The following is a 230686-nucleotide window of genomic DNA, read 5'->3' on the forward strand; positions in this document are numbered from 1 at the left end:
CTCGCGCACGATGGTGGAATCGATTTTTGCCGGATCCAGCGCGCCCGAACTGACATCCCGGGCCCAGTCAAGCCAGGCGCGTGTCATCTTGACTTCAAGCCGGCCCAGATCGCCCTCGGTCCGGGCCGAGGCCAGTGCGGCGCGGATCCCGGCCAGATCATAGCGCGCGACCGGCAACCCGTGATCCCCGGCGGTCTCAAGCGCGGCGATCAGCGCCTGGCGGCGGGCCGCATCCTCAGGCCCGGTCCAGAGCGTGTCATATGCAGTATCGCGATACCAGGCTGCGACCTCTTCATCATCCGCCGCAGCGATCGCGAGAGATTGGGAAAATGCCGTGGATTTTGCCGCGACAGGCAGCCCTGCCGATACCAGCCCGACTGCCAGCACAAACCCAAGCGCTACCGAAGAAAGAAGGCCACGCACCCCCGTTTTCAGACCATGACCGGGGAGGGAAATCGGCATCTGCAACCTCGTAAACATGCGAAAAGCTTCGGCTTCAGCTAGATTCAGCGATTTGGACACCATGTCCATTCACAATCCTGTCCATCGGGCCCCATATTGCGCTCCCCCGACAGACCCGGGCCGGTTTTTCGATCATAGTTGCAGCAGGGCCACGCTGACCACCAGTCAGGAATTCAGCGATTTTTTGCTTATCGGCGGTTGAGTGGGGAACCAAAGGCAATCTTTGCTTGGGCTTCGAATCATGATGTGCCATACAGACCATGCATCCGGAAGGGCGCAGGCAAATGCGCCAGCCGAAGATGAACGTGCAGGAGAAGCTGCCGCTCAGGCAGTCGACAAGACTAAACTACGGGACAGGCTATGACTGAAAACACATCGAACCTTATCTCGCGTCGCGGGCTGTTGGGCGTGTTCGCGGCTACGGCTGTGGTTGCCGCGCCAACCTATTCCAATGCTTTTGGCGTGCTGAAAGGTGCGGGCGATATCCGCCGCATCCGGATGTATTCGGGCCGTACAGGCGAAAGCATCGATACGATCTACTGGATCGAAGGCAAATACATTCCGGAAGTGTTGAAGGAAATCAATCACTTCATGCGCGACTGGCGCACGGGCGATGTCAAGCAGATGGATCCGCGCAATGTCGATATCATGGCTGCGGCGCATCGGCTGATGGATGTCAGCGAATCTTACATGCTGCTTTCTGGCTTCCGCAGCGCCAAGACCAATGCGATGCTGCGCTCGCAATCGGGCGGGGTCGCCAAGAACTCGCTGCATCTCGTCGGCCAGGCTGCCGATCTGCGGCTGAAATCGCGCTCGGTGAATCAGATGGCACGTGCGGCTGCGGCCTGTGCAGCTGGCGGCGTCGGCCGCTATTCGCGCTCGGACTTTGTCCATATGGATTGCGGCGCGGTGCGCAGCTGGGGCGCCTGAGAAAGACCTCTGAAACCAGAGATCAAGTCCGGTTTTCAGACCACCCTGTTTCCACAGCGCTTTGAACAAGGCACCCCACGCGGGTGCCTTTTCGGTTCTGGCAGCCAGGTTGCGGACCAGCTTAGCATACAATGGCATACCGATTGATTTCCGCTGCCATGCTGCGGTACAGCAATCCCCGAGAACTTGCAGGAGGCACGCATGTCTGCGACCCGAACTGAGACCCGTACCGAGACCGACAGCTTTGGCCCGCTGGACGTCCCCGCGGATAAATACTGGGGCGCCCAGACGCAGCGCTCGATCATCAATTTCCCGATTGGCTGGGAAAAGCAGCCGGTCCCGATCATCCGCGCGCTCGGCGTGATCAAAAAGGCGGCGGCGACGGTCAACGCCGCCCAGGGCGATCTGTCCCAGGACCTGGTTGGCGCAATCGCGCAAGCCGCGCAGGAAGTGATCGACGGCAGGTTCGACGACAATTTCCCGCTGGTGGTCTGGCAGACCGGCTCGGGCACCCAGTCGAATATGAACGCGAATGAGGTGATCTCGAACCGTGCGATCGAGATTCTCGGCGGCGTGTTGGGCTCGAAAAAACCGGTTCACCCGAATGACCATGTGAATATGGGTCAGTCTTCGAACGACACCTTCCCGACCGCGATGCATGTCGCCATCGGGATGCATACGCGCGATGTGCTGCTGCCCGGGCTCGAGAAACTCGCGAAAGCGCTCTGGGCGAAATCGTCTGAATTCAAAGACATCATCAAGATCGGTCGGACCCATACTCAGGATGCGACACCGCTGACCCTGGGCCAGGAGTTCTCGGGCTATGCGACCCAGGTCGACCGCGGGATCGAGCGCGTGAAGCTCGCCCTGCCGCATATCTATGAACTCGCCCAGGGCGGCACTGCTGTCGGCACCGGGCTGAACACGCGCAAAGGGTATGATGTGGCCGTGGCGGCAGAGATCGCAAAGATCACCTCCCTGCCCTTCGTGACCGCCCCGAACAAGTTCGAGGCGCTGGCCGCGCATGACGCCATGGTCTTCTTCTCGGGCGCGCTGAAAACCGTGGCCGCGTCCTTGTACAAGATCGCGAGCGACCTGCGGCTCCTGGGCTCCGGCCCACGTTCGGGTCTCGGCGAGCTGATTCTGCCGGAAAATGAGCCTGGCTCCTCGATCATGCCTGGCAAGGTCAACCCGACCCAGGCCGAGGCGCTGACCATGGTCTGCGCCCATGTCATGGGCAATGACGCGGCGGTGACCTTTGCCGGCAGCCAGGGCCATTTCGAGCTGAACGTCTATAATCCGATGATGAGCTATAATGTGCTGCAATCGATCCAGCTTCTGGGCGATGCGGCAAGCTCCTTCACCGATAATATGGTGGTCGGGACCCAGGCGAATATTCCCCGGATCGAAAAGCTGATGAAGGAATCGCTGATGCTGGTGACGGCGCTGGCGCCCACCATCGGCTATGACAATGCAACGAAAGTGGCCAAGACCGCGCATAAACACGGCACAACCCTGCGTGAGGAGGCAACCGCACTCGGCTTTGTCGATGGCGAGACTTTCGACCGTATCGTGCGCCCGGAAGATATGATCGGTCCGAAAGACTGATGGCAGACCTCGTCAACCTGAACCGGTTCCGCAAGGATCGGGCGCGCCGCGAAAAGCGGGCACAGGCTGACGCCAATGCCGTAAAATTCGGTCGCAGCCTGTCAGAGCGCGCGGCTGAAGAGGCGCGGGTGGAGAAATCCACCCGCGAACTCGACCAGCACCGGCGGGATACAGGATCCGAGCCCGGTCCGTCAGCCGGACCAGATCCTGATCAGGATTAACCCCCGTTTAACCCGGATCAGTGCACCCTCCGACAGGAGGTACGCCATGATCGGGTTTTCAGATTGTCTGAGCCGTGAGGCCTGGACCCTGCATCTCTTTTCATCCCAGGCCGCCCGAAGCGGTGGCGTGATCCGCCGCAAGGTCCGCGATATCGAACGCTTTGCCGGACGGGCCTGGTTTCTGTCTGAGATGAAAAGGCGTGGCTTCCCCGTGGTGGAAAACGCGGGGCAATTCGTGATCTTTTGCAACTGCGAACCGCTCCGCCGCGTCGTCTGAAACGATTTCTGTTCAGAAATCGTGCCGGAGTTTTGCAAAACTCCGGCTGGCGCCCCTGCCCGGCGCTTGGTAGCCTCAGCCATGGCTGGTCCGGAAAAACACTCACTCACGCTGCGCGGCCACCGCACCAGTGTCACGCTGGAGCCGGAATTCTGGCAGGCTTTCCTTGAAATTGCGCATGCCAGGCCCTGCTCTGTTAATGCCCTGGCATCTGAAATTGACGAAACACGGCGCCCGGAGGAAGGTCTCGCCTCAGCGATCCGCGTCTATTGTCTGCAGCATTTCCGGAAGCCCGGGTCCTGACATACGCACGGCCCTTATCCGCGACTGCCGGGCTGCGCTGCCGATTGAAACCGTTCCCGATCCGGCCTGCGCCAGGGAGGGTGTTGTGCTGAAGCTGTTGGCCTGCGGCATCTCCTGCGCGGACCCGCATGGCTGGGTGGGCGAATACCCGAAGGTCAGTCCGCGCTTCGCAGAGCCGGTCAGGGCCGTGCCCCGACAGGAGGTGTCTTTCGGCTGCCGGTCTGTGGCCCGGTTCCCCGCCTTAAGAGGCCGCTGAAAAACCCCTGCCTTGTCGTCCCGAGGCCCCTCGTGAAAGACGGTTCATCGCCCCCTGCATGGACGAAGGGGGCCAAGCGTGGACCCTACGAAGCGACGGGATCTCTGTTCAGCGAGGTCGACCCCGAGCACCGCATCCCGCCGCGGCAACCACAGCGCAAGATCCGGGCTGCCGTCAACGATGCGCTGCGCTCACTATATGTCGAACTCGACCGGCTTGGTGCAGAAGAGGGTCGCCCCGCAATCGCGCCGGAACGACTGATCCGGGCCGGCCTGCTGCAGTTCCTTTTCCCGACCCGGTCCGGGCAGCAGCTCATAGAACAGACGGATTACAGCCAGCTGTTTTGCTGTTCTCTGGGCCTCGGGATCAGGGTCCCCACGATGTTCACGAAGAACCGAAACCAGATCAGAGAAACGCCAGGCAGGACGTGTTCGTTCACGTAGCGATGTTCTGCAACCCGAAGCGCAGGCATGCGAGGAACGGAAAACTCTCGCCCGCCGGGTTCGAACGGCAGCAGAAGATGAGACGCGAAGGGGTCCAGAAAACCCTGGTCTATTCAAGACTGGCACCAGGAGCCGGGCCCCCGTCAACGCCACCAGCAGCACCGCAGCCGAAAATATCATTGATTTGAGCGGCGGCGGCGCCCATGGCACTGTCGACGCGCTTGGGATCGAGGCCACTAACAATAGCTCATCGCTCTCCCTGCGCCCGCCGGGCTGCCATGTACAGATCGGCCTGGCCGCCCGCATATGCAGGTCGATGAGAACACAAATACAGGCGCTAGTTTGCGATCTCTGGCTCACGCGGAACCCCGTCCTTTGCTCAGCCCGGAGCTCTTGTCGCTGATCAGAACCGGCCGCCTCGACGCCCCTCTCACCCCAGCCGGGCAAGCGCTGCCGCCAGATCGCCATATCCGGTAAATCGACGCTCATAGGCCAGGCCCAGCCGTGCTGCACAGTCCTGCGCCTTTGCATCCAGCGCCGGGTCATCGGTCTGCGCCTGGTAGACCAGCTTTTCATAATTCCCGAAGATCATGTCGCGCAGCTCCGGGTGCCGGTCGAGCCCCATTGGCTTCCACACGAAAGCATCAAATTGCCGGACGAGAAAATCGGTGAGGTAAAAGGCGGTGAACTCTTCCTCTGATCGCGCCGCAAAACTCTCATTGCCCTCGAAAAACGAATAGCAATGCGGGCCGGCCACCATCTCGACCCCCAGTTCGGCACAGCGCGCAGCAAGCAGACCGCCCGTGCCGCAATCAGCATAGACCACGAAAATCCGGGAATAGCTGTCCTGCCAGGCAAGGACCGCCGCTTCGACCGCAGCGGTGATCTTATCGGGCCAGAGATGCAGATTGGCGGGCAGACATTGCAGATCGAGATGAGTCCAGCCATTGGCGCGTTTCAGATCAAGGATCTCACGCGCCAGCGCGCCGCAGGCGATCAACAGGATCCGCCCCTCGCCCTGGCCCTCTGCCCCGCCTGGCACGATAACCTCTTCTGCAGCCAGGTTCGGCCTTTCCATCACAGGCCTCCGATTTTCGGATTCACCGCAAACGATATCGTCGGCCTGAGCCTCAGGCCGCGACCGTCACCAGATTTCAGTGCCACCGCTTCATGCCAAGGGCCAAGCTCCCGAGCATCGCCACCACCGCAATGACGGATAATGGCACACCAAGGCTCAGCGCCAGCGAAAGCGTCAGACCAGCGGCAAGGATCACCAGGGCAATCAGCCCGAGAAACGACGTTAATGGCATTTTCGCAACCCTCCACCTGTTAAATCTGGGGTCACAACCGGGCCCGCACAAGCCCGAAAACAAATCAGGCTCCGGATTGCGCCGGAGCCTGTAAATTTCGGAGATATCTCAGGCGCTCAGCTGATTGTGCCGCCGCGCGACCAGCTGTTTCGCGGTCTCGACCGCCACAGCCGCGTCGCGGCAATAGGCATCCGCTCCGATCGCCCGGCCGAATTCCTCATTCAGCGGCGCCCCCCCCACAAGCACGATATAGTCCTCGCGCATGCCTTTTTCCTTCAGCGTATCAATCACCACTTTCATATAGGGCATGGTGGTGGTCAGAAGCGCCGACATCCCAAGGATATCAGGCGTTTCCGTGCCAAGCGCCTCAAGATATTTCTCCACTGAGTTGTTAATGCCCAGATCCACAACTTCGAAGCCGGCGCCTTCCATCATCATCGCGACAAGGTTCTTGCCGATGTCGTGAATGTCACCTTTGACGGTGCCGATCACCATCTTGCCCATGCGCGGCGCGCCGGTTTCCGCCAGCAACGGCTTGAGGATGGTCATCCCCGACTTCATCGCATTTGCCGAAAGCAGAACTTCGGGCACGAACAGGATCCCGTCACGGAAATCATCGCCGACGATCTTCATGCCGGCCACCAGCGCCTGGGTGAGCACGTCATAAGGCGTCCAGCCGCGGTCCAGCAGGAGGCGCGTCCCCTCTTCGATCTCGTCCTTCAGCCCGTCATAGAGATCGTCATGCATCTGCAGGACAAGCTCGTCATCGGGAAGTTCCGAGAGGATGATTTCGTCGTCATCGGCCATGGGGCGCTCCAGCGGAGAGAGTTCGTTCCCCCTTCAATGGGCTGAAAACGACACTTCCACTCAGATGTTTGCGACACTAGCGAAGAGAAAGCCGACTTCCGCACGTTTCCCCCTTTTCTTTGCCGGCGCATGTTCTATTTTTGTTCTTAACTTTTTTCAGGGAATCCCACCGTGCCAGCGCCCCGTCCTTCAAGCCCTGTGACGACACCGCTGCCCGGTCTTTTGCCGGGACAGCGCGTCAGGGCACGCGGTGCCGGTCTGAATGAGGCCGGCCGCTATGAGCCGCATCACCGCGAGGCCCTGTCCGACGGCTGGGATATGGTCGAAGATGACGCGCTGGTGCAGACTGAAATCAGCCGCGAAGTGCCAAAATCCGCGATCAGCCGCAATGCCTCGCCCGATCTGCCCTTTGACCGCTCGGTCAATCCCTGGCGAGGCTGTGAGCATGGCTGCATCTATTGTTTCGCGCGGCCGACCCATGCCTATCTCAACCTCTCGCCGGGGCTGGATTTCGAGACGAAGCTCATCGCGAAACCGGGGATCGGCGCGGTGCTGGACCGTGAACTTCGCGCCAGAAGCTACAAGGTCGCGCCCATCGCGCTTGGCACCAATACCGACCCCTGGCAGCCGGGCGAGGCGCAATACCGGGTGACGCGTGAGGTGGTCGAGGTGCTTTCAGCCTTTCGCCACCCGCTGGCGATCACCACCCGCGGTACGCTGATCGAACGCGATATCGACCTTCTCGCGCCGATGGCTGCGGAGGGTCTTGTGCGGGTGGGCATCTCGATTACTACGCTGGATCAGTCACTTGCGCGCAAGATGGAGCCCCGCGCGCCGGCGCCTGCCCGCAGGCTTCAGATCATAAGGCGGCTGAGCGAGGCCGGCATCCCGGTGCGGCTGATGCTGGCGCCGGTGATCCCTGGCCTGACCGATCACGAGATCGAGCCGCTGCTTGAAGCCGCGCAGGAGGCCGGCGCGACCAGCGCAAGCTGGATCTCGCTCCGGCTGACGCAGGAGGTGGCGGGGCTGTTTCGCGACTGGCTGGAACGGGCCGAGCCCGGGCGCGCGACCAAAGTGCTGAACCGGGTGCGCGAGATGCATGGCGGCAAGGATTATGACGCCACATTCGGCAAAAGGATGAAGGGCGAAGGTCTCTGGTCGCGGCTGATCGCCGACAGGTTTCGCCGCGCGGCCGCGAAACTGGGCCTGGACGCGCCGCAGCCGGCGCTGCGCTGTGATCTCTTCCGGGTGCCCTTTGCCAGAGGCGACCAGCTCGGCCTGTTCTGATCCGGCGGGCCAGAAGACCGGTTTCTGTGACAGAAACCGGACAAATTTCTTTTAAGAAATTTGCGTTGCGCCTCAGGGGGCCGGATCGCGCAAAGCGAGCAGCCGCAAAGCGGCATAGCGGGCGAAATCGCGGCTGACCACTTTGCGCCGGGCGGGCGCCAGCGGCGTCTCATCCGCGAGGCGGATGATCTCGCCTCCGAACGCATCTGCGAGGATCAGCCCGTCGTTTTCGGGCAGGATATCTTGCGGGAAATCAGGCCCGACCGCCCAGAAAAAACGGTCGCACCAGGCGGTATAGCCCTGCCATTTGCGATCCGCCCGAAAATCCGCGCGGCAGGACTTGCATTCGACGATCCAGACCTCGCCCTTTGGCCCGATCGCCATCACATCCGCGCGCAGCTTGCCTGCCAGCGGCATTTCCACAACCGGCGCAAATCCGTGGCTGCACAAAAGCCGCGCAACCCCGCGCGCGATGCGCTGGCCCGCCTGCATCGGCAAGAGATCACGGGTGTCTTCGGAAATTTCAGCCAGGGCCAGGCGATGCAGCGATTCATCCATTGCTCCAATGTGAACAAACAGTAAACATTTGTCCAGTCTTCCTGCCCGCTGCACGCAATACCCGACAGGGGTCAGTGGCGGTCTTGTACTGCAGCGCCGGCGGCCTTAGATATGAAGACGGCGGGTGCTGCTCTTCGCGTGAGGGGTCCATAACCCAGTGGCCGATAAGCATATGAATGGGGGCTGGCTCTGCCCGGATCCTGGTCCGGATACCTGGTTCCCACCTGAGACCTCTGGCTCTCGGGATATCGAGACCACCCACGGCCGCTGCGGGCCCGCCACCTCTTCTCTGTCCCAGCTCTTCCTTGTCGATGACCCGCTTCTGCCAAAGAAAAACCCGCCTGCGGTGACGCGGCGGGTTTCTTTAATGTGACGCCTCAAGGATCAGCGGCGGGGCTGGCGCTTTTGCTGCTCAGCCCGCGCTTCGACCCGAATTGGGATCATCTGCTGACGCAGGCCCCCGCGCGGCGTGTCATCCCCTTCGGCCAGCATCATGACGCGGATCGCGAATTGCACACCCGAAAAGAGAACGCCGAAAAATACGACCAGCATTGCGACAGCCACCCAACCGATCGCCCCGGCCCCGTCAACCAGCGCTCCGACGGCTGCAACATTGGTCCAGAGCAGGGCTGCGACGAAACCTGCGGACAATCCGAACCCGATAGCAACGGATTGAATATAAAGGCGGACGAGCTTTGGCATGAGTCGTTTCTCCTGCTGTTTAGAGAAAGCTAGGCATCTGCGACGCCAGTGTGAAGCCCCGGACACAGGATTTACGCAAAAGCATGACAGATTTCCGCCAGGACTTCCGCGACGTCATACGAACCGGTCAGACCTCGATCCGGCTAAAACCATCGCGCAGCGCGTTGGACCAGGCCTCGCTCATCGCGCGAAAGCCTTCATCCCCGGCCTCGATCCGGCGCCGCGACGTCACCCGCAGCGCGTCTTTTTCGATCACCGCCAGATCCAGTGGCATCCCCACCGAGAGGTTCGAGCGCAGGGTCGAATCCATCGATAAAAGCACCGCCTTTTGCGCATCCTGCAAGCCGGTTTCGGGCCGGACCACGCGGTCTAGAATCGGCTTGCCGTATTTATGCTCGCCGATCTGGAGGAAAGGCGTGTCATCGGTGGCTTCGATGAAATTCCCCTCGGGATAGATCAGGAACATGCGCATGCCGCCGCCCTTCCTTTGCCCCGCGACGATCATCGAGGCCGAGGCGCCCTGGCTCATCGACAGTTTCTCATCGATCTCGCGCCGCACCGAGGCCAGCGTATTCCCCACCAGCTGCGCCACTTTCAGCATGGTCGGCGCCAGCAGGATCGACGTTTCCGGCGTGGCATCAGGCTCATCCATCGCCTCATGCAGCCGCGCGATGGTGGTCTGCGTGACGGAAAGCGAGCCCGCCGTCATGATCACGATCACCCGCTCGCCCGGAGCCTCAAAGGTGAACATCTTGCGATAGGTGGAAATATTGTCGAGCCCCGCATTGGTGCGGGTATCGGACAGGCATACCATACCCTGGTTGAGCAGAAGGCCGACGCAATAGGTCATTTCTCACCGGAAAATTTATTCACCCGCAGGACATTACTGACCGGAGGAAAGGACCGCAACCGTGACATCCATCGCTTCTTCGCCCGCCTGGCCGCCGCGGGCGATGCCGCGGATCGGGGCAGCATCGCGGGCGTCAAAGCCAGAGGCAAGGCGGATATAGCGTTCATCCGGGCAACAGGCATTCGCCGGGTCAAACCCGATCCAGCCCAGACCCGGCACATGGATCTCGGCCCAGGCATGGGCCGCTTCATGCGCGGCACCCGAGGCATCGGCGAAAAGATAGCCCGACACATAGCGCGCCGGCAGATCCCGCAACCGCGCCAGCGCGATCATCGCATGGGCATGGTCCTGACAGACCCCCTCGCCCAGGGCGAGCGCTTCTGATGCCGAGCTATGGGCATCGGTCACGCCAGGATGGTAGGCGATGGCCCCGGTCACCGCCGCCGACAGGCCATGCGCCAGCGCGAGAGCCCCCCCGGCATCCGATACGCTTTCCGCCAGATCCGAAAGCGCCACCGATCCTGCGGTCAATGCGGTCCCGCGCTTATAGGCGCAGGGGTTGATCACCTCGCGACAGCCTTTCAGCATCCCGGCAGTGTCAGTGGTCTCGACCGTGCCACGCACTGTCACCGCCACTTCGGTCAGCGGCCCGGCGATGCTCCAGCCCTGGATGCGGTCGCCGGCGCCATCGGTAAATTCGGCGCCCCTGACCGCCGCCGCATCGCCGGCTTCGACAGAGATCTCCCATGAAATCACCTTCTGGCCCTGAAACACCGAAGGCGTCAGCCGGTGGCTTTGCACAAGCCCCCTGACCGGGCGGTCATAACTGTAGCGGGTGATATGATTGACGCTCAGGCGCATCAGCTGAGTTCTCCGCCCAGATAGACCTCATGGATGACAGACCCAAGCTCTGCCACAGACCCGATGAACCGCGAAAGATATTCGTGCAGGCCTTCCTCGAAAATACGTTCGACGGTTTCCTCTTCCAGCTCACCCAACATGGCGCGCGCCCGCAGCTGGGCCAGGCCCTCTCTGCCATAGGCCTTGGCCAGCCGTGTCAGATGGTTTTCGGCGCCCGCGATACAGGTGATCAGGGCGCGCGGGCTTTGGCGGTTCAGGATCAGGAAATCGGCGATCTTGCCGGCGGTGATCTCGCCGCCATAAGCCCAGTGAAAGGCACGCTGCGCGCCCATGGCCCGCAACAGCGTCGACCACTGGTAATTGTCGAGCCCCGATCCCACGAAATCCAGTCGCGGCAGCAGCACGTAATATTTCACGTCAAGAAGCCGGGCTGTATTGTCGGCGCGTTCGAGATAATAGCCCAGATTCAGGAAGTTATAGCCATCATCGCGCAGAAGATTGGCATCGATCGCACCGCGCACCAGCGCTGATTGCCGCGTGACCCAATCCGTGAGCGTGGATTGGTCGAGGGTCGAGCGTTCCTGCCGCTCAAGCTGGCGCAGATCCTGAAAGGCCATGTTCAGCGCATCCCAGACCTGGGCGGTCATGGCCGTGCGCACGATCCGGGCATTTTCCCGCGCGGCTGTCAGACAGCTGGCAACGGAGGACGGGTTGTCGCGGTCGAAAAACAGCCAGGATTCCAGATTGCGCTGCACCGGGTCGCCATATTTGGCGGTAAAGCCCTCAGCCATGCCACTGGCCTGCAACAGGCTGTCCCATTCGCTGCGATAGCCATGTTCCGAGGGGATCAGCGAGATGCGGCTTCCCACATCCAGCAGACGCGCGACGGTATCGGCGCGCTCCATGTAACGTGCGATCCAGTAAAGATTATTGGCGGTTCTTGAAAGCATGTCCGGTTACTCCGCCAATACCCAGGTGTCCTTGACGCCACCGCCCTGCGACGAATTCACGACGAGGCTGCCCTCGCGCAAAGCCACCCGGGTCAGCGCGCCCTTCACCAGCTCGATCCGCTCGCCCACAAGGCAATAGGGGCGCAGGTCGACATGGCGCGGCGCCACGCCCTCATCGACAAAGGTCGGCACGGTCGACAGCGCCAGCGTAGGCTGCGCGATGTAATTTGATGGGTTGGCCACCAGCTGCGCGCGGAACGCCTCAATCTCGGCCTTGCTCGCCGTGGGGCCGACCAGCATCCCATAGCCGCCCGAGCCATGCACCTCTTTCACGACCAGTTCGGAAAGGTTGTCGAGCACATATTTCAGATCTTCGCGCCCGGCGCATTTCCAGGTGGGGACATTGTTCAGGATCGGCTCTTCGCCGAGGTAAAAGCGGATCATCTCGGGCACATAGGTATAGATTGCCTTGTCATCGGCGACCCCTGCCCCCGGCGCCGAACAGATCGACACCCCACCCGAGCGATAGACATCCATCAACCCAGGGACACCCAGCATCGAATCCGGGCGGAAACACAGCGGATCAAGAAAGGCGTCATCGATCCGGCGGTAGATCACATCGACGCGTTTCGGGCCTTCGGTCGTGCGGGCATAGACGAATTCGCCATCGACAAAGAGATCCTGGCCCTCGACCAGTTCAACCCCCATCAGATCGGCAAGGAAGGAATGTTCGTAATAGGCCGAGTTGAAATGCCCCGGCGTCAGGATCACGACCTTCGGGTCACCCTGACATTTTGCGGGCGCCACCGAGGCCAGCGTGCGGCGCAGGATTTCGGCATAGGAATCAATCGGCTCGATGCGGTTCTCGCGGAAAAGACCCGGGAACATCCGCATCATAATCTCGCGGTTTTCCAGCATGTAAGACACGCCTGACGGCGTGCGGCAATTGTCCTCCAGCACAAAAAACTCTTCCGGCCCGGTACGCACCAGGTCGATGCCGACGATATGGGAATAGACGCCTTTCGGCGGCACAAAGCCCACGGCGGCCTTCTCATAGGCGGCGTTCTGATAGACGAGATTGGCCGGCACCCGGCCCGCCCGGATAATCTCGCCACGGCCGTAAACATCGACGAGGAACATGTTCAGCGCTTTGGCACGTTGCTTCACGCCGCGATCCAGCCTGGCCCATTCCGCGCCGGAAAACACGCGCGGGAACATGTCAAAGGGGATCAGCCGGTCCGGGTCGCCGCCCTCTCCATAGACCGCGAAAGTGATGCCGATGCGGCGAAACAGTGCCTCCGCCTCGGCCTGTTTCAGGCTCCGGAGTTCTTTTGGCATAGTCGCCAGCCATTCTTCGAGCCTCGCATAGGGGGCGCGGGTGCCCCCGCCGGATCCGTTCATCTCGTCGAAGAATACGCCCATATCTGGCTCCACTCGCTTAATGGCCCTTTCAGTCAAGCGCGCCGTTTCCGCGTCGTAAAGGCCTGAACGGGTCAAAACTGCACGAATGACTGACTGCAACAGATGCAACCGCCCAAAAAAGGGGCATCGCCAATGCAAACGCCCCATCCCGCCGGCGGTTCCCGTCACTCCTCGCCCTGATCGAGGCAGACATGTGACCGGGTGATATCAAAAGTCACCAGAAGCCAGGCAAGCATCCCGGCGACCAGGTCACAGACACAGACGAGCAGGATCGCGGTCACGCGGGCAAAGAGCCCGGCCACTTTCGCCGTTCTTCCCCCGGTTCAGCCCCCCGGGCAGGCGCCAGATCGACCCTTGCCCTTGCAGCCCGCCCCCCCTCGCGCCTAGATGGAAGGCAAGGCCCCGCCGGGGGCAAAACAGCACAGGTAGTTCCGATGATCCGCAGCCTTCCGACCCGCAGCCTCCCCCGCCCTGTATTCGATGCAAATTCCGGTGCCACGGCATCTGGCAAGGGTTTTGGTGACCTGCCGGAATGGGATCTGACCGATCTCTACCCTGCGCCGGATGCGCCGGAATTTGAGCGCGATATGGAATGGCTGAGCAAAGCCTGCACCGATTTTGCCGCGCGCTATGAGGGCAAGCTCGCTTCGCTTGAGGCGGCGGCGCTTTTGCAATGCGTGCAGGAATACGAGGCGATTGACGTGACTGCCGGGCGGCTGATGTCTTACGCGGGGCTGCGCTACTACCAGAACACCATGGACTCAGAACGCGCCAAGTTCATGTCAGACGCCCAGGATGCGGTGACGGTGGCGACCACTGCGCTCGTATTCTTCAGCCTTGAATTCAACCGGCTGGAAGATGCGCATCTTAGCGCCCTGCTTGCCGAAAATGCCGATCTCGCCCGCTACAACCCGGTTTTTGAGCGCATGCGCGCGATGCGGCCGCACCAGCTTTCCGATGAGATGGAGAAATTCCTCCATGACCAGTCGGTGGTCGGCGCCTCGGCCTGGAACAAGCTCTTTGACGAAACCACTGCCGGGCTGATGTTCACGGTCGAGGGCGAAGAGGAGGAGCTGAACCTTGAGGCGACGCTGAACCTTCTGACCGATACCGACCGCACCAAACGCGAGGCGGCATCACGGGCGCTGGCGGTGGTGTTTGATAAGAACGTCAAGCTTTTCGCCCGCATCACCAATACGCTCGCGAAGGAAAAGGAAATCGAGGATCGCTGGCGCAGGATGCCGACGCCGCAGACCGGCCGGCACCTCTCGAACCATGTCGAACCCGAGGTGGTCGAGGCGCTGCGGAATGCCGTTGTCGCCGCCTATCCGAAGCTTTCGCACCGCTATTATGCGCTGAAGGCGAAATGGATGGGGCTGGACCGGCTCCAGGTCTGGGACCGCAATGCGCCGCTGCCGGTCGAGGCGCCGAAGACCATCGACTGGGCGACGGCCGAGCGCCAGGTGACCGAGGCTTACAGCGCGTTTGATCCGCGCATGGCCGATCTGGCAAAGCCTTTCTTCACCAAAGGCTGGATCGATGCCGGGGTGAAGCCCGGCAAAGCGCCCGGGGCTTTTGCCCATCCGACCGTCACCACCGTCCATCCCTATGTCATGCTCAATTATCTGGGCAAACCGCGCGATGTGATGACGCTGGCGCATGAGCTGGGCCATGGCGTCCATCAGGTGCTGGCGGCAGGCCAGGGCGAGCTGTTGTCTTCGACGCCTCTGACGCTTGCGGAAACCGCATCGGTCTTCGGCGAGATGCTGACCTTCCGCAAGCTTCTGGACGAGGCAAAAACCCCGGCCGAGCGCAAGGTGCTTCTGGCGGGCAAGGTCGAGGACATGATCAACACGGTCGTGCGCCAGATCGCGTTTTACGATTTCGAATGCAAGCTTCACGCCGCCCGCCAGGAAGGCGAGCTGACGCCGGACGATATCAACGCGCTCTGGATGTCGGTCCAGGCCGAAAGCCTTGGCCCGGTCTTTGACTTCATGGATGGCTATCAGACCTTCTGGGCCTATATCCCGCATTTCATCCACTCGCCCTTCTATGTTTATGCCTATGCCTTTGGCGATGGCCTCGTGAACGCGCTTTACGCGGTCTATGCTGACGGGCTGCCTGGCTTCCAGGACAAGTATTTCGACATGCTGAAAGCGGGCGGCTCGAAACATCACAAAGAGCTGCTGGCGCCATTTGGCCTTGATGCCTCGGACCCGAAATTCTGGGACAAGGGCCTTTCGATGATCGCAGGCTTCATCGACGAGCTGGAAGCGATGGAATAAGAAAAAGCCCCCGGACCGAAAGGCTCCGGGGGTTTTCATATCGATGTCCCCGCTGCCTTCGCCGTGCTCCGGCGAGAGGCGGTCAGCGGGTTTCCCCTGCCCCCCGGGAACCCTGCCCGGCGCACGGCGTTATGCGCTGAGGGAGGAAAATCCAATGTCGATTGCAAAAAACACCATCTGTCTGTGGTTTGACAAAGACGCAGAGGCGGCGGCAAATTTCTACGCCTCGGTCTTCCCCGACAGCCGGGTCGAGGCTGTTCACCACGCGCCCGCGGATTACCCTTCGGGGAAAAAGGGCGACGTGCTGACCGTTCAGTTCACCGTGGCCGGGATCCCCTGTATCGGGCTGAATGGCGGACCGGTTTTCCGCCAGGACGAGGCATTCTCGTTCCAGATCGCCACCGAGGATCAGGAGGAAACCGACCGATACTGGTCGGCGATTGTCGGCAATGGCGGCCAGGAAAGCGAATGCGGCTGGTGCAAGGATCGCTGGGGCGTGTCCTGGCAGATCACGCCGCGCACATTGACCGAGGCGATGGCCGCAGGTGGCGCAGAAGCCGCGCGCGCCTTTGCGGCGATGATGACCATGCAGAAGATCGACGTCGCGACGATTGATGCCGCCCGCAGGGGGTGATCTCGCAGGACTGATATGGGACTGATCACAGCGAACTGCTGTCGGGGGCGGCGCAGGGTATGATCCCCTGCGCCTCAGCCCTCGCGGTGCCGCAGATGGCGCAGCGCGTGCCAGGCCAGTGACGTGGCATAGCCCACCGAGAACAGCAAAAGCGTCACCCATGGGTAGGTGATCACCAGGGCGACCGCCGCCACCGCAGCCACCAGCGCATAGGGCGCAGCCGAGGCCGGGATGCGCACCCGTTTCAGGCTTGGTGTCGGCAGGCGCGAGATCATCAGTGCGCCGACCGCCACCATCCAGAAGGTGATCACCGCCTCATGCAGCCGGTAGCCGGTCACATGCGCGACATAGATCGGTGTCAGGGCCAGCATGGCTCCTGCGGGCGACGGCACCCCGATGAAACCGGTCTTTTCTGTCGGCACCTCTTCGCGATTGCCGACATTGAAGCGCGCAAGGCGCAGCATGCAGCAGACCGCATAGATCAGCACCGCGATCCAGCCCATCGAGGCCTCGGCCCTCAGGCCCCATATCCACAGGACCATCGCCGGCACCACGCCGAAATTCACGAAATCGCACAGGCTGTCGAGTTCGGCGCCGATCGCGCTCTCGGATCGCAGCATCCGCGCCAGACGCCCGTCGAGCCCGTCCAGAAACGCCGCCAGCGCGACAAGCAGGACCGCGATATTGACATTGCCGGTGATCGCAAAGCGGATCGCGGTCAGACCGGCACAAAGCCCGAGGATCGAGACGAGGTTCGGCAACAGCCGCAGCACAAGAAGGCTGCGCTCGCCCCTGATATCCCGGCCACCTTCCTGACCACCTTCCGCAGCGGTGCCAGCTGCCGCATCGCTGCCGGCATCAGGCACAGCCGGGGACCGGGTCTCGTCGTCAGGCCCGCCCATTCATTCGATCCGGGCATGGCGCGCGGGCGCCTCGGTTCCGATCAGTGCGATCACCGTCTCGCCGGCCACCGCGGTCTGCCCAAGCGCCACCTGCGGCTCCACCCCTTCGGGCAGATAGACATCAAGGCGCGAGCCAAAACGGATCAGGCCGAACCGCTCGCCGGTGCGCAGGCTGTCACCCGGTTTCGTCCAGCAGACGATGCGCCGCGCCACAAGGCCCGCGATCTGCACCACCGCGATATGGCGGCCATCCTCAAGCTGGATCGCCAGCGCATTGCGCTCATTATCCACCGAGGCCTTGTCGAGCGAGGCATTGAAGAATTTGCCCGGCCGGTAAGCGACCGCCGTGACCTTGCCCGAGATCGGCGCGCGGTTCACATGGCAATTGAAGACCGACATGAAGACCGAAACCCGGGTCAGGGGTTCATTGCCGAGCCCCAGTTCAACCGGCGGCACTGCCGGGGTGATCATCGAAACCACCCCATCGGCGGGGCTGACGAGGAGACCCTTATTCTCGGGCACTGCACGTTTCGGATCGCGGAAGAAATAATAGCACCAGACCGTCAGCCCGACCCCGATCCAGCCCAGCGGTTCCCAGATAAGGAACAGGACCAAAGTGACCAGCGCGAAGATCGCGACGAAGGGTATCCCCTCACGGTGCATCGGCTTGACGAAAGTGTCGATCATGCGCATGGGGCTGTCCTCTTGCCGGGTATCTCCCCTGTCTCTAGCCGCTCCGGGTGCAGGCGGCAACACAGGCGCGATGCGCGGGCGCCATACAGGCGGCGATTACAGCCTGCTTCACGGCTCTGTGACCGGCGCCTCATCTCCGGGCCAGTCGATCGCGCGGCGGTAAAGATGCCAGCTCGCATGACCAAGGACCGGCAGCACGATGAGAAGCCCGAGAAACCCCGGCAACATCGCAAGAAACAGCAAAAGCGCGATGAACCCGCCCCAGCCCAGCATGAGGACCGGGTTTTCCCGCACCAGCGCAAAGCTGGTCAGCATCGCGGTGACATAGTCGATATCGCGGTCAAGCAGCATCGGCAGGCTCACCACCGTCAGCGCGAAAAGCAGCGCCGCAATCGCCGCCCCGGTCAGGGTGCCGAAAACCAGCAGCGCGATCCCCGGCGGGGTGACGAAAACCTCGAGTGATTGCGAGACATTGGTCATCGTCACATTGCCCATGAACAGGGCAAAGGTCATATGGGCAAAAAAGTTCCAGAACAGGAAATAGAAGACAATCATTGCCGCCATCGACGGGATCTGCCCGTCCTTTTGCGCGAAGATCACGCCAAGGATCGCCCTGCCCTCCAGGGCGCGGCCCGAACTGAGGCGCCGGCTGACCTCGTAAAGCCCGCAGGCAATGAAGGGGCCAAGGATCGGAAAGCCCGCAGCCGCCGGCAAAGTCCACCAGAATTGCCCCTGGGTGGTCAGCGCCCAGACCACCAGCCAGCCGCCCAGCACATAGATCAGGGCGAAGAACAGGCCCCAGCCCGGCGCGCGACGAAAATCCTGCCAGCCCATTTTCAGCGCATAGCGCAGATCGCCCGGATCAAGCCGCAGGATTTCCGGCCTCGCGCCCGGCAACCTGTCTCCACTCCCACCGTCTCCGGGCAGCCTTGTCCCCGCCTGGGCTTCGGTCTCGCTCATCGCTGTCATGCTGTCCTCCCTCCTGACCCGGCAAGGCTAAGGCGGGGGCCGGCTTTTCTCAAAGTTGTAACTTTTCCGATGGATTTCTGACGCCCTGATGCCGTCCCGGAGATCACGAGGCAGCTCGCGGTCCAATCCCGGCCGCAGGGTGTTCCGGCTGGTCGGCCACCAGGCCGTGAGCCAGGCCCGAAAATGCGTTCCGGGCGGCGCCCGGCTGGTTGCGCCAACCGGGATCCCGTCGCCCATTTCTGGCCGGAACAGGCGCTGCCTCCGGGCGCGCGCCCTTGCGCGTCGCCGCCAGGTCCGGCTTCGGCAATTGACCCCGTCGCGCCCAATGGATAGGGAAAAGCCCAGGTTAAGGCAGCCAGGCGTGAAGAGGGCTTTCAGCATGTCACAAGACAGCACCAATCCGGGAAGCACTGTTCCTAAGAGCTTCCAGGAGATCATCCTGCGGCTGCAGAATTACTGGGCCGACAAGGGCTGTGCCGTGTTGCAACCCTATGACATGGAAGTCGGTGCAGGCACTTTCCACCCGGCCACGACGCTGCGCAGCCTTGGCAGCAAGCCCTGGGCCGCGGCCTATGTGCAGCCCTCGCGCCGCCCGACCGATGGCCGCTATGGCGAGAATCCGAACCGGCTGCAGCATTACTACCAGTATCAGGTCATCATCAAACCCTCGCCGCCGAATCTGCAGGAGCTGTATCTCGGCTCGCTGAAGGCCATCGGCATCGACCTTGGCCTGCATGATATCCGCTTTGTCGAAGACGACTGGGAAAGCCCGACGCTGGGCGCCTGGGGGCTGGGCTGGGAAGTCTGGTGCGACGGGATGGAAGTCAGCCAGTTCACCTATTTCCAGCAGGTCGGCGGCCATGACTGCAAGCCGGTCTCGGGCGAGCTTACCTATGGCCTGGAACGCCTGGCCATGTATGTGATGAATGTCAGCCACGTCATGGATATGCCGTTCAACAACCCGGACGCGCCGATCCCGCTGACCTACGGCGATATCTTCCGCCAGACCGAGGAAGAATATTCGCGTCACAATTTCGACGGCGCCACGACCGAGATGCTGTTTCGCCATTTCGAGGATGCCGAGGCCGAATGCCAGCGCCTGCTGGATTTCCCGCCCTCTGACCCGAAAACCGGCAAGACCATCATCATGGCGCATCCGGCCTATGATCAGACCATCAAAGCCTCGCATCTGTTCAACCTGCTCGATGCGCGCGGCGTGATTTCGGTCACCGAACGCCAGGCCTATATCGGCCGCGTCCGGGCACTGGCAAAGAAATGCGCCGATGCCTTCCGTCAGACCGAAGCGGGTCGCGATGCGGCAGAGGCTGTCCCGGCCTGACCGGATCTCAGCGGCAGAGCTGCGCGCGGACACAGGAGATACAGAGTGAATGCTGGCAAAATCGCAGCCGGAGGGCTTCTGGTGACAGGTCTTGTTGCGGGTGTCCTGATGTATTGGCTTCAGGTCTATGCCTTTTATGAGCCGGTCACCTTCGGGCCAGGCGAGACGGAAATCCGTCTGACGCCGCTTGGCTCGGCGCAGCCAGAGGCCATCGTCGCAGACCATGTCGAGGGGATCGACGCGGACAGCTCGCCGCTGAGGTTCCGCGCCTGTTTCACCACACCGCTGTCGCAGTCGATGCTGACCGAGACCTATCAGATCTACCCGAACCCCGAACCGCTGAACGGCCCGGGATGGTTCTCCTGCTACAAGGCGGATGAGATCGGTCATGCGCTGGAAACCGGCGAGGCACTGGCCTTTCTCTCTGAGCCCGGCATTCATCCCGGCGTCGACCGCGTGATTGCGGTCTTCCCCGATGGCCGCGCCTATGCCTGGCATCAGCTGCAGCCGGAAACCGACGAAGGCCCCTGACCAAAGCCCCCCCCCGCTCGTCATGGACCCGCGCTGCATTCGGGCCTCGCGGGCGCCCCCCGGGCGGGACGCCAAACTGCAGCGTGACCACGCTGCCTCTGTTGTGATCCGCCGCAAGACTGGTTAGGGACTGCGGCACTGACAAAATACGGTGCCGCCATGCCAGACCTGCTGATCGAACTCTTTTCCGAGGAAATCCCGGCGCGGATGCAGGCCGGTGCCCGCGAGGCGCTGAGAAAGCTTGTCACTGACGGGCTGGTCGAGGCTGGCCTGACCTATGGCGGCGCCGGAGCATTCTCGACACCGCGCCGCCTGACGCTTGCCATCGAAGACCTCTCCCCCGCCAGCCGCCCTGTCAGCGAAGAGCGCAAGGGGCCGAGGACCGATGCCCCCCAGGCCGCACTTGACGGCTTCCTGCGCTCGACCGGGCTGAGCATCGACCAGCTGGAAAAGCGCGCCGATAAAAAGGCCGAAGTCTGGTTCGCCGTGGTGAAAAAGCCAGGGCGCCCGGCGTCGGAAATCGTCGCCGAAGTGCTGGAAAGCGCGATCCGCACCTTCCCCTGGCCGAAATCCATGCGGTGGGGCTCGGGCGCACTGAAATGGGTGCGCCCGCTGCATTCGATCCTCTGCCTCCTCGCGGATGAAAGCGGCGCCACCGTGGTGCCGTTGGATATCGACGGTATCACCTCGGGCGAGACCACGCGCGGCCACCGTTTCATGGCGCCCGACAGTTTCACCGTCACCTCTTTCGAGGATTACGCCGCTAAGCTGCGCCGCGCCAAAGTCATGCTCGACCAGGCAGAGCGCGAAGCGGCCATCGCGCATGGCGCGAAAAACCTCGCCTTCGCCGCCGGGCTGGAAGTGGTCGAGGATAAGGGCCTCCTGACCGAGATCGCGGGCCTTGTCGAATGGCCGGTGCCGCTGATGGGCCGCATCCCCGAGGCCTTCCTGGGCCTGCCGGCAGAAGTGCTGCAAACTTCGATGAAGGAGCACCAGAAGTTCTTCTCGGCCCGCAACCCAAAGACCGGTCGCATCGAGGGCTTCATCACCGTCGCCAATATCGAGACCCCGGATGACGGTGCGACCATCCTCGCCGGCAATCTGAAAGTGCTGACCGCGCGGCTGTCAGACGCGCGCTTCTTCTGGGAAAATGACCTGCGGGTGGCCAAGGCGGGCATGAGCGAATGGGCCGAGGGCCTCACCCATGTCACCTTCCAGTCGAAACTCGGCTCGCAGTCTGAGCGTATCAATCGCATTGCGGCACTGGCACGCGAGATCGCGCCCCTCGTCGGCGCGGATGCGGACCAGGCCGAACATGCGGCGCGTCTGGCGAAACTCGACCTGCGCTCTGCGATGGTCGGCGAATTTCCCGAACTGCAAGGCGTCATGGGCCGCTATTACGCGCTGGAGTCCGGAGAGCCGGACGCTGTGGCGAACGCCGCCCGCGACCACTATTCCCCGCTCGGCCCCTCCGACGCAGTACCGTCCGAACCCGTTTCGGTCGCCGTGGCTCTGGCCGACAAACTCGACACCCTGACCGGTTTCTGGGCCATCGACGAAAAACCCACCGGCTCGAAAGACCCCTTCGCGCTGCGCCGCGCCGCCCTTGGCGTGATCCGGCTGGTGCTGGGAAATGGGGTGCGGGTTCGACTTGACGGACTTGTGCATTTCGCAAACAATGCTCTAAGCGATCAGTGGAATGCGCGCGTTCTGCAAAAGCGAAAACACCTCAAAGAACTGGCTTCCACACAAGGTGTTGAGGTCAGAGAAGGCGGTGGCATCAATTTCAAATCTGCGGTTCTGACGGTTGATGAGGATTCTTACCTCATGGGCTTCGAGATGAAATGGGTTGTATCGGAGAATCGCGCCAACCTCCTCGCCTTCTTCCACGACCGCCTGAAAGTCTTCCTCAAAGACCAGGGCATCCGCCATGACGTGATCGACGCCTGCCTCGCGATGCCGGGGAATGACGACCTCACGCTGCTCGTGAAACGCGCAACGGCGCTTGCCGAGACGCTGAAATCTGACGACGGCAAAAACCTCCTCCAGGGCTACAAGCGCGCGAACAACATCCTCACCCAGGCCGAGGCCAAAGACGGTGTCGAATATTCCTTCGGCCCCGAGCCGAAACTGGCCGAAACGGATGAGGAACGCGCGCTCTTTTCTGCCCTCGACGCGGCCGAGGCCAAAATCACCCCCGCCATGGCGAAGGAAGATTTCTCAACCGCCATGCAGGCCATGGCCGAATTGCGCGCGCCGATTGATGCTTTCTTCACCGCCGTGCAGATCAATGCGGAAAATCCGATCATCCGCCGGAACCGCCTGAACCTCCTGCACCGGATCCGCGCCATCTGCTCCGGCACCGCCGATCTGACCAAAGTCGAAGGCTGATCCCACCCGCCCGGCGCCAATACGCACCGGGGTGCGGGGGCAGGAAGTCCCCGCCGCCGCACCCCGCCTCTCACACCGCTTGCGCGAAACAAAATCCGCCCTATTCTGCCAGCCGTGCGAGGAGTGCTGCAGTGCAGAAACAAGCGAAGATCACCGCCTTTTCGGAAATCACCCAATCGGCGCCCATCACAACCGAGGCCCATGGCTGGAAGGCGAAATGCCTGCAGCGCCTCGTTCGTCTTGACCTGCCGGTGCCGCAATCGGTCTCCCTGCCTGCGGCCACCATCCGCGCCCTCGCCCAGGGGCAGCCGGTCGATGCAACTGCAATCCTTGCGCATTTCGGCACCGACCAGACCGCGGGCCCCCTTGTCTCGGTCCGCGCCTCTCCCGCCAATCCCGACTGGGGCGGCCCGGCCACCATCCTCAATATCGGGCTGAACGCGGCCCGCCATGCGGCGCTGGCGGAAAGCCATGGCCGCGAGGCCGCTGATGCACTTTGGTGTCGGTTCATCCAGAGCTACGCGATCCATGTCGCGCGCCTTGATCCCGATATGTTCGAGGATGTAACCCCCGGCCCCGACGCGCTGCGCGAGCTGCGCCGGCTTTATGAATATGAGACCGACGAGCCCTTCCCCGAAGACCCGGCGCGCCAGCTTTCCGAAGTGCTGCGTTCGATGGCGCGGGCCTGGGAAGGCACCTCGGCCCGCCTTCTGCGTTCGGCCAAAGGCGCGCCGGAAGACGCCGCGCTTGGCCTTGTCGTGCAGCAAATGGCGCAGGGGATCGGTCAGGGCATTTCCGGCTCCGGCGTGATCCAGTTCGTCGATTCTGTCACCGGGCTGAGCCGCATCACCGGGCGCTATCTCGGGCAAAGCCAGGGCCGTGACGCGCTGGCCGCACGCGAGGCGCTTTATCTTACCCGTGACCCGCGCGGCCCCTCGCTGGAAGAGGAAGCCCCGGAAATCATGCAGGACCTGATCCGGATGGGCGCGGTCTGCCGGGTGAAACTGCGCGAGGAAATGCAGATCGAATTCACCGTCGAGGATGGCAGGCTCGCGGTGCTTGACGCGATCCGCGTGGCGCGTTCCGTCCGGGCCGGGCTGAAAATCGCGGTAACGCTGGCCGAGGACGGGGTGATCCCGCAATCCGAAGCGGTGTTGCGGGTCGAACCCCGTGCCCTGTCCGAGCTTTTGCACCACCAGGTCGATCCGCGCGGGCTGCGCGATGTGATTTCGAACGGCATCGCCGCCTCGCCGGGCGCTGCCACGGGCAAACTGGTTTTCACCTCCGAAGCCGCCCAGGCCTCGGCCGCGCGCGGCGAGGAGTGTATCCTTGTGCGGCGCGAGACAGCCCCCGAAGACATTCGCGGCATGCATTCGGCGGTCGCCGTACTGACGGAACGCGGTGGCATGACCAGCCACGCCGCCGTAATCGCGCGCGGCCTTGGCCTGCCAGCCGTGGTCGGTGCCTCTGATCTGCGCCTTGATGGCAAGGACAAGAAGCTGACCTCCCGCGATGGCCGCATCTTCCGCGAGGGCGATGTCATCACCATCGACGGATCGCGCGGCGAAGCCCTGGCGGGCGCTGCCGAAATGCTGCCACCTGCGCTGGATGACAGCTTTCACCGGCTGCTGACCTGGGCGGATGAATTCCGCGATATCGGCGTGCGTGCCAATGCCGACACGCCCTCTGACGCCGCGACCGCGCGCAAGTTCAGCGCCGAAGGCATCGGCTTGTGCCGCACCGAACATATGTTCTTCGAAGAAGACCGCTTCACCGTCATGCGTGAGATGATCTTCGCCGATACCTCTGCCGACCGGGCCTCGGCGCTGTCGCGGCTTTTGCCGATGCAGCGCGAGGATTTCCTTCAGCTTTTTGACCTCATGCAGGGCCTGCCGGTCTGTATCCGCCTCTTTGACCCGCCCTTGCACGAATTCCTGCCCGCCACGCGCGAGGGGCTGCGCGAGCTGGCCGAAGCGCTGGACCGTCCGCTTTCCGAGGTTACCCGCCGCGCCGAGGCCCTGCGCGAGGTGAACCCGATGCTGGGCATGCGCGGGGTCCGCCTTGGCGTCGTGCTGCCGGAAATCTACGACATGCAGGCGCAGGCGATTTTCGAGGCCACAATCGAGAGCGCGAAGCGCGGTGCGGTGGTGGTGCCCGAAGTGATGATCCCGCTGGTTTCGGCCGCGCGCGAGGTCGAGCTGATCCGCACCCGGATCGACGCGGTCGCCGCCGCCGTGCGCAGCCGTGCAAAAGCCGATTTCGATTACCGGCTCGGCGTCATGGTCGAAACCCCCCGCGCCTGTCTGCGCGCCGGCGAGATCGCACAGCATGTGAGCTTCCTTTCGTTCGGCACAAATGACCTCACACAGATGACCTATGGTCTCTCGCGCGATGATGCCGGGCGATTCATGAACACCTATGTGCAGCAGGGGGTCTTCCCGGAAGACCCGTTCCACATTCTTGATCAGGACGGGGTCGGCGAGCTTTTGCTGATTGGCGCCGCGCGCGGGCGGGAAACCCGCCAGGAGCTGAAACTCTCGATCTGCGGCGAACATGGCGGCGACCCGCTTTCCATCGCATTTTGCCGTCTGGCGGGATTCGATTACGTGTCTTGCAGCCCTTACCGGGTGCCCATGGCACGTCTTGCGGCTGCCCATCTGGCGCTTCGGGACCATGTGGATAAGTGAAATGGAACCACAATATCATGTGGTTGCCGTGCAAAGTTAATATATTTTAAACGCATTGTCGGCATTATTCCGCCGACGCTCACGAATATCTTGTGACCAATTCGCAACAATACTGGACCGACGGTCTGCGATTCGCTTAATCACCCCGCTCGTTGACGGCTTTGGTCACAGTTTTGGCCAAAGCTGCGTTTTTGGTGCCCACGGTGTCTGGAAAACCAGGCCCTGGGGTAACAGAGCAGGAACCCGACTATGAAACGCTCAGGGAATGTGCTGGCAGCGGTCACCGTGACCGCCACCGTCGCCCTCACCCAACTGGCCGCTCCGATGGCGGCCGAGGCAGATGTCACCCGCAGTGACATGAACAAACCACGCCTGACCATCGCTGAAGAGATGGGGCAGCTTCTCGGCAGCGAGAAGTCACGACTGAAAGAGTTTTCCGGCCAGTCGGCTGGCCAGCCCAGGACCACAACCAAAACCAGCGCGGCAGAAACCGGCAGCAAGGTTGTGACGAAAAGAACCACCGCGAAAGTGATCCGTCCCGGTGCGGATAATGACGCGGGCACAGAGGCAGACACCAGGACCGCCTCGGTCAGCCCCGACGCCGCCTCAGAGGACGATGCTCCACATACCGTGGTCAGAGCCACCGAGACGGGCAGTCTGCGGGTGGTCGAGGAAGTGGTCTCGGAAACCATGGTGGACACGCCCGAGGGCCGCAAGATCCGGCGCGTGATCAAAAGGACCACAATCCGGGGTGGCGCAGTGAAAACGGCCGCCATTGCCCCGGCTCTCGGACCTGTGAGGCCCGACATCCGCTACGACACCGCCTGGCTCAGGTCCCAGCCACTGGAGCAGGGCGGGCGCGAATGGCAATGCCTGACCGAAGCCATCTATTTCGAATCGCGCGGCGAAAGCCTCCAGGGTCAGTTCGCCGTGGCCGAAGTGATCCTGAACCGGCGCGACAGCGGTCTCTACCCCGCTTCGGTCTGCGGTGTGGTGCGCCAGGCGGGCGGCGGCAGCTGCCAGTTCTCTTATACCTGCAATGGCAGTTCGACCCAGATGCGCGATGGCTATTCGCGCGAAATCGCGGGCCGCATTGCCTCTGTCATGCTTTCGGGCGCGCCACGCAGCCTGACCGAGGGCGCGACCCATTTCCACACCCGAGGCGTGAGCCCCTCCTGGTCGAAGCGCTTCGCCCGGACCACGGCCATCGGCTCGCATCTCTTCTACCGGCAACCCGGCGTCCGGGGCTGAGGCAAAGACAGACAGCTGCCCCGACCCGGTCCGGCGATTTCCGGTCCGGTCGGGGCAAAAGCTTTTCCTGTCGGTAAAGGGCTTGGGATCGGCGGCACGGGCTGCTAGGGATTTGCAATACCGGCACATCCCGCCGCCGCCAGACCAGCCGAAAGAGGCCGCCCATCATGACCACCAGCGACAGCGCCCTCGCCTTCGGCCATCCCGAAGCCCGTGCCGAGGCCTCGGCCAGTGCCGATCCGCGTGACCGGATCAGCCTGCGCGACCATGTTGTCGAGGCCGATATCGGCGCTTTCCAGAAGGAACGCGGCCATAAACAGCGGCTTCGTTTCAATATCGTGATCGAGGTGCGCCCGACACCGCAGCCCTTGGAAGATGATGTCGACCGGATCCTGTCCTATGACCGGATCACCGAATCCATCGCGACAGAACTCGCGACCGAGCGCCTGAACCTTCTGGAAACCCTCGCCGAACACCTGGCCGAGCGGCTCCTTGCAGAACCCCAGGCGATGCGCGCCTTTATCCGGATCGAAAAGCTCGATGTCGGCCCCTATGCGCTTGGGGTCGAGATCGTGCGCTCGCGCGCCGAAGTGCCGGTGCGGGCGGGCGACGACACGCTGCATCCGCTGGTCGTTTACTTTGACAATGCGACGATCCATGCGCCTGACCTGACCTCCCGGATCGACGGGGTGCTGTCTTCGGGCCAACCCGCAGTCTTTTGTGTCGGCCTGCCCGATATGGCGCGCCCGCAGACCGGCCACCGCCCGACGCAGCGCCGCGTCGATCTGCTGGCCATCGAGCAAAACGCCTGGGTGCTGGCCGCGCGCGATCCGCGCTGCGTGGTCGTCTCCTCGCGCACCGAGATCGACTGGGCGATCAAACGCGGCAGATCCGTCGTCTGGGCGCCGTCGAAACTGGTGCTCGACGCGGTCGACGGGCCGCAGACCCGCGACCCGGTGGCGCTGGCTTTGTGGCTGGCCGAGGAAATGGCGGCCTCTGGCCTCGTTCTTCACGGCGATGTTTCAGTCCCGGCGGGAAGCCGCATCCCGGCGGTAAAGGGCTGAGCCCCCCGCTTGTCAAACACCGGCTCCGCAGGCAGAACCCCCGCACCCTTCTGCGGAGCCGTTGATGCCTGAGCGCCTGCCCCATCCTGACCAGATCCTGTCACCGCTGCCGCGCAGTGCCCTGACGGGACCCGCATCTGCGACCCGCCATGCGCTCGCGGGATCGCGGCATCTGTGGTGGGACAGCGCTGACCGTCTGAGCAGGCGCGCGCCCCGGGCGGCACCGTCGGCACAGCTTGCCCCGGCAGAGACAGCGGCGATCAGCCGGAGCCGGGCCGATCTGTGCGGCCTGACCCTGGATCGGCCACGGATCATGGGAATCCTGAACGTTACCCCGGACAGCTTTTCCGATGGCGGGCGCCATAACGGCCTTGACGCGGCGGTCGACCGCGCGCGCGAGATGATCCGCGATGCGGAGATCCTTGATATCGGCGGCGAAAGCACACGCCCCGGCGCCACCGAGGTGCCGGTGGCCGAAGAAATCGAGCGCACCGCCCCGGTGATCCGTGCCCTGCGCGAGGCAGGAATCACCACGCCGATTTCGATCGACACCCGCAAGGCGCGCGTGGCCGAAGCCGCGCTGGAGGCCGGGGCCGATATCGTCAATGACGTGTCCGCCCTGCGCTTCGACCCCGATATGGCGGCGCTGGTGGCGGCGCGCGGCGTGCCGGTGGTGCTGATGCATTCGGTCGCCTCGCCCGAGACGATGCAGAAACACGCGGTCTATGACGATGTGCTCTGGTCTGTGCGCGACCATCTCTACGAGCGGGTCACGGCAGCCCTGGGCGCCGGGATCAGACCGGAAAACCTGATCCTCGACCCCGGTATCGGCTTTGGCAAGACCACCGCGCATGACCTGCGGCTCTTGCGCGAGCTTGCGGGGTTCCATGATTTCGGGCTGCCGCTGCTGCTGGGGGCCTCACGCAAGAAATTCATCGGCGCGCTGACCGGGGCGGCAACGCCTGCCGAACGCGTTACCGGATCGGTTGCGGTGGCCTTGCAGGGCGCCGCGATGGGCGCGCATATTCTGCGTGTCCATGACACAAGAGAGACCCGGCAGGCCCTGTCAATCTGGCAGGCGATTCAGGGCAACATCAGTGAGGCATGAGGCGTCAGGTCTGACGCCCGTGCGCGGTAAATATTTGGTCAGGGCTGAGCCCGGCAAAGAGGATTGATCATGTCTAAAAAGCTCTTCGGCACTGATGGCGTGCGCGGCCGAGCCAATAGCTGGCCGATGACAGCCGAGATGGCTCTGAAGCTTGGCGCCGCTGCCGGGCGCTATTTCCGCCGCGACGGATCGGCGGCGCATCGGGTGGTGATCGGCAAGGATACAAGGCTTTCGGGCTATATGCTGGAAAATGCCCTGACCGCCGGTCTTACCTCGACGGGGATGAATGTGCTGCTTCTTGGCCCGGTTCCGACGCCCGGGGTCGGGTTCCTGACCCGCTCGATGCGCGCCGATCTCGGCGTGATGATCTCGGCCAGCCATAATCCGCATGAAGATAACGGCATCAAATTTTTCGGGCCCGACGGGTTCAAACTCTCGGATGAGGCCGAGGCAGAAATCGAGGCCATGGTCGAGGGCGAGATCGAGCTGGCCGAGGCCCGCATGATCGGCCGCGCCAAACGGATCGAAGACGGGCGCGGGCGCTATCAGGAATTCGTCAAGACCTCATTCCCGGCTGGGCTGCGGCTTGACGGGCTGAAAGTGGTGGTAGATTGCGCCAATGGTGCCGCCTACCGTGCCGCACCCGAAGTGCTGTGGGAGCTTGGTGCCGAAGTAATTCCGGTCGGCATCACCCCCAACGGCACCAATATCAACGACAATTGCGGCTCGACCCATCCGCAGACGGCGGCCGAGGCGGTGATCACCCATGGCGCCGATCTGGGGATTGCGCTTGATGGCGATGCGGATCGGGTGATGATCCTTGATGAGAATGGCCTCGTTGCGGATGGCGATCAGTTCATGGCGCTGCTGGCAAGTCGCTGGGCAGCGGATGGGCGGCTGAAGGGTGGCGCGCTGGTCGCGACGGTGATGTCGAACCTTGGGCTCGAGCGGTTTCTTGAGGCCAAAGGCCTGAGGCTGGAGCGCACCGCCGTGGGCGACCGTTATGTGGTGGAACGGATGCGCGCCGGCGGCTTCAACCTTGGCGGCGAACAGTCGGGCCATATCGTGATGACCGATTACGCCACCACCGGCGATGGGCTGGCGGCAGCGCTGCAGTTCCTCGCCGAGATGGCACGATCTGGGCAAAAGGCCTCCGAACTTACGCATCAGTTCGAAACCGTGCCGCAGCTTCTGAAAAATGTCCGCTACACCGCCGGCGCGCAGCCGCTTGAGGATGCGCGGGTCAAGGCGGTGATCCAGGCCAGCGAAAAGCGCATCAATGGCAAGGGCCGCATCCTGATCCGCAAATCCGGGACCGAGCCGCTGATCCGGGTGATGGCGGAATGTATCGACGCGGCCCTTCTGACCGAAGTGGTTGATGAGATCGCCGCGACCGTGGCCAGCGCCGGCTGATCCCCGCCGATCCCGCTGCGGAGCCATGACAGAGCCCAGGGTTTGCCTGACTGGTATCCCGCCCCTCTTTGCGCCAGGGTGGGGCAGGATACCCGACAGGAGGTCAGCATGACCCTATTCACCCCGCTGCGCACCGCCCTTCTCGGCAGTGCATTCGCCCTGCCCTTCGCGGCCTTCGCGCAGGACACCCCGCCTGACCGGCTGGACCTGCAGGGTCATGAGGTCACCCGCAGCGAGAATGCCGATTTCGAACAGGTGATCAGCGTCGATGGCGTCGAGGTGCTGAAAGACGGACAGGTCCTGCTGGACGGCGTCACCGAAGTTGCGGGCCAACAGGTAATCACCGGCATCGCGGGCGCCGGCGGCAATGCCTGCAACAGCACCCCTTTCGTGCTGTCGCTGAAAGACGGCAAGCCGGTGATCGACGGGCCGATTGACAGCTGTTCCTGGTTTGAAATGACCCCGCAGGATGGCGCGCTGATCTTTCAGTCCGAGGCCTTCCCCGGCAGCCCTGCCGAGATCTGGACATGGAGCCCGGTCTCGGGTCTGACCGAAGCCTCTCCCGAGGGCTTCACTCCGAAATCCGGCCAGGGCTGGGAGAATTTCGCCAGCCTCGACAGCGCGCATCCCATCGACGCACTTGGCTTCGCGCCGGTCTATGCCGAGGTCAAGGCGGGTATGTCCGCTGCAGACTGGGATGCCTATACCGAGATTCTCGCCCAGCTTGGCTCGGGGGATCTGGTCGAAGGCGGCTATCGCGGCAGTGCCTGCAACAAGCTGATCTGTGATACGGAATGGGCGATCCTGTGGATCGACCAGGCCAGCCAGCAGGCATTCACGATGTGGAAGCCCGGGGATGAAGAGATGCCGAACACCTGGCCCGCCGATCCGGAAAGCTGGCCGGAATGGGTGCAGCTGGATGCCGGTTCATCGGCCGGCGGCGCGAACTGAGACAAAGCAAAAGGGCCGGAGCATCGCTCCGGCCCTTCTTGGTTGGTCAGCCTGGGTTCAGACCTCTTTGCGGCCCGAGGCGATAATGCAGACCAGCGTGATCACCGCAGCCAGCAGCATGTAATAGCCGACATAGGCCATGCCGTAATTCGCCTGCAGCCAGGTTGCGGCATAGGGTGCGAGCGAGGCGCCGAAGATGCCGGCAAAGTTGAAGGTGATCGACGAGCCGGTATAGCGCACCCTGGTCGGGAACGGTGCCGCCAGCACTGCGCCGATTACCCCATAGGTCAGCCCCATCAGGAACATGCCGATGGTGACAAAAAGGTAGATCGAGCTTTCATCATCGGCCGTACCCTGCATCAGCGGGCCGAGGAAGAACGAGAAGATCCCGATCAGAACCGTCACCACGATCAGGAAGCTGTAGCGGCCAACCCGGTCCGCGACCTTGCCCGCAAAGGGGATCGCAAGACCGAAGATCACCGAGCCGTAGATCTGGATCAGCAGCGCATCCTTGAAGGGGATGCCCAGCGTCTTGATGTTATAGCCCAGCAGCCAGGCCGAGCAGATGTAGAACAGCACGAAAGTCACCAGCGCCACAAAAGTTCCAAGGAACAGATTGCGCTTGTGGTTCCTGAACACCTCGGCGACCGGCACGCTCACGCGTTCTTTCTTCTCGATGGCTTTCGCGAATTCCGGGGTTTCCGAGATCGACATCCGCACCCAGAGCCCCAGCACGATCAGGAAGATCGAGGCGAGGAATGGCAGGCGCCAGCCCCAGGCCATGAACTGTTCTTCCGAGATGAAATGCAGCAGGATCCAGAAGAAGCCCGATGACAGGAACAGGCCGACAGGCGCGCCGAGCTGCGGGAACATGCCATACCAGGACCGCTTGCCCTCGGGGGCGTTTTCAGTGGCCAGCAGCACCGCACCGCCCCATTCACCGCCAAGGCCAAAGCCCTGACCAAAACGGCAAACCGCCAGCAGCAGGGGCGCCGCGACACCGATCTGCGCATAGGTCGGCAGCATGCCGATGATGACGGTCGAGACCCCCATGGTCAGCAGCGCCGCCACAAGCGTCGCCTTGCGGCCGATCCGGTCTCCGAAATGGCCAAAGACAATGGCGCCGAAAGGCCGCGCAAAAAAGGCGATCGAGAAGGTCGCAAACGAGGCCAGCAGCGCGGTCATCGGGTCAGAACCCGGGAAGAACAGCGCCGGGAAGACCAGCACGGCAGCCGTGGCATAGGCATAGAAGTCGAAGAACTCGATGGTGGTGCCGATCAGACTTGCCAGCAGCACACGCCGCGGCGAATTCTTCGGCCCTTCGGCGGCGGTACCGCCGGCCAGAGTGGTGTCAGACATTTCTCAATCCGGGTAATTTTGTTGCACTGACGGGTCGCTTTTCGCAATCCGCGCTGACTGGTTGCGGTAAAGGTTTGTCAATCCGGGTGAAAGCGACAAAGCGCGGGTGACTGGCCGGATTGCGAAAAATGCATGGCTTGCGGGAGTCATCATCCGGCTCTGAACGCAATTCCCTCTGTTAAGCGGACGCTGCCGCAGGAGGCAAAAGCGGAAGATCGCCTCTCTGGCAGGGTCAATCCCGGCCCGGGGCTGGTGGGCGCGATGTTTCTCCGGTGTCGGGCGGCTGAGCGCCAGACCTTCCCCGCCCCCATCCGGCGGAGCGGTCCTGATCTTCAGGAGCAATAGTGGCTCCTGAAAGAAAAAGGGCGCCGGATCTCTCCGGCGCCCTGTCATTCTGCGATCAGTTGCGGGCCTTGTCGACCATTTTGCCCTTGGAGATCCAGGGCATCATTTCGCGCAGTTTCGCACCGACCTTCTCGATCTGATGCTCGTCATTGGCGCGACGCGAAGCTTTCAGCGTCGGCTGGCCAACGGCATTTTCCAGCATGAAGTCGCGGACGAACTTGCCCTGCTGGATATCGGCCAGCACTTCTTTCATGCGGGCTTTGGTCTCGTCATATTTCAGAATACGCGGGCCGGTGACATACTGGCCGTATTCTGCGGTGTTCGAGATCGAGTAATCCATATTGGCGATACCGCCTTCATAGATCAGGTCGACGATCAGCTTCACTTCGTGCAGGCATTCGAAGTAAGCCATCTCCGGCGCGTAACCGGCTTCAACCAGGGTCTCGAAGCCGCAACGGATCAGCTCGACCAGACCGCCGCAGAGAACGGCCTGCTCACCAAAGAGGTCGGTTTCGCATTCTTCGCGGAAATTGGTCTCGATGATGCCCGAACGACCGCCACCGATGGCCGAGCAATAGCTCAGACCGATGTCGAGCGCTTTGCCCGAAGCATTGGTGTGAACCGCCACGAGGCAGGGCACGCCGCCGCCTTTGGTATATTCGCCGCGCACGGTATGGCCCGGGCCTTTCGGTGCCATCATGATGACGTCGACGCCGGCTTTCGGCTCGATCAGGCCGAAATGCACGTTCAGACCATGGGCGAATGCGATTGCAGCGCCTTCACGGATATTGTCGTGGACGTATTTTTTGTAGGTTTCAGCCTGCAGCTCGTCGGGCATGGTGAACATGATCACGTCAGCCCAGGCAGCAGCCTCAGCAATGCCCATGACCTTCAGGCCTTCGCCTTCGGCTTTCTTCGCGGAAGGCGAGCCGTCGCGCAGCGCAACGACGAGGTTTTTCGCACCCGAATCGCGCAGGTTCAGCGCATGGGCATGGCCCTGGCTGCCATAGCCGAGGATCGCCACTTTCAGGTTCTTGATCAGGTTCACATCGCAGTCGCGATCGTAGTAGACGCGCATAACAGCACTCCTTTGCTGAAGATGGGGGCAGAATAGGAATATTTCTCGCGCGCTCCGTTCAAAAATCGCCCGTATGACTGCAATATGAATATTATCATTCATTATTTTTGTATTTTGTGAAACAATCATGCAATGAGCCTTACACTCGACGATACAGACCGCCGCATCCTGCGCCACTGGCTGGCAGAACCGGATCTCGCCCGCAGCGATCTGGCGCTGCGCGCCGCTGTCACCCAGGCCACGCTCTGGCGCCGGATCGAGCGGCTGCGCGAGGCCGGTGTCCTCAGGGGCGAGACCTTGCAGATCGACTGGCGCGCACTTGGTTATGAGGTCGAGGTGTCGCTGCGCTTCACCCTCGACAAAACCGACCCGCGTGCCTTTGACGATTTCATCGATGCCGCGCGCGAGGTGCCCGAGGTGCTCGCGATTGAAACCTTCCTTGGCCGCGTCGATGTGCGCCTGAACGTGATCGCCCGCGACATGCAGCACTGGACAGAGGTCTACCGCGAGAAAATCCTCGCCTTGCCGCATATCGCCGAGGTTGACGCGCTGATGCTGATATCAACGATCAAGGATGACAGCGCCCTGCCCTTGTGACCCATCGCCGTTCATCCAGACTTAGCCGATCACATAAAACTAGTGAAAAAGGCCAGATCCAAAGGAAAATGCACCTCGCCCGGCTATCTGCTTTACTACTCGGGTGGCAATGGGCACGGCTATACCCTCGATGTGATCGTGGTGGATGGGCGCCGGCAAGCATGACTACAGGCATCGGGCAAGACTGACGCAGGACGCCACTAAAGGAAAAGGGAATGGCATGACCACCGCCGGACTGGATGAGACCGACCGCGCCATTTTGCGCGACCTTGCGATGGACGCAAATCTTGGCGCGGGCGAAATCGGCCGGCGCCATGGTCTGTCGCAGCCCGCCACCTGGCGACGCATCCGGCGGCTGGAAGAGACCGGCGTGATCAAAGGCCGCCGGGTCGAGGTTGACCGTGCAAGCCTCGGCTTTGGCGTGACGGTGTTCCTGGGGATCAAACTGGCGACCAAAGGCCGCGTCAGCCTTGAGGATTTCGAACGCGCCGCCACCGCCATCCCCGAGGTCCAGGTCGTGCAGCACGTGCTGGGCCTGTTCGACTACCGCCTGCGCGTCGTCGCCCGCGATCTTGCGGATTTCGAGCGTGTGCTGCGGCGGCGGGTGATGACGCTGCCCGGGGTCGGAAATGTCGAGGCCAATGTCGTCCTGACCGAAGAGCGCCGTCCCGGACCTTTCGGCTGATCCTTCAGCGTTAAATTCCAGTGGCGTAGCCCTGCTCGCGGCGCTAGCGTCACGCTGCCACAGGAGGAATACTATGAAACTGCCGCATGACCATATCGACCCCGAGGGGCTGGAGGAATTTTCGGTCGTCTTCACCGACCGTTCGCTGAATCATATGTCAGCGCGGTTCCAGCAGGTGATGCGCGATGTCTCGGGCTGGCTGCGCGAGGTCTATAATGGCAGCGCCGTGGCACTCGTCCCCGGCGGCGGCACCTATGCGATGGAATCCGTCGCGCGCCAGTTCGGGAGTGGTCGCGTCCTGGTGGTGCGCAACGGATTTTTCTCGTTCCGCTGGAGCCAGATCTTCGACATGGGTGGTTTTGCAAGCGAGGTCGAGGTCGCTATGGCGCGCGCCGCCGGCAATGACCCGACCTCGCCTTTCGCGCCGCCTCCCGTCGGGGAAGTGGTCGCCAGGATCCGCGAAACCAGACCAGACGCCGTTTTCGCACCGCATGTCGAAACCGCCTCCGGCATCATCCTGCCCGATGATTACATCCGCCAGATCGGCGAGGCCGCGCGCGAGGTCGGCGCGCTGTTTGTGCTTGATTGCATCGCATCGGGCACGATCTGGGTCGATATGGCGGCACTCTCGGTCGATGTGCTGATTTCCGCGCCGCAAAAGGGCTGGTCGTCTTCGCCCGCCGCCGGGATCGTGGTGCTGGGCCCGCGCGCCGAGGAACGTCTCGCAAACACCACTTCGAACAGTTTCGCGCTGGATCTGAAGAAATGGCGCGCGATCATGAAGGCCTATGAAGATGGCGGCCACGCCTATCATGCCACCATGCCGACCGATGCGATCCTCGCCTTCCGCGACGCGATGCAGGAAACCCGCGAGATGGGGCTGGACGCCGCGAAAGAGGCGCAATGGGATCTGGGCCGCAAAGTCCGCGCCGCGCTGGCCGCGCGCGGCATCCGCTCGGTCGCGGCCGAAGGTTTTGCAGCCCCCGGCGTTGTGGTCAGCTATACTGACGACCCCGCCATCCAGAACGGCGCCAAATTCCGCACCGAGGGGGTCCAGATCGCCGCAGGTGTGCCATTGCAGATCAATGAGGGCGAGACCTTCCGCAGCTTCCGGCTCGGGCTGTTCGGTCTCGACAAGCTGAAGGATGTCGATGGCACTGTGGCGCGGCTGACCCGTGCGCTTGACAAGGTGATCTGAGGATACCGGGTGATCTGAGGATCGGGGGGCCGTCTGGCCCCCTTTTTTCTGGCGCTTTCAGCCAGGCCTTACGATTTCAGCCCGGTCTCGCGCAAAATCCCGCGACGCTTGGCCTCGTAATAATAGCCATTGGCATACCACTTCTCGGCCCGGTCCTGGCTGCCATCCGAGACCATCCAGGCGCCGCGGAGATATTTCCCGGCATAGCGCAGATTGGTCTCGGCATTCAGCAGCCCTTCCGGCGGCCCATTATAGCCCATGGTCCTTGCGGTCTGCGGATGGATCTGCAGCAGCCCGTAATAGGGCCCGTTGCGCGCCGCCGGATTATAGCCGCTCTCGCGCCTGATCATCCGGTGCAAAAGGCTCTCCGGGATCTGATGCTCTGCCGCATATTTGCGGATCAGGGCCCGCATCTCGGGCGTCTCCCCGGCATTAAGCCCCTGTGAGGACGACGGCCCGGCGGGTTGCCGGCGGGAACAGGCCACGAGGGCGAGGGGCGCAACAAGAGCAAGGGCAAGCAAAGAGCGGCGGTCCGGATGCATCCTGAGGGCTTTCGGGTAAGGGTTTCAGATCTGACGTGCGGGGCTTTGCTCTCTCCGGCCCAGGACAGTCCCGGTCTTTCGCGAGCCTTGTCGCGTGGGTTTATGCGCTCGCCCGTCTTCCGGCAAGGGCAAGGCCGGACCCCTGATTGCGCAACGGCAGACCCTTGCCGGTGGCTGCTGTCATGCCCCTGTTTCACTCGATCGCCAGGAAGAGGTAACGCCCCGGAGACCATCCGTCACCAGGGGGTTGCACAGGGGTCGCGCCCATATATAGTCGGCCCGTCCGGATCGGTGGAACAGTTTGGGCCAAAGCCCTTTCCGCCGCCCGGACCGACCGGGCCAAATACGGTGCGGCCATACCAGCTGTAGGCAGGAGCCGACGGATATGGAAGGCAGGAGCTCTGGATGTAAGGCGAGTGAGGCCGGTGTTGCGGCAGGCCTTGTGCCGCACTGCGGCTGTTTTCTGCCCCATGCCCGTCTTCACAGCCCCCGCCCCCGTTGCAGCTGCCCCTTTCCCCGCAGCCTTCGCGTCACCCGGCTTTGGTCCGGGCATCGCCGCGCAACCGGACCCTTCTTCCGGCAAAGTTGCAGCTGGCCGCATCCCGGTCAGCACATGATCCGTCCTGTCAGCCAGATGAACACGCAGACGAGCCTTCGGACGACATCATCGAGAAATCCATATCGGGCGCGTGCTGGTCACGCGCCTTTTTCTTTTTCCGCAGCCGGCCGCAGCCGGGTTTGCTCTGCCCCGGGAAACGCCCCGCGGCGGATGGCAGAGAGTAATATGTGATGGCGATACAGACCCTTGTCCTGAATTCAGACTTCCGCCCCCTGTCCTGCAATCCGCCCTCGTCCTGGCACTGGAAGGATGCGGTGACGGCCATCATCCTGAACCGGGTGAGCCTTGTGGCCGAATATGACCATGTGGTGCGTTCGCCCAGCATCACGATGCGCGTGCCAAGCGTGGTGGCGCTGAAACAATATCAGCGGCTGGATGGATGGCCGGCCTTTACCCGCTTCAACATCTATTGCCGCGACAAATGGCTGTGCCAGTATTGTGGCCGGCGGTTTTTGTCGGATCAGCTGACCTTCGACCATGTCCAGCCACGCTCGCGCGGCGGGCGGTCGTCCTGGGAAAATATCGTCGCCGCCTGCGCGCCCTGCAACCACCGCAAAGCCAACCGGACCCCGAAAGAGGCCGGGATGAAACTCCTGCGCGCGCCCTACACCCCGACCCGGCGCGAACTGGTCATGGCCGCGCCACGCTATCCGCAGTCGGACGTTCATCACAGCTGGCTCGATTTCCTCTATTGGGACAGCGAGCTGGAGAGCTGATCTGCGCGACGCCAGGGTTTTTGTAAATTACACCATGAAATTCACCAGAACGGGCATTCTGTTAGTCACGACTATGCATCGGATTCAGAATTTGCCGGTTTTCGGCAAAATCTCTCGGCATCCAAAGAAATGCCTGTGGTGACTCACCAGCTTTGGCGGTCAGTCCCAGCGTGTTAGGGACGACATAAATCTGTGCTCCTAGGGGGCAAACCCAGAGCCATGGGCCGCCCCATCACAGCTCAGTGGCGTTCCGAAGGTTGGCAAGGCGTATCGGCAAACCTTGTAACAACGATATGGCCTTATCTTTTGGTATCAGATGCTTGCGCAGCATCTGCTATCGACAGGATTCCGGTCGAAACTGCGGGAACATCACAACGGCTGCCTGAAGCGATCCTTGTATGAACCGAAGCGATTAACCGTAAAACCGCATATCTTTATCACCCGCCCGAGCCTGAGGGAGCAGACCTCTATGGGTGGTTGAAACATTACCACCCCGGGCATGTTTGGGTGCGAGCGCGTCGCGCGGACTGACCGGCCGCTTCGTCTCAAGATTTTTGTCCGAGCCTAGACCGCCTTCGAACTTGCGCCCGGCATGGACGGTCAGAAATCGTAACCTCATCCATAAGCCGCGAGTCCCAGGAAAATGTTCGACATCAACATTATACGAAGGCCTATCCTTGAGATGAGTTACCTGCCGAATATCGATCAGGCCTATACGATGCACTATGACGAAACGAACAACATTCGTCGTTTGCATCTGACCCCGGGAGGTCTGAATGTCCGATCACCACAGTGCTTTGTCCTTGGCGGTGTCGCCCACAGAGGCGCGGCCCCCGAGCTGAGCTTCGAGGACCTCCGGACGACTTTCTATCTGCAAAAGTCGTCACTGGAAATGAAGCTTGAGCACCTCGGAAAGGGTGATTTTCCGGCGATCCTAAAATCCCACAAGGTCGTGGCCTTACTGGAGTGGCTCTTTGCTCAGGACCTTTTTGTGCATTTTCAAGTCCTTGACCCACTTTATTGGTCAATCGTCGACATCATCGACTCTATCCTCGTCGAAAAGGGCGAACCCCGACTGTTCATGCTTGCTCCGCACCTGAAGAGCGACCTCTACAAAGTCCTGCGTTACGATGAACAATCCACATCGGCATTCCTGCATAGATACGACTATCCAGATGTGGGTGCCGTCCGGCGTGTGGCGTTCATAGAAGAGCTGCTGGATTTTCTGGAGCCGCATCGCGGGCTGCTCGGAAGTTTTCGCTACCAAAACCTCAAGGGCATCATCCAATACGGTCGGAAGCTCGAAAGCCTGCCCTTCCTCGAAGGTGAGGCATCCAAGATATTGATAGATGGGTTTCAGGGCCTCCTGTGCCGCGCGATGTTGATTTTCACTCGGAACTGCCCCGGGCAGGCGTATAACTTCCACCGAGATTTGACCCATGTGACCCTTCCCCCGAGCGCTGTGAGCGACGGGGGGCATTGGAGTGATCCACATGGGACTTTTGAACGTCATTCGTCGTCTTGCGCTGCGAGAGAAGCTGCCGATCCGTGAGATCGCGCGGCGGACATCTGCGTCCGGCGCGCCGACGGCGTCGTGGAACGCAATTGCGAGACGGCGACGGAGCCGGAAGCGATTTGCGCAGCGCTTGCCGATCTGCGCGGCGGTCTGGAGCGTGTCGTGCTTGAGACTGGACGAATGGCGAATTGGCTGCACGGCGAGTTGACGCGTTGCGGACTTCCAGCGATCTGCGTGGACGCCCGTCAGGCGCATGCTGTTCTCAGCCAAATGCACAACAAGACGGGTGCCAACGACGCGGCGATGCTGGCTGACTTGGCGCGGACAGGCTTCTACAGGCGGGTAGAGGTCAAGAGCCGGGATGGTCAGGAGCGCCGGGCGCTCTTGGCGGCCCGGGATGCAGCGCTCGATCCCGCAAATGTCACCTGATGCAGATATTTGGGCCTATCCAAGCCGACCCGGCCAGCGGAGTGACATGCCAGATCAACGAAGGATGAGGGCATCCGCTTACGCACGTTCAGCAACAGGGAACCCGATCCGCAGGCAAAGTCCATAACGCTTGCCAAACGGTCCTTCTTTCCCGTCGCAGGTTCCTGACTATCGACGTTTCAATGGCCGACAGAATATCCGAAATCTGCTGTGGGGTATAGAATTCACACGCCTTTTTGCCAGAACCAGCCGCGAACAGGCCAATTAGATATTCATAAGGGTCTCCGAGATTATCGACCTCGGAGGAAAACTCGGCCAAACCTCGTGAAACCTCGGCAATGATGGAACAAAGCTTCTTGTTTTTGTCGACCTGGGTCTTGCCCAGTTTTTCCGAGTAAAGGTTGACCTCGGAAAATAACCCACCGAACGTGCTCTGAAAGGAATCGTTCTCGATGTATTTCAAGCTCTCATACAGCGTCATCACCCGTTCATCACTCTGCCTACGGGCAAGGTCGGCGATGTTATCCCAGAGGTATGGGGGCTGGATCACATAATGCACTTTGCGGCGCATCTGCTTTTCGAAATCTGCGACGTCGTCTGTGCTTTCGCGATACCAAAGTTGCAAGGGTGTGGCGATATCTGATTGTTGTGGATTTGGAGGATCCACTTCCAAAGCATCGATACTCCGCGCTTTCTGACGAGCACTTGCAACGTTCGCAGTCCGTTCCGCCCTCAGTGCTGCAAGCCGCGCTTTTTCAGCCGCAACATCTGCGGCACTTGGATAATCGCTCCTCAACTCCCACTTAGCCGCCGACTCATAATTGTCCGAGAGGTAGCCAGGAACAGGAAAGACAGCATGTAATCACGAAAATCGTCCGCGTTCATCGACCCACGCAGCGTGTCGGCAGTATTCCATAGGGTCTTGCCCAGTTGCTTTTGGAGTTGGTCGTTCATTGTGCGCGTGTTTCCTGGGCAACGGACGTGTGAGTGGGCGCCGGGGCGGGGTGCGGCGCTTGGCAGGTGGAACTCAAACCGCGTGATGAACTCGCGCAATATGCGGCGAAACAGTTTCTTGTTGTCCTCTCCCATCTCCGTGGGTTCATGGATACCGTAGGCCCCGAGGCTCCAAAGGTTACCAGATCAAGAAGCCGAGCAACGTATATGAACATCTGATCCGCCGCTTCGGCGCCGAGGTGAACGAAGCGGCGGAAGATTTCGTGACGCCCCGCTATGTCGTCCATCATGCCATCAAGCTTTTTCTGGACACGTATTATAATATTTTACGTAGAATCAGTTTCTTATCCGCACGCTCCGCGACCCGACCTGCGGCACCGGCGGCTTCCTCTCTGACAGTAGGAGCATGTCGTCGGTCTTGCGATCTTCTACCGTCTCCCGCTTACGCCACTTCGCCACCGTCTTCGGATTGATCCCAGGCGCCCGGCTCAGTTCCGAGAGCCCTCAGAGCCGCCGCTGAGCCGATGGCGGGCGGGGCTTCGACTTTTGATCGATCTATGCTGCCCGGACGGCCTGCGTGGTCGTGGCGCCTCTATAACGAGCTTGTCCCATCAGGGATCCTTCCATTCCAAAGAAAGCACCACACCATCAAACCGTAGGATCACACAACGAGACAACTCGTCCCGCGATCATAGGGTCTAAAGAGGTTGGTTTGCACGGATGGCCTGTAAGCCGGATTCTGTCCAGGCAGTTGCCTGCCCTGGATGACCATTCCTCTGCCCCCGCCCTTACGGACGGGATCCAGCTGCCAACCCGGGCCTCTCGGGCTGAAGCATCCCTGCGGCGGTATCGGGCGGACCCGACCTGCCCCGCGCGAGGCCCCTATTCGGCATTGCTCCGGGCGGGGCTTGCCATGCCATTCCTGTTGCCAGGACCGCGGTGGGCTCTTACCCCACCGTTTCACCATCACCGCACCGGTCTCCGACCGAGGCCGGCGGCGCGGCTGTCTCTTCTCTGTTGCGCTTTCCCTCGGGTTACCCCGGCCGGGAGTTACCCGGCGCCCTTGCTTCATGGAGTCCGGACTTTCCTCGGCACGACGCTTGCGCGCCCCCCGCGGTCATCCGGCCATCCGTGCGAGGCGGGGCTTAGGCCCCTGCCAGGCTGTCGTCAAGCGCCATCGGCGGAAATCGCGGCCAGAACCCCTTGGGCAAGGCGGATATCCTGCGTCCCGACCGGCCCGCGGGCCCAGGGACGGAACCGCAGACGGAAGGCGCGCAGAAGCAGCTCCGGCTCCTGTGCCGGATTATAGCCGATTTCAGTCAGCAGATGGCTGAACTCAGTGCCGCCCCCTGCCCCTGCCGCTGTCCCTTCCTGAGGCCGCAGCGCGAGGCCCTGGCGCGCAAGACGCTGCCAGTCGAAATGGGGACCGGGATCGATTTTGCGATCCGGCGCGATGTCGGAATGCGCAAGCACACCCGCCGGGGAGATGTTCCAGCGCGCCATGATCCCGCTGAGGAGATCCTCCAGCGCCGAAATCTGCGGCTCGGGAAAAGGATGCGTGCCACGATTGGCGAGCTCGATACCGATGGAATGGCTGTTCACATCGTCAATGCCACGCCAGTAGCTGCGCCCGGCATGCCAGGCCCGCGCTGCTTCGGAGACCAAAGCCTCGCTCCGGCCATCCTCGGCAATCAGCCAATGGGCCGAGACCTCGTAATCCGGGTCACAAAGCCGCGCCCGGGCAGCCTGAGCGCTCTCCATCGCGGTGTAATGCAGGATGATCAGCGAAGGCCGCACCCCACCCCGCCGCGCTCCGAAATTCGGCGACGGGAAGGCGGTCACTGCAACGCGGTGCGGAACGGGCGCGGATCCCAGCCACAGGCGAAACCGTCGCCATCGGGATCAAGGCCCAGGCGATCCTTGTCCGGGCCGCCGCGCGCCAGGAAATCCTGCTGCGCCAGATCCGGAGACGGATATTTCGCACAGGCAATCATCGGATCTTTCGAGCTGCGACCGCGACTATACATCTGCACACCCGGCGCATGGGTGGTCGCAAGCGCGAATTCGACGATATTCGGCCCGCTCTCGCCAGGGCGCACCGGCAGCGCGCCTGGCTGGACCACGACATATTCAGCGCGGTTCCGGGCGATCCGCTCGGCATCCGACGCGATGGATTCGCGGGCGGCCACGGCGGTGAAATCATTCTCGTCCGAGATGGTCGGATTGGAATGGACCAGCTCTCCCGATTCCTCTTTGATCCCGGCCGGCGCATTGCCCCGCGGGCGCGCGCCACCGGTGCTGGCGGGAGGCACATAATTCGTATTCGGCGTGATTGCACTGATCGGGGCGGTTGGGGTGCTGCCATCGGCGCGGTCAATCGCCGCTGCCGCCGCGGTCGGATCAAAACCGGTTTTGGCCGGAGCCGCCGCCGCAGGCGCCGCAGCCTGGCCCGTGCCGCTGTTGGAGTTGCGGATATAAGAGTTGTAATCCTGAAAGCCGACGCCGCTGCCGGAATCGGGGACCGAAGGCGTGCAGGCCGCCAGCCCCAGAACGCCCAGAACGGCAGCGCCTTTACGTGAAAAACCCGAAATGATCTGCCGGCGGGTGGTCATCGCGTCCTCATGTAAAACGGCAAAACAGCGCGCCACAGACGTGTTATCCGACCGGAAAACCGGGCGACGCGGGTGCATATCCGGCGGCAATTACCACCATTTTTGCGGCTTGGCTACAAATCCTGCTGCACGTTCCAGCACATAGGCGTGATTGAGAAGCCCGGCCTCATCCCAGGGGCGGCCGATCAGTTGCAGCCCGAGCGGCAGACCTTTGGCATCCAGCCCGACCGGAACCGAGATCCCCGGCAGGCCGGCAAGGTTCACCGTCACGGTGAAGACATCGTTAAGATACATCTCGACCGGATCGGCCGAGGCCATCTCGCCCAGCCCGAAGGCCGAAGAGGGCGTCGCGGGCGTCAGGATCGCATCGACGCCGGCCTCGAAGACCTTCTCGAAATCCTGTTTGATCAGGGCGCGGACGCGGCGGGCGCGGTTGTAATAGGCGTCATAAAAGCCCGCAGACAGCACATAGGTGCCGATCATGATCCGGCGCTGCACCTCAGACCCGAAGCCCTCGGCGCGGGTCTTTTCATACATCTCGGTGATGCCATCGCCAGGGCCAAGCTTGGCGCGATGCCCGTAGCGCACCCCGTCATAGCGGGCGAGGTTCGAAGACGCCTCGGCGGGCGCGATCACGTAATAGGCCGGCAGTGCATATTTCGAATGCGGCAGGCTGATCTCGCGCACTTCGGCGCCGGCATCCTTGAGCATGGCGATGCCCTGCTCCCACAGCGCATCGATCTCGGCCGGGATGCCGTCGAGACGGTATTCCTTCGGGATACCGATGACTTTGCCGCGAATATCGCCGGTCAGGGCCGCCTCGAAATCGGGAACCGCCTGTTCCGAACTGGTCGAATCCTTCGGGTCATAGCCCGACATGGATTGCAGGAAGATCGCCGCATCGCGCACCGATTTCGTCATCGGTCCGGCCTGGTCCAGCGAAGAAGCAAAGGCAATCACCCCCCAGCGGGAGACGCGGCCATAGGTCGGTTTGATGCCAACAATGCCGGTGAAAGCCGCCGGCTGACGGATCGAGCCGCCGGTATCGGTGCCGGTCGCCGCGAGACAGAGATCTGCCGCCACTGCCGAGGCCGAACCGCCCGAAGAGCCGCCCGGCGTCAGTTTGCGGTCATCGATCTTCCACGGGTTCACAGCAGGGCCGTATACCGAGGTCTCATTCGACGAACCCATGGCGAATTCGTCCATGTTCAGCTTGCCGAGCATCACCGCGCCATCCGCGAACAGCTTCGTGGTGACGGTCGACTCATATTCCGGCTTGAACCCTTCGAGGATGCCGGATGCAGCCTGGGAATTCACGCCTTTGGTGCAGAAAAGATCTTTGATCCCCAGCGGGATGCCGCACAAAGACGGCGCGTCCCCGGCTTTGAGCCGCGCATCCGCCGCCCGCGCCTGTTCGAGTGCGATCTCGGGGGTTTTATGCACAAAGGCGCCAAGCGCATCGCCCGCGTCGATCGCGGTCAGGCAGGACATGGTCAGATCGACGGCGGAAATCTCGCCTTTCCTGAGCGCATCACGCGCCTTTTCGATCGTCCAGCTGTTCGACTCGGAGGTCATGCTCATTCCACCACCTTCGGCACGGCAAAGAAGCCTTCACGGGCTTCGGGGGCATTTTTCAGAACCTGGGCCTGGATATTGCCATCGGTGACAACATCCTCGCGCCGGCGCAGCCGCATCGGCGTGACCGAAACCATCGGCTCGATGCCGGTCACATCGACCTCGTTCAGCTGTTCCATGAAAGTGAGAATGCCGGAGAGATCGCGTGCAAGATCGGGAAGCGCTGCTTCCTCGACCCGGATGCGGGCAAGCTTCGCCACTTTCCGCGCGGTATCAATGTCGATGGACATGGATCAGACCCTTTTAAGCTCCGGCCCCGTTTAGCGAGCGCTTTGCGGCTGTGCAAGGCAAAGGCTGGACAGTCTGCCTCTGTCCGGCCCCAGGCTGCGGCGGGCATATTCTGGCCCGGATGAAAGTCGGCCGGAAAGAGAATTCGAACCGAGCGGTTCGAAAACACTGGAAACCTGTCATAATGGGCGGGTAAGTTACCGCCTGCAAAACAGAACAGGAGAAACTGCCGTGAAAATCACATGGCTCGGACATTCCGGTTTCCGCATCGAAATCGAACAGGCGGTTCTTCTGGTGGATCCCTGGCTGACCGGCAATCCGCTTTTCCCCGCCGACTCGCGCGCCGAGGCCGTGGCGGGCGCCACCCATATCCTGCTGACCCATGCCCATGGCGATCATGCCGCCGATGCTGCCGGCCTGTCTCAGGAATTGCAGATCCCGGTCGCCTGTATTCATGAAGTTTCGGTCTGGCTGAAGGGCCGGGGTGCCTCGACAATCGGCTTTGGCAAGGGCGGCACTATCGATTGCGGCGGCGCCAAAGTGACGATGGTGAACGCCACCCATTCGGCCTCGGTCGATTTCGGCGGCGGCGCGCTTTTGCCCGCCGGATCCGCCGCCGGTTTTATGATCAGGGGCGAAGGCCGCACCATCTATGTTTCGGGCGATACCGATATCATGGCCGATATGGCCTGGATGGGAGAGCTGCATCAGCCGGAGATCGGCATTCTCTCCTGCGGCGGGCATTACACGATGGATATGGAGCGCGCCGCCTGGGCTGCGCGGAAATATTTCAACTTCCGCTTCGTGATTCCCTGCCATTACAAGACCTTCCCGCTGCTGGCACAGAATGCCGATCCCCTGCGCGCCGGCCTGCCGCCCGGCGTCGAAGTGATCGAGCCTGTCGTGCTGGAGCCGATTTCGTTCTGACCCGACCTGCAGAGACGCCTTCAAGGGTTGCGATCTGGCCAAAACGAGCCCTGCGGCCACCTTCATTGAGGTGGCCGCAGTTTTCCCCAGCGTCATGAGACCGGCGCGGTGATGGGCATCGCGAAAGGCCGTGGCCCGGGCCACTGTCCGTGCTGCACGTCTTGCGTAGAGTCCCAGGCCTGGCAGTTGCGACGGGAACCATCACTGCTGCCAGTGCCATGCCCCCGCTCCCGCACGGGTTCCGGCCCTTACTCTGTCCTGACGTCAGCTCTGGTTTTCGCGCCGGGCAGCGAAGAAATCGCGCAGCAGCCGTCCGGCCTCAACCTCGCCGATTCCATCCAGCACCTCGGGCACGTGATGGCATTGCGGATGACTGAAAACCCGCGCGCCCACGGTCACGCCGCCGGATTTGGGATCCGCCGCGCCGTAGACCAGCCGCGTGATCCGGGCCGCCGAAATCGCAGCCGCACACATCGGACAGGGTTCCAGCGTCACATAGAGAAGACAGTCCTGCAGCCGCTCCTGCCCGAGGCGCCGGCACGCCTCACGGATCACCAGCATCTCGGCATGTGCGGTCGGGTCTTTCAGCTCGCGCGTCCGGTTCCCGGCCCGGGCCAGAATCTCGCCCGCGCCCGAGACCAGTACCGCCCCCACCGGCACCTCGCCGCGCAACGCCGCTGCCCGCGCCTCTTCCAGCGCGAGGTCCATATGGGATCGAAAGACCACGCCGCATTGTCCTTTCATCTGTCCTGAAATATCCTTGAGGCAACGAGTCAAAAAATCCGGGGCGCAGACTTCCCCTGGCTTCTGCTCTTCCTCAAAAGGTCGCCTCCCATGCCGGAAAACACAAGTCCTCCCGCCCGGGACCCGAATGGCACGCCCGATGGCGAACGCATTGCCAAGCTGCTGTCGCGCCGGGGCGTCGCCTCGCGGCGTGAGGCCGAGCGGCTGATCGAGGCGGGCGAAGTCACCGTCAATGGCAAGGTCATCACCAGCCCGGCGCTGAATGTGACCGGAACCGAGCGTATCACCATTTCCGGCAGGCTTCTGCCCGAAGAGGAAGAGGCGCGGCTCTGGCTTTATTACAAACCCGAGGGTCTTGTGACGAGCGCGTCGGATGAAAAGGGCCGCGACACGGTTTTCGATCACCTCCCCGAGGATATGCCGCGGGTGATGTCGGTCGGGCGGCTCGATCTCAACTCCGAGGGGCTTTTGCTGCTCACGAATGATGGCGGGCTGAAACGGCGGCTGGAACTGCCGTCGACCGGCTGGCTGCGGAAATACCGGGTTCGCGTCAATGGTCAGGCCGATGACCTGAAATTGCAGATCCTGCGCGATGGAATCACCATCGAGGGCGAGCGGTTCAAACCGATGCAGGTCACCATCGACCGGCAGCAGGGCGCCAATGCCTGGCTGACCGTAGGCCTGCGCGAAGGTAAAAACCGCGAGATCCGTCGCGCGATGAATGCCATCGACCTTTATGTGAACCGGCTGATCCGGGTCTCTTATGGCCCCTTCCGGCTGGGAAGCCTGGAACCGGGCCAGGTCGAAGAGGTCAAGGCCCGCGTGCTGCGCGACCAGCTGGGCGAGATCGCGGCTGACGAGGCGGCAGCAGAGGCCACCCGCAAGCGCCCTGCCCTGACACGGGTGCGGGCCGGAAAGCCTGCACCGGCAAGACCAGCAGCGGGCAAGCCTGAGCGCGCCGGGACCGAGCGCGCCTCCCCCGCGGCCCGTCCCGTCAGATCCGCCAGTGCGGTCAGGACCGCCAGCGCTGACAGACCGGCCAATGCGACCAGATCGGCCTTCCCGGCCACAGACAGGGGCGCGCGCACGGCCGCCTCGGCGTCGCGCGCAACAACGGGCGCCGCATCCACCGACGCGGCCGGAAAACCGGCCACCGCCAAAAAGAAGTCCGGCCTTACCGCACGTGAGTACTTTACCCACCGGGCGGAAGCTGCCGGGCGCAAAGACAGCGAGGGCTCTGGCGGCAGCTCCTATCAGCCAAAACCTCCCGCACGCAGCACGGGCGACGCTGCGCGTCCCGTCCGGGCTCCTGGCATGACAAATCGCCGCCCGGCATCTGCCGGTGCCGACCCGGTCTCTGACCGGTCAGCGCCGCGCAAACCGCGCGCCCCGAAACTCGTCAGCACCCGCAATGCGCCGGCAACCACCGGCGCGCGCCCCTCGCGCAGCCCCGCCAAACCCGGCGGCCCCACCCGGCCCGGCACACCTTCCGGTCGCGGCGGCCCGGGACGCAAGGGATAGGATGTAAACGGACGCGTGCATTTCGCGCCCCCCATTCCTCGTGGGGGGCTGCGCAGACCGGAGGCTTCGACCCTGCAGTTGGGCATCCGGGAGGCAAGATAAGGCCAATAACCACGCGACTTCAATGAGGTATATCGGCAGGGCGTGCTGACACCCGAAGCGATGACGCCAGAATGCCCTGCCCCTAATGCCGCATCGCGGCAGAGCGGATCCCGTTCACCGCGCACAGAAGGGCGCGGGCCAGACACAACCGGGAATTCGGGCGGAAGATTCCCGCCCATGCGCCCTGTCTCAGACTGGCAAGCTGCAAATCCATTCGCTAGGATTGCGGCAACCGACCGTTATTTCCGGAACCCAGAATGTCCGAATCCGGCCTGCGCACCCTCTCGCTGGCGATTCTGATCGCCCTTGTTTTCTATGTCGCCGGTTCGGGAGGAATGTGATGGCCGCTCAACGCTTTGGCGGGAAATACAGCCCCGATGGCACCCCGCCCGCCGGTGCGGGATCCGGCCCACAACCGCCAATCCCGCGCGCGACCCCTGGGACGGAAAAGCCGGTCGGTGGCTGGCGCGCCACATTCCTGTTTCTCTCGGCCTTTATCTTCCTTTTTCCCGCTTTTGGGGAAGAGCCCGGCGCTATGCTGCTGAGCCTGCTTGCCGGCGGCGGCCTGATCCTGAGCGCCTGGCTCACCCGTGAGGGCATGCGCGCCCGTGCGGCCTTTAACGCCCGCCGGGTCGCGCGTCGCCCCGCGATCCCAAGGATCCTGTTCGGCGCCATCGCCACCGGGGCCGCGCTGTTCATCGGCGGGCTGATCGGGCATGGGATCTCGCTTTACCCGATCCTCTTCGGTCTCGCCGGGGCCGGGCTGCATATCGGCACCTTCGGATTTGACCCCTGGACCGACAAGGGGATGGAGGGCGTCGACCGGTTTCAGACCGACCGTGTGGCCCGCGCCCTGGCCGGAGCCGAGAAGACGCTCGCGCAGATGAAAGACGCGATCCTGCGCGCCCGCGACCGCCAGCTTGAGGCCCGGGTTGATCGTTTCATCGCCCAGACAAGAGGGCTCATGCAAAGGGTCGAGGAAGATCCCGGTGATCTGACCGCTGCGCGCCGCTATCTGACGGTCTACCTGGAAGGCGCCCGCGATGCGACGGTGAAATTCGCCGATTTCTGGGCGATCCGCCCCGACCCGCAGGCCCGCGCAGATTATGAACAATTGCTGACCGATCTGGAAACCACCTTTGCCAGCCGCTCGGAACGCCTGCTTGGAAATGACCGCGACAATCTCGATATCGAGATTTCCGTGCTGCGTGACCGGCTGAAATTCGAGACGCCCTCCGGCTCCACCCCTTCCTAAGTGTGAGATTTTGCCATGACCGAGAACACCACCCGCGCCGCCGCCGAGGCCACCCTGGCCGAGGTTGAGAAGGTCACCGCCGTCATCCTGCCGGAACCGACGGGCGAAATCGTGCCGCTGGAAGCCGCCTCGCCTGACAAGGCTGCGGCGATTGAAAAGCGCATGGGCGAGCTGGATCTGACCAATACGCAGTCGATCATCTCGTTCGGCTCTTCGGCCCAGGCCGAATTGCAGGTGATCAGCCAGGAAATGCTCCAGGATGTGAAGAACAAGGATGTCGGCCCGGCCGGCGACAGCCTGCGCAAAATCGTCACCACCATTCGCGGGTTTTCGACCGCTGAGCTGGACCTGCGCCGCGAAAGCTCGTGGTGGGAGCGTCTGCTGGGCCGCGCCGCGCCCTTTGCGGATTTCGTCGCGAAATATGAGGATGTCCAAAGCCAGATCGACAAGGTCACGGGCGAATTGCTCGGCCATGAGACGAAGCTTCTGAAAGACATCAAATCGCTGGATCTGCTTTACGCGAAAACCCTGAATTTCTATGATGAGCTGGGGCTTTACATTGCGGCGGGAGAGGCAAAGCTGAAAGAGACCGACGCAGCCGCAATCCCGGCGAAAGAGGCCGAGGTCGCGGCGGCGCCCGAGAACGACAAGATGATCAGATCGCAGGAGCTGCGCGATCTGCGCGCGGCGCGGGACGATCTGGAACGCCGGGTGCATGATCTGAAACTGACCCGCCAGGTCACCATGCAGTCGCTGCCCTCGATCCGGCTTGTGCAGGAAAACGACAAGTCGCTGGTCACGAAAATCAACTCGACGCTGGTCAACACCGTACCGCTCTGGGAGACGCAGCTTGCCCAGGCCGTCACCATCCAGCGGTCGAAAGAGGCCGCAGAATCGATCCGCGACGCCAATGATCTGACCAACGAATTGCTGAAATCGAATGCCGAGAACCTTCAGCAGGCCAACCGTACCGTGCGCGAGGAAATGGAGCGTGGTGTCTTCGATATTGAAACGGTGAAACACGCGAATGAGACCCTGATCGCCACGATCAATGAAAGCCTGCAGATCGCGGATGAGGGCAAGGCGCGGCGCGCGGCTGCAGAGGTCGAGCTGCAGAAGATGGAAACCGATCTGCGCGAAACGCTGGCTTCGGCCCGGGCGCGGACGGCTGCGCCCGCCGCACAGCCGCAATCATGACGCCAGCCCGGCGCAAGCGACTGCCCCTCTGGCCTGCCACCTTGCTGGTGGCGGGCCTTTCCGCCTGTGTGCCATCGGGTGGCCAGGCGCCGCAAAGGATCGGCCCGCCACCGCCCCGCCCCGTTGCTCCGGTCGCGGTGACGCCCGAGACACCGAAAAGCGCGGCGGCCCGTGCCTATTACGCCCAGGTGCAGAACTCGCTGTTGTCCCAGGGGTTGCTGCGCACCGATGGCGGCGGCGTGGATACGCCTTTCGACGCCCGCATTCTCTCTGAAAATTTCATTCGTATTGCACTTTACGATGAATACAGTCGCACCGGCGGGGCGTTTTCGCGCGGTGAAACCGCCTCGATCCTGCGCCGTTGGGATGTGCCGATCCGGTTTCAGATCCAGTTCGGCGCCTCTGTCTCCCCGGAGCGCCGCGCCACCGACCGCGCGCGGATCGCCTCTTATATCAAACGCCTTGCCGGCCTGACCGGCCACCCGATCACCCTTGTCGATCAGGGCGGCAATTTCACGCTGCATGTCGTCTCGGAAGACGAGCGCGAACAGCTTGGCCCCACACTGCGCCGCGAGCTTCCCGGCCTCAGCCCCCAGGATGTGGCCGATGTGACCGGCATGGCCCAGACCACCTATTGCCTCGTCTATGCGCTCTCGGACGGAGACAGCGGCAATTATCGCCGCGCGGTCGCCGTGGTCCGGGCCGAACACCCCGATCTGCTGCGGCAATCCTGCTATCATGAGGAAATCGCACAAGGGCTGGGGCTCGCCAATGACAGCCCACGCGCGCGGCCCTCGATCTTTAATGATGACGAGGAATTCGCTCTGTTGACCAAACAGGACGAGCTGATGCTGAAGATCCTTTATGATCCGGAAATGTGGCCGGGCATGACCGAGGCAGAAGCGGCCCCTGTGGTGAAACGCATCGCGCAAAGACTGCTCGGGAGTGGCGCATGATCCGGTTTTCCTGCCTTCTGACCGCGACCGCGCTGTTGGCCGGCGCGGGCGAAGCGCAGGAGGCACCGCCTGACCCGCCCCTCGCCCTGCAACAACCGCCAGGCGCTGCAATGTCGGCGGCAGAGGTCGCGCAGACAGGCAGCCTTGGCTGGATGCAGGCGCAATCTGATTTCGCGCTAGAGTTTCGCGATGTGGGGCAGATCACCCTTGCCCCTGGCGGGGTGATTGCGGTCGATCCGCTGACCTGGTCTCAGGCCGCGGATCTGCCCTGGATCGAGGTGCCCGCCGGCACAGCACGGTTTTTGCTGGCGCTTGACCGGGATGAAGCGAGCGTCTCCAAAGCGCTGCTGGTTTTTTCCGATGCCGCCCCGACCTGCGGCGATGATGTTGCGACGATCCTTGTCGATACCGGCCTTGCCGGCTTTTTCGACAGATCCATGGCCGCAGCCGTCACCCGGTCGGCCGGGATCCTCGGCCCGGAAAAAGATCTCTATAATGGCTGGTTCGACACGATGATCGGCGAGGTCTGGGTGGTGGGTCATATCCTGCCTCTGCCCGACAACACCTTGATTCCCATTGCATCCTCTGGCTGGGGTGATGGCGGTTATCCGGTCGCGCGATTGCGATCGGCCACTGGTGAGACCGTCGCCCTCTATGCCGATTTCATGGGCAAAAACGCAGAGGGCGACTGGCTCCTGCCTCCGGATTGCGGCACGTCATGACCGGCGCGCGGGAAGGTGCGGACGGGACCAGCGATGAACATAGCGGCATCAGGCCCCGCCAGGCGAAATTTCCCCTTCAATCCGGGCGCGTGCGCGCTATTTTGACAAAGGCAGATGCGGCGCCGCCGGCCCGCGCGTGACAGAAAGGCTGAACCCATGGTCTTCGACTTCCTCAGGGGCGAGTTTATCGATGTCATCTCCTGGCTCGATGACACCCGCGACACCATGGTCTGGCGCTTTGAGCGTCGCGGCCAGGCCATCAAATACGGCGCGAAACTCACGGTCCGCGAGGGCCAGGCGGCGGTCTTCATCCATGAGGGTCAGCTGGCGGATGTCTTCGGCCCCGGTCTCTACCAGCTTGAGACCAACAATATGCCGGTTCTGACCACACTGCAGCATTGGGATCACGGCTTCCAGTCACCGTTCAAATCCGAGATCTATTTCGTCTCGACCACGCGGTTCAACGACCAGAAATGGGGCACGAAAAACCCTATCATGGCGCGCGATCCGGAATTCGGCCCGGTCCGGCTGCGGGCCTTCGGGACCTACTCGATGCGGGTCGCGGATCCCGGAAAATTCATGACCGAGATCGTCGGAACCGATGGCGAATTCACCGCCGACGAGATCTCGGTGCAAATCCGCAATATCATAGTCCAGGCGGCGAGCCAGGTGCTGGCGGCGTCACAGATCCCGGTGCTGGACATGGCCGCGAATACCGAAGATCTCGGCAAGCTGATCGCCGGAGCGATCACGCCCAAGGTCGCGGAATACGGGCTGAGCATTCCGGAATTCTACATTGAGAACATCAGCCTGCCGGAAGAAGTTGAAAAGGCGCTCGACAAGCGAACCTCGATGGGTGTGGTGGGCGATCTGAACAAATATATGCAGTTCAACGCAGCCGAGGCGATGGGCAATCCGGCCTCTGGGGCCGGCTCGGCGATGGCGACCGGGGCGGGCATGGCGATGGGAATGGGCATGGCCCAGAATATGGGCCCCTGGGGGGCGCAACCCGCCGCCGCGTCGCATGCTCCGCCGCCCCCGCCGCCGGTTGGCAAGGAATGGCATCTTGCCGAAAACGGCGCCACCAAGGGCCCGTTTACCGAAGCGCAGCTTTCCGGGCTTGCCGCCTCGGGCCAGCTTGCACGCGGCACTATGGTCTGGGCGCAGGGGATGGAGGGCTGGAAACCCGCCGCCGAGACCGAGCTCGCCCGCCTCTTCTCGCATCTGCCGCCGCCGCCCCCGCCCGCAGGCTGACCCATGCCCGCCTTCGGAGAACACCGCTGGCCCTGCAGCCAGTGCGGCGCACAGCTGCGTTATGCCCCGGGCCAGCGCGATCTGGTCTGTGAACATTGCGGCAATCACCAGCGCCTGCCCGATATCGCCCTCGCCGATCAGGACCGGGCGCTGGTCGAACATGACCTGGCCAGGGGGATCGCCGACGACCTGTCCTCTTCGGCGATGGAAGTGGTGCGGACCACGCGCTGCACCTCCTGCGGTGCGCTGATCGAGATGATCGGCGCCAGCCACGCCACCGAATGCCCCTTCTGTGCGACGCCTGTGGTGACCTCGACCGGCGAGACAAGGCAGATCAAGCCCCAGGCGCTGATCCCCTTCGTGCTTTCCGAACGCGAGGCGCGTGAAGCCCTGGTGAAATGGCTTGGCTCGCTCTGGTTCGCGCCGAACCGGTTGCTGGAATATACAAGGCGCGGGCGGGCGATGAATGGCGTCTATGTGCCCTGGTGGACCTTTGATGCCGAAACCCGCTCGCGTTATTCCGGCAGCCGGGGCGACGCCTATTACGTCTCGCGCACGGTTACGGTGAACGGCAAACGCGAGACCCGGCAGGAGCGCAGGATCCGCTGGACCTCGGTCTCCGGCCATGTCGCCCGCGATTTCGATGATGTCGGAGTGCTGGCCTCGCTGAGCGTGCCGCCGCGCTATGCGAATGAGCTCGACCCCTGGGATCTGACGAGGCTGGTCCCCTACGCGCCGGATTATCTCGCCGGGTTTTCGGCCGAGGGCTATACTGTGCCGCTGGAACCCGCGAGCCTGCAATCGAAACAGAAAATGGCCCGTGTGATCGAAACAGATGTGCGCCGTGACATTGGCGGCGATGAACAGCGGATCTCCGGCATTGATACCGAATACAGCGGCGAGACCTTCAAACATATAATGCTGCCGATCTGGATGGCGGCCTATAAATACAACGGCAAAAGCTATCAGTTCCTCGTCAATGGCCAGACCGGCAAAGTCCAGGGCCAGCGCCCGTGGTCGGTCTGGAAAATCGCGCTTGCCGCTGTCGCGGCGGCGCTGGTTGCGGCCGCCTTGCTCTATGTGATGAAGGATGGCGATATCAGCATTGGCGGGCATGGGCTCGACTGGCTGGACTGAGGCAAACCCTGCCGGCCTTCGCCTCCTGCGCGCGTAATCAAGCCAAGGGGAAGCCCGCTCTTTCCTCCGGACCCGAATACTCCGGGCGCGCCCCTGCGGCGCCCCCTTCCGGGCGTTGACATGGGCGCGCCCGGCGCTCATAGCAGCCGCGTCACCAGAGGAAGGCAGGCGCATATGTCGATTGATCTCTCCCGCGTGCTGAGCGAGGCGCGTATTCCTGAATTGCCCTCGCCCTATTTCGGCAAGGTACGCGACTGCTACGACCTGCCGGCGGATGCAGATTTCCCGAACGGGCGGCGTATCCTGATTTCCTCGGACCGGATTTCGGCCTTTGACCGCATTCTGGCCGCGATCCCGTGGAAGGGCCAGGTCCTGACCCAGACAGCACGCTGGTGGTTCGACCGCACGGCCGATATCTGCCCCAATCACGTCGTGGCCTATCCCGATCCGAATGTCGTGGTCGGGCGCCATGTCAGCATTCTGCCCGTCGAAGTGGTCGTGCGCGGCTATCTTGCCGGTACCACCTCCACCTCGGTGCTGACCCAGTACAAGGCCGGTGCGCGCGAGATGTATGGCCACCGCCTTCCCGATGGCCTGCGCGACAATGAGGCCCTGCCCGATGCCATCATCACCCCCACCTCGAAAGCCTTTGACGGCGGCCATGACGAGCCGCTGACGGCGGCAGAGATCGTCGCCCAGGGGCTCCTCACCCAGGCACAATGGGACGAGGTTTCGGACAAGGCGCTGGCCCTCTTTGCCTTTGGCCAGAAGGTCGCGGCAGAGCGCGGGCTGATCCTTGCGGATACGAAATATGAATTCGGCCTGGATGACCAGGGTCGCATCCTGCTTGCAGATGAGATCCACACCCCCGATTCCAGCCGCTACTGGATCGCCGATGGCTATCAGGAAGCGCTGACCACCGGCGCGCGTCCGCCGTCTTTCGACAAGGATGTGATCCGGTCCTGGGTCGCGACGCGCTGTGATCCCTATAAGGATCCGGTGCCGGAAATCCCCTCGGAGATGATCGCGAAGACCGCGGAGGTCTATATCACCGCCTATGAGCGGATCACCGGCGAGACCTTCCGCCCCGATATCTCGGGTGAAACGCCACTGGATCGGGTACGCTCCAATCTGGCACCGTATTTCACCGCCTGACAGCGCCGCCATGTTTGCGCTAACAATACACAGGAAAACCGGGAGGGCGTGATGATTCTCTGCTGTGGTGAGGCGTTGATTGACATGTTGCCGCGGGTCTCAACCGCGGGAGAGGCCTGTTTCGCGCCCTATGCCGGGGGTGCGGTGTTCAACACCGCCATCGCGCTTGGGCGGCTTGGCACGCCGGTGGGGTTCTTTTCCGGGGTCTCGACCGATATGCTGGGCGAGATCCTGGCGGATACGCTGACGGCATCAAAGGTCGATACAAGCCTGCTTGCGCGCTCGGACCGGCCGACCACCGTGGCTTTTGTCAGACTGACCGATGGCCAGGCGAGCTATGCTTTTTACGACGAGGCCACCGCCGGGCGGATGCTCGCGACGACGGATCTTCCGGCCCTGCCCGACCGGGTCCAGGCGCTGTTTTTCGGGGGCATCTCGCTGGTGAATGATCCGGCGGCCTCTAGCTACGAGGCGCTGCTGGCGCGCGAGGCCGGGCAGCGGCTGATCATGATCGATCCGAATATCCGTCCAGGCTTCATCGCGGGTCAGGAAGCCCCCTACCGCACCCGCATCTCCCGGATGATCGCGCAAAGCGATATCGTGAAACTCTCGGATGAAGACCTCCACTGGCTGGAAGGTGCGGGCGACACCGATGCGCTGGCTGCCCGCTTGCTGCGCCAGGGGCCGGCGCTGGTGCTGATCACCGAAGGCGCCAATGGCGCGCGGGCCTTTTCCGCAGATGGCAGCCGTCACCGCCCGGCAGGACAGGTCACGGTGGTCGACACGGTCGGCGCGGGCGATACGTTCAATGCGGGCTTCCTCGCCGGTCTCGCCCGCGAAGGCGCGCTGACCCGCGCGGGCCTTGCTGCGCTGACAGGGGCGCAGATCGACGCTTGTCTCGACCTTGGGATCCGGGCCGCCGGCATCACCGTCTCGCGCGCAGGCGCCAATCCGCCCTGGGCGCATGAAATCGGGTTGCGCACGTGAGGGCCGTTTTGCAGCGTATCACTCATGCCGAAGTGGCGGTGGCGGGCGAGGTTGTCGGGCGCTCCGGCCCCGGGCTGATGATCCTGATCTGCGCCATGCAGGGCGATGACGAGGCGGTGGCGGCAAAACTGGCGGCGAAGATCGCAAAGATGCGGATCTTCAAAGACGACCAGGACAAGATGAACCTCTCGGTCAGGGATATCGGCGGCTCGGCGCTGGTGATCAGCCAGTTCACCCTGGCGGCTGATCTGCGCGGCAACAGGCCCGGCTTTTCGACCGCCTCGCCGCCCGAAGAGGGCAAGCGGCTCTATGAGCATTTCGCGGCCAGTCTCACCCGCGAAGGGGTGCCGACTGAGACCGGAATTTTCGGCGCCGATATGGCGGTGAGCCTGACAAATGACGGGCCAGTCACCATCTGGATCGACAGTGCGGCAGGCTGAGCGCCGCCGGCCCTGCCTTGATTGCCCCGCGCTGCATAAAACGCATGATTTTCAGATTTTCGCAGCACCAGATGGCGCCGGAATACCGCAGTTCTGACCGTGGCGTGGTGATTTCTGCCCTGCGGGAAAACCGGCATCGCCGCACATATCAGCCTGCCGATGCCTTTGCGCCAGCCTGCTCTGACGCCCCCCTCAGCCTTATCCCCCGAGGCGGGCCTCCCTTATCCGGGGCCCCTGCCATGCCCTTTATCAATGGCGCAACCATGATCGGCGCGGGCGTGCAAGAGAGCCTTAAGACCGGAGACAGCAGCTTTGCCTTCCGCTTCGCCACCGTGCATTCAACCAGCAGAAACGCGATTTCCAGTGACCTGGGCAGCCCTCTGAGCGCCGTCGTCTGCGGTGAGGCTGCGACCCGGAACACTGTGACCCGCTTTGCACACGCAAATATTCCCGACCCGAACGGCCACTGACTCCTGATTGGTAGAACCAGCTCGCTTAACCTGCCAATCAGCGCAAAGCCGACTGTCTCATGGTAAAAACCGCCGATCGCCTCGTCACTGAGGCGGCAAGCGCCAATCCCGGTCAGTTCGCGCTGCGCATCATCTCGGGCGGCGGCATCCGCTCTGTAATCAATCGGGGCCTCGTCGACCATCAGAGATCTGGTCAAAACGCCCCGCGGCATCTTGAATCGCACCGTCTCCGGGGGCGCGGGCGATGATGTCATCTTCGGTCATCCGAACGGCGCTGACACCTTCAACGGGGGAAGTCGGTGTGCATTTTCCGGATCTCCGTTCTGGGCCAGTGTGAGGTTCACGCATCGCATTTCGGACCATACGATCTGGTATGATGCCGAGGGCAATGGCGCCGGTACTGCTGCGCTGATCGCCACCCTCGCGGTGCTGGTCACGGGCCTCGCGATTTTCGCCACCGGCTTTCTGATCTTCTGAACCTGCGCCCTCGGCTTCGCGCCGCTGATCGGGGTCGAAGCCACCGCCTGCCCCCGCCGCGAGGGTTTTCAACCCATACAAAATGGTCTAAGCTCCGCCCATAATCAACGCCAGATCCAGGGGGACAGATGCGTCCCTCAGACAGGATCTGCGATCGGGCAGGAGTAACGCCATGACCAAAATCAGCAAAGCCTTCGGGCTCGGCCTTGCGCTGAGCGCCCTTATCGCCGGCATCGTTCCCGGCACCTCCACCCCCGCGCAGGCCGGCGATGCCGGGCTTGGCATCGGCCTGAGCTGGGTGTTTGGCAGCGGTTACAACAGCGGCCTCGCTGCTGGTGCAAAGATCTTCACCGACCGTGACAAAGACCACTCGGCCGGCTCGCTCGGGCTGGATTACCATTTCGGCTCCGAGTCTCTGCGCCCCAATCTCGGCATCTCCTATGTCGGCGATGGCGGCTATGTTGATGCGAATTTCGGCTACAATATCGGTACCGGCAATATCGACTTCGGCCTCGGCGGCGGCTTCGTCAATTCCAGAGACTGATCTGACAGACCAAACCGGGTGCGGGGGCAGTTGCTCCCCCCCGGCAGATACGCGATAAGCGTCTCACGTTCCCCGGGGCCGATACCCGTCCGGACAGGAGACCGCAGCCCAGGCCTGGGCCCACGGGCGCCTCCCGGCAGCATCCCGCCGACCACCGTGACGGAACCGCCAGGGCCCGGAGGGTGAAGACATATGCTGCTCTTGATCGACAATTACGACAGTTTCACCTGGAATCTGGTGCATTATTTCGGCGAGCTTGGCGCCGATGTGGTGGTCAGGCGCAATGATGCGCTTGAGGTGCAGGAAGCTCTGGCGCTGCGCCCCGAGGCCATCGTGCTTTCGCCCGGCCCCTGCGATCCGGCCCAGGCCGGGATCTGCCTGCCCCTGACCCGCGCCGCTTATGAGGCCGATGTGCCGCTTTTGGGGGTTTGCCTTGGGCATCAGACCATTGGCGAGGCCTTTGGCGGCAAGGTCGTGCGCTGCCATGAGATCGTTCATGGCAAGATGGGGTCGATGCATCACGCAGGCCAGGGCATGTTCCGTAATCTCCCTTCGCCGTTCGAGGCCACCCGCTACCATTCCCTGATCGTCGAGCGCGAGAGCCTGCCGGAGTGCCTTGAGGTCACCGCATGGCTGGAAGACGGCACCATCATGGGGCTCCGTCATCGCGAAAAACTGATCGAGGGCGTGCAATTCCACCCGGAATCCATCGCCTCGGAACACGGCCACCGGCTGCTCGCGAATTTCCTTAAAGAAGCAGGCGTTAAGGTCACCGCATGAGCGATATTCTCAAACCGCTGATCGGCCTTGCCGCCAGCCGCCCGCTGACCCGTGCCGAGGCCGAAGCAGCCTTCAACGCGCTGTTCGAGGGCGCCGCAACACCGGCCCAGATGGGCGGCTTTCTGATGGCTTTGCGTACCCGAGGCGAAACGGTCGATGAATATGCCGCCGCCAGTGCCGTGATGCGGGCGAAAAGCCACCGCGTCCGCGCGCCCGAAGGCGCAATGGACATCGTCGGCACCGGTGGCGATGGCAAAGGCACGCTGAACATCTCGACCGCGACCGCTTTCGTTGTCGCAGGCGCGGGCGTCGCCATCGCCAAGCACGGCAACCGCAATCTCAGCTCGAAATCGGGCGCGGCAGATGCGCTGACAGAGCTTGGCCTCAATGTGATGCTCGCGCCGGAACAGGTCGAGACCTGCCTGAGGGAAACCGGCATCGGTTTCATGATGGCCCCGATGCATCACCCGGCGATGCGCCATGTCGGACCGGTGCGCACCGAGCTTGGCACCCGCACGATCTTCAACATCCTCGGGCCATTGACCAATCCGGCCGGTGTGACCCGCCAGCTGACCGGCGCCTTTTCCGAAGCGCTGATCCGCCCGATGGCCGAAACGCTCCGCGCCCTTGGCAGCGTCAAGGCCTGGCTGGTGCATGGCGGCGACGGTACCGATGAGATCTCGATCGCCGCGCCTACGAAAGTGGCGGCGCTGGAGGGTGGCGAGATCCGCGAATTCACCCTGCATCCGGAAGATGCGGGCCTGCCTTATCATCCGTTTGAGAAGATCATGGGCGGCAATCCTGCGGAAAACGCCGCAGCCTTGCGGGCCTTGCTCGACGGCGAGGCGGGGGCATATCGTGACGCGGTACTCCTGAACGCCGCGGCGGCCCTCGTGGTGGCCGATAAGGCCGCGAACCTGAAAGAGGGCGCAGAGCTTGCCCGTACCGCCATCGACAGCAGAGCGGCAAAGGCAAAGCTGGAGGCACTGGTGAAGGTGTCGAATGCCTGAGGGCGTTCCTTCATGCCACTGACCACAGACCGCAAGAAGGAGGCGGAGCGCCTTTTTCCCCCTCATGCATACCCACCCGGCGAAAGCGGTTGGCCGAATCAGAATTTCTTTCGGCAGCCCGGGGCAAATCATGACCGGGCCCGGCATGACAGCCATGCGGCCGGTTTTGCGAAAACCGGATCGGGAAGCGGCCTGCCCCCCGTTCTCAGACCGATTTTTCGCGGATTGGACCGCCCCCCGCCCGACGGGCTGCGCGGCGTTTTCCCCGGACGGAGCCCAAATCCCGGGGCAGGCCACTCCTCCGCCACGGCCTCTCCCGCCGGGACTGGTGAGGATCGCCCTGCCCTCCGGCGTGCCGGGGAGGATGCAAAAAATCACCTCCCCGCCATGGTCGCCCGAAACATATCACGCCTGAACGGAATTTCTGGACCGGGTGCATCCGGTTATCCGTCAGACAAACCGGTCAAGGCAGCTTTCCCGGCGCCCGCCGCTTCACCACATTCAACACACGTCCTGGAACAGCCTGCGCCGACCGCACGGCCGGGCGCCGCCCAGGCACCGAGGTAACCCGCCATGATGCCGCCCGAAATCGCCGTCTCCCCTGAAATCCCGGCTTCCTGGGCCTCGCTTCCTTTCTTCCGGACGGACTGGCCGCCGCTCTGGGCGCGGCTCAGCGCAAATCCCGGCTGGCAGCCTGAGGCGCAAAACATCTTCCGCGCGCTCGCGCTGACGCCGCGAGAGAAGGTGCGCGTCATCATCCTTGGCCAGGACCCCTATCACACGCCAGGCCGCGCCCAGGGTCTCGCCTTCTCCTTTCCTCCCGGCGCGCCCCCGCGCGACTCGCTGAAAAACATACTGACCGAACTCGCCTCCGACACCGGCCAGGCGAAATCCGACGGAGACCTCAGCACCTGGGCCGAACAGGGCGTTCTCCTCCTCAACACCACCCTCACCGTGCCGGTGGGCCAGGCGTTTGGCCATAAGAGCTGGGGCTGGAACAGTCTCATCGCCCAGATCCTCAGCGCCACCGCCCAGGACGGCCCCCGCGCCTTCCTCCTCTGGGGCGGCCCCGCGCAAAAACTCTGCGCCCGCCTCCCCCGGGAAAATCACCTCTTTCTCGAATCCGCGCATCCCTCGCCGCTCTCGGCCTATCGCGGCTTCTTCGGCTCGCGCCCCTTCAGCCAGACCAATGCCTGGCTGGCCTCCCGGGGCGACACCATCATCGACTGGTCCGCCTGAAGCCTTTCCTTCAGCCGGTCAGCCGGTTAGAACAGGAAACGAGCGCCTCTTCCTCTTGATGGAAATACTCCACGGGGGTCTGTGGGTGTGAAACCCCGGCGCTGCCGCCGGGGCAAACCGCACTGCCAAGACGGAGACTGCCCCATGTCCAAGACCGTTCTCGATCGCATCAGGGCCTATAAGCTCGAAGAGATCGCGACCCGCAAAGCGCTGCGCTCGCAGAGCGAGGTCGAGGACAGCGCCCGCCAGGCTCCGGCCCCGCGCGGCTTTGCGGCGGCGCTGCAAGCGGCGGCCAGTGGCGGCTACGGGCTGATTGCCGAAATCAAGAAGGCCAGCCCGTCCAAGGGCCTGATCCGCGCCGATTTCGACCCGCCCGCCCTTGCCCGCGCCTATGAAGAGGGCGGCGCCACCTGCCTTTCCGTGCTGACCGACACGCCGTCTTTCCAGGGCGATGACGACTTCCTCACCCAGGCGCATGATGCGGTGAAACTGCCCTGCCTGCGCAAGGATTTCATCTATGACCCCTGGCAGATCGCTGAATCCCGGGCACTCAAGGCCGATTGCATCCTTCTGATCATGGCGTCTTTGTCGAATGACCAGGCGATGGAACTGGAGGCCGCCGCGTTTGAGTGGAAGATGGATGTGCTGATCGAGGTGCATGACGAGGAAGAACTCGAACGCGCCCAACATCTGAAATCCCCGCTGATCGGTATCAACAACCGCAATCTCCACACATTCGAGGTCACGCTTGACACCACGCGCCGCCTCGCGCGCCGGGTGCCGGAGGATCGGCTGATCGTCGCAGAATCCGGGCTCCACACGCCCGATGATCTCGCCGATCTTGCCCGTTACGGCGCGCGCTGCTTCCTGATCGGCGAAAGCCTGATGCGCAAGGAAGATGTTGCCGCCGCCACCCGTGAGATCCTTTCCCGCCCGCTGACCGCCCAGGGCGGAATGCCGCTCTGAGAGGCGCCATGTCCATGCCAACGCCCGCCGGGAAGCCCTCGCCGCTCAGCCATTTCGACGAACAGGGCCATGCCCATATGGTCGATGTTTCTGACAAACCCGTGACCTCACGCCTCGCTCTGGCCGAAGGCTGGGTGATGATGGCGCCCGCGACACTGGCGCTTGTGACAGAGGGCCGTGCGGCCAAGGGGGATGTGCTGGGAACGGCGCGGCTTGCCGGGATCATGGGGACGAAACGCACCGCCGATCTCATCCCGCTCTGCCACCCGCTGCCAGTGACCAAAGTCGCGCTGGAACTGACCGCGGATCCGGCGCAAGGCGGCGTCCATATCACGGCGACCGTCCGCACCACTGGCCAGACCGGGGTCGAGATGGAAGCGCTGACCGCTGTTTCTGTCGCGGCACTGACGGTTTATGACATGCTCAAGGCGGCGGAAAAGGGCATGCGGATCGAAGGTATCCGGCTTTTGCGCAAAGAAGGCGGCAAATCCGGCAGTTTCGAGGCCGGGCAATGAGCAGCCCCACCAATCCTGGTCCCACCGATACGGGCCCCGGCCCGAAAAACCCGGGCCCCCTGATGCCGGTCGATGAGGCTATGGCGCGGCTCTTTGCCCTTGCCCCAGAGCTGGAGACCGAAGAGGTGCCGCTCCGCGACGCCGCCGGTCGCTGGCTCGCCGCCCCGGTGATCGCCAGCCGCGACCAGCCGCCTTTTGATGCTTCGGCGATGGATGGCTATGCGCTGTCCGGCACGCCCGCACCGGGCGAGAGCTTTCGCGTGATCGGTGAGGCAGGCGCAGGTCACGCCTTCACCGGCGTGATCGGCGAAGGCCAGGCTGTACGGATCTTCACCGGCGCTCCGGTCCCTGACGGCGCCTCGCGTGTGGTGATCCAGGAGAATGTAAGCCGCGACGGCGACCGCATCACCATCACCGACCGTGATTCCGGCCCCAATATCCGCCCGCGCGGCCAGGATTTCCGCATCGGATCCGAGATCGACCCGCGCCGGCTGCGCGCCGCCGATCTGGCGCTGATCGCGTCGATGAATGTCGCAAATGTCACGCTGCGCCGGCGCCCGGTCGTGGCTGTCATCTCGACCGGAGATGAGCTGGTCATGCCCGGCGACACCCCCCGCCCTGATCAGATCATCGCCTCGAACTCTTTTGCGATCAAAGCGATAGCGGAAGAGGAAGGCGCGATTGCCCGCTTCCTTCCCATTGCCCGCGACAGCGAGGCCGATCTGAGCGCGGTCTTCTCCCTCGCGCAAGATGCAGATGTGATCGTGACTTCGGGCGGTGCGTCGGTGGGCGATCACGACCTGGTGGCACCAGTGGCCAGAAGCCTCGGCATGGAGGCGGGGTTCTGGAAGATCGCGCTGCGCCCCGGCAAACCGCTGATGGCGGGGCGGCTGTTCGGTGCGGCGATGCTGGGGCTGCCCGGGAATCCGGTCTCGGCGCTGATCTGTGCCGAACTGTTCCTGCGCCCGCTATTGCGGCATATGCAGGGCGACCCCGCGCCGGGGCCACATTTCCTGACGGCGGAACTCGCTCAGGATCTTCCCGCCAATGGCCCGCGCGCCCATTACATGCGCGCCCGCGTCGAGGACGGCAGGATCACCGCCTTTGACCGTCAGGACAGCGCGCTGCTGACCGTGCTGAGCGCCTCGAACGCGCTTTTGCTGCGCCCGGTCGGCGATGGGGCACGTCATGTCGGCGACGCCGTCCGTTATATCCCGATCTGAGAGGCGGCACTAAAGCCGCCACACGCCATGGTTGCGCCTTCAGTGCGAACCCGCACGGGGCTTGACACAAACAGAGAACATCGTCAGAACATTACACCAACGCCTCGTGATATGTGTCGTGAAATACGCCACAATCAGGCAGGGCAACCCGGATCTCTGGCGGAGAAACATATGCTGACGCGCAAACAGCTCGAGCTTCTGAATTTCATCCGGGACCGGCTCGACCGCGATGGCGTGCCGCCCTCCTTTGACGAGATGAAGGAGGCGCTGGATCTGCGGTCGAAATCGGGGATCCACCGGCTGATCACGGCGCTTGAGGAGCGCGGCTTCATCCGCCGGCTCGCGCATCGCGCACGCGCGCTGGAAATCATCCGCCTCCCCGAAGCGCTTGAGAAACGATCTGCAGCACCCGCGCCTGCGGGGGATCTCGCCGCCACTGCGCCCGGCTTCTCGCCGCGCGTGATCGACGGCGACCGCGTCACGCAACCCGCCAATGCGCTGCCGGTCTCGGCGGTTCATGCGCTGGAACTGCCGGTCATGGGCCGCATCGCTGCCGGTGTGCCGATCGAGGCAATTGCCGAGGTCTCGCATCACATCGCCGTTCCGGGGTCGATGCTTTCGGGGCGCGGCAATCACTATGCCCTTGAGGTCAAAGGCGATTCCATGGTCGAGGCCGGGATCAACGATGGCGATATCGTGGTGATCCGCGAACAGGGAACCGCCGATAATGGCGATATCGTGGTGGCACTGGTCGAGGATCAGGAAGCAACCCTGAAACGCTATCGCCGCCGCGGCAATATGATCGCGCTGGAGGCTGCCAATCCGGCCTATGAAACGCGGGTTATCCCGGATCACCTGGTCCGGGTTCAGGGGCGGCTGGTCGGGTTGATCCGCAGTTACTGAGTTCCGCCCCCGCGACGCGCTTCCTGCTGCCGAATTGAATGTCTTGCGCATCGGAATGCGACTAAGGATTGCATATACAGCCGTGCAATGTGCCGGGGCACTCTGGGCAGCAGTGATCCCGGCTGGAAATCAGACAAACATGTAAGTTCCGGCCTGGCGTTTTTGTTGAGATCCGGCGGAGGAGCAGATCAAGACTGCGAAACGGCAGGTCTCACAGGGTGAGTTCGCGGATCTCTGTCGTGCAGAAAACCACCCGCACGGGGTCGGCCTCCTGCCCCACGGCATTTGGTGCGCCAGTCTATATGGCCGCTTTAGGAAGCCCTGAAGGTTATCCGCCTCGCCCGAAGATGGCGATACTGCAGGCATCCTGCGTTATATCTGTTTCTGCTGGTCTGCCTGGCGGCCTCCGCCATCGGGTTTTCCATAAGAGATGCTGCTTGCTCCGCGTCAGGTGCGGCATCCCCCCTTGAAGCCAGCCGCGAAAAACCCAGCCCGGCAGCGCCAGACAAGTGGTGTTCTCGCCACCGGTGGCTTTTGAGCCTTCAGCTGCCTGACACCCGAGCCCTCGTGCGGATAGGCAGCGTTCGGCGGAAACGCCTCAGACGGAGAAGCCCGACACTGCCCTGCGCACGTCCGTGTCTTTGGTGTCACCGGCGCCATCGCGGATACGCCCCGCTGCCAAAGGTCTCGCCACCGGCTAGGAAACCGCTGACATGCAGTGCCGGAGCACCTGTGAGCTGATCCGCCGCCACTTCGGGACCGGATGACCTCCAGGGATAAGGCTTGCCCACGCCTAATGCGCTGACCGTGCAGGGGACTGTTCCTGAGATACGCCGTGCGATCCCCCTGAGCGCTACGGCATTAAGCCCCCTCCCTCCGCCCGACAGGCTCCCCGCGCCGGGGAGGGGTGATGTCTCATCCCGCAACGGTACGCCAAAACGACGGGTGCACCGTCCGCAGCCTTGTTTTCCTGTGGATCGGATGACTTGAACAAGCCTCTCGGGGAATCCGATCATATCAATCGCCCGGACCGTCTAAGCGTCAGCGTCCGGATCAGCATCGCGGTGATGACCGCTTCCTTCCGCCCTTCACTGCAGGAACCGGGGGCGTCGGCTGAAACGAAAGCAGCAAGCGTGCGTCCCCGGAGCCAACCTGTTTTTTCAACAATATCCTGCAACATAAGCACCTGCTGCGGTCCGTTCTGTCGCCGCCTGCTTAACGGTGGCAGCTGACGGAAGGATTCACCGATCAGCCATTCTGGCGCTGCATGCGTGCGAAATGCCGAGCAACCATCACCTGGAGAGCGGCGCGATACGTATAACGCGCAGCATATGCTGCACGAGTATCCCTTAAATCACTGAAACCGGAAGCCGCGGGAAAGCCATGCTACGGATGTTCTGGAACCTATGCCATTGATAATAGTATATTTTTAATGCGTAAATTATGCGGACCTGATCGGCAGGATGCCCGCAATCTCCCCGGGCTGAAAACCGGACCATATACGATCCCCGGCCACCACCAGCGGCCCCTGCAGCGAACCGGCGATTCGCGCCAGCCGCTCGACCCCTTCCGGCCAGTCAGCCCCTGCCCGCTCCTCATAGACTGGCCCAGCCCGATCCAGCGCGCGTTTGGTCGCAACGCAGGGGCCACAGCCCGGCTGGGTGTAAAAAATGATCATGGAGATGGTCCGTCTTTGAGTGTGGATCAGGGGCCGGTGTAACCAGCAGGCGTCATGACCGACTCGGGCAATGCAACCTCAGGCGACACCATCCCTACGAACGATGGCGCACCCCGCCTCCCGCAATGCAGTCACTTCATGATGGCGAGGGCCTCGGCGCGTATGACCGTGCCGCCCGCCTCGAGCCATTGGGGCGGCATATCGTCCGCCGCCAGGTGGCGCGATTGTCCGCAAGAACATTTGAGGTGAAAGATCCGCTTCATGGCGAAAACATAAAGGGAACAATTGGCGGTTCGAGAAGCCCGGTACCGGCCCTATGCCATATGCCCATCCCTCGGCCAACCCCTTCCAGAACCGGCGCATGATCATCACCATGCGGTGCAATGGCTGCAGACGGAGCGTTCATTTCCCGGCATTGGATCTTGTGAAAGTCGCCGGCAATGATCACCAGCTGCATATGGCGCCATGGCCTTGCGCGCGGTGCAAAAGTGCGGAGTGGATCAATGTTACATGGTGGTTTCCTTCACCCGACTCCCTGAACGGATTGACCATCCGTCGTCCGGTCAGGCAGATTGTGAAATGGCTATAGCGCAACGAGAAAGCCTTACGATGTCAATCTTTACAGTCAGACCACTTCCCCCGAAGCGATGCGCCAGCTCTTCGCCGGGCTGACGAACGCCGCCGGCAATATCGAGCCCGGCGATATCTGGCCCGATCGCCTGGCGCCGATCATCACCGCCGGGGATGGCGGTCATGTTCTGCGCAGCGCCCGGTGGGGCCTGCCCTCCCCGCCTCAGTTCCACAGCAAGAGCGGCATCGACCGGGGCGTCACCAATGTTCGCAACACCAACTCTCCACACTGGCGGCGCTGGCTTGGCCCGCCGCACCGCTGCCTTGTGCCGGTCGAGCGGTTCGCAGAGCCACCGCCAGGGCAAATGTGCAGGCAATGCATGGTTCGCGCTGAAAGAGGATCGCCCGGCGTTCTTTGCCGGAATCTGGGTGCCGGACAGGACCAGCATCCGCAAACTGAAGGACGGCGAGACCACAGATGACCTCTTCGCCTTCCTGACCTGCGACCCGAACGCAGAAGTGGCAGAAATCCATACCACGGCCATGCCAGTGATCCTGACGGAGCCGGACGACTGGGAGGAATGGCTGGTGAAGCCATGGACGGACGCCAAATCCTTACAGGGGCCACTGCCGGCCGGATCCTTGGAGGTCATTGAGTGATCCGGATGACTTCCCTCGCGTTAATCATCGGTCTGACAAGCTGCGGCCCGCTGGAGTACTACAGCGGTCGCAACATGGACTTCTATCACGCAGGCTGAGGCACAGGCCGTCACTCGTCTTTCGGGATCCGGTTCACCGCGTGGTCCAGGTACTGCTCGATCTGCACGTTCTTGCCATCGTGCCCGTCCAAGCAGCCGCATTTATTCCGAGCCGCCGGGAATGAGGACGTTCTGTGTTTCGCCGCACTGGTCAGCCCATGGCGGAACCTGATGACGGTCACCCTGACGACCCGGGCCGGGAATGATACTGTCGAGCCGATCCACGACCGGATGCCGGTGTGTATCGGCCCAGAGGAATCTGCTCAGGTCAAGCCGCTAATCTGAATGCCTCGGTCGGCTTGCGCATTGTAAGTGCCTGATAAGGGCGGCGACTGTTGCAGAAGCTGATCCAGCCGGAGATGTCGCGTCTTGCGGGCTCTATGCTGTCGAAGCGTTGGCGATGGAGGTATTGCTCCTTCGGTGTCCGGATCACGCGCTCGACCATGCCATTTGGATGCGGATCGAGCCAGCGAAAGCGCCACCGGTTCGAGCACGCTGGCGAGGGCGGGGTGATAAACTCCTGCTTCAGGCTGTAGCTGCGGACCAGTGCCGTGAGCTTGCGACTGGTAAAAACGAGCCCGTTGTCCGACCTCAGCAGGAACTCTTTCGCGACCCGGCCCAAAGCGCTGAACCGGGTACCGTCCTTGTCCAACAGGACCAGAATAACTCGAAAGAGCAGCTGACCCATTCTCCGGTCCTGAGGTGCGCCCTGGTCAATGCGATTATAGATGCGTTGGACACCCATCAGGAGCTGAGTAAACAGGCACTTACCTCGAAGGAGGTCCAGACCGGCCTGATCGCCGCCCTGATGGGGCAAGGGAAGCTCCATGAGAAACTGAGGGGGCGGGTGCAGCTATAGTATCAGAATATTGCTAATATTCTTTGTAAATCTTATATTTTCAATATGTTACCGCCCCCTACGGCACCTCACGCTTCTTGCAGCAAATGGGCCGGGGTGCCGAATACGAGGTCAAACACCCAGGTAAAGATCATGGTATAGATCGGGAAGAAAACGATCAGCGCCATATCCATGAAAAAGGCCTCAACCAGCGAAACCTCGAACCACCAGGCGATCAGCGGAATAAGCAGCGTAACGAGGCAGACCTGGAAACCCATCGCATGAAAAACGCGCCGCAACACAGTGCGCTCGCGGCTGGCCTGGCGGACCTCCCAGGCCTCGAAGGCCAGATTGTAGAAGAAATTCACGGTGATGGCCGTGGTGGTGATCATCATCGAAAGCGCCAGGCTATGCGCGCCGCTCTTGCCGCTGACATAGCTCAGGAAGGTCGATGAAATCAGGATCGCAGTGACCTCGAACAGGCCGATATAGGTGACGCGGCGTTTCCAGCCTTGCATGATCTTGCCTCACAGCTTCAGTTTTGCGGCCTGATACTGTAATGCGATCTGACATGGCAAATATGGTAATTTAAGTTTAACTTAACGGTGTACGATGATATCCGGAGAGCAGCTCGGCCTTTTGCTGACCATTGTCGACGAGGGATCCTTCTCGGCGGCCGCGCGGCGTCTGCATCGCACGCCCGCCGCCATCAGCATGATGATCGCCAGTCTCGAGGCAGAACTGGGCTTTCCCCTGTTTGACCGCAGCGGCCGCGAGGCGCTGCCGAGCGAAAGGCTGCGCGCGGTGCTGGCGGATGCGCGGATGGTCGTGGCCGATATCGCCGCCATCAACCAGCGCCTGGAAGATATGGAGGGCGGGCTTGAGACCGAGCTGACCTTTGGGATTTCTTCGGATCTGCCGATGGAGAATATTATCCCGGCGCTGCGACGGCTGTCCGAGACTTATCCCCTGTTGCGGGTCAATCTGATCACCGCGCCGCAGTCCGATATTCTGCGTGCGCTGTCGCGTGATGAGGTCGACGGCGGCCTGACCTATGGCGACAGCACGATTGGCGTCGATGAAGAGGTTACTGGTCTGTGGATGGAAACCATCGTGGCGGTGGTCGCACCGGATCATCCGCTGACCCGGCAAAGCGGACTGACGCTTGAGGCGCTGCACAGTCACCGCCAGATCATCAGCGCAAGCCCTTTTGGCCCACCCGAAACCCGCAGCACGCTGGTCGCGTCGCAGCTGTGGAAGGTCGGCACGCTATACCAGATGTCAGCTTTGGCAGAGCAAGGGCTTGGCTGGGCCAATATTCCGGCCTCGGCCCTTAAAAATCATCTCCGGACGCGCAGCCTGGTGGCGTTGAAATTCACCAATGTCCGCAATGGTCTTAAAGTGCCGGTTCTCTTCCGCCGCAAAAGGGGCAAGGCTATGGGGCTGGGCCTCAGGTCATTTCTCGACTGGATTCCGAAGACGCGAAACACTCGGGCGCATAGCAACTGAAGGGCCCGGGACCTAAAAGGGTTGAAACCACTCTGCCGGAAAATGGGTAGTGCCACATCCCTCCGGCCCATCGAAAGGCCATCACACCCTTCGCGCGAGAGACATCGACCGCCGCCCATCAGAAAAACCAGCCAGGTGTCATACATAATACCATCAAGCATGACACCTGACTCGAAAACACGACAGAAATATATAACTCTTTTCAAATACTTATAAGTATCCACTCCCCCCCTGTCGCCGGAGTAAAAAAATCGCTGGTGGGTACAGCTACTTGGAAAAGACCTCCTTTCGGGCGGGTCTTTCACGTTTAACGCCGGGGGAACAGGTTCTGTGCCCATCAATTCCCCCATGACAGTGGCTCCTCTGCCCCTCCTCAGATGAATCATAAATCAAGCACAACCCTTCAGAGTTCGACCTAGCAAATCCACAATGGAGGCACCTGGGATTGCCGGAGCGCCGAGATATCCTGAAATCTCAGCGCCCCCCGTCCCCCATGGACAGCGATCCCCCCAGAACGGAGGAGCAAAGCCAGGTTACTTGCTTGGACCTGACCCCGAAATCGGAGAGTGTGGCTGGAACGCCGCTCGTGCCAACCTGTAAGAGCGGAGATCCCCGACCTGGGGTCAGTCGCGATCTGGGCATACCCCAAAGACCGGGCGAAGTGGGTTTTTCACGGTTTGGGGAATAACCGCCACCGGTGGTGGAAGTTGCGTGGAGCCCATTTCAATCATTGGACCTCGGCGTTCCGGACGCAATGGCAGAGTTGATTTTGATGAACCGCGCGAAATTGCGGATTGTCGCAGGTTTAGAGATTTTTGCGACAGCAGCTTGATTGACTGGGCAACTCCCATCCCCTATGTCTAACGCCCAAGGTTCCGGCACCTGCCGCCTGCGGCGCAAGCCACGGTGAAGCCCGGACAGACAAGACATCTCACCTTCGAAGCATTTCGCGCGGTGGGCAATGCAGGCCCCCATTTCACCTTGAAATGCCTCACAAGAGGAGTGAGCGATGTCTGCACGGCACGCTGATCAGCAGGTTAACCCTTTTCTGGACGCCCCAATCGGGCGGCTGTTGCTGTCAAACGCCCTTCCTATGGCCGTGGTCATGTCGATGGGCGGAGTTCTTAATGTTGTCGATGGGATTTTCGTAGGCCATTTCATCGGGTCCGACGCGCTGGCGGCGGTGAGCTTGGCCTTTCCGGTGGCTATGGTGCTTTCGGCGCTGACGACCCTGGCGGGCGGCGGCATGTCGAGCCTGATGGCCCGGTATCTGGGTGCCGGAGATCGCGCAGCCGCCGGGCGCGTCTTTGCCGGGGCGCATGGGCTGGTGCTCGCGATTTCGGTTGGTCTTGTCGCGCTATGGCTGGTGATCGGCCCCGCGCTTGTCGGTTCTATGGCTGCAGGCAATCCCAGGGTCGCCGGATTGGCGCAGGATTATCTGTGGATCATAATTCTCGGCGCGCCGGCACAGTTGTTGCTTGGCATCCATGCAGATGCCCTGCGCAACGAGGGGAGGGCCAGTCTGATTGCCGCCCTGTCCGTACTGGTCAACCTGTTCAATATCGGTGCGAACTGGTTGGGGATCGTGGTGCTTGGCCTTGGGATCTCGGGTTCGGCCCTTGGCACTGTCGCGGCACAGGCCCTTGGATTGGCGCTGGTTGTCGGCGTGAGGGGACGTAACAGGGAGCTGCTGCCGCTGTCCGTTCTGCGCTCGCAAAGCTGGCTAAGTGCGTGGTCACAGATCATTCGGCTGGGCATGCCACTGTGCCTCAGTTTCATCGGCATCGCCCTGGTCGCCAGTATCGTGATGCTGTCCCTGCGGTTTTCTGCCGGCACGGAATATGACACCTTGATCGCCGCTTATGGCGTCGTGACGCGGCTTCTTGGCTTTGCCTTCATGCCGCAGATGGCTATCGCGCTGGCCATGCAGAGCATTGCCGGCAATAATGCTGGTGCGGGTAGGAATGACCGGGCACGGGCCGCGTTACGGCTGGCGATGGCGGCCGCTTTCGTCTGGTGCTTGGCGGTGGTGCTGGTCGGTGTCTTTGCAGGGGCCACCCTCGGTCATTGGTTCAGCGATGACCCCGCCGTGATCGTCGCCGTTGCGGAGATATTGCGGCCTGTGATGCTGTTTTACGCAGCATCCGGCCCGGTCCTTGTCCTGGCGCTGTATTTCCAGACTCTTGGTCAACCGGGACGGACCGCGGCACTGACTTTGGTGAAGCCATGGCTTCTGACCCCCTTCTTCATACTGGTGCTTTCTGTTGGCTTCGGGGTGTCGGGTATCTGGCTGGCCTTTCCGATGGCGGACGCGATCATTCTCATGCTCGCCGTGCTGATGGGGCGCAACGTCCTGCACACCGCTGATATGCAGGACGTCAATGCGGAGAAACGCAGATGACCATTGATGATGCAAAGGCGCCGGCCAAAACCTTGCGCGCGGCGCTTCAGGCGCAAGGAACTGCAATCAGCCATCACAAGCGTTGAAGCTGATAGCCGGACAGCATGGCGCAGAGGACTGGAACACGCTCCACGCCCGGTCAGCTCTGCGCAACGCACCTCCCGAACAGGCGCTGAGCGATCGGGTGCGCGGCCGCTTTCCTGGTCAGCCGTTCACCAGGCGGATAATCGGCCATTCTGGCCCGGCCAACCACCAACAGATTACAATCCGCTTCGATACGCCGGTCGATGTGGTCAGGTTCGAGAGCTTCACGAACCCGCGCCCTTAGATCAAAGCGGCGAACAACGAACACGGCTGCTCACATCGCCAGACCTCAGAAGGTGACCCGCAGTCGATCATTGAGCAGAGGAAAGGAGACCTCCCCTGACTGCCGAAAAGCGGGACGGTCTGTCGCGGAAGTGCTAAAATCCGCGACGGATCGGCAAAGTCAAGAAAATCAGGGGCTTTCGTATCTCATGTCTTTGCCGCAAGCGCCACCTCACTTGCGATATGATTGGCAACAGGGATCAACCGGAGCGAACGGCAGCAATGTCCCGCATAGCTGCCGGTCGCCGAAACGAAAAGAGCCGCCCATGGCATCCCGGGGGCGGCTCTCAAATTGGCCAAAATGTCCGATCTCACCTCAACGCGGTGATCTTCCCCGGCTGATACCCTGACCGGTGCCGTTCGGTCTCGGTGACCACCACCGGGGCCTGCCGGTATCCTAGGCTCTGGACATAGCCCATGGCCTCAGCGTCCTCGGTCAGGTCGGTCACGCGATACCGGAGCCAGGCCTGATCCAGCGCGCGCCTGGTGGCGTCACACTGGACGCATAAGGATTTGCTGTGGAGGGTGATCACCTCACGCCCCGCCGTGCGAAGAACCCCCGGAGGCGCCAGCCGCTCCCAGGACTGCCGCAACCAGCGTCGGCAAGTGGATGGTCAGGGTCCGGGGCATCAGCCTCCCGGACCTCACCTCAGCCGGCCAGCCATGCAGCAGTCAGCTCGAGGAAGGTGGAGAGAACGTAATGCGCGAAGCGCATGTTGACGGAATTCATGATCAGGCTCCTATGAATTGGGCCGGGCAGGCCTCATGGATAGCGCGGACAAGTGCCGAGAAGTTGCGATCCGCTGCGGCACAGTCGCCCGCGTTGCTGCCGAAATACGGCTCGATGAGGATGGCCGGCGGCTTGCCGGTCCAGAGCGAGGCGCCTCCCCTTCCGTTCCGCGCGATGACCTTCACGCCGCGATCCCGCAGGCCAAGGGCGCGGACCATGCCGGCCTGGACGCCGCGCGCGAGGCGGGCGCTGTTGGTGGTGCCACTGGTCAGGGTTTCGGTCCCGGTGGCGCTGACGGCCTCCGCGCTGTTGAAATGCAGCTCGACCGAGGCCAGGACGCCCAGCCGGTCAACCTCCGCAGAGGCGCGGCCGATCTCACCGGTGCCATGCGTGCGCCGCACGATCACATAGCGCGCCGGGCCCAGATCCCGGATCGCCACCGCGAGGTCGCCGTTGATGTCATATCCGGTGCGCTTGTCCGTCACGCGGACAGCCCCCTGCGACCGGGCGTTATGCCCGATCACCAGAGCGATCTTGCTCATGATGTTCTCCGATTCTGGATGTAAAAAAGCCCCGCAGGCTGGCGGGGTGTGTTGGAAAGCGGCTTGCGCTTAAGGTGATGCGAAGGTCGCGGCCTTGTTCGCAGCGCGGCGGGCGGCCCTCATGATCTCGTTGCCGAGCGCCTTGGCGATCCGCTCAATGGTGGGATTTTTCTCAGCAATCCAGGCGGGCCGGGCAAAGGGCTGTGGCGCGGCGCCGGGGGCTGTGTGCCAGCGAATTTCCCGGCATTGATATGCGGGGCGGTGCCGAGCTCGACCAGATGGGCGTGAGGCGCTTTGACGGTCAAGCCGACTTACATGAACAGCGGCGGCGCAATTCCCCTGGCGGCGCGGCGCGCATCGCGCGTTGCCGAGACAGCACCGGCCTTGTCTGCCCCGCCGGTCTCGCACATCCCGGCCGCGCTGGCAGCGGCGCGGACCTCGTTCTTAACCCGGATGCTGGCTGCAATATTATCCGACAGCTGGCCGTCCTCCCTGACACTAGGCTGAGCATCCTGGCGGCGACGGGCTCGGCGCCCTTTTTAGGGGCCCGGCGTACAGTTGCGGCCCCACCTTGCCGATTTCATAGCGGCCTGCAGCTTCTCTCGACGGCTCAGGACGCTCGGCAGTCGCACGCCTTACGAACAGATCTGCGAAACCCGGGCATCAGCACCAGACAGATTCAACCTGAGCCTGATACAGCAGATGCCGGGACTGGACACCTGGGTTCACAGCGCCCGCTCCGTCTGCACAGCCGCCATCGCGGTCCCTCTCCAGCGCTTCTGATGGGCCGCGCGCCGGGATCAAAGCACAGAGCTCATCCGGATTTATTCTGCTCAGGCCCTGACCAATACGAGCTGGCCTGTCTGGATTGATTTACACCAAACTTTAGCTCATTGTTTTCAGTAATGAATCCCTTTGTCAGGGTTGACGGCGGTACTCTTGGGCATAAACATCCGCACATGTGCGGGGCCAGATTCTATTTCACTCTCGCAGCCGCAGCGAGGATGTCATGACGAAACCATCTGATCCCGCTCATCCAGGCCGCACAGACCGGCGCGGCTCTGGCATTGGAAGTGCAACGCCCTACCGCGGACCGGATCGCCGTAAGGGCGAGCGGCGCGGCGCTGACCGGCGCGGCACATCGCTGACGGTATTTCTGGTCGACAATGATGAGGCGTTCCGTGTCTCGCTGGCGAATGCGCTGCAATTGCGGGATTTCAGGGTTGAATCCTATGCTTCAGCGATGGATTTTCTGTTTGCCTATGATGGGGTAGAGCCGGGTTGCCTCGTCCTCGATTACAGGCTTCCCGGAATGAACGGGCTGGAGTTGCAGGCCCATCTTAACTCGGCAGGCAATACTCTCCCGATCATCTTCGTCACTGGCCATGGGGGCGTGCCGGAATCTGTGCAGGCCATCAAGGCCGGGGCCCTCGATTTTCTGGAAAAGCCCTTCAGCCAGTCGGTTCTGATTGAAAGGATCGAAACCGCTCTGGCGATGGCTGCCGAACGGATCGCCTCAAAAGCAGGCACCGCGCGCCTGAACGCAAAATTCAAACGGCTGACCGTCCGCGAAATGGAAGTCGTCAGCCACATGGCCGCGAACCCGTCACAAACCTCCAGCAAAGAGGTCGGGGCGCGGCTGGGGATCAGCCCCCGCACCGCCGATCACCACCGTGCCCGCATTCTGGAGAAGTTGCAGGTGCGTACCGTCGCCGAACTGGTGACGCTGGCGCAACGCTATCTGTCGAAGACGCCAAGATCCAAATGAGGCGGGCAATCGGTATGAAAGCCGCTCTGGGCGATGATGCCCCGGCACCGGAGATCTTCACCCCGGCGCTTTTCACCTCGGCCCGCATGGCCTGTGGCGGGAATGCGGGCGATCCCGAAACGCGGCGCGCTGCACTTTGGGCAGCGCCGCAGTGAGGAGTGATCGCCGCTTTGCCCTGTATGTGAGTGGGCGCTGCAAATGCGACACTGATGTAAGCTCAGTCTTTGCTGTCTGCCGATGTGTCTCACATGGGAGATTGACGATGTCGCAACGAAAGCAGCGCGCCCCCTGAATTCGGGGCGCAGGAAGCCCTTGGGGCGCTGCAAGGCGAGGAGCCCGCGTTGGAACAGACGAGCCTGTTCTTAAATACGCCGGAGGCCGACTTCTGCGTCGCAGCTCTGAACGAGGCCATCTCTCGGTTCGGACCGCCGGACATCACGAACAGCAATCAAGGGGCCAGTTGACGTCGCTTGCCTGCATACCTGGGACACCGGATCGCAGCCACGCGCTCATGTCCGCAACCGGACGAAATTTTACAGCCACCGCCCGCCCACAGCGATCTGCTCACTGCACTGCGAAGTTACGCAACCCGATCAACAGGAGCAACTCAGAGCCTGAAAAGCGCCAGATCCTGTCCAAAGAAGAGGGAGAACCCAACCAATATCCGAAAACGGCCTCGGGGTGCCTGCCCTGGTGCGCCGGAAGCAGGGCCCGAAAATCGTGCCGGACCTGCAGTCATTTCTCAACTGGCCCCCAAAGACCGGAAACACCCAGAGGCCCGGATCCTGACGCAGGCCGGAACTCAAGCATGTTGAAGTCGCTTTGCCATCGAACCGGCGAGAATACCTGGCCATACGGGTGGCGGCCTGCCATCTGCCACCGCCGCCCCAGGAAGCACGCGGCAGCAGCCTTTGCGCTGGCCTCGATGGCCAGCGCAAAGGCGGCTCCCTCCGAACGGCCCCTCGCCCAAGCGCCTCACGCCGCCCCGCCCTTTGCCATTGCGTGCCCCGCCGCGCGGGATTATCTCAGACCGGATCCGAGCAAAGAGGTCCGACATGCTTTACCCATCCGGCGCGGCTTATCTTCAGGCCCCGAACAAGCAGGTTCTCCTGTTCGGCATGTCGGGTCTGGGCAAGACACATCTGTCGAACATGCTGCGCGCGGCGCCGGCCGATCAGGGCGGCTGGTTCCATTACTCGGTCGATTACCGCGTCGGCACCCGCTATATGGGCGAATATATCGCCGACAATTTCAAACGCGAAGCCATGAAGGTCCCGCTCCTGCGGGAACTCCTGATGTCGGATTCCGTCTTCATCGCCTCGAACATCACCTTCAACAATCTGGCGCCGCTTTCGACCTATCTCGGCAAGCCGGGGGATGCAGCAAAAGGCGGCTTGCCCTTTGCTGAATATATGCTGCGCCAGGACCAGCATCGCGGCGCCGAAATTGCGGCAACGCTGGACACAAGACCCTTCATCGCCCGCGCAAATGACCTCTATGGTTACCGGAATTTCATCTGCGACACCTCCGGCTCGATCTGCGAAGTGGTGAACCCCTGGGATGAAACAGACCCGGTGATGACGCAGCTCAGCCAGACGCTCCTGATGGTCTGGATCAGGGGCTCTGATGCCCATACCGAGGAACTCGTCCGCCGCTTTGACCGCGCCCCGAAACCGATGTATTACCAGCCCGACTTCCTCACCCGCATGTGGGAGGAGTACCGCACCGAATACAAAGTCAGCGAAGACAGCTGCGACCCGGACCATTTCGTGCGCTGGACCTATGCGAAGGCCCTCGCCCATCGCCAGCCGCGCTATGCCGCCATGGCCGAATGGGGTGTCACCGTCACCGCCGAAGAGGTCGCTGAAGTCACCGGCCCGGATGAATTTGACGCGATGATCGCCCGCGCGATCGACCGCAAGGTAAGCGCAGCCTGACCACCACTGCCCAGCTGGCATCATACCAAGGAAAGACCATGCCGATCACCCTGCCCGAGACCCTGCCCGCCTATTCCGTCCTGCAAGACGAAGGCGTCATGGTCATGTCGCCTGAACGGGCGGCGCGGCAGGATATCCGGCCGCTGAAAATCGGCCTCCTCAATCTGATGCCGAAAAAGATCCAGACCGAGAACCAGTTCGCCCGGCTGATCGGTGCCACGCCTTTGCAGATTGATCTCTCGCTGATCCGGATGACCGAGCATCAGACGAAAAACACCGCCGCCGAACATATGGAAACCTTCTACCGCCCCTTCGAGGCGGTCAGAGACGAGAAATTCGACGGGCTGATCATCACCGGCGCCCCGATCGAACATCTCGATTTCGATCAGGTCACCTATTGGGACGAGCTGCGCGAGGTCTTCGACTGGTCCCGGACCCATGTCCATTCCACCTTCGGCGTCTGCTGGGGCGGCATGGCGATGATCAACCATTTCCACGGCGTGCCGAAACATATGCTGGAAAGAAAGGCCTTCGGCTGTTTCCTGCATGAAAACGTCGCCCCTGCCTCGCCCTATCTGCGCGGGTTTTCAGATGATTGTTTCGTGCCGGTCTCGCGCTGGACGGAAATGAAACGCGACGAGATCGAGGGCGTCGACGGGATGAAGATCCTGCTCGACAGCGATCAGACCGGCCCCTGTCTCGTGGAAGATTCCGGGCTGAACGCCCTCTATATCTTCAACCATTTCGAATATGAGAATGACACGCTGAAGCAGGAATATGATCGCGACATCGCCAATGGCACCGCGATCAATATCCCCTCGCATTACTATCCCGGCAATGATCCGACAAAGCAGCCACGCAACCGCTGGCGCAGCCATGCGCATCTGCTCTACGGTAACTGGATCAACGAGATCTATCAGCACACGCCCTTCGACATGCGCGATATCGGCAGCTGAGCGAGGAGATGCGCCATGGTAAAAGAAAACCACGATCTGCCCTTTGACGGCGCGATCAGCCGCTACTTCCGCAAAGAGGCCCCGAAGGCGATCCGCGAGGCCATCGAGAAAGCCGGCAAGGATGATATCCTGACCCCCGGCTTTCCCTATGCCGAAGAGATGGGTCGCAAAGACTATGATACCGCGATGGAAGGGTTGCAGCGCCAGCTCGTCCGCCTCCAGGCCGATGTGAAAGCCACCGGCAAACGCATCGTGGTGATCTTCGAGGGGCGCGACGCCGCCGGCAAGGGTGGCACCATTGCGCGTTTCCGCGAAAACCTGAACCCGCGCGTCGCGAATGTCGTGGCGCTGCCCGCGCCGTCTGATCGCGAAAAGGGCCAGTGGTACTTCCAGCGCTATATCGACTGGCTGCCGGCCAAAGGCGAAATGGTACTTTTCGACCGCAGCTGGTATAATCGCGGCGTGGTCGAAAAGGTCTTCGGCTTCTGCTCGGATGCGGAACGCGCCACCTTCTTCCGCCAGGTTCCCGGGTTTGAACATATGCTGGTCGATGAGGGCGTGATCCTGATCAAGCTCTGGCTTGAGGTCGGGCGCGCCGAACAGCTCCGGCGCTTCATCGAGCGCGAACAGGATCCTCTGAAACAGTGGAAGCTGTCCCAGGTTGATATCGAGGGTCTCGCGAAATGGGAGGACTATTCCGCTGCCATCGCCGAGACGCTGACACTGAGCCATTCCTCTCATGCGCCCTGGACAGTGATCCTGTCCGATGACAAGCGGCGCGCCAGGCTCGCGGCAATCCGCGAGGTGCTGAGCCGCGTCGATTACAAGGGCAAGGACGCGACGGTGATCGGCGCCATCGATCCGCTGATCAGCGGCGGCCCCGAACGGATGCCGCGCGGCTGATGCCGCTTTTACGGATCCGGGCATGAGCACGAAACGCGGCTATCACCATGGCAATCTGCGTCAGGCGCTGATCGATGCCGCGCTGGAGCTGATCGCGGCCAATGGCCCGCAGGGCTTTTCCCTTTCCGAGGCTGCCAAAGCTGCGGATGTGACCCCGGCAGCGGTCTATCGCCATTTCGCCGGCCGCGACGACCTGATCGCCGAAGTGGCGCATCAGGGTTTCGGGATTTTTGCGGCACTGCTGGAATATGCCTGGAATGAGGGCCGTCCTTCAGCGCTGGCGGGGTTTGCGTCGATCGGGCGCGCCTATCTGGCCTTTGCCCGCAAATATCCCGGCCATTACCAGGCTATGTTTGAAAGCGGGCTGCAACCGGCCAGCCATCCCGACCTCGCGCTGATCGCCACCCGCGCGCGCGGCATCATGGAAAACGCTGCCGAAGCGCTGCTCGCAGCGCTTCCCGCCGCCCGGCGCCCGCCAGCCACAATGGTTGCGGCCCATATCCGTGCGACCAGTCATGGCATCGTAGAGCTCTTCCTGCGCGGCAATGGCGGCAGCCTGCCCTATACGCCCGAGGACCTGCTCGAGGCCTCGGTCGGGATCTATCTGCGCGGTCTCGGCATCCTGCCGCCGGACAGATAGGGCTGGCCGCAGAAAGGGGCCCTGCCCCTCGAGGCTTTGCCTCTCACCCCGGGATATTTAAAGACAGATGAAATCGCAAAGCCCGGCTCTGTATTCATCTGTCTCTTAAATATCCCCGCCGGAGGCCTTCCCCCGCGCAAGCGGGGGAACGATCAGCGGAAGAGCACAAGTGCCGAGGGCGACCAGGCAAGCTCGACCTCTGTGCCGACATCCAGCACCGGACGGCCGGGCGTGTTGCGCATCGACAGGCGCACCTCGACATCCGTATCGCCGATAAACACATCGTAATAGGTCATGTCGCCGAAATAGATCACCTCGTCGATCTTGCCCCTGACCGACCGCTCATCCGCGCTCTGCCCCGGGTAAAGCATGGTCAGGGTCTCGGGGCGCAGCCCGACGACGGGGCTGCCTTCGCCCGTCGGGGCCGGTGCCTGATCGGCTTCGAGCGTCACGCGGCCCAGGCCTTTGGCCTCGACCTCAAACCTGCCGCCGGTTTCCGCAAGGATCTCGCAGGGGATGAAATTCATCGTGCCGATAAAATCCGCGACTTTACGGCTGTTCGGGCGGCGGTAAAGGGTCTCGGGATCGGCGAGCTGCGCGATCTGGCCCTCGAACATCACCGCGATGCGGTCGGACATCACCAGCGCCTCTTCCTGGTCATGGGTCACGAGGATGAAGGTGATCCCGACCTGGCGCTGCAGCTTGATCAGCTCCACCTGCATATGCTCGCGCATCTTCTTGTCGAGCGCGGAAAGCGGCTCATCGAGCAGCAGAACCTTCGGCTTCAGGATCAGCGCGCGCGCCAGTGCCACCCGCTGGCGCTGGCCGCCAGACAGTGCATGGGCCGCGCGCCCGCCGTACCCTTTAAGGCCGACCATCTCCAGCGCCTCTTCCACGGCCGCAGCCTTTTCGGTCTTGGAACGCGGATCGCGGCGCAGCCCGAAAGCCACGTTTTCCGCCACCGACATATGCGGGAAGATCGCGTAGCTCTGGAACACCATATTGGTCGGCCGCAGGTTCGCGGGAACCGAGCTCATATCCTTGCCATCGATCAGCACGGCGCCGGAATCGACGCCTTCAAAGCCGGCAATCGTGCGCAACAGCGTGGTCTTGCCACAGCCCGAGGGCCCGAGGAGCGAGAAGAACTCGCCCGCCCGGATCGTCCCGTTGATGCCCCGCAGCGCGTGGTAATCGCCGTAGTATTTCTGGATATCCCGAAACTCGATCATGGTCGGGCGTTTATCAGCGCTCATTACAGGAAGCCTCCGGAATCCTTGCCACCGGTCCTGGCGATACCGCGGCGACGGAAATATTCAGCGATTGCGAGAAGACAGATGGAGAGGCCGACCAGGATCGTGCCCAGTGCCAGCATCGAAGGCACTTTCGCGGGGAAACGGAACTGGCCGAAAATATAGACCGACAGGATCGGCTGGCCCGACCCGAGGAAGTTCGCGACGATGAATTCATCGATCGAGATGGTGAAGGTGATCAGGAACGATGACAGGATCCCCGGCATCACCAAAGGCAAGATGATCAGCCGGAAGGTCGAGGCGGCGGTCTCGCCCAGATCCAGCGCCGCCTCTTCCAGCGAGCGATCCAGCGACTGGAAGGCCGAGGTCAGCAGCGCGACCGAGAATGGCGTGCAGATCAGCAGATGACCAAGGATCACCGTGAAGATCGACAGCGGAATGCCGATCGCCATCAATACGATCAGTAGGGACATCGCGACGATCATCTCGGGCAAGACCAGCGGCAGCATGATAAAGCCCATCACCGGCGCCTTGAAGGGCCATTGATAGCGCACCGAAGACCGCGCCGCGAAGAGGCCCAGAATGGTCGACAGCGTGGCCACTGAGAGCGCAATGATCAGGCTGTTCTTCAGCGCCTTCCACAGGTTCGGATCGACCCACATCTCGGAAAACCACTTGGTGGTGAATCCGGAAAGCGGGAAAGACACCACCGCGGCATTGTTGAAGGCAAAGAGCGGCAGCACCAGGATCGGGCCATAGAGAAAGGCGAGATAGAGGATTGCATAGGTTTTGAGGCCGGGGGCTTTGGTCATTTCCGGCCTCCGATAAAGCGCTTGTTCAAAAGCAGAAAGCCCACGCTGATAATCGCCACCGCAATCATCGCGCTCGCCGCCAGCGCCGAACCCATCGCAAAGTTGCGCGATTTAAGCAGCTGTGTTTCCACGAAATTCGACACCATCGGCACTTTGCCCGCGCCGATCAGTTCGGGCGTCACATAATCGCCGGCGGTCGGGATAAAGACGATCAGCACCGCCGCGATCACACCCGGCATCGACAAAGGCAGGGTCACGCGCAGGAAGGTGCGCCATTTGCTTTCGCCCAGATCCTGCCCCGCTTCGAGCAGCGAGCGGTCGACTTTTTCAAGGCTGACGAAAATCGGCAGCACCGCGAAGGGCGCATAGGCATGGGCCAGCGTGATGATGATCGAGGTCACGCCATATTGCAGCACATTGAGCTGCGTATCCATGATCCCCAGCCCCATCAGCGAGCTGTCAACAATGCCGTCATAGCCCAGAATGGTGCGCCAGAGTGCTACGCGAATGATGTAGCTGGTCCAGAACGGAATGGTGATCAGAAACAGCCAGAGCGACTTTTTCGATGGCTGCACATGGAAGCTGACGAAATAGGCGATCGGATAGGCCAGCAGCACGGTGGCCAGTGTCACCAGCACCGAGACATTCAGCGAGCGCAGCATCACGATGTGATATTGTGGCCGTGTCAGTACCTGGAGATAGTTCTCGCCGGTGATCGGCAGGCTGACCGCGCCGCGCGAGCCGGTAAGCACCGAATAGACCAGAACCGTTGCCAGCGGTGCCGCAAGCAAGAGAAACGTCACCACTGCCGGGGGCGCAATCAGCAGCCAGCCCGTGCGTGCTTCAGAGGATTTTGATTGCACCTTTACCCCCGGGTTTGCCGGATTCTTGCCGACGTCAGTTTGATCAAAATACTGACGCCGCTCTGGCTTTCATGCAAGTCTGCAGATGCGAAGGCAAGGGAAGCTGCCAAAAAAAATTGCGCCGCCCGGGGGGGCGGCGGCGCTCTGATCAGCCTCTGATCATTTCTACGGCTATGGCGCGTTTATTCAGCTCGGCATAGAGCGCGCGCAGGATACGCGGCTGTTCCACCGCGACCTGAAGCGCATCGGAAAGCTGCTCTTCAAAGCCCTCGCCCGCCTCGACGCGCCAGATCATGTGACGGGCTGCCCCGTCATCGTAAACCACCTCAACCGCATCGCCGCGACGGCGCCAGCCAAGGAAATCGGAACACCCGCGCGGGGCGTGGAAAATGGCCTGCTGTCCCATTCGAGATCTCATTTTTGCTGCTCTTTTCCCTATGGGACAATGTCAGGCCCGCGCCGTCAACATGCAGAGAACCCTGTAACCCCCCGAAATCACGATCCGAGTCCGCAGAGCAACACTTACGCGCGCCAGGCGATGCCTTTCAGACCAGCCGTCTCAGACCGCGAGTGCCGCGGGCGGATTGGCCAGCAAAGCCGCCAGCCGGTCAAGGCCCAGCTCGAAATCGCAAAGTGGCAGGGCACCCGGAATGGCAAGGCGGATCGCATGCGGCGCGCGCCCGCCCACCAGCGCATATTCATCGGCCGAGCGCACCATGACCCCCTCGGATTCAGCCATCCGCGAAAAGGACGAGGCGCGCCAGCCCTGCGGCAGGTTCAGCCAGACAAAGGGCACGCCGGGCTGCCAGGAAAGATCATAGCCGCCCAGCCGGTTAACGGCGACCTGGATGCGATGGGCAAACTCGGCCTGGACCTTCGCCCGGATCTCTTCGGCAGCGCCCGAGCGAAACAGATGCAGCATCAGATCCGAAACAGGTCGCGCCAGTGCGAAGAACCCATATTGCGCCGAGAGCCGCCCCGCCTCGCCCATCCCTGCCGGGCAGATCACAAAGCCAAAGCGCATCGCCGCCGAAACGGTTTTCGAGATGCTGCCAACCAGCCAGACCCGTTCCGGCGCCAGAGCACGCAAGGTGGGCAGATCGCTTTCCGCAACGGAATAGCAATCATCCTCAAGCACCTGCAGATCATAATCGCGGGCGATCCGGGCAATCTGCATCCGCCGTTCCACCGGCATCCGGCCGGTCGTCGGGTTCTGCGCCTCGGAGGTCAGGCACAGGACCTGCGGCCCATGCCGGCGGCAGACCGCCTCCAGCGCCCCGGGGATGACGCCATATTCGTCGATCTCGACCGCCACAACATCGGCGCGGGCCGAGCGCGCGGCATAGCGGAAGCCCGGATAGGCGAGTTCTTCCAGCACCACCACCGGCCGGTCACCCCGCAGGCAGCAATCGAAGATCAGCCCGACCGCATTCTGCCCGCCATGGGTCAGCATGATGTCATCCGCCGTCGCCGGGCCAAGGATCCGGTCGCCCATCCAGCGCAGGACCTCGGTCCGGAGCGCATATTCCCCCGACTGGCTGGTGTAATCGGTCCAGCCGCGCGCAGTGCCGGCGGCCATGGCGGTCAGCGCCTCCTGGAAGGCCTCGGCCTGACCGACCTCAGGCACCTGCGGCGGCCGCATATCGATGGCACCGACCCGCATCGGTAACCGTTCGGTATAAAGCGGCTGCGTCGGCCCGAGCCGCGGCTGGCTGGAGGCGACAAAGGTGCCGCGACCGACCGTGGCCTCTAAAAGCCCCTCTTGCGTCGAGATCTGATAGGCCCGCGCCACAGTTCCCGGCGTCAGAGACAGGCGCCAGGCCAGATCGCGAACCGTGGGCAATTGTGTGCCCGGCGGCAGATCACCGCTCCGTATTGCATCGCGAAGCGCGCGGCTGAGCCCGAGATATTTCGGACCAGCCCAGGCGCTAAGATCAGGAGACCATCTTGTATCCGGCACAATGTAGCTCTGGTGATTGATATTTGGCTATTGTATTTCTTTTTGTAGCATATCAGCCAGATTGTACCAATACAAGGCATAACAGAAATGACCTGGCAATCCACTCCGTCCCGTCCTGCCTCTCTGTCGCGGCTTGACCGTTTGCCGCCGGTATCGCGTCTGCTGGTCGCGATTGGCCTGGGGCTGGCGCGGTGGCAGATCCGAAAGCGCACGCGCCTGTCGCTGGCCCGGCTGGATGATCACCTGTTGCGCGATATCGGCATGGCCCCGGTGACGCGCGACAGCGAAGTGGCAAAGCCGTTCTGGCGCGCGTGATCGCGGGCGCAAACGCGCTGCAAGATCGCTTTCCCCTTAATTGAACCCCTGAGACTGGGGCCGGATTTCCGGCCCCTCTTTTTCATTCCGGCTTCCGGATCTGGGGCCCATATCTGAAGCCGCCGCCCAGCCAATTCCGCCAGACAGCTGCCGCGTAAAAGAAAAAGGGCCCCGCAAGCGGAGCCCTTTTCCTCTCGTCCAGCGGATTGCTCCGCCGGAGTCGCTGCATAAACCGTGGTGCCGGGCCCTGAGGGCTCAGCGGGCGAGCAGTCTCGCCTCATGCTTTTTCAACGTGCGGCGGGCGGCATGGTAATTGCCGAGGCCTTCTTCGGTCTTCAGATCGGGGAAGAGTTCAAAGATCTCATTACGCTGCGCATTGCCCATGCCTTTCAGCGTGTAATCGCCGGGCTGGAAGCTTTCGGTCCAGGCACCGTTCGACAGCACGACCTCGTGGCGGTCACACATGAAGTGAATATAGCTGACACCGATCGATGCGACCTGATGGATGCCGTTCGCGCCCACAAGATGCTTGGCCGAGACCAGCACTTCATGTTCGTCGAAGTAAAGCTGTGTCCGGTCATTGGCGACCAGCAGACGGTGGTTCGGCGAGACCAGCATGTCACGCTCGGGCAGACCATTGCCAAGGCTGTGCGCCTTGACCAGAACCGGCTGCAGATGGCTGTCGACGCGCAGCTGCTGCCCGGTCAGCGCCTTTTCACCGATCCAGCGGATCTCCTGGATGCCGTTGTCGCGGGTGATCACCCGGTCACCGGCGCGCAGCTCCTCGACCGGCACCTCACCACGCGGCGTCGCGATCAGCGTGCCCGGGGTAAAGCAGGGGATGACATTCTCGATATTGCGGAAATCGAGATGGCCGACCTCATTGCCGTCACGGTCGAGGAAATGGACGCGGCCATTTTCCGGGTTTTCCTCGTCATAGACGATGCGCAGCGGACCGGCGCCCGAAAGGTCGAGCGTGTCGTAATCGTCTCCCTCTTCGCCGCCATCAATATAGCTGCCGATGCCGGCGCCCTGGTTTTCAACAATGAACGTGTCGCGATCTGCGCCGCCGAAAACCGTGTCTCCGCCGCCGCTGAGCGTGATCGTATCATTTCCGGCGCCACCGAAGATGACATTGTTCCCCTCGCCGCCGAACAGCTGATCCGCGCCTTCCCCGCCGAACAGGGTGTCGTTCCCTGCCCCGCCGTAAAGCGTGTCATCGCCGGTGCCGCCGAACAGGATGTCGTCACCCTCGCCACCATAGAGCACGTCGTCGCCGGAGCCGCCATAGAGGATGTCGTCGCCCTCATCGCCGTAGAGCACGTCATCGCCGGAGCCGCCGTAAATCTGATCATCGCCGGTGCCGCCGTAAACGGTGTCATTGCCTGCACCCGCGAGCACGGTGTCATTGCCGGCGCCGGCATAGATACGGTCATCATCCGGGCCATCGCCCGGGATGATCGCGTCACCGGCGTCAACTTCATCACCATCGGCATCGATATAGCCAGGTCCGATCAGATCATCGCCATCGGTCCCGGTGATGATGCCGTCGCGGCCGGTTCCGGGATTGACGGTGACGAAGATCGTCGCGGTGTCGGTGCCGCCATTGCCATCGGTGATTTCATAGCCGATCTCGGCAGTGCCGGTGAAGCCCGGGTTCGGCGTAAAGCGGATGCCACCATCGGGCAGCAGCTCGACCGTGCCATTGGGCGAGGTCGGTGTTCCAACCAGCGACAGAGTGTCGCCATCGACATCCGTGTCATTGGCCAACGGATAGATCACGACCGGGGTGCTGCCGGTGGTCGAGGCAAAGTCGTCATTCGCCACCGGATCGTCATTCACCGGATGCACCGTCACGGTCACCGTGGTTGAGGCGGTCATGCCGTCGGGATCGGTGATCGTATAGGTGATGGTGTCTTCGCCGTTGAAATCGGGGTTCGGACGATAGATCAGCACGCCATTTTCGCCGATCTCAACCGTCCCATTGCCGGCACTGGCGCTGGTCACGGTCAGGGCGCCGCCCTCGGGATCGCTGTCATTGGCGAGGACGTCGATCTCCACCACGCCATCCTCATCCACCTCGGCGATGTCGGGATTTGCAATCGGCGGCTCGCCGACCGGATGGTTGTCAACGCTGTCGGAAACCCAGAAATGGCCGACCGTGCCTTCGAAATGGCTGGTGACTTCGGGATTCAGCGGGTCGGAAGTGGTTTCCTGGCCGCCGCCGAGGATCCAGGGCTGGCCGTAATCGGCCATCACCAGGGTCACATCAGGCGAAGTCGGCTGCGAGCTGACGCCGCCGGTGGTGGTATTGGTGACATTAAGCTGGCCGCCGGCACCGCCCTGATCCCAGGAGAAGGTCAGGTCGATGGTATCGCCGGGGGTGAAGAATCCCGGGCCGGTGGTGTAAACGGTATCACCCGCACCGCTTTCGCTGGTCACGATCACTGCGCCATCCGGGGTAACTTCGATGCGGAAGCTGCCCTCGTGATCGCCGGCGGTGTCGCGCGACACAACGGTCTGATTTTCGCTCATCGGGCTGGCGGTCGGGGTAAAGCTGATACCGACGGTGCCGCTCGACAGCTGGAAATCCATGTGAGGATCGAATTTCACATAGCCGGTCTGGCCGTCCAGATTGAGGTTGCCGCCACTGACGGTCGCCCCGCCGGTCAGGCCACCATTCTGCTCGCCATGCGAAGGGGCTTCGTCACGGATGAGGTGCGTCGTCGGTTCTTCGAAATTGTAAAGTGCGATAACAGGCATCTCAGGTCCTCGTACATCCCGACAACGAAATCCGTCGCCGCAAATCCCATCCAGAAACGACCCGAAATGGTCGTCGTAAACTCCTGCAACGGGCACAATCGCACGATAATACCGAGCGAACCCGTCGAATGGAGGTGGATGGGATGAGGATACGCCGGCCTGTAAAAGACCTTACCCGCAAAAGCGGGCATCCGGATTACCGGTATCGGCAGCACTCTCGTCACCACTCTGGTGCCTTGCGGCACACCACCAACATACGACCGCCCCCACGGCCCATACGTCTTGCAGCTGACGATCAATATCTAGCTTTGCTTTGTCCCGGAAGGAAGCGGAAAAGGCGCAGATTGCGGCAAGAAGGTGTTCTCCTGCAGGACAGAACCAGTCCTGCGAGGCGAGCCGGAGGTCATTTTCGGCAGGCCAATTGTTTCCGCGCCAGAGACAGGTCCAGTCAGAGTTTCAGAAAATTTCAGCAAAATTCTCTAGGAACTTTCGAAATCTCTGCTCACAAGCCCCCGAAATCGGCCAGACTGCCTGGATTTGTTGCCTGAAACAGAACAGCGCACATCAACCAGGGCGCGAATTAACCCTGCCCCGAAAAGCCAATGAGTTTGTGCCCCTCTCGTGACGCCGCGTTGCCAAAGGCTGATCAGTAAGCTGGTTTAGAAGTATTAACGCTCACCTGAGCAACATTGACCCAAGGGAAATCTGCGAATCATCCGTGCCAATGCAGCGTTCCGCCCCGGGGATTCGCCGCAATTTCGCCACAATCTCTCCCCTCCATGGCGCCAGGGGGGGAAACCCGAGCCGAGGCAGGCGGGGCGCGTGGTCTGACGCATCTCTCCCGACAGATCTCCGCACGCGCGCGAAGGCCTGTCAGATAACGCTGCGGATGGCGAAGCTGGAATTGATCCGGGTGACGCCCGGCAGGCGCGACAGGATCTCCTTATGGATCCGCTCATAATCGCCGGGGTTTTCGGCCTCGAGATGGAGAAGGTAGTCCTCCTCTCCGGTCATCAGCCAGCATTGCCGGATCTCGGGGTGTTTGCGGACCTCGGCCTCAAAGGCGTTCAGGATCTCTTCGGTCTGGCGCGAGAGGCTGATCCGCACGATCACCACATGGCGGCTTTCCGAGGCGGGGCCCGCCACCAGCGCCGTATAGCCGCGGATGGTGCCGCTTTCTTCCAGCAGACGCACCCGGCGCAGGCAGGCCGAGGGCGAGAGCCCGACCTCTGCCGCCAGCGCGACATTGGACATACGGGCATCGCGGCGGAGCGCTCGAATCAAGGCGCGGTCGATCCGGTCGATCTCTGACATGGAATTGCGCCTGCCGCCTTATTATTTCAATTATCGCTAAATAATCGCAGAATATTGCGTCAATCAACAGGACATTCGATCAATGATCAACGAGCATCGGGAAAAATCGACATCATAGCCAGGCCCCCCAAGATCGCGCGCAGGATCGGGTCCGGCAGCAGGGGAAAATCGCAATGAAAGTCATCGTTCTCGGCGGCGGGGTCGTAGGGATCACCTCGGCCTGGTATCTGGCCAAGGCCGGTCATGAGGTGACGGTGATCGACCGCGAGGACGGTCCGGCGCTGGAGACATCTTTCGCCAATGCGGGCGAAGTGTCGTTTGGCTATTGCAGCCCCTGGGCCGCACCGGGGATCCCCCTGAAGGCGATCAAATGGGTGATGATGGAACATGCCCCCCTGATCCTGAAGCTGAAGATCGACACCACGATGATCGGCTGGCTGTTCAAACTGCTCAGGAACTGCACTGCCTCGCGCTATGCGATCAACAAAAGCCGGATGCTCCGGATTGCGGATTATTCGCGCGAGAGCTTTGCCCAGATCCGCCAGGAGACCGGGATCCAGTATGATCACGGCATGAACGGAACCCTGCAGCTTTTCCGGACCGAGGCGCAGCTGGAGGCCTCGGCCAAGGATGTGAAAGCACTGAAGGCGGATGGCATCCCCTGCGAGCTGCTTGATCCGGACGGCTGTGTCGCCGTGGAGCCCGGCCTCGCCCATGTGAAGGACCGGATCGTGGGCGGTCTGCGCACGCCGCTGGACGAGACCGGCGACTGTTTCAAATTCACCACCGCGCTGGCGGCTTTGTCGGCAGAAAAGGGCGTGACCTTCCGCTGGGGCGAGACGATTCAGCATATCGTCACCGAGGGCGGGCGGGCGACCGGGGTCAGGACCGATAAGGGTCTGGTAACGGCAGATGCGGTGGTGGTTTGCCTCGGGTCTTACTCGCCGCAGATCCTGAAGCCGATGGGGATCAGACTGCCGGTCTATCCGGTAAAGGGCTATTCGCTGACCATTCCGATCGCGGACCCGGCGCGGGCCCCGGAATCGACCATCATGGACGAGACCTACAAGATCGCGATCACCCGGCTGGGCGACCGGATCCGGGTCGGCGGCATGGCCGAAATCTCCGGCTATAATGACCGGCTGGATGCGAAACGGCGCCGGACGCTTGAGCATTCCGTAATGGATCTCTTCCCGGGTGGCGATCCGAAACAGGCCTCGTTCTGGACGGGCCTGCGCCCGATGACGCCGGATGGCACACCGGTGATCGGCGGAACAAAGGTTCAGGGGCTGTTCCTTAATACCGGCCATGGGACGCTGGGCTGGACGATGAGCTGCGGCTCGGGTCGGGTTCTGGCGGATCTGGTTTCGGGGCGCGCGCCGGAGATCGACGCGAAGGATCTTGCGATCAGCCGCTACGCCTGAGGCCGGTATCGCCGACGGAATGATCGCCAGGGCGTTCTTGCCTGACGCTGAGCGCGAGGTTGTTAGCCGCCATGAAGTCGGCGAGATCAGCTCGCAGCTGGTCGTTCCTGTCGTAATGGAAGCGTTTGATGGTGGCCTCCTTGATCCTGCGGTTCATGCGTTCGACCTGGCGCTTGGTCCAGGGGTGACTGGGCTTTGTCAGCCAGTGCCCAACCTTACAGATCATGTTGAAGCGCATCGACCGGGAGCAGATCAGCGAAGAGCAGCATCAGGATCATTGGCAAGAGATGCTGCCGCATCCACTTGCCTGCGTGTCTGCGCAAAAAGCGCCTCGCTTTCCGCCTGAACCGCCCTGGGCGCTGCCACGCGCGCCCACCATCAGCCGATCAACGCCATCACAGGCGCGAGAACCCGGCCCATAAGCAGCCACCGGCCACCCCGTCATCTTTGCCAGCCAAAACGGAGTGCCAGCGCATAGCCGGCCTCAGCCAGCGCGCCGAGTGTTGTTCCGATCATCAGTGCCAGATCCGGGTCCAGCGCCATCTCGCGCCCAAGCGCCGGATCGATCACACCGTAAGCCACCAGGGCGCCGGAAACATAGCGCGCGAGAATACGGGCCAGAACTGCCATCATATGAAGCTCCTGTTTTGACGTGAGAAAAGCCGCTCGATCATCGCGAGGATGCAGGCAATTACGCCGCTGCCGGCCCGGTTATTTTGCGCAACCACCGGGGCGGCGATCAGGGCGCGCAGCCGGTGGCCGGTCGCGATCGCTGTTCCGGGTGCGACCATGCCCGGCAGCCAGGTCACATCCCATTTGCCGCGCTGCGCGATGCCCAGCGTCGGCTGCACCTCGGCATGGGTCAGAACCGTACGCGGTGTGAGCGGGATGGCATAGCGCGTGCACAGCTCGCGGCACAGACCCGCCAGCGCCCACAATTGCGCCTCGGTGACCGGTGCGCTGCCGGGGCAGAACGGCTGCTCAACCGCGCCCGCCATCGCCGCCAGCGCGACGCCGATGCTGCCGCTGTTGCAATTGAGCGTATGGGCGGCGTAAGCGCCCCTGACCAGCGGCCCTTGATTGGCGGCAACCGGGAACTGTCCCGGATGAACCTTACCGTCGCCGTCGATCACATAGTGATAATGGTGCAGGTCAAGCCCGGTCGGCTGATGCGGGCCGCCGGTCCAGTGAATGATGATGCGCTGCAAGTGACCCCTCCGCAAAAGCTGCGGGGCCAGAGTGAGCGGTTAATCTCTTAATAAGGGTTCCGCCGGGGATCGCCCCCGGCGGCAGGCGCGCAACGGATCAGCGCCCGAATTTGCCCTTGAGCGCATCGGCAAAGGCATTGCCCCCGCCCGAGGATTGTGGCGATGAGGACATTGGCCGGTTGCCCTTTTGCGGGCTGCGGTCGCGGGTCTGCTCCCGGCCGGGGCCGCGTTCCTCGCGCGCCGATTTCGCCGAGGCGCCGCCGTCTTTCTTCATCGTCAGAGCGATCCGCTTGCGTGCGACATCAACCTCGACCACGGTCACCTTCACCACATCGCCGGCCTTTACCACCTCATGCGGATCGGAAACGAATTTATCGGCCAGCTGGCTGACATGGACCAGCCCGTCCTGATGCACGCCGATATCAACGAAGGCGCCAAAAGCCGCGACATTGGTGACGGTGCCTTCCAGCACCATGCCGGGTTTGAGATCTTTGATCTCTTCGATCCCATCCGCGAAGGTTGCGGTTTTAAATTCAGGACGCGGGTCGCGGCCCGGTTTTTCAAGTTCCGACAGGATGTCGCGCACCGTGGGCAGGCCGAATTTCTCATCGACAAACTGACCGGGGTTGAGCTGTTTCAGCACCCCGCCATCACCCATCAGGCTGCGGATGTCGCGCCCGCAGGAGGCGACGATTTTACGGGCGACATCATAGGCTTCCGGATGGACGGAGGAGGCATCGAGCGGCTCTTTCCCATCCGGGATGCGCAGGAAGCCCGCCGCCTGTTCAAAGGCCTTTGGCCCGAGCCGCGCAACTTTCAACAGCTCGCGCCGGCTTGCGAACGGCCCATTGGCATCGCGATGCGCCACAATGCTTTCGGCCAGCCCCTGCCCCACGCCCGACACCCGGGCAAGCAGCGGCGCCGAAGCCGTGTTGAGATCAACGCCGACCGCGTTCACCGCATCCTCGACCACCGCGTCGAGGCTTTTCGCCAGCCGGTGCTGATCGACATCATGCTGATACTGGCCAACGCCGATCGATTTTGGCTCGATCTTCACCAGTTCCGCCAGAGGATCCTGCAGCCGCCGCGCGATGGAAACCGCACCGCGCAGGGACACATCCAGCCCCGGGAATTCCCGTGCGGCCAGTTCCGAGGCCGAATAGACCGAGGCGCCGGCCTCGGAGACCACCACCTTCACCGGCTTATGAGCGCCAGCCGGCAGCAGCGCCAGCAGATCGGCGACCATCTTTTCCGTCTCGCGGCTCGCTGTGCCATTGCCGATGGCGATCAGCTTGACGCCGTGATTGCCGATCAGTTTCGCAATCGCCACCTGGGCGCCGCGCAGATCGTTCTTCGGCTGGAAAGGATAGACCGTTTCGGTTGCCAGAAGCTTACCCGTGGCATCGACCACGGCAACTTTGACGCCTGTGCGGATGCCGGGATCAAGCCCCATCGTGGCCTTGCCGCCCGCCGGAGCCGCCAGCAGCAGATCCTTGAGATTGCGGGCAAAAACCCGGATCGCTTCGGCCTCCGCCGCCTCGCGCAGTTCCGCCATCAGGTCCAGCGTCAGCGAGGTCTTCAGCTTGATCCGCCAGGCCCAGGCCGCCGCCTCGCGCAGATATTTGTCGCCCGCGCCCGGGCCCGAGGCCAGCAGCACCGCCGCACAGGCGCGCTCGGACGGAGATTCGCCGCGCGGCGCCTCGGGGTCGATCTCGAGATCAATCGACAGAACATCTTCATTGCGGCCGCGCAGCATGGCGAGAACGCGGTGCGACGGCGCATCACGGAAGGATTCGTTATGGTCGAAATAATCCGAGAATTTCGCGCCGGCCGCCTCTTTCCCGGCCTGGACCTTTGCGCTCAGCCGGCCTTCCTTGCGCATATGCTCGCGCAGCCGGCCCAGAAGCCCCGCATCCTCCGACAGCCCCTCGGCGATGATGTCGCGCGCGCCGTCAAGCGCAGCCTTTGCATCCACGAATCCCTCGGTGAGGAACCCGGCCGCCAGCACCGCCGGATCGGCCCGGCGATCCGCGAGAATCGCGTCAACGAGGCCCTGAAGCCCGGCCTCGCGCGCGATCATCGCCTTGGTGCGGCGCTTCGGTTTATAGGGCAGGTAGATATCTTCAAGCTCGGCCTTGGTCACCGCCCCGGCAATCGCGCGGGCAAGATCGTCGGTCAGCTTGCCCTGATTCGTGATTTCACCGAGGATCGAGCCGCGCCGCGCCTCAAGCTCACGCAGATAGGTCAGCCGTTCTTCAAGCTTCCTCAGTTGGGTGTCGTCCAGCCCGCCGGTCACTTCCTTACGGTAGCGCGCAACGAACGGCACCGTGGCGCCACCATCCAGCAGTTCGACCGCCGCCACAACCTGCCGGGTCTGGGCCCCGATCTCGGCGGCGATGATTTCCGGAATACGGGCGACAGACATACGAATCCTCCGAGACGAAACCGATAAGACAGGAGGGGCGAAAATAGCTGAGGTCCGGCGCAGGGCAAGCCCGGAAGAGGCACGGCCCTGCCCGCAGGGCCTGTTTTGGCCCGGGTGAAAATTCCTGCCGCTCTGCCCTTGCAATATCCGCAGCCGGGCGCTAATCAACCGCCAAGTGCCGACATAGCTCAGTTGGTTAGAGCACCAGATTGTGGATCTGGGGGTCCCCCGTTCGAGCCGGGGTGTCGGTACCATTCCTCCCTTTTATGCGCCAAGGCGCGATATTTCTTGCAGGTAACGCCCTGCGGGGCGGAAACTCACGGGCAGAAAAGTCTCATCCGGGAGCCTGAGCCGCCATGGGCATCAACAAACAAAGCGACATCGCCGCCAATATCCAGATCGGGCCGACCGATGCCGGTATGGTGCGGATCTATATCGAGGCCGAAGGCGGGATCGAACTGCCGCTGGATTTCGACCCCGAAGAGGCGGAAGAGATCGCAGAAGAGCTGCGCGCTGCCGCGGAGGCCGCCCGGCTGATGACGGAAGAAGGCAGCAAGGGCGGCAAACCCAAACGCCGCTGACCTTGTCGCAAGCCCGGCGCCAGACGCGCCACAAATTCCTTTCAGAAAGGAATTTGGCCGTTTTCTGGAAAGAAAACGGCCGCCAGTTTCCTGGCGGCGCGTCGATATCCTGATCAGGTGTAACAGGCGCGGGCGTTACGGGCAGCTGTCAGCCGCGCCGGCCGCGACGTTCCCGTTTGGCCGGGCCTTCACCGTCAGTGCCATCTGACACGGAAGAGAACCCGCCCAGCTTTGCAGCCACCTCTTCCAGGCTCGGGGCCGGACCGCGCGGCGTTTCTTCCAGCGCGCGCCGCATCGCTTTCAGATGCTCGGGCATGGTGCCGCAGCAACCGCCGATGATCTTCACCCCGGCATCGCGGGCCATCACAGCATAGACCCCCATCAGTTCCGGCGTGCCGTCATAATGGATATGGCCGTCGTGATATTTCGGGATCCCGGCATTCCCCTTTGCCACAACCGGTCGCGTGGTCCCGGTGGCAATGAAGCCCATCACCGTGCGCATCAGATCCGAGGCTCCGACGCCGCAATTCGCGCCAAAGGCCAGCGGCGCCTCGGGGAGTTTCTCGACCAGCTCTGCCATCGCGGCAGAAGTCACGCCCATCATGGTGCGGCCTGCCGTATCAAAGCTCATGGTCCCGACCCAGGGCATGCCGGCAAGTTTCGCAGCCTCGGCCGCCGCGCGATATTCTTCCGGCGCCGAGATGGTCTCAACCCAGAGAACATCGGCGCCACCGGCCTTCAGCCCTTCGGCCTGTTCATGGAACATCTCAACCGCGAGCGCATGGGTCAGGGTGCCCATCGGTTCGAAAATATCGCCGGTCGGCCCGACCGAGCCCGCAACCACCACCTTGCGCCCCGAGGCGTCGGCGATCTCACGCCCCAAAGCCGCACCGACCCTGTTCAGCTCATGCACGCGGCCTTGCGCATTATGCAGTTTCAGCCGCGAGGCATTGCCGCCAAAGGTGTTCGTCAGGAAGATATCCGATCCTGCCTCGACCGCATTGCGGTAGAGCGTGCGGATATTATCAGGGCGGTCGACATTCCACAGCTCAGGCGGTTCGCCCGATTCCAACCCCATATTGAAGAGATTGGTGCCGGTCGCCCCATCGGCCATCAGCCAGTCCCGCTCGGCCAGCAGCTGGCTCAGCAGGTCATTCTTCTTTGGGGCATCATTGGTCATCGGGCACCCTTTCTTAACAGATTGCGTCGCCTCACGGGCGGCGGTGCTGATCCTGTTCCTGACATGGTGCCGCTGGCCGCACAATCGCTTTCCCGACACCAGATCCACGCAAAACGCCGCGTCGGGGCACTGATTTCCGGCGCGGCGTTCTTTTTGCCGGCTCTGCGCTGACGCAGAGCCTCCTGAGAAAACCAGTCCTCAGACTTCGTTCAGCAGCTGCGCCTTGGCCACCGGCAGGAGCTCGGTCAGCTTGGCGCGGATCTGGTCGGGGCTCACCCGGTCCCCCAGATCGGCGGCGAGCTTGCGCACCACATCCTCAATGCCCGGCTCGTCGAAATCAGCCGCCACGACGTCCAGCGCATAGGCATTGGCGTCGTCGCCGGATTTGCCGAGAAGCTCTGCCGCCCAGAGGCCGGCAAGCTTGTTGCGCCGCGCCTCGGCCCGGAACTGCATCTCGCTGTCATGCGCGAATTTGGCCTCGAATGCGTTTTCGCGGTCGTCAAAAGTGCTCATGTAATCTCTCAGCTCCCTGTCCGGGTCATGGTTTTCATGGTCTCATCTTCCATATGATCATCCCCCCAGGCACCTGCAAGAAGAAAGCCTGCGGCAAATTTTGCCCGGCGCAGCACCGCCTGCCCCCTCGCGGCGCCCCTGCCCGCTTGCCCCGGCCTGGGGGGTCAGCTATAGGCCGGGAAACCTCCGGGGTGGCTGAGCCGCCCCTTTCGTCATTGTCTGTACAAAGGTCACCATGGCACGTCGCAAGAAGGTCTATGAGGGCAAGGCCAAGATCCTGTTCGAAGGACCGGAACCGGGTACGCTGATCCAGTATTTCAAGGATGACGAGAACGGCCCCGAAGCCGGCAGCGGCGCCAATGTCGCGCCGATCTCTGCGGCCTCGGAAGGCAAGGGTGTACTGAACAACCGGCTGTCGGAATTCTTCATGGCCGGGCTGAACAATATCGGGGTGCCCACCCATTTCATCCGTCGCCTGAACATGCGCGAGCAGCTGGTGCGGATGGCCGAGATCATTCCGCTGGAGATCCTCGTGCGGAATTTCGCGACCGGCGGCATTTCAGACCGGCTGGGGATTCCCGAAGGCATGGGCCTGCCGCGCCCGATCGTGGAATATTACTTCAAGGATGAAAAACTCGGGACGCCTCTGGTGACCGAAGAACACATCATCGCCTTTGGCTGGGGCAATCAGCAGGATCTCGACGATATGGTCGAGCTGGCGCTCAGGGTGAATGACTTCCTGTCGGGCGTCATGCTGGGCGTAGGCGTGCGGCTGATGGATTTCCGGATCGAGATCGGCCGGGTCTGGGATGGCGATTATATGCGGCTGATCCTCGCCGATGAGATCAGCCCGGATTCCATGACGCTGTGGGATCTGCGCCAGCCCGAACGCGCCGACGGATCGGTGCCCGAACCGGGGCCACTTTCCGACGTCTATGCGGAGCTGGCGCGGCGGATCGGGGTTCTGCCCTCGAATGTCACCCATGTCTCGAAACCCTCGCTGATCAACTGAAGCGATTGCCCCCTTCGCGCGCCCTGGCTATCAGGGGCGCGAGATTCCCCTGAGCCACCGGAGGCCCCGATGAAAGCCCGCGTCACCGTCATGCTGAAAAACGGCGTTCTCGATCCCCAGGGCGAGGCGATCCGCCATGCGCTTGGCGCGCTTGGCTTTGCCGGTGTGGAAGGCGTGCGCCAGGGCAAGGTCATCGAGCTGGACCTCGCGGCGAATGACAGGGCGACCGCCGAGGCCGATGTGAAGGCTATGTGCGAGAAGCTGCTCGCGAATACGGTGATCGAAGGCTACAAGGTCGAGATCCTCTGAGATCTGGCTGGCCGGGCACAGGGGCTCTGCCCCCGTCTGCCTTTGGCAGACTCCCCCGGGATACTTAGAGACAGATGAAATTGCTGTCGGAGAAATTGGGAGGCGCTCTTTCGGGGCGCCTTTTTTTTGCGCGCCGGTTTTTTTATGCGCCCGGTTTTTCTAGCCGCGGGGCGTGACGCGGAGGCGGATGCCGTTTTCGGCGCGCACCGTCAGATGGGCCACCGGAACCGGGTCGGCGCCTTCGATGCGGTCAAAGCGGAAGCGCCGGACCAGCATGGCGAGGAGGAGGACGCCTTCGACCATGGCGAAACCGGCGCCGGTACAGACGCGGGGGCCGGCGGAAAAGGGCATATATGCCTCGCGCGCGGAGTGGCGGCCCTCGCTGGTTTGCCAGCGGGCGGGGCAGAAGGCGTCGGGTTCCGCCCAGAGCCGTTCATGGCGCTGGAGATGCCAGGGCGAGAGCACGACCTGGGCGCCGGGCCTGACCTTGCGGTCGCGGAAGGTCTCGGGGCGCGTGTTCTGTCGCACCATCATCGGCACCGGCGGGTAGAGGCGCAGTGCCTCGCGAAAGACATCGCGGGTGAAGTGCAGCCGGTTCACGGCGCTGAAATCGGGGGCCGCGCCAAGCGAGGCCGCTTCGGCCGCGACGCGCTCCTGTACATCGGGGCTGAGCGCGAGCAGATAGAGCGACCAGCCAAGCGCCGAGGCGCTGGTCTCATGCCCGGCAAGAAAGAAGATCGCGACCTGATCGACCATTTCCGCGGGCGTGAAGCGCTTTCCGGTCACGGGATCGGCGGTGGTCATGATTTTGGTTGCGAGATCATCGGGAGCGGTGCCTGCGTTGATTTCGGCCGCCCGCGCATCTGTCAGCCGGGTGATCAGATCGCGGATCATCTTTGCCGAGGCCCGGGTGCGCTTGCGATGCAGGCGCGGGAACCAGCGGGGCAGCGGCAGGAAGGCCGCAAGGTTCAGGATCGGCTGCGTGCGCTGATAGGCGCGGAATTCAAAAAAGACCCGGGCCGCGATCTCATGTTCGATCGGAATCGAAAACAGCGTGCGGAAGATCACATCCGCCGCCGCATGGGACATTTCCTCTTCGACCTCGACCTCGGTTCCCGTGGTGCCATGGGTCAGATCCTGCATCCGGGCGACCGCCGCCTGCCCCGCCGCCACCATGGCGGGGAACGTGTCGCGCAGGCGTCCGCCCTCGAAGGCCGGGTCGATGATGCGGCGCTGGCGCTTCCAGGTCTCGCCATTGGTGACGAAGACGGAATTGCCCAGAAGGGGTTCCAGCCCCGCCCGGATCCGGTTCGATTTCGGGAAATCTTCGGGCCGGTCCTTCAGCACCAGATCGACAAGCTTCGGGTCATTGCAGAGATAGGAGCGGAAGAAAGGCGTGCGGAACTCGGCCATCCAGGCGCGGTAAAGCCGCGCAGGCTGGGCCGAGAGGATGTCGCGCCGAAAGAGCCTGAGATAGGTCAGAAGCGAGACCCTTTCGGCGCGGGCCGCGGGTTTCGGGGGCACAGGGGGCCCGGACGCGCCCGCAAAGGGGCAGGATTTGGGATCGTTGCTCACGCCACGTTTCTATAGCGGTTGACGGTGGCTTCAATGCGGCTTTTCGACGGGTGGCGGGTTTTGAAACGCGCGCCCAGTGTCTGCGGCCCGGCGGTCACGCGGAAATAGTCATAGTCGCCGGGATTGCCCGCGAGATTGTCGAAGGCGCAAAGATACTGGAAATGCAGCCGGAACCAGCGCCGCCGCAAAGCGCGCCAGCGGGCCGGGCTCAGCGTCTGGGTGAAGGCGGCGGAAATCACCAGCGGCCAGCGTTTGCCCTCGGGCGGCGTGACCGAAACCGAAACCGGGTCGCACAGCGCAAAAGCACAGCCGTCGCCGGGGGCCGTCACGTCGATCCAGGCGATCTCGTCGCGGGTGGAAAGCCAGGCCAGATCGGCGCGCAGGCGGGTGGCCTCTGGCAGGAACGACACCATCGGCACCACATGGCCGAGCGACAGGAACGACAGAACCGGGCGCGGTGCGGGAAGGCCCGCGTGCAAAAGATCGGCAAGGATCGAGACGCCGAGATGCGCGCCCGAAGAATGGCCGATCACCAGCACCTCGTCGTATTCTCCGGACAGTGCGGCCCGGATCTGCCTGCCGAAATCCCGCATCCGTGCCTCAAGCTCGGGCGGGTTGGCGCCCTTATACTGCGCCGAATAGGCATAATCATGCATAAGATACCAGGCAAAGACCTTATTGTCCTTCTTTCGGAACCAATAAAGCACCCCCCAGAGGATGCCGCCCGCGACCGGAAGGCCCGGCGCCCAATGCAACAGATGCGCCACCAGCGCAAATCCGGCCCAGGCCAGCCCCAAAGCGACGCCCAACTGCAAAAGCAGAAAGACAATCGGGTACAGCGCCGCGATCATCGGGCCTTTGCGCAGCCGCATCAGCCGGAAGAGCGCCCCCGATCCGATATAGGCCCAGGCGGTGCGGAAAAGCTGCAGATAGGTCGCCGGGATCGTCTCGGACATCGAGCCTTTGACGATATCGGACCAGACCAGCACCTCCATATCGGTCTCGGCGGCGCGCCCCTCGATCGTGGCCTCGACACGCCAGCCATAGGGGCCGCCGGCCTTTTTCGGCTTGAGGCTCAGATCATAGCCGGAAAGCAGCGCCTGTTCAGTGCCTTCCTTGCGGTAAAGCTCGCGGTAGCGGCGCGGGTGAAACGGGTCATAGCCGGGAAGGTAGAATACCTTCCGGCGGAAAATCTCGCCCTGTCTCTGATCAGTCATTCCCACCTCCGGCAAGGCCCGGTCTGCCGGAGAAATCGGGCAGGATTAAGGGATCATCCGGGCACCGGCAGGCCGAGTGTCTCGAAAATGTTCAGGAGCCACCAGCTGAAATCGGTAAAGGCTCCGGTCACCATCATCGTGCCGACGATCAGCAACAGGGCGCCCATCGCGCGCTCGATCCATTTCATATGGCGTTTGAGACGGGTCATCACCCCCATTGCGCGCTCGATGAACAGGGCAGAGATCAGGAACGGCAGCCCCAGCCCCACCGCGTAAACGCCCAGAAGGAACGTCCCGCGCGAGACCGAGCCCTCCTGTGCCGCAAGCGACAGGATGGTGCCTAGCTGCGGCCCGATACAGGGCGTCCAGCCCGCCGCGAATGCCAGCCCGAGAAGGAAGGCGCCAAAGGCAGATCCGCCCTGATCGCCCGCATCCAGCCGCGCCTCGCGATCAAGGATCGGGATGCGGATGATGCCGGTGAAATGCAGGCCGAAAATGAAGATCACCACCCCCGCAACCCGGGCGAACATCACCTGGTTTTGCAGGAAGAACGCACCAAAGGCCGACATGGTGAATCCCAGAAGCAGGAAGATCACCGAAAGGCCCAGCACGAAGAACAAGGCCGGGATGAGGATACGGCGCCTTGCCCTTCCCTCCTTCATCTCGCCAACGGAAATCCCGCCCATATAGGCCAGATATGGCGGCACGACCGGAAGCACGCAGGGCGAGAGGAATGACAAAACCCCCGCGATCAGCGCGATGAAAGTGGCCGGGCCCAGCCCTGCATCGAAGAGATCAATTCCAAACATGGTCAAACTCATAGCCATAGCCGGAGGGCGCGTCATCCGCTATGCGCTCACATTGACGGCATTCCCCTGTCACATTCCGTCGCAGCCCGCTATCAGGGTCGCATGACCGCGCAGTATGACCAGGACCTCGATTGCGAGGGGCTGCTATGCCCCCTCCCCGTGCTGAAAGCGCGCAAACGTCTGCTGGCGATGGAACCGGGCGAGGTTTTACGGGTAAGCACCACGGACCGGATGGCAGTGATCGATCTGCCGCATTTCTGCGCCGGTGCCGGGCATGACTATCTTGAGGCACAGGCTGACGCCGCTGTGACCCGCCATCTGATCCGGCGCGGCGCGAACAGTCTTGCGGCGCAGGACTGAGCTGCTCAGTCTGTAATGCCGGTGCCGAATGACGGGGCCGGTAGTGCCTGGGATAAAGATCCCCGCCAAAATGATTCCAAAGGTGGCGCCGACACGCGAGTGCCGGAGCCGGGGCCTGACCAGACAGAAATCTGCTACCCAGCTTTTGACAGTCGCTCATGCGTGCCGACATCCGCTTTCATGGTTGCTATCTTAGACTTGGCGGCCGAGATCATCCAGGCATGCCAAGAGGGTGTCGGGGAATCCTGATAAGCAGAACGCCCCCGGTAATCCGGCGGCCTCTCGTTTGAGCGTCGTCCCTGCCCGCGCCCTCTGTCGGACCTGATCATGCATCCCCCATCTCACCAGAGAACCGGCGGATTGACACCTATGCCAGCAGGCCATGAAACCAGTGGCGGCGGTCCTTCGTTATGTTCCGGACACCAGGGAAGGAATACCAATGAAGCCGCCGACACCGCCAAAAAGACACCGCGAGAAGGCTGCGGTGATTTTCGCCATAGTGGTGGCCGTCATCGTCGTCCTGTTCTTCGTCCTGCGGGTCTTCTGGCATTCGGACGTCCAGGAGAGAGATCCTGATAGCCTGAACGCTCCGGACATGCCGAATGACGCTCCGGTCTCAGCCCCTCTCGAGATCGAATAAGGCCTGCGCTATGCCGCTGTTTCCCGCTCCCCACAGTCCCGCCCATTCGCGCCGCCAGGCGGGCCCCGGCGAGTTGACGCAGTGATCCGCGCCTCGGGGTGATTACGGCTGCGGGGTATGGCCGGGCGAAGTGGGTCTATGAAAGGCGGGGCGATGCGCTGTGGTTACACTGTCGCAAACGGGTAAGCCGGCAGGCCTTCGCCGGGATCCGCAGCCATATACCCGCCATGGTTGCGCGAATCGTCTGATTCCTCTTCGATCACCGCACAACAGAAGGAGGAGGTCGCGATGGGTCAGAAATGGACGACAGCGCATAAGCTCGCCTGCCGTGATGAGAATGGCGATTTAACTCGCGTTTTCCATCAGGTGTTGAAGGACGGGGCGAACGAAGTTGTTGAGGAAAGGTTCGTTCTCGGGAACTGCGAGCCGGTGTCACGGGTGCAGGGTCTGTATCATCGGAAGAATGGCAACATCATTTCCCCACCGCCGGTTTCACTTCCTTAAAAGCCAGGCGCCCTCGGCAAGCCGGGGGTGTTTCTCGCAGGCTCATAGCTTCGCCTTCGCGCGCGCAGTGGCGATCCCAGCCAAACCACCAGAATCAAAAATGAAATCCCTGTTCGCCGACACGCTTCTGGCCACCTTTGCAGCATGCGGCACAGCTGAAAAGACTGCCGATACTGCGAATACCGGTTCAAAGACCGCGAGTAAGGGTGCAGTGAGTGATGCCGTCGCAACCGGCGCGGTGAGAGTTGCGGCAGCGGCAGCCGGTGGTTGATATGTTCTGCCCCGCGCGGATCGTGCCGGGCAGAGTTACCCGCCTTCCCCAATTTCCCAATCAGTGAAAACGTGATCAGCGAAAGCGGAACCCCTGGCGGAGCGAGACAGTTGATCTTTCAGCAATAGGAGGAAGCTATGACCAAACCCGATTTCGACAAAGAAGCTGAGAACACGAAGTTCAACGTCGAGGAAGAGGCGCAGAAGCAAAAGATGGGTAACGCTGCCCAGCCGTTTAACCCGAACAAAGCGCCCAGAACCAATGAGCCCAATGCGGGCGGGGCAAATCGTGAGAACGGCCATCGCGGCTGAAACGCAAAGCGCCCGGCGGGATCTCTCCTCCGGGCGCGATTATTCTACGGGCAAAAGTATCAAGTGGGCCAGAGTTTCGAAAGCTCTGTCTTGCGTTCCTGGGCTACAGAGGGGGGCATATCCAGGATGAGATCGATCCCCGCGAGGATAGCGAGGCCATCCGGCTACGCCCTGATCCAGAGCAGTGCGCAATAACATGCGAGATACCGGCGATGCGCCGCGGCGATCTGTGATCTGGACGGGGTCATGACCACAGGACAATTCAGAACCGGCTCCTCATGCACCCTGCCCTTGCGGCCGATGCACTTCTGTATGGGCACAGCCCTGTGCGCCGAGATGATGCGCCTCTTCCGTCACTGCCAGCTCCCCATGTGGAGTGCCCCCCCCCCCCCCCGCAAGGCTGGATCGTCGGCCGCGCATCCTGCATCCAGACAGGCGTGATCCCGACGCGGGCATGCTGGGCGACGAACACCGCCATCTGCCACCCGCCATGGCTGACCGGCAGGCTTGCCCCCCTCGAGGCGATGATCTGATCATCCCTGGCCGGATCCGACCGCCCTGCGCAGTCACTTTCTCAGCCGATAGCGCCGTGCTGCATCATCAGCCAGATGCCATCGATACGCATGCGCTGACTGCCGGAGGTTTCACCCGTCTCGTCAAACTCAAGGCCGGCGTGTTCTCTGCCAAATGCCCATTCCAGCACGCGCTGGATCGACATGCCGCAGATGTCAGCCTGGGGCAGATCGGCTGATGGGGCGTTTGCGGACAGCCTTGGCTGGAGGATGATTTCCGAGCTGATAACTGGCGGTGCGGCCTTCGCCTGGCGCGAGCGCGGGCGCACAACCCCGCCAGCCGACATCGCTTCGTCCCGGAGCCCGATTTCCTCTGGTGCCATTCTGCTCATACCGCCCCCTGATCACAACGGGTTGATGCGGGAACCAAACAGCCCACTACACGTTGTCTTATCAGACCGTCACACTGTCCCGTGACCTGTCCGTTGATCTGCCTGTATGACTGCCGGGTCGCCTATGTGCGTCCCGGCTTTTTTCCGATACCAGCACCGGGAACCATTTGCGTCGCAATCGGTTGGCAATTGTGGCGACCGCAATCTCCCTCGGCCAGTCGCCTTCCCTGACCGATCGGGGCGCTCAGGGAATGGGGCGCCCCGTTTCTTGCACCAGGGCAGAATTGCCTACGCAATGATGCCATCTTCGCCTTTCCCACCGGGCGGAGTAGAAATGCCTCATTACCTCTGGTTACGAGTGATTGAGTTCCAGTAGTATTGATTGAAGAGAGAGCCGCCCTTGCGCATGTCGCGATGGCGGCTTTTTTCATTTCATCCCATCACTCCCCCTTTCCCTGACGGGTGTGAAATGGCTTGGCGCAACAAGAGGGCCTGACGATGTGCAACCTTTACAGTCAGACCACCCCACCCGAGGCGATGCGCCAGCTTTTCGCAGGGCTGACGTACGCGGTCGGCAACATCGAGCCCGGCGATATCTGGCCCAATGCTGGCCCCTCAAGGATGAGGACGAGGTGCTGATTGAGGTTACGCAGAAAAAACGGAGCACCTGACTGCGCCCCACTTACTGCCTCGCAACGGCACGCCTAGCCCTCATCAGGCCTTTTGGGTGGCTTTGGCTGAGGAAGAGGGCGAGGAGATCTTGCCCGAACCGAAGCCGAAAAAGCGCAGCGCCCCGGTGATCCGCACGACAGCCCCGCAAAACGACGACCCGGCGGTTATCGTGCGCCGCCAGTCGGATGCCCTGATCGCCCGCGCGACCGGCACCGCAGCGCCTGCCGAAGCGCAAGAATACCGGCACATGTCGCTCCTCGATCTGGCTCGCGACTCCCTAACCCGTTCGGGCGCCAGCGTTCGGACCCTGAGCGCGGATGAGGTGTTGCAACGGGCCGCACATGGCACCGGCGACTTCGCCCTTGTCGTCAGCAACGCGGCGAACAAGATAACGCTCGACGCATACCAGGCCGCACAAAGCCCGCTCTATCCCCTGTTCCGCAAGCGGACCCTGAAAGACCTCGACGGCGTGACTGTGATCGGCGCGGCACCGAAATATATCGTCGTCGGACCCTCGATGGAAACCGAGGCCGAAAAGCTGCTGGCCTCGATCTACGCCACGACCACGGCAGACGTGAACGCCTGGCAGGGCAAACTGCAACTGATCGTCGAGAGTTCCAGCCCGAGGCTTTCGTTCACCGTGCGCAGGATGTTCGCCAGGTGAACAAAGTCGGTCGATGCCGTGTCACCGCTCAGACCCTCCTTGTCGATCCGGCTATTCCACCAGTCGCGGAAAGCCCTGGCATCGGCCCGGGTGATGTTCCGCAGCTCCTTTTCACCTGCCGCCTTTATGAAGTTCTCAACCGCCTTGCGACGCGGATTCTTCCAGCGCCGCAACCTGATCGACCGGCAGGAAGCTGAAGCCGCGCCGATCTGCGATAGCCTTCGCAGCTTCCCATCGGGCATTTCCGTTTATGCTGTCACCACGCAAGGCCGATTCCCAGCCCTCGATCAGGTGATTCCAGATCTGGTCGGCCTTCTGCCTTGCGACCGTCTTACTGTCGGTATGAAGAGAGAATGCTACAATCTCGCGCGGTTCCACATCCCGGAACCGGCGCCGAACGCGCTTTCTCAGGTGGAAGGTGTTCGCTCGCATGTAAATCGTCATGCGCCAAGAATAGCTGGCGAAACGGCACCGACAAGGCGCCCTTGTGAACAGAATGTGTCACACACTCAGGCTAAAACTGCCATTTTCCCATTTAAAATCAATAACTTAATTAGGAAGAATTGGCGCGCCCCACCGGGTGAAGATGACAACTACGTTTACTCCATAGCCCTATAAATCAAGGTCCGAGACCGGACCATGTGTTTCTGCGGACCCGGCGCTAAGCGCCGGGGTATTGTCACTGACGGCCCTCCGGCTCTTTACAGCGTAGTGTGGAAGCGCGCTCGCTTTCGGGGCAGCACTTTGCCGCAGGCGAAGATGACAATTACATCTACTTGATAGCCCGCCTCTGAACGGAGTTCGAATCCCGCCCGATCCGTCAGGTAGGCGCAGCCGCACGTAGAAATCGCCAACGCGCTTCGATGACTATGCTTGTGGAAGGCAGCGCCCGACGAAGATGAGAACTATCAGATCATCATAACCATCTGATAATTATTCAGGCACCCATGATTATGCGGCAATCGGCGGTTTTCAGCGGAATTTATGTGGCTAACGGCGGCAATTCGGATGTTGGGGCGCTAGGTCACTCGGCGGCGTCTAACTCGCCATCCAACGTCACGACTTCAATCGAATGGCCTTGCAACACAGGCAGGTCAGATTTCGGAGGAGCCACCCATGACGGCGTTTTTCCTTCTGCCTCGTCGGCTTCGATTTGCTTGGCAACTTCGGCAAACGGATGGCGGAAGAAATGCTGGTTGAGAGCGTCGGCAAGGGCCTTCTCTTTGCCCGCCTTGGCCAGCGCTAGAACGGCATCGCCGTCCTTCCAGTCGATCTTCGCCTTTACGCGGCGGTCCTGTTCCTCTTTCAGCTTCCTCACCGCATCAGCTGCGATGCTGCCACTCGTCCAGATTTCGAAGCGCTGCTCTGCCTCGCGTAAATATCCGTGCTGAGCGTAATGAGCGCGGAATGTGGGAATTTTCGCGAGCCATTCCACAACCTCTGCCAGACTCAACACGCCGCCCGGCTCCTTACCTTTGCATTCAATGGCCGTGACGACTGCATTCTGGTTGCTGATCGTCTGAACGTCGATATCCGCTATCTTCCCGGTGCTTGGGTCTTTGGCGGTGACGCCCATATCCATTGTCATGGCTGTGCGCCTTGCAAGATAGCCTGCCACCATTTCGAACAGGATGCCTCGAAGGTTCTTGTTGCGCCCTTCGATATCGAACAGGTTGTTCAACAGCATGGTGAGGCGTTCGGGGCTCGATGACGCATATTTCGCAGCATTCTTGAGCACTTCGCAGAGCGAGGTGATTGCCTCCCCGACACGCTTCCCGAACAGGTCTTTGGGGGTTGCCAGCATAACGCCCGCCGCATGTCCTGCAGTCAGTGCTTCGCCTGTGAAGCCTTCCGCAACGATGATAGACAGAATGCCGATATCCTTGAAGCTGGCTTTGAGAACACGCGCTTTGCGGATGAAAAACTGAATCTCATGGACGGTCAAAATGCCTTCGGCGAAAACGTCCGCCACGATGAAGCCCGGTTTGCTTGCCGATCCCTGCAACGGGAGGAGATAGCTCGGCCCGGCAAGATCGAAAGCGAAAGGCCCAATCGGCTTCAGATCTTCATCGCCCCGGATGCGGATAGCGTTGTAGCTCGCGAGGCCAATTTTTCGGCACCATTCGCGCAGGCCATCCAGTAAGACACGTTCCGTAATGTCCCGCGCGCGCATGGCAGCGGGTGTGCCTATGGCCAAACTCGGAGCCGTGTGGAAACAGCGGCCATATTCCGGGTCTTGAAATTCCTTGAGGAAGTCGGACTTTATGAGGCGGCTGGCGACCGTATCAGCCGGGACTTGCCCGGTCTTGGGCCTGACCGTCGCACCGCTTACTACCGCAAATTGCTCGGCAGGAATTATGCCGCCCCGAGCGATCACCCCGTCGATAGCCGCCGCCGTAATCGAATTAGTTTCGCGGAGATCGCGCAGGAAGTTATGCCAGAACCGTTCGCCGTTACGGTCTTTCTCCAGATAAAGAAACGCCTCGCGCTTAGGCAGGAGCGGAACAGGAAAGCTGCGGATCGGCGGCTTGGCTCGTGATACGCGCTGACGCGCTGCCTCTGCCGATAAACCAGATGCGACAAGTGCCTCGACGATCCGTGAGGAACGTGAGGGACCATGCTCGGAAAGGTAGTGCGCAACGCTGATCATAGCGTATGTCACACTACTTAATTTATTAATTCAATTACCTTAAGGCCTGACGTTTTTGAACGTGAGTTGTGGTTCATTATAAATCAATGACTTAAACGGCAGTTTTCGACGTCGATTTTTCGGCCTATGTCACAATGGTTTTTGGAGCCATATGTCTGGCCTGCTTTCGCACCCGAAAAATAAGTGCTGATCATTGCCTCCGCCCCCATTTGCGATGTCGACACTCGTCCACGCATTCGCTGCTTAGTGCGGGCCGAAAGCTGCTGGCCCGGACATGCAAGTATCGGACTGTAGCGTGGAAACCGCGGTTCGCTATATCGCATAGTGGTGTGCGGTGATCGGCGACGATATCAGGTCATAGAGAGAAATCGGCGGGGTTGTTGGGCCGAAGCCGACGAAACGGAGAACTACGTCTACGCTATAGCCCTCTAAATCGAGACATGAGCGAACGGCTTGACTGGGGTGGTCAACGGACCGGCGGTTTTTGGGCTGATATGCTAGGAAAACGACCTTATACTTGGTCAGCAAACTTCGATGGTAACGCGCGCTCATTTCGGTCGATTTAGAGACGCTCAATCCTCTCGGTCGAAATTGTAAGGGCATGTGATGCTAATACGGAAAATCGTCGTTGAAAATGTTAGGAGTTTTCTGGAGCGTCAGGAGCTGAGCTTCGACGGAAAAATCTCAATTATCATCGGTCCAAACGGTGGTGGGAAAACCAACCTCCTCGATACGGTCACCACCATGCTCCGTCGCTACCTATTGGCGACGAAATATCTAGAAGCACACGATCAAGGTGATGGCATTTCGCGCTGGTATTTGCAGGACAATCAGGGCCTGAACAGTCTCGGCTTCGATCGACACACCCACGGGGCGGGACAGCCTCAGCTCGTCGAGATTACTGTCGAGGTATCAGCCAGCGATCTCGAAAATATGCGCACTCTTCAGGCCGATATCGAAGACATTAAACGAGAAGACACACGGATATACCTACATGATAATCCGTGGGACCGCATTCCTGAATGGGCCATAGAAAAAATTGCTGGTGGCGATAGGGTAACCTATCGATGGACACATGATGGGTTTGAAGAGCCCCAAGATAAGAAAGCGGTTGATTTCCTTCAGTACCTGCGCATTTTTGAGTACGCGAACGCCACCCGCGCTGAGATGAGGCGCGATATCCTCCGCCTGCCGATGATCTACCTTCCGGTACACCGGGCGGGTGCCGGTTTCCAATCACGCGTACAGCTCGCCCAGTACAACGACATTGAGCAGAAGCGGCAACTGGACGCCGTATCCTCGCGCTCTGGCGCAACGAATGTTGTGAGCCTAGCCATCGGGCGTCTGGGCCGGAAGTATCGGCGCCTGCTAGAAGAGGATAACCGTAGTGCCAAGACAGCATTCTATGGCGATGAGAATCTGAAAAGTCTCAGCACAGATCTCAAGGCGCTTGGCTACGACTGGGAACTTGAAACGATCAATCCGGATACGAATGAATATGACGTGCGCCTCAGCAAGCAGGGCACGAGCTTTAGCGTCACGGCAGCGTCTTCCGGTGAGCGGGAACTGCTTACCTATCTCTTTGCTATCTATGCGCTGAATGTCAGGGATGCCGTCATCGTCGTCGATGAGCCGGAACTGCACCTCCATCCGCGCTGGCAACGCTCTCTCTTCCGCTTGTTCGAGAAGCTGTCGGTAGAGACAGGCAACCAGTTTGTGCTCGCCACCCACTCCCCCACATTTATATCCCCTGCGTCCATACAGTTTGTGACGCGTGTCTATAGCGAAGCCCAGCGAAGCAGGATTCTCCGGCTCAATCAGCCTGATTTACCGAACGCCAAGCACCTATTCAATTTGGTCAACAGCCAGAACAACGAGCGCATATTTTTCAGCGATAAGGTGCTTCTCGTCGAGGGGCTTTCAGACCGGATTTTCTTTGAAAAGGTACTCGACACGCGGGGCCGGGAAGCAAGCTCCGAAATTCTCGAAGTGATCAGCGTGGGCGGCAAGGGGCTGTTCGCCCCGTACCAAAAGCTGCTGGCGGCTTGCCAAGTCGGCAATGCTTTAGTGGCGGACCTCGACTATATCGAGCAGGTCGGCTCGCAGGCCCTCAAAGGTCTGTTCAAGCTAAACGCCGGGGAGATCAAGCAGGATGTGATCGACAACATAAAGAGCCTCGATGGCCAAGCCTTGGTTGCCCGGATCGATGAGGCATTGAGCACCGGAAGCTGGGACGATGCGCGCGAGACATGGGAATATATCAAATCTCGCCGCATTGCGCTGAAACCGGAATTGTCCGACGACGACAAGGCACTTCTGAAATCTGAACTCAACGCCTTGCATTCGCGCGGCACAAATATCCTGTCGGAAGGCGCGCTGGAGGCATATCTTCCGATCGGCCTCAAATCCAAGGACCTCGAAAAGCTCATCGTATTTCTCGATGATCCAGCGTTCTGGGACAAGCTGCCTCGTCCGCAGCGGGATGAAATTGAAACCATAGTCGCCTCGCTTCTCCCGGCACTCATCGCCGTTGAAGGCGACGGCGAGAAGTTATTGCCTGATGCAAAAATGCCGACTGCGACTCAGCTTAGCTAGCCCGTGCCCGTAGCCGCCCGATTGCTTTCCGAAGGGGGCTGACCATTATCCAAGCTCGGTCGCTATTACCGGTGGGTCTGCTAACCGCCCTAAGATATATCGGGCTGTGGCGTGGAAACGGCTGTTTTCTATCCCATCCGGTGTAATGCGGTGATCGGCGGCAATATCGCATTATAGAGGGAAATCGGCGGTGTTTGGCGGGCCGAAGCCGACGACACGGAGAACTATGTCTACTCTATAGCCTTCCATGCGCCTCTTAAATAGGATGGAGAGCAATTGGCTATGTCGAGTGAGCAGCAGGGGCAACGTCAACCGTTGCCCGTCATTTCTGTCGTTGCCCGGCTGCAATGCTAGATCGGAAGTCTAACGCTCGATCATCTCACTTATCGCAAGGCTAGAATGGCGGAGCATGTGACTAAGCCGCCGTTCACGAGGACGAACGCTAACGTCGGGTTTCGGCAACTCCCGACGTTAGCGCGGCTGCATCATCGGCCCATGAACGAGAATGGACTAGCGGTCAACTGCCCGGCAGTTCCAATAAACATCCGGAAGAACCGGGCCGGCCCCCTAGCTTGCGGCAACCTATGAGGCGTAGACAACACCTAATACAAGGCGAGCATTGATCATCACAGGTAGGTCTGGTGCCCCTTCTACCCGTTCTGTTGCGAGCACAACGGAGGCTCCGAGCCCGCCGATCGTTTCGAACTGCCGGAGATACGGCAGACTCCTCGAAAGCGGTGCGCCGATTCGTTTCAGGATGCTGTCACCGTCTTCCAAAGTCACCGCGACCATTTTGCCTTCCATGGCATCCAACTGATCTGGGGTAAGAACCGCTCCACCGAGGATGATCTGCCCCGGCATCACGCGGGGGACGGCGCTTTCCTCGCGGACGCGATATGCGACTTCGACTCGGCCAAGGGCAGGATGTCCTTCTAGGAGAACTGCCTCTTCCCGCCCCGCTGGTGGAGGGACCTGAACGAAAAGAGCTCCGACGACGCGATGCAAGTCGAGTTCATGATTCTCAAAAGCCAGCGTCGGCCGCCCGCCACGAGGGTCGGTCGCTTCAGCGGCCAAGGAGTATCCCTCGCCGTTGCGCGGACGCAGCAGCCTACGAGCGAAGGCTTGCGTCCCGCGGCGGCCAACAACCAGCTCATGATCGGCCGGCGAAGAAGGCGTGGCCTCAACGATCGCGATGGATCCGGCCGGGATTGTGAAGCCCATGGTGTCTCTGCGGACGTAAAACAGCGACTTGTCATCAAACCACTGGCTGGAGAGCATCTCCCGGTTGCCATCCTGGCTGCCACCGCTCGGAACGTGCCGGCTGAACGCAGCAATGTCCTGAACGATCGGGACGTTGAAAGCCGGTGCGGTAACGACAGTCAGAGGGACGACATTGTCCGGGACGGCCTCCTGAAGCGGCTCTCGCCAGCGATAGCGCCGGAATTCCTCGTGGACGCGTTCGACCGCCGAACGCAATCGCTTCAGGTCCGCATCAACATTCTGCACGTCGATGTAGCTCAAAGCGTTGGCGTCGCGATGATGCGCTTGGTTAAGCACTCGTCGCGGCTCAGCGCCATCGGCCAATGCAGGATCATCGCAGAAACGCGAGAGTATCGGACTCCTGAAGAGTTCGTTGCTGCGAGCGGTGACCAGTGAACGGAGCCGCCCCACCAGCGGCATCAACGTCGGCGCGTCAGTGGGTGCCGAAAACGCGGGATAAGCTGGGTCGTCGAACAAATCCCCCAGGCGCGCCTCCAAGAAGATGCGAGCCTGATTCGCATAATCCTGTGCGTGAGCTGCCGAGTCCGGGTTCGAGACGAACTCGTTCCGCTTCCGATCCAAGTCCTCGATAGCCAAGGAAGTTTCGAGGGTGCTTCGAGATGCGTGCACCGGATGGACGGCACGGTGCTCAACACGATTGGTGCCCCGTGCCTCAGCGACGAGGATACGACCGAAGCTACGGTCATAGGTGGTAGCCAGAATTTGGGCTCCACCAGCCGCCAGTTGGTCGAGGGCACGCGCTAGACGAGCACGATTGTCGTAGTCGAGGAGATCTTGGGGATCATCCAGGATCATGAGCGACAGGCCACCATCCGTCCGGAGGACATGTTCCCGAAACGCGAGGTAGAAGCCCATGAGTGACGCTCTCAGGGCCGAAGCGTTTGATACATGTTGGGCTGGAGCATGAACGCCATCGCGCCCCGCTTGGATTGCAATTGCTCCTTGGGGCGTCATCCCAGTTCGATGCGGTTTGGGCGATAGGGTTGTCGCGTTTTGGTAGATCGCGTTCCGCCAAAATACCGCTCGATCATGCAAGCGGGCCTGCAAGCCTTCGACCTGCGCGGTGGCAAGATCGCCCACTGGAATGATTTCATCCAATGCAGCTGCAGCCGTTCCGCAATCTTCGATCACTTTCAGTTTACGCTTATGAGCAGTCTTAGCAGAGTTCATTCGCTTCGATAGGTCGATAGCCGCATTAATAGGCGCAACGCCTTTCACGATGGCATCGAGGCGTAACAGTTGCGCTCGGAGGCCAGTCGCCTGGCCGTCGCCGCCATCGGCTTTGCCGCGGACTTCTTCAAGCGCCGCAGCAAGTTCTGCGCGATGGGCCGTCATCCAATCGACGAATGCCAAAGCTCGGATAAGGCGATTTAACGTCTTGCTCAGCTTAGCCGCCTGGGCGCCAACTCGGCTCGGCAAATTTCGTTGTGCTGGCTCTGTAAACGAAGGCAGGTCGGCCATCGCCTTGTCAGTTAGCGCTCCCACGTTGGAACGCAGCGATTGAAGGACGCCTGTAAAGCTTTCTGTGCTGAAGAGGTCGTCCAGCAAAGCGGTTCGCAAGATTGCACCGGGAGATTCGGGGAGGTCGTTCTGCAAATCGCGCCGAAGCGCATCGGGCAGATCGCGGGCCAGTTTGCCGGTCCAAGCCTCCGCCCATTGCACGACCGTCTTGGAGAGGATTTCGCTATCTTCAGCAACTTGGCGTAGATGATCGGCAACAAGCCCGCCCGTCTCAGCGTCGACGACGCCGGAGAGTGAATGATGGCAGACTGCACAATGATCATCATGGGGCTTTCCATGCTCGCGCATCCAGTCGGTCACGCGTGCGTAGAGCTGGGTCCTGCGCTCCAGCACCGGGTTCGCCGAGAGTTCTTCGAGGATCGTTGCCTCCTCGAACATACGATCAATGAGGGCATCCACCCCTTGGCGAACGTCGGCCTCCAGCTTGAGAGCAACCAGCCTTTCCATCGAAGGGAGCTGCGACAACCGTCGCACCTGCTCTAGCGCAGGTGCGATGCATTGCTCCAAGCTCTGCCGCTGCGACTCCTCCGAGGCGTCAAACGAATTGCCAAGTACATCCCGGGCATGGGCGAGGCCGCTGGCTTTCAGATCCTCGAAATGCTGTCCGAGCGCGATGAACGCAGCTGGCTCATCCGTGATCGCCGGGAGGGCGGTGACAGGCGTCATTTCCGAGAATTCGGAAATCCGCTGTTCGAGATCGTTGCGATGCTGCCGATAGTCCGTCTCGATCCCATCGAGCTCAGTTCTGCGCTCCTTGGTGATGTCCCCCGCAATCTTCGTTCTCGCACGCCCAGCGTGCTTTGCCAGGGCCACAAGTTCGGAAAGGCCTGTCAGCTTTGCCACCGCCAGCCCCAACTCCGAAGGGTTCCCCACCTGGAGATAGGGCAGCAACCCTGGCATGGTGGTTCCAAGATTGAACGCGATCGGATCGAGGCCAAGATCCGCCGCATTGGGCCCGACCTCCTCCAGCTTGCCATTTGTCTTTCGTGACTGCGTTCGACGTATCGGAGGAAGGCGGGTCCCGTCCTCCAGCTCGAAGGTCAGCTCAACCCAAGTATCCGCTGGGACGGTTTTAGCTGATGCCACAGGCGTCCAGTGCTGCGCGCTCGGCAGGGGAGTCACCGCGCTGATCTTATGCTGCGACGCCTCTTCAGCAGCCCCGCGATCGATCTCGCAGTCGAATTCAGCTTCGCCGCTTTCGGGCAAACGTTGAGGCCGGAGCAGCTTGCCGGTGAGGCACCAGATCACCGAATTCATCAAGCTTGTCTTGCCCGACCCGTTCCAGCCTTCGAATATTGTGATAGAGTTGTTCGGTTCGAACACAAAATCCGTGCTCGGCTCGTCTGCAGATCCGTAGGCATGGAGCCCCGCGAACCTATGTGCGACGATTTTCGCCAGCCTAAGAACGCGGCGCTCCCGATCTGCGGAAGTGGAAGGAGGCGGAACTTGGGCTGGGGTAGCGTTGATGCTGGTTATGATCGCTTCGCAGTCCGGTGTCATTACATTGCCGGCCCACTTGGAGCGCGCGCCGCGATACCAAGACAGCACGCCTCGAGCGGCGTCGCTGCTGAGTATGAGTCTGTGGCCCTCATCTGTGGCGATCGGACGTCCAGAAACAAGCTCAGCAAGAAGCAGATCAGTAGTGAGCAAGTGAAGTGCACGTACAGGCCCCACGCCCGGCAAATCGGCATCCGAATCAGTCAATTGCTTGGCCCCCAATTCCTAGAATAGCGTAGCCTCCGATTGATTCCGCGTCATCTGCGAACTCAATCGGACGTCGCCATAAGCCGTCGCTGCCAGCGGTTGTCATCCCATTCACGGCTTCAGGGCACCGCAGTGTCGCAGCAGGATACGACCGCTAACGGGATTGATGATGCGACCGACTATGCAACCGAGATAGCCAATATCATCAACGATCTCACCAACCATGTGCACCGACTACGCGCGTGGGACTCTGGCGCGGCGAGGCAGAGCACCGCGTAGATCAATATCTCTCCGGCGCGGAGCCGTTCTCCGATTTCGCAACCTGTTGGGTGTTTGGTGGAGACGGCGGCGGCTCTGTCGTTGGGGGCCGCTTCGGTGAATGGGCGATTGACCGGCTCGTCGCGAAAAGTAACCCGGAAGATATCGTTGCACTCTTCACGGACGAAGTGGCGCCGAATGCCGCAGTCTACGAGGACGTTTCACCGGTGCTTGGCATCGAGATTAACGAGCCCTGTGCATTGGGCGATGGTGTTCGACTTGTGCCGCCAGCGGCCGACATCTTTAGCGCGTTCGACTATTCTGTCGTCCGCAGGGGTGCCGCCAGCGCATAGACGCAAATGCGGCACGCTACGCGCCGCCGATCCCTCGCCATGGTTCGCCATAGTCCGCTGCCGACCCCGGTAGCCCAATCCCGACTGGAGGTGATCCATGGCCAACCCGCTTGCGGGCCTGCCGCCGCGCCTGTTGCGCACCAAGGAAGCCGCGCGCTTCCTCGGCATATCCATCCGCACCCTTGAGAAGCATCGCACCTATGGCACCGGGCCGACCTATCGCAAAGTCGGTGGTCGCGTCCTCTACACCGTTCGCGATCTGGAAGACTGGAGCGCGGCGGGCGAGCGTAAATCCACCCGCGACAAGACCGCCGGCACCGTCTTTCCCGCGCGTCCGCTTACGCCCGAAGAACGGGGCGACTGCTAGATGCTACGCGAGGATGATCACGGCCACGCGCGACCGGCCGAGGACAGCGAGCGCAGCCGCCTGGCCCCCTTCGTGGTCGCAACGGGCGACGCGCCGCCGCGCGACCAGCGCGACCTAATGGAACGGCCGTTCTTCTCGCTGGCGAAGACCCCGCGCACCAAGCCGATTCTCTACAAGGCCGCCGACATAGACGTGCAGGTGTTCGGGATGCCCGAGCGTGGCATGGCGACCATATGGGACGCCGATGTGCTGATATGGGCAGCCTCGCAGATTGTCGCGGCCGAGAATGACGGCCTCACCACTTCGCGCTTCGTCCGGTTTACGCCCTACCATCTGTTGCGCGCCATCGGGCGGCCGACCGGCAATCACCAATACCGGCTTCTGAAAGCCGCGCTGGCACGGCTGCAATCGACCGTCATCGCCACCACCATCCGCAACGGCCCGCATTGGCGTCGCCGGCAATTCTCATGGATCAACGAGTGGGAGGAAATGACGACGCGCGCCGGCCGCGTCGAGGGCATGGAGTTCGTCCTGCCCGAATGGTTCTACAACAGCGTCATCGACCGTTCGCTGGTCCTGACCATCGACCCGGCCTACTTCCGGCTGACTGGCGGCATCGAGCGATGGCTTTACCGCGTCGCCAGAAAGCACGCCGGGCACCAGCACCACGGCTGGATTTTCGAGGCCGCGCACCTTCACCAGAAATCCGGCAGCCTCGCCCGACCGTCCGACTTCGCGCTCGACCTGCGCCGGATCGCGGCCCGCCAGCCGCTTCCCGGCTACCTGCTCCAGATCGAGCGGGAAGGCGGCCGCGAGCTGCTGCGAATTCGTCCCGGTAACTTACCAACAGGCACTGTTGATAATCCTGTTAATGCCATCGGCACATCAGGCGCACGAGGTATCGGCACATCAGGCGCACCACTATCGGCACATCAGGCGCACGAACCGCAGCTAACGCTTTGGCCTGAAAAGCGGAATCCGACCGCTAACTTATCTAACAGAGAATCTAACTCTGTTTCTTTGACGCGCGCAGGCGAAGCGTGGTGCCGGTTCGGCCGGGAGCGGCGAGCCATGACGTACGCCGTTGACGCAGCGCACGCGCTCACTCCCCACCAGCACATCGCCGGAGATGAACAATGACCCGTCGCGCCCATGGCAGCGCGCACTGCCGTCCGCTGCCGGATGGGCCTGCGCCCTTCACCACATTGGTCGAGCTGACTTTCGAGGAACGTCGCATCGAGCATTGGATCAGGTTCGGTCGCAAGAGCTATGACCAGATCATCGACCGCCGCCGGAGTGTCGTCGGCTTCGCGCCTGGCGGCGTCTTCGCCTTCGTGCGATGGGCGAGCGGCGACCATGGCACGGTCGTTTCGCGCATCGACATTGTGCGAGCGATCGGCCGAGGCGAGCCGTTCCAGACATTGCCTTTCGTGCGCCCCGGCGGCGAAATCCTGTTGCGCCTTGATAGCTGGCCCAAGGTGCAGCGCGCGCTTGCCGCTATCGACGCCGTGGAATCGCTCGGCCTCGATCCGGCCGACGCTTCGCCGGAGCATTGGCGGCACGTCCACAACCGTTTGACCGCCAATCTGGAGCCGCACGCCTACACGCCCGAGCGACATGCCGCGTGGCTTCATCGGCGAAGGATCGCGCCATGACGCGCCGTCGCATCCTTACCTGCGCGTCTCGACTGCCCGGCAGGCCGAACACGATATTTCCATCCCCGACCAGAAGCGGCAGGGCGAAGCTTATTGCGAGCAACGGGGCTTCCAGCTCGTTGAGACTTACGTGGAACCGGGCGCAACCGCCACCAACGACAAGCGCCCTGAATTCCAGCGCATGATTGAGGCAGGCACGTCCAAGCCCGCCCCCTTCGATATTGTCGTGGTGCATAGCTTCTCGCGTTTCTTCCGCGATCACTTCGAGATGGAGTTCTACGTTCGCAAGCTCGCGAAGAATGGCGTCAAGCTGGTGTCCATCACGCAGGAGATGGGTGACGACCCCATGCATCAGATGATGCGGCAGATCATGGCGCTGTTCGACGAATACCAGTCCAAGGAGAACGCCAAGCACGTCCTGCGTGCTATGAACGAGAACGCCCGGCAAGGCTTCTGGAACGGCGCACGGCCGCCTATCGGCTATCGCATCGTCGCGGCCGAGCAGCGCGGATCGAAGATCAAGAAGAAGCTGGAGATCGATCCGTTGCACGCCGACACCGTACGACTGATCTATCGGCTCTATCTCGAAGGTGACGGCACGTCCGGCGCAATGGGCGTCAAGGCTATTGCTACTTATCTCAACGAGCGCGGCTTCTTCACTCGTGACGGTGGCAAATGGGGTCTAGCGCAAGTCCACGCCATCCTGACCCGGACCACCTATATCGGCGAGCATAGGTTCAACACACGCTCGCATAAAAACCGGGAGAAGAAGCCGGAGAGCGAGGTCGCCATCATGGCAGTACCGTCCCTGATCGAACGCGAGTTATTCGACGCGGTACAGACCCGTTTGAAATCGCGCGATCCTTTGGTGACGCCGGCCCGCGTATCCAGCGGCCCCACTCTGCTAACCGGCATTTGTTTCTGCGCCAAGTGCGGAGCTGCCATGACGCTACGCACTGGAAAGGGAAGCGCTGGGCAGACATACCGATACTACACCTGTTCGACCAAAGCGCGGCAAGGCAAGACCGGCTGCAAGGGTCGAGCGATTCCGATGGCCAAGCTGGATCATCTCGTCGCCGATCATATTGGAGATCGCTTGCTCCAGCCCAAGCGGCTGGAATCCATCCTTTCCAGCGTCATTGACAGGAGGCAGGAGCGCGTCGAGCGTCGCCGAGCGCATCTCGCCGAGCTTAACAGACGAATCACAGAGACCGACCAACGGATCGGCCGTCTGTTTGACGCCATCGAAGCCGGCATGGTGGACAAGGACGACGCCATGGCGAAAGAGCGCATGGTGAGCCTAAAGGCGTTGCGGGATCAGGCCGCCGCGGACGCCGAGCGCACGCAACTCGCGCTCGACAGTTCAGGCAATCAGGGTGTCACCCCCGACATGCTCAAGGGGTTCGCCCGCAAGGCTCGTGAACGGATACGACTCGACAGCGGCGGCTATCACCGCGACCACCTGCGCGCGCTAGCGCAGCGCGTCGAGGTCGCCGACGACGAGGTTCACATCATAGGATCGAAGTCGGAATTGCTGCGAACGCTGGTCGCCGCTTCAAGCGTAGAAACGGCGGCGTTCGGCGTTCATAGTTCTGTTCTGAAATGGCGCACCCGACAGGATTCGAACCTGTGACCTCTGCCTTCGGAGGGCAGCACTCTATCCAGCTGAGCTACGGGTGCAGCGCCCGGGTTACTTAACCGCTCCTGCGCGCTGCTGCAAGGCTTGTGGTGCCGCTTCACGCAAAGAGTTCGTGACAGAATTCCAGCGCTTCGACCAGGGCATCCACCTCGGCCAGGGTGTTGTAAAGACCGAAGGATGCGCGGCAGGTTGCGCTCACCCCGAAATGGTCCAGCAGCGGCATGGCGCAATGGGTCCCTGCCCTGACGGCGATGCCTTTTTTGTCGAGAATCGTCGAGAAATCATGCGGATGTGCGGCGCCCTGCAGGGTGAAGCTGAAAATCGCCCCCTTATCCGGCGCCTGCCCCTGGACGTTCAGCCAGTTCAGCCCGTTCAGCTTTTCGCGGGCGTAATCGCGCAAAGCGCGCTCATGGGCAGCGATATTTTCCATGCCGAGGCCGGTCAGGTAATCGAGCGCCACGCCCAGACCGATCTGATTGACGATGCCGGGTGTGCCGGCCTCGAACCGCATCGGGGGGTCTGCCCAGGTAACAGAGTCGCGATGCACCTCGCGGATCATGTCGCCGCCTCCCATGAAGGGACGCATTTCTGCCATCCGGGCCTGGGAAATCCAGATCGCGCCGGATCCGGAGGGACCATAAAGCTTATGGCCGGTGATCGCGTAGAAATCGGCGCCGATTGCCGTCAGATCGACCGGCATATGCACCGAGGCCTGGCTGCCATCGACCATCACCGGCACACCGCGCGCACGGGCCGCGGCGCAGATCGTGCTCACATCAACCACGGTGCCGGTCACATTCGACATATGCGAGATGGCGACCAGCTTTGTCTTCGGCCCGATTGCGTCGATCACCGCCTGGGGATCGAGCACGCCATTGGCATCGACCTCGACCCATTTCAGCGCCACCCCCTGACGTTCGCGCAGGAAATGCCAGGGCACGATATTGGCGTGATGCTCCATCACGGAAAGCACGATTTCATCGCCGGCCTGCAAACGAGGTGCAGCCCAGGCATAAGAGACGAGGTTGATCCCCTCGGTCGCCCCCGATGTGAAGACGATCTCGTCTTCCGAGGGCGCGTTCAGAAAGCGCGCAATCTTGCCGCGCACCGCCTCATAGGCCTCGGTCGCGTGGTTCGACAGGTAATGCAGGCCCCGGTGAACATTGGCATATTCCATCGAATAGGCCTGGGTGATCGCATCGATCACCACCTGCGGCTTTTGCGCCGAGGCGCCATTGTCAAGATAGACCAGCGGACGGTCATTCACCTTGCGCGCGAGGATCGGGAAATCGGCGCGGATTTTTGCGACATCATAGCTCACGCGGCAGGTACTCCGACGGGATGAAGGGGGCGAGGATCATCGTCAGGATGAAGACGCTGACGAGGAAGGTCAGGACCGTCCCGAAGAACACCTTCACCGGCGAGGCGAAGCCGTGGATTTCGGCTATGAAATTGCTCAGGAGCACCACGAAGATCCCGACGGCGGCGATGCCGATCAGGCTGGAAAGCACGGGCAGGATGACGAGCGCCAGCAGCTGCACCAGCTGGATCGCCAGCATCACCGCCTGAAGCCAGGCGATCGCCAGCACGGCATCGGCAAAGGATCCGCGACCGCCGAACCAGCCGCCCACCAGCCAGGCAAGGAAGGCGCAAAGGAGGAGCGTCAGGAATTGCAGCCCCGCCGTCAGGAAAGGCGTTGAGAACAGCGCCGTGAAAGGGCTGCCTTCGGGCATTGGCAGGATCTGCAGGCTCAGCTGCATCAACAAGGCCGAGGCCACCGCCATCAGAAGGAGCGCCACCATTTCGGTGCCCCCGGGCCGGTTCAGCGCCTGGATCTGCCGCAGGCCCTGACGCGGGTCATGCAGCGACAAAAGCAGGGAGGAAAAGAAAAAGCCGATCACTGCATCGCCTCGCGCAGAAGTTTCACCCAGAGCCAGAGGAATGAGAGCCCGACCAGAAGCCCGACCACCGTCACCGAAGACCCCGGTCCGCTGAACCCGGCCAGAAGGCCCTGGAACAGCATCAGGGGAGCTGCACAAAGCAGTGCCCAGAACAGCGAGACCCGCGCTTCATAAGCGCCGATCCGGCCCCCGAAGGCGCGGATCACCAGCGCCGAGACCGCCGCGATGCCGTAAAAGAACAGCGGCACCACGAAAAGAAAGACGAAGAAATTGATCCCCATCAATGCCTGGATGCCCGGCACCTGATCCAGCGGCGTACCGGCGGCGGTTGCCGCCTCACGCGCAAGGAAAGCCTCGCGCGAGAGGCGCGGCCATTGCGCCACGAACAGCAAAAGACAGGCCGCGAACAACAGGATCAGTGCCCTGTCCTCGCGCGGGCCATCCGCCAGTTTCTCGCGGATGACCGCACCAGGCCGGGCCCAGGTCCGGAAGATATCGGTGGTGATCGACATGGTCTTTGCCCGTTTCCTGCTGGCCGTTAACGCATTGGCGGTTCTAGCCCTGAGGGTTCTCAGCCGTCCAGCCCGTGCAGCCAGTCTTCCAGCCTTGCATGGACTTCGGCCGCGATGGCCTCATCCTCGATCTCTTCCAGCGTGCCGGCCAGGAAAGCCAGAACCAGAAGCGCCTGGGCGGTGCGTTTCGGCACCCCACGCGATTGCAGGTAAAAGAGCGCCGTCTCGTCAATCGCGCCCGAGGTGGAGCCATGCGAGCATTTCACGTCATCGGCGTAGATTTCCAGCTCGGGCTTGGCGAGGAATTGCGCATCCTCATCCAGCAGAAGCGACTGGCTCATCTGATAACCATCGGTCTTCTGCGCGCCCTGTTTGACGAGGATCTTGCCCTGAAACACACCGGTCGCGCCGTTCTTCAGCACTTTGCGGAAGACCTGGCGGCTTTCGCAACGCTCTGACGCATGGGTGATGAAGATCGTGTCGTCCTGGAGGAAATCCTTGCCATCCCCCAGCACGGTTCCGGCAACATGGGCCACGGAATCGTCGCCGGTGATCTCGAGGATCGCCTCATTGCGGGTCAGACGGCCGCCTGCGGTCAGGGTAAAGCTTTTGAACAGCGCATGATCGGCGATATGGGCGAAGATATGGGTGACGCCGCGCCGATCGGCATCCGGTCCCTGCGTGCGGATATGATGGAAGCGTGCATTCGACGCCACATCGACCTCAAGCACGGTGTTAAAGCGCGCACCGGGCGTGCCACTTTCCAGAAGGGTGATTTCCGCCCCCTCTTCCAGCTTAACAACGTGATGAAGGATCACATCGGAAGCCGCTGATTTCTGGGCGTAAATCAGGGAAACCGGTTTTGCGGCCTGCCCGGTCACCCGGATCAGCACACCCTCATTCGCATAGGCGGTGTTCAGCGCCGCAAGCGGACGTTCAACCGGGGAAGAGCCCCGGGTCTCAAGCTGGCCATAAAGCCCCTGCGCCCAGTGGATATCTGCCTGACCCGCAAGCGACAGCAGCTCAACCCCGGCAAGCGCCGGATCATCCGAGGCGGAAGCATCGAACACGCCATCGGTAAACACCAGCTTCACCGCATCCAGCGCCGCGAAAGACGGCGCGAGATCGGCGGGCGCACCGCTGATTTCCGGCTTTGTCAGCTGGGCCGGATCACTGTAGCGCCAGTATTCATCGCGCCGGGTCGGCAGGCCCTGAGCCGCCAGCCGATCAGAGGCCGAAGCGCGCGCCGCAGCCGTCCAGCCCTTTGCGGGGGCGCTGAGCCCCTGCAGCCGCGCCGTCAGCGCGTCCTGTTTGACCTGTGCCAGTGCCATTACTGCACCCCGTCCAGCAGATCGGCATAGCCGTTATTCTCGACCTCAAGCGCCAGCTCCGGCCCGCCGGTTTTGATGATGCGGCCATTGGACATGATATGGACCACATCCGGTTTGATATGGTCGAGAAGGCGCTGGTAATGGGTGATCACAAGGAAAGAACGACCCGCGCTGCGCAGCGCGTTGACGCCTTCTGCGACAAGTTTCATCGCATCGACGTCAAGACCGGAATCGGTCTCGTCAAGGATGCACATCTTCGGCTCCAGCATGGCCATCTGAAGGATTTCATTGCGCTTTTTCTCACCACCCGAGAAGCCGACATTGACCGGACGCTTGAGCATATCGGCGTCGATCTTCAGCGTTTTCGCCTTTTCGCGCACGACTTTCAGGAAGTCGCCGGCCGAAAGCTCCTCTTCGCCGCGCGCCTTGCGCTGCGCGTTCACCGCCGTCCTGAGAAAGGTCATATTGCCGACACCGGGGATCTCGACCGGGTATTGGAACGCCAGGAACAGACCCGCCGCTGCGCGCTCTTCCGGCTCCATCTCAAGGAGTTCTTCATCATCCAGCGTGGCCGAGCCGTCGGTGACCTCATAGCCATCTCGGCCCGCCAGCACATAGGAAAGCGTCGATTTGCCCGAGCCGTTTGGCCCCATGATCGCATGAACTTCGCCAGGCCCGATTTTCAGGTCGACGCCTTTGAGGATAACCTTATCCTCTTCCTCAAGTTTCACATGCAGGTTCTTGATCTCAAGCATTTTTCTCTCCTCAGACCGGTTGTAACAGCGCCCGCGTATAAGCGCGCAGCCGGTCCGGCGTCAGTGTCACAGGTTCAAGATCGAAACGCGCCATGCGTCCGATCATCTCGGTTGGCCGCGCGATCTGTTCGGCCTTGTGATAGGCTTCGCGCGGGGCATAGTCGTCAAAAAACAGCGTCACCGGACGGGTGATCCGATAGGCCACCGTCAGGAAACAGGCGAGCCGGAAACGGCCATCGACCAGCACCAGATCCGGGTGAGAAAACCCGGGCAAGTCCCAGATTTTCAATGCATAATCCGGCCAACGGCGAAACGCGGACTCATCCGCAGGATGGCCCCATTCCTTTATCGGGCCAATATCGGCATGATGGATATGGACACCGGCCTGCGCCGGATGTGCCGCGAACCAGTCGCCCATCATCCTGGCCCAGGAGGCATCGGATTCCACCGACCAGACCTCTGCCCCGGCCTCAGCCGCGACAAGCGTCGATCCGCCGGAGCCATATTCCAGCACCACCCGCGCAGCGGCGCAGGCATCCGTCCATGCCCGGGCAGCCGCCTCGGGCATGGTCAGATCAGGACGCTGAAGCACCGCACCGGACAAGGTTCAGCCCACCGAACCTTCCAGCGAAATCGCCACCAGGCTTTGCGCTTCCATGGCGAATTCCATCGGCAGGGCCTGGAGGACTTCCTTGCAGAAACCGTTCACCACCAGAGCGACGGCCTCTTCCTCATCCATACCCCTTGAGCGGCAATAGAAGAGCTGATCCTCGTCGACCTTCGACGTGGTCGCCTCATGTTCGCAGCGCGAGGAATTGTTCTTCACCTCGATATACGGAACCGTATGGGCACCGCACTGATCGCCGATCAGCAGGCTGTCACATTGGGTATAGTTCCTCGACCCGGTCGCTTTGGGGTGAACCGAAACCTGGCCGCGATAGGTGTTCTGCGCGCGACCCGCCGAGATCCCTTTCGACACGATCCGCGACTTCGAATTCTTGCCCAGATGGATCATCTTGGTGCCGGTATCGGCCTGCTGGTAATTGTTCGCGATGGCGATCGAGTAGAATTCGCCCTGGCTGTCATCGCCGCGCAGGATGCAGGATGGGTATTTCCAGGTGATCGCCGAGCCGGTTTCCACCTGCGTCCACATCACCTTGGCCCGGTCGCCCCGACAATCGGCGCGTTTGGTGACGAAGTTGTAGATGCCACCCTTGCCATCCTCATCGCCCGGGAACCAGTTCTGCACGGTCGAATATTTAACCTCGGCATCGTCGAGGATGACGATTTCCACCACCGCGGCATGCAGCTGGATCGTATCGCGCTTCGGTGCAGTGCAACCCTCAAGGTAGCTCACATAAGAGCCCTTGTCGGCCACGATCAGCGTGCGCTCGAACTGCCCGGTATTTTCGGCATTGATGCGGAAATAGGTGCTCAGCTCCATCGGGCAACGCACGCCTTCCGGGATATAGACGAACGAGCCATCCGAGAAGACCGCCGAATTCAGCGTCGCAAAGAAGTTGTCCGATTGCGGTACGACCGAACCGAGATATTTCTGCACCAGCTCGGGATATTCGCGGATCGCTTCCGAGATCGAACAGAAGATCACGCCGGCTTTCTTCAGCTCTTCCTTGAAGGTGGTACCGACGGAAACGCTGTCAAACACCGCATCCACCGCAACCTTGCGCTCGCCTTCCGGCGCCTCGACGCCGGCAAGCAAAGCCTGCTCTTTCAGAGGAATCCCCAGCTTCGCATAGGTCGCCAGCAGCTTCGGATCGACTTCATCCAGCGATTTCGGCTTTTCGGCCATGCTTTTCGGGCGCGCATAGTAATACTGGTCCTGATAATCGATCTCAGGATAGCTGAGCATCGCCCAACGCGGCTCCTTCATCTCGAGCCAGCGGTGGTAAGCCTTCAGACGCCAGTCCAGCATCCATTCCGGCTCGCCATTCTTCTCGCTGATCAGCCGGACGATATCCTCGTTCAGACCTTTGGGCGCATATTCGGTCGGGATCTCGGTCTCCCAGCCGTATTTATATTTGCCGGCCATCGCCTGGACGGTTTCAATCGTCTCACGGTCGACGCCTTCCCGGATCGCCTCATCGGGGATGCGGATATTCTCCTCGGACACATGGGTATTCATTTCGGTCACTCCATCCTCACGCGGCCCGTCTTCACGCAGCACGGGCGCGGGCTTTTCCGTAAGCTCTGGTCCACGCCTCCGCGAACCTGAGCACATTCTCTTCATTCACGCCCGGACCGATCGAGATCCGGATCATCTGTCCGGCCTGATCGCCATATCCCATGGCGCCGAGCACTTTCGATCCCCTGACCTTGCCCGAAGAACAGGCCGATCCGGCCGAGACCGCGAAACCCGCAAGGTCCATCGACATCACCTGTGTCTCGCCCTTCCAGCCCGGCGCGATGAGGCAAAGCGTGTTCGGCAACCGTGTCCGGTCTTTCGAGACCGAGATAATGCCCTCAGCGCCGGCAAACAATGCTGATTCCAGAATATCCCTTATGCGGGCGACCTCTTCCCAGGTCCCGTTCGCGAGATCACGCGCCGCAGCCGTCGCCGCAGCCGCCATGCCGGCAATCCCGATCAGATTCTCGGTGCCGGACCGCCGCCCCATCTCCTGGCCGCCGCCTTTCAGCTTTGCCTCAACATCAAGCCCGCGCTTCAGCAAAAGCGCCCCAATGCCACGCGGCCCGCCGAATTTATGCGCCGAAACCAGTCCCATATCGCAGCCGAGCCAGTTGAAGGCGACCGGCAGCTTGCCCATTGCCTGCGTCAGATCCGACACAGCAAGCCCTTCGGGCAGATCCTGCACGATCCCGGTCTCTGGATTGGCCAGCTGCAGAGTGCCCTGCCCCGGATCCGGAACCGAAACCATACCATCGCGCCCGACAGGCAATAACTCGTCACACCAGGCCGAAACCGCCGAATGCTCGACACCGGCGCAAACCAGCCCCCGCCCCGCCAAAGCCAGCGCCGAAGCCTCGGTCGTCCCCGAGGTGAAGACCAGGTCCGCACCCTCCGCGCCGAAGGCCGCCGAGATTTCTTCGCGCGACCGCTCCATCAGCGCCTTCGCCGCGCGCCCCTCGCTATGGACCGAAGACGGGTTCCCCACCACATCCATCGCTGAAATCATCGCCGCCCGCGCCTCGGCCCGCAAAGGCGCCGTTGCATTCCAGTCCAGATAAAGCCGGGTGCTCATGGCGCGCCCCTTTCATCTGTCGAAAAATATCCTCGGGGGGAGCCGGACGCGCAGCGACCGGCGCGGGGGGCAGACAGCCCCCCGGCGATCTCAGCCATGGCGCGCAACATTTTCATTCCTCATCCACCACCCGGAACAGGTTCGGCACCGCCGGACAGGGCGTCATCTCATTGCCGATCACATCCGAAAGCCGCGCCTGGTGCAAAAACACATAGACATTGGCCGAAAGGCTCTGCCAGAGCCGGTTGGTCAGCGACTGCGCCCGCGTGCCAGACGAGCCCCCCGTTGCGCCTGCGCCGGTATGCATCGCATCGACCGTCTCATCGACCGCCTGCAGGACCTCACTCACCCGGATCGAATCCGGTGAACGCGCCAGCCGGTAGCCGCCGCCGGGCCCCCGCACAGCGTCCACCAGCCCGGCCCGGCGCAGCTTGACGAAAAGCTGCTCCAGATAGGGCAGCGAAATATCCTGACGTTTCGAAATCTCGGCCAAAGCCACCAGTTCCTCGACTTCCGCCGCCTCCCCGCCCGCCTTTGCCAGCGCCAGTTTCGCCTTCGCCTCACTCATGGCGAGATCGGCAAGCGCAACCATCGCATACCGGCCCTTCGTCGACAGCTTCATCCCAAACTCTCCTTAACGAGCGCGCCGCAAGGCTTCGCCGACTGCCCCGAACCGGCCGCAAGACTGGCCCCGGATCGCCTCCGACGCCCCTTGCGCAAACCCGTCTTCCCCCGGCAATCCGGCCACATCCCCCCGGGGAACGGGCCATTTCCAGGCAGATCCATTGACGAGCCAGCCCCGGGCCATTACCTCAGGTGCAATCCGGGGGACAAGACTTGCCCCCTTTAGAACAGTTCTAAATTACCCGGGCGTTTCAGTCAAGTTTCGATCCCGGAGAAATCAGGCGAGAGCGTATGCCCGAAGTTATCTTTGCCGGCCCCGATGGACGTCTCGAGGGACGCTACCATGCACAGAAGGAACGCGACGCTCCGATCGCCATCGTTCTGCACCCGCATCCCGCCTATGGCGGCACGATGAACAACAAGGTTACCTATAACCTGCATTACGCCTTCTATAATCTGGGCTTCAATGTGCTGCGGTTCAATTTCCGTGGCGTGGGGCGCAGCCAGGGCGAATATGACCAGGGCATCGGCGAGCTGTCGGATGCGGCATCGGCGCTCGACTACCTCCAGTCGATGAACCAGAATGCGAAACATTGCTGGGTCGCGGGCTTCTCATTCGGCGCCTGGATCGGCATGCAGCTCCTGATGCGCCGCCCCGAGATCACCGGCTTCATCTCGGTGGCACCTCCTGCGAATCTTTACGATTTCAGCTTCCTCGCTCCCTGCCCTTCGTCAGGTCTCGTGATCAATGGCAGCGCCGATAAGGTGGCCCCGCCGAAAGACACCCGTACCCTCGTCGGCAAGCTGCACGAGCAAAAGGGCATCACGATCACCCATACCGAGGTCGAGGGCGCCGATCACTTCTTCAAGGATGAAGAAGCGCATATGAAACCGATGATCGAAACGGTTTCGGATTACGTCAGGCGGCGCATGACCGAAAGTACCCGCTGATGTCCTTCATCCAGGAGCTTGCCGACCAGCTTGCGAAAGACGTGCTCGCCTCGCAGAACGAATTGCAGGATGACCGTTTTTACGAACAGGTCGGCCGGGTCCTGGGGGCGGCGTCGCCGACGCTGCAAGAGGCCTATATGACCTCGATCCGCATCCGCCTCGCCGAGGCGCGCGGCCGCGACTTCCTCACCCGCGCCCTCAGGGCCAAACGCGAGGGCGCCGCCGCCCCGGATGCGCCGCGCGATCTCAGCCCTGGCAGCGGCCACTGACCCCGAAGCGGAACGGTCCGGCCATGACGATCACCCATCAGGACGAACTCGACAGCCTGCGCCATATCGGCCGCATCGTCGCCAATACCATGCTTGCCATGGCCAAAGCGATGGAGCCGGGCATGACCACGCTTGAACTCGACGAGATCGGCGCCCGGCTCCTTGATCGCGAAGGCGCGGTCTCGGCGCCACGCAGCGCTTACGATTTCCCCGGCGCCACCTGTATCAGCGTCAATGAGGAAATCGCCCATGGCATCCCCGGCCCCCGCGTGATCGCCGCCGGAGACCTCGTCAATATCGATGTCTCGGCCTCGAAAGACGGGTTCTTTGCCGATACCGGGGCAAGCTGGCAGCTGCAGCCCGAACGCGAGGCACTGAACAGGCTCTGTCGCGACGGGCGCCTTGCGATGGAGACCGGCATCAATGAGGTCCGCGCCGGCAAACCCCTCGCAGGCATCGGTAATGCCATTGGTAAATTCGCACAGAAACGCGGCTATACGCTGATCCGCAATCTCGCGAGCCACGGCATCGGCCGCAGCCTGCATGAAGAGCCAACCGAAATTGCCACCTGGCCGACCCGCGGCGACCGCCGCCGTATCGAAAAGGGCCTCGTCCTGACGGTAGAGCCGTTCCTCTCGACCGGCGGTCTCTGGGCCGATGCCGGCGAGGATGGCTGGACGCTTTACAGCGAGCCGATGGCGCCGGTGGTGCAATATGAACATACCGTGGTCGCAACCGGGTCGCGGGCCATCATCCTCACTCTGCCCGGCTGAGCCGCCCCGCCTGAACCCTCGCGCCTGATTTTCCGGCCTGATCAGGCCCCGCCTTCCCCCTTGCCAGAATCCGGCCTTTCGCGCGATGACTGCGGCATGGATATTCCGCTCACCACCCCCGTCCCGCCTGTACAGCCCGCCACCGATCCCCGTCTCGACGCCCAGTTCGCCTTTCTGAACGAGGCCGACCGCCTGAAATCGGTGCTGCGCGCCACCACGCTCTGCGACGGGTCGAGGCGCGAGAATTCGGGGGAACATTCCTGGCATCTGGCGCTTTACGCCATGGTTCTGGCCGATCAGGCCCCCGTAGGTGTAGAGATCGACCGCGTCATCCGCATGTTGCTCCTGCATGATCTGGTCGAGATTGACACCGGCGATGTGCCGATCCATTCCGCGAACGGCGCCGCCCATGCCAGCACCGACACCGTCCTTGCCGAACAGCGCGCGGCCGACCGCATCTTCGGCCTTCTGCCGCCTGACCAGGCATTGGCCTTCCGCGCGCTCTGGGATGAATTCGAGGCGGCCGAGACCCCGGATGCCGTCTTTGCCAAATCTCTCGACCGGGTGCAGCCGGTCCTCGCCAATCTGCAATCCGGAGGCGGCACCTGGACCACCTATAATGTCACCTGGGATCAGCTTGTCGCCCGGGTCGGCCAGAAAATCGCGCGCGGAGCACCCGCGATCTGGGCCTGGGTCAGCCAGAAAGCCAAAGCCTGGTTCACGCCCTGACGCGCCTCGGACATTCTTGCCCCCTCCTTCTGACGCAAATGCCCCCGCCGGAGGCATCCCCGGCCAGCCGGAAAGCCGCCGGTTCTACAGGCAGTGGTTGATGAACTTTTTGTATACCATCGCATACCATCTTCCGTGACGCCCGGATTTCCGCTAAATCAGGCCCCAGGCGTAACCCAGTCCAGAAAGGGCGAATGATGACCAGGATCAAGGTGGCCAACCCGGTGGTGGAACTTGACGGCGATGAGATGACCCGGATCATCTGGGATTTCATCAAGCAAAAGCTGATCCTTCCCTATCTCGATATCGACCTGAAATATTACGATCTTGGCATCGAAGAACGCGACCGCACCGCCGACCAGATCACCGTCGATGCGGCGCATGCCATCCGGAAATACGGCGTTGGCGTCAAATGCGCGACCATCACCCCCGATGAGGCACGGGTCGAGGAATTCGACCTGAAGCAGATGTGGAAATCGCCGAACGGCACCATCCGAAACATCCTGGGCGGCGTGATCTTCCGCGAGCCGATCATCTGCAAAAACGTGCCGCGCCTTGTGCCGGGCTGGACGAAGCCCATCGTGGTCGGCCGCCACGCCTTTGGTGATCAATACAAAGCAACCGATTTCCGCTTCCCCGGGCCGGGCAAGATCACGATGAAATTCGTGGGTGAAGACGGCACCACCCAGGAATATGACGTCTTTGACGCGCCCGCCGCAGGCGTCGCGATGGGGATGTACAACCTCGACCAGTCGATCATCGACTTCGCGCGGTCTTCCTTCAATTACGGGCTGATCAAGGGCTGGCCGGTTTATCTCTCCACCAAGAACACTATCCTCAAGGCCTATGACGGACGGTTCAAGGATCTCTTTGCCAAGGTCTATGCCGAAGAGTTCGAGGACCAGTTCAGGGCCAGAGGCATCCATTACGAGCACCGCCTGATCGACGATATGGTGGCTTCGGCGCTGAAATGGTCGGGCGGCTATATCTGGGCCTGCAAGAATTATGACGGCGATGTGCAATCCGACACGGTGGCGCAGGGCTTCGGCTCGCTCGGTCTGATGACCTCGATCCTGCTGACACCTGATGGCAGGACCGTCGAGGCCGAGGCCGCACATGGCACCGTCACCCGCCATTTCCGCCAGCATCAGGCGGGCAAACAGACCTCGACCAATTCCATCGCCTCGATCTTCGCCTGGACCGGCGGGCTGAAACACCGCGCCAAGCTCGATGACAATCCGCAGCTGACGCGGTTTGCCGAAACGCTGGAACAGGTCTGTATCCGCACCGTCGAGGACGGGTTCATGACCAAGGATCTGGCGCTGCTGGTCGGGCCGAATCAGAAATGGCTGACCACGACGGGTTATCTGGAAAAGGTAGATGAATATCTGAACAAGGCGCTTGCCGGCTGAGTGGCAGAAACTCATCTGTGCGTTGGGGCGGTATCAGCGGATGCCGCCCTTTTCCATATCCGCACAGGGATCTGGCCTGTCTTACGGCCCTGCTGTCTTTCGGGCGATTGCTGAGATGCGCCTCATTTGAGGCATTATTCGGGTCAGGAGCCAGCCTTCGGCACAGGATGCTAACCGCGGCTTAAGACTGATCTGACAGATTGGGTGTCGCTGCAGCTGACCGGGACGGAGGGTCGGATGAGAACGATCACGGTTCAGGTCTGGACCCTCGACCCCAGCTTCAGCGTGCAGTCACCCGGCATGGTGATCCGGCCCGATGACTGGAGCGCATCGCCGCAGGACGATTTCGTGGATATGCAGGGACAAGGGGTCGACCTCTCCCCCTATCTGCTCAGCGCAGAGCTGACCGATGGCGATGAAAGTCAGATCATCACCTCTGATGAAAGCGACTCTTTTACTGTGGGAGGAACCACTTATCAGATCTACGCCGTATATAACGGTGACAGCGCGGTGATTGCCGGTGCCACACAAAAGCTGGTGACATTCTACGGCCAGAGCAGCGCAGGCGAGTCGCGGGCGATCGCCCTGCCGGTCGATGAGGATGGCAAGGTCTCTGCGGCCTATCCCGGCACGATGACAGCAACCAGCTGGCTGTGGGAGCCAAATGAATTCGCGCTGCCATTCTCCTCGATTCCCTGCTTTGTTTCCGGCACCCTGCTCCGCACGCCCGAAGGGGACTGCCGGATCGATGACCTGCGGGCCGGAAGCCTGGTTATGACCCGTGATCACGGCCCCCAGAAAGTCCGCTGGATCGGCGCCGTCACCCTGACCGAGGCGGATCTGCGCCGCGCCCCCGCGCTGCGCCCGGTCATCATCGCCGCCGGGGCACTCGGTCCGGGCGTGCCCTCAACTGAGCTGCGGCTGTCCGCGCAGCATCGCGTGCTCCTGCGCTCAAAAATCGCCGCGCGGATGTTTGGCGCAGAGGAAATGCTGATCGCCGCAACCCGCCTGATCGGCCAGGACGGGATTTCGGTGGCCGCCGGGACCGGTCCGGTCACCTATCTGCACCTGATGTTCGATCAGCATGAGCTGCTGTTCTCGAACGGCGCAGAGGCCGAAAGCCTCTATCTCGGGACGGAAGCGGCAAAGGCCTTGCCCGCCACCGCCCTGCATGAAATCCTGGACCTGTTTCCCGGCATTCGCCCCGGCACATCCAGGCCGGCCCGCCCCTTCCTGGCCGGCAATAAGGCGCGGATGCTGGTGCAGCGCCACCGTCTGAATCGCAAACCCCTGGTCGAAGCTGCGCGCAGGCCGATGCAGATACCGCCCGGAACGCGCCACGGTCTGACGCCCGCAGAGCAGCTTCAGCACCGCCCGGATTGCCATTCAACTATGCCCGCCAGATAGTGATCTGCCCCTCAACGCCAGCTCTGCACGAAACCGCATTTCCAAATCCGGATTTCTCCTGTATTTGCGGCACCGCAGCAAACAGGTAGAGCTTAATGGACCTTCGCAACATCGCGATCATCGCCCACGTTGACCACGGCAAGACCACCCTGGTCGACGAACTTCTCAAACAGTCGGGCACCTACCGCGAAGGCCAGGCCACGACCGAGCGCGTGATGGACAGCAATGACATCGAACGCGAGCGCGGCATCACCATTCTCGCCAAGGCCACTTCGGTCGAGTGGAACGGGTTGCGCATCAATATCGTCGACACCCCCGGCCACGCCGATTTCGGCGGCGAGGTGGAACGCATTCTGAACATGGTCGATGGTGTGGTCCTGCTGGTTGACGCCGCAGAAGGCCCGATGCCACAGACGAAATTCGTGACCTCGAAAGCCCTCGCTCTGGGCCTGCGCCCGATCGTTGTGCTCAACAAGGTCGACAAGCCCGATGCCGAACCCGAGCGCGCGCTTAATGAGGTGTTTGATCTGTTCGCCAACCTTGGCGCCTCGGACGAACAGCTTGATTTCCCGCATCTTTATGCTTCGGGACGCTCTGGCTGGGCCGATGATTCGCTCGATGGCCCGCGCAAGGATCTGACCGCGCTTTTCGAGCTGGTGGTGAAACACGTCCCCGCACCGAAGCAGATCGCTAAGGTCAATGAACCCTTCTCGATGCTCGCGACCACGCTTTCGGCTGACCCTTTCCTTGGCCGTCTGCTGACCGGCCGCGTGGAATCGGGCACCATCCAGGCCGGCGCTTCGCTCAAGGCGCTGACCCGCGACGGTGAGCGGATCGAACAGTTCCGCGTCACCAAGATCCTCGCCTTCCGTGGCATCGCCCAGACCGCGATTGACGAGGCCGTCGCCGGCGATATCGTCACGCTGGCCGGCATGACCAAACCGACCGTTGCCGACACGCTTTGCGCGCTTGAAATTGACACCGCGCTGCCCGCCCAGCCGATTGACCCTCCGACCATCACGGTGACTTTCGGCATCAATGATTCGCCCCTTGCAGGCAAAGACGGCACCAAGGTGCAAAGCCGCGTGATCCGCGACCGTCTGATGAAAGAAGCCGAACAGAATGTCGCGATCAAGATCGCCGACACCGCCGGCGGCGACGCTTTCGAGGTCTCGGGTCGCGGCGAATTGCAAATGGGCGTTCTGATCGAAAACATGCGCCGCGAGGGCTTCGAGCTCTCGATCTCGCGTCCGCGCGTGATCTTCAAAGAAGAGAACGGCGTCCGGATGGAGCCGATCGAGGAAGTCATCGTCGATGTAGATGATGAATATTCCGGCGTCGTGATTGAAAAGCTGACCGGCGAGCGCAAGGGCGATCTGGTCGAGATGAAGCCGGCAGGCGTCGGCAAGACCCGGATCATCGCGCATGTGCCGTCGCGCGGGCTGATCGGCTATCAGGGCCAGTTCCTGACCGACACGCGCGGTTCGGGCGTTCTGAACCGTATCTTCCACGGCTGGGTGCCGCATAAGGGCCCGATCCAGGGCCGTCGCCAAGGCGTGCTGATCTCGATGGAGAACGGCGTCTCGGTGTCTTACGCGCTGTGGAAACTGGAAGATCGCGGCCATTTCTTCATCGGCGCGCAGGAAGCGGTTTACCAGGGCATGATCCTGGGCGAGCACAACCGCGACAATGATCTGGAAATCAACCCGATCCGCGGCAAGCAGCTCACCAACGTCCGCGCTTCCGGCACCGATGAGGCCGTGCGCCTGACAACCCCGGTGCGGATGAGCCTAGAAGAAAGCATCGCCTATATCCAGGACGATGAGCTGGTCGAAGTGACGCCGAAGATCATCCGGATCCGCAAGCGTTATCTCGACCCGCATGAGCGCAAGCGCATGAGCCGCGAAAACTGATCTCAGGGCTGACGCCCGACGTGACCCGGCCGGCAGAGGACCCCTCCTCCGCCGGCCGTATCCATTCTGCCGCCGGTCCATCGCAGCGGATAAACCGGTGCTTCGCCTGTCGGGCGTCCTCTTAACTCTCTGACCTTTGGAGTGCCGGAGGAGGTATCGCGGCCCGGCTTCCACGCGCAGGCATCAGACGCCCCCGCGCAGCCCGCCGCAAGATCCACAGCGCTGGAAGCCTTCTTGTGCTTACAGAACATACTGCCCCCATCGCCCGGCGACAGGTTCACGGGTGGCACGGTCGAGGCCAGATATCTCAACGTCGAGGCAGAGGTGCGTTATTGGGAAGACGGCACGATCAACGGCCAGCCCGACAATGACGATGCGCCGAAGCGCGCCGCCTCTACTGGCCCGCCTTTGAAGTCCGCGCCACCCGTCAAAATGAAGTCGATCATGCGTGACCACACCCAACCTTCTCGCATCCAGCTGTCGCGCAGCAAAGGCTCGCGCCTGCCGGCCAATACCGTGCGTTGCGACCGCCGTACCATCCTCGGCAATCCATGGGTGCCGGGCGAGAACGGCGGCCTGCGCATCCCGAACGGACCGCTACGGGGCAAAATGGACTGGTATTCGCCTATCCCCACGACCGAGATCCTCACGGTAGAGCGCGCCGTTGCACTTCTCGCCGAATGGCTCCTCACTGAGAACCCGATTCTGCCCGCTGGTCTGAGCGACACCGATGTGACCCGCTGCATTGACGCCCTCGAAGAGCTGCGCATCGCTGTGCTGGACCGCCTGCCCGCCCTGCGCGGTCACAGCTTCGCCTGCTGGTGCAAGCCGGGCTCGCCCTGCCATGCCGAAACGCTGATGGAGATCGCAAATGGGTGATCGCATCTTTATTCACAACGGCTATGCACTTTCGTGCCTAAAAAATGCCCAAATAGAGTGCGTATCTTCGGCTCTCATTACAAGTACGGATGTATATTATGTCAGTGAAACGGATCCTGGATCTCGCCAGCTCTCTCGAATTCTCGGTCGCCAATGCCAGGATGAACAACACGACAATCGCATTGACCCCGGAAGCTGCCCAGCGGATCGCTTCGGAGCTCTTTATTGCCGCCGAGATCCTGCAGCGGTCCGCAGCATCAGAGGACGTCAAAAAAGCCGCCTGACCGGCTCAGACAGCCGGTACAGCACACCGCGCACCTACAGGCGGTTTCCGGCACGAGATCAGCGCCAATGTGACGCACGGGCGCTTCCCGGAGCAAATGCGGGAGGTCACCAATGGCTGACCTCTCCCATGCCGTCCTGACGCGGATGATCTGGATCGATGCCCGCCTGATCGTCGCTGGCACCATTGGCAGGCAGGATCTGGTCACGGCCTTCGGCATCAGCCAGTCTCAGGCGGCTATCGATTTCCGCTCATACCGGACTATGAATCACGACCGCCTTATCCATGACCGCCAGGCGCACATCTATCGCGCTGCGCCAGGATTGCTTCCCGCATATCCGACCGCCCTGCGCATGAGCGTGATCCATGCCGTGCGGATGGTGATGGACCTGATCACCAACAGCAGTCAGCCCGCGAAACCGGCGCCGAATTGCGCGCGCTGCGAGGACATGCGGTTTCTGGATAGCCACGTGATCCTTGAGCAGTGCCTGGACTGCAATCCGGAGATCCCGAAATGACCCGGGCGAACTGCGCCCATCTGATGGTGAGGGAGGAAGCGGCGTAAGTGCTCCGATGCAGTTCGTGATGATAGAGGCCGACCGACTTGACCGGATGGAGCGCAAACTGGATGTCCTGACCGAGGCACTGAGGTCGTCAACCGTCATCCCAGGCCCAGAGTGATGCCGAATTACCGAGGCCGCGAAGCGCAAGGGCGTAAGCACCGCCACAATCAGACGCAAGGTCGCCTTGGGTCTGATTGTGGCTCGTGGGAATGGCAAACGGCTTTTTTGCGCTATTCGGATCGAGTCCGCACATCTGCCTTTCCCGGCTATCTTCAGCGTATGCGAACGGTCTCGGGTGTGCCGAGTGAGGTGAAGCGGTTCATGTGGAGCAGGTGAACGCCACTGGTTCGAGAGAACCTGCGAGCCACGCCGCTTCAGAGGCCGGCTGTAGCTGGACCAGTTTGTCGTGCGGAAGAGTGGGGCGGGCTTGCTCATCGCAACAATCTAACCCGCTGACTCAAAACATGAATCCGCAGATTACAGGGAGAGCGCAACAAAGCCGTTTTGTTCAGGAAAACGCCGATCATGTGATCATCGGCATTTAAATGTGGTGCGGACGACGGGTCTCGAACCCGTAATTCCTTTCGGAAGGCAGATTTTCATCCCACTTCGGCTTTCGCCGCCGCCGGTTTCCCTGCGTTCGTGGGCTGGACTGTCCCTTTGCCATGGCCGCCGGGTCGCCCGCAAAAGGCTTTCCGAAGGCTACAGGCACCACCCGTCCAGTCTCTACACCTTCCCCGGCATAGTCGCGCCGGGGCTTGGCTCGGGATTGGCGTAGGACCCTGCCTCACGGCCTGCCCCCTTAGCTTTCCCCGAATTTGAGCGGTTCTGCACCGCAGGTTTCCCCACGGGCACTCCAATTGTCAAAGTCTGCTGCGTATACCAGTTTCGCCACGTCCGCCCGGGCCCAAACGGGGCCGGTTGCGCCTCAATACACGGGTGGGCGCGATTCGACAGCCCCGCAGTTATCCCCACTGTCACTGCATCGCCGATCGCGCCGCAGATTGACAGCGCGCGCCTCCGTCCCTTTATTTGCCAGAGATCCGGAGGCGAGACCCCGCCGCGTGCCCCTGAAGGAGGCAGACTGTCATGGCCGATTTTACCATAGAGAAAGAGATCACCGACCGGGGAGGCCGTTTTGTCATCTATAAGGAGGGCGAAATGGCAGAGCTGACCTTCACCCGCCGCGCGCCGGACCTGGTCTCTGCTGATCATACCGGTGTGCCGGATGCCTTTCGCGGCACTGGTGCCGGCAAGGCCCTGGTCGAGGCGCTGATCGCCGATGCGAAAGCGAACAATTACCGCATCATGCCGCTTTGCAGCTTTGTTGACGCACAGCGTCGCCGTCACCCGGAATGGGCCGATCTCTTCGTCTGAACCTCAGCGCCCGTCCTTCATCCCCCCGTCGCCGACAAAACGCGGAAAACGCAAGGATCGGTGACCAGTTCCGGCGGGGTCTGGCAGAGGCCCTGCGCCACCTGCCAGGCCGCGAGCACCTTGGGCACGTAGTCGCGGGTTTCGGCATAGGGGGGCACGCCACCATTCTTGCGCACCGCACCCTCGCCCGCATTATAGGCCGCCAGCGCCATCAGCGGATCATTGTTGAATTCATCGAGCAGCCAGTCGAGATAGGCGACACCGCCTTTGATATTCTGCACCGGATCGGTGGAATCGGTGACGCCAAAGCGGGTGGCGGTCGCGGGGATCAGTTGCATCAGCCCCACCGCTCCCGCGGAAGAGACGGCATCCTTGCGCCCGGCACTTTCGATCCCCATCACCGCCAGAACCAGCGCGGGTGAGACATCGGTCCCGACCGTCGCGATCAGGATATCGCGGCCATAGGTTTCGGCAATGGTCTGCATCGACTGCATCCGGGGCGCCTTCACCGAGGCCCCGCCGGGTCCTTTGGTCAGCGCCGCCATCGCGTCCGGAAAACGCCCGGCAGAACTGTTAAGATCCGACGGAATCACATCCCAATACCAAGCGTAATTCGATTTCGGGCCGGGTCCCGGCGTGACATCGCCGTCTTTGCCCTGCTCGATCGGTGCCAGCGGGCGCTCTTCATGTTGCAAAGCCGGGTCTTTCCAGGCGGTCGCGGCCAGGCGGCGCGCCTGTTCCACCGGATCGATCTGAACCGTGATCCGCTTGCCGGGCAGCGAGTCGCCGACCTTAACCCTCCGGAAGGTGAAATCCTCCTGCTCGGCGCGCCCGGCCCCGGGAATCGCCAGAAAAACCAGAGCCACCGCCAGGGTGCCTGAGACTCGACGCGTCATTTCGGATGCCTGCTCTTCTTATTTTTCTGAGAGAATCGCAGAGATCTCTGCTCTGGCAAAGCAGAAAAGCAGGTCAAAAAAGGCAAAACTGCCCCAATTGATCGAAATGCAACGCAGTTTGCCGGCGGAAATTAATCAAATAAATCAGAATCAGAATTACAAAAATCATAAAAAAACATCACGTTAACGCAATATCAGCCAGGCCACTGCGCCTGCTGCGAAAATGCCCTCTCCTCATCCAAAAGCTGCCACGATCAGGGGGCTATATGCACTCATCCCGAACGGAAGAGACGGACCGGAACAGAGGCCGACCGACAGACACCGTGGCGGAGATGAACAGAAAACATGAGCACCTTTGAAAGGGACAGACCAATGAACGCTATGAATTTCATCAAAGACGAAGACGGCGCAGTCACCGTTGACTGGGTTGTGCTGACCGCTGCTATCGTCGGTCTCGGCCTGCTCGTGATGAGCGCCATCCGTCCGGCAATCTCGGGCCTCGGCGCACAGATCGCCACCGAAGTTGAATCGACCGGCACCTGGCTGTCGAACCAGGGCACTGCGCTGCGTGAGTAATCTGCCTCTGGGCATGATCGTCTGATCACGGAAATACGGCCGCGCTCCCATCCGGGGCGCGGTCGAATTACGTTAGCCCCCGGTTCGGCGAGGATCAGTCTGCCCCGGGCGGGACATGGCACAACCTCTGGCTTCCGCAGATCAGCCGGCATGATAAAAGCCGAATTCCTCCTGGCCACAAGGCCGGAGGCAAGGATCTGCCTCAGGATCAGACACAGCCGACGGATGCCCGCCGCGTCTGGATCTGGCCGCAGCGTCCCGTGGCACGGCCTGCACCATCCGATGCCCCGCCGCTCGGCGACCTTTCCCGCAGCACGACTCTCATGGCCCCCTTCACGCCTCGGCCCGGCCACGCATTCCCTTAGTGTTTCCCCGATTTTGCCGCATTCGGGCACCATAAATCTCAGTCAAAGCGGCCAGAGAACCTGGCCGTCAGCCAACCGAGGAGACGTATCTTGCGCAGAGCAGTTTCGGGCTTCGTCAAAGATGAAAGCGGCGCAATAACCGTAGACTGGGTTGTTCTGACGGCTGCGATCGTCGGATTGAACATGGTCATTCTTTTTGCACCGGCGCGCGAGGGCCTCGTCAATCTGATGGTCACCATCGGTGAGACGATGGGTATCGTCGGCGACGTCATGCAGGATTCCAATAATCTCGGTAACGGGTGAGAACCGGCCGCCCGGCACCGTAGCGATATGGATCCCGGGCAACCGTCCCCCGCCACGTAAAGTATGAGAGGTAATTATGAGAGCTGTCTTTGGTCTCGTCCTTATTGTCGGGGTCGCCCTTGCGGGCTTCGCCGTCTACATGGCGCAGGGCTATATCCAGAGCAACGAGATCAGGATGAATGCGGCCCTGGAGCGCGAGCGCCAGACCGGCAAGCTGGTTCAGGTATTTGCGTTGAAAAAACCAGTGAAATATGGCGATGGCATTCTGAAAAACAATGTCCAGCTGGTCTGGGTCCAGGAAAAGCTCATGCCACCGGCGGCCTATACCGATGGCGATGTCCTGTTCCCCCCTGACGCCACCAAGCCGCGTTTCGCAATGCGCTCGATGGAAACCAACGAAATCCTGCTGAGCACGCGCCTGACCGAACCGGGCCAGGTTGCCGGGCTTGCCGGCAAACTTGAGCCGGGAATGAGCGCCTTCCAGGTGCGCGTAAGCGCCGCCTCCGGTGTGGCGGGCTTTGTGATGCCCGAAGATCTGATCGACATCTACTGGACCGGTGCCAGCGGTTCGGGCGAAATCACCCAGCTGATCGAAAGCGCCATGCGCGTGATCGCGGTCGATTCCGCCATCGATCAGTCAGAAGCCCGCTCGGGCACGGCCAGAACCATTACGGTCGCGGTCTCTCGTGAACAGGTCGCCCGTCTGGCACAGGCACAGGCCTCCGGACGTCTGACCATGTCGGTGGTCAGCGGACCCGCTGCCTCAGATACCGCAAAGGTTGAAATCAACCGCGATCAGCTTCTGGGCATCGAAGCCCGGCAGGTCGTCGAAGTTGCACAACCTTGCTACCGCACGACCCGCAAAGGAACGGAAGTTGTCAGGGAAGAGATCGCCTGCGCGACCAACTGATCTGAAAACTCGACCAGGGCCGCGCGAATGCGCGGCCTCAGCCATACCGCATCTGGGGGATACTTTACTGCTGTGTACCTGGAACTGCCCGTCTGTTGCAGGTTATCCACATAAGAAAAACGCTCCAAGAGTTTGATTATTGCAAAAAAATCCATCTTCCGGCACTTTAGGACGATGTAAGGGCGCAAAGACCCACATAACGAGGCGTGGTCGAAAGGGCAGATCACATGAGCATGAAGACCAAAGTTGCGGCCGGTATTTTCGGCCTTGCAGTCGCGGTGTCGGTTGTTCCGGTTTCCGCTGAAGTGTTGCGTGTGATGTCCGGTCAGGCATCAGGCGCGTTGAATGTACCGATGAACCGCGCGGTCGTTGTCGAAAGTGATGTTCCCTTCGCGGAGCTCTCGATTGCCAATCCGGGAATTGCCGATATCTCGACGATCTCTGACCGTACAATTTATGTACTTGGCAAAGCACCCGGGCGCACCACGCTCACCCTGCTGTCGGCGGAGGGCAAGCTCATCTCGAATGTGGATGTGCATGTCACCCCCGATATCGCCGAATTCAAAGAGCGCCTGGCGCAGATCCTGCCAAATGAGAAAATCGAGGTGCGGACCGCCAATGACGGGATCGTGCTCTCGGGCACCATCAGCTCGGCCGCCCGGCTTGACCGCGCGCTGGATCTCGCCAGGCGCTATGCGCCGGACCGGGTCTCGAACCTCATGGTCGTGGGCGGCACACAGCAGGTCATGTTGAAAGTGCGTTTCGCCGAGATGCAGCGCTCGGTCTCGAAAGGGATTTCGGCATCGATGGCTACCGCTGGCAATAGCGGGAACTGGACCGGTGGGACCATCTCGGGCAGCAACGGTAATGTTAATAACATTATTGGCGGCGGTCTTGTGACCACGGCAGCCCAGGGTGCGCTCGGCCTTGGTTTCTCCTCGGGCTCCTTCCAGCTTGGCGTCCTGCTCGAGGCGCTGGAATCGAAGGGCATGGTCCGGACGCTGGCGGAACCGAACCTGACAGCGCTTTCGGGCCAGGAGGCCCGCTTCCTTGCAGGTGGCGAATATCCGATCCCTGTCATGCAAAGCGGAAGCGGCACGGGCGCCAATTCGATCACCGTCGAATACAAACCCTTTGGTGTCGAACTGAACTTCACCCCCTATGTGGTGGATGGCGATATCATCAACCTGCAGATCAACGCGGCTGTCAGCTCGATCGACACCACGGTTTCGGTTCCGACCGGCGCAGGCGGCCAGATCAACGGCTTCAAACGCCGCGAGACCACGACCACTGTGGAAATGCGCGACGGTGACAGCTTTGCCATCGCGGGTCTTTTGCAGGATGATTTCCGCAACTCGGCCAGCCAGGTTCCGTGGATCGGCGATGTTCCGATCCTTGGCGCCCTGTTCCGCTCGACGGATTTCCAGCGCAACCAGTCGGAACTGGTGATCATCGTCACGCCGCATCTGGTGAGCCCGGTGAAAGGCGAGGCCCTTGCCCTGCCAACCGACCGCGTCCGCATCCCGACCGAGAGCGAAATGTTCCTCTATGGGGAAATGGCCAAGCCCGCCAGGGGCGCCGCCGGTGAAGTGGCCCGGCAGGACTTTTCGTCCTCCTACGGCTATGTGATGGAGTGAGCCGATGCGCATGACCCCCTCCACGCTCCTCGCCTCTGTCTGCGTATTGTCGCTGGCCGCCTGCGGCGCCAGTGCCAACCGCGAGCTTGGCGCCCAGGTCGATACCGGCAGTTTCGGCAATTCGACCATGCATAATGCACTGATCCAGACTGGTCAGATGGATTATACCATTGCCCTGGCACAGCGCTTTGCCGCCGAAGTCCCCGATACCGTGACCTTCGCCTTCAACTCGGCGCAGCTGACGCGGGAAGCGACGGCCATCCTCGACAGGCAGGCGAATTTCATCCGTCAGTTCCCCGAAGTGCGCTTCAAGGTCTTTGGTCATACCGACCTCGTCGGCAGCCAGGGCTACAATAAAAAGCTCGGCCAGCAGCGCGCCAATGCAGTCGTGGCCTATCTCGTCTCGCGCGGCGTGTCGAAATCACGCCTCCAGGCCGTGGTCAGCTTTGGCAAGACGCGCCCGCTGATCCAGACCAATGCGCCGGAAGAACGCAATCGCCGCACCGTCACCGAGGTGTCGGGCTTTGTGAAATCGAACCCGATGGTGCTGAACGGCAAATATGCCGAGATCGTCTGGCGCACCTATTCGCGGGAATCGGCAAAGCGCGATCATGGCGGCACGACCGGCACCGTTTCCGAGGTTGCAGGTTCCGGCAACTGAGGCGGTTCCACTCAGGATTGCAAAGGCCGGGCTTTAGCCCGGCCTTTTGTTTTTTCAGACCGCGAATGACCAAAGATTGACGCTATTTCGGCCCCAATCTCGCCCAACTCACCAGGCAAATTGCTGCAATGAGAACGGTGTGCGGCCAATTCCGCGCGCAGCGTCTTTGGGGCTTTCTGCGTCAGGCCAAAATCAGGCCCGCGATTTCCCGATGACGCAGGGCAGAACAACGTGAGGCGAGATGACGAGCGTGGCAACAATCCAGCCAGATCCTGCACCGATTGCGGCGTGCACTGTTTCGCGCGATGTGCAGAACTTCGAGATGCTCATCGATGAGATGGAGCGGGAAATGGGCGAAGCCTGGGGCGACCTGAGCTTCGATGACGCACTGGTCTTTCTGGACCAGCCTGAAGCGTCCGAACTGGAATTCATTGCGATCGCGCTGGATGCTGATGACGAAGGGGATCTCTCGCTGATCTCCGGCGTGATCCGGGCGGCGCGGGCCACCGGGACCCATGTCATCCTCGTCGCGAACCAGCTCAGCCCGACGGGATTGCATCAGCTGATGCGTCTCGGCGCTGATGATTTTGTTCCCTACCCGCTTCCCGATGGCGCGCTTCATGATGCGATCAGCCGCGTTCGCGCGGCCGCCACCGCCAAAGCTGCCGCCACAGCAAATGCCGCCGCTGAACGGGCAGCGACTGCACAGGCCGCCCCCCCTGCCGCAACCGCCAATGCGCTTGTTCTGGTGGAGGATGCGAGCAACGCTCCTTCCTTCCGCGCCAGCGGCAATCGCCATGGCCTCGTGCTTCCGATCCATGGCATGGCCGGTGGTTCCGGGTCGTCCACCTTCGCGGCGAACCTCGCCTGGGAGCTGGCCAATGCCGATAAGCTGAACCCGCCGCGCGTCTGCCTGATGGATCTCGATTTTCAGTATGGGTCTATCGCGACCTATCTCGACCTGCCCAGGAAGGATGCGATCTTCGAGATCCTCACCGATCCTGGCCAGGTCGACAGCGATCTGCTGATCAAGTCGATGCAGACCTTCAACGAGCGGCTTTGCGTCTTTACGGCACCTGCCGAGATGCTGCCGCTTGATATCATCTCGGGCGAAGATCTCGGCCGGCTGATCGATATGGCCGTGGCGAATTTCGATTTCGTGCTGATCGACATGCCGAAAACGGTTGTGACCTGGACTGAAGCCGTGCTGTCGCGCGCCCATATCTATTTCGCGCTGCTCGATCTCGATCTGCGCTCGGCGCAGAATGTCCTGCGCTTTGTGCGCGCCCTGAAAGCCGAGGCGCTGCCGCATGAGAAGCTGCGCTATGTGCTGAACAAGGCGCCGAAATTTACCGATCTTTCCGCTAAGGCGCGGGTCAAGCGGATGTCGGAAAGCCTTGATATCCAGATCGAGGTTCAGCTTCCCGATGGCGGAGCTGCGGTGACGCAGGCCAATGACCACGGCCTGCCGCTGTCCGAAAGCTCTGCCAAAAACCCGCTGCGCAAGGAACTGCAAAAGCTCGCGAAATCGCTGTTCGAGCTCAACAAGGCCCAGGCCAGCGCCCGGTCGTAATTCTTTCCCAAAGGCACGCTTTCATGTTCAGCCGTTTCAAAAAAGATGCTGCCCAGGGTAAGCCCGCTGCGCCTGCCGCTCCGGTGGACAGGGCGCCCGCTGCGGCCACCGCTGCGGGCACCGTCAAGGTAACACGCCCGACCTCGATGATGGGCGGCAAAGCCTCGCCGGCCGAGGTCGCACAGGTCGATAAGGAAGCCAAACGCCGCCACCGGATGATGGAGCTCAAGCTAGAGATCCATAAACGGCTTCTGGAAAACCTGAACCTCTCGGCGCTGGAACATGCCTCCGAGCAAAGCCTGAAATCAGAGATCTCGACCCAGACCTCGGAGGCGCTGGATGAGCTTTCCGTAGCCCTGAACGCCAGTGACCGCGCCATCCTGGTGCAGGAGCTGTATGACGAGGTCATGGGGCTTGGTCCGCTGGAGCCTTTGCTGAAAGACGAGACCGTCAACGATATTCTCGTGAACGGCCCCTTCCGCGTTTTCGTCGAGCGCGGCGGCAAGCTGGAACTGTCTGACATCACCTTCCGCGATGAACGCCACCTGATGCGGATCATCGACAAGATCGTGTCCGCCGTGGGCCGGCGCGTCGATGAATCGAACCCCTATTGCGATGCCCGTCTGCTGGATGGGTCGCGTTTCAACTGTATGGTGCCGCCGGTTGCGGTGGACGGATCTCTGGTTTCCATCCGGAAATTCAAGAAAGAAAAGCTGAAGATCGAAGACCTTGTGCGCTTTGGTGCCTTTACCGAGGAAATGGCCGCCTATTTGCAGGCCGCCGTGTCGACGCGGCTGAACATCATTGTGTCGGGCGGTACGGGGTCAGGGAAAACCACCACGCTTAACGCGCTGTCCTCATTCATCGACAATACTGAACGCGTGCTGACCATCGAGGATACGGCGGAACTTCAGCTGCAACAGGTCCATGTCGGCCGGATGGAAAGCCGCCCCGCCAACGTCGAAGGCAAAGGCGCCGTGACGCAGCGTGACTGTCTGCGCAACGCGCTCAGGATGCGGCCTGACCGGATCATCGTGGGCGAAACCCGCGGCGAAGAGGTCATCGATATGCTGCAGGCCATGAATACGGGCCATGACGGATCCATGACCACGATCCACGCCAATAACCCGCGTGACGGCATCTCGCGTCTCGAAAACATGGTCGCAATGGCCGGGATCGAGATGCCGCTGAAGGCCGTGCGCAGCCAGATCGCCTCGGCGGTGAACGTGATCGTCCAGGCCTCGCGCCTGCAGGACGGCTCGCGTCGTATGACCTCGATCACCGAGATCACCGGCATGGAGGGCGAAGTGCTCTCGATGCAGGAAATCTTCCGCTTCGAACGCCTTGGCGTCGAGCCTTCCGGCAAGATCATCGGCCGTTTCAACGCGACCGGCATCCGTTCGGCCCATTCCGAGCGCTTCCGCTCCTGGGGCTTTGATCTGCCCGCCTCCATCTACGAACCCATCGCGTAAGGCCAGGCCATGACCATTTCGATTGCGCCCCTCATCTATGTCATGATCTTCGTTGCCGTCATTGTACTGGTCGAGGGGATTTACCTCACGGTCTTCGGCAAATCGATCAAGCTGAACAGCCGCATCTCGCGCCGGCTGACGCTGCTTGAGAAGAACGGCAACCGCGAAGAGGTGCTCGCCCAGCTCCGCAAGGAGATGAACCAGCACCTGAACTCGAAGAATATCCCGCTTTATTCGATCCTGGCCAAAAAGGCGCAGCGCGCGAATATCGCCTTTTCGCCGGTGCAGCTGATCGGGTTGATGGGGGCACTTGGGGTTGTGGCCTTCCTGCTGCTGACCATCGGCACCTCCGCCGAATTCGGGGTCCGGATCCTTGCCGCCATCGGGATGGGCGTGGGTGGCATCTATGTCTGGGTCAATGGCAAGGCCAAAAAACGGATGAACCTGATGGAAGAGCAGCTTCCGGATGCCATCGACCTGATGGTGCGGTCTCTGCGCGTCGGTCACCCGTTCTCGGCGGCGATCAACATCGTCTCGAAAGAGGTCCCCGACCCGCTCGGCACCGAATTCGGCGTGATCGCTGACGAAGCCGCTTATGGCGCGGATATATCCGAGAGCCTGAAGAACTTTGCCGAACGGATGGACAGCCAGGATCTGCGCTTCCTTGCGGTCGCGGTGACCATCCAGCAGCAATCGGGCGGCAACCTTGCCGAGATCCTCGACGGATTGTCGAAAGTGGTGCGGGCGCGGTTCAAGCTGTTCCGCAAGGTGCGCGCCATCACCGCCGAGGCGAAATGGTCGGGCATGTTCCTCTCGGCCTTCCCGATCCTCGCGCTGATCATGATCAACGTGATCCAGCCGAACTATTATGACGGCGTAAGGGAAACCCCGGTCTTCGTTCCCGCCGCCCTCGTGGTCTGCGCCTTCCTCATCATCAACGTGATCTTCATGAAGATCATGGTCAACATCAAGGTCTGAGGCACGATCATGCTCCAATCCATCAACTCTGTGCTTACGGGACTGCTCGGGCCACTGGGGCCGCTGATCGCAATCGCCGGGCTCGGGATCGTGCTGGTGCTGATCGCCCTGCCGACGATGTTGAAAAAACAGCGCGACCGTTTCGCCGAACTCGGCGTCCAGGCGGGCATCCGGGGCGCGGCTGCCGACGCTGGCAAATCAAACCGCCTGCGCCGCATGAGCTCGGGCGACCGGCTTGAGAAATACGCCCATCTGCTGGAGCCGCAAAAGGCCGAAGAACTCTCTGCACTGCGTCTGAAACTGATGCGGGCGGGCTATCCCGACAAGGGCGCGGTGCGCCTGTTCCACGCCGCCAAAATGGTGCTTGGTCTTGGCGGCCTTGTGCTGGGCGTGGCTTTCGCGCTGATCAATTCGACCGATGAGACCTCGACCACCAGTTTGCTGATCTATGGCGCGCTGCCCGGGGTTATTGGCTATTACCTGCCGGTATACTGGATCGAAAAGCGGGTCGCCATGCGCCAGACCGAGATCATCCAGGGCTTTCCCGATGCGCTGGACATGATGCTGGTCTGCGTCGAGGCCGGCCAGTCGCTTGACCAGTCGATCATCCGCGTCGGCCGCGAAAGCCGCGCCGGCTACCCTGCCCTTGCCGATGAATTCGACCTGGTCGCCCAGGAGGTCAAGGCCGGCAAGGAACGCACACAGGTGTTGCGCGATATGTCGGACAGGGTCGGCATCCCCGATGTCGCCTCCTTCGTGACCACGCTGGTGCAATCCGCGACCTTCGGTACCCCGGTCGCCGAGGCGCTGCGTGTCTATTCCGCCGATATGCGGGACAAGCGTGTGATGCGGGCCGAAGAAAAAGCAAATATGCTGCCCACGAAGCTCACTCTGGGAACTATGATGTTCACAGTTCCGCCGCTGCTGATTATCCTGATCGGGCCTTCGGTCTGGGGTATCGTGACCATGCTGGGGCAAATGGGCGGCAAGTGAGGTCGGGATTGAGCGTGTTGGTTTGAGATTTGCGGTCAGTGTTGTGCTGATCGCGACCCTGCTGGCCGCCTGTGGAAATACGGGCGGTCCTGGTGCGTCGCGAAATACGCCTTTCGGGGTGAACCCAAAAGGCGCGGCGGTTGACGGGTTGATTGTCGGACATCGTCTGATGGCGGCGGGCGAGCCGGAGCTTGCGCTGAAAGCCTATTACCGTGCCGCCGCCGAAGACGGGATCAGCGTCGATACGCTTTCCGCAATCGGATCGGCCAATCTGGCGCTTGGCCGGCTGGGCCAGGCCGAACAGGTGCTGCGAAACGCGCTGAAACAGGATGAGACCTTTGTCCCTGCCCTGAACAACCTTGGCGTCGTGCTGATGGAGCGCGGCAAGCTTGGCGAAGCGCGGCTTGTCTTCCAGCAGGCCTATGCGCTGGACAGTGGCCAATCGGACTCGATACGCGACAATCTGAAACTCGCTATCGCCCGGACCGAAAACAGGGTGTATGATGACGCCAGTGAGGAAAAGGGCGAATTCCAGCTCGTGCGCCGCGAGAAGGGGCAATATGTCCTTCTGACAGAGCTCTGAGGCGTCGGGCGAAGGCTGGAACCAGGCCTGAATTGGGCAGTAAAAGATAAAAGGACGCAAAATGCGCCACCTGGTTTTTGTGACACTGTGCCTCGGGGGCGCAGTTTTTCTTGCCGGATGCCAGAAGAATTCCGACGCGCAGGTTCAGCGCGCGCTCAAAGACGTCAATGTCATTGATGAAGCGAACCTCAACGACATCATGCTCACGGTCAGCGATCCCAAAGAGGCTGTGGCCTATTTCCAGGGCGCCCTGCAAAAGGATCCGGGCCGGATCGATCTGATGCGCGGGCTCAGCAAATCGCTGGTGCGCGCCGGCAAGCCGATGGAAGCTGCCCAGGTGCTGGAACGGATCGTCACCATGGAAGGCAGTAATCCCGAAGACAAGGTGATGCTGGCAGACGCGCAGATCCGCTCCAATGAATGGGCCAGGGCCAAAGCGACGCTCGCGACCATTCCGCCGACCCATGAGACCTTTGACCGCTACCGGCTGGAGGCGATGGTCGCCGACAGCGACAAGAACTGGAAAAAGGCCGACAGCTTCTATGAAATCGCGGCCGGTCTGACCACGAAACCCTCGGGCATCTACAATAACTGGGGTTTCTCGAAACTGACCCGCAAGGAATTCGCCGGCGCCGAGCGGCTATTCTCGCAGGCGCTGACCTATGATCCGACGATGTTCACCGCCAAAAATAACCTCGTCATGTCGCGCGCCGCACAGCGCAAATACGACCTGCCGGTGATCGATATGACCCAGACTGAACGGGCCGAGCTGCTCTACACCATGGCGCTGGCCGCGATCAAACAAGGCGATGTCTCGGTCGGCAAGGGTCTCTTGCAGCAGGCTGTCGACACCCATCCGCAACATTTCGAAGCCGCCGCCCGCAGCCTGGCCGCCCTCGACAACAATGTGACCAACTGAGCCATGACAATACCAACCATCACTCAGGCCCTGTGGTTCCTGCCCTTCTGCCTGCCGATTGCGCTCTGGGTCTCTTATACCGACCTGAAATATATGAAGATCCGCAACAATGCCTGTCTGGCGATGATTGCGGCCTATGCCGTTGTCGGCTGGCCGGCGCTTGGGCTGCACACCTGGCTCTGGGGCTGGGCGATCATGGCAATCGTGCTGGTCTTCGGCTTTTTCGGCAACGCGGTCGGCCTTTTTGGTGCCGGGGATGCCAAATTCGGCGCCGCGATGGCCGGCGTGTTTTCCGGCGGCGACCCCTGGCTGATTGCGATGCTCTATGCGGGCTGCTCGATCGCCGCCCTTCTGGGCCAGCGCATCGCGCGGATGATCCCCGCAGTCCGGCGGGCCTCGCCCGACTGGGTCAGCTGGTCCTCGAAGAAATTCCCGATGGGGCTGGCGCTGGCGCTGATGCTGATTTTGTACCTTCTCGCCGCCTTCCTGCCCAAAGGCTGACATTATTCCCTGCAAACTGCAGCGATAACGGGCCGCTCTCTCCGGGGCGGCCCTTTGCTTTTCCGGCAGTGCCAAAGGCGCAGACCGGCTGTGGGACAGAGACAGACAGGGACGCGGAAGATGAATGTGCAGCTGACCAATCCAGATGGCGTCACCTCCGGCGTCCAGGCACCGCCTTCGCCGCGCTCGCTGGCCGATACCGGCATAGGCATCGTCATGCTGCGCGATATCCTGCTGAAGACCATGTTCCGCACCAATCTTGATCTTTGTTCGAAGATCAGTCAGGCAATCTCGCTGCCGGTACCGCTGACCCAGGAGCTGATCGACCTCGCCCGCAGTCAGCGCCTTTTGGAGGCGACCGGCACCATGCATGCCAATGCCGGCAATGAAATGGGCTATCAGCTGACCGATGCCGGCAAGGCACGCGCGCTGGATGCGCTCGCCCAGTCGGAATATTATGGCGCGGTGCCGGTGCCGCTGGATCAATATGGCGAACAGATCAAACGCCAGTCGATCCGCAATATCTCGCTCAACCGTGACCAGCTGATGGCTGGTATGGGCGGGCTGATCCTGCCCCCGGACCTGATCGGCAATCTGGGCCCGGCCGTGACTTCGGGCCGTTCGATCCTGATGTATGGCCCCCCCGGCAATGGCAAGTCATCGATCTCGCACGGGATCCGCAAAGCGATTGGCGACAAAGTCTATGTGCCGCGTGCGATTGAATATTCCGGCCAGGTGATCTCGGTCTATGACCCGATCGTCCATGCCGCAGCCGAGGCCGCGGTCGACGACCCGAACAGCCTGCGCCGCACCTCGAACCGTTTCGACAACCGCTATGTCTATTGCGAGCGGCCTTCGGTGATCACCGGAGGTGAGCTGTCGCTCGATATGCTCGACCTCGCGTATAACCCGGTGTCGCGCACCTATCAGGCGCCGTTGCAGCTCAAGGCGACCGGCGGCATTTTCATCATCGATGACCTTGGCCGCCAGGCCGAGCCGCCGCAAAAGATCGTCAACCGCTGGATCGTGCCGCTGGAGGAAAACCGCGATATCCTCGCATTGCAATCGGGCGAGAAATTCACCGTGCCCTTCGACACGCTGGTGATCTTCTCGACCAACTTCCACCCCAACCAGATCTTCGACGGCGCAGCCCTGCGCCGGATCTTCTTCAAGATCATCATCAATGGTCCAAGCCAGGAGATGTTCCTGAAGATCTTCGCGATGGTTGCACGCAAAAAGAAAATGCCGCTGGATGAAAAAGCGCTGATGTATCTCCTGAAGGTCAAATATCCGACCATCGACATGAATTTCGCGAATTATCAGCCGACCTTCCTGATTGATCAGATGATCTCGATGTGTCAGTTCGAAGGCATCCCGAACCAGATGAGCCCCGAGCTGATCGACCGCGCCTGGGGCAATATGTTCGTAGAACAGGCCGATTTCGCGCATTGAAACGTAAGGACGACATGCGCTCTCTGGCGCAAGGGCACGCATCCAGACCAGTTCGGGGCGCTGCCAGTTATCAATAGCGAAACCATCGGGCCGGGGCGCATCCAGCAGCGCCGGCCTGGCAGCAGTGGCCACTGCCTGCACCACCGTGGAGCCATCCTCCACGGCCCAGAGGTGCAGCATTACGCGAACCTCGGCCACGACATAACCGCCCGAGGCATGACCCAGAAACGCCACGCGGGCCGGGGCCAGGGCGATTGCAGGCAGGTTGTCGGGGCGGATGGAACCGGCCCGGATATGGAGGTGGCTTCAAATGGGGGTGCTTGCATCACTCATGCAAGGGTAATCCTCCCCTTTTTAACGGGGTCTGGCCGTAGAACTCACGCAGCCATTTTCAGTTTCTGTGCGGGTGTTATTCCGCCGGTGCCGATGTTGGGTCGCTCGTTGTTATAAGTCCACAGCCAGTTGGTTGCGATGTTCTGTGCCTCCGCGATGGTTTCAAAGATTTAGAGGCCGAGCCATTCATGGCGGACGGTGCGGTTGCAGCGCTCGACGTAAGCGCTTTACTGTGGTTTGCCGGGCTGGATATGGGTCAGGGCAATGCCCTGCTTCGCAGCCCAGATCGCTAAGGTTGTGCTGATGTATTCGGGACCGTTGTCGACCCTGATGCCCATGGGCTTGCCGCGCCACTCGATGATCTGGTTCAGCGCCCGAACCACGCGCTCGGCAGGCAACGAGAAGTCGACCTCGATGCCCAAGCCCTCGCGGTTGAAGTCGTCCAGCACGTTCAGCAGCCGGAATTGGCGACCATCGGCGAGCCTGTCAGCCATAAAATCCATGGACCAGACAAGGTTCGGCGCGTCCGGGACGGTAAGGGGTGACACTCCTACCGAGATGAAATAGCGCGCATTCTCCTGCACTAAGGTCACGTCGATGGCCATCGGCACCCACGTTCTCCGAACACAGGATGCCGAAAATGACGCATACTTCCTCACCCGGCGCTTATGCCGAGCGCTCGCGGTGCATGCGCCTTTCCGATGGCGTGAGATAATGGACCGGCTCCAGGATAAGGTCATCAAGAAACATTCCGTTGGCTTTGAACGCCGAAAGGAAGTCGATGTCAGCGCCGGGTATTGCGGCTAGAACCCGACGAAACTCGGAGTAAACACCGCCATACCCCTTGTAGAAAAACGACCCGCCTGCCGGAGCGCTTTCTCCGACAAAAAGCACACGAACTTTTTCCGGACGATAGCTGTGGCGAAGCTTTTCAATATGGCCCATCGGTACCTCACTGCAAAATACGGCACCCGCTCGGAGATTGCAGTGATACCTTCGCTCAATGCACGATGACTATGCCGTCAGCGAAGACAAGTCTTTCATAAAGTGCAGAGCGTGTAGGCGGTGCACGCGCTTTCCGGGCCGATACTGCCGGGGGTAGTACCCTGCCGCTGCTATTGTCCCTGAACTGCCACATATTTCCGGCAAACCGCTCAGCCCTATTTTGTGTGCCATCCCGTCAACCTGCTAATATTGCGCCATAAATCAAGGCAAAGCAGGAGCCGGGAAGATGACGAAGAACAAGATCGAAGGCGCAACCTGGGCCACTGTGACCTTGGCGATGCCGCAGCTTGTCGAGTGGCAGATCGAAGGCGATGCCGCATCGAAGTCGGGCAGCAGCCTGCGCGACTTTGTGACCGCGCTGGCGGCAGCCAGTGAGGGCCGCGAGACGGTGGTCCGGGTGAATCTGGTGCTCAGCCTGTGAGGAGTATTGGGCTCGATTCGAGCATAATGTCGAGGAGAGGTTGGTGACCGCGACAGAGGAGCCGCCCCAAAATCTGGTGACCGCGCGGTGACCGCGTGACATCTTCAGGATATTTTCGAAGATGTCAGCGGGCAAAGAAAAAGGCGCTAGGAGGTTGTTAAACCTACCTTAGCGCCTTCAGAAACATGGTGGGCGATAACGGATTTGAACCGCTGACATCTTCGATGTGAACGAAGCGCTCTACCGCTGAGCTAATCGCCCGGTGAGGGGCTTTTAGCTATCCTCTCCGTCCTCCGCAAGAGGCTCTTTCCCGCTTGCCTCTTTCTTTTCTCCGGCGTTCTTCACTTTTACAGTCAGAACTGTCGCGCCCGATTTATCCGATGATTTCACCACCTTGAGCCTGCCGAGACCGGGCAGGTTCAGCTCTTCTCCGGCCGCAAGCGCGGCTCCAAGCACCGCCAGAACAGCCTCGGACACTTCACGCTGCGTCTTTTTCGGAGCGTCGCTCTGCTCCGCCACACGGACCAGCAGCTCCCTGAGCTTCAGCCCCGCGGATTTCACCCGGGCCTCTTCACCACCCTTGTCCGCCGGCGCAGCCGGGGCTTCTGCCGCTTTGGCGGGCGGCGCCTTTCTGGCCGGGGTCGCCTTCGGTTTCACCGCAGTCTTAAGCGCTGGCATGGCCAAGTTCCCGCATATGTTTCACCTGCACCGAGCTTATCCATCCGCCCCTTGGCCTGCCAATGAAATTGCAGCAGCGCAAAACAAAACGGCGCGGCAGGTGGGGCCTGCCGCGCCGTCTTTGCTGTCAGCCTGTGATCAATGAGCGACCTGAGCCCGGTCGCGGCTTTCCGCTGCGCGGGCGGCAGCGGCAGCCTCTTCGGCAGCCTCATCCCAGTCAACCGGCTCGGGCTGACGGGTCAGGGCGCGGGCGAGAACCTCACGCACATGGGTCACCGGCACGATCTCCAGGCCCTCTTTCACATTGGCAGGGATCTCGGCGAGATCCTTTTCGTTCTCTTCAGGGATGAACACCGTGCGGATGCCGCCCCGAAGTGCCGCGAGCAGTTTCTCTTTCAGGCCCCCGATCGGCATCGCATTGCCGCGCAAGGAAACCTCACCGGTCATTGCAATGTCCTTGCGGACCGGAATACCGGTCAGCGCCGAGACAATCGCCGTCACCATCGCGAGACCTGCAGAAGGCCCATCTTTCGGCGTCGCCCCATCCGGCACGTGAACGTGAATGTCCACCGTGTCAAACTTCGGCGGCTTGATTCCGAGCTGCGGGCTGATCGAGCGCACATAGGAGGAGGCCGCGTCGATGGATTCCTTCATCACATCGCCGAGTTTGCCGGTCGTCTTCATACGGCCCTTACCGGGCAGTTTCAGCGCCTCGATATGCAGCAGATCACCGCCGACAGAGGTCCAGGCAAGCCCCGTGACCACACCGACCTGATCTTCCTTCTCGGCCAGACCGTAGCGGTAACGCTGCACGCCGAGATATTCCTCGGCCTTGGCGGGCGTCACATCAACGGATTTCGACTGACCTTTCAGGATCTCGGTCACCGATTTCCGCGCCAGTTTCGCGATTTCCCGCTCAAGATTCCGCACCCCTGCCTCACGCGTATAATAGCGGATGACATGGTTCAGCGTCTCGTCCGGGACAGCGAATTCGCCCTTCTTCAGGCCATTCGCCTTGACCTGCTTCGGCAGCAGATATTGCTTCGCGATCTCGCGTTTCTCGTCTTCGGTATAGCCCGAAAGCGGGATGATCTCCATCCGGTCAAGCAGCGGCCCCGGCATGTTGTAGGAGTTCGCCGTGGTGATGAACATCACGTTCGAGAGGTCATACTCGACCTCCAGATAGTGGTCCACAAAGGTGCCGTTCTGTTCCGGGTCAAGAACCTCCAGCAGTGCCGATGCCGGATCGCCCCGGAAATCCTGGCCCATCTTGTCGATTTCATCAAGCAGGATCAGCGGGTTGGTGGTCTTGGCCTTTTTCAGCGCCTGGATGATCTTGCCGGGCATCGAGCCGATATAGGTCCGTCGATGTCCGCGGATCTCGGATTCGTCGCGCACGCCGCCAAGCGAGATGCGGATGAATTCACGACCCGTGGCTTTCGCGACCGAACGGCCAAGCGAGGTTTTCCCCACGCCGGGCGGGCCGACGAGGCAGAGGATCGGGCCCTTGAGCTTCGTCGCCCGCGCCTGAACGGCGAGATATTCGACGATCCGCTCTTTGACCTTTTCCAGCCCGTAATGATCGCTGTCGAGCACCTTCTGCGCGGCCGGCAGGTCTTTCTTGGTGCGCGACTTCACGCCCCAGGGAACGCCCAGCAGCCAGTCGAGATAGTTGCGCACAACGGTGGCCTCGGCCGACATCGGCGACATCGATTTCAGCTTCTTGACCTCGGCATCGGCCTTTTCGCGTGCTTCTTTGGACAGCTGGGTCTTTGCGATCCGCGCTTCCAGTTCGGCAATCTCGTTCTGGCCGTCCTCGCCATCGCCGAGTTCCTTCTGAATGGCCTTCATCTGCTCATTCAGATAATACTCGCGCTGCGTCTTCTCCATCTGGGTCTTGACGCGGGTCTTGATCTTCTTCTCGACCTGGAGGACGGAAAGCTCGCCCTGCATCTGGCCGTAAACCTTCTCAAGCCGCTCGGAGATCACCAGGGTTTCAAGAAGATCCTGTTTCTGCGCCACATCAATCCCAAGATGACCGGCCACCAGATCCGCCAGCCGCGCCGGTTCGCGCGTGTCGGAGACAGCAGCCATCGCCTCTTCGGGGATGTTCTTCTTGATCTTGGCGTAGCGTTCAAACTCTTCGCCAACGGCGCGCAGCAGGGCATTGACCGCTTCCTGATCGCCGGTCTCTTCCGACAGCGGCTCGACGCTCGCCTCGAAGTAAGACGGGTTATCGATAAAGTCGGTGATTTTCACCCGCGACTTGCCCTCAACCAGCACCTTCACGGTGCCATCGGGCAGTTTCAAAAGTTGCAGCACATTGGCAAGCACGCCAGTGCGGTAGATCCCTTCGGGCGAGGGGTCATCAACGGTCGGGTCAAGCTGACTGGACAGGAGGATCTGGCGATCATCCTGCATCACCTCTTCCAGCGCCCGCACCGATTTTTCCCGGCCCACAAACAGCGGCACGATCATATGGGGAAAGACCACGATGTCGCGGAGCGGCAGGACGGGGTAAGTGGAGGTTCTGATATCGCTCATCATTCATCCTTCATTTCGGCAGACAGTGCGGCCCCGGGTATCGGCAGCCATCGCCATCTCCATCGGATCGCCTGTTAATCTGTGTTGACCACAGTATGAATTCAAGTCTCCCCCCCTCTCGCGGGGTCAGCAAGGCAGAATAGCGTGCGGGCATGGCTCTGCAAGAGGGGTTGGCATCCGAAATAGCCAAGTGACCCGGAACTCCATCCCCACCAAAGCCCGGGCCGGGACATTTTTTCCCTGTTCGCGCCACATCATCGCCCGGAAGCAGGATAACAAAAAGGTGACACCAACCAGGACCCGGGTCATGCTCAGGCGGATCATTCACCAGTATAAGCGCATGCTCTTCGGTGGCACCTTGCTGACCCTGACGCTTTGCTATGCCCTTTATGCGATGGACCAGTTCGACGCGGGCATGGTCGAGAGATTGCAAACGCCAGAGGGGCTCATCGCCATCGCCGTCCTCAGTTTTGGCTTTATCGCCCTGTGCACTGCGCTTCTTGCGGCTTTCACGCCGCGCTTTCTCGACGTGATCGAGGTCCTGCTCATCTCCCTCGCCCTGACAGCGCTGATCGTCTCGGTCCTGGAACGGATCATGCCACCGCTGATGGCGCTGATCGGCCCAAATCTGCCGAAGCCGCGCGACCTGACCCATTGGGGCGAGGTTGCAGGCTGGGCGGAATGGAGCATCCTTTTTGCCTGTTTCTGCCTTGTTTGTCGTTTTTCAATCGGCCCCTGCCCGGACTGGATGCGCAGCAATGCAGGCCCATATCGGGGTCGCTTCACCTCACCAGAACCTCCCGATGAGGCGTGGAAGCTGCTTTACCCGCTGCCTGGACAGCTGGACCGCTATTTTTACCCTGAAAGCACCGTCAGTGCCGCCCCCGAGGGGAGCAGCGCCGATTTCATGCTTCAAAGAAAAGGCGAGTCCCCGCATCTGGTCACCGTCCATGACTATATGCCCGGACGGCAGATCAGCATGGAAATGAACTTCTGGGATCCCGATGGGAAAGCAGCCTTCCCGGCGCTCGGCGGCACATTGTCTTTCACGCTCAGTCCCGACCCAGGTGGCGGCAGCAAGATCTCCTGGCAGGAAACTGTCCGCGGCGCATATCCGATGCTGCGCCTCGGTATGGCGCTGAGCTGCATCGCCCGCGAGGTGAATGACGGCTACGCCGCACGGGCAAACGGGCGCCCGGACCGTTCCCTGCTCGCCACGGGCACCCCACAAATGCCGCCGCGCTGAATTCTGTGGCTGGCACCCGGTCAGAGCGGCTCGATATCGCCCTCTGCCCGTTTTGCATGGAAATCTGCGACAAAAGCTGACAGTCGCCCTGCTCCGACGGCGTCACGCAGGCCGGCCATCAGTTCCTGATAGTAGTGCAGGTTGTGCCAGGTCAGCAGCATCGAGGCAATGATCTCCTGCGACCGCAGCACATGGTGCAGATAGGCGCGGGAATAGTTGCGGCAGGCCGGGCAGGTGCAAGCCTCGTCCAGCGGGCGCGGATCGTCCTGATGGCGGGCGTTCTTGATATTCACCTGACCGCGCCGGGTCCAGGCCTGGCCCGTCCGCCCTGACCGCGACGGCAGCACGCAGTCCATCATATCGATGCCGCGCTCGACCGCGCCGACGATGTCATCGGGCTTGCCGACGCCCATCAGATAGCGCGGCTTGTCCTCTGGCAGGAAGCCTGGCGCATAGTCGAGAACGCCAAACATCGCCTCCTGCCCCTCGCCCACGGCGAGGCCGCCGACCGCATAGCCGTCAAAGCCGATCTCTGTCAGGGCTTTGGCGGATTCCTCTCGCAGATCGCGGGTAACGCCGCCCTGCATGATCCCGAACAGCGCATGGCCAGGCCTGTCGCCAAAGGCATCGCGCGAGCGCTGTGCCCAGCGCATCGAAAGCCGCATCGATTTCGCGACCTCTTCCTCGGTCGCCGGCAGCGCCGGGCATTCGTCGAAACACATCACGATATCCGATCCCAGCAGCTTCTGGATCTCCATCGAGCGCTCGGGCGAGAGCATGTGTTTTGAGCCGTCGACATGGGAAGAGAACTTCACCCCCTCCTCGGTCAGCTTCCTCAGCCCCGCGAGGCTCATGACCTGGAAGCCGCCGGAATCGGTGAGGATCGGCTTTTGCCAGTTCATGAATTTATGCAACCCGCCAAGGCGGTCGATCCGCTCCGCCCCGGGGCGCAGCATCAGGTGATAGGTATTCCCGAGCAGGATATCCGCCCCGGTCGCGGCAACCGACTCCGGCATCATCGCCTTGACCGTCGCCGCCGTGCCGACCGGCATGAAAGCAGGCGTGCGGATATCGCCGCGGGGCGTATGGATCACCCCCAGCCGCGCCGCGCCATCTGTCGCCTTCACCTCGAACGAGAACCGCTCCTGCATCACCATCTCCTGCCGCATCCTGGGTCGCTCCTGCGGATTTTCGCCCGCCTCCGGCCCATATGGGCGGCTTCTGCCACAGTCCGGCAGGATTTGCACTTGCAGAGTCGCTTGCGGTCCGCATTATGAGAATGAACGTTCATTCACGCCCTGCCCCTTCCTGTGCCGCAAGAAAGCTCCTGATGGAATCCCCTGCCGTAACCGCACCGGGTCAGAGCCCGAACCAGCCCCGTACCGCCGGGATCCTCACCGCGATCCGCAGCACCTTTGCCGCGAAGGGGTTTGACGGCACCTCGATGAATGACCTCGCCCGCGCTGCCGGAATGAGCGTCGGTAACTTCTACCGCTACTTCCCGTCGAAAACCGCGATCGTCGAAGCGCTGGTCGCCCAGGATGTCGATGAGGTGCGCGTGCAGTTCCAGGCCGTATTGGCGGCGCCCGACAAGATGGCGGCGCTGCGCGCCGGCATCGCGCAGCATCTCGAAGAGACCGGCCCCGATGACTGCCGGCTGGCGGCTGAGATATCGGCAAGTGCGCTCCGGCAATCCGAGATCTCGACGACCTGCCAGCGGATGGAAGAAACCGTCTGCGACATGCTGCTTGAGGTTTTCGCTGCCGTCTCCGGGCTTTCTCCCGAGACCTGCCGCGCGCGTTTCAGCTCGCAGGCCCGCTTTGTGGTCCTGGTGCTGCGCGGCTATGGCCAGCGCTCTGACCTGAGCCCCGACCCGATGCTGTCCCAGCTGATCCGGCGCAGCATTGACCAGATCCTTGACGATATCCCTCTCGCTCCTGCTCACGGTTGACCGATGCGCCAGCTTCTTGCGATTGCCGCCCTTGCCGCCCTGCCCGCTTTCCCGCTTCTGGCCGAAGACCAGCCAGCGCCCGGGATTGCCCTGCCGGCGATCCATGTCACCCCGGTCACGATGCAGGATCTGACCCAGCGCCTGATCGTCACCGGGCTGATCGCTGCGGTCGAAGAGGTCCAGGTGCAGCCATTGATCGAGGGGCAGCCCATCGAGGAACTGCGCGCCGATATCGGCGACTATGTCGAAACCGGCGCGGTTCTGGCGGTGCTGTCTTCATCGTCTCTCGACCTCCAGCGCGCACAAAGCCTAGCGGGTCTGGCCCAAGCAAAGGCGGCGATTGCCCAGTCCGAGGCGCAGCAGATCGAGGCCCGCGCCGCGCGGGACGAGGCAAAACGCGTGTCCGAACGCACTGCCAGGCTCGAGGCACAGGGCACCGCGACTTCAGCGGCCTCCGACAGCGCTTCGGCGGCGCTCCAGGCGGCCGAAGCGCGGGTTGATCTGGCGCATGAGACCCTGGCGGCCGCAAAGGCGCAGGCCGATCTTGCGGCAGCGCAGCTTGCCAATGTCGATCTCATGCTGACCCGGACCGAGGTAAAGGCCCCCTATGGCGGGCGCATCACCGCAAGGAATGCCACCATCGGCGCGGTCGCCTCGGCGCAAGGGATGCCGATGTTCGTTCTGGAAAAAGACGGCGCTCTGGAATTGCGCGCCGATGTGCCAGAGGCCGCGCTGCCCGCCTTGCGCGCCGGCCAGGCTGTGCACCTCCGCGCCGCCGGCCTCGCCGACATGCCCGGCGGCACGATGCGCCTGATCGAACCCGCCATCGACACCACCACCCGTCAGGGCCGCGCGCGGATCAGCCTGCCGCCCGAGCCCTCTCTGAGGACCGGCATGTTTGCCGAAGCGACGATAACGCTGGCGCAGGATCACCTGCCCGCCGTGCCGCTTTCGGCGATCAGCAGCAAAGAGGGCGGCGAGATGCTCCTGCGGATACGGGGCGGGATCGTCGAAGAGATCCCGGTGGTTGTGATGATCCGCGATCAGGGGTTTGCGGGGCTTGCGGCGGGCGATCTGCAGCCCGGTGATCTGGTCGTCACCCGCGCCGGCGCCTTCATCCGCCCTGGCGAGAAGGTCAATCCGGTCACGGGAGCATCACCCGCCGCAGCGCCGGCGCCCAAAAATCCGGCTCCCCGGGACCCGGCCAGCCCGAACCCGGTGCAGTGAGGACTATCTGATGAATTTCTCTGCCTGGGCAATCCGCAACCCCGTCGCGCCGATCCTTGCCTTTGTCCTCCTGATGGCGCTTGGCTGGCAAAGCTTCAACAAGCTGCCGATCACGCGCTTTCCCAATATCGACCTGCCGCTGGTCTCGGTCACCGTCGCCCAGGCCGGCGCCGCACCCGCAGAGCTGGAAACCCAGGTCAGCAAAGAGATCGAGGATGCCGTCGCCGGGCTGAACGGGGTGAAGAATGTCACCTCGAATATCTCGGACGGGCTTTCGACCACGCTGATCGAATTTCGTATGGAGATCCCGACCGAAACGGCGGTCCAGGACGTCAAGGATGCGATTGACCGCATCACCGGCGATCTGCCGGCCGATGTCGAGACCCCCATCGTCACCAAAGTCGATGTCGAGGGCCAGGCGATCCAGACCTTCGCGGTTTCCTCCCCGGCCATGACCATCGAGGAATTGTCATGGTTCACCGATGACACGCTGACCCGCGCCTTGCAGGGCCGGCCCGGCGTGGGCCAGGTCAGCCGCTATGGCGGGGTCGACCGCGAGATCCGCGTCGATCTCGACCCTCTGCGTCTCGGCAGCTACGGCATCACTGCGCTTGCGGTCAGCCAGCAGCTTGCGCAGACCAATGCCGATCTCGGATCGGGCAAGACCGAATTTGGCGGTGGCGAACAGGCGATCCGCACCCTGGGGAACCAGCAGACGGTACAGGGGCTGGCGGATGCGACCATCGCGCTGCCGAATGGCCGTTTCGTCCGCCTTTCCGATCTGGGCGAGGTCCGCGACGGTTACAGCGATCCGCAGAGCTTTGTGCGCCAGGACGGCAATCCGGTGGTGGCGCTGGCGGTCTACCGCTCGAAAGGCGCATCCGAGGTCTCGGTTGCGGCCACTGTGGCCGAGGCACTGACCAGGGTGCGTGCTGATCACCCGGAGGTGCAGATTTCCCTGATCGACGATCAGGTCTATTATACCCAGGGCAATTACCAGGCCGCGCTTGATACGCTGATCGAGGGGTCGATCCTTGCGGTTCTGGTCGTGCTGGTTTTTCTCAGGAACTGGCGCGCGACCTTTATCGCCGCCGTCGCGCTGCCCCTGTCGGCGGTGCCGACCTTCCTTGTGATGGATATGATCGGCTTTTCGCTGAATCTTCTGTCATTCCTCGCGCTGACGCTGGCGACCGGGATCCTCGTCGATGATGCGATTGTCGAAATCGAGAATATCGCGCGGCATATGCGGATGGGAAAATCGCCCTGGCGCGCCTCGATTGATGCGGCGGATGAGATCGGTCTGGCGGTGATTTCTACCTCTGCGACGATCATCGCGGTTTTCGTGCCGGTCTCGTTTATGCCCGGCATTCCCGGACAGTATTTCATGCAATTCGGGCTGACGGTCGCGGTTGCGGTGTTCTTCTCGCTGCTGGTTGCCAGGCTGATCACACCGATGATGTCGGCCTATATCATGCGCCCGAAAGATGCCGACGGCCATACAGATGACCATCGGGATGGTCCGGTGATGCGTTTCTATATGCGGCTTGTAAGGCTGAGCACCGGCCCTGCCCGCATGGGCCGCTGGCGCTTTCTCGCCCGCTACCTGACCCTGATCTTTGCCATCGTGCTGGTGACCGGATCGGTGATCGCCATGTCACGGATTCCCGGCAACCTCTTCCCGCCCGATGACGAAAGCCGCTTCACCATTTCGGTCGAACTGCCGCCCGGCTCGGGTCTCGCAGAAACCGACCGCGTGACCGACGAGATGCGCGCCGCCATCGCCCGGACCGAAGGCATCGAACATATCCTCGTCACCGGCGGCGCATCGCCTCTGGGCGACCGCGAACTGCGCCGCGCCACCATCACCGTGCTGCTGGAACGCCGCGATGTCAGCCTCCTGCGAAGGCTCTCAGATGTGATGGGCCAGCTGCCGCTGATCGGGTCCTGGGCCACATTGCCGCCTTCTGACACCCGCACCCGCCCCCAGGACGTGATCGAGGCCGAAGTCTTTGCCCGTCTTGCCACTCTTCCCGATATCCGCGCCTTCAAGCTCGGGGGCCCCGGAGGACCGGGCGGCCGCCCCCTCGCCTATGACATCCTCTCGCCGGACGCCGATGCGCTGAACAAGGCCATCGAACAGCTGGAAAGCGCGCTGACCGGCGAGCCGCTCCTGATGAATGTCTCAACCGAGGCCACTCTGCCCCGGCCAGAGATCCGCGTCACCCCCCGCCTTGACGAGGCCGCGCGGCTTGGCGTTACCACCGGCGCCATTGCGGCCACCCTGCGCACCGCGACCATCGGCGATTTCGATGCGGCGCTTGCGAAACTCTCGATCGACAATCGCCTGATCCCGATCCGGGTGCGGCTGAATGACGAGGCGCGCGGCGATCCGGACCGGCTGGCCGCGCTGAAGGTTCAGACTGCCACCGGCATTCTGGTGCCGCTGGCCTCGGTCGCCGATATCTCCATCTCGCAGGGTCCGGCGCAGATCAAACGGCTGAACCGGCTCCGGGTCGCGCAGATCGGCGCCGACCTCGCCTCCGGCGTAGCCCTTGGCGACGCCACCGCGCAGTTCGACGCGGTCACTGCGGCGCTTGATCTGCCCGAAGGCGTCATCCTGCGCCCCTCGGGCGATGCCGAGATCCAGGCCGAACTTCTCGACAGTTTCGCCAATGCTATGATCATGGGGCTGATGCTGGTCCTGTCAGTGCTGATCCTTCTGTTCCGCTCGGTCATTCAGCCGATCACCATTCTCGCCTCGCTGCTCCTCTCGGTCGGAGGCGTCGCCATCGCCCTGATCATCACCAATAACCCGGTCTCGATGCCGGTGCTGATCGGCATTCTGATGCTGATGGGGATTGTCACGAAAAACGCCATCCTGCTGATCGATTTCGCCATCGAGATGCGCGCGCGCGGCATGGAGCGGATCGCCGCCGTGGTCGAGGCCGGCCATAAGCGTGCCCGCCCCATCGTCATGACCTCGATCGCGATGTCGGCAGGGATGTTGCCTTCGGCGCTTGGCGTGGGCGAAGGCGGAACCTTCCGCGCACCGATGGCCATCGCAGTCACCGGCGGCATCATCGTCTCAACGGTCCTCAGCCTCGTGATCGTGCCGGCCTTCTACCTGATCATGGACGATATCTCGCGCCTCTTCGCCTGGATCTTCGGCCGCCTGATCGGCAGCCCGGAGCGCGAACCGGAGGCCCCACCAGCCGAAGAACTTGCCGCCCGCATCGAAACCCTCAGCAAAAGGCTCGACAGCCTCACCCCGGCACGACACCGCAGCCACGCCGCCGAATAACTGTTCTTCCTGACCCAGGTATTTCGACGGGAGGCCGATGGCCGTGGGGGTCAGCGCCCCCAGCCTCGCTGGCCCCTCACACTTTGCGGCAGTAAAGCTCCAGCCGGTGATGGACGATCTCGTAGCCCATCTCGGCCGCAATCCGGCGCTGCAGGTCCTCGATCTTTTCGCTGTGGAATTCGATGATTTCGCCACTGTCGAGATCAAGGATATGATCGTGATGCCCCTGCGCCGCCACTTCGAACCGGGCCGAGCCGTTCTCAAATGAATGGCGATGGATCACGCCCTCGCGCTCCAGCACCGTCAGCGTCCGGTACACGGTCGCCAAAGACACCGTGTCATCGATCACCTGCGCGCGGCGGTGCAGCTCGGTTGCATCCGGGTGATCGGCGGATTCGGTCAGGACCCGGACCAGCGCCTCGCGCTGCCGGGTCACCCGCACCCCGCCATCGCGGAGCGCCTGGGTCATTCTTGCTGCCTGATCGGAGTGTTTTGCTTTCATGCCAGGACCTTACCATGTCCGTTCTCAGATGGAAACCGCAGTTGAGAATCCATCCACAGCTTCCTCGCCTCCTGGGCACATAGCCGCCGCTATTGATACCTGAGCGCCTCGATCGAATCCATCCGCACCCTGCGCAAAGTCGGGAACCAGCTGAAGACCATACCGACATTGGCCGAAAGGCGAATGCCATCAGGATCACCAGCGGATCAGCCTCTGCAAGCGTTACATCCGCCGTCTGGAGCCCTACCGCGGCAGAGGACTGGATTGCGTCATGTCAGGCTGCGGCATTCTGCCTTGCAGCACCTGGCCCGGATCGCGCCGGTCGCCGACCGGCGGCCGTGGCGCCTTATCATGGCGGGCGCGGGTAAAGAGCCGTATCGGAGTGTCAGCCCCCGAGGCGAAGTCGCCGTTCCCCCGGGCAAAGGTCGGATCTGCCCTGACCTTCCCAGACCAGCTCAGCTCAGACGGTTGCGAGCCGGGCCTGATGCGCTTCCAGCACCCAGGCGAAAACCTGATCGGCATCGCGGGGCAATTCCTCGGCATGGCCGGCGGCGTAGTTCAGGAAGCCTTCGAGGAAGTGATCCGCCATGCCGCAGAGCACGGGCTTGCCATCCCCAAGCGCCTCGGCCACGGAATCGGCGAGACCATGGCCGTCGGCCTCCTGCTTGCCGAATTTATTGACCATCAGCACATCCGCCGCGCCAAGCCGCTGCGCCACGATCACTGCCGCCTCTTCCAGCGCCGACGTGTCGAGCCGGCAGCCGGTCGCCGCGTCACCGCGGTCAAGGCTGATGCGGATCTGCGGCCCTTCGGGCAAAACCCAGAGATCCATGTCGCTTTTCGTGCGCCCCGGGCGCAGCGTATTGATCTGCACCGTGCCCGCCGGGGTCAGACCATGCGCGCTCAGGCGGCGCGCAACGTCCTGGAGCAGGAGGTCGGTCTCGCCCTCGGGGCCAGCAGAAATATAGCCGAGCTTCATGGCAGCCTCTCAGGTCGATGCGTTATGTTTCAACAATTATATCGAACCTTTCTGGCAGGTAAAGCCTCAGCGCCGCACCAGCGCGTCCCGCAGCACCGAAAGCACCATATCCGGCGGCACATCATCGGCCACTAAAGCCTCGCCAATGCCGCGCGCAAGAATGAAGCGCAGCTTGCCGTCGACCACTTTCTTGTCCTGGCCCATCAGGCGCAAAAGCCCCTCGGCATCGGGAAGATCGCCTTCGATATCAGCCAGATCGGTCTTCATCCCCATCGCTTTGAGATGGGCGCGAACCCGGCTCGGCGCCTCCTGGGCGCAAAGCCCAAGCCGCTGCGACAGCTCGAATGCCAGCGCGCAGCCGATGGCCACGCCCTCGCCATGCAAAAGACGGCCGGAATAACCGGTCGCGTTTTCCAGCGCGTGACAGAACGTATGGCCGAGGTTCAGAAGCGCGCGCTCGCCTTCTTCGGTCTCGTCGCGTTCGACGATCCCGGCCTTCATCTCGACCGAACGCGTCACCGCCTTCAGCCGCGCCTCGCGGTCACCGCGCGCCAGCGCCGGTCCCTCAGTTTCCAGCCAGTCAAAGAACAGCGGATCCCCTAGAAGGCCGTATTTCACCACTTCGCCATAGCCGGCCAGAAAGTCGCGCGGTGTCAGCGTTTCCAGCACACCGATATCAGCGAGCACCAGCGAGGGCTGGTGAAAGGCGCCGACCAGGTTCTTGCCCTGGGGCGTGTTGATCCCGGTCTTGCCGCCGACCGAACTGTCGACCTGGGCGAGCAGCGAGGTCGGGATCTGCACGAATCGAACGCCGCGACGCAGCACGGCCGCAGCGAAACCGACGAGATCCCCGATCACACCGCCGCCAAAAGCGACCACGACATCTTTGCGCTCGACCTTTTGCTCCAGCAGCCATTCGACGGTCTGCGACAGAGAGCTCCAGGACTTGGTCGCCTCGCCCGCCGGCAGTGCCATATGGGACATTTCAATGCCGATAATGGCAAGACCGGCCCTTAGCCGTTCCAGATGCAGCGCGCCGACCGTCTCATCGGTGACCACGGCCAGCTTCTTTCTGCGCAGCATCGGCAGGATTGCCGAACCTGCATTATCGATCAGACCAGAGCCGATCCGAACCTCATAGGAGCGCTCGCCCAGATTGACCGGCACAATATTCAACATGTTCTTCTCCGGATTCCCGTCAGAGTTCTTCCAGCACATCGGGGCGCGTCACCAGCGCCCCGACGACCCGCGCCGCCATCTGTTCGACCGAAAGGCCGGCCGCCGAATCCACTTCCAGATCGGCAAGCCGGTAAGACGGCTCGCGCGCGGCACAAAGCTCCATAAGCGTCTGGCGCGGATTGGCGGTGCGCAGCAGGGGCCGCGTCGTCTTGTGCCGCACGCGCTGCCACAGGACTTCGGGCTCGGCCTTCAGCCAGACCGAGATCCCGTGTTCCGCAATCTGGTCGCGGTTGCGGACAGCCAGAAAGGCGCCGCCCCCGGTCGAGAGCACCGCCGGGCGGCCGCGCAACAGCCTGCCGATCACCTCGAATTCGCGGTCGCGAAAGAACGGCTCGCCATCGCGGTCAAAGATCTCGGCAATGCTGCGATCCGCTGCTTTGACGATTTCCTCATCCGAATCGACAAAGGGCACTTTCAGCAGTTTCGCCAGCGCCGTTCCGACGGCGGTTTTCCCCGCCCCCATCATACCGACCATGGCGACGGTCTTTTTCAGTCGATACATTGCCTTCACCATCGCGTGAACGCGGCGGGGATCACGGTAAGCCGCCGCGCTTTTCGTTCTCCAATGGCGTGATCTTGGCCGGAAAGCCATATATATTCACCAGGCGGGCAGACGATCAGGCAGGAAAAGGACCGGATCGGCAGGAATTTCCTGTCCGCGAGGCAGCGCTGAGACAGGCGAATACAAAGGGACTGGTTTATGGGGCGGATTATCAAGGCATTGCTGGTTCTGGCGATTCTCGGCTTTGCGGCGCTGGCCGCCTATGCCTATCTCGTCGATATGACACCGACACCGGCCGAAGTGACAAAACCTGTGGTGCTGGATGCGAGTTGATCGCTTTTGCGCGCTGCTGCCGCGGGCGATTTCCCGATCTGCGCCGCATCCCGGCGCCGGGAGGGCTCTGCGCCGGCTGATGGCGTCGGGGGTCGTTGGCCTCGCCTGCAGCATGGGCAGCGCTCCGGCTTTTGCGGCCGGTGATGATCCGCTGTCGGCGATCGACTGGCTGTCACAATCAGTCAGCACGCCGGGCGCGGGCAAAGCAGGCAAACCTGCCGGTCCGGTCAAGACCATCGAGCCACCGGTGACCAGCGAAGGCGCGCTGCCGGTGACGGTGTCGTCAACCTCGCTCGATATCCCCTCGCCCGATTCCGTCGGGCTGATTTCCCCGGCGGTCTCGGGCCTGCCGCGCAATCTCTGGGGCGCGGGCCTCTCGGATGAGATTGCCCGCGCCGTGATCCGCGACCGGATGGAAAGCCTGCCGGCGCTCCGCCAGCTTTTCCTGACCATGTTGCTGGCCGAAGCCGATCCGCCGATTGACGCCGGCAATGACGGGCGCCTGCTTCTGGCCCGGATCGACAAGCTTTTGCAGATCGGCGCGCTGGAACAGGCAGCGGCGCTGATCGACATTGCAGGGGATGGGACGCCCGATCTGTTCCGCCGCGCCTTCGACATCGCGATCCTGACCGGGCGCGAGGACAAGGCCTGCGAGAGGATGCAAAAAGCCCCGGGTCTGGCGCCGACACTCCCCGCCCATGTCTTTTGCCTCGCCCGTGGCGGGGAATGGGATGCGGCCGCGCTGACCCTGACCAGTGCCGATAAGCTTGGCGATGTCGACAAGGCGCAGACCGCGCTGTTGTCGCGCTTTCTTGACCCCGATCTTTTCGAGGCCGATGCCGTGCCACCGCCGCCCAGCCCGGTGACACCGCTGGACTGGAAGCTTTACGAAGCGATTGGCGAGACCATGCCCACGGGGCGGATGCCCATTGCCTTCGCCTATGCCGAGATCGGACCACAATCGGGCTGGAAGGCCCAGATCGAGGCGGCCGAGCGGCTGACCCGCGCCGGCACCATCGCCCCCAATGTCCTGCTCGGGCTTTATACCGAACGCGACGCGGCGGCGTCGGGCGGGGTCTGGGACCGGGTCGATGCGTTCCAGGCCTTCGATGCGGCGATGCAGTCGAAAGACAAGACCCGGATTGCAGCGACATTGCCGCCGGTCTGGGCGAGGATGCAGGAAGCCGAACTCGAAGTGCCCTTCGCCTCGCTTTACGGCCCCCCCCTGGCGGCGCTGGATCTGCCGCCGGATGTCGCGCGGATCGCCTTTCGCATCGGATTGCTGTCGCCGCAATACGAGGCCATCGCCAGCACGCATAAGGCGCTGGACGAGACCGAGATCTTCCTGACAGGGCTGGCGCTTGGCGATATTACCGGGCTGCGTGCGCCGGATATGATGGGCCGCGCCATCGCCCCGGCCTTCCTGACGCCGGAAATCTCCGACGAGGCGCGTATGCTTCTGGAAGGGATGCGGCTTGGCGAGGCGATTTTGCTGGCGATTGAAGACATCCAGCGTGGCGTTGACGGCAATGTTTCGGGGGTGACACGCGGTCTGTCACTGCTGCGCAAGGTGAAGCTGGAAAATGTCGCCCGCCGCACCGCGCTGGAGCTGATGATCCTCGAGCGGCGGGGCTGAGCCGATGACAGGCCCGACAGCTGGCACAAAAGGGGGGAAACCGCCGGTCAATCCGGCCTGGCGCTGGATCTCGACCTTTCTCGATGCCATCGCAGCCGAAGCTGGCGCGGCGCGCAATACCAGCCTTGCCTATGGCCGCGACCTCAGGGATTTCGCCGAATGGGTCGCGGCTGAGGGTCATGATATCGCGACGCTCGACCGTATGACCATCGAGGCCTATCTGGTCCATTGCGACGCCCAGGGGCTTTCGGCCGCAACACGCGCGCGGCGGCTCTCGTCGATTCGCCAGCTCTACCGTTTCGCTTTTGAGGAAGGCTGGCGCGAGGACAATCCCGGGCTGCGGATTTCCGGCCCCGGCAAATCGAAAAGCCTGCCGAAGACGCTTTCGGTCGAAGAGATCACCCGGCTGCTGGATGCCGCAGCCGGACATGGCCGCAGCCCGGCAGACCGGCTGCGCAACACAGCCCTGATGGAGCTGCTTTACGCCACCGGCATGCGGGTCAGCGAGCTGGTGACCCTGTCCCAGGCGGCAGTGCGCGGCAATCCGGCGATGATCCTTGTCCGCGGCAAGGGCGATAAAGAACGGATGGTGCCGCTCTCGCCCCCGGCGCGCGCGGCGGTTGCGGACTGGCTGACCGCGCTGGATGCGCGCGAGGCCGCACAGAAAGCCGCAGGCCAGCCCGTATCGAAATACCTCTTTCCGGGCAGTGGCGCAGACGGGCATATGACCCGGCAAAGCTTTTTCGTGCTGATCAAGGCCATGGCGGTTGCCGCCGGGATCTCGCCGGCAAAGGTCACCCCGCATGTGCTGCGCCACGCTTTCGCGACGCATCTTCTCGCTGGTGGCGCCGATCTGCGGGTGATCCAGACGCTTTTGGGTCATGCCGATCTGGGCACCACCGAGATCTATACCCATGTGCTGGAAGATGAGCTGAAAGACCTCGTCTATAATCACCATCCGCTGGCGAAACTGCCGGGAAAACCTGGCTGATCCGAGCGGGTCATCCCCCTGCGCGCCCCGGCTGAGACACGAAAATCCGGCACTTCAGTGTGTTCGTGCCACAGGCCGGGCCCTGCCTCCTGGCGAATTTGATCCTGATCAATTCATCGTTGCGGCCCTTCGCCGCGCCCGCTAAACACGGATCAGCAAGGGAATGAGGCCCCAGCCACTGGCGTAAGCCCGGGCGTGGGGCCGAAGTGCAATAGCGGGAGACGCCTATGGCGGATGCAGCCATCCACGGGCATGACCATGACAAGCGCGGATTTTTCGTCCGCTGGTTTATGTCCACCAACCACAAAGATATCGGGATTCTCTATCTGTTCACGGCGGCAATCGTCGGGCTGATCTCGGTCATCTTCACCGTCTATATGCGGATGGAGCTGATGGAGCCGGGCGTACAGTATATGTGCGCCGAAGGAATGCGTCTGACCGCAGCGGCGCCCGGAGAATGTACTCCGAACGGCCATCTGTGGAACGTGACCGTCACCGCGCATGGCATCCTGATGATGTTCTTCGTGGTGATTCCGGCGCTGTTCGGCGGTTTCGGCAACTATTTCATGCCGCTGCAGATCGGCGCGCCGGATATGGCTTTCCCGCGCATGAACAACCTCTCCTACTGGCTCTATGTTGCAGGGACCGCGCTGGCCGTGGCCTCGCTCTTTGCGCCGGGCGGTGACGGGCAGCCGGGATCGGGCGTGGGCTGGGTGCTTTACCCGCCGCTTTCGGAAAAAGAAGCCGGTTTCTCGATGGATCTGGCGATCTTCGCTGTTCACCTGTCGGGGGCTTCCTCGATCGTCGGCTCGATCAACATCATCACCACCTTCCTCAACATGCGCGCGCCTGGCATGACCATGCATAAGGTGCCGCTGTTCGCCTGGTCGGTCTTTGTGACCGCCTGGCTGATCCTGCTGGCGCTGCCGGTTCTGGCTGGTGCAATCACCATGCTGCTGACCGACCGTAACTTCGGCACATCGTTCTTCGTGCCCGAAGGTGGCGGCGACCCGATCCTTTACCAGCATATCCTGTGGTTCTTCGGCCACCCGGAAGTGTACATCATCGTGCTCCCGGCCTTCGGCATCATCAGCCAGGTTGTGGCGACCTTCGCGAAAAAGCCGGTCTTCGGCTATCTGCCGATGGTCTATGCGATGGTCGGGATCGGTGTTCTGGGCTTCGTCGTCTGGGCGCACCACATGTATACCGTCGGCATGTCGCTCTCGCAGCAAAGCTACTTCATGATGGCGACCATGATCATCGCGGTGCCGACCGGCATCAAGGTGTTCAGCTGGATCGCAACCATGTGGGGCGGCTCGGTGGAATTCAAAACCCCGATGCTCTTCGCCTTCGGCTTCCTCTTCCTGTTCACCGTTGGCGGTGTGACCGGGGTTGTGCTGTCGCAGGCACCGCTGGACCGTGGCTACCACGACACCTATTACGTCGTCGCCCACTTCCACTATGTGATGTCGCTGGGCGCCGTCTTCGGGATCTTTGCCGGGGTCTATTTCTGGATCGGCAAAATGTCGGGCCGCCAATATCCGGAATTCGCAGGCAAGCTGCATTTCTGGGCGATGTTCATCGGCGCGAACCTGACCTTCTTCCCGCAGCACTTCCTCGGCCGTCAGGGCATGCCGCGTCGTTACATCGACTACCCGGTGCAGTTCGAATACTGGAACTACATCTCCTCGATCGGCGCGTTCATCTCGTTTGCTTCGTTCCTCTTCTTCATCGGCATCGTGTTCTACACCCTGTTTGCAGGCCGCCGCGTGACCGAGAACAACTACTGGAACGAATATGCCGACACGCTGGAATGGACCCTGCCCTGCCCGCCGCCGGAGCATACGTTCGAAACGCTTCCCAAGCGTGAGGACTGGGACCGTTCGCACAGCCACTGAGCGGGTGTGACAATCCTGAAACTTAAAAGGCCCCGGAGATTTCTCCGGGGCCTTTGCCTTTGGCGGCGACGCGGTTTATGCGACAGATCAGACGATCAGGCATAAGTTCAGTTCGGATCCGCCATGCCCTATCACTGGTCAAGGCCCGCAGACGGGCCGGAACATCTGCACCTGGTGCCCTATTCCGCACTGAGCCGGCCGGGCTTTGCCTGGTTCATCGGCGCCACTGCCGCGCTGATCGCGCTGCCGCTGCTCTCCGTGATTGCGACGCCGGTTTTCTGGGGGCTGCTGCCATTTCTTCTGATCACACTGACGATGATCTGGCTGGCGCTGAAACGGTCCTGGAGCGATCGTAGCATCACCGAAGATCTGCAGCTGAGCCGGGATCATATCAGCCTCACCCGGCGCGGCCCGCGTGGCCGGGTCCAGAACTGGGAGGCCAATCCCTATTGGGTCAGCGTGCATCTCTGTCCGAATGACGGGGAAAACAGCGGGCCGGTGCCGGATTACCTGACCCTGCGCGGCAGTGAACGCGAGGTAGAGATCGGCGCCTTCCTCACCCCCGAAGAGCGTCGCAGACTGGCGCAGGAGCTGCGCGAGGCGCTGGCCCGGGTGAGGGCTGCCGACCGGGCCTGATCTCTGGGAACTGAGCCCTGACCCGGAGCTGGCTCCGACCCGGAACCTGGCCTCAGGCCAGCCTGGCGCGGATCGTGGCACCAACCTGCGCGAAATCCATCTGGCCGGTGTATTTCTCTTTCAGCTCCGCCATCACACGGCCCATATCGCGGATCGAACTCGCGCCAAGCGCTGCGATGGTCTGGTCAATCACCGCCGCCGCTTCTTCGGGATCCATCTGGCGCGGCAGGAATTCCGAGATCACCTTCACCTCGGCCAGTTCCTTTTCAGCCAGCTCCAGCCGGCCGCCTTCCTCATAGATACGGGCGGATTCCTGGCGCTGTTTCACCAGCTTGCCCAGCAGAGCCAGCAATTCGCTGTCCGCGACGCCCTCATCGCCACGCCCCTCGCCCCGCGCTGCAATGTCACGATCCTTGATCGCGGCATTGATCAGCCTGAGTGTCGAGGTCCGCGCAGAATCGCGGGCCTTCATCGCCTCTTTCATCGCCTCATTCAGGCTGTTGCGCAGGCTCATCGCGGGGCTCCTTCTCGGTCCGGCGTCTAATCTGCCATGCGGCACCGATTCCGGCAAGTCACCACCTTTGAACCAAGGCACTGATTTTTCACAACAATATCAAAGACCCCAAAGCCTTGACCCTGCCCTGGCAGAGGCATAGGTTGCGCCCGTTTAGCCAGCACACCAGAATCCTCTCACGCTCCGGAGCCAATCATGCCGCATGCAGCACCCCGTCCTACTGCCTGTCTTGTGCTGGCGGATGGCACGCTCTTTTATGGCTACGGCTTTGGCGCGACCGGCGAGACGGTGGCAGAGCTCGTTTTCAACACCGCAATGACCGGCTACCAGGAGATCATCACCGATCCCTCTTATGCGGGCCAGGTCGTGACCTTCACCTTCCCCCATATCGGCAATACCGGCATCACGCCCGAGGATGACGAAACCGTGGCCCCGGCGGCGGCGGGGATGGTGGTGAAATGGGATCCGACCGAGCCCTCGAACTGGCGTGCAACCGGCGACCTGCGGTCCTGGCTGGCAAAGATCGGCCGGATCGGCATTGGCGGTATCGACACCCGCCGCCTGACCCGCGCCATTCGCCAGCAGGGCGCCCCGCATGTGGCCCTCGCCCATGACCCGGAAGGCAGGTTCGACGTCGAGGCGCTGGTGGCAAAGGCCCGCGCCTGGAAAGGTCTTGTCGGCCTCGATCTGGCAAAAGACGTGACCTGCCCGCAAAGCTACACCTGGGATGAGAAACGCTGGGCCTGGCCCGAGGGCTATACCAAACGCACGGCCCCGGGCCCGAAAGTCGTCGCCGTCGATTTCGGCGCGAAAAAGAACATCCTGCGCTGCCTCGCCTCGACCGGCTGCGAAGTCGTGGTGCTGCCGGCCTCGGCCACGGCCGACGATGTTCTGGCACATAAACCGGATGGCGTGTTCCTGTCGAATGGCCCTGGCGACCCTGCAGCGACCGGCGAATATGCCGTGCCGATGATCAGGGGCGTCCTTGAGAAAGACCTGCCGGTCTTCGGCATCTGCCTCGGTCATCAGATGCTGGCGCTGGCGCTTGGCGCCCAGACCCGCAAGATGAACCATGGCCATCACGGCGCCAACCATCCGGTGAAAGACCTGACAACCGGAAAGGTCGAGATTACCTCGATGAATCATGGCTTTACCGTCGATGCCGATACCCTGCCCGAAGGCGTGATCGAGACCCATGTCTCGCTGTTCGACGGCACCAATTGCGGCATCGCCATCAAAGACCGCCCGGTGTTTTCGGTGCAGTATCACCCCGAAGCAAGCCCCGGCCCGCAAGACAGCTACTATCTCTTCGAGCGTTTCGCGGCCGAAATGAATGCGCGCCGTTCCGTCTGAGAGTACAGGCCCGGAGTATTCCGGGCCCGACCAATCAGGCTTAACCGCCCGTTAACTGATCCCTGCGCAATCTCGGGCCCGGAAGTGATCCGGGATGCGCAGGGCGATGACGGTTCGGCATTTGATCAGTATCGGTGGCGCCTCGCCCCTGGACTTGCGGCATGAGACTGCCACGCTGCGGAAAGCGCGGTGGGACGGATCCCTTCGTCAGCCCTGCGGCCTTCACGCGGACGTCACGCAGGACCGGCCCACGCGCTCTGACGCGCGGCCGGATCCCTTCGCGATTGCACTCCTGCGCCATGGGCTGATCCGGCCCGAACAACCCGGCTCTGCGGCTTCGGCACGGCACAGTTCGGCAGCCGGTGATTGCGTGCCGCCGCATGGCACCCTGGCCGAAGATGATCTCCTCGCCGCAGCCCGCGACCATTTTGGTGCACCGTTTGTCGATCCGCTGTCCCCAGCACCCGAAGCGGCCGCGATTGACCTGCTCGGGCCTGGTTTCTGTCAGCGGCATGGCATTCTGCCCTTACGGCGCGCCGGGGCAGTGACGGTGGTCGCGACTTCGCGACCCGAGGCTTTCGCCCGGCTGCGCCCGGTGATCGAGGCACAGATCGGCCCGGTGCTGATGGCGTTGGCGCCTGCCGCTTCCATCGCCCGGGCGCTGATGCTGGTGCGCGGCTCACAGATCGCCCATACCGCCGAGACAAGGGTGGCGGCGGCTCTCTCCTGCCGCGACTGGGGCGGGATCGGGGTCAGGCTGATCGCCGCCGCAATGGCGGCCGCCCTTCTGGCAAGCGTTGCGAATTTCCCGATCAGCACCGGGCTTTCACTGTTGTTTCTGGCGCTTGGCTCGATGGTGCTGTCGACGCTGATGAAACTGGTCTGCGCGATCGCCACCCTGCGTCACCGCCCCCTGCCCCCGCCTTGCCCGGCGGCCGGGCCGCTGCCCGGGGTCTCGCTCCTTGTTGCACTCTATCATGAAAGCGATATCGCGCCGCGCCTCATACGACGGCTGTCCCGGCTCGATTATCCCCGCGACCTGCTGGAAGTGGTGCTCGCGGTCGAGGCGGAAGACCATTCGACCCGCACCGCGCTGGAAAACGCCGGCCTGCCGGCCTGGATGCGGATCGTTGTGGTTCCGCCGGGCCGGGTTAAGACAAAGCCACGCGCGCTGAATGTGGCACTTGACCACTGCCAGGGCGCGATTATCGGCGTCTATGATGCCGAAGATGCGCCCGAAGCAGATCAGATCCGCCGCGTCGTCGCCCATTTTCGCCAGAGCGATTCGGGTCTCGCCTGCATTCAGGGGGTGCTGGATTATTACAACCCGGCGACCAACTGGATCGCGCGCATGTTCACCATCGAATATGCGGCCTGGTTCCGGCTGATTCTGCCTGGCGTGGCACGGCTCGGGCTGATGGTGCCGCTCGGGGGGACGACGCTGTTCTTTCGCCGTGATGTGCTGGAAGAGCTTGGCGCCTGGGATTCGCATAATGTCACCGAAGATGCCGATCTCGGCATCCGGCTGGCGCGCGCCGGCTACCGCACCGGGCTTTTGTCAACGGTCACCCGCGAAGAAGCCAATTGCCGCCCCTTCCCCTGGGTCAGGCAGCGCTCGCGCTGGATCAAGGGCCATATGATGACCTGGCTCGTCCATATGCGCAGCCCGCTCAGGCTCTGGCGCGAGGTCGGAACCCGCGCTTTCCTCGGGTTTCAGGTGATGTTCCTCTGCGCCGCGCTGCAAACACTGCTGGCGCCGCTGCTCTGGAGCTTCTGGATCATCGCTCTGGGGTTTTCGCATCCTTTGGCCGAAGCCCTGCCCGCAGGCCTCACCTGGGCGATGCTGGGCGCCTTCCTGTTCTCTGCGGCGGTCGATTTCACCCTCGGCTGGCTGGCGCTGAAACAGGCCGGGCACAGGATCTCGAAATCCTGGGTCTTCACCCTGCATTTATACCAGCCTCTCGCGACCTTCGCCGGCCTCAAGGCACTGTGGGAGCTGATCACCCGCCCGTTCTATTGGGACAAGACCAGCCATGGGATCTTCGATACTGTAGAGGCCGGCTGCGGTGCTTGCCGCAAGAAACCCTCAGGATGAGGTTCAGCGCAGTTTCAGCTCGCCCGCCTCAACCCTCAGACGCGTCTCAAAGGCCCGGCTGATATGGGTTTTCAGCGCCGTCCAGGCACTGTTTTCGTCACGCGCCGCAATCGCTGTCACAATCGCCTCATGTTCCGTGAGGGCGACCCCGTCCCGCCCCTCGGCGGCGAAAGAGGTCTGTGCCATCAAAGCCATCGAACGGTGCAGAAGATCCAGTTGCTGCACCAGAAACCGGTTATGGCTGGCAAGATGGATCTGGCGGTGAAAGCGCTTATTCGCGCGGCTGAGCGCTGCCGGGTCCCCGCCAAGCAGCGCACGATCATCGGCGACCATGCTTTGCAACACGCGGATTTCCTCTTCCGTCGCGTGACGCGCCGCCAGCCGCGCGGCAAGGCCTTCGAGTTCCGTCCTGACCGCGTAAAGCTCTGCCAGCTGATTATGATCCAGCGTCGCGACGATCAGGCTGCGCCCGTCGCGTTTCAGCATCGATTGCGTCTCAAGCCGCTGCAACGCCTCGCGCACCGGGGTCCGCGAGACCCCGAATCGTTCGGCCAGCTCGCTTTCAACCAGCCGCTCGCCGGGCCGGAATTCACGCGCTTCGATCGCTTCAAGGATCAGCGTATAGGCGTCTTTCTGCACTGGACCCGCTCCTGTTCGCGCATCATCGCGGCACCATGATCTCGCCCCGGGGCCAACACAGCCGCCCAGAAAGCGCACGCCCCGCAACCCTGGCCGGGAACCCTAGTGGCGGGAACGACGGCAGGCAAGCCCGCCCTGTCCCGAAGCCTCGCGACTGCGCGCAAGTTCCGGCTGCATCCCGCCCGCGTCCATGCTAAGAAAGCCCATGCCAAACGAAGCTTTCAGCAATATCAGCACCTGGGTCTTTGACCTCGACAACACGCTTTACCCCGCCGGGGCCTGCCTCTTTCCCCAGATCGAGCGCAAGATGACCGATTGGGTGATGCGCAATCTTGGCCTCGACGAGGCCAGCGCCGATGCGCTGCGCCATGGGTACTGGCAGGAACACGGCACCACGCTTGCCGGGCTGATGTCCGGCCATGATATTGATCCGTCAGATTTTCTGGCCTTCGTGCATGATATCGATTTCTCGGGTCTCTCCCGCGACAATGCCCTTGCCCGCCGCATCGCCGCGCTTCCGGGTCGGCGCATCGTTTTCACCAATGCCGACACGCTTTATGCCACCCGCGTGCTGGAACGGCGCGGCCTTTCCGGCCTGTTTGACGCGATCTATGGCATTGAAGAAGCGGGCTATTTGCCGAAACCGCGCCGCGATGCCTTTGACTGTATCGTCCGGCTTGACGGGTTCGACCCGGGGCGTGGTGCGATGTTCGAGGATGATCCGCGCAACCTGCTGGAACCGCACCGGATGGGGATGCGAACCGTTCTCGTCGCGCCCGAGCCGCTGGTTGAGGACCATATCCATCACAATACCGGCGATCTGCGCGACTTCCTTGACCGGCTTGCGGCCGGCTGAACCCGCCCCCGGCGGGGCCGACGGGACGCGAGGCAGATTGACGCAGTGCGACACCACGCCCCGCCCCAGCGGCCTGTCCCGCGGATGAAAGCCCGGTGGAAATGCGGTATATCCCAATCAGTCATTGAAGATACGGCTTTCGCCCCCCTCTCCGGGGTGGCCAGTGCCGTCAGAGGGATCCAGCCATGTCCGACAGCCTCACCCTTACAGCCCGCCCGGCGCGCCGCAGCCTTATCAGCCGTATCCCGCTGATTGGCCGGATCGCGCGCGAGATTGACCAGGATGTGAATAATTTCTTCTGGCTCCTGCCGGTGGTCATCCTTGGCCTCGTGCTTGGGATCAAGCTTTGGGGCATGGCGGCGCTTACCATGCTGGCGCTGGCCCTGGTGCCGGTGGTGTTCGCCTTTTTCATCGCAATCTCCTGGCCCTGATCCATCACCTGCAAACACTCGCCCTGACGACATCCTGTCCACTGGCCCCGCGCGGGCCGAAGGCGTAGACTGGCGGCCGAAGCAGCCAGAGGGCCCCAGGGAGTGAAACCGGCATGAAACGCGCGGAAACCGGAATCCTGATCTCGGGCGGCGGTATTGCCGGGCTGACGGCGGCTGCAGCTTTTGGGTCGGCCGGGTTCGAGGTGATCTGCGTCGATCCGGCCCCGCCGCCGCAATCCGAAGCGGCAAATGACGCCGATCTGCGCAGCACGGCCTTTTTGCAGCCCTCGGTTTCGGTGCTGGAAGAGGCAGGGATCTGGCATCGGCTTGCCCCCCATGCGGCGGCATTGCAGGTGATGCGGATCGTCGATGCCGGAAAGGCAGATGCGGGCGGCGCGGATGCGACGGCCCGCACCATCCGCGATTTCGACGCGGCTGAAATTTCCGACCAGCCCTTCGCCTGGAATCTGCCGAACTGGCTTTTGCGCCGCGAGATCGCGGCAAGGCTGGCCGAGCTCCCGAATGTGACCTTCCGCCCGGGCATCGGCACGAAAGGCCTGATGACCCGTGACAGTGAGGCGCTGGTCACGCTGAGCGACGGATCCCAGGTCGCGGCGCGGCTTCTGATCGCGGCGGACGGGCGGCATTCTCCGATGCGTGAGGCGCTGAATATCCCGGTGAAAACCATCCGTTACGGGCAAAAGGCCCTGGTGTTTTCGGTCACCCATGATCTGCCGCATGACAATATCTCGACCGAAGTGCATCGCTCAGGCGGGCCGTTCACGATGGTGCCACTGCCCGATCGCGACGGGCGCCACGCGTCCTCGGTCGTCTGGATGGAACATGGGCCCGAGGCCACGCGGCTTGCCGCCCTGCCCGAGGCCGAGTTCGAGGCCGAGATGAATGCACGCTCCTGTGGCATTCTGGGCGGGATGCGGCTGGTGACAAGGCGCCTTGTCTGGCCGATCATCAGCCAGGTGGCGCAGCGGCTTTCGGGACAGCGCGCGGTTCTGATGGCCGAAGCCGCACATGTGGTGCCGCCCATTGGCGCGCAGGGGCTGAATATGTCGCTGAAAGATCTGCGGGTGCTGCTGGACCTTGTCAGAGGACCTGGCGGCGACCCGGGGGCGCAGGGCATTCCAGACGCCTATCACCGGGCGCGGCACGGCGATATCACGCTTCGGGTCGGCGGCATCGACATGCTCAACCGCGCCTCGATGGCCGGCGCGCCGACGCTGCGCGCCCTGCGCAGCGGTATGCTCGAGATGCTCTATGCGCTGCCGCCGGTGCGGCAGGGGCTGATGCGCGCCGGGCTGGGTGTGTCGTGACGGTTGACCCTGGACTGAGCGAGGCGTAAGCAAGTGCCGTGGCGATTTGTTGACCGGATTGCGGGCCACGTTAAATAAGCCGCTAAAGAGGTGACGGGACGTCTTCGCCCTGCCGCGCTTTCCGGTCATTGGATCTGCTTATGGCCCGGGAGCCTTGTGCTGCGATGACGAACTGGAAGACACGCACCAAACTTGTCCATGAAGGCAGCCGCCGCAGCCAGTACGGCGAGATGGCCGAGGCGATTTTCCTCACGCAGGGCTTCGCCTATCCTGATGCCGAAACCGCCGAGGCGCGGTTCATCAAATCGGGTGCGGATGAATTCATCTATGCCCGCTACGGCAATCCCACCACGCGGATGTTCGAAGAGCGGATCGCGGGACTTGAGGGCACCGAGGATGCTTTCGCCACGGCCTCGGGCATGGCGGCGGTCAATGGCGCACTGACCGCGCTGCTCAGGGCCGGGGATCATGTGGTCTCGGCCAAGCAACTCTTCGGATCCTGTCTTTATATCCTCGAAGAGGTGCTGACGCGCTACGGCGTGCAGGTCACTTTCGTCGACGGGACCGATCTGGCAGCCTGGGAGGCCGCCGTGACGCCGGAGACGAAGGCGGTGTTCTTTGAAAGCATGGCGAATCCGAGCCTCGATATCGTTGATATCAAAGGGGTTGCCGAGATCGCGCATCGCCATGGCGCGCTGGTGATCTGCGACAATGTCTTTGCAACGCCGATCTTTTCGCGCGCGGTCGATCTCGGGGCCGATGTGGTGGTCTATTCGACCACCAAACATATCGACGGCCAGGGCCGCGCGCTTGGTGGCGTGATCTGCGGATCGGGCGACTATATCCAGAAGATCGTCCAGCCCTATATGAAACACACGGGCGGCGCGATGAGCCCGTTCACCTCCTGGATCATGCTTAACGGTATGGCGACGCTGGATCTGCGCTGCCGCGCGATGGCGGCTTCGGCGCTGGAGATTGCGACCTTCCTGGAAGGCCATGACAAGATTGAAAAAGTGCTGTTTCCGGGCCTGAAATCGCATCCGCAATATGATCTCGCCATGGCGCAGATGGGAACCGGCGGCACGATTGTGAGTTTCGTGGTCAAAGGCGGCAAAGAGGGTGCCTTCCGGCTGCAGAATGCGCTGGAAATCCCAAAGATCTCGAACAATCTCGGCGATGCGAAATCGATCACCACGCATCCCGCGACCACCACGCATCAGCGTCTTTCCGATGAGCAGAAAGTGAGCCTCGGGATCGCGCCGGGGCTGATCCGGTATTCGGTCGGGCTGGAGGATGCGGGAGATCTGATCGCCGATCTTGATCAGGCGCTGGCACTGGTGTGAGGCACCGGCGGCGGGGGCCAGCCCCCGCCCCTCCGAAGTAATTCGATCAGGAAGAAAGCAGCAGCGTTTCGAGCTTGCTTTCGCGGCGCCAGTGCCTATCTCATAGGCGTCCCGGCGATTTATCATTCCGCTGGTTCATCCGGAAATTGACGGCCCGATGCCCCCGGGAAGGAGGCGCGGCCGGAACCGAAAGGATCTTCCCATGACACGCCATGACAGGATTACCGACCGCGCGCCCTCGCGCGAGGAGGCCGCGGCCGCGCTTTTGACTTTGCGTCGCTGGGCAGAGGAAGCGGGCGAAGAAGAGATCGCGGGGCTTGACCCTTCGATTGGCAATCTGCTGCCCGATCTGTCCTATCCCGCATTGCGCCGCGCCTACCCCGAGGATTTCGCGGTTGACCAGGCCTATCGCGCCACGCTTCCCGATCTGCAAAACGGGCCATCGAGCCTGATCGTTGGCGCAAAGACGCAGATCCAGCATGTGGGCATCTCGAATTTCCGCCTGCCGATCCGGTTTCGGACGCGCGAGGCCGGCGAGGTGATGCTGGAGACCAGCGTGACCGGCACGGTGAGCCTGGAGGCAGAGAAGAAGGGCATCAATATGAGCCGCATCATGCGCTCATTCTATGCCCATGCAGAGGAGCAGTTCAGCTTTGAGGTGATCGAAGCCGCGCTGGAGGATTACCGCCGCGATCTCGACAGTTTCGATGCCCGGATCCAGATGCGGTTTTCCTTTCCGGTGAAGGTGGAGAGCCTGAGATCTGGCTTAAGCGGCTGGCAATATTACGATTTCGCGCTGGAGCTGGTCGATCTGAACGGCGAACGGGTCAAGATCATGCATCTTGATTACGTCTATTCCTCGACCTGCCCCTGTTCGCTGGAATTGTCAGAACATGCGCGGCGCACGCGCGGTCAGCTGGCGACGCCGCATTCGCAGCGTTCGGTCGCGCGGCTTTCTGTCGTGGTGAAGACCGGCGAGATGCTCTGGTTCGAGAATCTGATCGATCTGGCGCGAAAGGCGGTTGTGACCGAGACGCAAGTGATGGTGAAACGCGAGGATGAGCAGGCCTTTGCCGAGCTGAACGGTGCCAATCCGATCTTTGTCGAGGATGCGGCGCGGTCGTTCTGCGAGGTGTTGCGCAGCGATCCAAGGATCGGTGACTTTCGCGTGATGGCGAGCCATCAGGAGAGCCTGCATTCCCATGATGCGGTATCTTTGCTGACCGAGGGGCCGACTTTTTCGGCCACCAGCCTTGATCCGCGCCTGTTTCAGTCGCTGTTCCATGTGGGGTAGAAGATGATCCGCCGTTCCGTCCTGGGCCTGCTGGCTATGCCTTTCTTCATACCGGCGGTGCTCAGGGCGGACGGCGCGACAGCCGGCCAGAAGATCGCGCAGGCGGCCGAAGCACAGGAAGGCATTGTCCGGATTTATGACCCGGCCTATGTCGCACTGGATTTTCCCGGCGGTGACGTGGCACCGGATCGTGGGGTCTGCACCGATGTTCTGGTCCGGGCGCTGCGGGTGGCCGAGAGCATTGATCTGCAAGTTGCGATCAACCGCGATATGAAAGCGGATTTCGCGGCCTATCCGAAAAACTGGGGGCTGACGCGGGCCGACCGCAATATCGACCATCGCCGGGTGCCCAATCTCAGGCGTCTTTTCGAGCGGGTGGGCGCAGAGCTGCCGCTCAGCGAGACCGCTTCTGATCATCTGCCGGGCGATGTGATCACCTGCCTGATCCCCGGCGACCTGGCGCATCTGATGGTGGTGGGGACCGGCCTCGCCGGTCCGCGCCCGCTGATCGTCCATAATATCGGCGCCGGCACCAGGGTCGAGGACCGGCTTTTTGAGTTTCGCATGACCGGGCGTTACCGGTTTACGCCTTCTGTGCTGGAAAAGCTGCGCCGGCTGAGCGCCTGAGCCCTCTCTCTGCCGCAGGGTTTGACGACAGCCCCGCGCGGGCCTAAGCCTTGCCCCATGATCGACCTCAGACCCGTGGCCTATGTGATCGGACGGATTCTGATCGTCCTCGCCATTCTGATGGTCGCGCCTGCGATTCTCGACTGGCGGGCGGGCGATCCGAATGCGCGTGCCTTTTTGCGCTCAGCCCTGATCACCGGCTTTGCAGGCGTGAGCCTTGCACTGTCGACGGCGAACAGCCAGACAGCGGCTCTTGGGGTGCGGCAGGCCTGGCTTCTGACCTCGGCGATCTGGTTCATCCTGCCCTTCTTCGCCGGCCTGCCCTATGTGCTGGGAGAGCCCGGTCTGAGCTATCTGCATGCTTGGTTCGAAGCGGTCTCGGGCCTCACCACCACCGGCGCCACAGTGATCACCGGACTTGATCATCTGCCGATGGGGATGAACCTCTGGCGCGGTATGACGACCTGGATCGGCGGGCTTGGGATCGCCTTTATCGCGATGATCTTCCTGCCACTGATGCGGGTCGGCGGCATGCAGTTCTTCCGCACCGAGGGGTTCGATACATTCGGCAAGGCCCTGCCCCGCGCCACCGATATCGCGCGCCAGCTGATGCTGATCTATGCCGCGCTGACCCTGACCTGCATGGCCTCATATCTGATGATCGGGATGCCGGCGCTTGGCGCGGTGGTGCATGGCATGACCACGGTCGCGACCGGAGGCTTTTCGCCTTATGATCAGTCCTTCAACAACTTCCAGGGCGCCGGAGAATATATCGCGGTGTTCTTCATGCTGGCGGGAAGCCTGCCCTTCATCCGCTATGTGCAGATGGTGAATGGCCAGCCCTTCGCGCTCTGGCATGACCCGCAGGTCCGGGCCTATCTGCGCTGGCTGCTGAGCGCCGTGATGATTGTCGCGGTCTGGCGGATCCTTACCGCCGATATGGAGATTGAGCCGGCTTTCCGCGAAAGCCTGTTCAATCTGACCTCGATCATGTCCTCGACCGGGTTCTTTTCCGGAAGCTTCCCGAGCTGGGACGGGCTGATGCTGGTGGTCGCGCTGATCATCGGCATAGTCGGGGCCTGTGCAGGATCGACCGCTTCCGGGCTCTCGGTGTTCCGGGTGCAGATCGCCTTTTCGGTGCTTCGCGCCCAGGTGCGGCGGATCGCCTGGCCGAACTCGGTCGAAGCGGTCAAATATGACGGGCGCACGGTCGAGGATGATCTGATCCAGGCGCTGATCATGTTCATCTCCAGCTATATCCTGATCCTCGGCCTGTTCAGTGTCGTGCTGACCCTGGTGGGGGTGGATCTGGAATCGGCGATGTTCGCAATCTGGACGACGCTTGGGAATGTCGGCTACGGCTTTGGCCCGCTGGTCGAGCGTACCGGCACTTTCGTCGAATTCCCCGATGCGGCGATTGCGGTGATGGGGCTTGCAATGATCCTCGGCCGGCTCGGGCTGCTTGCGGTGCTCGTGCTGCTTTTGCCGGCGTTCTGGCGGTCCTGAGGCGGGCCAAAGATCGGCCCGAAGAAACCGGGGGCATGCCCCCGGTCACGAGGTCAGATCACGGCTGATCCCAGCACGAGACCAGCACCGTCATCCCGCGTGCCTCGCGGGTCAGCGTCTCGGGCGGCAACGCGACCGTGCTCGCGCGCTCCAGCGGCGTGATGCTGGCCTGGCCCAGCACAGCGGCAATCTGCCCCGCATCGGCGGCAAAGGCGACATCGGCGGGCAGATCGCGTGTGCTGTCGCGCAATTCGGGCAGCAACATGCCAAGCACCGCCCCCGATCCGTCGATCACCGCCCCACCCGCATCGCCCGGCCTGGTCGCGACCGTCAGACGCAGCATGCCTGCCGCGCCGTCCAGCCCTCCGGCCTCTTCAAAGGCGCCATGGGTCAGAACCGGCGCCGGCAGCCGCCCCTCATAGGGATAGCCCGCGATCACGACCCCCGCACCCGGCCTGGTCCCGCTGCTGAACTCCGCCACCGCAGGCGGTGCAAGCGCCGTCACCGGCTGCAGGACCGCAAGCCCGGACGCGGCATCCTCCACCACCGGTTTCGCCTCGACCGCATGGTCAAGCGTGATGCGGGCGCAGGTTTTCACCGCATCAACCGTGGTCAGCACCGCCCCCGCTTTCGAGACATAAAAGCCCGAGCGATTGCGGATCGGCTGGCGGACCTCAAGCCCGGCCACAAGGCCGCGTCGCGCCGCCTCATCCAATGGCACGAGGCCCGGATCAAGCGCGGTGTCACCAACCGCGCGGAAGCTTGCATCGATCACCTCGAACACCCGCGCATCACGGCCCGCGTTCTGCGGTTTGCCGAACGCCATCCATCCCTTGATCAGCCCGCCCGAAAGCCTGGCCCAGGCGCGGCCATCCTGATCACCAGTCTGCCCCGTCAACCGGATCTCGGTATCGCTGCGCTCGCGCGCGCCGCCTGCAGGCATCGCGGTCAGCGAACTGATCACCTCGTAAAGCCCGCCTAGACTGCTGGCATCCCCCGGCTGCGAAATCAGCACGATCGACAGGCCCGAGCCGTTTTTCTCGCGGAAATGCACGAAAGGCGGCTCGTAACGGTCGAATTCCACCAAAGCGAGCGGCAGGGTCGCGTCGATGCCGCTTTCCTGTTCCTCGACAAGGGCAAAGCCGAAAGCCGCAACTTCGCCCTGATGCGCCCCGACCAGCGCCGCGCGCTGTGCCGTGGTCAGAATGCCGCTTGCCTCATGGCCGCTGGCCGCCTGCCAGGCCGCCATGGAATTGCGGGTGCCCGGCCCGAAAGCGCCGTCAATGCCGCCATTGTAGAACCCGAACCATTGCAGCGCGACCTGCAATTCCTTGCGCTGATCCAGATCAAGCGCCGCCTCGGAGGCCCGGGCCTCTGCCGGTGTCTCTTCGATGACTGCAGGCTCCGCCACCTGCCCGGCGATCACCGCCGGTTCGGGGGCCGGCTCAGCAGCCGGATCGGGCAGAGCCTCAACGGCGACCTCGCGCTGCAGGACCGTCTCCGGCACAGACCCCTCCGGTGGCCAGAATTGCGCCCTGAACTCTGCGCCATCGGTGATATAGCTGTCAGCCGGGATCCTTGCGCCCGATTTCAGCGCCGAAAGCACCGAGCCCACCTCGGCTCCGTCATAGGGGCCAAGCACCACACCATACCAGCCCGATGGCAGGCCAAAGCCCCAGACATTTCCGAATTCCGACGCGAAGGCCGCCGCGCGCTCATTGGCCCGCGCAAGACCCGGCAGCGCCTCGACCTGGATCCAGCGCCGTTCCTGCGCCGCAGAGGGCGCGGCAAATGGCACTGACAGCATCATTGCGGCTGTCACGGCAGTGATCGCCCTGAAGGGCGCAACCAGAGATTTAAAACGGGAAATGATCATACGGTCTCGCTGCTTCCGGCTGGCCGGGGGCGAGGCCGCCCGGTCGTCACATCGTGCTTCACATCTGCGTAACCAATACCTGGCACGCGCCCGAGAACAAGGGCCAGAGGCATGGGAGGGTCCCTCCTCCCCAGCTTGTGACCGGTCTTTCAGCGCAGCGCGGCCATGGTGCAAAGGGCCATGAGGACCGCGCGCGGACAAATCAGCCTGACCTCCCGGGCTCCGGGACTGCTGAGGCGCATGCACCCGCCCACGTCTTTTCCGGTACCTGTCGCCCCTATCCCGGGCGATACGGTCCTGAGAAACGGTCAGCCCCCTGCCTGCCAGACCCGGAAATCGACGGAGAGGGAAAGGGCGCGCGCATCACTCACCACTGCATCCGGCGCCTCTGTCGATCCCCGCCGCATGGGCGTGCTGACAGCAAGCGCTCCTGCACCCCCGTCCTTCTGCACTTACCACCGGGATCTGTCCGCGCTTAAGTGCCATTTTTTCGAAAGAAGATCAGTTCAGGTTAGCGAAACCTTACCGGGTGGGCCGTCACTGAGGTTTGGGCTGGCATCCGGGCGCGGCTCGTCCCATATTTGGCACCATGAGCCTGCCCCCTGGTTTCCTTGATGAATTGCGCAACCGCGTCTCGCTTTCCGCCGTGGTCGGCCGGAAGGTCACCTGGGATATGCGCAAATCCAATATGGCCAAGGGAGACTGGTGGTCGCCCTGCCCCTTCCATCAGGAAAAATCCGCAAGCTTTCATGTCGATGATCGTAAAGGGTTTTATTACTGCTTTGGCTGCCATGCGAAGGGTGACGCGCTGACCTTTATCAAGGAAAGCGAAAATCTCGGTTTCATGGAAGCGGTCGCGGTGCTGGCCTCGGAAGCCGGGATGCAGATGCCCGAGCGCGACCCGCGTGCGGCCGAAAAGGCCGATCGCCGCACCCAGCTGATCGAGGTCATGGAAGAGGCGGTGAAATGGTTCCGCCTGCAGCTGAAGACCCAGGCCGCCACAGACGCGCGCGCCTATCTCGCGAAACGCGGACTGTCTGAAGCCGCGCAGGACCGCTGGGAAATCGGCTTCGCCCCCGATGGCTGGTCGGGGCTGTTCCAGGCGATGACCGGCAAGGGCATCGCGAAAGAGCTGCTGGTCGCTGCCGGGCTCTGTGCGACCTCGGCCAAAGGGAAAGAACCCTATGACCGGTTCCGCAATCGCATCATCTTTCCGATCCGCGACGGGCGTGGCCGCGCGATCAGCCTTGGCGGGCGGGCGATGGACCCGAATGACCAGGCGAAATATCTGAACGGCCCCGAGACCGAGCTTTTCGACAAGGGGCGCAACCTCTTTAACCATGGGCCTGCGCGCGAGGCGGCGGGCAAAGGCCAGCGTCTGATCGTGGCCGAAGGCTATATGGATGTGATCGCGCTGTCCGAGGCCGGGTTCCAGGCGGCGGTGGCGCCTCTGGGCACGGCTGTCACGGAAGATCAGCTGCGGCTGTTGTGGCGGATCTCGGATGAGCCGGTGATCGCGCTGGACGGTGACAAGGCGGGGATCCGGGCGGCTTTGCGGGTGATCGACCTTGCTCTGCCGCTGCTTGAGGCCGGCAAAGGGCTCAGGTTTGCGGTGATGCCGGACGGCCTCGACCCGGATGATCTGATCCGGGCGCGTGGTGCGCCTGCGCTGCAGGAGGTGCTGGACGCCGCCCAGCCGATGGTGCGGCTGTTGTGGAACCGCGAAACCGAGGGTCAGGTTTTCGACAGCCCCGAGCGCAAGGCGGCGCTGGACAAAAACCTGCGCACGGCACTGAAACGCATCCAGGACCCCTCGATCCGCAGCCATTACGGCGAGGATATCAAGGAGCTTCGCTGGGAACTGTTCCGCCAGGGCCGCCGTCCGGCGGCGCGCAGCCCGGGCCGGCCCTGGCAACCGGGCCCGCGCGGCCAGATGCGCGGTGGCAAATTCGTGCCGCCCGCGCTGCCTGCAACCGATGCGGCAAAAAACTCGGCCCTCGCGGGGACCGAGGCCGATCTGCTTTATCCCAGCCGGGTCTCGGACGGGATCCGAGAAGCGGTCGCCTTGGCGATTCTGATGCGTTTTCCCGGCCTTGTCGCGCGATTTGAAAGTGATCTGGAGCGGCTGGAGCTGAGCAACGAGGCCCATTTCCGGCTGCGCAACCTGATCCTGACGCATTTCCGTGCCCCGGATTGCCGGGCGCTGATCGAGACCGACAGCCCCGGCCTTCTTGACGAGCTGACCCGCAGTAACCATGTGCGTTCCAACCCCGGTCTGCAGCCGAAGGCCGATGAGGAGTTTGCCGCCGCCTGTGTCGAAGAAGCGCTGGCGCGGCTCCAGGCCGATCGTGGTCACCGGGTTGAGCTTGCCGAGGCGGTCGAGGACCTCTCGGGCCTCGTGGACGAGGGTCTGACATGGCGGCTGTCAAAGGCGGCCGAGGCCAAAGTCAGCGCCAGCCGGGGGCCGCAGGACCAGAAAACCGAATCGGTCATTGCGCCAAATGGCGTCGAACTGGACCGCGAGGAACTCGACAGACGCCAGAAATTGTTCGATTCGATTGATTTCAGTGCCGGTGGCAAGGCCAGACCGGGCTGACATGTATGATTCGCCCTTTCCCCCGCTGTGATTCGCGTTATTGATTCGAATAAAAGAAGCGCGATTCGCACCATCCCCACAGGAGCATCCATGGCCCTCAAGGAAAATGACGACGTTAAGCAGGATGGCGACGAGACTGATATCTCGCTCGACATGTCGCAGGCTGCCGTCAAGAAAATGATCGCCGACGCCCGTGAGCGCGGCTATATCACGATGGAACAGCTTAACGCCGTCATGCCGCCCGATCAGGTCTCCGGGGACCAGATCGAAGACGTGATGTCGATGCTCTCGGAAATGGGCATCAATGTCGTCGAAGATGACGAGGCCGAGGAAGCCGAGGATGGCGGTACCGGCTCTGAGCTGATCGATCCGGGCGCAGCCCCAGGCTCGCGCGAAGTGGCCCTTGCCGGCCCTGCAGCCGAGACGCTGGACCGCACCGATGACCCCGTGCGGATGTATCTGCGCGAGATGGGCTCGGTCGAGCTTTTGTCGCGCGAAGGCGAGATTGCCATCGCGAAACGGATCGAGGCCGGTCGCAACACGATGATCGCCGGGCTGTGTGAAAGCCCGCTGACCTTCCAGGCGATCACCATCTGGCGCGACGAACTTCTGTCGGAAGAGATCCTCCTGCGCGATGTGATCGATCTTGAGGCGACCTTCGGGCGCAATCTCGACGGCGACGAGGAACTCGAAGGCCCGCCGCTCGACGAGATGGGTGTGGTCGAGGCAGGTGCTGCCCCCCGCCGCGCGTCGAACGAGCCGGAACTGGACGCCGATGGCAATCCGATCTCGCGCGAAGACGCCGATGACGAGGATGACGACGGCTCGAACATGTCGCTGGCGGCAATGGAGGCGACGCTCCGCCCCAAAGTGCTTGAGATCCTCGAGCAGATCGCGGCCAATTACGCACAGCTTTCCGAGATGCAGGAACAGCGGATGGCGGCGACAATGTCGTCTTCGACCCGCTTTACCACCACCGAGGAAGGCGCCTATCAGAAGCTGCGCGGCGAGATGGTGTTGCTCGTGAACGAGCTGCATCTGAACAACAGCCGGATCGAGGCGCTGATCGACCAGCTTTACGGCATCAACAAGCGCATCATGTCGATCAATTCCGGCATGGTGAAGCTGGCGGATGCCGCACGGATCAACCGCCAGGAATTCATCGCCGAATACCAGGGCTTTGAGCTCGACCCGTCCTGGGTCAGACGCATGGCCGAGAAAGCCGGTCGTGGCTGGCAGACCCTGATCGAGAAGAGCCTCGAAAAGGTCGAGGAGCTGCGCGCTGACATGGCCCAGGTCGGCCAGTATATCGGCGTCGATATCGGCGAATTCCGCCGCATCGTGAACCAGGTCCAGAAGGGCGAGAAAGAAGCCCGCCAGGCCAAGAAGGAAATGGTCGAGGCCAACCTGCGCCTCGTGATCTCGATTGCCAAGAAATACACAAACCGGGGCCTGCAATTCCTGGACCTCATCCAGGAAGGCAATATCGGTCTGATGAAGGCGGTCGATAAGTTCGAATATCGCCGCGGCTATAAGTTCTCGACCTATGCGACCTGGTGGATCCGTCAGGCGATCACCCGGTCTATCGCAGACCAGGCCCGCACGATCCGTATCCCGGTCCATATGATCGAGACGATCAACAAGCTGGTCCGCACCGGGCGCCAGATGCTCCATGAAATCGGCCGCGAGCCGACGCCGGAAGAGCTGGCCGAAAAGCTGCAGATGCCGCTTGAGAAGGTCCGCAAGGTGATGAAGATCGCCAAGGAGCCGATCTCGCTTGAGACGCCGATCGGCGATGAGGAAGACAGCCAGCTCGGCGATTTCATCGAGGATAAGAACGCGGTCCTGCCACTGGATTCCGCTATTCAGGAGAACCTGAAGGAAACCACGACCCGGGTTCTGGCCTCGCTGACCCCGCGCGAAGAACGTGTGCTGCGGATGCGCTTCGGCATCGGCATGAACACCGACCACACGCTGGAAGAGGTTGGCCAGCAATTCTCGGTCACCCGCGAACGGATCCGGCAGATCGAAGCCAAGGCGCTGAGAAAGCTGAAACATCCGAGCCGCTCGCGCAAACTGCGCAGCTTCCTCGACCAATAAGAAAAGGCGCCCTTCGGGGCGCCTTTTTCATGGCCTTTGTGATATTCTGAGTTGGGTGCAGTGGCAGGCAGCCGTGGGGGTTCCGTATCCCACCTGACCTCGCTGGATCGCATTCTCGTCGTAAGGAAGAATGCGCGCTACGGGTCAGATCGACAGCCGCACCGGCATTGCGCCCGGCATACCGCTCTGTGTGCCGCGTTCGCGGTAAGGCGTGGTGTTGTAATGCGCGCGGTAGCATTTCGAGAAATGCGAGGGGCTGGCAAAGCCGCAGGCCAACGCCACATTGATCACCGACATATCGGTCTGCATCAGCAGGTTGCGCGCTTTGGAAAGCCGCAGCTCCATATAATAGCGCTTCGGGCTGCGGTTGAGGTAACGGCGGAACAGCCGCTCCAGCTGCCGCGTCGACATCCCCACCCGCTCGGCCAGATCGGCGGGGGAAAGCGGGTCTTCGATGCTGCCCTCCATCATCTGGATCACAAGGCTCAGCTTCGGATGGCGCACCCCGATCCGGGTCGGGATCGACAGGCGCTGCGTATCCTGATCGGTGCGGATCGTCGAATAGATCAGCTGGTCGGCGACAGTATTCGCCAGCGTCTCACCATGATCGGCCGCAATCACCTTCAGCATCAGATCAAGCGACGAAGTCCCCCCTGCCGTCGACCAGCGATTGCCATCCATCACAAAGACCGATTTCGTCAGCCGCACCTCTTCGAAATCCTCAAGGAAACCGTCCTGGTTTTCCCAATGGATCGTGGCTTTCTTACCGTCCAGCAGACCTGCCTTCGCCAGCGCCCAGGCGCCGGTGCAAAGCCCGCCAATGGTCACGCCCCTGCGCGCCTCACGCCGGAGCCAGGACAGCACCGCTTTTGATGTCGCCTTCTGCACATCCAGCCCGCCGCAAACCAGGATCACATCTTCGCGGTCGATCTCTTCAAGGCCGATATCCAGCCGGAAGGCGGTATCATTGGAACAGGTGGCCGATGCGCCGCCCTCCCCCGCCAGCACCCAGGAATAGATCCTGCGCCCCGCAACCCGGTTCGCGATGCGCAAAGGCTCGATGGCCGAAGCAAAGGCCAGAAGCGTGAACCGGTCCAGCAGCAGGAACACGAATCTGCGGTTGCCACCACTGCGCCCGGCTGCGCTTCCGGCACCAGCACCGGCACCACCGAAAGCACTGTCAGCCGCACCACCAGTGGCAGGCTTTGCTGCACCTGACTGTTGCACCTTGCTCTCGGGGCTGGGCATCTGCGCTGACCTTCTCTCAATACGACAGATTCATGTCGTTAATCGCGATGGAAGCAGTAATTTTACACTTGTGCAAGAGAGCAGAATTGCATTTGCCCGCCCGCCCGACGCGCCTGCCTCGCTTGCATCCCAGCCGGCCCTCGCGCAAAGTCATGCCAGTTCAGAACTGATGCAGGAAATGCCGATGTCCGCCCCGATCAGCCTCTATTTCTGGCCCACGCCCAATGGCCATAAGATCGCCATCGCGCTTGAGGAACTCGGCCTGCCCTATGAGGTAAAACTGATCAATATCGGCAAGGGTGATCAGTTTGCGCCGGATTTTCTGGCGATTGCGCCGAACAACCGCATCCCCGCCATCGTCGATCCCGATGGCCCTGATGGCGCGCCGGTTTCCCTCTTCGAATCCGGTGCCATCCTGCAATATCTCGCCCGCAAAACCGGCAAACTCTATGGCAGCTCCGAGCGTGAGAGGATCCAGGTCGAAGAATGGCTGATGTGGCAGATGGGCGGCGTCGGTCCGATGGCGGGCCAGGCCAATCACTTCCTGCGCTATGCCCCGGAAATGGATCCACCCCAGGTGCTGCCCTATGCCCAGGACCGCTATCGCCGCGAGGTCGGTCGTCTCTACGGCGTGCTTGACCGCCGCCTCGCTGACCGCGCTTTCGTCGCCGGTGACAGCCTCTCCATCGCCGATATCGCGATCTGGCCCTGGGCGCGCGCCTGGGAGAGACAGCAGCAAAGCATCGAAGACAAGCCGCATTTCAGCGCCTGGCTCGACCGCCTCGCCGCCCGGCCGGCCTTTGCCAGAGGCATCGCAGTTGCAGCAGATGCCCGTCCCGCCACCCTCGACAAGACCGCCATCGAAAACCTCTACAAACGCTGATGCTAAAAGGCCCGGGAACCAAATCCCCGGGCCTCCTTTCATCTGTCCATAAATATCCCGGGGGGAATGCCCTTCACGGGCATCGGGGGGCTGGCCCCCCGCTCGCCGCTTTCAGCCCTCGCCGCGCTTTTCATCCTCGGGCTCAATCACATAGCGCCCCAGCATGGTGATCTGCACCATCAGGAACACGAAAAGCGCCGCCGGAAAGGCAAAGGTCTCCAGCGTCACCCAGGTCGCTTCCGACATATTGCGCCAGATCAGCTCATTCGCCACCGCCAGCACCAGAAACACAAGCGCAAGCCGCCGCGTCAGGATCATCCAGCCCTCATGCTGCATCGGCAGCGCCGAGCCGAGCACCCATTCCAGCCAGCTCTGCCGGCGCAAAAGCCCGACCCCCAGCAGCGCCGCGAATGTCCCATAGACCAGCGTCGTCTTCATCTTGAAGAAGCTCGCATCGTTGAAATAGGCCGTCAGCCCGCCAAAGAAGATCACCACCAGCCCGGTAAAGACCTGCATCCGCGACAATTGCCCGGTCAGTACCCAGAGCGCTGCGATCGATACCAGCAGGATCGGCACAAACACCACCGCCGCCACGATGAACCCGGAATAGTCGGTGCCAGCGATCAGATATGTCTCATCCTTGATCCACATATAGATCCCGAAAAAGAGCACCGTCGGCCCCAGTTCCAGCACCTGTTTCAGCACAGGATTGATCGCTTTTTCTGCCATATTCGCCTTCCACCTGCCGCGTCCGGCAACCGCTCAGCTGCGGTCGCCCCGACGCCAGTCGATATCAAACCGCGTGCCATCGAACAATGGCGCGAGCTCTTTCATCGTCTGCGGCAGGCCCGTCAGCGCAAAACGCGCAAAACGCGCCGCACCAAAACCGCTGGCTGACCGGAAATGCACCACCAGCTTGCCGCGCGGGCCCGGCAGATCCGACAACAGTGCTACAAGCGCCGCGCGTGACGGTGCCGAAAAGGCCGCATCCGGCAGCTGATTGATCGCCGTGCGCAGTTCCAGCTTTTTCTCGCTCACCAGGGCCGCAAAACCGGCATCGCTTTCGGTATTTTCCGTATCCGGGATCATCATGACCAGCACCGGCAGCAAGAGCTGCTCGAAAAGACCAAAACTCCTGATCTCAAGGTCGAGATCGGTCACCGCCGCCCCCATGATCGCCATCTGCGCAGCACCCGGGGTGGAGAGGTCGATATTCTTTGCCCGCGCCGTGAAAAGGATCCGCGAGTCCCCCGCGAAAGTCAGGTCAAAGCGAGAGATCTCCACCTCTTTCGCCGATCCGTCCCAGGCTGCCCGCAGATCCAGCACCATCTCGCCGACCCGCGCTTGGGCGCCCAGCAGATAGTCCATCCGGGCATCGCCCATCTTAGTGGCAAAACGCATCCCCGTGGCCCCGACCACGATATCCGAGGATGGCATCTGCCCTTTGCGATCCCAGGCAAGAATGCTGCCATAGACCGTCACCGTATCGGCGTAGAAACCCGGGGCATAACGCTCTCCGCCCGTGATCACCACGTCATCAAAGGCGCAGCCGCCATCCTTCAGGCTGCGGGGCGTCGCGCTGATATCAAGCCGGTTGCTGTGCAAAACCTGGCCGAAGTCGTGCAGGATTGCGGCGCAAATCTCACCCGACGGCCCGGCCTGCTGCGCCTGAACCGGCAGCGCGGCCATCCCGAACCAGAGCCCGGTAAGGGCCGTGGCCAGAGTAGCAAAAGGCGCCCGCTCAGGGTGCGCCCCGGAAACAGCCGGGCCCGTGAAACTGGTGCGACCCGCGAAAACCTTGTAAAACATCACAATTATCCCAGTCTGGCGCCGCCTCAACCGGCGCTATTTGTCCAGCCCGACCAGAGCCCGGGCGAAATCATCCGGATCGAAGGGCGACAGATCGTCGATCTGTTCGCCAACGCCGATCGCATGGATGGGCAGGCCGAATTTATCGGCCAGCGCGACAAGCACACCGCCTTTTGCCGTGCCGTCAAGTTTGGTCATCACCAGGCCCGAAACATCGGCAATTTTGCGGAAAATATCGACCTGTGTGATGGCGTTCTGCCCGGTGGTCGCATCCAGCACCAGAAGGGTATTATGCGGCGCGGTCGCGTCCTTTTTCTTCAGCACGCGCACGATTTTCGCCAGTTCCTCCATCAGATCCTGGCGGTTTTGCAGCCGGCCGGCAGTGTCGATCATCAGAAGATCCGCGCCTTCTTCCTGCGCGCGGCCAAGCGCGTCAAAAGCGAGGCTTGCCGGATCAGAGCCTTCCGGCGCGGTCAGAACCGGCACGCCGGCGCGCTCGCCCCAGACCTTCAGCTGCTCCACTGCCGCCGCGCGGAATGTGTCTCCGGCGGCAATCACCACCGTTTTGCCGGCGGCACGGAACTGACTTGCAAGCTTGCCGATGGTCGTCGTCTTGCCCGAGCCATTCACACCCACCACCAGGACGACCTGGGGCTTTTTCGCGTAAAGCGGCAACGGTTTCGCCACCGGCGTCATGATCCGCGCCACTTCGCCCGCCAGCGCCTCTTTAAGCTCGCGGGTCGAAACCTTCCGGCCAAAGCGCCCCTCGGCGATATTGGCTGTCACCCGCACGGCGGTATCGACGCCCAGATCGGTCTGGATCAGCAATTCCTCGAGGCTTTCAAGCATCTGGTCATCAAGCACCCGACGCGGTTCTGCCGTCTCGCCCCGGCCGAAGAGGCGCCCGAGCAGACCAGGTTTCACAGGCTCCGCCGCCTCCGGCGCCGCAGGCTGCACCAGAGGCGCCCGCTCGGCAGCCCGGCTGGCCGGAACCGGCGGCGCGACATCAGCGGGCGTCACGCGCTCGGGGGCCTCCGGCACGTGTTTTGCCGCGCTGGCCTCTGCTTCGGGAAGGCTGGTCGCCGCAGTTGCCGCCTGCTGATCCTCGACATCCCGGGTTTCGCCGCCCCGGGTCGGGCCGCTCTGGACCGGGCCGGTCTGAACCGGGTCCGCCTGACCCTGGCCAGCATCAACCGCACCATCCTCTGCCGCGCCCTCCTGGATCGCCCCCTCCTGGACCAGGGCATCAAGCCCCTCGCCGATCTTGTCGGATGAGCGGAACAGCCGGTCCTTGAGCTTGCGGAAGATCGACATGGCAAAACCCTTCATTCTGTCAGGTTTTACCTGGTCATTTTGACCTGTGAAGTAAAGGGCATTGGGTCTGCGACCGGCTGTCCTGGCGCGGGTGATGTTCACGTCCGCCCGTCGCCCCGAGCGCCGCGGCCCGCCCCGCGACACGGCGCGGCCTTTTCCCTGCCCGGGTTTCGTGCTTCGGTGCCGTTATCATGTCTGACCCCGCTCCCCCCTCGCCCCCTGCGGCACCGATCCCGATGCCCGTCTTCGCGCTGGCCGCCGCGACGCCGGTGCCGCTTTTGATTATCGGCGCGTTCATGGGCGGGGCCTGTCTCTGGGCCGGGTTCCTTTACATGGCGCTTTTGTCGGTGCTGCTTGATCAGCTGATCCCCTGGGTCGCGGGCGAGGGCGAAGAGGGTCAGGAATTTCCCGGCGCTGATGCGCTTCTGGCCGGGATCGGTTTATCCGCCCTGGTGCTGCTGCCGGTCGCGGTCTGGGCGATTGCCGGCGCGTCCGGCCTCTCCACCGGCCAGCGTCTTTTGATGTTCTTCGGGTCAGGCTTCTGGCTGGGTCAGGTCGGCCACCCAGCGGCGCATGAGCTGATCCACCGGACCAGACGCCCGCTTTTCCGTCTCGGTCAGGCCTTTTACGCCGCGATCCTTTTCGGCCAGCACGCCTCGGCGCATCGCCTGGTGCATCACCGCTTTGTCGCAACCGACCAGGACCCGAATTCCGCCCGTGAAGGCGAGAGCTTTTATCATTTTGCGCCCCGCGCCTGGATCTGGTCGTTCCGTCTGGGCCGGCAGGCGGAAACCGATCTGCGCGCAAGGGCGCAATCGCGTCAGGGCCTGCACCCTTACACGATTTACGCGCTGGGGGGCGTGATTTCGCTGGTGGTGGCCCTTGCCATCGCAGGGCCAGCCGGGATCTTCGCATGGATACTCCTGGGGGTTCATGCCCAGGTGCAGATCCTCGTATCGGATTATGTGCAGCATTACGGTCTCAGACGCCGCATCCTTGAAAATGGCCGGCCAGAGCCGGTCGGGCCACGGCACAGCTGGAACACCGCGCATTGGTTCAGCTCGGCCATGATGCTGAATGCGCCGCGCCATTCCGACCATCACGCCCATCCCGCGCGCCCCTGGCCCGCGCTGCGCCTGCCCGGGGCCGATGAGGCGCCGCGCCTGCCCTGGCCATTGCCGGTGGCCTGCACGCTTGCCTTCTTGCCGCGGACCTGGGCGCGGGCCATCCGGCCGCATCTGAAACGCTGGCGCCAAAGCGACACGGGGCCCGGGGCAAATCCCGGGGTAACAGATGCCTGACTAGCATATTCCGCCAGCCTCTGGCAGGTTTCGCCCCAGGACGGACCCGGCCCGGCAGATCCCCCCGCCGCCAGACCGCGTTAAAGGAGTTCAGATGCGTTTCCCCCCTGCCCGCTCCCGCGGTCTCTGGCTCGTCTTCGGGATGGCATTGTCCCAGGGCTTCGCGCTGCCTGGCGCCGCCGACACGGTCACACCCATGACCGGGGCGGAATTCGACGCCTATGTCGAGGGCAAGACCCTTACCTGGTCGCAATATGGTGCGGTCTTCGGGATCGAGGAATATCTGCCCAATCGCAAGGTGCGCTGGAAGACCTCGCCCGATGAATGTCAGTATGGCAGCTGGTTTGAACGTGAGAACCAGATCTGCTTTGTCTATGAATACGGGGTTGGCGAGCATTGCTGGACCTTCTGGACCGAAGGGGATGATCTGCGCGCGCTCTCGGCCAATGGCTTTGAGGGATCGGAACTGACCGTGATCAACGAGACGCCGGAGCCGCTGGCCTGCCCCGCGCCGGATGTGGGGGTGTGAAATGACGACAACAATCCATGGAATGACGCCCGTGCTGGCGGTCCTGGCCCTGCTCGCGGCCCCGGTCATGGCTCAGGACGGAGGCGCACAGCAGTTCCAGTCGCCGCCCCAGGCCGAATTCGGCGATGAGGCCCCTCTGGATTTGCCCGATACTGCCCCTGAAGCGGGCGCGGATCCCGCGCTCGACGCTGCGGCTTTTGATGCGCTGACCCGGGGAAAGACCTTCGACACCTATGATTCCGAAAGCGGGCTTTACGGCGTCGAAAGCTTCCTCTCCGGCCAGAGGGTGATCTGGCGGGACGCCGAACGCTGCATGCATGGCAGCTGGGACCAGGTCGGCAACAACATCTGCTTCCTTTACGAGGACAAGCCAGATCAGCCGGTCTGCTGGACCTATCATGACCGCGCCGGATGGATTCTCGGGCGCTATGAGGGGCTTTATGAGCTGCCGCCGATCATGCTCTACCCCGCCCAGGGGCCGATCTCCTGCCAGTCCTATCTGGGCGCCTGATCCGGGTTAAAGCAAAGGCGGAAGCGTTCAGAAAAGCGATCCCTGACCACCGGTTTCCGGACCATCGCCGCGGGGTTTCGCCGGTTTTGCCGGCCGGGCCGGGGCGGCTGGTGCCGGGCCCGGCATTGGTCGATCTGTCGCGCCCGCCCCTGACGGGCCTGCAGGCGTGAACCTTCCGCCGGCGAATTCAATTTCGAGATGGGCCGCCTGGCGCGCCGCATCGGCGCTGGTCACGACATGGCCATCGCCCCAGACCACCGCGAAGCCGCGTTTCAGGGTCTCGCTGTAGCCAAGGCTCTGGCGGGTACGATCCAGCCGTTCCAGCGCCTCGCGCGCGCGCGCGATGCGCTGGCCTGGCACGGCGTCCAGTCGCAAAGAAACCCCTTCAAGCCGCTGGCGCTGTTCGGAAATCCGCCGCGATGCATCCTGGGCCAGCCGCGTCAGCGCCGGCTCCAGCCGCGACGACCATTGCGCCAGCTGCATCTGGGCGCGCTCATACCGGCGGGCAAACCGCGCCTCCAGCGCGTCGCCGCGATTGGCCACCTGGCCGCGCCGCTCGCGCACATAACCAAGCAGCAGCCCCGGCTGCACCCGCCCGGCCACCCGCGCGAAATCGCCGCGCCGGCGCGCCACCATCAGGCCAAGCGCACCGCCAAGCCGCCCCGCCACATGATCGAGCCGTTGTGACGCAAGGCCCGTCAGCGCCTCCGGGCGCGGCAGCGCGCGGGAAAGATCGCTCAGACGCTGGCGCTTACGCTCCGCCGCTTGCAGGGTCGAACGCAGGAGCCGCGACGACAGCCCGTCCAGGCCCGCGATCAGCTCAAGGCGCACCGGAACTGCAAGCTCTGCGGCAGCGGTCGGCGTCGGGGCGCGCAGATCAGCGGCATAGTCGATCAGCGTGGTGTCGGTCTCATGCCCGACCGCCGAGATCAGCGGGACCCGGCTTTCCGCCGCCGCGCGGACCACGATTTCCTCGTTAAAACCCCAGAGGTCTTCGAGCGAGCCGCCGCCCCGCGCCACGATGATCAGATCCGGGCGCGGGATCGCCCCCCCGGGCGTCAGCGCGTTAAATCCCCGGATCGCCGCCGCAACCTCGGGGGCGCAGCGCTCGCCCTGCACCGCCACCGGCCAGATCAGCACATGGCGCGGAAAGCGGTCGCGCAACCGGTGCAGAATGTCGCGGATCACCGCGCCCGAAGGCGAGGTTACCACCCCGATCACGCCCGGCAGCCAGGGGATCGGCTTTTTGCGGCCAGGGTCGAACAGGCCTTCGGCCTGCAACATGGCGCGGCGTTTTTCCAGCATCGCCATCAGCGCGCCGGCCCCGGCGGGGGCAATATCGTCGATGATCAGCTGATATTTCGACTGGCCCGGAAAGGTGGTCATCCGCCCGGTGGCGATCACCTCCATCCCCTCTTCGGGCCGGACCGTCAGCCGCCCCGCCTGGCCCTTCCAGGTGATGGCCGCGATGACCGAACGGTCATCCTTCAGGTCGTAATAGAGATGGCCCGAGGCCGGGCGCGACACCCGACCGATCTCGCCGCGCACCCGGACCATGCCGAATTCGCCCTCGATCACCCGTTTTACCGCGCCCGAAAGCTCGGAGACGGTGAATTCCGGGCTGTTGCCACCGCCCTGGCCGGGCTCGCTGTCATCGAAAAGTTCCATAGGGCAGTTTTGCCCTGCCCCGCGCCGCAGCGCAACAGGCCCCGTCACTCTGGCCGGTCAGAGCCGCCGCCCGAGCCGCGCCACTTTTTTCGCCCTGTCCGTGAGATCGCGCATCCTGCGGGCATTTTCGCGCTCCTCCGGCGTCAGCTCCGCCTCGGTTTTACCGCGCCGCGCTGCGTAATCGGTTGCCGTGCGGATACCCTTGTTCACCGCTTTGCGCAGGAACATGTTCACAAGCATATTGATCAGCCGGTTCAGATCCATCTCATCCTCCTCGGGGTGGCGCGGCCCGGGCCTTCGGCAGGCTCAGTCCTCAAAAAGCTCGCTCTGGCCGCTTTGCGCTTCATCTTCATCATCATCACGCGGCTGATCGAGGCCCGGCATCGGGCGGTTTTCAAGCAGCCCGGCCGAGCGCAGCTCTTTCAGACCCGGCAGATCGCGCGCGGATTCGAGACCGAAGTGATCGAGGAACCCTTCGGTCACCACAAAAGTCACTGGCCGCCCCGGCGTCATGCGGCGCCGGCCAAAGCGGATCCATTCCATCTCCATCAACTGATCGACCGTGCCACGCGACACGGCAACCCCGCGGATTTCCTCGATTTCCGCCCGGGTGACCGGCTGATGATAGGCGATAATCGCCAGCGTCTCGATCGCCGCGCGCGACAGTTTGCGGGTCTCGACCTGTTCACGCACCATCAGATGGCCCAGATCGCCGGCGGTACGAAAGGCCCAGGCATCCCCGACCCGGGCCAGATGCACGCCGCGCCCTTCATAGCGTTTGCGCAAATAGGCCAGCGCCTCGGCCGGATCGCAGCCATGCGGCATGCGTTTGACCAGTTCCGCCACCGTCATCGGCTCTGTCGCGGCAAAAAGCATGGCCTCGACCATCCGCTCCTGCTCGCCCATTGGTGGGGCGTCAAAAAGGCTCTGCTCCTCGGGCTCCCTGGTCATCTGATACCCTGGCTCATTCGGGATCCCTCCGCCGGATCTGGATCGGCGCGAAAGTCTCGCCCTGGCGCAGCGTAAGCTGACCGCGTTTCACCATTTCCAGCACGGCCGCAAAATGTGCCGCCGTGACCGAACGCCGCGCCATCGGCGTCGCATCCCAGCCATCGGGCATGAACCCCGCCAGATCCGCCCAGTCGCCGACATAACCGATCAGGCCGCGCATACGGTCCAGCGCCTGTTCCATGGTGAACACATTTTCGCGGTCCATGACAAAGGGGCGAAACTCGTCACGGGTGCGGATACGGGCATAGGCGCGCATCAGATCGAGAAGGTTCGCCTCCCATTGCGTCTTGCGCAGCAGCGACACGGTCTCGGGCTGGCCACGAACAAAGAAATCGCGGCCCTTCTGATCGCGCGCCATCAGCCGCGCGGCGGCCTCGCGCATCGCCTGAAGGCGTTCCAGCTGGAAGGCCAGATGCGCCGCGAGATCCTCGGCCGAGGGTCCGGCCTCGCCTGGTTCGGGCGGCAAAAGCAGGCGCGATTTCAGAAAGGCGAGCCAGGCCGCCATCACCAGATAATCCGCCGCCAGCTCGATCCGCAGTTTTGCGGCCTTGTTCACGAACAGAAGATACTGTTCCGCCAGCTGCAAAACCGAGATCCGCCGCAGATCGACCTTCTGCGTCCTCGACAGCGTCAGCAAAAGGTCCAGCGGCCCTTCGAACCCGTCGACATCAACAATCAGCGCCTCGGCTGCGAGCCGGGCGGCAGGGTCAAGCCGTTCCGGCAGGGACCAGTCTTCGGCCAGAGGCAGCTGTTTCTCGTCACTCATCCATCGGCATCCCGCGACAGAGCAAGAAACTCCGCCCCGAGGCCTTCGATGTCAACTGTATCGGGCGCAACCCGGCGTGACAGCGCCCGGGCGGCGCGCGCCTTTGCGGCCTCAGTCATCTCACCGGCGGCGGTGGCCACATCCTGCATCTGGCCAAAATCACCCTTACAATGCAGCGCGATATCGCAGCCCGCCCGGATCGAGGCAGCTGCGCGGTCGGCAAGACTCCCCGACAGCGCCTCCATATTCAGATCATCCGTCATCAACAGGCCGTGAAAGCCGATCTCGTCGCGGATCACCCGGATCATTTCGGGGCTCTGGGTCGCGGGGTGATCCGGATCATAATCGGCGAAGACGATATGGGCGGTCATCGCCATCGGCAGATCAGACAGCGCGGTGAAGGGCCAGAAATCCACCTCATGCAGTTCAAGGCGCGACGAGGTCACGCAAGGCAGTTCGTGATGGGTGTCCTGGCGGGCAAGGCCATGGCCGGGCATATGCTTGATCACCGGCAGCACGCCGCCGGCAAGATAACCATCGGCCACGGCGCGTCCGATCCGTGCCACCGCTTCGGGGCCGGTGCCATAGCAGCGGTTCTTCAGGAACGGGTGGGTGTCGGCGCGGGCCACGTCAAGAACCGGTGCGCAATTCGCGTCGATCCCGACCGCGCGCAGTTCACCTGCAATCAGCCGCGCCATGATCTCCATCGCGCGCGGCGCGTTGTCAGGGCCGATGCGGGCGATCAGATCAAAGGGCGGCTCCCAGTCGCGCCAATGCGGCGCGCGCATCCGCTGGACACGACCGCCTTCCTGGTCGATCAGGATTGGCGCGTCCCGCCCCACGGCGTCGCGCAATTCAGCGGTCAGGCGCGACAACTGTTCAGGACCTTCGACATTGCGCGTGAAAAGGATGAACCCGAACGGGTCATACTCACGAAAAAAATCGCGCTCCTGCGGGAGGAGATCCGGGCCCGCAAGGCCAAAAATCGCCGCACCGCGCCCGATTTCGGGCCCTGTCGCCGTGCTCATCTGTGGGTCACCGGGATGCAGTTGATCTGCTCCGCCACCGCAGCCGAGCAGAAGCGGCGTGCGTCATCTTCGCTGGCAAAGCCAAAGCCGCGCAGCCGCCAGAAGGTATGGCCGCCGCTTTCCGCAGATTGCACCACCATCTGTTTTTCCACCATCAGGGGCCCAAGTCTGGCGGCGATCTTCTGCCATTCTGCCCGGGCCTGCGCCTCGCTGTCATAGGCACCGAACTGAACCAGGCGCGCGCCGGCCTCGATGGTGGCGGGGTCTTTGCCGGCACCCGAAGGCGCAGAGGCAACAGCTGCGGTCTGCATCACATTTTGAGGCGTGCCGGCTGCGGAGCCGCCGGTTGCGGCAAGCGTAGACGGCCGCGCGCGCGGGCGCGGCGAAGAGGTCATCGCACCGGGCGTTGCAGGCGCCGCCGCTGCAACCAGATCTGCCGAGGCCGTCTCATCCATGCCAAGGGCTTCGGCAAGGGCAAGCGCCACCGCCTCATCCTGGCTGATCGTTGCGGGCTGGCTGTCGGTGGCCAGGACCGGCGCGGCGGGAAGCTGATCGGGGCTGACCTCAAGCGGCAGGGGAGACTCTTCCGCCGCCGACATGCGTGGCGCCTCGGCCGATCCCGTCATCGCCACCACAGGCGCCAGAGGCGCGACCGCAGGCGCGGCAGAGGCCAGCGCAAGGCCCGCCACATCATCCGCCGCCAGATCGACCGGCGCCGGTGCCAGCACCACCCGATCCGAGTTCTTGCCACCATCGCGTGCTGCCACATCATTGACCGCAAGGCCCTGATGGTCGACCACCATGCCGCCGCCCTCTTCCGGCGCGGTCCGCATCGGCCCTTCCAGCGCCCGCACCACCGGCACGCCGCGCACATCGCGCACCGCGAGTTCCCAGCCCCAATAGCCAAGCGACAGAACCAGCGCCACAGAACCCAGGGCGCCGGTCATATTGACCAGGCGCTGCCCGCGCGTCAGCGGAATTTGCGGTTGTGGCTGCGGCTGGCTGGCCTGATCCCCGTAGCCGTCATGATCGTCATAAGCCTGAAACGCCCCACGCCTCGCCATTGCGGCCTGAGGCTGTTGCGGTTGTGACTGGACCCGCGCGGCCTGAAAACCACCGCGCTGAGCCCCGCCAATACGGGCCGGCCGCATCGGAGCGGCTTCGGAAAAATTGCCCGGCCGCGCCTGTGATGCGTAGCCGCCGTAATCGCCGTAATCAGCGTTTGCCATGCCTGCCCTCTGCGCCTGCTCTCAGGGCTTATAATGCCCTTTGCCTGTTCGTGGCCGATTGCGGGCGCTTTTGGTCAGCGCATCTCTTCAACCGGCGTCACACCCAGGATAGCAAGACCTGCGCAAATGACAACGCCCGTGGCACGTGCAAGGGCGATTTTCGCCTGTGAATCAGCCACTTTCTCCTGCACGAAGCGCAATTCCGTTTCATCATTGCCACGGTTCCACAGGGCGTGGAACTCGGATGCCAGTTCATAGAGATAGAAGGCAATGCGATGCGGCTCGTTATTGCGGGCGGCAATTTCCACCAGACGCGGCCATTCAGCGATCTTTTTCAAAAGCCCGATTTCTGCCGGATGCGACAGGGAGCGGTGATCGGCTGCCAGAAGCGTTGCGTCATCGACCGGCGTTCCGGCATCGCGCGATTTGCGCAAAACCGAATTCACCCGCGCATTGGCATATTGCACATAGAAGACCGGATTGTCCTTGGATTGCTCCAGCACTTTGGCGAAATCGAAATCCAGCGCGACGTCATTCTTGCGGGTGAGCATGATGAAACGGGTGACATCGGCCCCCGCCTCTTCCACCACATCGCGCAGCGTGACGAATGTCCCGGCGCGCTTCGACATCTTGAAGGGCTCGCCGTTCTTAAAAAGCTTCACCAGCTGGATCAGCTTGATATCGAGCGGCACGCGGCCCCCGGACAGCGCAGCCACCGCCGCCTTCATCCGTTTGACATAGCCGCCGTGATCGGCGCCGAAAATGTCGATCAGCTGATCGAAGCCGCGTTTCACCTTATTATAGTGATAGGCGATATCCGGGGCGAAATAGGTCCAGGAGCCATCCGATTTCATCACCGGGCGATCAACATCATCGCCGTGATCTGTCGAGCGGAACAGGGTCTGTTCGCGGGCTTCCCAATCTTCGGGCAGCTTGCCTTTCGGGGGTTCAAGCACGCCTTCATAGATCAGGCCCTTGGCGCGCAATTCGGCAATGGCGGCTTCGATCTCACCGGTGCCGTAAAGCGCCTTTTCCGAGGAATAGACATCCATCCGCACGCCGAGGGCTGCGAGATCCTCGCGGATCATCCCCATCATCGCTTCGGTTGCGAATTCGCGGATATCCGCCAGCCAGACGGATTCCGGCTGGTCGATCAGGCTGGCGCCATATTTCTCTTTCAGCGCCTCGCCGACCGGGATCAGGTAATCGCCGGGATAGAGACCTTCGCGGATCTCGGGTTCAAGCCCATTGGCCTCGCGGTAGCGTTCATAGGCCGAGCGCGCCAGCACATCGACCTGGGCGCCGCCGTCATTGATGTAATATTCGCGGGTGACATCCCAGCCCGAGAAGGCCAGCAGGTTGGAAAGCGCATCGCCCACAACCGCGCCGCGCACATGGCCGACATGCATCGGGCCGGTCGGATTGGCCGAGACGAATTCGATATTCACCTTCTCGCCACCGCCAATGGCAGAGCGGCCGAAATCATTGCCCGCCGCGAGGGCGGCACGCACGAGCCCCTGCCAGACAGCCTCATCAAGCCGCAGGTTGAGAAAACCCGGGCCTGCGACATCCGCACCGGCAATCCGGGGGTCTTCCAGCAGGCGGGTCGCCAATTCGCTTGCGATCACGCGTGGCTGGAGGCCTGCGGGTTTTGCCAGCACCATGGCCGCATTGGTGGCCATATCGCCATGCGCGGCATCGCGCGGCGGTTCGACCGCGACATTCGAGAGGTCGAGACCTGCGGGCAGAACGCCGTCCTGAGCCATCCGGCCCAGAGCATCCACCACCGCGCCGCGGATATCCGCAAAGAGGTTCATCTGATCAAATCCTGTCCTGATGGATCAGGCATTGCCAGAGGCGGCGGGATTGGTCAAGCGAAGCGCGGGATTTCGGACCTGGAAAGGGGGCGCTGCCCCCTCGCGGCTGCGCCGCTCACCCCCGGGATATTTAGAGACAGATGAATGGGATCAGGATGCGGGCTGGTCTTTCGGGTCTTTATAAACGCCCTGCTCCTTCAGCGCATCCATCACCTCTTTCGGCATATAGGTCTCATCATGCTTGGCGAGAAGCGTGGTCGCCTCGAAGGTTCCCCCAATGAGATTGCCGGTCGCAATGGTGCCGGTGTTTTCCTTGAAGAGATCGGGACGCGGATCCTTGCCGATGTAGCGGACCGGGATCTCGGCGCCGCCATCGGTGATGATGAAATCGAAATGCACGCCGGCGCGGTTGACGATCGAGCCGGTTTTCACAAGGCCGCCAAGCCGGAAGATCTCGGTCTCGGGCGGGGCCTCGGCCAGCACCTGGGTCGGGCTGCGGAAAAAGTTGATGCCGTCTTTCAGGGCGAAGCCGATGAAGATCGTGGCCAGGACCATGGCAAGCGCCGCAAGCACGATGATCTGGATGCGGCGCTGTTTCTTCAGCCCCTTCATCCCCCGGAATTGCGGTTTCGCTGTGCTTTGCATGGCTGTCCTTCCTTCGTCAGGGCAGTGGTGGCAGGTATTGCTTCCCTTTGCCCTGACTTCGATCAAGTCCCCTGAAGGATGTTACGGGAAAACGGGCGCCATCAACAGGCCCGTGGTTTCATCGATCCCAAGCATGAGATTGGCGTTTTGCAGTGCCTGACCGGATGAGCCCTTGGTCAGATTGTCGAGCACCGCGATCACCACCACGCGCCCCGGGATCCGGTCGGCGATCACCCCGATATGGCAATGGTTCGAGCCGGCAATATCCCGCGTCGAGGGCAGCGCGCCGAAAGGCAGCACATGCAGGAACGGCTCTGACGCATAGGCTGCCGCAAGCGCGGCATGGACGGCCTTTGCATCGCCTTTGACATAGGTCGTGGCGAGAATGCCCCGATTCATCGGCAGAAGATGCGGGGTGAATTGCACCAGCACCGGCCGCCCGGCGATTTTCGAGAATTCCTGATCGAATTCGCCGAGATGGCGGTGTTTGCCGCCCGCCGAATAGGAATGGGTGCCGCCGGAAAGTTCGGCATGAAGAAGGTTTTCTTTGAGCGAGCGCCCCGCCCCCGACACCCCGGCCTTGAGGTCGATCAGGATGTCATCAAGGTCAATGATCCCTGCCGCGATCAGCGGGCGCAACGCATATTGCCCGGTTGCGGCATTGCAGCCGGTTCCGGCGATCAGGCGCCCCTTGCGGATATCATCGCGGTAGAATTCAGTGAGCCCGTAAACCGCCTCTTTCTGCATCTCGACGGCCGTATGGGGCTGACCATACCATTTCTCATAATCCGCCGGGTCGCGCAGACGGAAATCGGCCGAGAGATCGACGATCTTCAGATCCTTTGGCAGCTGTGAGATCACCGCCTGGCTGGTGGCATGGGGCAGCGCGCAGAAACAAAGGTCGATCTGCGCGAAATCGATCTCGTCGATCTTCACCAGTTGCGGCAGGTCGAGATGGCGCAGGAAGGGAAACACATCCGCCATCGCCATGCCGGCCTTGCGATCCGCCGAGAGTGCGGTGATCCGCATCTGGGGATGGCCGGCGATCAGGCGGACAAGCTCTGCCCCGGTATAGCCGGAGGCACCGAGAATTGCGATGCGGAAGGTCATGGGCAGCATCCATCAGCAAGGGGAGATTTCTGCCCGCTTTCCTGACGTGATTTCCCGCTGTTTGCAATGCGGCATAGCGGCAAAAGCGCGGGGCGCCGCCCCGCATCCCGGAGTATTGAGATCAGGAGGAAAGTGGCGAAAAAACGTCATGTTCCTCCTGACAGGAATGCGCGCGCCGGAGGCGCGGCTCTCAGCTCTCGGCGTCGGCGCGGCTTTTGCCGGCCATATCCAGCGCGAGCGTTGCCGCCATGAAAGGATCCAGATCCCCGTCAAGCACGCCTTGCGTGTCCGAGGTCTCATGGTTTGTGCGCAGATCTTTCACCATCTGATAGGGCTGCAACACGTAAGAGCGGATCTGGTTGCCCCAGCCCGCATCCCCTTTGGCATCATGCGCCTCGTTGATCGCCGCCGAGCGCTTGTCCAGCTCTTGCTGGTAAAGCCGCGCCTTCAGCGCATTCATCGCAATCTCGCGGTTCTGGTGCTGCGATTTCAGCGAGGAGGTCACCACGATCCCGGTCGGGAAGTGGGTGATCCTGACCGCCGAGTCGGTTTTGTTCACGTGCTGACCGCCGGCGCCGGATGACCGGAAGGTGTCGATGCGGATATCCTTATCCAGCACCTCGATCTCGATATTGTCATCGACCACCGGATAGACCCACACGCTGGCAAACGAGGTCTGGCGCTTGTCGCCCGAGCCAAAGGGCGAAATGCGAACCAGGCGATGCACCCCCGATTCCGTCTTCAGCCAACCGTAAGCGTTATGACCGGAAATCTTATAGGCGACCGATTTGATCCCCGCCTCCTGCCCGGCTTCCTCCGAGAGCATCTCGACCGTGAAGCCACGGCGTTCCGCCCAGCGGGTAAACATCCGCGCCAGCATCTCGGCCCAGTCCTGCGATTCCGTGCCGCCCGCACCCGCATTGATCTCAAGGAACGTGTCATTGCTGTCGGCCTCGCCATTCAGCAAAGCTTCCAGCTCTTTTTGCGCCGCCACTTCCAGGAGTGCCTTCAGCGCATCCTCGGCCTCTGCGACCAGCGCATCCTCGCCCTCGGCCTCGCCCAGCTCGATCAGCCCGAGATTGTCATTCAGCCCGCTCTCGATCATCCGGTAGCCATTCAGCGCATCCATCAGGGATTGCCGCTCGCGCATCAGCTTCTGCGCCCGGGCCGGATCATTCCAGAGATCCGGCTGCTCGATCAGCGCATTGAACTCCTCAAGCCGGTGCGGCGCCATCTCAAGGTCGATCCGCTGCGCCAGAAGGCCCAGCGACTTGCGGATCTGATCAACATTGCCTTGCGTCTCGGCGCGCATAACTCACCCTCTCAATCATCGAGCGGCGTCATATCTCCTGGGGCTCTCCGGAACAAGGGGCCTGTGCGCGCGCGCCCCAAGCAACACCACCCCGAGGCGCGGCGCCCGGCGCGCGCGCCTGCCATAGTCAGTAGAGCCCGCCCGATGACACCGTGCCGAAATCCGCCTTGCCCGGGATCACCCGCGTCTCGCCCGTCGCGGTTGTGACCGAAGCCGAGCCGCTTTCCGTCTCGCCATAGGCAAACAAGGGCAGGTTCTGGCCCATTTCGAAGCCGCCATCCACCAGCGCGCCCAGACCGAAATCGGTATCCGTGCCCTCGCGGAAATATTCCGCCACCACATTCGCGCCCGAAGCATCATCCGACAGGCGTGCGCCGGTGAACCGGTCGATCTTCACGAAATAGCCCCCCGGCGGCACTTTGAACTTCGAGCCGCCATATTTCTTCACGACCTCTTTCATGAAATCCTGGAAGACCGGTACGCAAAGCGTCCCGCCATAGGCACGCGACCCAAGTGTCCTCGGCTGGTCAAACCCGATATAGCAGCCCGCCACGATGTTCGACGTATAGCCGATGAACCAGACATCCTTGGCGTCATTGGTCGTGCCGGTCTTGCCCGCCACCGGCACCGGCAGCCTGACCCCACTGCCCGAGCCGCGCTGCACCACGCCTTCCAGCATCGATGTCAGCTGATAGGCGGTGATCGCATCCATCACCCGCTCGCGGTTCGAGGTGATCTTCACCCCATTGCCTCTCGGCAGATCACCGGCGCCGCAATCCTCGCAAGAGCGTTTGTCATGGCGGTAGATGGTGCGCCCGTAGCGATCCTGCACCCGGTCGACCAGCGTGGGCTCCACGCGCTCACCACCATTGGCGAACATCGCATAGGCCGCCACCATCTTGTAAAGCGTGGTCTCCTGGGCACCGAGGCTGTTTGCCAGATGCTGGCCCAGCCGGTCATAGACGCCAAAACGCTCGGCATAGGCCGCGACCGTCGACATCCCCACTTCCTGCGCCAGACGAATGGTCATCAGGTTCCGCGACTGCTCGATCCCGGTCCTCAAAGGCGTTGGTCCGTAGAATTTGTTCGAGGCGTTCTTGGGTGTCCAGAGCCCCTGCGGCGTCTCGATCTCGATCGGCGCATCGACCACGATGGTCGCGGGCGTATAGCCGCTGTCCAGCGCTGCCGCATAGACAAAGGGTTTGAACGACGAGCCCGGCTGGCGTTCGGCCTGGGTGGCGCGGTTGAACACAGAATACTGATACGAGAACCCGCCCTGCATCGCGAGCACCCGGCCGGTATTCACGTCCATCGCCATGAAGGCGCCCTGCACTTCCGGCACCTGGCGCAGGGTCCAGCGGATGAAGGCGCCATCGGCATCCTTCACCATGCGGCGCACCAGCACCACATCTCCGACTTCGACCAGATCCGAGGCGCGTGTCGCCTTCTTGCCCAGTTTGCCATCGGCCAGGCGTTTCCTGGCCCAGGTCACGTCATCAGCCGGAATATCACCGGTTTCAGCCACGCCCTCGATGCCGATTGTGGCAGAGCGCTCGCCCAGCGAGAGCACCACCGCCGGATACCAGCCCTCGATATCGCGCGACACATCCGTCGCACTCAGCGCCGCGCGCCAGTCTTCCTCGCGTGACAGCTGATCGACCGCGATGGTCTTCCCGGTGCCGCGCCAGACGCCGATGCCACGGTCATATTTCTCCAGCGCCTTGCGCAAAGCCGACTGGGCGATTTCCTGCAATTCCTGGTCGATGGTGGCGCGGATCGTCATGCCGCCTTCAAAGAATTCCTTGCGGCCGAAATCCCGCGACAACTGGCGCGAGACTTCTTCGGTGAAATAGGTGCGCCCGGGAAGCTCTTGCCGGAAAGACGGGAAATCGCCGTTCTGCACCGACAAAAGCGGGGCTTCGCGCTCGGATTTCCAGCTGGCCTCGTCGATATAGCCGTTATCGCGCATCTCGCGCAGCACATAGTTGCGCCGGTCGATCAGCTTCTGGCGATTGCGCACCGGGTGGAAATCCGATGGCGCCTTCGGCATCGAGGCAAGGGTCGCCGCCTCATGCGGTGACAGCTCGGTCAGGGATTTGTTGAAATAGGTCTGGGCCGCCGCCGCAACGCCGTAGGAATTCTGCCCGAGGAAGATCTCGTTGAGATAGATCTCGAGGATTCTCTCTTTTGACAATGTCTCCTCAAGCCGTGTGGCGAGGATGATTTCCTTGATCTTGCGCTCGACCCCGGCGGCGCCCTTACGGGTGCCGTCGAGCAGCATGTTCTTCGCCACCTGCTGCGTGATGGTCGAGGCGCCGCGCACATCCTGGCCGCGCGATTTGACCGCCTCGGATAAGGCGGCAAGCATACCACCGGCATCATAGCCCTGATGGCTGAAGAAATTCTTGTCCTCGGCAGAAACAAAGGCCTGTTTCACCAGATCGGGAATATCCTCGGCCGAGACAAACAAGCGGCGTTCATCGGCGAATTCATCCAGGATCCGCCCCTCACCGGAATAGATCCGGCTGATGGTGGCCGGGGCGTATTTCGCGAGGCTCTCATGGCTTGGCAGATCGCGCGAATACATCCAGAAAATCGCGCCAACCGTCAGGGCACCAAAGAAGATGCCAAGCGTGACAGCTGAAAAGATAGCCCCAAAGAAAGAGGCGATGAATCGCAACACTGCTCTGATCCCCGGATGATGCTGCCTTTCCCTATATCAGACGCGCCCCCCCGTCAAAACCCTGGCCATCACCAGATCGTCACCCCGGCGGAAACCGCCCCCCCTGCCCGGCCCGCCACCGGACAGAACGCTCAGTCCCTCGCCGCCCGCAAAGCCGCATCTTCCTTTGCCCAGACAAGGATCCCGTCCCGCATCGCCGCGGCCATCCTGGCCCGCCATTCCGGATCGGTCAGCCGTTTCAGATCCCGCGCCGAAGACAGAAAGCCCAGTTCCACCAGAACCGAGGGAATATCGGGGGATTTCAGCACCGAGAAGCCGCCCTCCTGATGCGGCTTGCGGTGCATCCTGAGATCCGCCCCCTTGATCGAGGCCTCCAGCGCCGACACCAGCCGGTCGATCCTCGGCTTTGTCTCGGTCCGTGCCATGTCGATCAGCACCGTCGCCACCAGATCGTCCTGGGCCGAAAGATCGATCCCCGCCAGCAGATCGTCACGCTCATGCCGTTCGGCCAGTGCCTCCGCCGCGGCATCGCTGGCCGCATCCGAAAGGGTGTAAAGCGTCGCGCCATGCGCCTCGCCTTCGGCCAGGGCATCGGCATGGAGCGAAAGGAACAGATCTGCGCCCGCCGCCCGCGCCACCGAGATCCGCGTCTCAAGTGGGACGAAGATGTCTTCCTCGCGGGTCAGAACCACTTTGAACCGTTCGTCCCGCGCCAGCAATTCCTTGAATTCGCGGGCGAATGTCAGCATCAGATCGGCTTCTTTATGGCCATCCCGCTCGGCACCAGGATCGATGCCGCCATGACCGGGGTCAAGCACCACGATGATCGGCCCGCCCGCGCGCCTCGCGATCACCGCAACATCTGCAGGTGCTGGGAGAGACCATTCCTGAGGCTCCGGCAGCGCGGTGATTTTTGCGAAATTTGCCGCCGAACTCGGGCTCAGACGGATGGTCAGCCGCGCCGTCTCGGCGGCCCCTGCCCGGCCGGTCTCCATCCCCGCCCGGAGCACCTGCCAGGGCCCGTCCAGCTCGATCACCAGCCTCGACCAGCCGGGACGGAAGATCCCCGCCCGCATCGCACGAACAGGCTCTGCCGCCTGGGGCATCCGCTCAAGGCCCGCCCAGTCGACCTCGCGCATGTCAAGGATCATGCGCGGCGGATTATCAAGCATCCTCACCCGCCAGGGCACCGGCTGGCTGATCGAAAGATCCAGCACCAGATCGCCGGTCTCCTGCGAAAGCGACGATTTCGCCGGGTCAAACCGGGCCAGCGCGCTCAGCGCGGGGGCGACCGGCTGCGGGCCTGTCTCGGCCCTGAGGTCCGGCACGGATGCGCCAGACAGCATGACAGCAAGAGCGATAGCAACTGCCCGCGCCAGCCTTGAAACGCCCATAAAGCCCGATCCCCGCAACCCGCATCCGGCACCGATCAAAGGCCGGAAATTGTTCCCGCGACTATGGAAAATCCGCCGCGTGAAGTCCATTCACCTTGCGGCCATGAAGCGCGAGAGCCGCGCCAGCCCCTCGACAATATCCGCCGTCGCCCGCGCATAGGAAAAGCGCAGCCGCTGCCGGCCCCGGATCGGGTCGAAATCCAGCCCCGGCGTCACCGCCACGCCTGCGTTCTGCAGGATCTCGCTGGCAAATTCCAGGCTGTTCTCCGTCAGGTCAGACACATCGGCATAGATGTAGAACGCCCCGTCCGGCGGCGCGATCCGGGTGAACCCGGCTTTCGGCAGCCCTTCCAGCATCAGACGGCGGTTCTCGCGGTAGACGGCGCGATTGGCCTCCAGCTCGTCGGTGCAATCCAGCGCCGCCAGGGCCGCGATCTGGGCAGGATGGGGCGGGCAGATGAACATATTCTGCGCCAGCCGCTCGACCCGGCGGATCTGATCCTCCGGCACCACCATCCAGCCGATGCGCCAGCCGGTCATCGAGAAATATTTCGAGAAGGAATTGATCACCCAGGCATTATCGCTGACCTCCAGCGCCGAAACCGCCCGCGCGCCGTAATGCAGCCCGTGATAGATCTCGTCCGAGATGAAGGGGATGCCGCGCGCCCCGGCCCAGCCGGTCAGCGCCGCCAGGGCCTCGCGGTCAAGCATCGTGCCGCTCGGGTTGCCAGGTGAGGCGACGATCAGCCCGTCGAGATCATGGCCCTCAAGATCCGCCGGCACCGGTTGCAGCCGGTTCTCATCCTGCGCCGGGATGCCGACCGGCACCAGCGACAGCGCGCGCAGGATCTGACGGTAGCTCGGATAGCCCGGCTCTCCGAGCCCGACCCGCTGACCGGCATCGAAAAGCGCCGTGAACGCCAGCAGGAACGCGCCGGAAGAGCCAGAGGTCACGATGACCCGGGCAGGATCGAGATCGATATTGTACCAGCGCCGGTAAAGCGCGGCGATGCCCGCGCGCAGCTCTGGCAGGCCGGTCGCGACCGTATAGCCCAGTGGCTGGTCAAGGGCGCGGATCAGCGCGTCGCGGGCGGCTTTCGGCGCGGGCGTGCCGGGCTGGCCGACTTCCATATGGATGATATGGCGGCCATCGGCCTCAAGCCTGCGGGCCTGTTCCATCACATCCATCACAATAAAGGGATCGACATCACCCCGCCTGGATCCCTGACTTGTAATGCCCATCCGCTGCCCCCTAAAATGCCGGAAATCACGCGCCAGCCGGCTGACTGGACCCTGCGCGTGCCAAGGTCAACCCGGAAGGATTCCCCTATGCGCCCCGCCCTCGCCCTTGCCGCGCTTCTGACGGCTGTCTCAGTTCCTGCGGTAAAGGCGGAAAGCCTGAAAGACATGATCACCGCCGAGCCGGAGGTTTTCAACGAAGCGGTTGCCGATTACCTTCTGGCCAATCCCGAAATCATCATCGAGGCGATGAAGGTTCTGCAATCGCGCGAGGATGATGCCGCCGCCAGCCGCGATATCGACATGCTGGCCGCGAACCGCGATGCGATCTTCAACAATGCCGCCGACTGGTCGGGTGGCAACCTTCAGGGCGATGTGGTGCTGGTGGAATTCATGGATTACCGCTGCGGCTATTGCCACAAGGCCTTTGAAGAGGTCGAAGAACTGGTGAAAAGCGACGGCAATATCCGCTTCGTGCTGAAGGAATTCCCGGTGCTGGGCGAGCAGTCGGTGCTGGCGGCGAAATTCGCCATCGCGGTCAAGATGCTCCATGGCGACGAGGCCTATAAGAAAGCGCATGACGCGCTTTTCGCGATGCGCGGCGATATGACGCCCGAGACGCTGACGCGGCTGGCGGAAGGGCTGGGCCATGACGGGGCGGCGCTGCTGGCAAAGGCCGCGACACCCGAAGTCCAGGCGGTGATCGATGCCAATTATGCGCTGGCCGATACGATGGCGATCAACGGCACGCCGACCTTCGTGATCGATGACGCGATGGTGCGCGGCTATGTGCCGCTGGACGGAATGCGCCAGATTGTCGAGCGCCAGCGCAAGGGCTGATCTTCACATCTCAGATTAAAAAAGCCCCGCAATCCTTTCAGATTGCGGGGCTTTTTGATGTCTGCGGGATCACTCTGCCGCCTTGATCGTCTCGGCGTCGATCTCGACCGCGCGTTTCTCGACCAGTTCGACGATATGGTCGATCATCTGGTCATTGTTCATCTTATGGCTTTGCTTGCCGGCCATATAGACCATGCCATTGCCCGCACCGCCGCCGGTAAAGCCGATATCGGTCATCAGCGCCTCACCCGGCCCGTTCACCACACATCCGATGATCGAAAGGCTCATCGGCGTCTTGATATGCTCCAGCCGGCGCTCGAGTTTCTCGACGGTTTTGATCACGTCAAAGCCCTGGCGCGCGCAGGAGGGGCACGAGATGATCTGCACGCCGCGCGTCCTGAGGCCAAGCGATTTCAGGATCTCATAGCCGACCTTGACCTCTTCCACAGGGTCCGCCGAAAGCGAGACCCGGATCGTATCGCCGATGCCGAACCACAAAAGGCTGCCCAGCCCTACCGCCGATTTCACGGTGCCCGACATCAGCCCCCCCGCCTCGGTGATCCCGAGGTGAATGGGCGCATCGGTGGCGGCCGCCAGTTGCTGATAAGCGGCGGCTGCGAGGAATACATCCGAGGCCTTTACCGAGATCTTGAACTCGTGAAAATCGTGATCCTGCAGGATCCTGATATGGTCAAGCCCGCTCTCCACCATCGCATCCGGGCAGGGTTCGCCATATTTATCAAGGAGATGCTTTTCCAGAGATCCGGCATTCACCCCGATCCGGATCGAACAGCCATGGTCTTTCGCTGCCCTGACCACCTCGGCCACGCGTTTCGCGTCGCCGATATTGCCGGGATTGATACGCAGACAGGCAGCGCCAGCCTCGGCGGCCTCGATGGCGCGTTTGTAATGGAAATGGATATCCGCCACGATGGGCACCGGGCTTTCGCGGCAGATCTCGCGCAAAGCGGCGGTCGAATCCGTATCGGGCGTCGAGATACGGACGATATCCGCCCCCGCCTCTGCCGCGCGGATCACCTGATCCAGCGTCGCGCGTACATCCGAAGTGATCGTGTTGGTCATGGTCTGCACCGAGATCGGCGCATCGCCCCCGACCGGTACAGAGCCGACCATGATCTTCCGGCTCTGGCGGCGTTCGATATTCCGCCAGGGGCGGATCGGGTTGAGACTCATTCCCGCATACTCCGGTTGATGCCTCGCCCTATGTAATCCCGCCCGTGCCGCACGGCAACCGGCCCGCAACACGGGCCGGGTCACATTGCAGCAATATCGCAGATTACCGCGCCCGGGTTGCCGGGATTACTGGGCGGGCTTTGTGGTCGCGCAGCTGGATGCCAGATTCGGCATCGCGCCGCTGGCATCTGCGGTCATGATCCGCGCCAGATCGCGGTCTTTTGCGAGATCGGCCTCGGCATATTTGCCGGTCACCGCTTCGGGCGAAAGCGCGATATTCGACGCGACATTGGCGCCGGGCGCGGCCGGACCATAGGTCTTGCCGCCCACCACGAAATAGACGCCGCCGGAATTGCCGGTGCGCAGGCTTGCCACCTCTTCCAGTGCCGGCACCTGATAGCTTTCGCAGGTGTTCAGGATCTTTTCGAACAGGACCGTGCCATCGGCGGAACTGACGCGCATCCAGGCCGGGCGCACCGCGAGGATCTGCACGCCCTGAGGGGCATCGGCGGTGACCTGGATCACGCCATCCTGCAGCCCGGCTCCGGCCTCTGCCGCGATAACGCCGCTGACCGTGCCGGCCTCGGCCCCGCCGATGCGCGGGTCAATCGAGCCGATCGGGCCATTACGCGATTCAAACACCGGCACATCAAGCGCCTGCGGACGGTAAAGCCGGTCCATCAGATCGGGCGCTGCCCGTGCCTGAGCGGTCTGGGTCACCGGGGTCCGGTTCGCCTCATCGCCCATGGCTGTCTGCAGCGCCACATCCTGTTGCAGCGGGTCGATCGAGACGACAACCGCAGGGGCCTCATCCACCGGCGCCAGCTGCACGCGCTGCACTTCCTGAAGGATAGACCAGCCGCCATAGCCGATGGCGCCGATCAGCACGATCAGAACGGCAAGCGAGCCCACGGCCCCCGGCTCAATCTTCGAAAGCCAGCTTTCGCCGCGCGGAATGAAGGCAAGATTGGGATTGGCGAGCGGTTCCGAGAAGTCGCTGCGCGGACGCGCCTGCGCCGCGCGCGGCGTTCCGGCCTGGGCCGACATGCCATGGGCGGGGGTGAAATTCGCTTCCTTGCAGAAGCGCGCAAAAGCGATATCCGAATCCATGCCAAGATAGCGGGAATAGGACCGCACATAGCCCGCCACGAAACCGGGCGATTCAAAAGCGGAGATATCGGCATTCTCGATGGCGGCGATATAGGTCGCCTTGATCTTCAGATCGCGCTGAACATCAAGAAGGGACTTGCCCAGCGTCGCGCGTTCACCGCGCATAATATCACCAAGCCGCAAGTCGAAATCGTCAAAGCCTTTCGGCTTTTCGTCTTCCGCTGCCTGAGGTTTCGACCTCCAGCTGATCATGCGATGCCCGTCCCCCAGCCTGCGCCTCTGGACCCGTTTCGCCGCGCCTTATCTGGCATCGGTCTCCTCGGGTTGTCCCACCGGGTGAGTCTCCGCGTCCTTATCACGTTCGCGCGACTCACCTCGCTTCGTATTGCGAAAACGCTAACACAGGGCAAGAGTTTTTGCACATGCGAGAATGCTCAGGCGGATGCTTCGGCGCGATTCAGCGCACAATGCCCCCAGAGCTGATCCATCGCCTTCACAAGCTGGTCAATTTCCGCCGCGCCATGCACCGGCGAGGGTGTGAACCGCAGCCGTTCAGTACCGCGCGGCACGGTCGGGAAATTGATCGGCTGCACATAGATGCCGAACTGGTCGAGCAACATATCCGAGAGCATCTTGCAATGGATGGGGTTGCCGACATGAACCGGCACAATATGTGTGTCATGGTCGATGATCGGCAGGCCAAGGCCACGCAGCCGCATCTTAAGGATGCGCGCCTGGTCCTGGTGCTGTTTGCGCAAAGCCCGACCGCCCTCGCCCTTCAGAAACCGGATCGCGGCCGCCGCACCTGCCGCAACCACCGGCGGAATCGAGGTGGTGAAGATAAAACCGGGCGCATAGGAGCGCACGGCATCAACCATCTTCGCAGATGCAGCAATATAGCCGCCGAACACGCCGAAAGCCTTGCCCAGCGTCGCGTTCACAATATCGATCCGGTGCATCTGGCGATCACGTTCCGCAAGCCCTGCCCCGCGCGCGCCATACATGCCAACGGCATGGACCTCGTCGAGATAGGTCAGCGCGCCGAATTCTTCGGCCAGGTCACAGATCGCGCTGATCGGCGCCACATCGGCATCCATTGAATAGATCGATTCAAACGCGATCAGCTTCGGCGCGGCAGGGTCATCCGCCGCCAGCAATTCGCGCAGATGAGCCACATCATTATGGCGGAAAATCCGCTTTTCACCGCCGCCGCGCCGGATCCCCTCGATCATCGAGGCGTGATTGAGCGCGTCCGAGTAAATGATCAGCCCGGGGAAAATCACCTTCAGCGTCGAAAGCGTCGCATCATTGGCAGTATAGGCAGAGGAGAAAACCAGCGCCGCCTCCTGGCCATGCAGATCGGCGATCTCAGTCTCGAGCCGTTTGTGATAGACGGTCGTGCCCGAGATGTTGCGGGTGCCGCCCGAACCGGCGCCGGTGGCCTCCAGCGCCTCATGCATCGCGCCCAGCACTTCCGGATGCTGCCCCATGCCAAGATAGTCATTGCCACACCAGACGGTGATCTGCTGCTCGCTGCCATCGGGACGGTTGCGGATCGCATGCGGGAACTGGCCCTTGCGACGCTCGATATCAATGAAGGTGCGGTAGCGCCCCTCGTCATGAAGCCTGCCAAGCGCGGAATCGAGCGCTGCATCGTAATTCATGGGTCCGTCCTCACGTCTTTGCGGCGCCCCTTATGGACCTCAAGCCGCCGCCCGGCTTTGATATGCGTCATGTCACGACACAAGTGAACCTGACGAAATGTCGCTGCCACCATATAATCATTCTAAACCCAGCTTTAGCGTGGTGCGACGCAAAATGCTACCTCTCCGGATTGGTTAACTGATATCCGGACGGCCTCACCGCAAACAGATGGCAGGCGCCGCCTCTGGACAGTTGCGCCCGGTCCTGGCAGGTTTCCTCAACATGACCCGGGAGAGACCGCGATGAGCGCCGCCGACACCAACAATCACCTGGACCAGATCCTTGCAGGGATCGACAGGGCCCTGCCCGACGCGATTGAGCGCCTGAAAGAGCTTTTGCGCATTCCCTCGATTTCGACCGACCCCGCCTGGAAAGCCGATTGCGCCCGCGCCGCTGACTGGCTGGTCGCCGATCTGCAGAGCCTTGGCTTTGAGGCCAGTGCCCGCCCGACGCCGGGGCATCCGATGGTGGTCGCCCATGCCGGCGAGGGGCCGCGCCATATCCTGTTTTACGGCCATTACGATGTGCAGCCGGTGGATCCTCTGGCGCTGTGGCACCGCGATCCCTTTGATCCTGTTGTGGAAAGCACCCCCAAAGGCGATGTGATCCGCGGCCGTGGCACCTCAGATGACAAGGGCCAGCTGATGACCTTTATCGAGGCCTGCCGCGCCTGGAAGGCCGTGAATGGAAGCCTGCCCTGCCGCATCACCATTTTCCTTGAGGGCGAAGAGGAATCCGGCTCGCCCTCGCTGATCCCGTTCATGCAGGAAAACGCCGCCGAACTGACCTCGGATATCGCGCTGATCTGCGACACATCGATGGTCTCGCCCGGCGTGCCCTCGATCGCGGGCCAGCTGCGGGGGATGCTCAAGGATGAGTTCACCCTGCACGGGCCAAAGATCGACCTTCATTCCGGCCATTACGGCGGCCCGGGCCTTAACCCTTTGCGCGAAATCGCAAAACTCATCGCGAGCTTTCATGACGACCAGGGCCGCGTCGCAGTCGCGGGCTTCTATGAGGGCGTGCATGAGGTCCCGGCCGAGCTGAAACGGCAATGGGAACTGAGCGGCTTTGACGAGAAGGACTACCTCGAATCGGTCGGCTTCACCGTGCCGCATGGCGAGGCCGGCTATACGACGCTGGAACAACAATGGGCGCGCCCGACGCTGGAGATCAACGGGCTCTGGGGCGGCTATCAGGGTGCCGGGTCAAAAACGGTGATTCCCGCCGAAGCCCATTGCAAGATCACCTGCCGCCTTGTGGGCGATATGGATCCCGATGATCTGCGCCGGAAGGTTCGTGCCCATGTCGAGGCCCGCCTGCCGAAGGACGCGAAGATCACCTGGGATAACAATCTCGAAGGCTCGCCGGCGGCGGTGATGAACACCGACCGCCCGGAATTCGAAGCCGCGCGCCTTGCGCTGTCCGACGAATGGAACCGTGAGGCGGTGATTGTCGGCATGGGCGGCTCGATCCCGATAGCGGGGTTTTTCAAATCTGTGCTCGGGATGGATGCGATGCTGATCGGATTCGCGAATGACGATGACGCGATCCATTCACCGAATGAGAAATACGATGTGAAAAGTTTCCATAAAGGCATCCGCTCCTGGGCGCGCGTGCTGGATCGCATCGCATGAGCGGCGCCGTCACACACAAGGCGATGGAGATTCGCGATCTGACAGCGGCGGATGAAGCCGCCTGGCGCGGCATCTGGGATGAATATCTGACCTATTACGAGGTCAGCCTCGCCCCCGAGGTCACCACCCATACCTGGTCACGCCTGATGGACCCTGCCGCACCGCTGAACGGCCGGGTGGCGGTGCAGGACGGTCGCCTGCTCGGATTCGCGCTTTACCTGACACATGGCTCGACCTGGGTGATCGGCGAGGATTGCTACCTCGAAGACCTCTGCGTCACCGAAGCGGCCCGGGGTGAGGGAATCGGCCGCGCGCTGCTGGAGGACCTGGTCGCGCTTGCGCGGGAGAGAGGCTGGAACCGGCTCTACTGGCATACGAATGAGACAAACGCGCGCGCCCGGGCGCTCTATGATACATTCGTGCAAAGCGACGGGCATATCCGCTACCGAATGCGCCTCTGACGGCGGGAGGATGCCTCTGGCAGGAGTATAAAAGTCAGGAGGGAATGCCAATTTCCTCCTGATACGAATACGCAAAGCAGCCCGGAATGGGCTGTTTATTTGTATCATTCAGAAGAAATTATGTACGAAATGGCGCGGTTGACGGGGCTCGAACCCGCGACCCCCGGCGTGACAGGCCGGTACTCTAACCGGCTGAGCTACAACCGCGCTATCGTCCCTGTTCGCATCCGGAAAGCAAGTGGCGCGGTTGACGGGGCTCGAACCCGCGACCCCCGGCGTGACAGGCCGGTACTCTAACCGACTGAGCTACAACCGCGCTTTTGGTCCCTTGCTTCCCCGGCGAACCGGGTGTGGGGGCTAGATACCTGGGGTCGCCCCCCCCGTCAAGCGGCGGAATGAGGAAATTTCACCTTGTCCGCCAATACCTCGATTTTTCGTCAAAAAATCATTTTTCCGGCGCGGGGATGAACTCATGGTCATCCTGCGGCGGCAGGCGGAACCGGCCATGCGCCCAGTCCCCTGCCCTCCAGGCCTCTTTCGCGGCATCAATCCGGTCTTTCGACGAGGCGACAAAGTTCCACCAGATATAGCGTGGCCCATCCATCGTCGCACCGCCCAGCAGCATGATCCGCGCGCCCTGATCGCCGGCTTTCACCGAGACCCGGTCGCCGGGACGGAACACCAGCATCCGTCCGGCCTCAAAGACCTGACCGCCCTGTTCGACCTCGCCGGTCAACACATAGACGCCACGATCCTCATGATCATCGGGCAGCGGAATTGACGCGCCCGAAGCCAGCACCGCATCGGCATAGAAGACCTCCGAAGGCATTTCGAGATCCATCCGCGCGCCCCAGGCATGACCAAGGATCAGACGCACCTGTTTGCCCTCGCCCTCCAGCTCCGGCAGCCGCGACTTTTCGACATGGATAAAGTCTGCGGGATCATCCTCGCGGTCCTTCGGCACGGCAAGCCAGGTCTGGAGGCCGAACATCGTCAGGGGCGCGCGCCGCGCCGCGCCATCGGTGCGTTCGGAATGGGTGATGCCATGGCCCGCCATCATCCAGTTCACCGCGCCCGGCTCGATCCACTGATCGGTGCCGAGGCTGTCGCGGTGATGGAGACGCCCCTTCATCAGATAGGTCACGGTGCCAAGCCCGATATGGGGATGCGGACGCACATCGATCCCCTCCCCGGTCAGGAATTCGGCAGGGCCCATCTGATCAAAGAAGATGAAGGGCCCCACCATCTGACGCTGGGCCGAGGGCAACGCCCGGCGCACCTCGAAACCGCCAAGGTCACGCGCCCGCGGAACAATGACGGTCTCGATGGAATCAACCTGATTGCCTAAAGGAATCGAGGGGTCGAGGGCGGGGTTCCAGCTCATGGCTTGCCTCCTGGGGTCTGGTGCGGGGTCTGGCGCGTCTGCGAAAGGCCTGCATGACCCGCGCTGTCCCTGCGCCGGTCCTTGCGGCCCCGATGTGAAGACTAGTCGCCTTTTCGCAGCATTTCACCCTTTGCATCCTGCGGCAGGGCTGTTCAAAACCGCACAACAAACCACCAGACCCGAACCCCGGGTGATCTGCCGAACAACCACCCCACCTGCTGCGCAAATCCCTTGCGTCCAGGCCCTGTCCGGGTTAGGTCCCCGGCGAGGCGGGCGGTTAGCTCAGTTGGTAGAGCGCTTCGTTTACACCGAAGATGTCGGGGGTTCGAGTCCCTCACCGCCCACCATAAACTCAATGACTTACGAGTTATCTACGAAGAGCCCATAGGTTCACGGAACCTAGCGCTCTGATTCCCCACCACCACGCAAAAGCCCACAGCCATAGACCGAGGGTTTTGCAATCCGGATGCCTGCTGTGGTCAGCACGCGCAGAGCTTTTCCAGCCCTGCGATCAGATCCGCCCGAAACCCCGACCAGACCTGATCCCCGGCCGCCACCAGCGGCCCTTGCCGCGCCCCGGCGATCACGGCCAGCCGCTCGACCTCTTCCGGCCAGTCAGCGCCTGCCCGCTCTTCATATGCCAGCCCTGCCCGGTCCAGCGCGCGTTTCGTCGCAACGCACGGGCCACAGCCCGGCGAGGTGTAGAGGATGATCATGGGTGCCCCACTGATCCTGTGATTGGCTTTTGTGCAGCCAGCCATCGCCGGCTGGCCCGGTGCAGACGGGCGATATGATGGTCGACTGTGGGCGCCCGCGTCTGCCGCAGGCGAGGCAAAGCATCCGGTCGAAGACCTCGGGCCGAATGTTCAGCCGGTCCCGCTGCCATGCCTCGGGGATATCCTCAGCGAGGATCTGGCGGTGGTGACCGCATCGACAGGTGAGGTGCAGATGGTGAGCGAACATGCAGGAACATTTGCGGAACATTTGCCGATTCTGCAAATCACAAAATCAGCGGCACCCCGCATCGATCAGTGCGATCAGCCGGGCTCCGCTAACCACCGCCCGGTCATCCGGTGAGACCGCCAGGGCCGCCGCATGTTTGGCCCGCGCCGCCCGCGATCCGTCGCAGAGCGCGTCAGCGCTGGTTGGCGTAACGTTCGCGCAGCCAGCGACGAGCAGCGTCAGGGTCATTGCCGAGATCAGACGCATCGTCCATGTCCTTTCGGGTTCTCGCATAGGCCTCTGCGGCCTCCAGTGCGGTCTGTTGCTTTGTGCTCGCCCGGCCCCGCCACCACACCGCCAGCAAGGCCAGCAGCACGGCGACGGGCTTCCACAGCCAGCGGAGGATCAGCGCGCCCATCCAAACCTCACTGCCAGCGCATAGACGCCCTCTGTCAGGCCACCGATGCCGAGGCCGGTCAGCAGTGCGATCTCCGGCTCCATGAATGCCGCATCCGGCGGGGCAATGGCGCCATACGTTACGAGCGCCGAAGCGGTATAGCGAGCGAGGATGCGGGAAAGCGGGGCGATCATTTCGACCTCCTGAGCAGGGTTGCGATGAATTTGAGGAAGGCGGCGAGCCATCCGGTCCCGGATGGTGTCGAGCTGGGGGTCGACACCCCTGCCGCGGCCATGGTCAGCGCCGCGGCTTCGACCGCAGCAACGCGCCGGGCCCAGCCCTTGCCGAAGGTCGCCCAGATGCCGAGCGTCTGGAGCCAGCGCAGCCGGTCCTGACAGGCCGTGCGGATGACCTTCTGCCGGTCGGCATGAGCTTTCGCTGCAGCAATCGTCTTCGGCCCGATCTGGCCATCTGCGGAAACCCCGAGCGCCGATTGCAGCCAGCGGGCCCCCCGGCCCGGCCCGGAATTGACCGCGGCGTCAAACGCCACCAGATCCAGCCCGGCCGGCAGATCGTCACCGCGAATCCTGTCCCAATAGCCGCCGCGGTAGATCATGCGCAGATCCGCTTCAGAAATGGCGCGCAGATCGGCCTTTGTCGCGCTGGGCCGGTATTTCCGGAAGGTGGCGAGGGTCACGCCCTTCATGGTGGCGCCGCCCGGATCCGCGGGGTGATCGGACCAGCCGCCCTCGTGCTTCAGCACCTCAGAGAGGCACCTCTCGAAGTTATCGCGCATCTGCGCCTCCATAATGGATTCGAAAAAGTCCCGCTGGCTGGCGTGGCATGGTGGAAAGCGGATTGCGCTTCAGTTGATGCGAGGATCAGCTATGCGGGACGTTGCTGACGTTGGCTTCACGTGCGATATTCGTTGCGTGCCGCGGAACTAGGAACTTCGATGAACCTGGCTAACGACTATCGTGCACTGCGTCCCACCTCCGACGAAGACCGGATGAGCTATGCTCTGCGCTTGCAAAAAGACGGCTTCGAGGAAATGTTTATTCGCAAGGCTTTGCGATGCCATTTTCAGATGAAAATAGAAGATTTTCCTGTGTTCTTCGAGGGATTTGAGGAAGCGCGGTTGGGCCATGTTGCACTGCTTTTGCAAATCGGACCAAACCGGAGCGACTACTCCCTTGTTCGGAAGATCAGCAAGAATTTGGGCATAGCTCCTGCGCATGCTGAAGCGCTGGTGATACGGTTCAGAACACATTCCACCAACTCGCCCGAATGACCACTAAGGGCTCAAAGCGTCAAGCATCTCACAGCCCCGCAATCAGCCCGGCCACGATCAGCGCAAAGACCACGCGCACGATGAGCGCATGAACGGGGCAGAGAACCACGGGGCGAGGATCACGGATTGTCACGGGGCAGCCTCCCTGCACGGATACGCTGAATAATCACCTCGAATATGGCGGCACCGAGAGAGCCGGTCAGATAGGCCACCGAACCACCCGCCGCCCCACCGCCTGCTCCAATCGCATCGGGTGGCAGGCCCAGCCAGTGGCCGATCAGCGGCGCACCCAGTCCGCCCAGCCCCGCCGCGATGGTTGCACCAAGGGCGATGTGGCGCAGCGCCTCCCGCGCGGTCACCCGGATCACCAGGGAGTTCGTCGCGCCTCCGAGCGCGCCCCAGATCACCGCTGCCATGACGGAGCCGGCCAAGACTGCGGCCTTGATCTCGGCCCAGAGATTGGAATCCATAGCGCCTCCTGCGCGTCAGAGCATTGCGGCGATCAGGGTCGCCCATATAGCGGCCCCGCCGAGGATCGACGGGACCAGCCAGCAGCAGGGGGTCATGCCTCGCTCATTGCCCTTACCGCCAAAATCAGTGGAGCAGCACCTTGCTGCAGTTTTTGATTGGCCGCCAAATTCAGGTGAGTGTTGTCGCCGGGATAGAAAACAGAAGACGGCAGGAAGCCAGATGCCACGTTGTCAGCGTCCTGCTGATAATACGCGCTGGCAGGATCATAGATGCGAGACCGCGCGCGCCTGCATCTGCTACAGGCGCTGTATTTTTTCGGCCAGACTGTCCGCTGCGGTAAGCAGCCCGGCCGGATCGAGGCTCGCCACAAAGACCCTGTGGCGGGCCGTGCCGTTTCTTGCCCGGTGTTTCGCATAGCGCGGGTCGTAATGGGCGGCGATCAGCGCTTCTGACAGCGCCACGTACTCCGCCCGCCGGGCAAGCATATGCCATTCTGCGACACGCTCAGCCGGATGGAACGGGCGCAGCTGATCGATGGTCGCGCTGAGCCGGTCATGATCGGCCGTCAGGTCGCCATAGGCGCTGGCAAGGTATCTGGCCCGCTCATGCGCCGGAACATCAAGCTCGATCCTTGGCGCCGCACACATGGCTTTCCACAGCTGTGACGGAAGCCGGCACTGACCGATAGCCGAGCTTTCGGCCTCGATGACCACAGGGCGGGCGGGATCGAGTTCGCTCAATGCCCGGGCGATGCGCCCCTCGAACATCCGTTGCGACGGCTGAAGGCCCCTGCTGCCAAACAGCGACCCTCTGTGGTTCGCCATGGCTTCAAGATCAATGGCCTGGATGCCGCGCAGCGCCAGCAGTTGCAGGAGCTCCGTCTTGGCCGATCCGGTATTGCCATCAAGCAAGATGATGCGCGACGGCGGCACGGCCTCCAGCGCGCGCACCACCAGCCCGCGCCAGGCCTTATAGCCGCCGGTAATGATCTCCGCGCGCCAGCCGATCTGAGACAGGATCATGGCCATTGAACCGGAGCGTTGACCGCCGCGCCAGCAATAGAGCAATGGCCGCCAGCCGCCCGG

219 protein-coding genes, 6 tRNA genes, 1 other RNA gene, 7 pseudogenes and 1 riboswitch (2 of these 234 cut by a window edge) are annotated in these 230686 nt (G+C 62.2%); of the genes and pseudogenes, 128 read left to right on the forward strand and 105 right to left on the reverse strand.

Translation table 11 applies throughout. The annotated features are described in order from the left end of the window. Positions 1-462 carry the beginning of a L,D-transpeptidase family protein gene (locus M3484_RS03035; RefSeq protein ID WP_249495692.1) on the reverse strand. 1170 nt of this gene lie to the left of the window's left edge, so only the first 462 of its 1632 coding nucleotides appear in the window; its start codon is at positions 460-462; the stop codon falls past the left edge of the window. A 360-nt stretch (positions 463-822) separates the two neighbouring features. Between M3484_RS03035 and mepK the strand changes: the two genes are divergently transcribed. From mepK to M3484_RS03065, 7 genes and pseudogenes are all read left to right on the forward strand, one after another. Continuing rightward, a complete protein-coding gene (mepK, locus tag M3484_RS03040) occupies positions 823-1392 on the forward strand; it encodes a peptidoglycan L,D-endopeptidase MepK (RefSeq protein ID WP_092897246.1) in 570 nt (189 codons plus the stop codon). 201 nt (positions 1393-1593) lie between these two features. Next, positions 1594-3000: a class II fumarate hydratase gene (gene fumC, locus M3484_RS03045; RefSeq protein WP_249495693.1), complete on the forward strand. Its 1407-nt coding sequence runs from the start codon at positions 1594-1596 to the stop codon at positions 2998-3000. Continuing rightward, positions 3000-3221, forward strand: coding sequence for a DUF4169 family protein (locus M3484_RS03050; protein ID WP_092897242.1), 222 nt, complete (start codon positions 3000-3002; stop codon positions 3219-3221). The genes fumC and M3484_RS03050 overlap by 1 nt, the downstream gene beginning before the upstream one ends. A 46-nt stretch (positions 3222-3267) precedes the next feature. Continuing rightward, positions 3268-3498, forward strand: coding sequence for a hypothetical protein (locus M3484_RS03055; protein WP_249495694.1), 231 nt, complete (start codon positions 3268-3270; stop codon positions 3496-3498). Positions 3499-3579: 81 nt separating this feature from the next. Continuing rightward, a complete protein-coding gene (locus tag M3484_RS23900) occupies positions 3580-3801 on the forward strand; it encodes a ribbon-helix-helix domain-containing protein (RefSeq protein WP_502942419.1) in 222 nt (73 codons plus the stop codon). Between the two features lie 288 nt (positions 3802-4089). Next, positions 4090-4473 (forward strand): annotated as a pseudogene (locus M3484_RS03060) (transposase); the annotation flags it as partial. Continuing rightward, a pseudogene (locus M3484_RS03065) lies at positions 4464-4595 on the forward strand (IS3 family transposase); the annotation flags it as partial. The pseudogenes M3484_RS03060 and M3484_RS03065, both read left to right, overlap by 10 nt. Positions 4596-4930: 335 nt before the next feature. On the opposite strand, the gene M3484_RS03070 reads toward M3484_RS03065, so the two are convergent. The 3 genes from M3484_RS03070 to M3484_RS03080 form a co-directional block, all read right to left on the reverse strand. Continuing rightward, positions 4931-5578, reverse strand: coding sequence for a DUF1638 domain-containing protein (locus M3484_RS03070; RefSeq protein ID WP_249495695.1), 648 nt, complete (start codon positions 5576-5578; stop codon positions 4931-4933). A 76-nt stretch (positions 5579-5654) separates the two neighbouring features. Then, positions 5655-5810: a hypothetical protein gene (locus M3484_RS03075; RefSeq protein ID WP_171909486.1), complete on the reverse strand. Its 156-nt coding sequence runs from the start codon at positions 5808-5810 to the stop codon at positions 5655-5657. Between the two features lie 108 nt (positions 5811-5918). Continuing rightward, positions 5919-6617, reverse strand: a complete 699-nt coding sequence (locus M3484_RS03080) for a cobalamin B12-binding domain-containing protein (protein WP_092897232.1) — start codon at positions 6615-6617, stop codon at positions 5919-5921. A gap of 198 nt (positions 6618-6815) precedes the next feature. Here M3484_RS03080 and M3484_RS03085 point away from each other — a divergent pair, with 198 nt between their 5' ends. Then, positions 6816-7904 carry a PA0069 family radical SAM protein gene (locus M3484_RS03085; RefSeq protein ID WP_502942429.1) on the forward strand — a complete coding sequence of 363 codons (1089 nt, stop codon included), beginning with the start codon at positions 6816-6818 and terminating at the stop codon, positions 7902-7904. A 72-nt stretch (positions 7905-7976) separates the two neighbouring features. Here M3484_RS03085 and M3484_RS03090 read toward each other — a convergent pair whose 3' ends face one another. From M3484_RS03090 to M3484_RS03120, 7 genes are all read right to left on the reverse strand, one after another. Next, positions 7977-8462, reverse strand: coding sequence for an MmcB family DNA repair protein (locus tag M3484_RS03090; protein ID WP_249495697.1), 486 nt, complete (start codon positions 8460-8462; stop codon positions 7977-7979). Positions 8463-8846: 384 nt separating this feature from the next. Next, positions 8847-9164, reverse strand: coding sequence for a hypothetical protein (locus M3484_RS03095; RefSeq protein WP_249495698.1), 318 nt, complete (start codon positions 9162-9164; stop codon positions 8847-8849). Positions 9165-9291: 127 nt separating this feature from the next. Next, positions 9292-10014 (reverse strand): proteasome-type protease, encoded by a 723-nt coding sequence (locus M3484_RS03100; RefSeq protein ID WP_092897224.1) that lies wholly within the window; start codon positions 10012-10014, stop codon positions 9292-9294. A gap of 33 nt (positions 10015-10047) precedes the next feature. Further along, positions 10048-10875, reverse strand: coding sequence for a transglutaminase family protein (locus tag M3484_RS03105; RefSeq protein WP_249495699.1), 828 nt, complete (start codon positions 10873-10875; stop codon positions 10048-10050). Continuing rightward, on the reverse strand, positions 10875-11825 hold the full coding sequence (locus M3484_RS03110; RefSeq protein ID WP_249495700.1) for an alpha-E domain-containing protein: 951 nt from the start codon (positions 11823-11825) through the stop codon (positions 10875-10877). Before M3484_RS03110 ends, M3484_RS03105 begins: the two co-directional genes overlap by 1 nt. A 6-nt stretch (positions 11826-11831) precedes the next feature. Then, a complete protein-coding gene (locus tag M3484_RS03115) occupies positions 11832-13247 on the reverse strand; it encodes a circularly permuted type 2 ATP-grasp protein (protein ID WP_502942420.1) in 1416 nt (471 codons plus the stop codon). 164 nt (positions 13248-13411) lie between these two features. Continuing rightward, positions 13412-13549, reverse strand: coding sequence for a hypothetical protein (locus M3484_RS03120; protein WP_249495701.1), 138 nt, complete (start codon positions 13547-13549; stop codon positions 13412-13414). A 132-nt stretch (positions 13550-13681) separates the two neighbouring features. On the opposite strand from M3484_RS03120, the gene M3484_RS03125 reads away from it, so the two are divergent. After that, the gene (locus M3484_RS03125) at positions 13682-15532 is read left to right on the forward strand and encodes a M3 family oligoendopeptidase (RefSeq protein ID WP_249495702.1); all 1851 of its coding nucleotides are present in this window, start codon (positions 13682-13684) and stop codon (positions 15530-15532) included. A gap of 154 nt (positions 15533-15686) precedes the next feature. Further along, positions 15687-16166: a VOC family protein gene (locus M3484_RS03130; RefSeq protein ID WP_249495703.1), complete on the forward strand. Its 480-nt coding sequence runs from the start codon at positions 15687-15689 to the stop codon at positions 16164-16166. 74 nt (positions 16167-16240) lie between these two features. Here M3484_RS03130 and pssA read toward each other — a convergent pair whose 3' ends face one another. Genes pssA through M3484_RS03145 form a run of 3 tightly spaced genes read right to left on the reverse strand, consistent with a single transcriptional unit; the run spans position 16241 to position 18730 of the window. Continuing rightward, on the reverse strand, positions 16241-17068 hold the full coding sequence (pssA, locus tag M3484_RS03135) for a CDP-diacylglycerol--serine O-phosphatidyltransferase (protein ID WP_249495704.1): 828 nt from the start codon (positions 17066-17068) through the stop codon (positions 16241-16243). Continuing rightward, entirely contained in the window at positions 17069-17824 is a 756-nt protein-coding gene (locus M3484_RS03140) for a phosphatidylserine decarboxylase (protein ID WP_349306255.1), read from the reverse strand. It abuts the gene before it with no gap. Positions 17825-17869: 45 nt separating this feature from the next. After that, a complete protein-coding gene (locus tag M3484_RS03145) occupies positions 17870-18730 on the reverse strand; it encodes a DUF2189 domain-containing protein (RefSeq protein ID WP_249495706.1) in 861 nt (286 codons plus the stop codon). A 379-nt stretch (positions 18731-19109) separates the two neighbouring features. Between M3484_RS03145 and M3484_RS03150 the strand changes: the two genes are divergently transcribed. From M3484_RS03150 to M3484_RS03190, 9 genes are all read left to right on the forward strand, one after another. Continuing rightward, complete coding sequence (locus tag M3484_RS03150) at positions 19110-20069, forward strand: glycine--tRNA ligase subunit alpha (protein WP_092897208.1); 960 nt, start codon at positions 19110-19112, stop codon at positions 20067-20069. Positions 20070-20114: 45 nt separating this feature from the next. Next, entirely contained in the window at positions 20115-20600 is a 486-nt protein-coding gene (locus tag M3484_RS03155) for a DUF6446 family protein (RefSeq protein WP_249495707.1), read from the forward strand. 159 nt (positions 20601-20759) lie between these two features. Continuing rightward, positions 20760-22991, forward strand: a complete 2232-nt coding sequence (gene glyS, locus M3484_RS03160; protein ID WP_249495708.1) for a glycine--tRNA ligase subunit beta — start codon at positions 20760-20762, stop codon at positions 22989-22991. A 131-nt stretch (positions 22992-23122) separates the two neighbouring features. Continuing rightward, positions 23123-25678, forward strand: coding sequence for a putative PEP-binding protein (locus M3484_RS03165; RefSeq protein WP_249495709.1), 2556 nt, complete (start codon positions 23123-23125; stop codon positions 25676-25678). Positions 25679-25927: 249 nt separating this feature from the next. Next, positions 25928-26929, forward strand: a complete 1002-nt coding sequence (locus M3484_RS03170) for a cell wall hydrolase (protein ID WP_249495710.1) — start codon at positions 25928-25930, stop codon at positions 26927-26929. Between the two features lie 167 nt (positions 26930-27096). Further along, positions 27097-27993: a dihydroneopterin aldolase gene (locus tag M3484_RS03175; protein WP_092897202.1), complete on the forward strand. Its 897-nt coding sequence runs from the start codon at positions 27097-27099 to the stop codon at positions 27991-27993. Positions 27994-28057: 64 nt separating this feature from the next. Next, positions 28058-29101 (forward strand): dihydropteroate synthase, encoded by a 1044-nt coding sequence (folP, locus tag M3484_RS03180; protein WP_249495711.1) that lies wholly within the window; start codon positions 28058-28060, stop codon positions 29099-29101. Positions 29102-29170: 69 nt separating this feature from the next. Beyond that, a complete protein-coding gene (gene glmM, locus M3484_RS03185; RefSeq protein WP_092897198.1) occupies positions 29171-30514 on the forward strand; it encodes a phosphoglucosamine mutase in 1344 nt (447 codons plus the stop codon). Positions 30515-30622: 108 nt separating this feature from the next. Continuing rightward, positions 30623-31465 carry an Ivy family c-type lysozyme inhibitor gene (locus tag M3484_RS03190; protein ID WP_249495712.1) on the forward strand — a complete coding sequence of 281 codons (843 nt, stop codon included), beginning with the start codon at positions 30623-30625 and terminating at the stop codon, positions 31463-31465. A gap of 57 nt (positions 31466-31522) precedes the next feature. Here M3484_RS03190 and M3484_RS03195 read toward each other — a convergent pair whose 3' ends face one another. Together M3484_RS03195 and ilvC are read right to left on the reverse strand one after the other, a co-directional pair. Further along, on the reverse strand, positions 31523-32824 hold the full coding sequence (locus M3484_RS03195) for an MFS transporter (RefSeq protein ID WP_092897194.1): 1302 nt from the start codon (positions 32822-32824) through the stop codon (positions 31523-31525). A gap of 400 nt (positions 32825-33224) precedes the next feature. Beyond that, complete coding sequence (ilvC, locus tag M3484_RS03200) at positions 33225-34247, reverse strand: ketol-acid reductoisomerase (RefSeq protein ID WP_198836408.1); 1023 nt, start codon at positions 34245-34247, stop codon at positions 33225-33227. Positions 34248-34379: 132 nt separating this feature from the next. Between ilvC and M3484_RS03205 the strand changes: the two genes are divergently transcribed. From M3484_RS03205 to M3484_RS03215, 3 genes are all read left to right on the forward strand, one after another. After that, positions 34380-34844 (forward strand): Lrp/AsnC family transcriptional regulator, encoded by a 465-nt coding sequence (locus M3484_RS03205; RefSeq protein WP_092897190.1) that lies wholly within the window; start codon positions 34380-34382, stop codon positions 34842-34844. A gap of 220 nt (positions 34845-35064) precedes the next feature. Beyond that, on the forward strand, positions 35065-35529 hold the full coding sequence (locus M3484_RS03210) for an Lrp/AsnC family transcriptional regulator (RefSeq protein ID WP_092897188.1): 465 nt from the start codon (positions 35065-35067) through the stop codon (positions 35527-35529). Positions 35530-35602: 73 nt separating this feature from the next. Then, positions 35603-36727: an aminotransferase class V-fold PLP-dependent enzyme gene (locus M3484_RS03215; RefSeq protein ID WP_092897186.1), complete on the forward strand. Its 1125-nt coding sequence runs from the start codon at positions 35603-35605 to the stop codon at positions 36725-36727. Positions 36728-36795: 68 nt separating this feature from the next. Here the strand turns inward: M3484_RS03215 and M3484_RS03220 are convergent, their stop codons facing one another. Next, a complete protein-coding gene (locus M3484_RS03220) occupies positions 36796-37140 on the reverse strand; it encodes a lytic transglycosylase domain-containing protein (protein WP_249495713.1) in 345 nt (114 codons plus the stop codon). Between the two features lie 918 nt (positions 37141-38058). On the opposite strand from M3484_RS03220, the gene M3484_RS03225 reads away from it, so the two are divergent. The 3 genes from M3484_RS03225 to M3484_RS03235 all read left to right on the forward strand — a co-directional run bounded on the left by M3484_RS03225 (position 38059) and on the right by M3484_RS03235 (position 40549). Continuing rightward, positions 38059-38604: an HNH endonuclease gene (locus tag M3484_RS03225; RefSeq protein ID WP_198836412.1), complete on the forward strand. Its 546-nt coding sequence runs from the start codon at positions 38059-38061 to the stop codon at positions 38602-38604. Between the two features lie 643 nt (positions 38605-39247). Next, positions 39248-40156 (forward strand): hypothetical protein, encoded by a 909-nt coding sequence (locus M3484_RS03230; RefSeq protein ID WP_249495714.1) that lies wholly within the window; start codon positions 39248-39250, stop codon positions 40154-40156. A 42-nt stretch (positions 40157-40198) separates the two neighbouring features. Next, positions 40199-40549 carry a hypothetical protein gene (locus M3484_RS03235; protein ID WP_249495940.1) on the forward strand — a complete coding sequence of 117 codons (351 nt, stop codon included), beginning with the start codon at positions 40199-40201 and terminating at the stop codon, positions 40547-40549. Positions 40550-40620: 71 nt separating this feature from the next. On the opposite strand, the pseudogene M3484_RS23905 reads toward M3484_RS03235, so the two are convergent. From M3484_RS23905 to gatC, 6 genes and pseudogenes are all read right to left on the reverse strand, one after another. After that, a pseudogene (locus tag M3484_RS23905) lies at positions 40621-41503 on the reverse strand (type I restriction-modification system subunit M N-terminal domain-containing protein); the annotation flags it as partial. 712 nt (positions 41504-42215) lie between these two features. After that, an RNA gene (rnpB, locus tag M3484_RS03250) (RNase P RNA component class A) lies at positions 42216-42636 on the reverse strand. A gap of 34 nt (positions 42637-42670) precedes the next feature. After that, positions 42671-43300: an N-acetylmuramoyl-L-alanine amidase gene (locus M3484_RS03255; RefSeq protein WP_249495715.1), complete on the reverse strand. Its 630-nt coding sequence runs from the start codon at positions 43298-43300 to the stop codon at positions 42671-42673. Between the two features lie 41 nt (positions 43301-43341). Continuing rightward, positions 43342-44115, reverse strand: coding sequence for a hypothetical protein (locus tag M3484_RS03260; RefSeq protein ID WP_249495716.1), 774 nt, complete (start codon positions 44113-44115; stop codon positions 43342-43344). A 90-nt stretch (positions 44116-44205) separates the two neighbouring features. Beyond that, positions 44206-45696 (reverse strand): Asp-tRNA(Asn)/Glu-tRNA(Gln) amidotransferase subunit GatA, encoded by a 1491-nt coding sequence (gatA, locus tag M3484_RS03265; protein ID WP_249495717.1) that lies wholly within the window; start codon positions 45694-45696, stop codon positions 44206-44208. After that, a complete protein-coding gene (gene gatC / locus M3484_RS03270) occupies positions 45693-45980 on the reverse strand; it encodes an Asp-tRNA(Asn)/Glu-tRNA(Gln) amidotransferase subunit GatC (RefSeq protein WP_092897176.1) in 288 nt (95 codons plus the stop codon). Before gatC ends, gatA begins: the two co-directional genes overlap by 4 nt. 229 nt (positions 45981-46209) lie before the next feature. On the opposite strand from gatC, the gene M3484_RS03275 reads away from it, so the two are divergent. Then, on the forward strand, positions 46210-46905 hold the full coding sequence (locus M3484_RS03275; protein ID WP_249495718.1) for a metal-dependent hydrolase: 696 nt from the start codon (positions 46210-46212) through the stop codon (positions 46903-46905). A gap of 264 nt (positions 46906-47169) precedes the next feature. Here the strand turns inward: M3484_RS03275 and M3484_RS03280 are convergent, their stop codons facing one another. Then, positions 47170-47649 carry a nucleoside deaminase gene (locus tag M3484_RS03280; protein ID WP_249495719.1) on the reverse strand — a complete coding sequence of 160 codons (480 nt, stop codon included), beginning with the start codon at positions 47647-47649 and terminating at the stop codon, positions 47170-47172. A gap of 90 nt (positions 47650-47739) precedes the next feature. Between M3484_RS03280 and M3484_RS03285 the strand changes: the two genes are divergently transcribed. The 10 genes from M3484_RS03285 to dtd all read left to right on the forward strand — a co-directional run bounded on the left by M3484_RS03285 (position 47740) and on the right by dtd (position 58375). Further along, on the forward strand, positions 47740-49170 hold the full coding sequence (locus M3484_RS03285; RefSeq protein WP_249495720.1) for a pseudouridine synthase: 1431 nt from the start codon (positions 47740-47742) through the stop codon (positions 49168-49170). A gap of 442 nt (positions 49171-49612) precedes the next feature. Next, complete coding sequence (locus M3484_RS03290; RefSeq protein WP_249495721.1) at positions 49613-50527, forward strand: 5-bromo-4-chloroindolyl phosphate hydrolysis family protein; 915 nt, start codon at positions 49613-49615, stop codon at positions 50525-50527. Positions 50528-50542: 15 nt separating this feature from the next. Then, complete coding sequence (locus tag M3484_RS03295) at positions 50543-51724, forward strand: toxic anion resistance protein (RefSeq protein ID WP_249495722.1); 1182 nt, start codon at positions 50543-50545, stop codon at positions 51722-51724. Then, a complete protein-coding gene (locus M3484_RS03300; protein ID WP_249495723.1) occupies positions 51721-52680 on the forward strand; it encodes a DUF2927 domain-containing protein in 960 nt (319 codons plus the stop codon). Before M3484_RS03295 ends, M3484_RS03300 begins: the two co-directional genes overlap by 4 nt. After that, a complete protein-coding gene (locus M3484_RS03305; RefSeq protein WP_249495724.1) occupies positions 52677-53402 on the forward strand; it encodes a DUF4241 domain-containing protein in 726 nt (241 codons plus the stop codon). Before M3484_RS03300 ends, M3484_RS03305 begins: the two co-directional genes overlap by 4 nt. 156 nt (positions 53403-53558) lie before the next feature. After that, on the forward strand, positions 53559-54656 hold the full coding sequence (locus M3484_RS03310; protein ID WP_092897162.1) for an SPFH domain-containing protein: 1098 nt from the start codon (positions 53559-53561) through the stop codon (positions 54654-54656). Between the two features lie 3 nt (positions 54657-54659). Next, positions 54660-55793, forward strand: coding sequence for a TFIIB-type zinc ribbon-containing protein (locus M3484_RS03315; RefSeq protein WP_092897160.1), 1134 nt, complete (start codon positions 54660-54662; stop codon positions 55791-55793). Positions 55794-55967: 174 nt separating this feature from the next. Continuing rightward, positions 55968-56948, forward strand: a complete 981-nt coding sequence (locus tag M3484_RS03320; protein ID WP_249495725.1) for a phosphoribosylaminoimidazolesuccinocarboxamide synthase — start codon at positions 55968-55970, stop codon at positions 56946-56948. A gap of 51 nt (positions 56949-56999) precedes the next feature. Further along, a complete protein-coding gene (locus M3484_RS03325) occupies positions 57000-57935 on the forward strand; it encodes a carbohydrate kinase family protein (RefSeq protein WP_249495726.1) in 936 nt (311 codons plus the stop codon). Between the two features lie 8 nt (positions 57936-57943). Further along, positions 57944-58375, forward strand: a complete 432-nt coding sequence (gene dtd, locus M3484_RS03330) for a D-aminoacyl-tRNA deacylase (RefSeq protein ID WP_249495727.1) — start codon at positions 57944-57946, stop codon at positions 58373-58375. A 148-nt stretch (positions 58376-58523) separates the two neighbouring features. On the opposite strand, the gene M3484_RS03335 is transcribed toward dtd, so the two are convergent. Beyond that, on the reverse strand, positions 58524-59099 hold the full coding sequence (locus tag M3484_RS03335) for a hypothetical protein (RefSeq protein ID WP_249495728.1): 576 nt from the start codon (positions 59097-59099) through the stop codon (positions 58524-58526). 79 nt (positions 59100-59178) lie between these two features. Between M3484_RS03335 and M3484_RS03340 the strand changes: the two genes are divergently transcribed. From M3484_RS03340 to lexA, 9 genes are all read left to right on the forward strand, one after another. Beyond that, positions 59179-59322 (forward strand): hypothetical protein, encoded by a 144-nt coding sequence (locus M3484_RS03340; RefSeq protein ID WP_249495729.1) that lies wholly within the window; start codon positions 59179-59181, stop codon positions 59320-59322. Between the two features lie 172 nt (positions 59323-59494). Beyond that, on the forward strand, positions 59495-59866 hold the full coding sequence (locus M3484_RS03345; RefSeq protein WP_092897152.1) for a hypothetical protein: 372 nt from the start codon (positions 59495-59497) through the stop codon (positions 59864-59866). A 192-nt stretch (positions 59867-60058) separates the two neighbouring features. Then, positions 60059-60646: an aminodeoxychorismate/anthranilate synthase component II gene (locus tag M3484_RS03350; protein WP_249495730.1), complete on the forward strand. Its 588-nt coding sequence runs from the start codon at positions 60059-60061 to the stop codon at positions 60644-60646. Then, positions 60643-61656 carry an anthranilate phosphoribosyltransferase gene (gene trpD / locus M3484_RS03355; RefSeq protein WP_249495731.1) on the forward strand — a complete coding sequence of 338 codons (1014 nt, stop codon included), beginning with the start codon at positions 60643-60645 and terminating at the stop codon, positions 61654-61656. The genes M3484_RS03350 and trpD overlap by 4 nt, the downstream gene beginning before the upstream one ends. 573 nt (positions 61657-62229) lie before the next feature. Next, complete coding sequence (locus M3484_RS03360; RefSeq protein WP_249495732.1) at positions 62230-62895, forward strand: uracil-DNA glycosylase; 666 nt, start codon at positions 62230-62232, stop codon at positions 62893-62895. Between the two features lie 144 nt (positions 62896-63039). Beyond that, positions 63040-63861, forward strand: coding sequence for an indole-3-glycerol phosphate synthase TrpC (trpC, locus tag M3484_RS03365; RefSeq protein ID WP_092897146.1), 822 nt, complete (start codon positions 63040-63042; stop codon positions 63859-63861). Between the two features lie 14 nt (positions 63862-63875). Further along, positions 63876-64376: a cyclic pyranopterin monophosphate synthase MoaC gene (moaC, locus tag M3484_RS03370; RefSeq protein WP_249495934.1), complete on the forward strand. Its 501-nt coding sequence runs from the start codon at positions 63876-63878 to the stop codon at positions 64374-64376. Then, the gene (locus tag M3484_RS03375; protein ID WP_249495733.1) at positions 64373-65599 is read left to right on the forward strand and encodes a molybdopterin molybdotransferase MoeA; all 1227 of its coding nucleotides are present in this window, start codon (positions 64373-64375) and stop codon (positions 65597-65599) included. Before moaC ends, M3484_RS03375 begins: the two co-directional genes overlap by 4 nt. Before the next feature lie 171 nt (positions 65600-65770). Then, on the forward strand, positions 65771-66502 hold the full coding sequence (gene lexA, locus M3484_RS03380; RefSeq protein ID WP_249495734.1) for a transcriptional repressor LexA: 732 nt from the start codon (positions 65771-65773) through the stop codon (positions 66500-66502). Positions 66503-67943: 1441 nt separating this feature from the next. Here the strand turns inward: lexA and M3484_RS03385 are convergent. Then, on the reverse strand, positions 67944-68180 hold the full coding sequence (locus tag M3484_RS03385; protein WP_249495735.1) for a glutaredoxin family protein: 237 nt from the start codon (positions 68178-68180) through the stop codon (positions 67944-67946). A gap of 563 nt (positions 68181-68743) precedes the next feature. Next, a complete protein-coding gene (locus tag M3484_RS03390) occupies positions 68744-68935 on the reverse strand; it encodes a hypothetical protein (protein ID WP_249495736.1) in 192 nt (63 codons plus the stop codon). A 79-nt stretch (positions 68936-69014) separates the two neighbouring features. Between M3484_RS03390 and M3484_RS03395 the strand changes: the two genes are divergently transcribed. After that, entirely contained in the window at positions 69015-69410 is a 396-nt protein-coding gene (locus M3484_RS03395; RefSeq protein WP_249495737.1) for an SOS response-associated peptidase family protein, read from the forward strand. Between the two features lie 170 nt (positions 69411-69580). Next, entirely contained in the window at positions 69581-69793 is a 213-nt protein-coding gene (locus tag M3484_RS23910) for an SOS response-associated peptidase family protein (RefSeq protein ID WP_502942421.1), read from the forward strand. On the opposite strand, the gene M3484_RS03400 is transcribed toward M3484_RS23910, so the two are convergent. Both M3484_RS03400 and M3484_RS03405 read right to left on the reverse strand, forming a co-directional pair. Further along, positions 69777-70196 (reverse strand): integrase core domain-containing protein, encoded by a 420-nt coding sequence (locus M3484_RS03400; protein WP_249495738.1) that lies wholly within the window; start codon positions 70194-70196, stop codon positions 69777-69779. The two genes, M3484_RS23910 and M3484_RS03400, sit on opposite strands and share 17 nt — an antisense overlap. A 239-nt stretch (positions 70197-70435) precedes the next feature. Next, positions 70436-70864: a PACE efflux transporter gene (locus M3484_RS03405; protein WP_249495739.1), complete on the reverse strand. Its 429-nt coding sequence runs from the start codon at positions 70862-70864 to the stop codon at positions 70436-70438. Positions 70865-70958: 94 nt separating this feature from the next. Here M3484_RS03405 and M3484_RS03410 point away from each other — a divergent pair, with 94 nt between their 5' ends. The 3 genes from M3484_RS03410 (at position 70959) to M3484_RS23915 (ending at position 74584) form a co-directional block, all read left to right on the forward strand. Further along, a complete protein-coding gene (locus M3484_RS03410; RefSeq protein ID WP_249495740.1) occupies positions 70959-71855 on the forward strand; it encodes a LysR family transcriptional regulator in 897 nt (298 codons plus the stop codon). 1009 nt (positions 71856-72864) lie between these two features. Further along, positions 72865-74256: an MATE family efflux transporter gene (locus M3484_RS03415; RefSeq protein WP_249495741.1), complete on the forward strand. Its 1392-nt coding sequence runs from the start codon at positions 72865-72867 to the stop codon at positions 74254-74256. An 82-nt stretch (positions 74257-74338) separates the two neighbouring features. Then, positions 74339-74584, forward strand: a complete 246-nt coding sequence (locus M3484_RS23915; RefSeq protein WP_502942422.1) for a glyoxalase superfamily protein — start codon at positions 74339-74341, stop codon at positions 74582-74584. 349 nt (positions 74585-74933) lie between these two features. Here M3484_RS23915 and M3484_RS03420 read toward each other — a convergent pair whose 3' ends face one another. Together M3484_RS03420 and M3484_RS03425 are read right to left on the reverse strand one after the other, a co-directional pair. Then, the gene (locus M3484_RS03420) at positions 74934-75155 is read right to left on the reverse strand and encodes a glutaredoxin domain-containing protein (protein WP_249495742.1); all 222 of its coding nucleotides are present in this window, start codon (positions 75153-75155) and stop codon (positions 74934-74936) included. Positions 75156-75354: 199 nt separating this feature from the next. Continuing rightward, positions 75355-75894, reverse strand: a complete 540-nt coding sequence (locus tag M3484_RS03425) for an N-acetylmuramoyl-L-alanine amidase (protein WP_249495743.1) — start codon at positions 75892-75894, stop codon at positions 75355-75357. Positions 75895-76903: 1009 nt separating this feature from the next. Between M3484_RS03425 and M3484_RS03435 the strand changes: the two genes are divergently transcribed. The 6 genes from M3484_RS03435 (at position 76904) to M3484_RS03460 (ending at position 82098) form a co-directional block, all read left to right on the forward strand. Next, positions 76904-77662: a response regulator transcription factor gene (locus tag M3484_RS03435; RefSeq protein WP_249495744.1), complete on the forward strand. Its 759-nt coding sequence runs from the start codon at positions 76904-76906 to the stop codon at positions 77660-77662. Positions 77663-77676: 14 nt separating this feature from the next. After that, positions 77677-77817 carry a hypothetical protein gene (locus M3484_RS03440; RefSeq protein WP_171909484.1) on the forward strand — a complete coding sequence of 47 codons (141 nt, stop codon included), beginning with the start codon at positions 77677-77679 and terminating at the stop codon, positions 77815-77817. A gap of 900 nt (positions 77818-78717) precedes the next feature. After that, positions 78718-79599: a hypothetical protein gene (locus M3484_RS03445; RefSeq protein WP_249495745.1), complete on the forward strand. Its 882-nt coding sequence runs from the start codon at positions 78718-78720 to the stop codon at positions 79597-79599. 38 nt (positions 79600-79637) lie between these two features. Beyond that, positions 79638-80555 carry a homoserine O-acetyltransferase MetA gene (gene metA / locus M3484_RS03450; protein ID WP_249495746.1) on the forward strand — a complete coding sequence of 306 codons (918 nt, stop codon included), beginning with the start codon at positions 79638-79640 and terminating at the stop codon, positions 80553-80555. Between the two features lie 15 nt (positions 80556-80570). Further along, entirely contained in the window at positions 80571-81458 is an 888-nt protein-coding gene (ppk2, locus tag M3484_RS03455; protein WP_249495747.1) for a polyphosphate kinase 2, read from the forward strand. A gap of 22 nt (positions 81459-81480) precedes the next feature. Beyond that, positions 81481-82098, forward strand: a complete 618-nt coding sequence (locus tag M3484_RS03460; RefSeq protein WP_092897112.1) for a TetR/AcrR family transcriptional regulator — start codon at positions 81481-81483, stop codon at positions 82096-82098. A 152-nt stretch (positions 82099-82250) separates the two neighbouring features. On the opposite strand, the gene M3484_RS03465 is transcribed toward M3484_RS03460, so the two are convergent. The 5 genes from M3484_RS03465 to M3484_RS03485 all read right to left on the reverse strand — a co-directional run bounded on the left by M3484_RS03465 (position 82251) and on the right by M3484_RS03485 (position 86983). Beyond that, positions 82251-83351, reverse strand: coding sequence for an ABC transporter ATP-binding protein (locus M3484_RS03465; protein WP_249495748.1), 1101 nt, complete (start codon positions 83349-83351; stop codon positions 82251-82253). Continuing rightward, on the reverse strand, positions 83351-84160 hold the full coding sequence (locus M3484_RS03470; protein ID WP_249495749.1) for an ABC transporter permease: 810 nt from the start codon (positions 84158-84160) through the stop codon (positions 83351-83353). The genes M3484_RS03465 and M3484_RS03470 overlap by 1 nt, the downstream gene beginning before the upstream one ends. Beyond that, positions 84157-85023 (reverse strand): ABC transporter permease, encoded by an 867-nt coding sequence (locus tag M3484_RS03475; RefSeq protein ID WP_092897108.1) that lies wholly within the window; start codon positions 85021-85023, stop codon positions 84157-84159. Before M3484_RS03475 ends, M3484_RS03470 begins: the two co-directional genes overlap by 4 nt. A gap of 148 nt (positions 85024-85171) precedes the next feature. Continuing rightward, positions 85172-85429 carry a hypothetical protein gene (locus M3484_RS03480; protein WP_092897106.1) on the reverse strand — a complete coding sequence of 86 codons (258 nt, stop codon included), beginning with the start codon at positions 85427-85429 and terminating at the stop codon, positions 85172-85174. A 153-nt stretch (positions 85430-85582) separates the two neighbouring features. Further along, positions 85583-86983 (reverse strand): aminotransferase-like domain-containing protein, encoded by a 1401-nt coding sequence (locus M3484_RS03485; RefSeq protein WP_092897104.1) that lies wholly within the window; start codon positions 86981-86983, stop codon positions 85583-85585. 87 nt (positions 86984-87070) lie between these two features. On the opposite strand from M3484_RS03485, the gene M3484_RS03490 reads away from it, so the two are divergent. Continuing rightward, positions 87071-87298, forward strand: coding sequence for a DUF1127 domain-containing protein (locus tag M3484_RS03490; RefSeq protein ID WP_092897102.1), 228 nt, complete (start codon positions 87071-87073; stop codon positions 87296-87298). Between the two features lie 255 nt (positions 87299-87553). Here M3484_RS03490 and M3484_RS03495 read toward each other — a convergent pair whose 3' ends face one another. Both M3484_RS03495 and M3484_RS03500 read right to left on the reverse strand, forming a co-directional pair. Continuing rightward, positions 87554-90061, reverse strand: a complete 2508-nt coding sequence (locus M3484_RS03495; protein WP_092897100.1) for a Hint domain-containing protein — start codon at positions 90059-90061, stop codon at positions 87554-87556. A gap of 873 nt (positions 90062-90934) precedes the next feature. After that, positions 90935-91375: an Lrp/AsnC family transcriptional regulator gene (locus tag M3484_RS03500; RefSeq protein ID WP_249495750.1), complete on the reverse strand. Its 441-nt coding sequence runs from the start codon at positions 91373-91375 to the stop codon at positions 90935-90937. 167 nt (positions 91376-91542) lie between these two features. On the opposite strand from M3484_RS03500, the gene M3484_RS03505 reads away from it, so the two are divergent. Then, positions 91543-92799: a D-amino acid dehydrogenase gene (locus M3484_RS03505; protein WP_349306259.1), complete on the forward strand. Its 1257-nt coding sequence runs from the start codon at positions 91543-91545 to the stop codon at positions 92797-92799. 58 nt (positions 92800-92857) lie between these two features. On the opposite strand, the pseudogene M3484_RS03510 reads toward M3484_RS03505, so the two are convergent. The 4 genes and pseudogenes from M3484_RS03510 to M3484_RS03525 form a co-directional block, all read right to left on the reverse strand. Beyond that, positions 92858-93007, reverse strand: a pseudogene (locus tag M3484_RS03510) (IS481 family transposase); the annotation flags it as partial. Positions 93008-93240: 233 nt separating this feature from the next. Further along, complete coding sequence (locus M3484_RS03515) at positions 93241-93432, reverse strand: hypothetical protein (RefSeq protein WP_249495752.1); 192 nt, start codon at positions 93430-93432, stop codon at positions 93241-93243. Continuing rightward, on the reverse strand, positions 93429-94007 hold the full coding sequence (locus tag M3484_RS03520) for a peptidoglycan recognition protein family protein (RefSeq protein ID WP_249495753.1): 579 nt from the start codon (positions 94005-94007) through the stop codon (positions 93429-93431). The genes M3484_RS03515 and M3484_RS03520 overlap by 4 nt, the downstream gene beginning before the upstream one ends. 97 nt (positions 94008-94104) lie before the next feature. Next, complete coding sequence (locus tag M3484_RS03525) at positions 94105-96432, reverse strand: Tex family protein (RefSeq protein WP_283258275.1); 2328 nt, start codon at positions 96430-96432, stop codon at positions 94105-94107. 177 nt (positions 96433-96609) lie between these two features. Between M3484_RS03525 and M3484_RS03530 the strand changes: the two genes are divergently transcribed. Continuing rightward, positions 96610-96686: transfer RNA gene (locus tag M3484_RS03530), tRNA-His, on the forward strand. A 102-nt stretch (positions 96687-96788) separates the two neighbouring features. Next, a complete protein-coding gene (locus tag M3484_RS03535; protein ID WP_092897086.1) occupies positions 96789-97013 on the forward strand; it encodes a DUF6324 family protein in 225 nt (74 codons plus the stop codon). A gap of 148 nt (positions 97014-97161) precedes the next feature. On the opposite strand, the gene bmt is transcribed toward M3484_RS03535, so the two are convergent. Together bmt and M3484_RS03545 are read right to left on the reverse strand one after the other, a co-directional pair. Further along, on the reverse strand, positions 97162-98193 hold the full coding sequence (bmt, locus tag M3484_RS03540; protein ID WP_249495754.1) for a betaine--homocysteine S-methyltransferase: 1032 nt from the start codon (positions 98191-98193) through the stop codon (positions 97162-97164). 198 nt (positions 98194-98391) lie between these two features. Further along, entirely contained in the window at positions 98392-98706 is a 315-nt protein-coding gene (locus M3484_RS03545; RefSeq protein WP_092897082.1) for a DUF1476 domain-containing protein, read from the reverse strand. A gap of 235 nt (positions 98707-98941) precedes the next feature. Between M3484_RS03545 and M3484_RS03550 the strand changes: the two genes are divergently transcribed. Together M3484_RS03550 and purS are read left to right on the forward strand one after the other, a co-directional pair. Continuing rightward, entirely contained in the window at positions 98942-99718 is a 777-nt protein-coding gene (locus M3484_RS03550; protein WP_198837434.1) for a phosphoribosylaminoimidazolesuccinocarboxamide synthase, read from the forward strand. A 69-nt stretch (positions 99719-99787) separates the two neighbouring features. Further along, complete coding sequence (purS, locus tag M3484_RS03555; RefSeq protein WP_249495755.1) at positions 99788-100027, forward strand: phosphoribosylformylglycinamidine synthase subunit PurS; 240 nt, start codon at positions 99788-99790, stop codon at positions 100025-100027. Between the two features lie 159 nt (positions 100028-100186). On the opposite strand, the gene M3484_RS03560 is transcribed toward purS, so the two are convergent. Genes M3484_RS03560 through M3484_RS03570 form a run of 3 tightly spaced genes read right to left on the reverse strand, consistent with a single transcriptional unit; the run spans position 100187 to position 103628 of the window. Continuing rightward, complete coding sequence (locus M3484_RS03560; protein WP_249495756.1) at positions 100187-101602, reverse strand: cytochrome P450; 1416 nt, start codon at positions 101600-101602, stop codon at positions 100187-100189. Further along, positions 101599-102819: a hypothetical protein gene (locus tag M3484_RS03565; RefSeq protein ID WP_249495757.1), complete on the reverse strand. Its 1221-nt coding sequence runs from the start codon at positions 102817-102819 to the stop codon at positions 101599-101601. Before M3484_RS03565 ends, M3484_RS03560 begins: the two co-directional genes overlap by 4 nt. Positions 102820-102872: 53 nt before the next feature. Continuing rightward, a complete protein-coding gene (locus tag M3484_RS03570; RefSeq protein WP_249495758.1) occupies positions 102873-103628 on the reverse strand; it encodes a cytochrome c biogenesis CcdA family protein in 756 nt (251 codons plus the stop codon). A gap of 102 nt (positions 103629-103730) precedes the next feature. Between M3484_RS03570 and M3484_RS03575 the strand changes: the two genes are divergently transcribed. The 4 genes from M3484_RS03575 (at position 103731) to M3484_RS03590 (ending at position 105714) form a co-directional block, all read left to right on the forward strand. Continuing rightward, the gene (locus M3484_RS03575; RefSeq protein ID WP_249495759.1) at positions 103731-103988 is read left to right on the forward strand and encodes a sulfurtransferase TusA family protein; all 258 of its coding nucleotides are present in this window, start codon (positions 103731-103733) and stop codon (positions 103986-103988) included. 439 nt (positions 103989-104427) lie between these two features. Next, positions 104428-104628, forward strand: coding sequence for a hypothetical protein (locus tag M3484_RS03580; protein ID WP_249495760.1), 201 nt, complete (start codon positions 104428-104430; stop codon positions 104626-104628). A 604-nt stretch (positions 104629-105232) separates the two neighbouring features. Continuing rightward, positions 105233-105403 (forward strand): hypothetical protein, encoded by a 171-nt coding sequence (locus M3484_RS03585; RefSeq protein WP_249495761.1) that lies wholly within the window; start codon positions 105233-105235, stop codon positions 105401-105403. A gap of 137 nt (positions 105404-105540) precedes the next feature. After that, on the forward strand, positions 105541-105714 hold the full coding sequence (locus tag M3484_RS03590) for a hypothetical protein (RefSeq protein WP_092897066.1): 174 nt from the start codon (positions 105541-105543) through the stop codon (positions 105712-105714). A 574-nt stretch (positions 105715-106288) separates the two neighbouring features. Here M3484_RS03590 and M3484_RS03595 read toward each other — a convergent pair. Beyond that, positions 106289-106618: a hypothetical protein gene (locus M3484_RS03595; RefSeq protein WP_249495762.1), complete on the reverse strand. Its 330-nt coding sequence runs from the start codon at positions 106616-106618 to the stop codon at positions 106289-106291. A gap of 733 nt (positions 106619-107351) precedes the next feature. On the opposite strand from M3484_RS03595, the gene M3484_RS03600 reads away from it, so the two are divergent. Together M3484_RS03600 and M3484_RS03605 are read left to right on the forward strand one after the other, a co-directional pair. Then, on the forward strand, positions 107352-107954 hold the full coding sequence (locus tag M3484_RS03600; RefSeq protein WP_249495763.1) for a Mu-like prophage major head subunit gpT family protein: 603 nt from the start codon (positions 107352-107354) through the stop codon (positions 107952-107954). A gap of 93 nt (positions 107955-108047) precedes the next feature. Continuing rightward, positions 108048-108572, forward strand: coding sequence for a hypothetical protein (locus M3484_RS03605; protein WP_249495764.1), 525 nt, complete (start codon positions 108048-108050; stop codon positions 108570-108572). A gap of 406 nt (positions 108573-108978) precedes the next feature. Here the strand turns inward: M3484_RS03605 and M3484_RS03610 are convergent, their stop codons facing one another. Then, positions 108979-110604, reverse strand: a complete 1626-nt coding sequence (locus M3484_RS03610; protein WP_249495765.1) for a hypothetical protein — start codon at positions 110602-110604, stop codon at positions 108979-108981. A 606-nt stretch (positions 110605-111210) separates the two neighbouring features. Here M3484_RS03610 and M3484_RS03615 point away from each other — a divergent pair. Beyond that, positions 111211-113199, forward strand: coding sequence for an AAA family ATPase (locus M3484_RS03615; protein WP_249495766.1), 1989 nt, complete (start codon positions 111211-111213; stop codon positions 113197-113199). Between the two features lie 582 nt (positions 113200-113781). On the opposite strand, the gene M3484_RS03620 is transcribed toward M3484_RS03615, so the two are convergent. Beyond that, the gene (locus M3484_RS03620) at positions 113782-117501 is read right to left on the reverse strand and encodes an ATP-binding protein (RefSeq protein ID WP_249495935.1); all 3720 of its coding nucleotides are present in this window, start codon (positions 117499-117501) and stop codon (positions 113782-113784) included. A gap of 446 nt (positions 117502-117947) precedes the next feature. Here M3484_RS03620 and M3484_RS03625 point away from each other — a divergent pair, with 446 nt between their 5' ends. The 5 genes and pseudogenes from M3484_RS03625 (at position 117948) to M3484_RS03645 (ending at position 121971) form a co-directional block, all read left to right on the forward strand. Next, a complete protein-coding gene (locus M3484_RS03625) occupies positions 117948-118316 on the forward strand; it encodes a hypothetical protein (RefSeq protein WP_249495767.1) in 369 nt (122 codons plus the stop codon). A 97-nt stretch (positions 118317-118413) separates the two neighbouring features. Next, positions 118414-118683: a helix-turn-helix transcriptional regulator gene (locus tag M3484_RS03630; RefSeq protein WP_058161507.1), complete on the forward strand. Its 270-nt coding sequence runs from the start codon at positions 118414-118416 to the stop codon at positions 118681-118683. Continuing rightward, positions 118684-119517, forward strand: a pseudogene (locus M3484_RS03635) (replication initiator protein A); the annotation flags it as partial. A gap of 302 nt (positions 119518-119819) precedes the next feature. Then, the gene (locus tag M3484_RS03640) at positions 119820-120338 is read left to right on the forward strand and encodes a DUF2840 domain-containing protein (protein ID WP_249495768.1); all 519 of its coding nucleotides are present in this window, start codon (positions 119820-119822) and stop codon (positions 120336-120338) included. After that, the gene (locus M3484_RS03645; protein WP_249495769.1) at positions 120301-121971 is read left to right on the forward strand and encodes a recombinase family protein; all 1671 of its coding nucleotides are present in this window, start codon (positions 120301-120303) and stop codon (positions 121969-121971) included. Before M3484_RS03640 ends, M3484_RS03645 begins: the two co-directional genes overlap by 38 nt. On the opposite strand, the gene M3484_RS03650 is transcribed toward M3484_RS03645, so the two are convergent. The 10 genes from M3484_RS03650 to iscR form a co-directional block, all read right to left on the reverse strand. Continuing rightward, positions 121942-122018, reverse strand: a tRNA-Arg gene (locus M3484_RS03650). The two genes, M3484_RS03645 and M3484_RS03650, sit on opposite strands and share 30 nt — an antisense overlap. A 56-nt stretch (positions 122019-122074) precedes the next feature. Beyond that, the gene (locus tag M3484_RS03655) at positions 122075-123298 is read right to left on the reverse strand and encodes a cysteine desulfurase (RefSeq protein ID WP_249495770.1); all 1224 of its coding nucleotides are present in this window, start codon (positions 123296-123298) and stop codon (positions 122075-122077) included. After that, on the reverse strand, positions 123288-123878 hold the full coding sequence (locus M3484_RS03660; RefSeq protein WP_249495771.1) for a Yip1 family protein: 591 nt from the start codon (positions 123876-123878) through the stop codon (positions 123288-123290). Before M3484_RS03660 ends, M3484_RS03655 begins: the two co-directional genes overlap by 11 nt. Continuing rightward, entirely contained in the window at positions 123875-124390 is a 516-nt protein-coding gene (locus M3484_RS03665; protein WP_092898007.1) for a hypothetical protein, read from the reverse strand. Before M3484_RS03665 ends, M3484_RS03660 begins: the two co-directional genes overlap by 4 nt. Before the next feature lie 59 nt (positions 124391-124449). Next, positions 124450-125721 (reverse strand): Fe-S cluster assembly protein SufD, encoded by a 1272-nt coding sequence (gene sufD / locus M3484_RS03670; protein ID WP_249495772.1) that lies wholly within the window; start codon positions 125719-125721, stop codon positions 124450-124452. Beyond that, positions 125721-126476 (reverse strand): Fe-S cluster assembly ATPase SufC, encoded by a 756-nt coding sequence (gene sufC / locus M3484_RS03675; protein ID WP_092898011.1) that lies wholly within the window; start codon positions 126474-126476, stop codon positions 125721-125723. The genes sufD and sufC overlap by 1 nt, the downstream gene beginning before the upstream one ends. 10 nt (positions 126477-126486) lie before the next feature. Next, positions 126487-127044, reverse strand: a complete 558-nt coding sequence (locus M3484_RS03680) for a hypothetical protein (RefSeq protein ID WP_249495773.1) — start codon at positions 127042-127044, stop codon at positions 126487-126489. 39 nt (positions 127045-127083) lie between these two features. Then, a complete protein-coding gene (gene sufB, locus M3484_RS03685) occupies positions 127084-128619 on the reverse strand; it encodes a Fe-S cluster assembly protein SufB (protein WP_249495936.1) in 1536 nt (511 codons plus the stop codon). A gap of 31 nt (positions 128620-128650) precedes the next feature. Next, a complete protein-coding gene (locus M3484_RS03690) occupies positions 128651-129694 on the reverse strand; it encodes a cysteine desulfurase family protein (protein WP_249495774.1) in 1044 nt (347 codons plus the stop codon). 112 nt (positions 129695-129806) lie between these two features. Then, positions 129807-130316, reverse strand: coding sequence for a Fe-S cluster assembly transcriptional regulator IscR (iscR, locus tag M3484_RS03695; protein WP_092898017.1), 510 nt, complete (start codon positions 130314-130316; stop codon positions 129807-129809). 293 nt (positions 130317-130609) lie between these two features. Here iscR and M3484_RS03700 point away from each other — a divergent pair, with 293 nt between their 5' ends. From M3484_RS03700 to M3484_RS03745, 10 genes are all read left to right on the forward strand, one after another. Beyond that, entirely contained in the window at positions 130610-131269 is a 660-nt protein-coding gene (locus tag M3484_RS03700; protein WP_092898019.1) for an alpha/beta hydrolase, read from the forward strand. Beyond that, on the forward strand, positions 131269-131538 hold the full coding sequence (locus tag M3484_RS03705) for a hypothetical protein (protein WP_092898021.1): 270 nt from the start codon (positions 131269-131271) through the stop codon (positions 131536-131538). Before M3484_RS03700 ends, M3484_RS03705 begins: the two co-directional genes overlap by 1 nt. Positions 131539-131561: 23 nt before the next feature. Beyond that, complete coding sequence (gene map, locus M3484_RS03710) at positions 131562-132311, forward strand: type I methionyl aminopeptidase (RefSeq protein WP_249495775.1); 750 nt, start codon at positions 131562-131564, stop codon at positions 132309-132311. A 96-nt stretch (positions 132312-132407) separates the two neighbouring features. Then, positions 132408-133040, forward strand: coding sequence for an HD domain-containing protein (locus tag M3484_RS03715; protein WP_249495776.1), 633 nt, complete (start codon positions 132408-132410; stop codon positions 133038-133040). Positions 133041-133237: 197 nt separating this feature from the next. Then, the gene (locus M3484_RS03720) at positions 133238-134452 is read left to right on the forward strand and encodes an NADP-dependent isocitrate dehydrogenase (RefSeq protein ID WP_249495777.1); all 1215 of its coding nucleotides are present in this window, start codon (positions 133238-133240) and stop codon (positions 134450-134452) included. Positions 134453-134689: 237 nt separating this feature from the next. After that, positions 134690-135859, forward strand: coding sequence for a Hint domain-containing protein (locus M3484_RS03725; RefSeq protein WP_249495778.1), 1170 nt, complete (start codon positions 134690-134692; stop codon positions 135857-135859). A 95-nt stretch (positions 135860-135954) separates the two neighbouring features. Beyond that, the gene (typA, locus tag M3484_RS03730; RefSeq protein ID WP_092898029.1) at positions 135955-137772 is read left to right on the forward strand and encodes a translational GTPase TypA; all 1818 of its coding nucleotides are present in this window, start codon (positions 135955-135957) and stop codon (positions 137770-137772) included. 234 nt (positions 137773-138006) lie between these two features. After that, positions 138007-138651, forward strand: a complete 645-nt coding sequence (locus tag M3484_RS03735) for a DUF4326 domain-containing protein (protein WP_249495779.1) — start codon at positions 138007-138009, stop codon at positions 138649-138651. A 98-nt stretch (positions 138652-138749) separates the two neighbouring features. Beyond that, on the forward strand, positions 138750-138935 hold the full coding sequence (locus tag M3484_RS03740) for a hypothetical protein (protein ID WP_249495780.1): 186 nt from the start codon (positions 138750-138752) through the stop codon (positions 138933-138935). A gap of 112 nt (positions 138936-139047) precedes the next feature. Beyond that, the gene (locus M3484_RS03745) at positions 139048-139452 is read left to right on the forward strand and encodes a BrxR family helix-turn-helix transcriptional regulator (protein ID WP_249495941.1); all 405 of its coding nucleotides are present in this window, start codon (positions 139048-139050) and stop codon (positions 139450-139452) included. Positions 139453-139827: 375 nt separating this feature from the next. Here M3484_RS03745 and M3484_RS23920 read toward each other — a convergent pair. Then, positions 139828-139932, reverse strand: a pseudogene (locus M3484_RS23920) (IS5/IS1182 family transposase); the annotation flags it as partial. A 654-nt stretch (positions 139933-140586) separates the two neighbouring features. Between M3484_RS23920 and M3484_RS03750 the strand changes: the two are divergent. Next, positions 140587-140874, forward strand: a complete 288-nt coding sequence (locus tag M3484_RS03750) for a GNAT family N-acetyltransferase (protein WP_249495781.1) — start codon at positions 140587-140589, stop codon at positions 140872-140874. Positions 140875-140891: 17 nt separating this feature from the next. On the opposite strand, the gene M3484_RS03755 is transcribed toward M3484_RS03750, so the two are convergent. Next, entirely contained in the window at positions 140892-141770 is an 879-nt protein-coding gene (locus M3484_RS03755) for a lytic transglycosylase domain-containing protein (RefSeq protein ID WP_249495782.1), read from the reverse strand. Between the two features lie 372 nt (positions 141771-142142). On the opposite strand from M3484_RS03755, the gene M3484_RS03760 reads away from it, so the two are divergent. The 13 genes from M3484_RS03760 to M3484_RS03820 all read left to right on the forward strand — a co-directional run bounded on the left by M3484_RS03760 (position 142143) and on the right by M3484_RS03820 (position 154693). Beyond that, a complete protein-coding gene (locus M3484_RS03760; RefSeq protein ID WP_249495783.1) occupies positions 142143-142346 on the forward strand; it encodes a Flp family type IVb pilin in 204 nt (67 codons plus the stop codon). Positions 142347-142801: 455 nt separating this feature from the next. Then, positions 142802-143014, forward strand: a complete 213-nt coding sequence (locus tag M3484_RS03765; protein WP_249495784.1) for a hypothetical protein — start codon at positions 142802-142804, stop codon at positions 143012-143014. 76 nt (positions 143015-143090) lie between these two features. After that, positions 143091-143924: a Flp pilus assembly protein CpaB gene (gene cpaB / locus M3484_RS03770; RefSeq protein WP_249495785.1), complete on the forward strand. Its 834-nt coding sequence runs from the start codon at positions 143091-143093 to the stop codon at positions 143922-143924. A gap of 227 nt (positions 143925-144151) precedes the next feature. Then, complete coding sequence (locus tag M3484_RS03775) at positions 144152-145561, forward strand: type II and III secretion system protein family protein (protein WP_249495786.1); 1410 nt, start codon at positions 144152-144154, stop codon at positions 145559-145561. A 4-nt stretch (positions 145562-145565) separates the two neighbouring features. After that, positions 145566-146222, forward strand: coding sequence for an OmpA family protein (locus M3484_RS03780; RefSeq protein WP_249495787.1), 657 nt, complete (start codon positions 145566-145568; stop codon positions 146220-146222). Between the two features lie 241 nt (positions 146223-146463). After that, positions 146464-147795: a CpaE/TadZ family protein gene (locus M3484_RS03785; RefSeq protein ID WP_249495788.1), complete on the forward strand. Its 1332-nt coding sequence runs from the start codon at positions 146464-146466 to the stop codon at positions 147793-147795. Positions 147796-147818: 23 nt separating this feature from the next. Beyond that, the gene (locus M3484_RS03790) at positions 147819-149267 is read left to right on the forward strand and encodes a TadA family conjugal transfer-associated ATPase (RefSeq protein WP_092898057.1); all 1449 of its coding nucleotides are present in this window, start codon (positions 147819-147821) and stop codon (positions 149265-149267) included. A gap of 9 nt (positions 149268-149276) precedes the next feature. Continuing rightward, a complete protein-coding gene (locus M3484_RS03795) occupies positions 149277-150245 on the forward strand; it encodes a type II secretion system F family protein (protein ID WP_092898059.1) in 969 nt (322 codons plus the stop codon). 9 nt (positions 150246-150254) lie between these two features. Next, positions 150255-151238: a type II secretion system F family protein gene (locus M3484_RS03800; protein WP_092898061.1), complete on the forward strand. Its 984-nt coding sequence runs from the start codon at positions 150255-150257 to the stop codon at positions 151236-151238. Positions 151239-151260: 22 nt separating this feature from the next. Continuing rightward, positions 151261-151821 (forward strand): tetratricopeptide repeat protein, encoded by a 561-nt coding sequence (locus M3484_RS03805; protein WP_092898063.1) that lies wholly within the window; start codon positions 151261-151263, stop codon positions 151819-151821. A gap of 61 nt (positions 151822-151882) precedes the next feature. Beyond that, entirely contained in the window at positions 151883-152740 is an 858-nt protein-coding gene (locus M3484_RS03810) for a tetratricopeptide repeat protein (protein WP_092898065.1), read from the forward strand. Positions 152741-152743: 3 nt separating this feature from the next. Beyond that, on the forward strand, positions 152744-153241 hold the full coding sequence (locus tag M3484_RS03815) for a prepilin peptidase (RefSeq protein WP_092898067.1): 498 nt from the start codon (positions 152744-152746) through the stop codon (positions 153239-153241). A gap of 120 nt (positions 153242-153361) precedes the next feature. Then, positions 153362-154693 carry a DUF8689 domain-containing protein gene (locus tag M3484_RS03820; protein ID WP_249495789.1) on the forward strand — a complete coding sequence of 444 codons (1332 nt, stop codon included), beginning with the start codon at positions 153362-153364 and terminating at the stop codon, positions 154691-154693. Between the two features lie 377 nt (positions 154694-155070). Here the strand turns inward: M3484_RS03820 and M3484_RS03825 are convergent. Continuing rightward, a pseudogene (locus M3484_RS03825) lies at positions 155071-155565 on the reverse strand (DDE-type integrase/transposase/recombinase); the annotation flags it as partial. A 127-nt stretch (positions 155566-155692) separates the two neighbouring features. After that, the gene (locus M3484_RS03830) at positions 155693-155971 is read right to left on the reverse strand and encodes a hypothetical protein (RefSeq protein ID WP_249495790.1); all 279 of its coding nucleotides are present in this window, start codon (positions 155969-155971) and stop codon (positions 155693-155695) included. Positions 155972-156257: 286 nt separating this feature from the next. Between M3484_RS03830 and M3484_RS03835 the strand changes: the two genes are divergently transcribed. Continuing rightward, the gene (locus tag M3484_RS03835; protein ID WP_249495791.1) at positions 156258-156452 is read left to right on the forward strand and encodes a hypothetical protein; all 195 of its coding nucleotides are present in this window, start codon (positions 156258-156260) and stop codon (positions 156450-156452) included. A 186-nt stretch (positions 156453-156638) separates the two neighbouring features. Here M3484_RS03835 and M3484_RS03840 read toward each other — a convergent pair. The 3 genes from M3484_RS03840 to lon form a co-directional block, all read right to left on the reverse strand. After that, a tRNA-Val gene (locus M3484_RS03840) sits at positions 156639-156713 on the reverse strand. 12 nt (positions 156714-156725) lie between these two features. Then, the gene (locus tag M3484_RS03845) at positions 156726-157130 is read right to left on the reverse strand and encodes an HU family DNA-binding protein (protein WP_249495792.1); all 405 of its coding nucleotides are present in this window, start codon (positions 157128-157130) and stop codon (positions 156726-156728) included. Positions 157131-157268: 138 nt separating this feature from the next. After that, the gene (gene lon / locus M3484_RS03850) at positions 157269-159674 is read right to left on the reverse strand and encodes an endopeptidase La (RefSeq protein WP_092901742.1); all 2406 of its coding nucleotides are present in this window, start codon (positions 159672-159674) and stop codon (positions 157269-157271) included. 283 nt (positions 159675-159957) lie between these two features. Here lon and M3484_RS03855 point away from each other — a divergent pair, with 283 nt between their 5' ends. Further along, the gene (locus tag M3484_RS03855) at positions 159958-160920 is read left to right on the forward strand and encodes a hypothetical protein (protein WP_249495793.1); all 963 of its coding nucleotides are present in this window, start codon (positions 159958-159960) and stop codon (positions 160918-160920) included. Positions 160921-160940: 20 nt separating this feature from the next. On the opposite strand, the gene tgt is transcribed toward M3484_RS03855, so the two are convergent. Next, entirely contained in the window at positions 160941-162089 is a 1149-nt protein-coding gene (gene tgt, locus M3484_RS03860; RefSeq protein ID WP_249495794.1) for a tRNA guanosine(34) transglycosylase Tgt, read from the reverse strand. A 161-nt stretch (positions 162090-162250) separates the two neighbouring features. Between tgt and M3484_RS03865 the strand changes: the two genes are divergently transcribed. From M3484_RS03865 to M3484_RS03875, 3 genes are read left to right on the forward strand one after another with little or no spacing between them, the layout of a single operon-like run. Continuing rightward, positions 162251-162871: a TetR/AcrR family transcriptional regulator gene (locus M3484_RS03865; RefSeq protein ID WP_249495795.1), complete on the forward strand. Its 621-nt coding sequence runs from the start codon at positions 162251-162253 to the stop codon at positions 162869-162871. A 3-nt stretch (positions 162872-162874) separates the two neighbouring features. Continuing rightward, complete coding sequence (locus M3484_RS03870) at positions 162875-164098, forward strand: efflux RND transporter periplasmic adaptor subunit (protein ID WP_249495796.1); 1224 nt, start codon at positions 162875-162877, stop codon at positions 164096-164098. 10 nt (positions 164099-164108) lie between these two features. Next, positions 164109-167399 carry an efflux RND transporter permease subunit gene (locus M3484_RS03875; protein WP_249495797.1) on the forward strand — a complete coding sequence of 1097 codons (3291 nt, stop codon included), beginning with the start codon at positions 164109-164111 and terminating at the stop codon, positions 167397-167399. Between the two features lie 76 nt (positions 167400-167475). On the opposite strand, the gene M3484_RS03880 is transcribed toward M3484_RS03875, so the two are convergent. From M3484_RS03880 to M3484_RS03895, 4 genes are all read right to left on the reverse strand, one after another. Next, positions 167476-167868, reverse strand: a complete 393-nt coding sequence (locus M3484_RS03880) for a Fur family transcriptional regulator (protein WP_092898085.1) — start codon at positions 167866-167868, stop codon at positions 167476-167478. A 493-nt stretch (positions 167869-168361) separates the two neighbouring features. Beyond that, positions 168362-168880 carry a DUF2478 domain-containing protein gene (locus M3484_RS03885; protein ID WP_092898087.1) on the reverse strand — a complete coding sequence of 173 codons (519 nt, stop codon included), beginning with the start codon at positions 168878-168880 and terminating at the stop codon, positions 168362-168364. 66 nt (positions 168881-168946) lie between these two features. Then, the gene (gene aroB, locus M3484_RS03890) at positions 168947-170059 is read right to left on the reverse strand and encodes a 3-dehydroquinate synthase (protein WP_249495798.1); all 1113 of its coding nucleotides are present in this window, start codon (positions 170057-170059) and stop codon (positions 168947-168949) included. 19 nt (positions 170060-170078) lie between these two features. Beyond that, positions 170079-170621, reverse strand: a complete 543-nt coding sequence (locus tag M3484_RS03895) for a shikimate kinase (RefSeq protein ID WP_092898091.1) — start codon at positions 170619-170621, stop codon at positions 170079-170081. Between the two features lie 198 nt (positions 170622-170819). Here M3484_RS03895 and M3484_RS23570 point away from each other — a divergent pair, with 198 nt between their 5' ends. The 5 genes from M3484_RS23570 (at position 170820) to M3484_RS03915 (ending at position 176115) form a co-directional block, all read left to right on the forward strand. Next, positions 170820-170954: a hypothetical protein gene (locus M3484_RS23570; RefSeq protein ID WP_092898093.1), complete on the forward strand. Its 135-nt coding sequence runs from the start codon at positions 170820-170822 to the stop codon at positions 170952-170954. A 79-nt stretch (positions 170955-171033) separates the two neighbouring features. Beyond that, entirely contained in the window at positions 171034-172590 is a 1557-nt protein-coding gene (locus M3484_RS03900; RefSeq protein ID WP_249495799.1) for a hypothetical protein, read from the forward strand. Positions 172591-172594: 4 nt separating this feature from the next. Beyond that, positions 172595-173581 carry a site-specific tyrosine recombinase XerD gene (locus M3484_RS03905; protein ID WP_249495800.1) on the forward strand — a complete coding sequence of 329 codons (987 nt, stop codon included), beginning with the start codon at positions 172595-172597 and terminating at the stop codon, positions 173579-173581. A gap of 227 nt (positions 173582-173808) precedes the next feature. After that, positions 173809-175479 carry a cytochrome c oxidase subunit I gene (gene ctaD, locus M3484_RS03910; protein WP_092898100.1) on the forward strand — a complete coding sequence of 557 codons (1671 nt, stop codon included), beginning with the start codon at positions 173809-173811 and terminating at the stop codon, positions 175477-175479. A 123-nt stretch (positions 175480-175602) separates the two neighbouring features. Continuing rightward, on the forward strand, positions 175603-176115 hold the full coding sequence (locus M3484_RS03915; protein WP_249495801.1) for a DUF2244 domain-containing protein: 513 nt from the start codon (positions 175603-175605) through the stop codon (positions 176113-176115). 52 nt (positions 176116-176167) lie between these two features. Here M3484_RS03915 and M3484_RS03920 read toward each other — a convergent pair whose 3' ends face one another. After that, positions 176168-176629 carry a GatB/YqeY domain-containing protein gene (locus tag M3484_RS03920; RefSeq protein WP_249495802.1) on the reverse strand — a complete coding sequence of 154 codons (462 nt, stop codon included), beginning with the start codon at positions 176627-176629 and terminating at the stop codon, positions 176168-176170. A 195-nt stretch (positions 176630-176824) separates the two neighbouring features. Between M3484_RS03920 and carA the strand changes: the two genes are divergently transcribed. Together carA and M3484_RS03930 are read left to right on the forward strand one after the other, a co-directional pair. Next, on the forward strand, positions 176825-177982 hold the full coding sequence (gene carA, locus M3484_RS03925; RefSeq protein WP_249495803.1) for a glutamine-hydrolyzing carbamoyl-phosphate synthase small subunit: 1158 nt from the start codon (positions 176825-176827) through the stop codon (positions 177980-177982). Positions 177983-178088: 106 nt separating this feature from the next. Further along, the gene (locus M3484_RS03930; RefSeq protein ID WP_249495804.1) at positions 178089-180077 is read left to right on the forward strand and encodes a glycosyltransferase; all 1989 of its coding nucleotides are present in this window, start codon (positions 178089-178091) and stop codon (positions 180075-180077) included. Positions 180078-180080: 3 nt separating this feature from the next. On the opposite strand, the gene M3484_RS03935 is transcribed toward M3484_RS03930, so the two are convergent. Continuing rightward, complete coding sequence (locus M3484_RS03935; protein WP_092898108.1) at positions 180081-180716, reverse strand: GntR family transcriptional regulator; 636 nt, start codon at positions 180714-180716, stop codon at positions 180081-180083. Between the two features lie 205 nt (positions 180717-180921). On the opposite strand from M3484_RS03935, the gene M3484_RS03940 reads away from it, so the two are divergent. The 7 genes from M3484_RS03940 (at position 180922) to M3484_RS03970 (ending at position 188101) form a co-directional block, all read left to right on the forward strand. Then, positions 180922-181572: a pyrimidine 5'-nucleotidase gene (locus M3484_RS03940; protein ID WP_249495805.1), complete on the forward strand. Its 651-nt coding sequence runs from the start codon at positions 180922-180924 to the stop codon at positions 181570-181572. Positions 181573-181757: 185 nt separating this feature from the next. Continuing rightward, on the forward strand, positions 181758-182003 hold the full coding sequence (locus tag M3484_RS03945) for a hypothetical protein (protein ID WP_249495806.1): 246 nt from the start codon (positions 181758-181760) through the stop codon (positions 182001-182003). Positions 182004-182116: 113 nt separating this feature from the next. Then, entirely contained in the window at positions 182117-183331 is a 1215-nt protein-coding gene (locus M3484_RS03950; protein ID WP_249495807.1) for a UbiH/UbiF family hydroxylase, read from the forward strand. Between the two features lie 28 nt (positions 183332-183359). After that, a riboswitch (SAM riboswitch) is annotated at positions 183360-183438 on the forward strand. A 57-nt stretch (positions 183439-183495) separates the two neighbouring features. After that, entirely contained in the window at positions 183496-184674 is a 1179-nt protein-coding gene (metZ, locus tag M3484_RS03955) for an O-succinylhomoserine sulfhydrylase (RefSeq protein ID WP_249495808.1), read from the forward strand. Between the two features lie 202 nt (positions 184675-184876). Then, positions 184877-185968: a GTP cyclohydrolase FolE2 gene (gene folE2, locus M3484_RS03960; RefSeq protein ID WP_249495809.1), complete on the forward strand. Its 1092-nt coding sequence runs from the start codon at positions 184877-184879 to the stop codon at positions 185966-185968. Between the two features lie 3 nt (positions 185969-185971). Further along, positions 185972-186595, forward strand: coding sequence for a DUF1287 domain-containing protein (locus M3484_RS03965; protein WP_249495810.1), 624 nt, complete (start codon positions 185972-185974; stop codon positions 186593-186595). A gap of 57 nt (positions 186596-186652) precedes the next feature. Next, entirely contained in the window at positions 186653-188101 is a 1449-nt protein-coding gene (locus M3484_RS03970) for a TrkH family potassium uptake protein (RefSeq protein WP_092898122.1), read from the forward strand. A gap of 58 nt (positions 188102-188159) precedes the next feature. Here M3484_RS03970 and M3484_RS03975 read toward each other — a convergent pair whose 3' ends face one another. Continuing rightward, a complete protein-coding gene (locus tag M3484_RS03975) occupies positions 188160-189977 on the reverse strand; it encodes a serine protease (protein WP_249495811.1) in 1818 nt (605 codons plus the stop codon). 589 nt (positions 189978-190566) lie between these two features. On the opposite strand from M3484_RS03975, the gene dnaG reads away from it, so the two are divergent. Together dnaG and rpoD are read left to right on the forward strand one after the other, a co-directional pair. Beyond that, a complete protein-coding gene (dnaG, locus tag M3484_RS03980; protein ID WP_249495812.1) occupies positions 190567-192573 on the forward strand; it encodes a DNA primase in 2007 nt (668 codons plus the stop codon). 90 nt (positions 192574-192663) lie between these two features. Next, entirely contained in the window at positions 192664-194673 is a 2010-nt protein-coding gene (gene rpoD / locus M3484_RS03985; protein WP_092898126.1) for an RNA polymerase sigma factor RpoD, read from the forward strand. Between the two features lie 144 nt (positions 194674-194817). On the opposite strand, the gene M3484_RS03990 is transcribed toward rpoD, so the two are convergent. Then, positions 194818-195921, reverse strand: a complete 1104-nt coding sequence (locus tag M3484_RS03990; RefSeq protein WP_092898128.1) for a GlxA family transcriptional regulator — start codon at positions 195919-195921, stop codon at positions 194818-194820. Between the two features lie 184 nt (positions 195922-196105). Between M3484_RS03990 and M3484_RS03995 the strand changes: the two genes are divergently transcribed. After that, on the forward strand, positions 196106-196804 hold the full coding sequence (locus M3484_RS03995; RefSeq protein WP_092898130.1) for a glutathione S-transferase N-terminal domain-containing protein: 699 nt from the start codon (positions 196106-196108) through the stop codon (positions 196802-196804). A 111-nt stretch (positions 196805-196915) separates the two neighbouring features. On the opposite strand, the gene M3484_RS04000 is transcribed toward M3484_RS03995, so the two are convergent. From M3484_RS04000 to ftsY, 3 genes are read right to left on the reverse strand one after another with little or no spacing between them, the layout of a single operon-like run. Beyond that, the gene (locus M3484_RS04000) at positions 196916-197533 is read right to left on the reverse strand and encodes an inner membrane-spanning protein YciB (RefSeq protein WP_249495813.1); all 618 of its coding nucleotides are present in this window, start codon (positions 197531-197533) and stop codon (positions 196916-196918) included. 33 nt (positions 197534-197566) lie between these two features. Beyond that, positions 197567-198613, reverse strand: a complete 1047-nt coding sequence (locus M3484_RS04005; protein ID WP_249495814.1) for a hypothetical protein — start codon at positions 198611-198613, stop codon at positions 197567-197569. A gap of 36 nt (positions 198614-198649) precedes the next feature. Continuing rightward, complete coding sequence (ftsY, locus tag M3484_RS04010) at positions 198650-199942, reverse strand: signal recognition particle-docking protein FtsY (protein ID WP_249495815.1); 1293 nt, start codon at positions 199940-199942, stop codon at positions 198650-198652. A 176-nt stretch (positions 199943-200118) separates the two neighbouring features. Between ftsY and M3484_RS04015 the strand changes: the two genes are divergently transcribed. The 3 genes from M3484_RS04015 (at position 200119) to M3484_RS04025 (ending at position 202268) form a co-directional block, all read left to right on the forward strand. Continuing rightward, complete coding sequence (locus tag M3484_RS04015; protein ID WP_249495816.1) at positions 200119-201228, forward strand: alkane 1-monooxygenase; 1110 nt, start codon at positions 200119-200121, stop codon at positions 201226-201228. A gap of 94 nt (positions 201229-201322) precedes the next feature. Then, complete coding sequence (locus M3484_RS04020) at positions 201323-201757, forward strand: hypothetical protein (RefSeq protein WP_249495817.1); 435 nt, start codon at positions 201323-201325, stop codon at positions 201755-201757. 1 nt (position 201758) lies between these two features. Beyond that, positions 201759-202268, forward strand: a complete 510-nt coding sequence (locus tag M3484_RS04025; protein WP_249495818.1) for a hypothetical protein — start codon at positions 201759-201761, stop codon at positions 202266-202268. A gap of 27 nt (positions 202269-202295) precedes the next feature. On the opposite strand, the gene xseA is transcribed toward M3484_RS04025, so the two are convergent. The 13 genes from xseA to M3484_RS04090 all read right to left on the reverse strand — a co-directional run bounded on the left by xseA (position 202296) and on the right by M3484_RS04090 (position 218173). Next, positions 202296-203936 (reverse strand): exodeoxyribonuclease VII large subunit, encoded by a 1641-nt coding sequence (gene xseA / locus M3484_RS04030; protein WP_249495819.1) that lies wholly within the window; start codon positions 203934-203936, stop codon positions 202296-202298. A 57-nt stretch (positions 203937-203993) separates the two neighbouring features. Further along, positions 203994-204200 carry a hypothetical protein gene (locus M3484_RS04035; protein WP_249495820.1) on the reverse strand — a complete coding sequence of 69 codons (207 nt, stop codon included), beginning with the start codon at positions 204198-204200 and terminating at the stop codon, positions 203994-203996. Between the two features lie 42 nt (positions 204201-204242). Continuing rightward, positions 204243-204887 carry an SMC-Scp complex subunit ScpB gene (gene scpB, locus M3484_RS04040; protein ID WP_092898148.1) on the reverse strand — a complete coding sequence of 215 codons (645 nt, stop codon included), beginning with the start codon at positions 204885-204887 and terminating at the stop codon, positions 204243-204245. Positions 204888-204900: 13 nt separating this feature from the next. Continuing rightward, complete coding sequence (locus M3484_RS04045; RefSeq protein WP_249495821.1) at positions 204901-205713, reverse strand: segregation and condensation protein A; 813 nt, start codon at positions 205711-205713, stop codon at positions 204901-204903. Further along, positions 205710-206741, reverse strand: a complete 1032-nt coding sequence (locus M3484_RS04050; RefSeq protein ID WP_249495822.1) for a glycoside hydrolase family 3 N-terminal domain-containing protein — start codon at positions 206739-206741, stop codon at positions 205710-205712. Before M3484_RS04050 ends, M3484_RS04045 begins: the two co-directional genes overlap by 4 nt. After that, positions 206738-207970, reverse strand: a complete 1233-nt coding sequence (locus tag M3484_RS04055) for an SPOR domain-containing protein (RefSeq protein WP_249495823.1) — start codon at positions 207968-207970, stop codon at positions 206738-206740. The genes M3484_RS04050 and M3484_RS04055 overlap by 4 nt, the downstream gene beginning before the upstream one ends. A 74-nt stretch (positions 207971-208044) precedes the next feature. Next, positions 208045-209787 (reverse strand): arginine--tRNA ligase, encoded by a 1743-nt coding sequence (gene argS, locus M3484_RS04060; protein ID WP_092898153.1) that lies wholly within the window; start codon positions 209785-209787, stop codon positions 208045-208047. A 150-nt stretch (positions 209788-209937) separates the two neighbouring features. Beyond that, a complete protein-coding gene (gene ccmE / locus M3484_RS04065) occupies positions 209938-210432 on the reverse strand; it encodes a cytochrome c maturation protein CcmE (RefSeq protein ID WP_249495824.1) in 495 nt (164 codons plus the stop codon). Positions 210433-210513: 81 nt separating this feature from the next. Further along, positions 210514-211542, reverse strand: a complete 1029-nt coding sequence (gene argC / locus M3484_RS04070; RefSeq protein WP_092901760.1) for an N-acetyl-gamma-glutamyl-phosphate reductase — start codon at positions 211540-211542, stop codon at positions 210514-210516. 190 nt (positions 211543-211732) lie between these two features. Beyond that, positions 211733-212854, reverse strand: a complete 1122-nt coding sequence (prfB, locus tag M3484_RS04075) for a peptide chain release factor 2 (protein ID WP_249495825.1) — start codon at positions 212852-212854, stop codon at positions 211733-211735. A gap of 127 nt (positions 212855-212981) precedes the next feature. Next, the gene (locus tag M3484_RS04080; RefSeq protein WP_092898157.1) at positions 212982-215537 is read right to left on the reverse strand and encodes a penicillin-binding protein 1A; all 2556 of its coding nucleotides are present in this window, start codon (positions 215535-215537) and stop codon (positions 212982-212984) included. Positions 215538-215668: 131 nt separating this feature from the next. Continuing rightward, on the reverse strand, positions 215669-216931 hold the full coding sequence (locus tag M3484_RS04085; RefSeq protein WP_249495826.1) for an N-acetylmuramoyl-L-alanine amidase: 1263 nt from the start codon (positions 216929-216931) through the stop codon (positions 215669-215671). Between the two features lie 90 nt (positions 216932-217021). Beyond that, positions 217022-218173: a pyridoxal phosphate-dependent aminotransferase gene (locus tag M3484_RS04090; RefSeq protein WP_249495827.1), complete on the reverse strand. Its 1152-nt coding sequence runs from the start codon at positions 218171-218173 to the stop codon at positions 217022-217024. Positions 218174-218260: 87 nt separating this feature from the next. Between M3484_RS04090 and M3484_RS04095 the strand changes: the two genes are divergently transcribed. Further along, complete coding sequence (locus tag M3484_RS04095; RefSeq protein ID WP_249495828.1) at positions 218261-219010, forward strand: DsbA family protein; 750 nt, start codon at positions 218261-218263, stop codon at positions 219008-219010. Between the two features lie 69 nt (positions 219011-219079). Here M3484_RS04095 and ispG read toward each other — a convergent pair whose 3' ends face one another. The 3 genes from ispG to hemA all read right to left on the reverse strand — a co-directional run bounded on the left by ispG (position 219080) and on the right by hemA (position 222978). Further along, positions 219080-220204, reverse strand: coding sequence for a flavodoxin-dependent (E)-4-hydroxy-3-methylbut-2-enyl-diphosphate synthase (gene ispG, locus M3484_RS04100; protein WP_092898165.1), 1125 nt, complete (start codon positions 220202-220204; stop codon positions 219080-219082). A 126-nt stretch (positions 220205-220330) separates the two neighbouring features. After that, positions 220331-221566 (reverse strand): helix-turn-helix domain-containing protein, encoded by a 1236-nt coding sequence (locus tag M3484_RS04105; RefSeq protein WP_249495829.1) that lies wholly within the window; start codon positions 221564-221566, stop codon positions 220331-220333. A 182-nt stretch (positions 221567-221748) separates the two neighbouring features. After that, positions 221749-222978: a 5-aminolevulinate synthase gene (hemA, locus tag M3484_RS04110; protein ID WP_249495830.1), complete on the reverse strand. Its 1230-nt coding sequence runs from the start codon at positions 222976-222978 to the stop codon at positions 221749-221751. A 282-nt stretch (positions 222979-223260) separates the two neighbouring features. On the opposite strand from hemA, the gene M3484_RS04115 reads away from it, so the two are divergent. Then, a complete protein-coding gene (locus M3484_RS04115) occupies positions 223261-224655 on the forward strand; it encodes a M20/M25/M40 family metallo-hydrolase (protein ID WP_092898171.1) in 1395 nt (464 codons plus the stop codon). Continuing rightward, positions 224652-225116 (forward strand): GNAT family N-acetyltransferase, encoded by a 465-nt coding sequence (locus tag M3484_RS04120; RefSeq protein ID WP_249495831.1) that lies wholly within the window; start codon positions 224652-224654, stop codon positions 225114-225116. Before M3484_RS04115 ends, M3484_RS04120 begins: the two co-directional genes overlap by 4 nt. 130 nt (positions 225117-225246) lie before the next feature. Here M3484_RS04120 and M3484_RS04125 read toward each other — a convergent pair. The 3 genes from M3484_RS04125 to M3484_RS04135 all read right to left on the reverse strand — a co-directional run bounded on the left by M3484_RS04125 (position 225247) and on the right by M3484_RS04135 (position 226500). Further along, positions 225247-225323 (reverse strand) — tRNA-Asp (locus M3484_RS04125). Positions 225324-225355: 32 nt separating this feature from the next. Then, positions 225356-225432, reverse strand: a tRNA-Asp gene (locus M3484_RS04130). Positions 225433-225561: 129 nt separating this feature from the next. Continuing rightward, positions 225562-226500 carry a pirin family protein gene (locus M3484_RS04135; RefSeq protein ID WP_249495832.1) on the reverse strand — a complete coding sequence of 313 codons (939 nt, stop codon included), beginning with the start codon at positions 226498-226500 and terminating at the stop codon, positions 225562-225564. 271 nt (positions 226501-226771) lie between these two features. Here M3484_RS04135 and M3484_RS04140 point away from each other — a divergent pair. Continuing rightward, a tRNA-Val gene (locus tag M3484_RS04140) sits at positions 226772-226847 on the forward strand. 132 nt (positions 226848-226979) lie between these two features. Here M3484_RS04140 and M3484_RS04145 read toward each other — a convergent pair. The 4 genes from M3484_RS04145 to M3484_RS04160 form a co-directional block, all read right to left on the reverse strand. Beyond that, positions 226980-227216 carry a glutaredoxin family protein gene (locus M3484_RS04145; RefSeq protein ID WP_249495833.1) on the reverse strand — a complete coding sequence of 79 codons (237 nt, stop codon included), beginning with the start codon at positions 227214-227216 and terminating at the stop codon, positions 226980-226982. 419 nt (positions 227217-227635) lie between these two features. After that, positions 227636-227860, reverse strand: coding sequence for a hypothetical protein (locus M3484_RS04150; RefSeq protein ID WP_249495834.1), 225 nt, complete (start codon positions 227858-227860; stop codon positions 227636-227638). After that, complete coding sequence (locus M3484_RS04155) at positions 227848-228033, reverse strand: hypothetical protein (protein WP_249495835.1); 186 nt, start codon at positions 228031-228033, stop codon at positions 227848-227850. Before M3484_RS04155 ends, M3484_RS04150 begins: the two co-directional genes overlap by 13 nt. Further along, positions 228030-228635 carry a glycoside hydrolase family 108 protein gene (locus M3484_RS04160; RefSeq protein ID WP_249495836.1) on the reverse strand — a complete coding sequence of 202 codons (606 nt, stop codon included), beginning with the start codon at positions 228633-228635 and terminating at the stop codon, positions 228030-228032. Before M3484_RS04160 ends, M3484_RS04155 begins: the two co-directional genes overlap by 4 nt. Positions 228636-228794: 159 nt before the next feature. On the opposite strand from M3484_RS04160, the gene M3484_RS04165 reads away from it, so the two are divergent. Continuing rightward, positions 228795-229130, forward strand: coding sequence for a hypothetical protein (locus M3484_RS04165; RefSeq protein WP_249495837.1), 336 nt, complete (start codon positions 228795-228797; stop codon positions 229128-229130). A gap of 119 nt (positions 229131-229249) precedes the next feature. Here M3484_RS04165 and M3484_RS04170 read toward each other — a convergent pair whose 3' ends face one another. The 3 genes from M3484_RS04170 to mnmH all read right to left on the reverse strand — a co-directional run. Then, positions 229250-229600: a hypothetical protein gene (locus M3484_RS04170; protein ID WP_249495838.1), complete on the reverse strand. Its 351-nt coding sequence runs from the start codon at positions 229598-229600 to the stop codon at positions 229250-229252. A gap of 92 nt (positions 229601-229692) precedes the next feature. Beyond that, positions 229693-229827 (reverse strand): hypothetical protein, encoded by a 135-nt coding sequence (locus tag M3484_RS23575; RefSeq protein WP_283258277.1) that lies wholly within the window; start codon positions 229825-229827, stop codon positions 229693-229695. Between the two features lie 70 nt (positions 229828-229897). Beyond that, positions 229898-230686: the 3' portion of a tRNA 2-selenouridine(34) synthase MnmH gene (gene mnmH, locus M3484_RS04175; RefSeq protein WP_249495839.1), read on the reverse strand. The gene runs 246 nt beyond the window's last position; the window shows 789 of its 1035 coding nt (coding positions 247-1035); the start codon falls outside the window, past its right edge; it ends in the stop codon at positions 229898-229900.

Source organism: Pseudomonas sp. GX19020 (assembly GCF_023371075.1).
In the GTDB taxonomy this organism is placed as follows: Bacteria; Pseudomonadota; Alphaproteobacteria; order Rhodobacterales; family Rhodobacteraceae; genus Pseudogemmobacter.

Coding starts and splice junctions, on each gene's coding strand:
- metA (WP_249495746.1), top strand. CDS start 79,638: ATGCCGATCACCCTGCCCGAGACCCTGCCCGCCTATTCCGTCCTGCAA.
- M3484_RS03145 (WP_249495706.1), bottom strand. CDS start 18,730: ATGACAGCGATGAGCGAGACCGAAGCCCAGGCGGGGACAAGGCTGCCC.
- M3484_RS03390 (WP_249495736.1), bottom strand. CDS start 68,935: ATGACCGCCATCCCCGGCGGTGATGATCGGCGCCAGGCGATCGGGCCA.
- M3484_RS03405 (WP_249495739.1), bottom strand. CDS start 70,864: ATGCAAGGCTGGAAACGCCGCGTCACCTATATCGGCCTGTTCGAGGTC.
- M3484_RS03615 (WP_249495766.1), top strand. CDS start 111,211: ATGCTAATACGGAAAATCGTCGTTGAAAATGTTAGGAGTTTTCTGGAG.
- cpaB (WP_249495785.1), top strand. CDS start 143,091: ATGAGAGCTGTCTTTGGTCTCGTCCTTATTGTCGGGGTCGCCCTTGCG.
- scpB (WP_092898148.1), bottom strand. CDS start 204,887: ATGACCAGGGAGCCCGAGGAGCAGAGCCTTTTTGACGCCCCACCAATG.
- M3484_RS03110 (WP_249495700.1), bottom strand. CDS start 11,825: ATGCTTTCAAGAACCGCCAATAATCTTTACTGGATCGCACGTTACATG.
- M3484_RS03900 (WP_249495799.1), top strand. CDS start 171,034: ATGGCGTCGGGGGTCGTTGGCCTCGCCTGCAGCATGGGCAGCGCTCCG.
- folE2 (WP_249495809.1), top strand. CDS start 184,877: ATGACACGCCATGACAGGATTACCGACCGCGCGCCCTCGCGCGAGGAG.
- M3484_RS03105 (WP_249495699.1), bottom strand. CDS start 10,875: ATGCGCCTGAGCGTCAATCATATCACCCGCTACAGTTATGACCGCCCG.
- M3484_RS03715 (WP_249495776.1), top strand. CDS start 132,408: ATGGATATTCCGCTCACCACCCCCGTCCCGCCTGTACAGCCCGCCACC.
- M3484_RS03190 (WP_249495712.1), top strand. CDS start 30,623: ATGACCCTATTCACCCCGCTGCGCACCGCCCTTCTCGGCAGTGCATTC.
- M3484_RS04095 (WP_249495828.1), top strand. CDS start 218,261: ATGCGCCCCGCCCTCGCCCTTGCCGCGCTTCTGACGGCTGTCTCAGTT.
- M3484_RS03885 (WP_092898087.1), bottom strand. CDS start 168,880: ATGAAGCTCGGCTATATTTCTGCTGGCCCCGAGGGCGAGACCGACCTC.
- trpC (WP_092897146.1), top strand. CDS start 63,040: ATGTCCAAGACCGTTCTCGATCGCATCAGGGCCTATAAGCTCGAAGAG.
- M3484_RS03080 (WP_092897232.1), bottom strand. CDS start 6,617: ATGGCCGATGACGACGAAATCATCCTCTCGGAACTTCCCGATGACGAG.
- M3484_RS04120 (WP_249495831.1), top strand. CDS start 224,652: ATGAGCGGCGCCGTCACACACAAGGCGATGGAGATTCGCGATCTGACA.
- M3484_RS04150 (WP_249495834.1), bottom strand. CDS start 227,860: ATGGGCGCGCTGATCCTCCGCTGGCTGTGGAAGCCCGTCGCCGTGCTG.
- M3484_RS03100 (WP_092897224.1), bottom strand. CDS start 10,014: ATGACCTATTGCGTCGGCCTTCTGCTCAACCAGGGTATGGTATGCCTG.
- M3484_RS03050 (WP_092897242.1), top strand. CDS start 3,000: ATGGCAGACCTCGTCAACCTGAACCGGTTCCGCAAGGATCGGGCGCGC.
- M3484_RS03230 (WP_249495714.1), top strand. CDS start 39,248: ATGTTCGACATCAACATTATACGAAGGCCTATCCTTGAGATGAGTTAC.
- M3484_RS03835 (WP_249495791.1), top strand. CDS start 156,258: ATGACGAAGAACAAGATCGAAGGCGCAACCTGGGCCACTGTGACCTTG.
- M3484_RS03790 (WP_092898057.1), top strand. CDS start 147,819: ATGTTCAGCCGTTTCAAAAAAGATGCTGCCCAGGGTAAGCCCGCTGCG.
- M3484_RS03705 (WP_092898021.1), top strand. CDS start 131,269: ATGTCCTTCATCCAGGAGCTTGCCGACCAGCTTGCGAAAGACGTGCTC.
- sufD (WP_249495772.1), bottom strand. CDS start 125,721: ATGGCACTGGCACAGGTCAAACAGGACGCGCTGACGGCGCGGCTGCAG.
- tgt (WP_249495794.1), bottom strand. CDS start 162,089: ATGCGGCAGGAGATGGTGATGCAGGAGCGGTTCTCGTTCGAGGTGAAG.
- M3484_RS03375 (WP_249495733.1), top strand. CDS start 64,373: ATGAGCAGCCCCACCAATCCTGGTCCCACCGATACGGGCCCCGGCCCG.
- carA (WP_249495803.1), top strand. CDS start 176,825: ATGCCGCATGCAGCACCCCGTCCTACTGCCTGTCTTGTGCTGGCGGAT.
- hemA (WP_249495830.1), bottom strand. CDS start 222,978: ATGAATTACGATGCAGCGCTCGATTCCGCGCTTGGCAGGCTTCATGAC.
- ispG (WP_092898165.1), bottom strand. CDS start 220,204: ATGAGTCTCAACCCGATCCGCCCCTGGCGGAATATCGAACGCCGCCAG.
- bmt (WP_249495754.1), bottom strand. CDS start 98,193: ATGACCAATGATGCCCCAAAGAAGAATGACCTGCTGAGCCAGCTGCTG.
- rpoD (WP_092898126.1), top strand. CDS start 192,664: ATGGCCCTCAAGGAAAATGACGACGTTAAGCAGGATGGCGACGAGACT.
- M3484_RS04000 (WP_249495813.1), bottom strand. CDS start 197,533: ATGGCAGAAAAAGCGATCAATCCTGTGCTGAAACAGGTGCTGGAACTG.
- M3484_RS03220 (WP_249495713.1), bottom strand. CDS start 37,140: ATGCGGGCCCTGATCCGCAAATATGCGGCAGAGCATCAGATCCCGGAG.
- M3484_RS03295 (WP_249495722.1), top strand. CDS start 50,543: ATGACCGAGAACACCACCCGCGCCGCCGCCGAGGCCACCCTGGCCGAG.
- M3484_RS03795 (WP_092898059.1), top strand. CDS start 149,277: ATGACCATTTCGATTGCGCCCCTCATCTATGTCATGATCTTCGTTGCC.
- M3484_RS03610 (WP_249495765.1), bottom strand. CDS start 110,604: ATGATCAGCGTTGCGCACTACCTTTCCGAGCATGGTCCCTCACGTTCC.
- M3484_RS03535 (WP_092897086.1), top strand. CDS start 96,789: ATGGGCATCAACAAACAAAGCGACATCGCCGCCAATATCCAGATCGGG.
- M3484_RS04165 (WP_249495837.1), top strand. CDS start 228,795: ATGAACCTGGCTAACGACTATCGTGCACTGCGTCCCACCTCCGACGAA.
- M3484_RS03755 (WP_249495782.1), bottom strand. CDS start 141,770: ATGACGCGTCGAGTCTCAGGCACCCTGGCGGTGGCTCTGGTTTTTCTG.
- M3484_RS23570 (WP_092898093.1), top strand. CDS start 170,820: ATGGGGCGGATTATCAAGGCATTGCTGGTTCTGGCGATTCTCGGCTTT.
- M3484_RS03665 (WP_092898007.1), bottom strand. CDS start 124,390: ATGTCGATCACCACCGATATCTTCCGGACCTGGGCCCGGCCTGGTGCG.
- M3484_RS04025 (WP_249495818.1), top strand. CDS start 201,759: ATGACGACAACAATCCATGGAATGACGCCCGTGCTGGCGGTCCTGGCC.
- M3484_RS03320 (WP_249495725.1), top strand. CDS start 55,968: ATGTCGATTGATCTCTCCCGCGTGCTGAGCGAGGCGCGTATTCCTGAA.
- fumC (WP_249495693.1), top strand. CDS start 1,594: ATGTCTGCGACCCGAACTGAGACCCGTACCGAGACCGACAGCTTTGGC.
- M3484_RS03325 (WP_249495726.1), top strand. CDS start 57,000: ATGATTCTCTGCTGTGGTGAGGCGTTGATTGACATGTTGCCGCGGGTC.
- M3484_RS03595 (WP_249495762.1), bottom strand. CDS start 106,618: ATGAGCAGAATGGCACCAGAGGAAATCGGGCTCCGGGACGAAGCGATG.
- argC (WP_092901760.1), bottom strand. CDS start 211,542: ATGACCTTCCGCATCGCAATTCTCGGTGCCTCCGGCTATACCGGGGCA.
- M3484_RS03750 (WP_249495781.1), top strand. CDS start 140,587: ATGGCCGATTTTACCATAGAGAAAGAGATCACCGACCGGGGAGGCCGT.
- M3484_RS03525 (WP_283258275.1), bottom strand. CDS start 96,432: ATGTCTGTCGCCCGTATTCCGGAAATCATCGCCGCCGAGATCGGGGCC.
- M3484_RS04045 (WP_249495821.1), bottom strand. CDS start 205,713: ATGAGTGACGAGAAACAGCTGCCTCTGGCCGAAGACTGGTCCCTGCCG.
- M3484_RS03395 (WP_249495737.1), top strand. CDS start 69,015: ATGTTCGCAACACCAACTCTCCACACTGGCGGCGCTGGCTTGGCCCGC.
- M3484_RS03605 (WP_249495764.1), top strand. CDS start 108,048: ATGTTCCGCAGCTCCTTTTCACCTGCCGCCTTTATGAAGTTCTCAACC.
- M3484_RS03820 (WP_249495789.1), top strand. CDS start 153,362: ATGAATGTGCAGCTGACCAATCCAGATGGCGTCACCTCCGGCGTCCAG.
- sufC (WP_092898011.1), bottom strand. CDS start 126,476: ATGCTTGAGATCAAGAACCTGCATGTGAAACTTGAGGAAGAGGATAAG.
- M3484_RS04155 (WP_249495835.1), bottom strand. CDS start 228,033: ATGATCGCCCCGCTTTCCCGCATCCTCGCTCGCTATACCGCTTCGGCG.
- trpD (WP_249495731.1), top strand. CDS start 60,643: ATGAGCGATATTCTCAAACCGCTGATCGGCCTTGCCGCCAGCCGCCCG.
- M3484_RS03350 (WP_249495730.1), top strand. CDS start 60,059: ATGCTGCTCTTGATCGACAATTACGACAGTTTCACCTGGAATCTGGTG.
- M3484_RS03300 (WP_249495723.1), top strand. CDS start 51,721: ATGACGCCAGCCCGGCGCAAGCGACTGCCCCTCTGGCCTGCCACCTTG.
- xseA (WP_249495819.1), bottom strand. CDS start 203,936: ATGGAACTTTTCGATGACAGCGAGCCCGGCCAGGGCGGTGGCAACAGC.
- M3484_RS03880 (WP_092898085.1), bottom strand. CDS start 167,868: ATGACCCAGGCGCTCCGCGATGGCGGGGTGCGGGTGACCCGGCAGCGC.
- M3484_RS04005 (WP_249495814.1), bottom strand. CDS start 198,613: ATGTTTTACAAGGTTTTCGCGGGTCGCACCAGTTTCACGGGCCCGGCT.
- M3484_RS03175 (WP_092897202.1), top strand. CDS start 27,097: ATGACCACCAGCGACAGCGCCCTCGCCTTCGGCCATCCCGAAGCCCGT.
- M3484_RS03725 (WP_249495778.1), top strand. CDS start 134,690: ATGAGAACGATCACGGTTCAGGTCTGGACCCTCGACCCCAGCTTCAGC.
- M3484_RS03875 (WP_249495797.1), top strand. CDS start 164,109: ATGAATTTCTCTGCCTGGGCAATCCGCAACCCCGTCGCGCCGATCCTT.
- M3484_RS03780 (WP_249495787.1), top strand. CDS start 145,566: ATGCGCATGACCCCCTCCACGCTCCTCGCCTCTGTCTGCGTATTGTCG.
- dnaG (WP_249495812.1), top strand. CDS start 190,567: ATGAGCCTGCCCCCTGGTTTCCTTGATGAATTGCGCAACCGCGTCTCG.
- M3484_RS03640 (WP_249495768.1), top strand. CDS start 119,820: ATGACCCGTCGCGCCCATGGCAGCGCGCACTGCCGTCCGCTGCCGGAT.
- M3484_RS03415 (WP_249495741.1), top strand. CDS start 72,865: ATGTCTGCACGGCACGCTGATCAGCAGGTTAACCCTTTTCTGGACGCC.
- M3484_RS03940 (WP_249495805.1), top strand. CDS start 180,922: ATGCCAAACGAAGCTTTCAGCAATATCAGCACCTGGGTCTTTGACCTC.
- M3484_RS04055 (WP_249495823.1), bottom strand. CDS start 207,970: ATGGCAAACGCTGATTACGGCGATTACGGCGGCTACGCATCACAGGCG.
- M3484_RS03760 (WP_249495783.1), top strand. CDS start 142,143: ATGAACGCTATGAATTTCATCAAAGACGAAGACGGCGCAGTCACCGTT.
- ccmE (WP_249495824.1), bottom strand. CDS start 210,432: ATGCAAAGCACAGCGAAACCGCAATTCCGGGGGATGAAGGGGCTGAAG.
- purS (WP_249495755.1), top strand. CDS start 99,788: ATGAAAGCCCGCGTCACCGTCATGCTGAAAAACGGCGTTCTCGATCCC.
- M3484_RS03055 (WP_249495694.1), top strand. CDS start 3,268: ATGATCGGGTTTTCAGATTGTCTGAGCCGTGAGGCCTGGACCCTGCAT.
- M3484_RS03570 (WP_249495758.1), bottom strand. CDS start 103,628: ATGTTTGGAATTGATCTCTTCGATGCAGGGCTGGGCCCGGCCACTTTC.
- M3484_RS03565 (WP_249495757.1), bottom strand. CDS start 102,819: ATGACTGATCAGAGACAGGGCGAGATTTTCCGCCGGAAGGTATTCTAC.
- typA (WP_092898029.1), top strand. CDS start 135,955: ATGGACCTTCGCAACATCGCGATCATCGCCCACGTTGACCACGGCAAG.
- M3484_RS03965 (WP_249495810.1), top strand. CDS start 185,972: ATGATCCGCCGTTCCGTCCTGGGCCTGCTGGCTATGCCTTTCTTCATA.
- M3484_RS03815 (WP_092898067.1), top strand. CDS start 152,744: ATGACAATACCAACCATCACTCAGGCCCTGTGGTTCCTGCCCTTCTGC.
- M3484_RS03480 (WP_092897106.1), bottom strand. CDS start 85,429: ATGGGACAGCAGGCCATTTTCCACGCCCCGCGCGGGTGTTCCGATTTC.
- M3484_RS03130 (WP_249495703.1), top strand. CDS start 15,687: ATGTCGATTGCAAAAAACACCATCTGTCTGTGGTTTGACAAAGACGCA.
- M3484_RS03590 (WP_092897066.1), top strand. CDS start 105,541: ATGACCAAACCCGATTTCGACAAAGAAGCTGAGAACACGAAGTTCAAC.
- M3484_RS03700 (WP_092898019.1), top strand. CDS start 130,610: ATGCCCGAAGTTATCTTTGCCGGCCCCGATGGACGTCTCGAGGGACGC.
- M3484_RS03920 (WP_249495802.1), bottom strand. CDS start 176,629: ATGAGCCTGCGCAACAGCCTGAATGAGGCGATGAAAGAGGCGATGAAG.
- M3484_RS04015 (WP_249495816.1), top strand. CDS start 200,119: ATGTCTGACCCCGCTCCCCCCTCGCCCCCTGCGGCACCGATCCCGATG.
- M3484_RS04145 (WP_249495833.1), bottom strand. CDS start 227,216: ATGATCATCCTCTACACCTCGCCGGGCTGTGGCCCGTGCGTTGCGACG.
- M3484_RS04105 (WP_249495829.1), bottom strand. CDS start 221,566: ATGATCAGCTGGAGGTCGAAACCTCAGGCAGCGGAAGACGAAAAGCCG.
- ftsY (WP_249495815.1), bottom strand. CDS start 199,942: ATGAAGGGTTTTGCCATGTCGATCTTCCGCAAGCTCAAGGACCGGCTG.
- M3484_RS03645 (WP_249495769.1), top strand. CDS start 120,301: ATGCCGCGTGGCTTCATCGGCGAAGGATCGCGCCATGACGCGCCGTCG.
- M3484_RS03425 (WP_249495743.1), bottom strand. CDS start 75,894: ATGAGCAAGATCGCTCTGGTGATCGGGCATAACGCCCGGTCGCAGGGG.
- M3484_RS03970 (WP_092898122.1), top strand. CDS start 186,653: ATGATCGACCTCAGACCCGTGGCCTATGTGATCGGACGGATTCTGATC.
- M3484_RS03995 (WP_092898130.1), top strand. CDS start 196,106: ATGTCCGCCCCGATCAGCCTCTATTTCTGGCCCACGCCCAATGGCCAT.
- M3484_RS03465 (WP_249495748.1), bottom strand. CDS start 83,351: ATGAGCGCTGATAAACGCCCGACCATGATCGAGTTTCGGGATATCCAG.
- M3484_RS03075 (WP_171909486.1), bottom strand. CDS start 5,810: ATGCCATTAACGTCGTTTCTCGGGCTGATTGCCCTGGTGATCCTTGCC.
- M3484_RS04090 (WP_249495827.1), bottom strand. CDS start 218,173: ATGGGCATTACAAGTCAGGGATCCAGGCGGGGTGATGTCGATCCCTTT.
- M3484_RS23900 (WP_502942419.1), top strand. CDS start 3,580: ATGGCTGGTCCGGAAAAACACTCACTCACGCTGCGCGGCCACCGCACC.
- prfB (WP_249495825.1), bottom strand. CDS start 212,854: ATGCGCGCCGAGACGCAAGGCAATGTTGATCAGATCCGCAAGTCGCTG.
- M3484_RS03580 (WP_249495760.1), top strand. CDS start 104,428: ATGAAGCCGCCGACACCGCCAAAAAGACACCGCGAGAAGGCTGCGGTG.
- M3484_RS04085 (WP_249495826.1), bottom strand. CDS start 216,931: ATGGGCGTTTCAAGGCTGGCGCGGGCAGTTGCTATCGCTCTTGCTGTC.
- M3484_RS03845 (WP_249495792.1), bottom strand. CDS start 157,130: ATGCCAGCGCTTAAGACTGCGGTGAAACCGAAGGCGACCCCGGCCAGA.
- M3484_RS04135 (WP_249495832.1), bottom strand. CDS start 226,500: ATGAGCTGGAACCCCGCCCTCGACCCCTCGATTCCTTTAGGCAATCAG.
- M3484_RS03310 (WP_092897162.1), top strand. CDS start 53,559: ATGGTCTTCGACTTCCTCAGGGGCGAGTTTATCGATGTCATCTCCTGG.
- M3484_RS03775 (WP_249495786.1), top strand. CDS start 144,152: ATGAGCATGAAGACCAAAGTTGCGGCCGGTATTTTCGGCCTTGCAGTC.
- M3484_RS04160 (WP_249495836.1), bottom strand. CDS start 228,635: ATGCGCGATAACTTCGAGAGGTGCCTCTCTGAGGTGCTGAAGCACGAG.
- metZ (WP_249495808.1), top strand. CDS start 183,496: ATGACGAACTGGAAGACACGCACCAAACTTGTCCATGAAGGCAGCCGC.
- moaC (WP_249495934.1), top strand. CDS start 63,876: ATGCCAACGCCCGCCGGGAAGCCCTCGCCGCTCAGCCATTTCGACGAA.
- M3484_RS03515 (WP_249495752.1), bottom strand. CDS start 93,432: ATGATGGCAGTTCTGGCCCGTATTCTCGCGCGCTATGTTTCCGGCGCC.
- M3484_RS03720 (WP_249495777.1), top strand. CDS start 133,238: ATGACCAGGATCAAGGTGGCCAACCCGGTGGTGGAACTTGACGGCGAT.
- argS (WP_092898153.1), bottom strand. CDS start 209,787: ATGAACCTCTTTGCGGATATCCGCGGCGCGGTGGTGGATGCTCTGGGC.
- M3484_RS03740 (WP_249495780.1), top strand. CDS start 138,750: ATGTCAGTGAAACGGATCCTGGATCTCGCCAGCTCTCTCGAATTCTCG.
- ctaD (WP_092898100.1), top strand. CDS start 173,809: ATGGCGGATGCAGCCATCCACGGGCATGACCATGACAAGCGCGGATTT.
- M3484_RS03195 (WP_092897194.1), bottom strand. CDS start 32,824: ATGTCTGACACCACTCTGGCCGGCGGTACCGCCGCCGAAGGGCCGAAG.
- M3484_RS03630 (WP_058161507.1), top strand. CDS start 118,414: ATGGCCAACCCGCTTGCGGGCCTGCCGCCGCGCCTGTTGCGCACCAAG.
- M3484_RS03490 (WP_092897102.1), top strand. CDS start 87,071: ATGACCTGGCAATCCACTCCGTCCCGTCCTGCCTCTCTGTCGCGGCTT.
- M3484_RS03745 (WP_249495941.1), top strand. CDS start 139,048: ATGGCTGACCTCTCCCATGCCGTCCTGACGCGGATGATCTGGATCGAT.
- M3484_RS03345 (WP_092897152.1), top strand. CDS start 59,495: ATGACCAAAATCAGCAAAGCCTTCGGGCTCGGCCTTGCGCTGAGCGCC.
- mepK (WP_092897246.1), top strand. CDS start 823: ATGACTGAAAACACATCGAACCTTATCTCGCGTCGCGGGCTGTTGGGC.
- M3484_RS03125 (WP_249495702.1), top strand. CDS start 13,682: ATGATCCGCAGCCTTCCGACCCGCAGCCTCCCCCGCCCTGTATTCGAT.
- M3484_RS03905 (WP_249495800.1), top strand. CDS start 172,595: ATGACAGGCCCGACAGCTGGCACAAAAGGGGGGAAACCGCCGGTCAAT.
- map (WP_249495775.1), top strand. CDS start 131,562: ATGACGATCACCCATCAGGACGAACTCGACAGCCTGCGCCATATCGGC.
- M3484_RS04050 (WP_249495822.1), bottom strand. CDS start 206,741: ATGAGCACGGCGACAGGGCCCGAAATCGGGCGCGGTGCGGCGATTTTT.
- lon (WP_092901742.1), bottom strand. CDS start 159,674: ATGAGCGATATCAGAACCTCCACTTACCCCGTCCTGCCGCTCCGCGAC.
- sufB (WP_249495936.1), bottom strand. CDS start 128,619: ATGAATACCCATGTGTCCGAGGAGAATATCCGCATCCCCGATGAGGCG.
- M3484_RS03095 (WP_249495698.1), bottom strand. CDS start 9,164: ATGCCAAAGCTCGTCCGCCTTTATATTCAATCCGTTGCTATCGGGTTC.
- M3484_RS03385 (WP_249495735.1), bottom strand. CDS start 68,180: ATGATCATTTTTTACACCCAGCCGGGCTGTGGCCCCTGCGTTGCGACC.
- M3484_RS03335 (WP_249495728.1), bottom strand. CDS start 59,099: ATGACATCATCGCCCGCGCCCCCGGAGACGGTGCGATTCAAGATGCCG.
- M3484_RS03445 (WP_249495745.1), top strand. CDS start 78,718: ATGCTTTACCCATCCGGCGCGGCTTATCTTCAGGCCCCGAACAAGCAG.
- ilvC (WP_198836408.1), bottom strand. CDS start 34,247: ATGCGCGTCTACTACGATCGCGACTGCGATGTGAACCTGATCAAGAAC.
- M3484_RS03315 (WP_092897160.1), top strand. CDS start 54,660: ATGCCCGCCTTCGGAGAACACCGCTGGCCCTGCAGCCAGTGCGGCGCA.
- M3484_RS04170 (WP_249495838.1), bottom strand. CDS start 229,600: ATGGATTCCAATCTCTGGGCCGAGATCAAGGCCGCAGTCTTGGCCGGC.
- M3484_RS03285 (WP_249495720.1), top strand. CDS start 47,740: ATGCCGGAAAACACAAGTCCTCCCGCCCGGGACCCGAATGGCACGCCC.
- M3484_RS03950 (WP_249495807.1), top strand. CDS start 182,117: ATGAAACGCGCGGAAACCGGAATCCTGATCTCGGGCGGCGGTATTGCC.
- glyS (WP_249495708.1), top strand. CDS start 20,760: ATGCCAGACCTGCTGATCGAACTCTTTTCCGAGGAAATCCCGGCGCGG.
- folP (WP_249495711.1), top strand. CDS start 28,058: ATGCCTGAGCGCCTGCCCCATCCTGACCAGATCCTGTCACCGCTGCCG.
- M3484_RS03800 (WP_092898061.1), top strand. CDS start 150,255: ATGCTCCAATCCATCAACTCTGTGCTTACGGGACTGCTCGGGCCACTG.
- M3484_RS03170 (WP_249495710.1), top strand. CDS start 25,928: ATGAAACGCTCAGGGAATGTGCTGGCAGCGGTCACCGTGACCGCCACC.
- M3484_RS03460 (WP_092897112.1), top strand. CDS start 81,481: ATGAGCACGAAACGCGGCTATCACCATGGCAATCTGCGTCAGGCGCTG.
- M3484_RS03115 (WP_502942420.1), bottom strand. CDS start 13,247: ATGGGCGTATTCTTCGACGAGATGAACGGATCCGGCGGGGGCACCCGC.
- M3484_RS04115 (WP_092898171.1), top strand. CDS start 223,261: ATGAGCGCCGCCGACACCAACAATCACCTGGACCAGATCCTTGCAGGG.
- iscR (WP_092898017.1), bottom strand. CDS start 130,316: ATGAAGCTGTCGACGAAGGGCCGGTATGCGATGGTTGCGCTTGCCGAT.
- M3484_RS03785 (WP_249495788.1), top strand. CDS start 146,464: ATGACGAGCGTGGCAACAATCCAGCCAGATCCTGCACCGATTGCGGCG.
- M3484_RS03210 (WP_092897188.1), top strand. CDS start 35,065: ATGACCACCGCCGGACTGGATGAGACCGACCGCGCCATTTTGCGCGAC.
- M3484_RS03495 (WP_092897100.1), bottom strand. CDS start 90,061: ATGCCTGTTATCGCACTTTACAATTTCGAAGAACCGACGACGCACCTC.
- M3484_RS03305 (WP_249495724.1), top strand. CDS start 52,677: ATGATCCGGTTTTCCTGCCTTCTGACCGCGACCGCGCTGTTGGCCGGC.
- M3484_RS03440 (WP_171909484.1), top strand. CDS start 77,677: ATGAAAGCCGCTCTGGGCGATGATGCCCCGGCACCGGAGATCTTCACC.
- M3484_RS03435 (WP_249495744.1), top strand. CDS start 76,904: ATGACGAAACCATCTGATCCCGCTCATCCAGGCCGCACAGACCGGCGC.
- M3484_RS03225 (WP_198836412.1), top strand. CDS start 38,059: ATGGCGATACAGACCCTTGTCCTGAATTCAGACTTCCGCCCCCTGTCC.
- lexA (WP_249495734.1), top strand. CDS start 65,771: ATGCTGACGCGCAAACAGCTCGAGCTTCTGAATTTCATCCGGGACCGG.
- pssA (WP_249495704.1), bottom strand. CDS start 17,068: ATGGGCGGGCCTGACGACGAGACCCGGTCCCCGGCTGTGCCTGATGCC.
- M3484_RS03975 (WP_249495811.1), bottom strand. CDS start 189,977: ATGATCATTTCCCGTTTTAAATCTCTGGTTGCGCCCTTCAGGGCGATC.
- M3484_RS03280 (WP_249495719.1), bottom strand. CDS start 47,649: ATGAAAGGACAATGCGGCGTGGTCTTTCGATCCCATATGGACCTCGCG.
- M3484_RS04035 (WP_249495820.1), bottom strand. CDS start 204,200: ATGGATCTGAACCGGCTGATCAATATGCTTGTGAACATGTTCCTGCGC.
- M3484_RS03410 (WP_249495740.1), top strand. CDS start 70,959: ATGATATCCGGAGAGCAGCTCGGCCTTTTGCTGACCATTGTCGACGAG.
- M3484_RS03215 (WP_092897186.1), top strand. CDS start 35,603: ATGAAACTGCCGCATGACCATATCGACCCCGAGGGGCTGGAGGAATTT.
- M3484_RS03865 (WP_249495795.1), top strand. CDS start 162,251: ATGGAATCCCCTGCCGTAACCGCACCGGGTCAGAGCCCGAACCAGCCC.
- M3484_RS04020 (WP_249495817.1), top strand. CDS start 201,323: ATGCGTTTCCCCCCTGCCCGCTCCCGCGGTCTCTGGCTCGTCTTCGGG.
- ppk2 (WP_249495747.1), top strand. CDS start 80,571: ATGGTAAAAGAAAACCACGATCTGCCCTTTGACGGCGCGATCAGCCGC.
- M3484_RS03500 (WP_249495750.1), bottom strand. CDS start 91,375: ATGTCAGAGATCGACCGGATCGACCGCGCCTTGATTCGAGCGCTCCGC.
- M3484_RS03990 (WP_092898128.1), bottom strand. CDS start 195,921: ATGCCCAGCCCCGAGAGCAAGGTGCAACAGTCAGGTGCAGCAAAGCCT.
- M3484_RS03930 (WP_249495804.1), top strand. CDS start 178,089: ATGACGGTTCGGCATTTGATCAGTATCGGTGGCGCCTCGCCCCTGGAC.
- M3484_RS03690 (WP_249495774.1), bottom strand. CDS start 129,694: ATGAGCACCCGGCTTTATCTGGACTGGAATGCAACGGCGCCTTTGCGG.
- M3484_RS03090 (WP_249495697.1), bottom strand. CDS start 8,462: ATGGATGAATCGCTGCATCGCCTGGCCCTGGCTGAAATTTCCGAAGAC.
- glmM (WP_092897198.1), top strand. CDS start 29,171: ATGTCTAAAAAGCTCTTCGGCACTGATGGCGTGCGCGGCCGAGCCAAT.
- M3484_RS03360 (WP_249495732.1), top strand. CDS start 62,230: ATGATGCCGCCCGAAATCGCCGTCTCCCCTGAAATCCCGGCTTCCTGG.
- M3484_RS03810 (WP_092898065.1), top strand. CDS start 151,883: ATGCGCCACCTGGTTTTTGTGACACTGTGCCTCGGGGGCGCAGTTTTT.
- M3484_RS03870 (WP_249495796.1), top strand. CDS start 162,875: ATGCGCCAGCTTCTTGCGATTGCCGCCCTTGCCGCCCTGCCCGCTTTC.
- M3484_RS03260 (WP_249495716.1), bottom strand. CDS start 44,115: ATGACCACCCGCCGGCAGATCATTTCGGGTTTTTCACGTAAAGGCGCT.
- M3484_RS03150 (WP_092897208.1), top strand. CDS start 19,110: ATGTCACAAGACAGCACCAATCCGGGAAGCACTGTTCCTAAGAGCTTC.
- M3484_RS03680 (WP_249495773.1), bottom strand. CDS start 127,044: ATGCCCGAGGCGGCTGCCCGGGCATGGACGGATGCCTGCGCCGCTGCG.
- M3484_RS03290 (WP_249495721.1), top strand. CDS start 49,613: ATGGCCGCTCAACGCTTTGGCGGGAAATACAGCCCCGATGGCACCCCG.
- M3484_RS03545 (WP_092897082.1), bottom strand. CDS start 98,706: ATGAGCACTTTTGACGACCGCGAAAACGCATTCGAGGCCAAATTCGCG.
- M3484_RS03620 (WP_249495935.1), bottom strand. CDS start 117,501: ATGACACCGGACTGCGAAGCGATCATAACCAGCATCAACGCTACCCCA.
- M3484_RS03205 (WP_092897190.1), top strand. CDS start 34,380: ATGAGCCTTACACTCGACGATACAGACCGCCGCATCCTGCGCCACTGG.
- gatA (WP_249495717.1), bottom strand. CDS start 45,696: ATGAGCATGACCTCCGAGTCGAACAGCTGGACGATCGAAAAGGCGCGT.
- aroB (WP_249495798.1), bottom strand. CDS start 170,059: ATGTTGAATATTGTGCCGGTCAATCTGGGCGAGCGCTCCTATGAGGTT.
- M3484_RS03585 (WP_249495761.1), top strand. CDS start 105,233: ATGAAATCCCTGTTCGCCGACACGCTTCTGGCCACCTTTGCAGCATGC.
- M3484_RS03470 (WP_249495749.1), bottom strand. CDS start 84,160: ATGACCAAAGCCCCCGGCCTCAAAACCTATGCAATCCTCTATCTCGCC.
- M3484_RS03915 (WP_249495801.1), top strand. CDS start 175,603: ATGCCCTATCACTGGTCAAGGCCCGCAGACGGGCCGGAACATCTGCAC.
- gatC (WP_092897176.1), bottom strand. CDS start 45,980: ATGTCCATCGACATTGATACCGCGCGGAAAGTGGCGAAGCTTGCCCGC.
- M3484_RS03895 (WP_092898091.1), bottom strand. CDS start 170,621: ATGTATCGACTGAAAAAGACCGTCGCCATGGTCGGTATGATGGGGGCG.
- M3484_RS03070 (WP_249495695.1), bottom strand. CDS start 5,578: ATGGAAAGGCCGAACCTGGCTGCAGAAGAGGTTATCGTGCCAGGCGGG.
- M3484_RS03830 (WP_249495790.1), bottom strand. CDS start 155,971: ATGGGCCATATTGAAAAGCTTCGCCACAGCTATCGTCCGGAAAAAGTT.
- M3484_RS03575 (WP_249495759.1), top strand. CDS start 103,731: ATGACCGCGCAGTATGACCAGGACCTCGATTGCGAGGGGCTGCTATGC.
- M3484_RS03400 (WP_249495738.1), bottom strand. CDS start 70,196: ATGGGTCAGCTGCTCTTTCGAGTTATTCTGGTCCTGTTGGACAAGGAC.
- M3484_RS03550 (WP_198837434.1), top strand. CDS start 98,942: ATGGCACGTCGCAAGAAGGTCTATGAGGGCAAGGCCAAGATCCTGTTC.
- M3484_RS03945 (WP_249495806.1), top strand. CDS start 181,758: ATGTCCGACAGCCTCACCCTTACAGCCCGCCCGGCGCGCCGCAGCCTT.